This window comes from Glycomyces rhizosphaerae, from assembly GCF_042647865.1.
Lineage (GTDB): Bacteria > Actinomycetota > Actinomycetes > Mycobacteriales > Micromonosporaceae > Glycomyces > Glycomyces rhizosphaerae.
In genome coordinates, this window is the sequence record NZ_JBHRWO010000020.1 from 1 (window position 1) to 225813 (window position 225813).

The following is a 225813-nucleotide window of genomic DNA, read 5'->3' on the forward strand; positions in this document are numbered from 1 at the left end:
CAAAACGACGCACACCAACGGCAAGCCCACACGCTCGCGGCTTGACAAACATAAGGGAACCTCTGGCCGACTGGCAAACCGGACTGATTCCGAGGCGACGGCCCCGAAAGCAGGGGTCACCCCAAGCGGGGCGTCCGATCTCATCCTCATCGTGCTATCGCGTCCCGCAGCTGACTACGGCTCCTCACCAGGCCGTACTGGGTGGGAGATCGTTGGTCGGGATCACCCCGACCACCGGCAGTGTCCCGAACGAGGCACACGTCAGGCGAGTAAGACCTCGAGCGCAACGCGCAGGGCTCGGCCGGGCATCAGGACCCGGACAAGCCAGGCAGGTTGTGCGAGGCACGCACCATTCAACCGAGATCCACCGTTCGCTCGGAGAGGAAGGTAGACGAACGCGCATGCATCGTGGCGTCTCAGCGATGGGCGCCGCACCCTTGAGCGGGTTGACTGGGGGACATGAGCATCGACAACGAAACGATCCTGGTCACCGGCGCGACCGGCAAGGTCGGCCGCCGCCTCACCGCCCGACTCCGCGAGGCCGGGCACCGCGTCCGAGCCGTCTCGCGCAGCACCGACATCCCCTTCGACTGGCAGGACGCGACGACCTGGGCCGCGGCCCTCGACGGCGTCGCCGCCGTCTACCTCATCCCGCCGGACGAGCCGATCCCGGCCGAGGCGTTCGTCGCCGCGGCCGAGCAGGCGGGCGTGCGACGCCTGGTCGCGCAGTCGGGCCGCCGCATCCAACTGCTCGCCGAAGCGGCCGGCGTCGGCCCCGAGGTGATCGGCATGTACGCCGCCCAGGAGGCCGTCAAGGCCTCCAACCTGGAATGGACGGTGCTGCAGGCCAACAACTTCAACCAGAACTTCAGCGAAGGCGACATGCTGCCGGCGATCCTCGCCGGTGAGCTCTTCCTGCCGGTGGAGGGCACTGTGGAGCCGTTCATCGACGTGGACGACATCGCCGCGGTCGCCGCCGCCGTGCTCACCGAGGACGGCCACCACGGGAAGGTCTACGAACTGAGCGGCCCCGAGTCGCTCACCTTCGCCTCGGCGGTCGAGGCGATCGTGAAGGCCACCGGTCTCCACATCGCTTTCCAGGTCGTGAGCGCGGAGGACTACGCCGCCGCGTTGCGCGCTGAGAACCTGCCCGAGGACTTGGTGTTCTTCCTGGATGAGATGTACCAGTTCATGCGCGACGGCAAGATGGGCGACGTCGCCGACGGCGTCGAGCAGGTCCTGGGCCGCAAGCCCGTCGCCTTCGCCGACTGGGCGAGCCGCACCGCCGAAGCGGGCGCCTGGAAGGCCTGATCCCGTCCCGTCCGGGTCCCCGCGGGTGTTCAGGCGCTCCGGGGCCCGGCCGGTTCGGTGCCCCGCACCCGGTCGAGGTAGTCGGCGATCGCGTCGCGGTTCTTGAGCACGCATTCGGCCTTGCGGGTCATCCGGTCCCGCTGCTCCTCGAGGGCGGCGAGCATCTCCGGGTCGGGCACGGGGAAGTAGATCTCGTCCGTACCCGACAGGCACGGCAGGATCTGCTTGATGATCTTGACCGGGATCCCGGCGTCCAGGAGACCGCAGATCTGCCGGACCAGCTCCACGGTGTCTTCCTCGAAATCGCGGTACCCGTTCGCGTGGCGCTCGGCGGTGATGAGCCCGTGCTGCTCGTAGTAGCGGAGCATCCGGGTCGGGACCCCGGTGTGCGCCGCCAGCTCGCCGATCCTCAAGTGGGCCACCTCACCGCGTCTCGACTGGACCTTGACATTAGTGTCAAGGTTCGAGACTACCTCTCATGAGCGAAACCACCACCCAGGCCGCACCGGAACCGCCTGTCGCCGAGCGACTTCCCGTGTTCGGGCTCCTCGCCCTCGCGACCGCCGTCTTCATCACCGTCGTCACCGAGTCGCTCCCGGCCGGGCTCCTCCCCGGCATGCGCGCCGACCTCGGCGTGAGCGCCTCGGCCATGGGCCAGGCCGTCACCGTGTACGCCATCGGCACCGCCCTCACCGCGATCCCGCTGTCGACGCTCACCGCCGGCTGGGGCCGCAAGCCGGTGCTGCTGCTCGCGATGGGCGGCTTCATCGCCGCCAACACCGTCACCGCGATCTCCACCGACTATGCGCTGACCATGGGAGCCCGCTTCGTCGCGGGCACGGCTGCGGGGCTCTCGTGGGCGATCATGGTCGGCTACGCCCGCCGCCTGGCCCCGCCAGCCCTGCAGGGCAAAGCGATCGCGATCGTCATGGCCGGCATCCCGCTCGCGCTGGCACTCGGCGTGCCCGTCGGGACCTTCCTCGGCGACGTCCTCGGCTGGCGCGAGGCCTTCGGCGTGATGTCCGCCCTCGCGGTCCTGGGCGTGGTCTGGATCCTCGCCGTCGTCCCCGACTTCCCCGGCCAGCGCGCCGAGCACCGCATCCCGGTCCTGCGCGCCGTCGCCATCCCCGGCGTGCCCGCGATCCTGGCGGTCATCGTCGTCTACGTCATCGCCTTCAACCAGCTGTACACGTACATCGCCGCCTACCTCGAACATGCCGGCATGGGCGATGACATCGACACGGCCCTGCTGGTCTTCGGCCTCGCATCGATCCTCGGGATCTGGATCGTCGGCGCGCACATCGACCGGCGGCTCCGGCTCCTCACGATCGCCACCACGGCCCTCGTCGCCCTCGCCGCGGCCGGTCTCGCCGTGGCCGGAGACAGTCCCACGCTGGTCTATGTCGCGATCGCATTGTGGGGCATCGGCCACGGCGGCATCCCGACCCTCCTGCAGACCGCCGCCGGGCTCGCCGGTGCGAAAGCGGCCGACACGGTCCAGGCCGTCGTCGTGACACTGTGGAACGTCGCCACCGCCGCGGGCGGCGCGATCGGCGGCCTCCTCCTGGTCTGGGGCGGGCCGATCCCGCTGGCCTGGAGCGTGGTGCTCCTCGGCATCCCGGTCGTGCTCATCGCCGCCGTCGCCCGCCGCCACGCGTTCCCGGTCGTCTACCGAACCGACTGATCACCCACCCGCAGCGAGCTTCGCCAGCAACCCGGCGAGCTCGCTGCGCTCCTGTTCACTCAGCCCTTCGATCAGCTTGCGCTGATTCGCCAAATGGACCTCCATGAGCTCATCGGTGAGCCGCAGGCCCGTTTGCGTCAAGGTGATCCTGCGGCCGCGCGAGTCCTCCTCGGCAACCGATCGCGTCACCCATCCGCCTTCCTCCAAGCGGTCGACCCGCTTCGTGATCGCCCCGGTCGTCACCAGGACGGTCCGGCTCAGCTCGCCCGCCGAGAGCGCGTAGGGGGCACCGGCCCGGCGCAGGGCGGCGAGCACGTCGAAGTCCCCGTTGCCGAGGCCCGCTTCGGCGAACGGCCCCCGCAAGGCCCGGTCCCACTCCGCGGCGAGCCGGAGCGTCCTGCCCACCACGAGCATCGGCGAGGCGTCCAGGTCCGGGCGCTCGTGCTTCCACTGGTCGACCATCTGTTTCACGGCATCGCTCTTCATGCTTGCATAGTATCTTCCATGGAAGATACTATGTCTTCCATGGAAGATAAAAACGCTGCGATCCCGACGGTCGACTGCTACTTCGATCCCGCCTGCCCCTTCGCCTGGATCACCTCGCGATGGCTCCTCGAAGTCGAACGGGCACAACCTATCCACCTCCGCTTCCGGATCATGAGCCTCGCGGTCCTCAACCAGCACCGCGAACTCGAAGCCTGGTACCGCGAGTTCAACGACCGCGCCTGGGGACCCGCCCGCGTCTGCGCCGCCGCCGAGCAGCGCCACGGCAACGCCGTCCTGCGCGACCTCTACACCGCCCTCGGCACCCGCATCCACCTCGCCCGCGACAAGGACTACGACCGGGTCACCGCCGCCGCCCTGGCCGAGACCGGCCTCCCGGCCGACCTCGCCGACGCCGCCCACACCACAGAATTCGACGCCGCACTGCGCGAAAGCCACCAGGCCGGCCAAGCGGCCGTAGGAGAGGAAGCCGGAACGCCCCTCACCGTCATCAACGGCACCGGCTCCTTCGGCCCCGTCCTCTCCTCGATCCCCAAGGGGGACGACGCCACCCGGCTCTTCATAGCCGTCCAGACCCTCGCAGGCCTCGACGCTTTCGCCGAACTGAAGCGGAGCCGCAATGCGCTCGACCTCGCCTGACGCGGCCGCCCGCCGCCGATTCATCGCAGTGAGCCTGGTCGACGCGATCGGCCAGGGCATCTACGTGCCGCTGACGATGCTGTTCGTCCACGCCCTCACCGGCCAGTCCCTCACCGCCATCGGCACCGGCCTCACCATCGCCGGACTCGGCGCGCTCGCGTCCATGCCCGCCATCGGCGTCCTCATCGACCGATACGGCGGCAAACGCGTCTACATCGGCGCACTCGCGCTCCGCGCGACCGGATTCGCGCTCTACCCCCTCGCCACGACCTACCCGGCGTTCCTCGGGGTGGCGCTCCTCATCGCCGTCGCCATGTGGGCCTCCTCGCCGAGCCAGCAGTCGCTCATCGGCGACATGGCCCGAGGGATCGAGCGCGACCGGCTCCTCGCCTGGGACCGCAGCCTCCGCAACGGCGGCATGGGATTCGGCAGCCTCGTGGCCGCAGCGCTGCTCGCGTCCGGAGGCGGCTACCTCGCGGCCACCGCCGTCCTCGCCGCCGCCTGCGCCGGAGCCGCGATCCTCGCCTCGCGGATCCCCGTGCGACGCGACGCCCCTGCCGCGCCCCGAGCCGCCCGCGGCGGCTACCGCGAAGTCCTCGCCGACCGGCCCTACCGCTGGATCACCGCCGCGAACTTCCTCATCGCCTTCGGGTACACCGCCCAGGCGATCGCGCTGCCGGTCTTCCTCACCCGCGACGTCGGCATCCCCGACGCCCTCGCCGGGATCGTCTTCGCCCTCAACACCGCCCTGATCGCCGTCTTCGGCGTCCCCGTCTCGCGGGCGATGCACCGCGCCCGCCGCGCCCGCGGCGCCGCTCTCGGCACCGTCGTCTTCGCACTCGCCTTCGCGGCCTTCGGATTCCTGCCCGCTCTCGGCAGCGGACTCGTCGCCGCCGCGGCGGTCGTCGCCATCACCGTCGTGTACACCGCCGGCGAGCTCATCCACTCCGCGCCGGCCCAGAGCCTCTCGGTCCAAGCCGCCCGCGACCACATCCGCGGCCGCTACCTCTCGGTCTACCAACTGTCCTGGTCGCTCTGCCGCACCGTCGCGCCACTGGCCCTCGGCCTCCTCCTCGACACCGGCACCTGGCAACTGTGGACGGTCCTGGCACTGTCGGTCCTGACCGGCGGCCTCATCCTCCTGCGGACCGAACGCCACCTCCCCGCCCATGCCGTCCGAGGACCCACCCGCACCGCGCCCGAACCCGTGCCCGTCCCGGCCTGAACGCCGCCGGGTCCACCGTTCGCGGGACCCTACGCACCGTGATCGCGGCGTAGCCTGAGGAGAGGCCGCCCGATCCCGAAGACACCGCCCTGACAGGACGGCCGCCAACCCCTCCCGAAGAAGGCCAGCCATGTCCAGACTCCTTGTGACGCTTCGGCGTTCCGACGACCGCGACACCGTCCTCCGCTCGGTCGCCGACACCGGCGCCGAAGTCCTAGCCGAATACCCCGACACGCTCCTCGTCACCGGCACACCCCGCCAGACCCGCGACCTCGCCGCCCTCGGCCTCGAGACCACGCCCCTGCCCGAGCAGCCCGTCCAGACCGCCGGGGCCAGCTTCCAGTTCGCCGCCGCACTCGACGCCCAAGCCGCCGTCACCCTCGCACCCGAACCCGGCCGCACCGCCTACTACCTCGTCAAACTCATCGGCCCGCCCACCGGCGCCTGGCTCGAACAGCTCGCCGAGGCCGGAGCCGAACTCCACGGCAGCCTCTCCGGCTTCACGATGCTCGCCGGGTTCCTTCCCGAACGCGCCGAGGCGATCCGGGCACTGCCCACCGTGGACGAGGTCACCCCCTACCGCCCGGCCATGAAGGTCTCGCCGAAGCTCCACCACGCGCCCCGACGCGACCTCGACGCCGCCTACCTCGCCGCCGTCGACCCCGAGGACTTCACCGACGACGGCCCGCAGATGGTCGAGGTCGCCGTCTTCCCCGGCGAGGACACCGGCGCGCTGGCCCGCCGCATCCGCGACGCGGGCGGCCAGATCTTCACGGCGCTGCCGAAGTCGCTCGTCGCGAGCGTTCCGTGTTCGGTGATCGCCGACCTCGCCGACGTGGAGGGCGTCCAGGCGATCGTGCCGTATGCGTTCTCGCAGACCAGCAATGACAAGGCCGCCGCGATCATGGGCGTCCCGGCCGACCACCGCTTCGCCGGGCTCGCGCTCGCCGGCGCGGGCCAGATCGTGGCCGTCGCCGACTCCGGTCTCGACAACGGGGACGCCGAGACCGTCCATCCGGACGTGCGCGGCCGCATCGCCGGGATCACCTCCTGGCCGACTCGGGAAGTGCTGGCGCCCTTCACGAACGACCCGCCCGGCCATGACGACGGCCCGGCCGACACCGACTCCGGCCACGGCACGCACGTCACCGGTTCGGTGCTCGGCTCGGGCGAGGCCGCCCGCCAGGCGGGCGCGGAGCCCGTCCCTGCCGGGATCGCGCCCGAGGCGAGCGTGTTCTTCCAGGCCATCAATCAGAAAGTGCGCTGGAAGTCCCGCGCCGAGCTCGCCGCGGCGGGCCTGCAGCCGTTCACGTTCCCTTGGCCGCCACCGGCATCGGGCCTCTACGGCATCCCCGGCGACATCGGTGAGCTGTTCGCCGAGGCCTATGAGGCGGGCGCCCGCGTCCACACCAACTCGTGGGGCGCGCCGCTCGCGGGGGAGTACGGCGCGAACGCGCGGGCCGTGGACGAGTTCATGTGGACGCACCCGGACATGCTGGTGCTCTTCGCCGCCGGGAACGACGGCGAGGACGTGAACGCGGACGGGTTCGTCGACCCCGACTCGATGGGCTCGCCCGGTACGGCAAAGAACTGCCTCACCGTGGGCGCCACCGAGAACCTGCGCCCGAGCGGCTCCGAGCCGCCGCCCGGCCTCGACCGCAACTGGAGCCAGTGGGGTTCGTACCCGAAGCTCGCCGCCGCCGGGCACGTCTCGGACGACGCCGACGGCATGGCCGCGTTCTCATCGCGCGGCCCCACCGACGACCTGCGGATCAAACCCGACGTGGTCGCCCCGGGCACGAACGTCCTGTCCATGCTCACCTCGGTGTTCGCCGGCGACGACGAGCCGCTGTGGGGCCGCCTGCCCGAAGGCCACCCGCTGCGCGACCGCTACTGCTGGAGCGGCGGCACGAGCATGGCCACGCCGCTGGTCGCGGGCGCGGCCGCACTGGTGCGCCAGCACCTCACCGAGCAGGGCCACCTCGCGGAAGGCCGCGGCCCCTCCGCCGCGCTTCTCAAGGCGCTCTTGGTGAACGGCGCGGTCGCGATCCCCGGCCAATACCCCGGCGAGATCCCCGCGGGACCGAACCCGGTGAGCGGCTTCGGCCGCGTCGACGTGGCCCGCGCCGTCGGCTCGGACCCCGCGCACCGGTCGCGGTTCGCCGACGCTCCCGAGGACGCGGTCGCCACCGGCGAGATCCGCCGCTACCGGATCGAGGCGGCCGACCTGGCCCAGCCGCTCAAGATCACGCTCGTGTGGACGGACGCGCCGTCGCTCGAAGGCCTGGGCGGCTTGGTGAACGAGCTGTACCTCCAGCTCGAGACCCCCTCGGGCGAGATCCTGAACTGGGACGCGAACCCGGCGACGCGCGTGACCAACAACGTCCAGCAGATCACCGTGGCCGCCCCTGAGGACGGCGTGTACACGGCCCTGGTCCGCGGCGTCTCGGTCACCCAGCACGCCCCGGGCGCGGCCCCTGCAGACGGCCTCCGCCAGGACTTCGCGCTCGCCGCGTCGAATGCGGTGGCCGAAGCCGACGGGAACGCCCCGATCGCCCCGATGCCCGCCTCCCGATGAACACGGACGGCGGGGCCCCTTTTCGGGGTCCCGCCGTCCTTATGCGGTTGTGGCTCAGTAAGACAGCCCGTGCCCGAAGCTGAACAGCGGGTCGGCCGTGTCGAAGGGGACGTCGGGACGGCTCGCCTCGACCGCCTTCATGCTCGACGGGAGGTCGAACGGCAGCATGCCCTTCGGTTCGGCCCGGCCGGTCAGGACGTCGAACAGCGCCGCCGGGTTGGTGCCGTAATTGCCCGTGACGGCCGCGGCCGCCCCGACGATCGGGCCCAGGATCGCGGGCCGGTCGAGGAACACGTCGACCACTGTGGGCACCGAGGCGGCCACCGCGGCGACGTGCTCGATCACGTCGGCCGGGAAGTCGAGCGACCCGGCGTGGAAGAAGTTCTCGAACATCGTCTCGCGCTGCTCGTACGGGGCCTGGAGCCGGATCACGGCGACGTCGGCCTCCTCAGGAGTGGCGACCACCCTGCCGTACTCGGCGGCGATCCCGGGCTCGACGCCCTCGACGTACAACTTGAGGCCGGTCTCGAACGGCAGGACGCCGTCGTTGCTCAGCAGCGTGACCGACGCCCGTTGCGCCGCTTCGCCTTCGGCGCGGAACTCGGCTGTGCCGACTGCCGCGCCAGCAGTTTCTTCATCCACATAGGGCCGGTCGAAGAGCCCGAGGACGAACTTCTCACGCAGCAGCCGTCGAGCCGAGACGTCAAGGCGCTCCTCGCTGACCTCACCGGCCCTGACGATGTCGACGAGCAGCTCGGGGACGGCCTCGCCGCCGAACTGGTCGGCGCCGGAGTCGAGGACCTTGACCATGCGTTCGCGCGGCGACAGGTGCTCGACGCCCCAAGCGCGGGCCGGGAACGGCTGGCCCATGATCTCGCCGTCGCTGATCAGGCCCCAGTCGGTGCAGACCACGCCGTCGAAGCCGAACCGCTCGCGCAGCAGCCCGGTGATCACGGACTTGTTGAAGCCGAAACCGACCTCCTCGTGCTCGGTCCCGACCGGCATCCCGTAGTACGGCATGATCTGCGAGACCCCGGCCGCGAACGCCGCCTCGAACGGCTTGAGGTGCAGCTCGAACTGCCCGCCCGGGTAGACCTGCTCGCGCCCGTACGCGAAGTGCGGGTCCTCGCCGTCCTGCTGCGGGCCGCCTCCCGGAAAGTGCTTCGCCATGGCCGCCACCGACTCCGGGCCGAGCTCGGCCCCTTGGAACCCGCGGATGTACGCGGCCCCGAGACGCGAGGTGAGGTCGGCGTCCTCCCCGAACGTGGGGAGCTGCCGGGCCCATCGCGGCTCCGTGGCGAGGTCGATCTGCGGGTGCAGCGCGACCCGCAGCCCGACGGCGGTGTATTCGCGCCGGGCGATGTCACCGAATCGCTCCACAAGGGCCTCGTCGCGCAGGGCGGCGAAGCCGAGCATCTCGGGCCATTCGGAGAACGCCTGCGTGTTGAGCGCGGCGAGCGGGTTGTCGCTGAACGAGTGGCGCGGGTCGGTCGAGAACGTCACCGGGACACCCAGCCGCGTCGAGGCGGCCAGTTCCTGGAGCCTGTTGTGCCACTTGGCGGCCAGCTCGGCGGAGGGCAGCCCGCCGAGGACGTTGAAGTGGTTCATGAGCCGCCCGGCCACGTACTCCTCGTTCGAGGGCAGGCCGAACACCGGGTCCGGGCCCGAGAGCTCGCCGTCCTCGCCCACGGTGATCATGGTGTGGAAGAACAGCCCGGCCTTCTCCTCGAGGGTCATCTGCCCGAGCAGGATCTCCACGCGGTCCTCAACCGACAGTGACGCGTCGCGGTAGCGGGTGTCGACATCGTTCATGCGGTACTCCCTTACTTGACAGACTTGATGCGGTACACCAGGACCGCCCCGGCGAGCGCCGTCAGCGCGCCGAAGAGGTACCAGAGCGGATGGCCCCGAGCGGGGTCGCGTTGCCGAGCGCGAGGATCGCGGGCGCGATGGCCGGCGCGAGCGACTGCGGCAGCGCGTTCGCCATGTTGAGGACGCCGAGGTCCTTCGCGGTGTCGTCCGGATTCGGCAGCACCTGGGTCGCCAGGGCGAGGTCGACCGAGAAGAACGCGCCCGCGCCGAGGCCGATGACGCCCTGCGCGGCGATCACGAACCCGACGCTCGGCGCGACCGCGAGCATCACGAGACCGACGACCATGACGAGCCCGGCGAAGGCCACAGGCGCGCGGCGCTTCCCCAGCTTGTCGGAGATGACGCCGCCGATCGGGCTCGAAGCCGCCATGGCCAGCATCGAGGCGACGTTCGCCAGCAGGATCGTGCCGATCGCCTCCTGCTCGCTCAAGTGGAACCGCTCGGTGAGGTAGTACGGCAGGTACGAGGCGATGCCCGCGTACCCGAACATGACCAGGAACTTGGTCAGCCAGGTCCAGCCGAAGTCCGGGTGCTCGACCGGGTTGAACACGAACGAGCCGAGGAACTGCTTGAACGTGAACCGTTCGACGGGCCGCTCGTTCAGGACCCTGTCCCTGAGGTGGAAGGCGAACAGCAGGCACAGCACCACGGCGAGGGCGCCGGGGACGGTGAAGCGGGCGAGGTCGCCGTCGATCATGTTCACCAGGAACGACCCGCCGAGGATGCCGAGCGGCGTCGTGATCCCGACGATCCCGGAGGTCTTGCCGCGCCGCTCCGCGGGCACCTGGTCGGGCAGGGTCGCGTTGGCCGCGGCCATCACCGCGTTGAGTGCGATCTGGGCGATGCACCAGCCGAGGAGGACGAGCCACACCGAACCGGCCACGCCGATGAGGGCGAGGGCGAGCAGGCCGATGACTGCGCCGCCGATGATCCACGGCCGGCGCATGCCGAAGCGAGACGTGGTCCTGTCGGACAGGCGGCCTACCAAGGGATTGCTGACGAGCGCGAAGAGCGCGCCGACGCCGAGCACGAGACCGAGGGCGCTGGCCGCGGCCTGGGGCGTGGCGGTGATGTGCTGGATCTTGAACGCCATGGAGACCATGACCGGGGTGAGGAGGGCGACGTAGATGCCGAAGTTCGCGCCGGCGAGGGCGAAGGGGTAGGCGCGCGGCTCACGGGCGGGAGCCGCGGGCGCGGTAGCGGGGGCGGACAACTCTGTCATGGCGCAGACCTTTCAAGCTGGGGCGACGGTGCCCTGAGAGGGACTGTATCGCGAAAACTGACCGAGTGGTTAGCTTCTTTGGCCAAGAATTTTCCGACGAACGGCTAGGCTTGGCCCCGCGGCCTTAGGGCCTCTTCGGGAATCCCGAGCGGTCGCTATCCGGCCCATTTGCCCGCTCGCTGCGTTGTCGGGCCGCCCGTACCATTTCGCCGCGCTGGGGATTCCCGAAGAGGCCTAGCCGCATTCGACCCGCCGACCGTGAGGACCCACAGGTGACCGCCGCCACCCAGCGCCGCTACGCCACCGGCCGTGCCCGACAAGAGGAACTCCTCGACGCGGCTTACGAGCTGTTCGCCGCCGAAGGGTTCAGCGGGGTCTCGCTCCGCGCGATCGCCGCGAAGGCCGGCGTCTCGCACGCCTCGCTCCTGCGCTACTTCAAGTCCAAGGACGACCTGCTCCTGGCGCTCCTCTCCCGCTGGGAGAACGCGAACGTCGCCTGGATCGAGATGCACGCGGACCTGCCGCGCCCCGAGGCCCTGCTCGGCCTCGCCCGCCGCAACGCCGCCACCCCCGGGTACCTCCCGCTGTTCGCCGCGCTCACCGGCGAGGCCGTCTCCCCGGCCCACCCGGGGCACGAGCACATGAAGCGCCGCTATGAAGACGTGCGCCGCTACCACTTCGAAGGCGGCGACGCCGACGCCGCCAGGGTCACCGCCGCCTGGGACGGCCTGCAGGTGATGTCGCTCTACCTGGACGAAGTGGACGTGGCCTCGGAACTGGCCGACTACTTCGCCCGCACCCCAAGCACACCGACGAGAGTCGACCTCGACGCCTACGACACGTCCATCAAGGACGAAGGCCTGGTGCACCTCCCGGATCCGCCCCCGGCCGACGTGTCGGGCTACGCGCGCGGGCGTGAACAGCGGGCCCGCATCATCGACAGCGCCACCGAGCTGTTCGCCGAGCGCGGCTTCACCTCGACCAGCCTGAGCGACATCGCGAAGCGCGTGGGGACCTCGAAGTCCTCACTGCTGCACCACTTCGGCTCGAAGGACGCCCTGCTCGCGGCCGTCCTCGCCCACCGCGACGACGTGTTCAGCGAGCAGGCGGGCCAATCGGCGCCCGCACGCGAGTTCCTGCGCCGCCTCGTCGCAGGCGCCCGTACGAACGCCGCGCGCCCCGGCCTCATCGAGCTTTACACCGTGCTCTCGCACGAAGCGACGGCCGCCGAGCACCCGGCGCACGAGTTCTTCAGCCGCCGCTTCCGCTGGGCCGTTGACCACTTCACGACCGTCTTCGACCTGCTCCGCGGGAGCGGCCAGATCGCGGCCGACCGCGACCCGCGGCGCGAGGCGATCTGGTTCGTCGCCCTCTGGGACGGCCTCCAAGTGCAGTGGCTCTACGACCCCGAAGCGGTCGACGTGGCCGACGAACTGCGCGCCCACCTGGAATCGATACTCATCCGCTAGGCCACGGCGTCTTTTCGGACCATCGGCGGACGGTCGAGGACCTCGACGTACACGATCCTCTCGTGCACCACATCGAGGATCAGCATGCCCTCCTCGGGATCGAGGATGACGTTGCGATGCCCGGGACCGTACGGCGTCCCTTCAGGATGCTCCGCGGTGCGAATGCTCTGGCAGAAGTCGTCCTTGCACCCGCACGGGGCGACGAGCCGCAGATCATGCGCGCAGATCGCCAGATTCCGCTCGCCCTCGGCCTCCAGCAGACGGGCCAGTTCGGCGACGAGTTCGGGATAGACCTCCCGAACGAGCGGATGCTCCTTCATGAAATCCAAGGATAATGATGCCGCCGTCCCGCCGATACGGGATTGCCCCGGCGCCCCGAGTTCCCTAGGCTCGCAGCATGGACTGGGTCGAGGACTTCTACTCCCGCACCGGACGCTGGTGGGCCGAGGCCGAATCGGGCCTGGGCGACCGCGATCGCGGCCGCGTCGAACGGCTGCACCGCGTGTGCGGCTCCGAACCGAGGCGCGTCCTCGAACTCGGATGTGGCTACGGCACCACGGCCGCCGCCTTCGCCGATGCCGGACACCAGGTGGTCGCGGTCGAACTCACCGACCGTGCCGACCAAGCCAAAGCCCATCTCGAGCGCCTCGGGCCCGAACGCCTGCAGATTGTGCGCGGCGACTTCTACACAGCGACGTTCGCGGGCCGCTTCGACACTGTGACCTACTGGAACGGCTTCGGGATCGGCTCGGACGCCGACCAGCGCCGCCTCCTGCGCCGGATCGCCGAGGAATGGCTGGAGCCGGACGGGACCGCGCTGGTCGACGTGTACAACCCGCTGGTCTGGGCCAGTTGGGACGGCGAGGTCGAACTGCTGCAGGCGAATCCCGAACGCGGCTACCACCACGAGCTGCAGCAGCACCTCACGTTCGACCCGGTCACCGCCACCGCCGTCGACACGTGGTGGGACACCGCCGAACCCGAACGCCGCATCACCCAGCGCCTGCGCTGCTACACCCCGGCCGACCTGCGGCTGCTCCTAGAAGGCACCGGCCTCGCCCTCGCGGGCGTCCTGGTCGGCGGCGAACCGGTCGATCTCGCCGCCGACCACACCGGGGACGCCGCCTGGCTCAGGGACCACTACGAATACCTCGCCGTCCTCGAACCGACATCCGAAGGTGCACGAGCCCAAGACGCTCGCAGGTACTCCGAGGAGTAGCGGAACGCGGTGCGATGGGCGGGTGGGGTCCTGCCGGTATCCCGCCGGTTCTCCGCCTCGAAAACACCGCGGCCCGCTGATGTACTGGACTGCAACAACACAGCGGCGTCCCGCCGCTTGAGCGATTCGGAGGGAACATGCGCAGTCTGGCAAAGGCACTCGTGCTTCGCGCGGTCGGCGGCAAGGTCGCCATGCGCGGCTACTACGCCCGCGACTACATGGAGTAATCATGGTTCTCAGCGGCCGTGGTGCCAATACTCGTCATGCACCCGTTTCCTCGGGCGGTTCACGAGATCAGACGACCCCGCTACCGGGGCCGGCACCGCGGCCGCTGGGCCTGCCTCCCGACGACTTCGACCGCGACCCCATCGCGTGCTTGGCGCGCCTGCGGAGCGAGTACGGGGACGTGTTCACCTTCGCCGCAGGAAAGGTCCTGCTCGCCCGCCCCGCATGGGCGCACTGGGCGCTGATTCGCACCAATCGCGAGACCCGCATCGACCCGCCGCCGCCGCCACGCGCGGTCCGACGGCAGCCGCTCATCCGCGATCGCGTCGAGACGTGGATGGCCACCAGGCGCACAGCGCAGTGGCATCGCCTTGGCCGGGACATCGCCGAGCGGACGGCCCCGGCCATGCTTGAAAGCCTGCAGCGGTTCTTGGACGCCGCCGAGCATTCGCCGGTCCGCCTTGTCGACTGCGAACATGCCGTCCTCGACGCCGCAGGAGGCGTGTTCGTCCGGGACCTGGAGGGCGAGCTGCGGAGCGCTTTCATTCCTGTTGCGGACCTGCTCCTGGAGCAGGGCTCGGCCTCGATCGTGCTGCCCCACTGGCTCTCCCTGCGAACCCGTCGTCAGTTGCGCTCGAACACCGTGTGGATCGAGGCTCTCGTCGCGCACGTCCAGGCGCGCCGCACCTCACGTGAGCCCGGTGAACCACCCTCCGACCTGCTCGATCTGCTCCTCGACGCCCGCGACGGCGACCGCCCGGCATTCTCCGACCTCGAAGTCGCGCAGACACTGTCGATCAACCTCGGCAACCTCTACACGGTCGGCGGCACCGGACTTGCCTGGCTGCTCACGGCTCATGGCGCGCACGACCTCACCAAGCCCGAGACGGTGGACCGCGAGGACTGGACACGGGCCGTCGTGAAGGAGACCCTGCGGATGTATCCGCCGGTCTCGCTCACCGACCGGCTCCTGGTCGAGGACGCCGAATTCGGCGATGTCACGGTCCCTGCGGGCACCTCGGTCTTCGTCAGCGCCCTCCTGCTCCACACCGACCCGCGCTGGTGGCGTGCGGACCCGAGCCGGTTCGATCCGGCACGGTGGCTCGCCGGCGAAGTCCACGACCAGCACGCGTACCTGCCCTACGGTGCCGGCCCCCGGGTATGCACCGGCGTCCACATTGCCAACGCCGTGCTGGAGGCCGCCACCGAACTGCTCGCGGACCTGACGGTGACGGTGAGTCCGGGGGTCCCGAAGCGACGGTGGGGTTCGGTGACCCAGCCCCGACGCTTCCGTGTTCGTGTCAGCAGGCACGCGGCAGCCTGACCCGCCGACCCTCAGCCGAGTGCCGTGCGCGGATCTCGGCAACGGCCGAATCGGGATCGTCCACTTCGTGGATGAGGCAGTCGTACTTGCCGCCTTCGCGCTCATCGGCACCGAAGATGCGGACACCGCGGCGGTGCGTATGATCGCGACAGCCGAGCGCATCGCACGGTCGGCTGGGATTGCGATGTCATCGCGACGCCGACGGGTTCACGGTTCGTCGACTTGCCCGGCCTCGAAGCGGCCACCGGCAATCCGGTGATCACCGAGCACCGCGTACCCGGCACACCGCGCCCGCCGACGAAGTCGTGATCGAGACAAGGTACGGCGCAGCTCGATGCGTTCCCATGGGCGGCCGCGATGGACTGTGCACGAGCCGAGGAGCAGGGCGCAACGGGCGAATGAGCGAGGTGCCGCATGGAGATGATTGACGAGTTCTTCGAGCCGCTGGGCGCCAAGGCGTATGCGCATATCCGCGACCTCTCGGACGGGCGGGGGATCGGGTTCGGCGAGACCGAGCCGGTCATTCTCGTCTCGGTCGTGAAGCTCTTCATCGCCTGGGAGTTCCGGCGCCAGGTCGCCGAAGGCCTCATCGATCCGGCCGCCCCGGTCCGGATCACGGCCGCCGACCGGCTCGGCGGGACCGGGACCGCCGGGTTCCACCACGACTCGCAGATCGCCGTCTGGGACCTCGCCGCCCTGATGATGGAGGTCTCCGACAACACCGCCGCCGACCTCGTCACGAAGCAGATCGGCTGCGGTGCACTCCGCGGCCTGCCCGCCCGCCTCGGCCTTAAAGACACCAGGCTCATCGGCTCGCCCCGAATGATCCTCGAAGACGTGGCCCGGGACCTCGGCATCGCCGACCTCGAGGCCCTCGCGCACGTGCTCGACAGCGGCTCGGTCACCACCGCCGAACTCCGGAAGACCAGCGCCTGGGACCCGTTGCGCACCAACGTGTCCACCCCGGCGGACCTGACCGAGTTCTTGCGGCACGTCTGGAACGGCCCGGCCGCGGTGGCCGCCGACGTCCGGGAGTGGATGGGCCGCCAGCTCACCGGCGGCAGGCTTTCACGGCTCGCACCGAGTGCGGTGCGGCCCTTCGGCAGGTCGGGTTCCCTGCCGGGCTGGCTCAACGAGGTCGCCGTCTGGGAGTGGCCCGACGGCCGCCGCCACGCGATCGCCGTGTCCGCCAGGCCCACCCGCGGCAACTTCCGCGAGGTCGAACTCGCCATGAGCCGCGCCGCCCTCGCCCTCACCGAGGAACTGAGCGCCGGTCAGTAGATCGCGGACCAGGGGCGCGGCGGGTTCGCCGGGTCGGACTCGCCGGCCCGCTTCACCAGCGTCCGCATCCGCTGGTGGCGCTTCAGCAGCTCCGGGGCCTCCTTCATGAGCACGTGCCCCGCGGGCGTCAACGACACCTGACCGCCGCTGCGGTCGAACAGCTCCGCGCCGAGTTCCTTCTCCAGGCGCCGGATGCGCTGGCTCAGCGGCGGCTGCTCCATGCCGAGGCGTTCGGCGGCCCGGCCGAAGTGACGTTCTTCACCTACCGCCAGGAAACACTCCAAGTGCCGCATGATGTCCACGCGGCAACGATATCAACGCGCGTATCGACCGATAGGCGCGTTGATATTGGACAGCACCGGGCACTGCGGCTTGAATGTCACGCATGACCACAGGAAACGACCACACTCCGTCGATGCGCCGCCGCGGCCTGCTCATCGGCACCGGTGCCGCCGCCGTTGCGGCGACTGCGACTGCGGGCGGCATCGCCGCCGCCCAGACCGATGGCGCCGCCGAACCCGCGGTGCGGCTGCGCTGGCTCGGCACGAACGCCTGGGAGTTCACCACTGCGACCGCGACGGTGCTCATCGACCCGTGGGTGAGCCGCTTCCCGACCGGGGCCTACAACCCGGAAGGGGCCGACCCGGAGACCGAGATCGAGGTCCACGAGGACGTCATCGACGAGCACTTGCCGAAGGCCGACACCATCCTTGTCACGCACGGCCACTGGGACCACATCGCCGACGTCCCCTATCTCGCGAAGCGGACCGGCGCGACCGTGCTCGGCACCGAGACGCACCTGAACCTGATGCGCGCCATGGGCGCCCCCGAGGCGCAGCTCTCGCAGGTCGGCGGCGGCGAGCTGTACCAGTTCGAGGGCTACACGGTGGAGGTCTTCCGGTCCTCGCACTCGGCGAAGGGCGGGCACAAGCAGATCGAGTTCGGCGGCACCAGGCCCGGCCAGATTCCCAAGGAGCCCAAGAAGATCAAAGACCTCGTCGAGGGCGGGAGCCTCACCTATCTGATCGACTTCGGCGGCGTCTCGTTCTTCAACGCGGGCTCGGCGAACTTCCATGAGCACGAGATCGCCGGCATCCGGCCCACGGCCCTGTTCCTCCAGCCCGGCGGCGGCCACACGCCCGCGTACGTCGAACGGCTCCTCGAAGTCACGGGCTTCCCGCCGTATGTGATCGCCACGCACTGGGACAACTTCGACCACCCGCTCACCGAGCCGGGCGTCATCGGCGGCGACTGGAAGGCCCTGCGCGACCGCGTCGCGGCGGCGAGTCCCGATTCCGAGTTCCTCCTCATCGACCACCTGGAGAGCCATGACTTCTGATCTCACCGTCCGCTGGCTGGGCACGAACGCCTGGGAGATCACCTGCGACGCCACAACGGTGCTCGTCGACCCGTACGTCTCCCGCACCTACACCGGTGCGACCAGACCCGGCGAGTTCAACCCGGACACGCCGATCACCATCGACGAGTCCGCTGTGGACGAGCATATCGGCGCCGCCGACTCGATCCTCGTCACGCACGCCCACTTCGACCACATCGCCGACGTCCCGTACGTCGCAGAGAAGACCGGTGCCACGGTGCTCGGCACCGAGACGCACCTGAACCTGCTGCGGGCCATGGGCACTCCGGCCGAACAGCTGTCGCAAGTGGGCGGCGGCGAGCGGTACCAGTTCGAGGGATACACAGTGGAGGTCTTCCGGTCCTCGCACGGTGTCACCGGCAAGCACAAGAGCCTGCTGTTCCCCGGCACGCGTCCCGGCGAGACGCCGGACCGGCCCGAGGTCATCAAGGACCTCGTGGAGGGCGGCAGCCTCGCCTACCTGGTGACCTTCGGCGAGGTCTCGCTGTACTTCAACGCGGTGCCGTCGTTCCACGAGCGCGAGATCGCTGGGCTACGGCCCACGGTGCTGTTCATGCAGGGCCCCAACCCGAACTACCCGGACTACGAAGAGCGGCTCTTCGCCGCGGTCGGCAACCCGCCGTATGTGATCCCGACCCACTGGGACGACTACGAGGAGCCGTTGACCGAACCGGCCGTGGACCTCTTCGGCGGTGCGGCCCTGGGGGAGAAGGTCGCCCAATACAGTCCCGACTCCCAGTTCGTGCTGCTTGACCACCTTGAGTCCTTCACGATCGAGGGCTAAATCCAGCCCTGCTCCCAGGCGTGCTGGGCCGCCGCATGGCGGGTCTTCTTGTCCAGCTTGCGCATCGCCGTCGACAGGTAGTTGCGCACGGTCCCGGGGGCGAGATGGAGTTCGGCCGCGATCTCCTCGATCGTGCCGCCGCCCCTGGCCGCGCGGAGCAGGTCCAGCTCCCGCTCGGTCAGGGGCGAACGGTCCTCGGTGAGGGCCGTCGCGGCGATCTCCGGGTCGATGTAGCGCCGGCCCTGGCTGATGTCGCGGATGATCTGCGCGAGCCGCTCCGCCGGGGTGGTCTTCGGGACGAAGCCCGAGATGCCGGCGGCCAGCGCCCGCCGGAGCACGCCCGGTCGGGCGTGCCGGGTCACGAGCACGATCTTGACGCCGGGAACGGATTCGCGGATGCGCACCGCCGCCCACAGGCCGTCCTCAGGGGGCATCTCGAGGTCGAGGACCGCGATGTCGGGAAGCCGGGACTCGGCGAGCGCGACCGCGTCGGCCCCGTTGTCGGCCTGGGCGATCACGGTGATGTCGTCTTCGAGCCCGAGGAGGACTGCGAGCGCTTCGCGCACGAGCGTCTCGTCGTCGGCGACCAGGAGCCGGATCATCACCGCACCCGCGTCCCCGGCGCCTTGCGGACCGGTGGCGCCTGCTGCGCCTCGCCATCGACCCGGTTCGGCTGCGTCCCCAGGCGCTTCGCCCGCACCCCCGCACGCTTTGCCTGCGCCCCTGCGCGTTTCGGCTGCTTTGCTGAGCGCTTCGCTTGCGGCGGCACCTGTTCGGCCCGCGGCTTCGGCACGGTCCCCTTGAGTGTGAAGCGGTCGCCGTCGTGGACGTGCTCGACCGTCCCACCCGCCTCGGTGAACCGCTCCGCGAGCATCGCCAGTCCGTTGCCCGAACCGGCCGGTGACGGTGCCCCGTTGTTCGTGATCGTGACCGTGACCTCCGCGTCGATCTCCACGATCGACAGATCGGCGGCGGTCGGCTCGGCGTGGCGGATGAGGTTCGTCGTGGCCTCGCGCACGAGCATGCCCAGCAGCTTCTCCGTGTCCGCATCGAGCGACGGCGCGGCGTCGGGCACCGTCGCCTGCACGCCTGCGGATTTCAGAATCCTTGCGGCCGAATCGATCTCATCGACCAGCGCGACCTTCCGGTACCCGCCCACGACTTCCCGCGTGTCCTTGAGCGCCGTCCGCGCCAGCTCCTCCACCGCGCGCATCTCGGCTTCCGCGCGTTCCGGATCCACGGCCACCAGCCGCCGCGCCACCTGCGCCTTCAACGTGATCGCCTGCAGGTTCCCGCCCTGCACATCGTGCAGCTCGCCCGCGAACCGCAGTCGCTCCTCGGCGACCGCCAGTTCCGCCGCGAGCTCCCGGGCCCGCTCCAGTTCACGCGCCACCTCGTAGTGCCACAACTGGCCCAGGATGCCCCCGGCCAGCGACGGCACCATCAGCAAGGTCGTGAACACGCCCTCCGGAGCCATCAATCCCGTCTGCGCCAAGACCACCACGACGGCCAGCGTCGCGAGCGTCCCCCACACGAGTGCCCGAGCGCGCCGTCCGGGCCGCGCCCAGAGCGCGGCCTCGGTCACCAGCAACGCGATCGGGCCGCCCCACGCGCCACCCATCTGGCCCGCCCGCGCCTCGGCGATCGCGCCCAGCACCACCAGCAGCAGCGACAACGACCAGAGGATCCGGCGCCGCCACGGCCCCTGCCCGTGCCAGTGCAGCGCCAGCGCCGCGGTGCACAGCACCACCGAACCGGTCGCCGCACCCGCGACCAGCGGCAGCGCCACGCCCACCAGGTCCGATCCGGCCAGATAGAGCGCCGACGCCAGCAGCGCCAGCGGGCCGCAGCCGATCAGCGAGAAGAACGTGAATTGACGCAGGCGGCGCAGATTCCGCGCGGAGGGCTCGTCTTCGTGGGGCACCCCGAGATTCAACCACCCCGGCGCCGTATGACATCTGTCAGATCACCCGCGTGGAAACCGCACAAGGACCGGTGCGGTTTCGGCACTACCAGCGGACCTGCGAAAACCGCAGCATTGAAGCCATGAACGCCATCACCCACGAACCCCGACCGGCCGTCGAGGTCCGCGACCTCACCAGCCGATACGGCGCCTTCACCGCCGTCGACCGCGTGTCCTTCACCGTCGGCCACGGCGAACTGTTCGCACTCCTCGGCACCAACGGCGCCGGCAAGACCACCACCATCGAGACCGCGATCGGACTGCGCCGCAACACCTCCGGCACCGTCCGCGTCCTCGGTCGCGACCCCTGGAAGCACCGCCGCGAACTCGCCGGCACCGTCGCCGTGATCGGCCAGGAGACCGGCTTCGCCGACGACCTCACCGCCGCCGAAACCCTCAAACTCTGGACCGACCTCCACCGCCTGCCCCCGCAGCGCGACCTCCTCGAACGAGTCGACCTCGCGCACCGCGCCGCCGTCGGCGTCGGCGCCCTCTCCGGCGGCGAACGGCGCAGGCTCGACCTCGCGCTGGCCGTCGCGACCGGCCCGACGGTCCTGTTCGCCGACGAGCCCACCACCGGCCTCGACCCCGCATCACGCAGGCGCACTTGGGGACTGCTGCGCGAACTCACCGAACGGGGCACCGCGGTCGTGCTCACCACCCACTACCTCGACGAGGCCGCCGAACTCGCCGACCACGTGGCCATCATGGACCGCGGCCGCATCGCCCGCTTCGGCACCGTCGCCGAGATCACCGCCTCCTACGAGGCCCGGATCAGCATGCGCCCCAACCCGTTCGACCCGCTCGCACTGCCCGCGCTCACCGGCCGCACCTCCGTGGACGACGGCCGCCTCACCGTCCGCACCACCGAGCTCCAAGCCGACCTCCACCGCCTCCTCGACTGGGCCGCGCACACCAACGTCGAACTCGCCGACCTCAAGGCCGGACCGGCCACGTTGGACGAGATCTTCGCCGAACTCGAAACCGAACCCGCCCACGCCGCCTGACCTCCCGAACCGGAGCACCGCCATGACCGCCTTCACGCTCGCCGTAGCCGAGACCCGCCTGATCCTGCGCAACCGCACCGTCCTCGTCACCGCCGCGATCCTCCCGCTCCTCCTCGGGTTGAGCCTGAGTCAATCACCGATCGGCGCCGCCTCCGAGTCCGCCGGGTCGCTCGCCGCCGTGCAACTCGCCATGCTGCTGATGTTCGGCCTGTTCATGACCATCACCATGACCCTCGCTGCCCGCCGCCAGCAGCTCTACCTCAAACGGCTGCGCACCTCACCGGCCTCCACCGCGTCGATCGTGGCCGGCTTGGCGAGCCCGCTCGCGCTCATCGTCCTGGCGCAGGCCGCGATCGTCCTCGCGTTCACGGCCGTCGAGTCCGGGACCGCACCCGCCCACCCCGCCCTGCTCGTGCTCCCCTTCGCGAACGGCGCGGTCACCATGGTGGCCTTCGGCTTCCTCACCGCCTCCTTCACCAAGAGCCCCGAGGCCGCCCAGATCACGGTGCTCCCCGGGATGGTCCTGTTCATGGCCGGAGTCTTCTTCGCCCTGGTACCCGCGGACGGCGCGTTCACCCTGTGGCGCAAGGCGATCCCCGGCGCCGCACTGACCGAGCTCACCGCGATCGCCTGGGACGGCGGCCAGGACCTCACCGCGATCGCCGCACCGCTCGCCCTCTCGACCGCCGTCGCGCTCCTCGCCGCGATCGCCGCCGCGAAGCTCTTCCGCTGGCAACCGCGCTCCTGAATCCCGCCGATGGGGCCACACCGCATCGACTGAACAGGTGATTTACCAAACCGTTGTCCCGCACGCCTTGCCGCTCGGGGCCGCCGCGCCATAACTTGAAACCACTACCTACCCCGAAACGACTCCGGTGCCCGCTCCCCAGATCCGGGAGAGCGGGCACCGGCTTCTTCGTCAAGCGCCCCGGCGTCAACCGGAGGTGCAGGTCACCTGCGGCACCGCGCTCGGACCGGACGCCACGAACCCGAAGGCCTCGCGCGACTGACCCGCCGCGACCGAGCCGTTCCAGCCCACGTCACCGGCGGTCACCGCCGCCCCCGACTGCGACCACTCGGTGTTCCACGCCGACGTGATCGCCTGCGAACCCGGCCACGTCCATTTCAAGGTCCAGCCGTTCAACCCGGCCGCGCCGGCGGTCACGTTCACCCGGCCCTGCCAGCCCGAACCCCAGTCGCCGACCACCGTGACCGCGGCCGTGCAGCCGCCGGTCGGCGGCGGCGTCGTGGGCTCCTCGCCCGTGCCGCCGCAGTCCGGGCTCGAATTGGTCTGCGTGAGCAGCCCGAGCCGCCACGGCAGGCTGTTGTAATCGCCAGAGGCGTTCGGATCCATGCCCTGGTACAGGTACTGCAGATTGCACGGGTCGATCTCCAGCTTCTGGTTCACCCCGGCCCGGATCATCTCGCCGTGGCTGATGTCCTTCGTCCACACCCCGCCCGGGAACGACACGTTGGACGCGGCCGCGAAGGGATTGGCGTTGCTGTCGGCCAGCGGCGTCCACGGACCGGCGATGCTGCTCGACGTCCACGACCGGAAATACCGGCCCACGGTCCCGAACGCCTCGATGAGCAGCAGGTACTGGTTCGATCCCTGGATCTTGTAGACGTTGCTGGCCTCCCACAGCGCGTACTTGTTGTCGTCCTGCATGGCGATCACCGGCTCGCTCATGCCGTTCGGGAAGTTCGCGACGGAGGTCTGCGACCGGTACAGGTGCCCGTTGTCGTCGGAGGAGAACAGGTGGCAGTTCGCGTCGTCGCACGTGACCCACATGTCGACCCAGTATCCGGAGCCGATGTTGTCCTCGATGATCTGCGGCATCCCGGAGTAGAAGTGCTTCGGCGCGCTCCACCCGTTCGGGTTCGCGATGTCCGCATTGGTCGAATAGGCGGCGTTCCCGTCCTGGTAGACCAGGTACCACAGGCCCTGCGGCTCGTAGTAGAACACCTCGGGCGCCGCCCGGTAGCCCGTGCCGATCGCGGAACGGTCGAGGAAGTGGTGGGTCGCACTGGCCGCCTGCGACCAGTCGGTGAAGTTGAGATAGACCATGTTGTAGCCGGCCGAGCTCGCGATGGACGCGAAGACGTGCCAGCGTCCGTTGTGGAAGACCACGGACGGGTCCTTCAGCCCGGCGATGTTCGGGTGGGCCGAATCGGGTTTCGGTCCCGCGAGGATGCCACTGGAGCTCCAGGTGAAGCTCGCCGGGAGGGCCTCGGCCTGTACCGGGGCGCCCGGGTCCTCCGGCGTTGCTTCCAGTGGTTCGGCGCTGGCGCTCAGCGCCGCCGCGGCCATGGTGGCCGCGGTGACGACGGCCAGCAGTGCGATGCGCACCGCTCTGAGCCGTGTTCGGGATGGGGTGGCCATGGTTCGCCCTTCTCGTTGGGGTACTTGGCATCAACGGGCCCGGTGCCGAAAGTTTCAGGAGCTTCCGGAACCGCTGCGGCCGCATGAACAGGTTACCGATAAACATCGACAGATGTAAATGCCTCCTGGTGGTCCGCTTTGTACTGGAAGTTTCGCAACCGCGCCGACCCGCGCTGTCGGGCCCGAGCGGTACAGTCCAGGCATGACTGTGTTCGATGACCGAGGCCGCCCCGAACCGCCGGCCGACGGGGACGAGGCCGCGACCCTCTTGGGCTTTCTCAACTTCCAGCGCGCCACCCTCGGCTGGAAGACCGCGAACCTCGACGCCGAGGGGCTGAACCGCACCGTCGCCGCCTCGACCATGACCCTCGGCGGGCTGCTCAAGCACATGGCCTATGTGGAGACCAGTTGGTTCTCCCGGTCGCTGTTCGGCCGCCCGATGGGGGAGCCGTGGGACTCGGTCGACTGGAAGGCCGACCGCGACTGGGAGTGGCACTCGGCCCCGGACGACACTCCCGAAGCGCTGCAGGCCATCTGGCGCGAGAGCATCGAAGGGGCGGACGCCTTGATCGCCGAGGCCATGGCCGACGGCGGCCTCGGCCGGTCCGCGCACCGGGTCTGGCCGGACGGCCGCAGCCCCTCGCTGCGCTGGATCCTCTGCCACATGATCGAGGAGTACGCCCGCCACAACGGCCACGCCGACCTCATCCGCGAGTCGATCGACGGGGAGACCGGCGAATGAGCAAATCCGACCGAACCAGCCTGCAATGGAGGTGGGAGGCGCGGTAGCGACCGAACGGTGATTGCTGCTCGCGCAGGGCTTCAAACGCCGACCTCGTTGCGCTACGGTACGAAGACGTCACCCCTTTTGGCGTCGAATGCCAACGCAGAGAGGACATTCCATGCGCCGCACCACCGCGCGACTGCACCTTGTCAACGCCCTCACCGCCCCCGCCGCGAGGGCGCGACACGACCCCGACCGCTTCTTCGACCGGCTCCTGGAGGCCCAGCGCTCTGCCAACGCCGGCGTCGCGCTCACCGAAGAGGACGTGACCGAACTCCAGCACTTGCGCCGCTTCCTCGGGTTCATCGCCGAGGTCGAATCCCTGAGCGGCGTCGGCTGGCTCTCGGTGCGGGACATGGTGCAGGCCCGCATCCGCAACCGGTTCGTGGTGCGCCGCCTGCAGGCCGAGCACCCCGAGATCCGCGATGAACGGATCGACGCTCCGGTCTTCGTCATCGGCCTGCCCCGCACGGCCACCACCTTGACGCACAAGATCCTCGCGAACGCGCCCGGCGGGCGCGGGCCGTACATGTGGGAGATGGACAACATCGGCCTGCCCCGATCCGAGTCCGACATCGCCAAGCTCCGCAAGCAGACGCAGAAGCGCTTCGACCAGGTCCTGGCGCTGAGTCCGTCATGGACGCGGATCCACCCGGTCCGCGCCGACTGGGTCGAGGAGATCTACTTCCTGCTCAACCAGAGCCGCCTGCACAACACCATGGCGCCCATGCCGAAGTACGTCGAGTTCCTGCGTTCCTACGACGCCAGGCCCGACTACCGGTTCGTGCGCGAGGTGCTGCAGATCCTCCAGTTCCGGCGACCGCGACCGCGCTGGATGCTCAAGCACCCGGACTGCCTGGGCGAGACGGCGGCGATCCACCACGTGTTCCCGGACGCGAAGTTCGTGTGGACGCACCGGGACCCGCACACCGTCATGGGTTCGATGTGCTCGATGGCCGAGTCGCTCGGGTACCTCCACAACCACGCGAAGGGTGTAGACCCGAACGAGATCGGGCGGGTCTGGCTCTCGATCCTGCCCGAGATGGTCGAGCGGGCCCGGCGCGAACGCATCCAGATGCCGCGAGACGCCACTGTGGACGTCGCTTATCATGCGATGATGGCCGACCCGTTCAGGTATGTGCCGGAGCTGTTCGAGCAACTCGACTTGAAGTGGACCGACGCCGATGAGCGCAACCTCGAGGAGGCGCTCAACCGGCCGCGGGACCAGCGCGGCCACGAGTACTCGATGGTCCACTACGGTCTCGATCCGGCCATGGTCGACGAGGCCTTCGGCGACTACGGCCTGTTCGTGGACAACCTGACAGCCAGCAAACGCTGATCCCCGGGGCTCAGGCGGCGAACTCGATGCCGGTGAGGGCCACGCCGCGAAACGCGGCCAGCCGCTCGGCCTCGGCCTCGACGGCCTTCCGTTCGTCGCCATCGAGTTCGCTCCAGGGCTGGACGGCGACGGTGAACTTCTTGCCCGACTTGCGCGGGCGCCACAGCCCGGTGATCTCGCCGTCGACCAGGATCGCCCCGGGCCGCCCGAGGACGGGCCACAGCGCCTTGGCCTTGGCGGGGTCGGCCATGAGCGTCGACCGGTCGCGGGCCTGGAGGAACAGGTCGTAAGGCCCGAGCAGTCGCGTCCCCGACCCCTCGGCTCCTTGCAGCGCTTCAAGATCGGCTTCGAGCATCCACCGGGTCTCGCCGTCGGCCCCGTCCTCGACCGTGACCTCGACGGCGTCCTCGGGCCAGTGGGCCTTCACCTCACGGACCGGCGCGTCCACATACTCGGCGACCTGCTTGTGGGTGGCCGGACCGCACAGGTGGAGGTACGCGCGCACCGGGTCGAGCCGGTCGGCGTAGTCCTCGGCGACCGCGAAACCGGCCATCGGCTGGAGCATCGGCGGCGACGTGTCCGGCACCAGTTCCAGCCCGGCCTGCATCGCCGAGAGACGGAACGGCATCTCATAGAGGTGCACGGCGTCGCACGAGCGGCAGTACCGCTGGTACGGATCGGGCATCGCTTCGTGCAGGCGCGTCGACAACTCGCCTTTGACCATGGGCTCCTTGACGATCGCCCGCATCTGGCCGGCCACCGCGTCGAGCGCCTCCAGCACCGGGATGCCCGCGTCCTTCAACGGCTTCGACGCGTCGAAGATCCGCTTGGCCGCGTCGGCCTCCGACCACGGGGCGACGGCCGCGGCGACCTGCTCGACGTCGGCCCGCCGGTAGCAGTGCGGGGCCCCGCGCAGCGTCCAGAGCCACACCAGCTCCTCGTGGTGCTCCGCGGCGGCGCCGAGCCCGGCCGTGTCGACACCGCGGACTTCGAGGGCCCAGAGCGCCCCGTCGGGCCCGGTGTCCTGCACGCCGAGGTCGAGGGCCGCCGTGTCGGCGACGGTCCCGCGCTCGCGGTCGAGCTGCTGGGCGTGCACGCGGTAGCGCTGCACCTGCTGGCGTTGGATCATGTCCTCACGGTAGCGCCGGGGACCGACACGCGGGGTCCGTTCGAGGCCGGGGAAAACCTCGGGCGGTGCGATGAATCCGAGCGGCGGGGCTCGTCTTAACCGGCAAGAGCCCGATACTCCCCGGAAGGACCCGCCATCATGAGCGCCTTTGACCACACCGCCCCTGACACCGTTCTCGCCACCACCACGAATGACGGCCCCGGCCGTGCGCTGCACATCACCCTTTGGGTGCTCCAGATCCTGCTCGGCGCGTTCATGATCGTCGCCTCGGGCACGCCGAAGCTCTTCGGCGTCGAGGCCGCCGCCGAGGGCTTCGACCTCATCGGCTGGGGCGACTGGTTCATGTACCTCGTCGGCGCCTTGGAGATCGCCGGCGGCGTCGGCCTGCTCATCCCGCGCCTGTCGGGCCTGGCCGCGATCGGATTGAGCCTGCTGATGGTCGGCGCCGCGATCTTCAACGTCGCCGTCTTGGACTACCCGGTGATCACGCCGCTGCTCCTGCTGGTCTTCTTCGCGTTCGTCGCGTGGGGCCGCAGGTACCAGACGAAGCGGTTCTTCAAGCACGGCTTCAAGTCCGCAGAGTGACCCCTGAAAGCGAAGGGCCGGTGGCGTGCCACCGGCCCTTTCGCATGCCCGCAACGCAAGGCATGCCAACCATGAACTGCACCTGCTAACATATGTTGGCAGGTATTGGAGGCCGTATGGACGAAGGCATCCCGACCGGGGACGATCTGGTCGCGCTCCTGGCGACGCTCGCCAGCCCGCACCGGATGCGGGTCGTGGCCGCCCTCGCGGGCGGACGCAACTACGTGAGCCAACTGGCGCGGGACCTCGGCATCAGCCGGGCCCTGCTTCAGGTCCACCTCAAGAAGCTGGAAGCGTCCGGCCTGGTCACCTCCTCCCTCGAAGTGTCGGAGGACGGCAAGGCCATGAACTACTACGAGGTCGTCCCGTTCTCGGTGCACCTCACGCCCGAAGCCGTCGAGCGCGCCTCGGCGACCCTCACCCTCTGAGAAAGGACCGGCATGGACAGCCCCTACGACTGGCAGGAAATCATCGGCACCATCGGACTCTTCACCCTCCTCATCACCCTCGTGCTGAGCCTGGTGTGGCGCAAGGCGTTCCTCAAGCGCGCCGAGATGCAGATCCGACAGGACGACCGGTACAAGAAGCTCGCCGAACGCGCCGACGAGCACCGGGCCGAGCTCGCGCAGCAGCTCGCGGTCCTCAACGAGCGCATCGCCCGCATCGAGACCACCAACGCCGCGATCGAGGAGACCCTCAGAGTCGTCGAATAAGGCAGAGCAGAAGGCCCGAACCGTCGAGCGGCAACTCGACGACCCGGGCCGGGCGACAACGCCGGGCGTGACCCGGCGCCTTTCACCCAGGGAGACGAGCCACCTCGCCGCAGCCGTCAAGAACGGCACGGCGAGTTCCACAGGATCGGCCCCGTACGAACAGGAAAGCAGACCGTGCTGCACGACATCACCGCAGACCCCCGTGCCCAAGACGCCCCGCACACCCCGCGAACCCGCCGCGGCGTCGTCGCCGCCGTGGCCGACTGGTCCGCGCGCCGCCGGACGATCGCCATCGGCGGCTGGTTGGCCCTCGTGGCCCTCGCCGTCCTCTCCGGCGCACTCCCGCTGGGGGAGCAGGCCGACGCCCGCGACCCGGGCGAAGCGGGCGTCGCCGAAGACCTGATCGACGCCGCAGGCGGCCACGCCGTCCGCGAGAACGTCCTCATCACCGCCGAAGGCGACTACGCGAGCGACTCCGAAGCGCAGAACGCCACCGCAGAACTCGTGGCCGCCCTGACCGCGATCCCCGAGGCCGCCGGCGGCATCGGCTCTCCCATGAGCGAACACGGCGAACGCTGGATCGCCGCCGACGGCGACGCCGCCCTCGTCACCTTCGAAATCCTCGGCCCCGACGCGGCCTACGACGCCCACTACGAGAACGTCCTCGCCGCGGTCGCCGCCGTCCAAGACGACCACCCGGACGTCGAGATCCTGCAGGCGGGCGACGCGACCCTCTCGGGCGCGGTCGAAGCGGGCATCAAGGACGACATGACGCGCGCCGAGACCACCTCGCTGCCGCTCACGATCCTCGTCCTCCTCGCCGTCTTCGGATCACTTGTCGCCGCAGGACTCCCGCTGCTGCTCGCCGCCACCAGCGTCGCCGGCGCCTTCGGCCTCCTCGGGCTCCTCGCCCAATGGGTGCCGTTCAACAGCGCCGCCTCCGCGATCGTCCTGCTCATCGGCATGGCCGTGGGCATCGACTACTCGCTGTTCTACCTCCGCCGCTTCAGAGAAGAACGCGCCGCCGGCAGCGACACCGCCGCAGCGCTGCGCACCACCGCCCGCACCTCCGGCCACGTCGTGGCCGCCTCCGGCCTCACCGTCATCGTCTGCATGGCCGGGCTCCTCATCACCGGCATCGACGTCCTCAATGGACTGGCGCTCGGCACCGTTCTCGTCGTCGGCCTCGCCGTCCTCGGCTCCGTCACGTTCCTGCCCGCCCTCCTCGCCACCCTGCGACACCGCGTCGACGCCGCCCGCATCCCCTGGCTCGGCAAGCGCCGCATCAAAGCCGAACCGTCCCGCTTCTGGGCGCGCATCGCCTCCACAGTCGTGCGCAGGCCGATCCTCACCGGCGGCGTCGCCGCCGTCCTCCTCCTCATCGTCGCCACACCGATCCTCGGACTCCGCCTCCAAGACGCCGCCGTCACCGCGAGCCTCCCAACCGGCCTCTCACCCGCAGTCGACGCCGCCACCACCATGCAAGAACACTTCCCCGGCTCCGCCACCGCCGCCCGAGTCGTCATCGCCCCCAACGAGAACGAGACCCTCAACCCTGCCGCGACCGACACCGCCGTCGAAGCCCTCCACGACCAAGTCGCCGCCAGCGACGGCCGACTCCTCGAACCCGTCACCACCACCGCCGTCGGCGACACCATCGTCATCCGCGTCCCCCTCGCCGGCGACATCACCGACCCCGAAGCCGATGCGGCCCTGGCGCACCTGCGCGACCAAGCACTCCCGGCCGCCTTCGACGACACCGCGGCCGACATCGCCGTCACCGGCAAGACCGCGCTCCCGCACGACTTCACCGAGCAACTCGCGGCCCGCACCCCCTACGTGATCGCGTTCATCCTGCTGCTCGCCTTCGCCCTACTGGCCATCACCTTCCGGTCCTGGGCCATCCCGCTCGCCTCGATCGCCCTCAACCTCCTGTCGATCGGCGCGGCCTGCGGCGCACTCGCCTGGGTCTTCCAAGGCGGCCACCTCGAAGGACTGCTCGGCTTCACGTCCTACGGCGGCGTCGTCAGCTGGATCCCGCTGTTCATGTTCATCATCCTGTTCGGACTGAGCATGGACTACCACATCTTCGTACTCAGCCGCGTCGCCGAACGCCGCCTCACCGGCGCTGCGAACCACGACGCCATCGTCGGCGGCATCGCCGCCAGCGCCGGCGTCGTCTCCAGTGCCGCGCTCATCATGACCGGCGTCTTCTCGGTGTTCGTGACGCTCTCGGCGATCGAGTACAAGATGCTCGGCCTGGGCATGGCCCTGGCGATCCTCATCGACGCGACGATAGTGCGCGGCGTGCTGCTCCCGGCGGCGATGTCGCTCATGGGCGACCGCGCGTGGGGAAGGGCGGCTCATACCTGAGGTGAGTCGCCGCTGAGCCGCTACACCACAGGTTTCGGCCCAGTGGCAACTACAGGGGGGACGCGCCCGCGGGCGCGTCCCCTTAGCGTCGCTCCACAACGACCAGAGGAGGCATCATGCGGCCCAAAGGCGTGACCAGGATCGGGGCCGTCGTCGCGGTGGTCGCGGCGACGCCGTCGGTGGGAGCGGCGGCGTCGGCGGGCGACAAGGGCGGTGGCCAGGCGGCGTTCTCCACGACCTCGATCTCGCCGCCGCCTACTCCGACCGGAGCGCGCTGCTCGCGCAAGGGGGGATCGCGGCCTCCGGCCGACCCTTGGAGGTCTTCACCGCCAAGCGGCTCAGCGAGGCGTACCGCCAGCCGGTCAAAGTGGAACTGGATGCGGAAACCATTGTGCCCCATGTGATCCCTCCTACGGTGATCCTGTCCGTTCGGGCCTGTCCCGAACCGGTGACGCAAGCATGGACCCCCGTACCTGAAGCCAGTCTTAAGCCGCCTGAAGCCGACTTCAGGTTCAACCGGGGCAGGATCGGCGACATCCCGGCCGGTCCCCACGCCGCATTCAGTGAGGCCTCTCGGGCAAGGAGCGTGTGCCGGACCCCGGCCCGACACGGTGTCTGCTAGACATTTCCCATGGCTGACAAACCCGGATTGCCCCTGCGCAGAAGTCTCGCGAACACCCCACCGCTCACCGCCGGCATCCTCCTCGGCATCGGCCTTGCCATCGCCACCGCCGCCGTCTGGGCGGTGCAGGAGCTCAGTACCGTCATCACGGCCCTCATCGTCGCCGCCTTCCTCGCGGTCGGCCTCGAACGCATCATCAGCGGCATGACCAAGCGCGGCATGCCCCGCTGGCTCGCGATGACCCTGCTCTTCCTCGGCATCGCCATCGTCTTCTGCGGCGGCATCGCCGCGATCATCCCCGCGATCGTCCGCGAGTCCGCCGAGTTCGTCGACAACGCCCCCGGCTACTACGAATCCTTCATGAACAGCAGGCTCGCGGACGCCTTCGGCGGCGAGTCCGGCCTGCTCAAACGCGCCGAAGGCGTCCTCACCGCGGCGAACATGACCAAGGCCCTCGGCGGCGTCGCCGGCGGCGTCGCGTCCTTCTTCGGCGGTCTGGTGTGGACGATCACCACGATCCTGCTGACCGTCTTCATCCTCGCCGCCTACGTCCAGCTCCGCAGGGGCATGGTCCGCCTCGTCGCCGCCTCCCAGCGCGAGCAGACCGACCGCATCATCGAGGGCATCCTCCGCCAGATCGGCTCGTACCTGATCGGCGCGCTGGCCATCGGGGCGCTCGCCGGGATCTCCTCGTGGATCTTCATGGCAATCGTGGGCATCCCCTACGGTGCGCTGCTGGCGCTCCTGGTCGCCCTGCTCGATCTCATCCCGCAGATCGGCGCCACGATCGGCGCGGTCGTGGTCACGCTCGTCGCGCTCGCCACCTCGCCCATGACGGCCGTGGCCTCGGCGGTCTTCTTCATCGCCTACCAGCAGTTGGAGAACTGGGTCATCTACCCGACGGTCATGCGCAGCGCGGTGAAGGTCTCGAATCTCGCCGCGATCGTCGCGGTGCTCGTCGGCGGCACCCTGTTCGGCGTGGTCGGCATCGTCCTGTCGGTCCCGATCTACGCCGCGATCCGCTTGATCGGCAAGGAACTCGTCCTCCCTCGCCTCGACAACTCCTGATTCGACTCCGGTCGCTCAGGAGCACCGACGCATAGAGGCCGGTGGCGCATACCCGCACGCGCCACCGGCCTCGTTTTCGCCATCCAGGATAGAACGCCGCCGCAACCCACCCGTTCTGACCACCTTGAACGTCCGGGATCGGGCGGGCGGGGGTGTCGGTTCGTCGACTCATACTGCGGGGCAAACGCTTGTGAAGAAGCCGTCTGTCCGATAAGTTCATCGAAATATCGGAATATGTTCCGATAGTTTCAATGAGCCCTTGGAGGCTACGTGCAACAACGCCGACGGCGGCCGCGTCATCAACCTCATCAACAACCGCGACACCGCCGTCTCGATGGACCTCGCGCTGACCGGAACCCAAGCGGGGGAGACGCTCACGACGTACCAGACCGACGAGACCCACGCACTCGAAATCGTCGGCCAGTCCCCGCTCACCGGACCCCAGACCACCGTCGACCTCGCCCCGCGGTCGGTGACCACCCTGGTCATCGAAGCCGACGACGCCGCATCGTGCCAGGCACACGTCGAGGTCGTCGCCGACTGGGGCTCCGGCTGGCTGGGCAAGGCGACCATCGAGGCAGGCGACGAGCCGGTCGTCGGCTGGGACCTGACCTGGAACTGGCCCGGCACGCAGCGCGTCCAGCGCCTCTGGAACGCCGAGTGGACCCAGACGGGCAACGCCATGACCGCCTCGGACGTCGGCTGGAACGCCCGCATCGCCGCCGGCGACTCCCGTGACGTCTTCGGCTTCACAGCGACCGGCCCGGCTGCCCCACTCGAATTCACCTGCTAGACGCCCCTCCTCCCGGCCGGCCCGCACGCCGAGGGCCGGCCGGTCGGCGGATCCGGACCGGATCGAGGCGCCGCCACGGCAATGGCGCCTAGACTTGGAGGTCAGACCTCTCGATGGCACGAAGCCAAGCGTCGAACGCGTCAGAGGAGATGAGCACCATGCAAGCGAAAGTCGGTGACCGCCTGCGTTTCAGAGGACGACTTGTCGGCATGAAAGACCACACTGCGGAGGTCGTGGCAGTGCTCGGCGAAAACGGGCAACCGCCGTACCGGGTCCGCCACGACGACGGCCACGAAGCGCTCGTCGTTCCCGAGTCCGACTGCGTGGTCGAGCACCAGAACGGGGATCGCTCCGCCTGAACTAGGCACCGCCGCAGCGGGTATGGAAGCGGCGCTCGAGACGCATCGGGCGCGGTCGGTCCACTTCGGGGATCGGGATACAGTCGATGGCGAAGAGGCCTTGGGGGACAAGGGCTCCACCCCGATGGAAGGACACCCCGATGAGCGACGGCGACACCACCACGATCTTCGAGCGGGTCGGCGGCGAGGAGCATCTGCGCCGGACCGTTGACGCCTTCTACGGTTCAGTGCTCAAGGACCCGGTCCTGCAGCCGCTGTTCGGCGCAGGTGCCGCCCACCACGTGGACCACCTCACCGCATTCCTCGCCGAAGTCTTCGGCGGCCCGACCCACTACACCGATGAACTCGGCGGGTTCGGCACGATCCTCACCGCCCACCGGGGCCTCGCCATTACCGACGAGCAGCGCACCCGCTTCATCGAACTGTTCGACCAGGCGGTCAGCGACCAGGACCTGACCGGCGACGACGAGCTCCGGGCCTCGCTCCACGAGTACATCGTCTTCGGCACCGAAGTGGCGCAGGTGAACTCGCACGCCAAGGGCGAAGACGACCTTCACCCCTGCCAGGAAGTGCCGCACTGGCCATAGCGGCAAGGAGATGCGTCGCGGCGCGCCCGCGCTCGATATAGGGCATGCCCCTTCCCACCCGCATCCGCCTCCGACCAACCGAAAACTACACACTCCCATATGGGTCCGACACACGAGTGTTCGCGCAGATCAGGGCGTTGAATGAGCCGTGAGCCGTGAGCCGTGAGCCGTGAGCCGTGAGCCGTGAGCCGTGAGCCGTGAGCCGTGAGCCGTCAGAGGTCAGTCGCGAGAGGCGAGGCGCTCAGCCGGTGGCGAGTTTGGCGGCGAAGGCGATCATGACCGCGCCGACGAGGCCGTTGCCCGCCGCGGCGAGGCGGCGGCGCCGACGGAACGTCTGGGCGAGGCCGTCACCTGCGACGATGAGCGTCGACAGGTACGCCATCGAGCACACCTGAAGGATCACGAAGAGCACGCCGTAGCTGAGCACCGGCCACGCATACGACGGATCCACGAACTGCACGAAGAACGCGACGAAGAACAAGATCGCCTTGGGGTTCAAGAGACTCGCGATGAGCGCGCGGACGAACGGCCGCTCATTCGGCGCCGCCTCAGCGAGCGCCTTGACCTCCAGCGGCTCGCCGCGGCGTGCGGCCCGCCAGGTCTTCCAGCCCCCGCGCAGCAGCCCGAACGCGAGATACGCCAAGTACACGACGCCCGCCCAGCGGATGAGGTTGTACAGCACCGGCGAAGCCGCGAACATCGAAGCTAGCCCTGCCGCCGAAGCCACCATCAGCACCGAGTCGCCGAGAAACACCCCCGTCGCGGCCTGGAACCCGGCGCGCCGACCCTTCCGCGAAGCCACCGACAGCACATACAGCGAGTTCGGTCCCGGCAGCAGGATGATGAGCACAGTGGCGACGACATAGGTCCACAGGTCGACGGTGCCGAACACGGGCGGTTCCTCTCAAGGGGGCCTTGCTCTCGAAAACGGCGTCAGGCCGCGCGCGGACGTCAGGATCGGAGGGGCCGGATCCCGACGGCGCACCGCTCTCGCACTACCGGAGCGAAACGTCGCCAGTCTATTGCCGCGCGGACGGCAGCGGCAACCGTGATCTCATGAGTTCCGCTCGAATCGACCCTGGCATGCGGATGCGGTGATGGCGGCATGTGACATATCACCGGTCACATGGCACTCTCCGGTTACAGGCGCCGCCGGCTCAAGTGCTCGCCGATCGGCGCTGGCGCACCATGCCCCTGAGTAGTTCCTTCGGGCCGGGCGCGGGAGGCAACTGCTCGGATCCGCTCTCTGAGAAGGCCCTGAGCATTTGGCCCACCAGCCGCTTCGACGCGGCGGGACCCGCGTCGCCGGCCGTGCTGAGGACGCCCGCGTTGGCCATCAAGAGGATCGGCAGGTCCTCGGGGGAGAAGTCCTCCCGCAGGCGGCCCTCCTTCTTCGCCCGGCCGATCAGCGCCGTGAACGCCTCGAACGCCTCCTGGCGCTGGCGCTCGAGCACCTTGACCGAGCCGTAGTTCATCGTGAGGACCTCGGCGAACCCGCGGTTGGCCGCTTGCAGCCCGCAGACCGTCTCGATGTAGCCCCGGAAGCCGTCCCAGGCGCTCTCCTCGTCCCGCGCGGCCACCGCCGCGGCCCGGTTCTGCTCCATAGCGTCCGCGAAGACCGCCGCGACCAGGTCGGTGCGGGTGGGGAACCGGCGGAAGAGCGTCGCGATGCCGACCTCCGCCGTGCGGGCGATGCACGCCATCGAGGCGCTGAGCCCGTCGCGCTGGTAGACCTTCCGGGCCGCCTCGATGATTCGGTCGCGGTTCTGCTCGGCATCGGCGCGCAGGCGCCGGGCGCGCTTGCAGGCGGAGGTCTCACGGCTCGGTTCCATGCCCACATCCTAACCAAGTGGAATGCCCTATCCGGTTAGGTTGTTAGACTCGGTGTCGCTAACTGGATAACCCGCTCCACTTCTGGGGCGGTCCACCCAAACCTCTGTCAGGGAGATTGCCCCCATGAACGTGTTCCTCTGGATCCTCCAAAGCGTGCTCGCCCTCGCCTTCATCGCGGCGGGCGTGATGAAGGCGACCCAGCCGAAGGAGAAACTCGCCCCGAAGATGTCGTGGGTGAACGACTTTTCTTCCGGCGGAGTCAAATTCGTCGGCGTCGCCGAGTTCGCCGGCGGTGTCGGCCTGATCCTGCCGGCCCTCACCGGCATCGCCGTGATCCTGACCCCCATCGCCGCGGCGGCCCTCGCGCTCACGATGCTCCTGGCCGCGCTCTACCACGTCCGCAAGGGGGAGTGGAACACGATCGGGTCCAGCATCGTGCTCCTGATCCTGTCGGCCGTCGTCGCCTGGGGCCGATTCGGCCCCTACCCCTTCTAGCGAGTACGCAGGCGGGCCCCGAACCGCCCGTCGCCGTTCATGTTGCGGCGCCCGCCCGCAGGCGCCGCAACATCCTCGCGTCAGCGAAGCCGACAGCCCGCGCAGCCGACTCGACCGTGGCACCCTGCCCGACGAGGTGCTCGGCGCGTTCGAGCCGCAGCTCCGACTGGTACTGGAGCGGGGTCATCCCCACCGCCTGCGCGAACAGCCTCGTAAGGGTCCGCTGCGAGACACCGGACTCGGCCGCGAGATCGGGCAGACGCAGGTGCTTAGTGAAATGGGCGTCGATGCGGTCCTGGACCCGGTGCACTGTGTCCGACAAGTGCGAGCGGTGGCGCAGCATCGCGCTCGACTGCGGTTCATCGCCGTTGCGGCGGGCGAACACCACCATGCTGCGCGCGACCTTCGCGGCAACGGCCGGTCCGTGCCGCACCGCGACGAGATGCAAGGCCAGATCGATGCCGCTGGCGATGCCCGCGGAGGTGATGACCCGGTCGTCCTCAGTGAATAGCACGTCACGTACCACTGCCGCTTCGGGGAAACGCCGCGCCAGCTCCTCCTGCAGGTCGTGATGTGTGGTGCACCGGCGCCCGTCGAGCAGGCCCGCCTGCCCGAGTGCGAACGCGCCCGAGCAGACGCTCGCGATCGCGCCACCGCGTCCATGGTGGTCGACCAGGTGCCCGACCTGCGCCGCGGAAAGCCGCGGGCCTCCCGCGGTCTTGGGGGAGCGCCAGCCCGGGACCATGACCAGATCGTCCGCGCCGAGCTCCGGCCACACGGTCTCGGCCTGCAACGGGAGCCCTTGGGCCGAAGGCACTTCCGAGTGCTCCGCGACGAACCGCAGCCGGTAGGTCGCGCCCGCGCCCTCCTCGGCCAGCACGTCCGCAGCGGTCGAGAAGACCTGCGCCGCACCCGCCAGATCGAGCAGATGCAGCTTCGGCACCAGTAGGAAGACCACCTCGGACACCGCGTTCCCCCTAGCGTTCAAGCCCCCGCGCTCACGCTCGAGCGGCAGCACGATCCTGCCACTCGCCCACCAGCGCGTCCACCCCCGTCACCGTCGCGAAGCGCCCCGACAGCGCGTACTCGGTCCGCTCGATGATCGCGTCCGTCCCGAGCGTGCGAGGGTCCGCGAGGATCTCCTCCAGGCTCCGGCCCTGGGGCGCGTCGCGGTGCGCGACCGGGTTGGTCGCGGTCGCATCGGTGACGAACACGGTCCGGTAGCCCAGGTCGGAGGCGACCCGCGCGTTCGTCTCGCAGCACTGCTCGGTGCGGATGCCCGTCACCGCGACCTCGCCGACGCCGTGCTGCGTCAGGAGCTGCTGCGCGTTCGTGGTGGTGAAGGCGTTGTGCGAGGTCTTGATCAGCTCCGGTTCGCCCGCAAGGGGTTCGAGCCCGGGCAGGTACTCGACGTAGCCGCTCGCGGGGTCGAACACGTTGCCGCTGCCCGGTTCGGCGTGGCGGATCCACACCACCAGGTCGCCGTTGTCGCGGGCGGTCTCGACGAGCGGATTGATCTTGTCGACGATGTCGGGGTTCGACATCGCGGCCCACATGGGGAGCCGGCGGAAGGATTCCTGGACGTCGATGACGAAGAGTGCGGTTCTCATGGGTGCAATCCTCGTGTGCCCGAGGCCTTGCGGCCAGGCACGATCGCGCCGCGGTGCGGACCGATCTGGTCACCGAAGAGGCCGTGCCGCCCGCTCCTTCGGCACCCGGTCTTGACCCGGTCGGGCGGCTATGGAACGGACGGCACGGCGTACTGAGGGTGTTCGAGGGTCTGCCTACAGAGTGCCCAAGGTCCGCAACCCCGGGAGCGCCTTGCCGTCGAAGTCGAACAGCGCCTGGTTCTCCCAGCCGTTCCCGCTGGCCGGGTCGGCCGGGTCCCAACCCGCGCCCGCGACGCCGGTCCAGGTGGCCTCCCACCAGAACAGGCCCTTGCCGAGGCCGTTCGGCACGGCCTTGACCACGTCCGCGATCGCCTCGATCCAGTACGACTGGTTCTCCGGGCTCGACGGGAATCCCGCGACCGGCTCGGGGTCGGTCATGATGTTCGCGAACCCGTCCGAGTCCTCGGTGGTGAACGGGTACGCCGTCTCGACCACATAGAGCGGCTTGCCGTACCGGGTCGCCAGGTCGTTCAGGTTCGCGGCGAGCCCGGACAGTTCGCCGTGCCAGTACGGGTAGAACGAGGCGCCGATCGCTTCGAACGGCACGCCGTTCGCCACCGCGTTGTCGAAGAACCACTGGAACGCGCCCGCGTTGCCGCCCTCGGCCAGGTGCAGGATCGTCTGCGCCTTGGGGAGGACGTCGGCCACCGCGTCGCAGCCGGCCGTGAGCAGCTCGGCCATCTGCTCCAGCTGGTCCCATTTGCCGTCGGGCCAGATCAGCCCGCCGTTGGTCTCGTTGCCGACCTGCACGAGGCCCGGTTTGACCCCGGCGTCCTTGAGCGCGCCCAGGACGTCGGCGGTGTGCTCGTACACCGCCGTCTTCAGCTCGGCGAAGCTCAAGTCGGCCCAGGCCGCGGGCTTGTACTGCTTGCCCGGGTCGGCCCACGTGTCCGAGTAGTGGAAGTCGACCAGGAGGTCCATCCCGGCCCGCTTGGCGCGCTTGCCGAGTTCGACCACCTGGGTCTTGGTGTTGTAGCCGTCGGCGGGGTCGACCCACACCTTGGCGCGGATGCAGTTGACGCCGTTCTCGGCGAGGATCTCAACCGCGTCGCCGCGGGTGCCGTCCGCGCGGCGGTAGACCGCGCCGAAGTCCTCGTTCTTGATCAGGCCCGAGATGTCGGCGCCGCGGACGAAGGCCTGATTGGGCCGGCCGCGGTCGTTCTCGGCGGCGAGCGCCGGTGCGGTGGCCGCGGCGGCGACGCCGAGGGCGCCGGCCGCGACGAGCGCGGATCTGCGTTTCATGGTGGTCGTCTCTTTCGGTCGAGGAGTCGGGGAAGGCGGGCCGGTCCCCGCGATGCGGGGCGGGGACCGGCCCGTTCGGGGGGAGGAAGGTCTACAGCGTCCCGAGGGTCTTCAGCGCCGGGGTGGCCTTCCACGCGAAGTCGAACAGGGCCTGGTTCTCCCAGCCGTTCTTGCTGTTCGGGTCGTACGGGTCCCAGCCGTTGCCCGTCACCGCGGTCCAGGTGGCCTCCCACCAGAACACGCCCGCGCCCCGGCCGTTCGGGACGGCCTTCACGACGTTGGCGATCGCCGTCAGCATGTTCGACTGGCCCGTGTAGCTCGCCGGGTAGCCGGACACCGGGGTCGCGGCGCTGATGATGTTGCCGAAACCGTCCCGGTCGCCGGGGTTGAACGGGTACGCGGTCTCGACCACGTACACCGGTTTGCCGTAGCGCGAGGCCATGTCGTTGAGGTTGGACTGGAGGCCCGAGAGCGAGCCGTGCCAGTACGGGTAGTACGAGGCGCCGATGGTGTCCCACGTGACCCCGCGGGCCTGCATGGCGTCGAAGAACCAGCGGAACACCGAGTTGTTGCCGCCCTCGGCGAGGTGCAGCATGACCTTCGCGGCCGGGACGGTCGCGCGGACGGCGCTGGCGCCCGAGATGAGGAACTGCGCGAGGTTGTCGAGCTGGTCGTAGCGGCCGGTGGGCCACAGCATGCCGGCGTTGAGCTCGTTGCCGACCTGGACCATCTGCGGGGCCGCGCCTGCGGAGACCATGGCGCCGAGGACGTCGGCGGTGTGGTTGTAGATCGCGGTCTTCAGCTGCGCGACACTGTAGTTCGCCCAGGCGGCGGGCTTGGTCTGCGCGCCCGGATCGGCCCACGTGTCGGTGTAGTGGAAGTCGACGAGGACGTTCATTCCGGCGGCGCGGGCGCGCTTGGCGACGTTGACGACGTGGGTCTTGTTGTTGTAGCCGTCGGCGGGGTTGACCCAGACCTTGAGGCGGATCCAGTTGACGCCGCTCTTCTGGAGGATCCAGATCGCGTCCTCCCGCCAGCCGTCGGCCCACATGTACACGCCGCCCTTGGCTTCGGACTTGGCGAGGCTGGAGATGTCGGCGCCGCGCGCGAACGCGGTCTGGGCCTGGGCGGACTCGGCGGCGCCGAGTGCCAGGGCCGGCGCGGCGAGGGCCGCGACGGCGGTGGTGAGGGCTGTTCTTCGCTTCATTGCGATCACGTCCTTTGGATCGGAGGGGCGGTCCCGAAGGGCCGCTGAAGGGTTCAGTTCCCCGCGTGCGCGAGGACGACGACCTCTCCGGCGAGCACCGGGACGCCGTCTGCGTAGGCGGCGCCGGTGAGGGCGTCGGTGCCCCGGAGTTCCGGGACGTGCAGGTCCTGACCGGTGTGGTTGATCAGGAAACTCAGGGGGCCGCGTCGGACCGCTTCGAGGCCGTCCGGGAGTCCTTGCGGCCGTTCGACACCGGCAGCATCCAGCACCTCGGCGAGAAGCTCGCGCAGGCCGGTGGCGTCGTCGAGGGCGGTCGCGGTGTACCAGGCGGTGCCGCCTCCGACGCGGTGCTTCGTGACCGCCGGGCGGCCCGCGTCGGGGCCATCCGCGAACGCGGCCACGGCTTCGGCGCCGTCGAGGCGCACGTGCTCGGACCAGATGCGGCCGCTCGCGCCGTCGAGGGGGCCACCTGAGGTGAGGGCGAGCCGGGTGCCCTCGTGCACCGGGTGGAATTCCTCGACCCACAGGCCGAGCGTCTCCCGCAGCACCGACGCGTGCGCTCCGGGATGGACGGTGTCGTGCTCGTCGACCACGCCCGAGAAGTAGGAGACGAGCAGATGGCCGCCGCCTTCGACGTACCCGCGCAGGTTCTTCGCCGCAGCGGCGGTGAGGAGGTACGAGGAGGGCGCGATGACCGCCTTGTAGCGGCCGAGATCGGCTTCGGGGTGGGCGAAGTCGACGGTGACGTGCTGCTTCCACAGGGACCCGTAGTAGGCCTCGACCCGCTCGCGGAACTCGAGGTCGACCGAGGGCCGCCATTCGAGTTCGAGGGCCCACCAGGACTCCCAGTCCCACAGGACCGACACCTCGGCGGTCACGTCGGAGCCGACCACAGCCGAGAGCTGCTTGAGGTCGTTGCCGAGCTTGACGACGTCGCGCCACACCTCGGTGTCGGTGCCGCCGTGGGGGAGCATCGCGGAGTGGAACTTCTCGGAGCCGGCGCGGGAGGCCCGCCACTGGAAGAACATGAGGCCGTCGGCGCCGCGCGCCACGTGGGCCAGGGAATTGCGGCGCAGTTCGCCGGGGGTCTTGGCGATGTTGCGCGGCTGCCAGTTCACCGCGGAGGTCGAGTGCTCCATGATCATCCACGGGCCGCCCGCGACCGCGCGGGTGAGGTCGGCGCTCATCGCGAGCTCGATCTCATGCTCCTCGCGCTCGGCGACGAGGTAGTGGTTGTTGGAGACGACGTCCACGTGCTCGGCCCAGCGGAAGTAGTCCATGTCCTTGCAGTTGGGCACCATGAAGTTCGTGGTCGCCGGCGCCTCGGAGTGTTGGGCGATGATCTCGCGCTGCAGCCGGTAGTTGGCGATGTGCGCGTCGTTGGAGAAGCGCATCCAGTCGAGCCGGAGCGCGGGGTTGACGCCGGGCGGGGCGATCGCGGGGGCCTCGACCTGGTCGAAGTCGCGGTAGGTCAGGCCCCAGAAGGCGGTGCCCCAGGCCTCGTTGAGCGCGTCCACGTCGCCGTACTTGTCGGCGAGCCAGCGGCGGAAGTGCGCGGCGGACTCGTCGCAGTAGCACTGGGCGTTGGCCCAGCCGTACTCGTTGTGGAGGTGCCACATCTGGACGGCGGGGTGCTCGCCGTAGCGGGCCGCGAGCTGCTCGACGATCGAGGCGCACGCGTCGTTGTAGACCGGGTGCGAGGGGCAGACGCCGTGGCGCGAGCCCGAGGCCATGGCGCGGCCCTCGAAGTCCACGAGGCGGATCTCGGGGTGGGCGCGGCGCAGCCACGAGGGCGGCGCCGAGGTGGGGGTGCCCAGGTCGACGCCGATGCCGTTGTCGTGCAGCAGCTCGATGACCTTGTCGAGGCCGGTCCAGTCGTACTCGCCGGGGGCGGGTTCGATGATCCCCCAGTTGAAGATCCCGAGGCTGACGAGGTTCACTCCCGCCTCGCGCATGAGGCGTACGTCCTCGTGCCAGATCTCCTCGGGCCACTGTTCGGGGTTGTAATCGCCTCCGTAGCGAATGGTCTGCACCGCGTCTCCTGTGAGGTTCCTTGCACAAATGCCTGTGAACGTGCACAGTACTCGACGCCTGACGCTCGCGCAACCTGAGGTTATGTCGAGCGTCGTTTCAAAATTGTGATCGTTTCATGAAGAATCTTTGACCTAATAACGGATATAAGGGACAAAATCTGGTTGCTAAGACGGTCTTCGATCGCTAGATTCGTGTAAACGTTCACAGTCTGGTGGTGCGTCTCATACGCCCCGCACCGGCCAGGCTCCCTCACACACCGAGACAAGGACTTGACATGCGCAGCAAAGGTGCTCACGCGGGACCCTCCCTGAACCGCCGGAACCTCCTCGCCCTCGGCGGCGGCGTCGCCGCGGCCGGGACCCTCGCCGCCTGCGGCGGCCCCGAGGAAGACGAGACCGCGAGCGGCGGCCTCGAGTGGGACGCCGACGCCCAGCAGTACGTGATGGAAGAGGACATCGCCTCCGGCAAGGCCGCCCTCAAGGTCTGGTTCGAGCAGGACTACGTCGCCGAGGCCATCATCGCCGCCTTCACCGAGCAGTTCAAGGGCGTCAAGGTCGAGTACGAACTCGTGCCCCAGAACGACGCCGTCGAGAAGATGACCACCGCCGGCGAGGCCGGCCAGGGCGCCGACGTCTACATGTCCTTCTACGACCAGCTCTCCCGCGCCATCGACCAGGGCGTGGCCGCCCCCCTCGGTGAATACGAGACGGTCCTCAAGGGCCGCATGAGCGAGACCTTCACCGGCGTCGTCTCCGGCGGCGAGGACAACACCATGCACGCCGTCCCGGTCACCACCGAGTCGATCGCGCTGTTCTACAACAAGACCCTGCTCAAGGAGCTCACCGGTTCCGACGTCCCGGCCGCCACCTGGGAGGACATCAAGGCCCTCGCCGCCGAGTACAACGACGCGTCCAAGAACCAGTGGACCGTCCAGTTCACCCCCGGCGAGATCTACCACGCCTACTCGATCCTCTCCGCGACCGGCTGGCAGCTCTACCCCGACCTCGACCCGGCCGAGCCGAACTTCGACGACCCGAAGCTCATCGCGGCCCTCGACTACTACGCCGGAATCCGCGAGATCTTCGACGTCCCGGCCGCCGACGCCACCGAGGAGAACATCCGCCAGGAGTTCGCCGCCGGCAAGACCCCTTACGCGATCAACGGCCCCTGGGCCTTCGCCGACTCCGACACCGGCGCCGAGGCCAACGGCTTCGAATACGGCGTGACCGTCCTCCCGAGCGTCGCAGGCGGCGAACCCGCCAGCTCCTTCGCCGGCATGCACACCGCCGTGGTCTCCGGCTACACCAAGTACCCGGCCGCCGCCCGCGTCTTCGCCGCCTTCCTGGCCTCCGACGCCGGCGCCGCCGCCCTCTACGCCGCCACCGGCCAGATCCCGGCGCTCAACGCCGACCTGCTCGCCGGCATCGAAGGCCTCGCCGACGACCCGCACGTCGCCGGCATCGTCGAGCAGTCCGCCCAGGCCGACCTCATCCCGCAGGTCCCCGAATACTTCTGGGAGGTCGGCAACACCCTCGCCGTCGACGTCTGGGACTCCCTGAGCTCCTCCGCCGACGCCCAGACCAAGGCCGTCGACACCTACAACGAGCTGCACGGGCTCTAGGCCAAAGGGCAATCCAAACGATGAGCAACGCTCAAAGCAGCAAGCTCCCCGCACTGGTGCCGGGCCTCGCCTCGGCACTGGTGTGGGGAGCGGGCCAGCTGATCAACCGCCAGGCGGGCAAAGCCGCCTTCTACTTCGCGTTCTTCGCAGGCCTGGTCGGCTGGGAGATCGCCTCCGGCAACTACTACGCCGGAATGGACTTCACGCCGCGAAGCAACGGCGGATTCTTCCTCAAGGGCCTGTGGGGCCTGTTCACCCTCGGCACCCAGTCACGGCAGATGACCCTGACCGGACTCTCCGAAGGCGACAACTCCATCACCCTCCTGGCCAGCGGCCTCATCGCGCTCCTGACCCTCGCCCTCCTGGCGATCATCTGGATCTGGGGCATCCGCGACGCCGCCGGCTACCGCGCCGCGCTCAACGCCAGCGGCGCCCGCGAATCCTCCGCGACCTACTACCGGCGCCTGTGGGACAACGCGTTCGCGTACATCATGCTCTCCCCGGGCCTCGTGCTCGTCGTGTTCATGTCCGTGCTGCCGGTCCTGTTCGTCATCCTCGTCGCCTTCACCGACTACAACCGCGACCACCTGCCCCCCAAGAACCTCGTCGAATGGGTCGGCTTCGACAACTTCGGCACCATCCTCTCCGGCTCCGCCTGGACCGACACCTTCCTCGGCGTCCTCGCCTGGACGTTCGTGTTCGCGCTCGTCACCACCGTCGCCTCCTACGCGCTCGGCTTCTTCCAGGCCGTGCTCCTGGCCGACAAGAAGGTCAAGTTCCCGCGCGTGTGGCGCTCGATCTTCCTGCTGCCCTGGGCGGTCCCCGCGATCGTCTCCGCCCTGGTGTTCCGCTCCATGTTCAACGGCCAGTTCGGGCCCGTCAGCCAGTGGCTCGTCGACGTCGGCCTCACCGACGACCGCATCTACTGGTTCACCGACGCCTCCAACCCGAACCTCGCCCGGGCCGTGGTGCTCCTCATCAACCTGTGGCTCACCTTCCCGTTCTTCATGGCCCTCGTCGGCGGCGTGCTCACCAACATCGACGCCAGCTACTACGAGGCCGCCCGCATGGACGGCGCCAGCGCCTTCCAGCAGCTGCGCCACATCACCCTCCCGGTGGTCCACAAGACCGTCGCGCCGCTGCTCATCCTCTCGTTCGTGTCCAGCTTCAACAACTTCGGCGTGGTCTACTTCCTCACCGAAGGCGGCCCGGACAACGCCGACTACCGGTTCGCGGGCAGCACCGACCTGCTCGTCACCTGGCTGTTCAAGCTCACCTTCGAGACCCAGCTGTACAACATCGGCGCCGTGATGAGCCTCTTCATCTTCCTCATCGTCGGCACGATCTCCGTGTGGAACCTCAACCGCTCCAAGGCGATTCGGGAGCTCTGACCATGACCGCCAAGATTGCCGAACGCCCCGCGCCGAGCGCGACCGCCACACCCCGCCGCGGCAGACGCGCCCGCGGCGAGGGCCTCTCCACGGCCCTCATCCACCTCGAACTGCTCGTCGTCGCCGTCATCGTGATCTTCCCGCTGCTGTGGGTCGTCGGCGCCTCCCTGAGCCCGGGAGACGGACTCGGCGAGGTCTCGCCGTTCCCGTCCGAGGCGACGATGGCCCACTACGTCGACCTGTTCACCGAGACGTCCTACGGCCGCTGGTACCTCAACTCGCTCTACGTGGCCGTGCTCAACATGATCGGCTCGGTCGTGCTCGCGGCCATCTGCGGGTTCGTGTTCTCCCGCGTCAGGTTCAAGGGCCGCAAAGCCGGCCTGCTGAGCATCCTCATCCTGCAGATGTTCCCGGCCTTCCTGGCCGCCATCGCCGTGTACATGCTCTTCCTGAACTTCGGCCTGCTCGACTCGCTCACCGGCCTCGCCCTGGTGAGCATGGCGGGCGCCCTGCCGTACAACATCTGGCTCATGAAGGGCTACACGGACAACCTGCCCGCGAGCCTCGACGAGGCCGCCGCGATCGACGGCGCCGGACGGCTCACGATCTTCGTCAAGATCATCCTGCCGCTCATGCGCCCGATGCTCACCTTCGTGGCCATCACGCAGTTCACCCTGCCTTGGATGGACTTCATCCTGCCCCGGCTGGTGCTGCAGAGCGCGGACAAGCAGACCGTCGCCCTCGGCCTGTTCAACATGATCAGCTCCGAATACGCCAACTCCTACACCACGTTCGCCGCCGGCGCGGTGGTGCTGGCGCTGCCGATCACCATCCTCTACATCGTCCTCCAGCGCTACCTGGTGACCGGCGCGGCCGCCGGCGCCGAGAAAGGCTAAGACCGTGCCAATTCACGGCTCGCAAGCGTCGCCGAGGGGCGTGCTTCCCATTCGCGGCGCCGACGTCTCGATGACCGCCGAGATCGAAGCCCTCGGCGCGGTCTTCCGCGCCGAGGGCACCGAACGCGACCTCTTCGAGCTCCTCGCCGACAACGGCGTCAACTGGATCCGTCTGCGCCTGTGGGTCGACCCGCGCGACGAGTCCGGCGAGCCGTACATGGGCGGCACCAACGACCTGGAGACGACGATCGCGCTGGCCCGCCGCGCCAAGGCGGCGGGCCACGCGGTCCTGCTCGACCTGCACTACTCCGACTTCTGGACCGACCCGAAGAAGCAGTCCACCCCGAAGGCGTGGCGCGGCCTCGAGGGCGCGGCGCTCGAAGCGCGCGTGCACGAATGGACCGCCGAGGTCCTCGCCGCGCTGGCCGCGGCGAACGCGTCGCCGGACATGGTGCAGGTGGGCAACGAGATCACCAACGGGATGCTCTGGCCGGAGGGCCGGACGCCCAAGTTCATCGACGCCGAACGCCGCTTCGCGAGCGAGGACCCGGACGCGTTCGACCGGCTCACCGGCCTCCTCAAGGCCGGTGTCGCGGCCGTGCGCGCCTCGAGTGACGCGCGGGTCATGATCCACCTCGACTTCGGCGGCGCGAACGAGCTCTACCGCGGCTGGTTCGACCAGGCGGGTGCGCGCGGCCTCGACTTCGACGTCATCGGCCTGTCGTACTACCCGTACTGGCACGGCACCCTGAATGACCTGGGTGCCAATCTGAACGACCTCGCCGAGCGCTACGGCAGGGACCTGGTGGTGGTCGAGACCGCCTATGCGTGGACCGGGGTCCACCCGGCAGGCCACCACCAGGTCTTCAGCGTCGAGCTGGCCGAGGCCGGCGGGTACCCGGCCTCGCCGGAGGGCCAGGCCGCGTTCCTGCGCGACCTGTACGCGACCGTCGGCGACGTGCCGGACGGGCGCGGCCTGGGCATCGTCTACTGGGAGCCGGCGTGGCTCCCCGTCGACGGCACCACCTGGGCCTCGCACGCCGGCATGGCCTACGGCGACGACGTGGTCGACGAATCGGGCAGCTCCTGGGCGAACCAGGCGCTTTTCGATTTCGAAGGCAACGCGCTGCAATCGCTTCGCGCGCTCGGCGGCGGATGATGCCGTTGCGACGCGCCGGTTCGAACGCGACGGGGAGGCCGCCGCCCCCTTGGGGGGCCACTTCGCGTGCACTTGACGCACTGTGGGCGGGCCGCGGCCCGACCGCAGGGCGGGCGAGAGCGATAATCGAGTGAGACACAAGGGAGAGCTGAGCAACTTGGCACGGAAACGACCGACGATCCATGACGTGGCGGACGCCGCGGGGGTCTCGCGCGGCACGGTCTCCCGTGTCCTCAACGGCAAGGCGAACGTCTCACTGTCTGCAGAGACGGCGGTGCGGCGCGCGGTCGCGGAGACCGGGTACGTGGTGAACCGGGCCGCGCGGAGCCTGGTGACGAGCCGGACCGGTTCGATCGTCATGGTGCTCTCGGAGCCGCAGGAGCGCCTGTTCGAAGACCCGAACTTCTCGGTGCTCATGCGCGTGGCGACGAATCAGCTCGCGGACCGCGACATGTCGCTGGTGCTCATGATCGCCGGTGACGACGGCGGCCGCGACCGGGTGGCGCGTTACCTGCGCGGCGGCCACGCCGACGGGGCGCTGCTCATCTCGACCCACGCGGGGGACCCGCTGCTCGACGAGATCGAGCGGGCGGGCCTGCCCGCCGTCGCCCAGGGCGCGGTCCTCGGGCGCGAATCGGTGATCCCGTACGCCGCCGCCGACGAACGCGGGGGAGCCCGTGCGATGGCCGAGTACCTCGTCGACCAGGGCCGCAGGAAGATCGGCATGATCACCGGCCCGCTCGACACCCCCGGCGGTTCGCTTCGCCTGGAGGGCTTCACGAGCGTGCTGGGCCGCAAGGCCGGCAAGCAGATGATCGTCCACGGCGACTACACGCAGGCCGGCGGCGAGTCCGCCATGCGCAAGCTCCTGCAGAACGTCCCGGATCTCGACGCGGTGTTCGTCGCCTCCGACCTCATGGCCGCCGGTGCGCTCCAAGCGCTGCACGCGGCCGGGCGCCGGGTCCCCGAGGACGTGGCGGTGGGCGGCTTCGACGACTCGGCGATCGCCTCGGCGACCCGCCCGGCCCTGACCACCGTCCGCCAGCCGCTCGCCAAGGTCGCCGAGGAGACCGTCCGGCTCCTCATCGCCCTCCTCGAAGACGAAGAAGTCGAACCGGTCGTCCTGCCGACCGAGCTGATCATCCGCGACAGCGCCTGATCGCGACAGTGCCTTATGGCCGCGGAGCCCGAACGATGCCGCTGAACGACTTCGGGACGTATTCCGTCCTATTGCGGCAATCGTCGCGAACGACTTGTTAATCTGCCGTCACTGCTCGTAATCGAGTGAGGTGAACGGGGGAATGGTCGTGGGTCTGACCGCGAGGTTGCGGCGCGTCTCGGTGTCCTTCGCGGCAGTGGTCCTGGTGACGATCGGGATGCTCGCCGCCCCCGTCCAAACCCAGGCCGGCACCTTCGCCGACCCCGTCACCGGCGTCTACATCTCGCCGACCGGTCATCCCGACCTGTGCCTGACGGCCTCGTCCGCCAACGCCGGGGGCGCGCTCACCCTGAGAACCTGCGGCTCGAACGACACGGTGCAGCGGTGGACCATCACCACCGACGACCGGATCCAGCTCACCTCGAACACCCAGGTCTGCCTCGGCAATCCGGCCAACCAGCGCGCCAACAACACCCCGCTCCTGCTCACCACCTCCTGCTCCTCGGGCGCTAACAACGCCACCTGGCCCTACCAGCGCCATGCCGACCCCGCCACCGGGGCTCCCGCGGGCGGTTTCATCAACACCTACGCCGGCGTCTGCATGGCCGTGAAGGACTCCAACATCGTCGCCGCGACCGTGCTCGTCCGCCATAGCTGCGATGCCACCGCACAGCACCAGCAGTTCTCGATCGGCTCCGCCGACATGGAGGTCACCGCCGCGACCAATCCGACGGGCAAGCCGGGCGCCGCAGTGGAAGCGCAGTTGCAGGTCGAGAACCTCGGGCCCCAGACCGCCCACCACAACAGCCTCACCGTCACCGCCGACACCGGCCTCACCGTCAACAGCCTCCAGCGCTACGACGCCGCCAGCACCGGCTACGCGGATTGCACCGTCACCTCCTCCACGGCCGGCTCCTGTCCCGCCGGCTCCGGCTGGACGCCGGGCGACACCGGCTACCTCAACGTCAACACCACCATCCCCGCCGATGCCGTCCCCGGAACCGTCTACGAAGTCTGCGGTACCAACACGATCACCCCGACCAACGACAGCGCCTCCGGCAACGACACCGGGTGCGCCGAGGTCACGGTGGACCACCTCGCCTCCGACCTGGCGATGTCCGACACCACCACCGGGAACCAGGACGCCACGACCATGGTCGATCCCGGGGCCACGGCCCAGATCCCGTTCACCCTCACCAACAACGGCGACGACACCGCCGACATCCCCGAGGTCACCTTCGCCGCGCCCACCGGTTTCACTCTCACCGCCATCACCGGCCCCACCGGCTGGACCTGCGACACCGCCGCCGTGACCTGCACCGGGCCGACCGACACCTTCACGAACACCGCCACCGCCGCGTTCACCGTCACCGGCACCGACACCTCAGGACTGGCTTACGGCAGCACCATCGGCGATGTCACCGCCACCGCCTCGGTCGCCGGCCGGTCCCGAGACGGCCTCTCCGACAACGACACCGCCACGAACACCCTCGCGGTCGACTCCGAGGTGACCATCGACGTCGCCAAGACCGGCGCGGCCACGGCGGACCCCGGGCACGACATCGAGTACACCGTCACCGTCACCAACGGCGGCAGCGCGGACCTCATCGGCGCGACCGTCACCGACACCGTGCCCAGCGGCATCGAGGGCACCTCATGGTCCTGCACCGTGACCGGCGGCGGCTCCTGCGGCCCGGCCTCGGGCATCGGCAACGACGTCACCACCACCGTCGACGTCCCGGCGGGCGAGCAGGCCGTCATCACCATTCGCGGCACCCCCGCGACCGCCGCGGCAGGGACCACGCTCACCAACACCGCCGCCATCACCATGCCCTCCGGCATCACCAACCGCGGCGCCGCCAGCGCCTCGATCGACACCCCCGTCAGCACCCTCATCGACATCGAGATCGAATCGGATCCGATCGACATCACGCCAGGGACCTCGGGCACCGTCAAGACCACCGTCAAGAACAACGGCCCGGACAACGCCGCCGAAGCCGCCACCGTCACGCTCGACTACCCCGACGGCCTCACAGTGTCGAATCTGGACCAGCGCTGCACCGACAACGGCGACCGGACCGCCACCTGCACGGTCGCTGCCCTGGGTCAAGGAGCCTCGACCGAACTCGCCTACACCGCGGCGGTCCCGGCCGACGCCGACCCCGGCACCACCCTCTCAGGCCTCGCCACCCTTTCCTACGACCACGACAGCGACAACGGCGACAACACCGCCGAAATGCGCGTGCTCGCCGCTGACGCCGTCGCCGACTTCGACATCGCCGCCTCGGCCGTCGCCGCGATCGTTCCCGGGGAGAGCGGCACCGTCACCTTCACCACCACCAACAACGGCCCCTCCACTTCGCCCTCCGACGCCACCGTGACCCTCAGGACCCCCGCCGACGTCAACTGGGACGCGGCCGGCCTGCCCACCGGATGCGCCGCCACCTCCGACAACGAGCTGGCCTGCACCATCCCTGCCGGAGTCGAGCCCGGCACCGAAACGGATCTGACCCTCACCTACACCGCGGACCCGACCGCCGCCGCAGGCGCCGGTGCCGGAACCGCGCTCGTCGCCGGCGCCGCCGACGACAACGCCGCGAACGACGCCGCCGAATGGCAGATCGACATCGCCGCCGCCTCGGCCGACCTCGGCGTCGACAAGGCCGCCCCCGCGGACACCGTCAGCCCCGGCGACGAGTTCTCCTACACGCTCACCGTCGACAACGCCGGCCCCTCCACCGCCGCCGACACCACGCTCACCGACACGCTGCCCGCCCAGCTGACCTTCGTGTCCGCCACCGGCACCGGAACGACCTGCGACCTGTCCGGACAGACCGTCACCTGCACCTATGCACAGCTCGCGCCCGGCACGCACACCGTAACGCTCACCGTGCGAGTGGACGCCGCCTACACCGGCACCGGATCCGACCTGCCCAACAGCGCCGCCGTCACCGCCGTCACCGCGGATCCCGACACATCGAACAACACCTCCGGCACCGTCCAGCCCGCGATCGGCGACCCCGCCGCGGACCTCGCTCTCACGAAGCGGACCACGGCCGACACGCCCGTCGCCCCAGGCGAGACGTTCACTTACCTCCTCGACATGGCGAACAACGGTCCCTCGGCGGCCACGGGCGCCGTCGTCACCGACACCCTGCCGTCGGCGCTGGCGTTCGTCTCGTCCGACTCGGGCTGCACCGGCACCGCCGGTGCCTACGGCGGCACCGTCACCTGCTCGGTCGGCACCCTGGGCGCGGCTGACGAGGCAGCGCTCCTCGTCACGGTTCGGCTCGATCCCGCTTACGCCGGCACCGGCTCGGACGGCGCCGTCACGAGCGCGGCCACGGCCGGTTCGGACATCGCCGACCCGGACGGCGCCAACAGCACCGGCACCGCGAGCCTGCCCGGCGGAGCCGTCGCGGCCGCGCGCGCGGACCTCTCGGTTTCCATTGACGAGGTCACGGCCGAAGCTGTCGTGCCGGGCGAGTCCGTCATGTACACGATCACCGTGGCGAACGACGGGCCCTCGAGCTCTACGGCCGTCGAGGTCACCGACACGCTGCCGAACGGGATGGCCTTCGCGTCCTCTCCGGACGGCTGCACCGCTGCCGGCCAGTCCGTCACCTGCCCGCAGATCGCTTCGCTCGCACCGGGTTCGGCCGTCGCATTTGGCGTGCTCGCGTACGTCGACGCCGGTTACACGGGCGACGGCGGCGACCTTGCCAACGCGGCCAACGCGTCCTCGCCGGACACCGCGGACCCGGACACGTCGAACAACACCGACTCGTCGCCGCTGCCGGCGGGCGGCGTGACCGCTCCGTCCGCGGACCTGTCCATCACGAAGTCCAGCGCCTCCGGGGCTGGGGACGTCGCGCCCGGCGAGTCGTTCACCTACACGCTCGCGGTGACCAACCATGGCCCGAGCGACGCCTCGGACGTCGCCGTCACCGACGTGCTCCCCGCTTCGGTCGCGTTCGTCTCCGCCGACGGCTGCACGGGCACCGTCGGCGACTACGGCGGCACCGTGACCTGCGGGCCGCTCGGCGCGATTCCCGCGGCCTCCGGGAGCAACACCGTCGACCAGACCATCACGGTCAGCCTCAACCCCCTGTACACGGGCACCGGCACCGACGTGGTGAACACCGCGTCCGTCTCGGCCGGCACCGCCGACCCCGACAGCACTGACAACAGCACCGACTTGGGCGGCGTGCCGAGCCTCGGAGTCGGCATCGCCGACATGTCGGTCGCCAAGGCCGTGGTCGGATCGCCCACGGTCGCGCCGGGGGAGAGCTTCGACTACCGGATCAGTGTGAGCAACGCGGGCCCGTCGGTGGCCGTGAACCCCACGGTCACCGACACCCTGGGCGCGGGCATGTCATGGGAGGCCTATCCGAGCGATTGCGTCGCCGACGGCCAGACCTTGACCTGCTCGCCGAGCGCCCTCGGGGCGCTCCAGCTCCCCGTGCTGGGGACGGCGACCTTCGACACGACCGTGACAGTGGACCCCGGCTACACCGGCGGCACCCTGTCCAACACCGCGACCGTGGCCGCCGACACCGCCGACTCGGTGCCGGACAACAACAGCGCGACCACCACCGGCGGCGTCACCGTCAGTGCGCCGTCCGCCGACATCGAGACCACGACGACACTCACCACCGCCGGTGAAGTCGCCCCGGGCGGTTCCCTCGACTACCGGATCTCGGTTCACAACGCGGGACCCTCGGACGCCGCGGACGTGACCGCGGTAGACGAGCTGCCGGACGGCCTGGCCTTCGCGGACTCGCCGAACGGCTCTTGCACCGCGGACGGGCAGACCGTGACCTGCGGCCCGACCGTCGCAATGGCCCCGGGAGACACCGTCAACCATCTCTTCCGGGTTATCGTGGACCCCGATTACACCGGAGCGGGTGCCGATCTCGGCAACAGCGCGACGGCTACCTCGTCCACCGCCGACCCCGACACGGCGAACAACACTTCCGCCCAGGTGTTCCCGAGCATCAGCGCGCCTTCGGCCGACCTGCGGTTGACGAAGGAACTCGAGGACTCCGGCGAGGTGACGCCGGGCGAGACGTTCCGATACGCACTCACGGCGACCAACGCCGGTCCGTCCACGGCGCAGGACGCGACCGTCACCGACACCCTCGACGAAGATCTCGCATTCGTTTCGTCCACACCGGACGATTGCACGGCCGCGGGCCAGACGGTCACCTGCGGTCCCCAGGCCTCGATGCCGGTGGGGTCGCGGACGATCGTGCTCACCGTGCGCCTCTCGGCGGACTACACCGGCGACGGCTCGGACATCGCCAACAGCGCTGCGGTCACCTCGGGCACGGCCGACCCCGACGGTGCGAACAACACGGGCACCGTCGCGGCAGGGACCGTCAGTGCCGCCGCCCCGAGCGCCGGCGTCTCACTCACCATGGCCGCCACCGGAACCGAGCCCGTCGCACCCGGAGGGCAGTTCGACTACGCGATCACCGTCGCGAACGCCGGGCCTTCGACCGCCGCGGGCGTCGCCGTCACCGGCACGCTCCCGGCCGGCCTCGATTTCGTCGCCGGCGACGACTGCACCGCTACCGGCCCGTCCCTCACCTGCACCACGATCGATTCGCTCGCGGTCGGAGCGCAGACCGTCCACACGGTGACCGTCGCCATCGACCCGGCCTACACCGGCTCCGGCGCCGACCTGGTCAGCACGGCCACCGCGATGCCGGCCACCGCCGACCCCGACAGCGCCGACAACACGGGCACCGCGACCGTGCCCACCGAATCGGTAGCAGCGCCGAGCGCGGACGTCAGCCTCGCCAATACCGTCCTCAGCAGCGATCCGGTCATACCGGGCCAGACCTTCGACTATCGGCTCACCATCCACAATGCGGGGCCATCGGTCGCCGGTGACATCGCCGTCACCGACACGCTCCCCGCGTCGCTGGCGTTCGTCTCCGGCGCGGGCTGCACTGGCAGCGCCGAATACGGCGCAACGGTCACCTGCGCCATGATCGACTCGCTCGCGGTCGACGGCGACGTCGAGTACACGCTCACCGTCCGGCTCGACCCGGCCTACAGCGGCACCGGGTCCGACGTGTTCAGCACCGCCGCCGTCGCGCCCGCGACCGCGGACCCGGACGGCGCGAACAACAGCGGCACCGCCACGGTCCCGGGCGGCACGACCGCGACGCCGCAGGCCTCCGTGTCGATCGCCAAGGCCGCCACCGGATCGGCGACCGCGGGCGGCACCGGGGAGTTCACCGTCACCGTCGCCAACGCCGGCCCGTCGACGGCTCAAGCCGTGACGGTCAACGACACCTTGCCCGACGGCCTGACCTTCGTCGCCGCGACCGGTGCGCCCTGCACGGCCGCCGGCGCCGCGATCACGTGCGATCTTGACGCGCTCGCTCCCGGCGACCAGACCGACATCACGATCACGGTCGATACTGACGCCGCGGTCCCGGACGGAACGGTCCTCACCAACACCGCCGAGGTCACCACGAGCACCGCCAACACCTCCGGTGACACCACTGCCGGCGCCGACATCGCCGTCAACGCCGAAGCGGGACTGTCCCTCGCGAAGTCCCCGCCGACCGCGATGACCGCCGGAGAGACGGCGGTCTTCACCTTCACCGTCAACAACGACGGCCCGTCGGACGCGACCGACGTGACGATCGCCGCGGAGCTCGATCCGCAATTGTCCTATGTGTCCGCCGTTGGCGCGACTTGCGCGGCCGACACCGCCCTCATGCTGACCTGCGACGTGGGGTCCGTGGACGACGGCGCGACGGCAAGCGTCGACTTGACCGTCCTCGTCGCTGCCGACACCGCCGCGGGCACTCGGATCACCACCTCGGCCACGCTCGCGACCGCCACGGACAACACCTCGACCGACACGACCGCGGAGGCGACCGGCCCGCCGGTGAACACGAGCGCCGACCTGTCGATGCTGATGGTCCCCCTCAGGTCCACGCCCGTCGCACCTGGGGAGACCTTCCCCTACCGGTTGCGGGTCACCAACAACGGACCCTCGGATGCGACGAACCCGGTCGTCGCCGACCAGCTTCCCGCGGCCCTCTCCTTCGTGTCCTCGCCGGGCGGTTGCACCGGCGACGCCGGGGTGTACCGCGGTGCCGTCGTCACCTGCCAGGCCGGGGCGACGCTCCCCGCCGGCGACTTCGCCGGCTTCACGATCCTCGTGAAGCTCCACCCGGCCCTGACCGGTACCGGTTCCAGGATCGTCAACCGGGCCACCGCCACTTCTGACACGCCCGATCCGGAGAGCGCCAACAACACCGCGGGCGCCCGCCTGCCGACCGGCGCCGCCGCCGCACCGCGCGCCGACCTGTCCGTCGCCAAAACCCTCACTTCCACCGACCCCGTGACCGCCGGCGACACCTTCAACTACACGATCACCATCGCCAACGCCGGGCCCTCGGCCGCCGCGGGGTTCACGTTCACCGACACGCTGCCCGAGCCGCTCAGCTGGGTCCAGTCCGTCCCGCCCGCCGCCGCCTGCCGAGCCGACGGCCAGACGGTCGCCTGCGCCACGAGCGCCAGAATCCCGGTCGGGTTCAGCCATTCGTACACCCTGACCGTGGCGCTCGACCCCGACTACACGGGGAACGGCTCGGACCTGGTCAACACCGCCGCCATCACCTCTGCGACCGCAGACCCGAACTCCGGCAACAACACGACGACCGCGACCGCGCCCGCCTCGGTCGACGCCAGCGCGGACCTCATGCTCACCACGGGCTTCGCGGCCTACCCGGAGAGCCCGATCGCGCCCGGCGAGACCACCGACATCCTGCTGAGCCTCAACAACTACGGGTCCTCGAGTGCGGCCGACCCGGTGGTGACCGAGACGCTCCCGCTCGAGCTGGCCTTCGATTCATCGGAGAGCGGCTGCGCCGGGGAGGTGGGCGTATACGGCGGCACCGTCACCTGCGCGACGGTCGATGCCCTCGACCCGGGCGAGGCCGCCGCGTTCATCGTCACCGTCAGACTCGACAGCGAATACGTCGGCGACGGGTCGGACATCGAAGGCATTGCCGTCCTGTCCGCCTCGAGCGACGATGCCGACCCGCAGAACAACACCGCCGTCGCGACCATGGCCGGGGGCGTCACCGCGCCGGACTCGGACGTCCAGATCACGAAGTCGGCCCCTGACGCGATGGTCGCGGGCGAGGAAGCGGTGTGGACGATCACCGTCGCCAACGACGGGCCCTCCACGGCCACCGGCGTCACGATCACCGACGACCTGGATCCGCGGACGGCGTTCGTCTCGGCCTCGCCCGCCGTCTGCTCGGCCACCGGCCAGCGGGTCACATGCGACATCGGCAGTCTTGAACCGGACAGTTCCTTCACCGTCGACCTCACCGTCGCGGTCGACGGTGATGTCGACAGCGGCGACATTATCGCCAACACGGCGTCAGTGGAGCCCTCCGGCGACACCGCGACCGCCGTCGGCCCGCCGGTCCAATTCCTCGCCGACCTCGCGGTCACGAAGACGTTCGACCCGGACGCCGCGGGGCCGATCACGCCGGGCACCGACTTCGACTACCTGGCCACTGTCGACAACCTCGACGCCTCCGTCACCGTCGAAGCGGTCACCGTCACCGATGCGATCCCCGCCGGGCTCGCCTTCGTCGAAGCCCGGGACGCTGCGACGGGTGAACCGGTCGACTGCACCGAGACCGCGGCGACGGTCGTCTGCCCGGTCGCCGACGCACTCGAACCGGACTCGTCGGCGACCATCGCCCTCACGGTCGAACTCGACCCCTCCTACCGCGGCGACGGCCAGGACATCACCAACACCGTCACGGTGTCCTCTGCCGCCTTCGACCCTGACGACGGCAACGACACCGCCTCGGTCACCGGCGTGCCCGGCGGCGTGGGCGACCCCGTCTACGACCGCACGCTCACGGTCTCCGACCCGACCGCCGAACCCGGCGGGACCACCGCGGTGGACGTCGTGGTCGAGTCGCGCGGCCCGTCGACCCTCGACGAATCGGTCACCGTCACGATCGGCATGCCCGAGCGGGTCGGCGCGGTCGCCTCCGAGCTGCCGCCCGCATGTACCGCGACCGCCGACCGCGACACCGTGGCCTGCGAGTTCGACACCGACCTGGCACCCAGCGCCGAAACCGACATGACGGGCCCGCTCGAGTCCCATCGGGAGCTTGAAGCGACGGCGATCGCCGAAGCCGACCCGGCGGCCTGGTCGGCGTCGATCCTGGTCCAGGTCGACGCGGACGCTCCGGAAGAGGTCGAACTGACCGGAGGGACCGTGGTGCTCAATGCGGACGCGAACGAGCAGGACGGCACCTCCGATGCCGACACCTGGACGCTCCGCACCATGGCAGGCGACGGGAATGGGAACGGCGACTCCGGCAGCGACACCGGCACCGACGGCGACTCCGACGGGGCCTTGACTTCGACCGGCGGCGACGTCCTGGCGATGGTCCTCACTGGACTCGGTGCGATCGTGATGGGCCTGGTCGTCAGCGTGGCGGCCGCACGTCGCCGCGAGCGGCTATAGGGCCCGTTCCGCGGCCGTGTCGCCTTCCCCGGGGCGCGCGGTTCGGCTACAACAGACTCGGAACAGTGCACAAGGGATGCGGGAGGACGCCATGCGGTATCGGTATATAGCGGCGATGGGACTCGCGGCCGCGATCCTGGGCGGCGCCCCGGCGCACGCGGCCGACGGCCCGATCGCGATCACCGTCCAGCGCGGCGGCGAACCGGGAGCCGAGATCCGCGAGGGCGACACTGTCGACTACGCCATCACCGTCGAGAACACCGGCGACGAGGCCTATGCGGACCTGAAGGTCTCGCACCTGCTGCCCGCCGGATTCACCTTGAGCCGCGCCGAGCCTGCTGCGGTGAACGGTGGCGGCGGGGTCGGCTGGATCGTTTCGCTGGAGCCCGGTGAGCGCGTCGAGATCGAGGACACCGTCCGAGTCGGCAGCGGCGACCAGATCGAGCAGGGGCAGCTCGTCGTCGTCGACCAGCCCGACCTGTCGGCCGCGCCGGACGAGGGCACGGGCTTCACCACCACAGTGTGCGCGGCGACCGCAGAGGGCGGCGCGATCCTTGGCTGCGTCAGCGACCAGGCGGCGCTGCTCGACCCTGAGACGCCGATCAGCCCCTGGTGGTGGACGGCGGCGGCCCTCGGCGCGGCAGCGGTCGCGGGGGCGGCCTTCGTGCTCTTCCGCAGATTCCTCAAGGCCCGCAGGCGTCACGCCTGATCAAGCGCTCGTTATCAGGGTGCGGCCCGCCCGCGCGGCCTACGATCGGGTTCGTGACGACGCAAGCGGAACTCGAGACGCAGTTCTACCGGGTGAAAGTGGTCCGGCGCCGCGCGGACGCGGGCCGCCTGGCCGCGATCATGCGCGAGGTGACCGGTGAGGAACCCGTCATCTGGCCGGGCGGCATCATCGGCTACGGGACGTACCACTACAAGTACGCGACAGGGCGCGAAGGCGACACGGTGAAGGTGGGCTTCGCCGCGCGCGCCTCCGCGCTCGTCCTGTACGGGCTCATCCGCCGCTACGGCATGGGCACCGACGATCTGGAGGACCGGGACCTGTTCGCGCGGTTGGGGAAGTACACGACCGGCAAGGGCTGCCTGTACATCAAGTACCTCGACGACGTCGACCTCGAAGTCCTCAAGACGCTCATCCGGATCGGATACGAGGCCGACGACAGTCCCGGTTAGAGCGCCGCTTTGCCGGTCCGGTGGGCCGGGGCGGGCTCGGGGATGTTGGCGGCCAGCGCCACGATCGATCCCGCGGCGAGCAGCAGCAGCCCGATGGCGGCCACCGCTTCGCCCGCGGCCTGGGTTCCTGCGGGGAGGTCCTCGCTGATGACCAGGTCGCCGCCGTACAGCATCATGGCGCCGGCGAGGCCGCCGAAGGCCCAGACCGTGCGGGTCTCGTGGGTGTGCAGCGTGAAGTACAGGGCGCACCACACGACGAGCAGCAGCATGAGGCCGAGGGACACGACGTAGGTGCGGGTGTCGGGTCGGACGCCTTCCACGCCCGAGAGGTGCCAGTAGTCGACCGATCCGCCTCCGGCGGTGTCGACCCAGGGCATGAACATCGAGCCGACCATGAGCACCGAGCCGCTGAGTGCGGCCAGGCCGCCGATGCGGGAGTACGGGGTCGAGGGCGTGCGCTCCATCTTCCACCTCCGGTAGAGAACCGTTGATAGTTCAAGGGCACCACCGCAGATCCGGAGCGTCAACGTTCTTGACGGGTTATTGACGCCAAAGGGACGGAACTGTCGGGAACTGGACAGATCGACTGTGATGTTCCTTGCCGGGCGGCGATGCGGACCAGGCGGGCGTGGGCGTATTCGCAGACGACGGCGTGGCGGTAGACCGCGTGCGGCACGTCGGTGTTGGAGTCGGCGCGGATCGAGAGGTCGCCGTTCTGCCAGCGCAGGAACGTCGGGTCGCCGGTGATCTCGGCGAGGATCGACAGGATCGAGTCGTCGAAGCGCATGGAGTGCACGGCCCGGCGGTATTCGTCGGGGGTGAGGCAGGCGGCGAACGGCAGGTTCATCAGGCACAGGGCGGTCTGGATGTCGAGTCGCAGCAGTCGGAACCGGTGGGGTTCGGGGTCGAGCGGCGGCATGTCGAGGTCGCTGTAGTCCAGTGGCCCGTTCGGGGTCATGTCGAGGGCGGTGAGGACTTCGTAGACGTTGATGTCGTGTTCGATCACGGCGCGGTCGCCGAGCCCGGCGAGGTCTACCGGGCGCAGGGCGACCGGTTCGATGCCGGTGGCGGTGTTGCGGACGATGAAGTTGAGCAGGTTCGTCTCGATCACGAAGTGGCGGATGAGGAGTTCGACCGCGAGTGGTGAGACGAAGCGGCGCAGGAACCACAGGCAGAGCCGGTCCATGAGCCGGTGCGCGGTCCAGCGCACCGGCGTCAGGCGTTTGAGGGCGACGATGACGAGTGCGAGCACGCGCGATACGGGGCGAAGGACCGGGTAGAGCCAGGTGCGGGTCCACTGTCGCTGGTCGTCGGTGACCATGCGGGCGACCGCGGGTTCCAGTGGCATCGCGGGGTCGGCGATCATCGCGTCCCACATCGGCGGGTCGGCGAGCGGCCCCGGGGACGGCGCCTTTTCAAACATTGTCGAGTTCTTCCAGTTGGAGGGCGTAGAGCCGGGCGACGACCTTGGCGGTCTTGACGATCGCGTCGGCGGCCGCGTCGTCGATACGCGGCGAGTTGAGAATGGCCTGGAGTTTCGCGAAGTGGTCGTCGTCGGCTTCGCCGTGGTAGGCCAGGAAGCTCACCTGGTCGTCGCGCAGGCCGAGGGTCTCCTTGAACCGTGCGGCCCAGCCGGAGGCCTTGCCGGTGCCGAGGCCTTCGATGATGAACATCGCTCCGAGCAGGCCGATCGGGTCGGGTTGGCTGGCGGTGTGGAACATGAACGCCGACAGCGCTTCCGAGCCGATGTTCTTCGCTCCGGAGCGGATGTCCTCGATGGAGCCGCCGCAGGCGGCGTAGTCGCGTTCGATCATCATGAAGTCGCGGTGTTCTTCGGCGGCGTGCCCGATCGCGGCGCTGCGCAGGTCGAACAGGTCGACCGAGAAGTTCGAGGCGGCGCGGGAGATCCAGCGGGCGCCGTCGGCGACCTGCTGGCGCAGGTTGAACAGGAGCCGCCGGTAGTCCTCGATGGTGGCGGTGCCTTCGCTGAGGCGGTGCATGACCGGGACCTGGTCGAGGCGCTGCTCGAATTCCTGCCACACGGCGTCGAGCCGGTCGTGGATGCTCCCCGATTGGGGCACAACGGGAGTCACCGAGACCGGCGCGGGCGCGGGGACGGCGACGGGTTCCGCTTCGACCTGTTCGGCGTCCACACAGGTCAGATGCGCGAAGCCGAACGAGAACCGGCCCGATTCGGGGACGGCGAGCAGCACGGTCTGGCCCGGCTGGATGCGACCGGTGCGCCAGCATTCCTCGAGCGCGATGAAGATCGAGGCCGCGCCGGTGTTCCCGCGGGTCTCGAGATTGGAGAACCAGCGGTCGGTGTCGATGTCCGCTCCCGCGGAGGCCAGCTGGTCGAAGACGATGTCGCGGAACGCGTTCGTCGAGTAGTGGCACAGCACGTGGTCGAGCTTGCCGAGGTCGATCAACCCGTCGCGGGTGAGGGCCTGGAATTCGCGCAGTCCCGCCTCGGCGAGTGCCCCGAGGGCGCTCGTGTCCTGGCGCAGCAGCATCATTCCGGCCTGTTCGGCCGCGGTGGCGCTGCCCATGTCCTGCCAGGTCCGCCCGGCGACGGGGGAGGAGCCTTCGCCCATCCCGGCCCGCATGCACACCGGGTGGGCGTGGGCGAGCGAGACGGTGCGGACCCAGTCGACCCGCAGCGAGGGCCGGTCGGGGCGCGGCTGTGCTTCCACGAGCACGGCACCGGCGCCGTCGGAGAGCATCCACCGCAGGAAATGCGCGTCGCCGTCTCCGCTGCCGCTGAACCGCGTTCCGCGCAGCCACCGGCTCGACAGCTCGCTGCCCACCACGGCCGCGCGTCGCCGGTCGCCGAGGCGCACTTTGGCGACGGCCGCGTCGAGCGCGGCGAGGCTGGAGGCGCACACGCCGGAGGCCGAGAGCACCTGCATCGGACCGCCTCCCAAGCGCCCGTGGACCATCGAGGCGAAACCGGGCACGAGCAGGTCGCCTTGAGTGGTCGCGGTGGCGAGCATGTCGAGGTCGGCGGCGCCGAGCCCGCGCTCGTCCAGTGCGGCGTGGAGGGCGTTGGCGGCGAGCTCTTCGTTCAGCTCGGTGGTGCGGCCCTGCGCGTCCAATGCATAGTGGCGCTTGGCGATTCCGTTGGCGGCGAGGATGCGGCGGCGCAGCCGGTCGCCGCGTTCGTCGACTCCGCCGAGGCGCGCGGCGATCTCGTCGTTGCCGACCGGAGGACCGGGGAGGTACGCGCCGGCGGCGGTGATGTAGGCGTTCATGCCTCCATTGGACAGCGCCGATGGCGGTCGGCGCATCGGTGCTTCTACTCAAAAACCGGGTCCGAAAGTACTCAGCCGCGACGGTCAGTCGCCGTCGATGCCTTGTTCGATGGCGTATCGCACGAGTTGCGCGCGGTTGTGCAGCTGGAGTTTCGTGAGGATGTGCTGCACGTGGTTCTGCACCGTCCGTTGCGAAAGGACCAGCCGCTCGGCGATCTCGCGGTAGTTCAGTCCTTTGGCGACGAGGCGCAGCACCTCGGTCTCCCGCTCCGAGAGCTTCGGCCGCTCAGCCTCGCCCGCGTTCGCCAAGCGCCGGTATTCGCCGAGCACCAGGCCCGCCAGGCCCGGCGTGAACACCGCGTCCCCCGCCGCGACCCGTTCGACCGCGTCGGCGAGCTCGGTCGCGGAGGCGGACTTGACGAGGTACCCGCGCGCCCCGGCCTTCATCGCTTCGAGCACATCGGAGGATTCGCCGCTCGCGGAGAGCACGAGCACCGCCGTCGGGCAGTCCTCGCCCAGTCCTTGCAGCACTGCGACACCGGAGAGGTCTGGCAGCTGGAGGTCGAGGATCGCCACGTCCGGGCTCAGCTCGCGGATCGCGGTGAGCGCCGCCCTGCCCTCGCCGAACGCGGCGAGCACGCGGTGCCCGGCCGCCGTCAGGTCGCGGCTGATCGCCTCCCGCCAGATCGGGTGGTCATCGACCACGATGAGCGTCGCCATCGGCATCTCCTTCACGCGGGCGGGGCACCCGCATCTCGATTTCCGTGCCCTGCCCGGGACCCGAAACGACCTGCACCGTGCCGCCGAGCTCGCGAACGCGGCCCTCGATGGACTGCGCCACACCGAGCCGGCCTTCGGCGGCGGCCGCGGCCAACCGGCCCGGGGCGATCCCCGGCCCGTCGTCGCGCACGCTCACCGTGACCGCCTCGCCGTCGTCCTCCACCAGCAGCCAGACCCGCGTCCCGTCCGGGCAGTGCTCCCGCACATTGTCGACCGCGCTCGCCACGGCCGCCGCGACCTCCTGGGCGGTCGCCGTCGGCAGCCGCACCGGCGTGGCCGGAGCCGCCACCGTCACCGATTCGCCCGCGTGCCGGCCGATCAGCTCGCGCAGGTCCCGCCGCCCGTCGAGCGGATGCCGGTACGCCTCGGACGAGATGAGCGCCCGGAGCGCTTCTTCCTGGCGGCCCGCCAGGCGGCCCAGTTCGGCCGCCTCGCCGCCGATCTCGTTGCCGCGCCGCTGCACCAGCGCCAGCACCTGCAGCACCGAGTCGTGGATGTCCCGGGCCAGGCGCTCCCGCTCGCGGGCGGCGGCGTCGCGCTCGGTCGCCCGCCGCGTCCGCTCCTCGGCCTCGACCCCGAGCCGCACCAGGTGCCCCATCGTGAAACCGGTGAGCACAAGGAGCGCCGCCTCGTTCACGGTGTTCTCGTTGATGCCGCCGCGGAAGACCATCCCGAACACCGCGATCACGCCGCCCGCGACGGCGCCGCTGCGCCGTCCCCACGCCGCGCCCCACACGAGCACGATCCCGGCCAGCCACGGCCCCAACGAGATCGGCCACGCCCGGTCGGACACCGCGAGCGCCCACGCCGACAGCGCGACCGCCGCGGCCGTCACCGCCAGATCGGTGTAGACGACCTTCGGCTCGTACCCGTTGCGGGTGTACCGGTAGCTGACCGCCGCGGTCCAGCCGATGAGCAGGGCCACCAGTGCGGCCGCCGCGACCGGGCGTTGGAGCGCGTCGAACGCCAAGGCGCCCAGCAGCACCGGGTAGCCCAGAGCGACGAACCGGTACACCGCGATCGCCCGCCGCAACTGCGTCTGCAAACCCACCGTGGCATTCTCTCAGGAGCGCCGAGTCCGTTCGGGCCCAAGTACACCGACGTTCCCTAACGCACTGCCGCGGGTGCTTCGCGTTCGCGGGCGGAGGTCGCGAACGCCGCGGCGAGTGCGGCGGCGGCCAGGACCGCCCCGACCAGGGCGATGCTCCGGGTGCCCGTGTTGGCGAGCGCGAGGCCGCCGAGGGAGGAGCCGAGCGCGATGCCCACGTTGTAGGCGATCGAGTTCCCCGCCGAGGCCGTGTCGGTGCTGCCGGGGGCGAACTCCATGACCCGGTTCTGGAGGGCCGGTGTGAGTGCGCCCATCGCGAGCCCGGTGGCCACGACGGCGGCTCCGGTGACCCAGGGGTCGGCCCCGAAGGCGAACATGCCGGCCAGCGTGGCGACGAGCAGCGCCGCCGGCAGCGCGACGGCCAGCCGCTGGTTCCGGTCGGTGAGCATGCCGCCCAAGGCGATGCCGCCGAAGTCGACCAGCCCGCGGGCGAGCAGCAGCGGCCCGAGCAGTGCGGCCGACATCCCGGCGACGACGGTGACGTACTCGGCGGTGTAGGTGAAGACGGTGAAGAAGCCGCCGACTGCCAGCGCCGAAGTGGCGAGCACCAGCGCGTACCGGCGGGCGTCGGGAGCCGTGCCCCGGCCCGCGTGCTCGTTCCGTGTCGGCCTGGAGGGCAGCGCGGCGGCGAGGGTGAGGAAGGCGAGCAGCCCCAGCGCCGCGAGCGCGAGGAACGCGGCCTGCCAGCCGGCCTGCTGGCCCAGCCAGGTCCCTGCGGGCACGCCCAGCATCGGGCCGATCGAGCCGCCGGTGAAGACCACCGCCATGACGCGGCCCCGCACCCGGACCGGGAACATTCCGGCGGCGACCGGTGCCACGACGGCCCAGAAGACCGCCTGGCTCAGGGCGGTCGCGACGCGGGCGGCCAGGAGCGTGGCGTACCCGTTCGCCGCGGCGGACAGGACCGTCGCCACGACCAGGACCGCCATGAGCCCCAGGAGGAGCGGGCGCCGCGGCACCTTGGCGACCAATCGCACGAGCGGCAGCGTGACCACGGCGACCGTGACGCTGTAGCCGGTGACCAGCAGGCCGACCTGCGCTGGAGTGACGTCGAGGTCGTCGGCGATCTCGGAGAGGAGGCCGATCGGGACGGTCTCGACGGTGACGTAGCAGAACGCCGCCCCCGCGAGCGCCAGCAGCGCCGCGACGGACCGTCGGTCGAAATCGGACAGCAGGGACACGTCGCATCACCTCAGTGGAGCCGAATGCGCGCCATCCTCGCATAACCGCCGTTGCCGGTCCAGTGCCTTTGCCCGGTCGGCCTCGTTCGCCGGGGCGCGCGCCGATCGGGTAAGTTGCAAGCGCCGGTTTACCGATACATCGCCCTTCGCCGGGGCCGCACCAAAGGGACCACGATGAAAGCCTTCCCGCTCGACCGCGTCACGCTGCTCGACGGCCCCCTCGCCCGCGCCGCGCGCACCGACCTCGAGTACGTCCTCGCGATGGACCCCGACCGGCTGCTCGCCCCGTTCCTGCGCGAAGCCGGACTCCAGCCGCGCGCCGCGTCCTACGGCAACTGGGAGGACTCCGGGCTCGACGGCCACATCGGCGGCCACTACCTCTCCGCGCTGGCGCTCCTGGCCGTCGTCACCGGCGAGACCGAGCCGCGGCGGCGACTCGACCACATGATCACCGAACTCGAACGCGCCCAGAACGCTCTGGGCACCGGCTACATCGGCGGTGTCCCCGGCGGCGCGACCCTGTTCGAGGGTCTGCGCGGGGGCGGCATCGACGCCGCCCGGTCGCTGGGATCGAGCGACCACTGGGTGCCCTGGTACAACCTGCACAAGACCTTCGCCGGCCTCATCGACGCCCACCGCCTGCTCGGCGATGAGAGGGCCCTGGCCATGGTCGTGCGGCTCGCCGACTGGTGGCTCGACATCGCCGCCCAGATGGACGACGAGGCGTTCGAAGCCATGCTCGACACCGAGTTCGGCGGCATGAACGAGACGTACGCCGACCTCGCGGCACTCACCGGCCGCAAGGACTACGCCGATGCGGCCCTGCGCTTCTCCCACCGCGCGATCCTCGACCCGCTCCTTGAGCGGCGCGACGACCTGACCGGGCGCCACGCGAACACGCAGATCCCCAAGGCCGTCGGCTACGCCGCCACCGCCGCGGTCCGCGACGACCGCGAGTTGTTCGACGCGGCCCGCTTCTTCTGGCACGAGGTCGTCGAAAAGCGCTCGGTCGCCATCGGCGGCAACAGCGTCCGTGAGCACTTCCACGCGGTGGACGACTTCACCCCGATGATCGAGGACCGCGAGGGCCCCGAGACCTGCAACACCTACAACATGCTGAAACTGACGCAGCGGCTCGCCGAGGTCTCGTTCGAACCGGCCCACCTCGACTTCGCCGAACGCGCGATCCTCAACCACCAGTTGGCCTCCCAGCACCCCGAACGCGGCGGCTTCGTCTACTTCACGCCGATGCGCCCGCGCCACTACCGGGTCTACTCGCAGCCGGACCTCGGCATGTGGTGCTGCGTCGGCACCGGCATCGAGGCGCAGGCGAAGTACGGGGAATGGGTCTTCGGCGAGCATGAGGGCGCGCTCGCCGTGAACCTGTACGTCCCGGCCGAGCTCGACGCCCCCGAGTTCGGCGGTCGGCTCCGGATCGAGACCGGGTTCCCGGCCGACGAGCACGTGCGCGTCACGCTCGACCTGGACGAGCCCCGCACGTTCGCGCTCCGCCTGCGCGTCCCCGGCTGGGTCGGCGAGCTGGCCGACCTCGCGGTCAACGGCGAGACCGCCGACGCCGAGCAGGTCCCCGGCGCGGTCCTCATCGAACGGACCTGGCAGTCCGGTGACGCGGTCACTTTCGCGCTCCCGCTGCGGCTCTCGGCCGAGCGGCTGCCCGACGGCTCGCCGTGGCGGGCGTACTTCGCCGGACCGGTGCTGCTGGCGGCCCGGGACGGCGCACAGCACCTCACGGGCCTGCTCGCCGACGACAGCCGGATGGGCCACGTCGCCTACGGCCCGCTGCAAGGCCTCGGGGACCTGGCCGTCGTCGCAGACCTCCCCGCGGGCGAGGTCCTCACTCGCGAAGGGCCGCTTCGCTACCGGCTCGCCACCGCCGACCCGGCGGGCTCGGTCGAGCTGGTCCCGTTCCACCAGATCCACGACGGCCGCTACACGATCTACTGGCCCGTGGCCGCCGCGTCGCAGGTGGGGGAGCGGCGGGCGGCGCTGATCGCCGCCGACCGCGACTCCCTCGCGCTCGACGAGATGACCGTGGACAAGGTCGCATTCGGTGAGCAGCAGCCCGAAAGCGACCACGGCTTCCGGGGCGAGCAGACCGAAGTGTCCGTCGACGCCGACGGCCACCGCTCCCGGCGGACCGCGGCGACCATGTCCGTCACGCTGAAGGACCCTGAGCACCGCGCGCAGGTGCTCCGCGTCGGCTACCGCCTCGAAGGCCGCCCCGCCGCGGTCGCGGTGCGGCTCGGCGGCGTCCTTCTCGCCGAAGAGCACTGGGAGGGCGGCGAAGAGCACCTCGAACGCGACTACAGCCTCCCCGGCGAGCTCACGGACGAGCCGCGCGCCGACGAGTTCGCACTCGAATTCACCGCCCTTTCAGGACATTCGACTCCCGGCATCACCACGGTTCGCCTGATCCGTTGGTAGACACCGTTGGGCGCGGGTCGAACCGGGTCGCCCTCCCGTGTTACTGGTCGGACCACCACGTGGACGGCGCCGCCGCCGTGAAGCCGAGGGATTCATAGAGGGGCTTGCCGAGTCGAGACGCCGTGAGCGTGACCGGCAGTGCGGCGAGGTCGGCGAGGGAACCGAGCATCACGGCCCGGCCGACGCCGCGGGAGCGGAACTCCGGTGGGGTGCCGACCCAGTAGTGGCTGGCGAGCCCATCGGCCCGGACGGTGACGCACGCCCCGGCGACCTCGCCGTCGAGGCGCGCGACGTACACGTCCACGCCCGGCTCGTCGAGGAGCGCCAACGGGAACAGCTCGCCGCCGCGGTGGGGCTCGAACCGAGTCAGCTCGAACCCTGCGATCACGGCCCGCTCGGCCGCGTGCAGGTCCGCCTCGCCGCGCGTCCGGACGACCTCCATCGCCGGAACGGCGACCGGTCCGGGCGGGCGCAGCATGACGGGCATCTGCCAGTGCCGCATCTCCAGAGCGCCCAGATCGGTGGCGCTGAACGGGTCCTCGGCATCCACCGGTCCGACCGCTTCCCTTGCGAGCGCAGCGATCTCGGCCACCTCGTCCGGCGTGAGATCCGGTTCCTGAATGAGGACGCGCGTCCCGGCGCGCTCATCGCCGACGACCGCGAGGTAGCCGCGGCGGCGGATCACCTCGTGCCCGCGCGAGCGGCCGGTCGCGGCCCAGAACGCGGCGGAATTGCGGGCCTGGAGGCGCGGCGCCTCGTCGAGGGTCGCGCGGATCTCGGGGGGAGGGGTCATCTGCGCGATTCTAGACGCGGCCTCCGACTCGGTACGGCACGAAGCAGCGCTGCCGCGGCGGGTGCACGGCGACATCGACCGTGCGGTCCGCGGCGGCGAACCCGCCGTACGCTTCGACGATGACGGCTGCCTCCGGATCGGCCGAGTCTGTTGCAATATACTTGCAACAGTGGGACTGATGTGTGGCATGTGATATGCCACCGCCACGGACATACATGAGGCCCAAGACGAAGCCCAAGAGGGAGACCGATTGGCGGACAAGGAGACACCGGTGACCGACCACGAACGCGACGCGCCCGGCGACAACGGCCGGGTGCACCCGATCACGCTGTACGGCGGACCCGTGCTGCACCGCGCCTGCAAGCCCGTCGAGGCCTTCGACGACGCGCTGGCGGAGCTGATCGAGGACATGTTCGCGAGCATGTACGCGGCCGACGGCGTCGGCCTGGCGGCCAACCAGATCGGCGTCGACGCCCGGGTCTTCGTCCTCGACTGCGAGGACGCTGAGGGAGAGCGCACCGTGGCCGCCGTGGTGAACCCGGTGCTGATCCTTCCCGAGGCGCCGCGGGAGCTCATGGTCGACGACGAGGGCTGCCTGTCGGTGCCCGGCGCGTTCGAGGACACGCCGCGTTCGGCCACCGCCGTCGTCGAGGGCTTCGACGCCGAGGGCAAGCCCGTGCGGATCGAGGGCACCGGCACCCTGTCCCGCTGCCTCCAGCACGAGTACGACCACCTCGACGGCACCGTCTACGTCGACCGCCTCCCGAAGAAGGCCCGCAACCGCGCCCTCGCCGAAGCCGGCCTCCGCTAGACCTCCGGCGGCGCCCTGCGGAACCAGCGGTTCGTGGCGGGAGAGCCGCGCGAAGGTGTCGCGATGTCGGACCCCTCTGGCATCATCGTTCCCGTGGATTACACGGAGCTCAAGCAAGACCTGCGCCGGTCCTACGACGCCGACGCGGACGCCCGCGAAGGCATGGACGATTCGGAATGGAAGGCCCTGGAGCGCGACCGGTTCGCCGCCCGCCTGCGCGAAGCGGGCGCGTCGCGCCTGCTGGAGATCGGTGCGGGACACGGCGTCAGCGGCAGGTACTTCGCCGACCAAGGCTTCAAGGTCACATGCACCGACCTCTCGCCCCAGCTCGTGGCGCACTGCCGGGCCAAGGGGCTCGACGCGGCGGTGATGGACTTCAGCGCCCTGACGTTCGAGGACGCGTCCTTCGACGCGGTGTTCGGCATGAACTGCCTGCTGCACGTGCCGAAGGCCGAACTGCCCGGTGTGCTCGCCGAAGTGCGGCGCGTCCTGCCCCCCGGCGGGTTGTTCTACTGGGGACAGTACGGCGGCCAGGACTTCGAAGGGACCTGGGAGGGCGACCACTGCGAGCCGAAGCGGTTCTTCTCGTTCTACCTCGCCGATCAGATCGCGGCCGTCGCCGCCGAGCACTTCATGGTGGAGGAGGCGAAACTCCTCGACCTCGACCGCTCCGTCGACCAGTACCAAGGCCTGATCCTGCGAAAGCCCTGATCCCCGGATCGCACTGACAGCGCCGCAGGTCGGGTAGCGTAGAGCGTGGGGCTGGGCAAACTCCATGTCCCGCTCTATCCTCGCTTCAGGCGTACCGAGCGCGGAACGGGGGACGAGCCATTGTCGGCCGAACAGCAACAGATCGCCGAGCTCATCGCGACGGGCAACGACGGGCGCATGTACGCGACCGAGCCGGAGCGGCTGCGCCGCCTCGTCCATTACGAGCTCGCCCGCGAGGCCCGGCTCTCGCAACCTGAACTGCGGCAGGCCGGCGTCGGCCTCATCGCCCTCGGCGACCACACCGAAGCGCAGCGGGTCCTCGCCGCGGCCGTCGACCGCGCCGCGACGCCGCATCAGCGGGTCGCCGCACTCGTCAACCTCGGTGACGCCTTTCGCTACCCCGGCGAGCTGGCCACCGCCGAGCCTCTCTATGAGCAGGCCATCGAGATCGCACGGGCCGAGAGCCCGAACATCCTCCACTTCGCATTGCAGCACTACGGCAAGCACCTCATCGACGCCCGCCGCCCGCACCTCGCCGTCGAGGTCCTCACGGAAGTCCTGGTCATGCGCCAGAAACTCGGCGACCCGGCCCTGATCGCCTCGACGCAGGAGGCGTTGAGCGCCGCCCGCGCGGCGGTCGGACCGCGTACCATCTGACACTCCGTGAAGCCGAGCAGAGGAGCGCCATGACGACGAACCGGACTGCAGACGCAAGCCCCGCACGGCACGAGGCGATCGGGCTCGCCCGCCTCGCCGACATGCTCAGGGCCGAAGCCGCGAACGGTCTGTACTGGGGCGGCGTTCCTGAAGAGGAGTCCCGCCTGCACGCGATCCGCGAGCACGCCGCGGCGCTGTTCGCCCTAGTCGACCACCGGCCGTACGAGGAGATCCGGGCGATCTTCGCGACCGACAGCGACCTGCGCACCCCCATTCCCGGCACGGAGTTCCGCATCGACTGCGGTGACGGCACGCGCGTCGTACACCGCCGCCGCTTCCGTTCGGACACCCTCGGACATCGCCTCGAAGCGACCGCCACCGCCCTCGGCACGGCCGTCCCGGAAGAGCCGATCGCCATCGCCGACACCGATCTCGGGTTCCTGCCCTGCCCGCACACGTACCTGCTCGTCTACGAGTTCGCCACCGACCTCGACGCCGATGCAGTCGAGAAGCTGCTGGAGCCGGCCGATCCGGACCTCGACGGCGACCTGCCGACCCTGCCTCCGGCCGCGAGCGCGGTCGTGCCCGAGCGCGGCCCGCTGCGCGTCTCCCCGGCAGCCAAGGAGATCCTCGACGACGTCGCCGCTCTCGCGAAGGAATCCCTTGCGACCGTGACGAGCACGTACTCGATCGAACGCCAGCACCGCATCGCCGCGCATTGCGAGCGGGCGGTCGAGGCCGAACTGGACTACCCGCGCATCGACTGCGGCGACCTCGCCGCCTACGGTGTCCCGACCGGCGCGGACGCGGCGATCTTCGACGACGAGGGCCGCATCCTCGTCATCCGACGCACCGACACCGGCCAGTGGGCTGTGCCCGGCGGCGGCACCGAGGTCGGCGAGCCCGTGGCGCTGGCAGCGATCCGCGAAGCGCTCGAGGAGACCGGCCTCGACGTCGAGTTGACGGAGCTGGCCTGGGCGTTCGATAAACGGGACACCAACCTCGGCGACTCCCGCATGCCGATGATCATGAGCTTCACCGCCCGCATGCTCGACCCGGCGCAGCCGATCCGCCTCGCCGAACTCGAAGCCTCCGACCACCGCTGGTTGACCAGGGACGAAGCGTCGCAAGCAGACCTGTTCAAAGGCCACGAACTGCGCATCCCCGTGGCCTTCACCAAGCGCTTCGGCGAAGGCTGAAACCAACGGGCCCGGAGGTTGCGACCTCCGAGCCCGTTCGCGGTTCCCTTAACCTGCGGGCGTCAGGAGATCCAGCCGGCGCAGTCGCTCTCCACGACGATCAGCGCCGCGTCCTCTTCGGCCGAATCGGGGGCGGTGTCGAAGAACGTGTTCAGCGCGTCCAGGCACGCCTGCATGGACTCCGCGTCCGCGCCCAGGCCCTGCAGCTCGCTGATCTGCGTCTCGAGCTCACCGACCTGCGTTTCCAAGTCGCCGGCCTCGGTCTGGGCGACTCCGAGGTCCTCCTCGAGCTGGGAGATCTGCTCGTTGCGGTCGGCGATCTGCGCCTCGGCGTCATCGAGGTCGCCGCTGGCGCGCAGCCACAGCGCGATCCCGACGGCGGCGCCGGCCAGCCCGACCACCATCCCCATGGCGAGGAGCGGCACCATCGGGGACTTGCCCGGCCCGGGCGGGGGCGGCTGCATGAGCGGCTGCGTGGCGTACATCGGCTGGGAAGGAATCCCCTGCGGCGGGCCCGGCGGCACCGGGCTCGAGACGGGCTGCTGGGGGATGTATGCGCCGGCGGCCGGCGGCTGCGGCGAATATGCCGGCGGAACGCTGTGCGGCCGCTGAGGATCGCTCGGGCTACCGAAGTTGTAGTGAGGGGGCGGGTCGTAGGCCATGATGGGCTCCTTAAACGGAGGGTCGCAGTCCAGAGTAGGGCGGCCGTGCGAATTGGACGGCACTCGCGGCTCGACGGCACTGCCAGTTTGACGACGGCGCGTCGGGACCGGTCCCCCTCGTTACCCAAACTTGACCTCACGGAGCGGCTGCGACGAAGGCGGGCGCGGTCTCCCGCGCCCGCCCGATTCGCTACGCCGCCTTGAGCGTCCCGCCGTCGATCACGTGGTCGGCGCCGTGGATGTTCGCGGCCCGGTCCGAGAGCAGGAACGCCACCAGGTCGGCGACCTCCTCGGGCTCGCCGATGCGGCCCGAGGCGATCCCGAACTGAGCGGGGATCGACGCGAGGAGGTCCCCGTGCGGCACCCCGAACGCCTCGGCGACCTTGCCGCCGAAGCGGTCCTCGTCCCGCCACAGCGGAGAGCCGATGACGCCGGGGGAGACGGTGTTGACCCGCACCCCGAGCGGCGCCACCTCTTCGCTCAACCGCTTGGTGAACATGGTGAGCCCGGCCTTCGCCTCCGCGTAGCCCATCGGGGCGCCGGACGGGACGCGGCCGTTGACCGAGGAGACGTTGACGATCGCGCCGCGCCGCTCGATGATGCCCGGCAGCGCCGCCTTCGTCGTCCACACCGCACTGAACAGATTGAGGTTGAAGACCTCCTCCCACTGCTCGACGGGGATGTCGAGGAACCCGCCGATGACCAGACGGTCGACGTCGCCGCCGCCGACATTGTTGACCAGCAGGTCGATCCCGCCGACCGCGCGGACCGCCTCGTCGACGATGCGGACCGCACCCTCGTGGGTGGACAGGTCGGCGCTGACCGCGGCGGCGGCGACCTTCTCCAGCTCGGGGGTGATCGTGCGGGCGGCGCCGACGACCCGCACGCCCTCGGCGGCGAGGGCCTCGGCGATCGCGAGGCCGATGCCGCGGCTGGCGCCGGTGACGAGGGCGGTCTTGCCGTTGAGTCCGAGTTCCATGTGACTGCCTTTCATTCGTTCTTGAACTAGAGGTCAAGAATCAGGGTGTTAAAAAAGCCCCCTGGCGAGGGCGTCTTGCACTGCGCTGCGGTCAGAAACCCGCCACGGCGGAGTCGATGATCCGGCGCAGCACCGGGCCGCCGTGGGTCTGGGCCATGACGCGCAGCCCGACGACGGTGTTCATCAGGAAATACGCCTCGGCCTCCGCGTCGACCTCCGCGGAGACGTCGCCGTCGCGCTGGCCCTTGCGGAGCCGCTCGGCGAACAGCCGGATGGTCGCATCGGTGATCTTCTGCACGGCCTGTACGGCCTCAGGGTCCTTGCCTCCCAGTTCGAGTGCGGTGTTGGCCGCGAGGCAGCCGCGCCGCACCGGGCCGTTCAGGTCGATCTCCACCAGGAGCACCAGGTAGGCGCGAATGCGTTCCTTTGCGGTGCCCGGCTCGTTCAGGAAGGCCTCGGTCATCTCCGTCCCGACCCGCCCGTACAGCTCGAGCGCCTTGCCGAACAGCTCCCTTTTGGAGCCGAACGCGTGGTACAGGCTGCCCTTGCCGACGCCGGTGGCTTCGGCGAGGTCCGAGGGGGAGGTGCCCGCGTAGCCCTTGGACCAGAACGTCTCCATCGCCTGCGCGACGGCCACGTCCGGTTCGAAGTTCTTCGGCCTGCCCATGACCGGAACCCTACCCCATTCTTGACCCAGAGGTCAACAAAGGGGGTCGGGTGCCGCTCACCAGCCCGAACCAATGGCGCACCGCCGAGCCGAAAGCGCGGTGATCATGCCGTTTCGTACGATTGCCCCAGTTGCCGTGCCGGGCAATACTGGAACGGTGCTCAAACCCCTTGTGATCGCCGCCGATCTGGACGGCACCCTGCTCGCCCCGGGCGGTACCGTGTCAGAGCGGACCCGCGACGCCCTAGCGGCGGCCCGCGCCGACGGCTGCGCCGTCGTCGCCGTCACCGCCCGCACCCCCTACGGCGTGGACATGCTGCCCGACCTCCTGCCGTACCTGGACGGTGCGGTCTGCGCGAACGGCGCGATCGTCTACGACATCGCGACCGGTCGCATCCGCATCCTGCGTTCGATCCGGATCTCCTTGGGGCGCAAGGTCGCCGCGGCGATCGTCAAGCGCCTCCCCGACGCGGTGTTCGCCGTCGAGAACGGCACCGGCATCGTCGGCGAGGAGGCCTACCGCGCGCTGGTCGGCTCCTCGAACTGGGAGTTCGCGGACGATGTCGAGACGGTCTTCAAGCGCGCCAAGCGCGCTGTGAAGATCAAGGTCTACTGTGCCGACCGCTCGGGCGAGGAGATGGCCGCGGCGGTCGAGGACGTCGACCTCGGCGGCCTGGCCATGTGCCACTGGGGCGACTTCGGGATGCTCGACCTCAACGCTCGCGGCGCCGACAAGGCCTTCGGCCTCGCGACCTGGTGCCGTGAGCGCAAAGTGGGCGCGGAATCGGTGATCGCGTTCGGCGACATGCCGAACGACGCGCCGATGCTGGCCTGGGCGGGCCGGTCCTACGCCATGGGCGACGCCCACCCCGAGGCGGTCGCCGCCGCGACGGACCGCACCGCAACCAACGCCGAGGACGGCGTTGCCCAGATCATCGAGGGCTTCCTCAACGGGGACCGCCTCGACGGGGACGTCCACGACAACGACGCCACGGCCGCCGCCTGACCGAGACCCTGCGCCGCTTGTCGGCGCGTGGAATAAACCGTTGCGTCCGTCCGGTCGGTCTGCTGGACTGGGCACTGCGCGGCATCGCCGCGTGCCACGACCATCGGGCGAAGGAGCCACTATGCGCCAACAGTTCATGTCATTCGAGAAAGGTTTCAACGAACTCAAGGACATGACTGCTGTTGCGTACGCTCAATCTCGGAATCCTCGCCCATGTCGACGCCGGTAAGACCAGCCTGACCGAGCGGCTGCTCCAAGCCGCCGGGGTCATCGAGGAGGTCGGCAGCGTCGACGCGGGCAGCACCCGCACCGACTCGCTCGACCTCGAACGCCGCCGCGGCATCACCATCAAGTCCGCGGTGGTCTCGTTCGCGCTCGGCGGCACCACGGTCAACCTCATCGACACGCCCGGCCACCCGGACTTCATCGCCGAGGTCGAGCGGGTCCTCAACCTGCTCGACGGCGCGGTGCTCGTCGTCTCCGCCGTCGAGGGCGTCCAAGCCCAGACCCGGGTCCTGTACCGGGCGCTGCGCCGCCTCGGCGTGCCGACCCTGGTGTTCGTCAACAAGATCGACCGCGCCGGCGCCCGCGCCGACTCGCTGCTCGCCGACCTCGTCGCGAAACTCGACCCGGCCATGGTCGCGGTGGACGCCGTCGACGGCCTCGGCACCGCTGCGGCGGAGAGCAAACCGCGCGTCCGCGACACCGCCTTCGCCGAAGGCCTCCTCGAAGCGCTCCTCGACGAGCACCTCCTGGAGAGCTACCTCGCCTCCACAGGCGGCACCGCCGAGGCCAGTGGTATGTCACACGTCGCACATGACGCGGCACTCCATTCGGCCTTCGAAGCGCGAGTCGCACTCGCCGAGGCGCACCCGGTCCACTTCGGCTCGGCCATCACCGGCGCCGGCATCGAGGGCCTCATCGACGGCATCCGGCGCTTCCTGACCGGCTCGGAAGGCGACCCGCAGGGACCGCTGTCGGGCACGGTCTTCAAGATCGAACGCGGCCCGGCGGGGGATCGAATCGCCTACGCCCGCTTGTTCTCCGGCACTGTCGCCGTCCGCGACCGCGTGCCCGTCGGCGACCGCGAAGCGAAGGTGACCGCCCTGAGCGTCTTCGAAGACGGCGTCGACCGCCCGCACCCCCGCGTCGAGGCGGGCCGGATCGCGAAACTCTGGGGCCTTGGCGAGGTCCGCATCGGCGACGCGATCGGGCGGCCGCCGAAACTGCGCACCGAGCACTTCCTGCGTCCCGCATTGGAAACCGTGGTCGTACCCGCCCGCGAAGGCGATCGGCCCGCCCTGCACACCGCGCTCACCCAACTGGCCGAACAGGATCCGCTCATCGGCCTGCGACACGACGAGACCCGCCGCGAGCTGTCCGTCTCGCTCTACGGCGAAGTCCAGAAGGAGGTCATCGGCGCGACCCTCGCCGAGGAGCACGGTCTCGAAGTCGACTTCCGCGAGTCCACCGTCATCTGCGTCGAACGCGTCACCGGCACCGGCGCCGCCGTGGAGTTCATCGCGAAGGCCCCCAATCCGTTCCTGGCCACCGTCGGCCTCCGGGTCGAGCCGTCACCCGGGCACGGGATCGACTTCCGGCTCGGCGTGGAACTCGGCTCGATGCCGTTCGCGTTCTTCAAGGCCGTCGAGGAGACCGTCCACGACCAGCTCCGCGAAGGACTGCGCGGCTGGCAGGTCGAAGGCGTCACGGTCACCATGACCCACTCGGGCTACTGGGCCCGCCAGTCCAGCGCCCACGGCGGGTTCGACAAGAACATGTCGAGCACGGCGGGGGACTTCCGCGCCCTCGTGCCCCTCGTGCTCATGGAGGCCCTGCGCCAAGCCGGGACCGTGGTGTGCGAACCCTTGCACCGCTTCCGGATCGAGCTGCCCGCCGCCGACCTCGGCGGCGTCCTCGCCGCGCTCACGAAACTCCGGGCCGTCCCGGAACCGCCGCAGATCCGCGGCGGGCGCGCCACGATCGAAGGCACGATCCCGGCCGAGGCCGTGCACGGACTCGGCCAGCGCCTCCCCGGTCTGACCAGTGGTGAAGGCGTCCTGGAGAGCGTGTTCGAACGGCACGAACCGGTGAGCGGCGCCGTCCCGTCCAGGCCTCGAACGGACGCGAACCCGCTCGACCGGGACGCCTATCTGCTCGCCGTGGTGCGCCGCGTGAGCGGCAGGTGAACCGCCCCGAACGCCCCGGTCCGAAATGGAATCCATTGTGTCCCAATATATTGCCTATTTGAGGAGTTGGCCCGCATATGTATGATTAAGATCCCTTTGACCGCCCCTTCGGTCCGTCGGCACCCCCGACGGGACGAGAAGAGAACGGACACATGCACATGAAGCGAAGGCTCGTCACCGCGAGCGTCGCGCTGGGGGTCGCCGTGGCCGCCACCAGCGTCGCCACCCTCACCGCCCAAGCCGATCCGGTCGAACCCCAAAGCGACGAACTCGCCACCTGGAAGGTCGACAGGCTTACGGCCGACGAAGCGACCGAACTCCAAGAGCTCGGCTTCACCCTCGCCCACGACCACGGCAGCGAATCCCACATCATCGGCGACGAAGCCCTCGCCGACGAAGCGCGCGGACTCGGCTACGACCCGCAGTTCCTCGACACCGTCTACAAAGAGGTCGCCCCCACCGCCCAGCAGGAGGGCACGTACTACGGCGGCTACCGCACCGTCGACACCTACGAGGCCGACCTCCAGGCCATCGCCGAAGCCAACCCCGACCTCACGTCCCTCCACGACATCGGCGACTCCTGGCTGAAGACCCAAGGCGAAGGCGGCCACGACGTCTACGCCATCTGCCTCACCAAGATCGCCGAAGGCGACTGCGAGACGAACCCGGACTCCACCAAGCCCCGGTTCACCCTCATGGCCCAGATGCACGCCCGCGAGATCGCCACCGGCGAGGTCGCCTGGCGCTGGATCGAGAAGCTCGTCGAAGGCTACGGCACCGACACCGCGGTCACCGAGCTCATGGACACCACCGAACTGTGGGTGGTCCCGATCGCCAACCCCGACGGCGTCGACATCGTCGCCTCCGGCGGCGACGACCCGATCCTCCAGCGCAAGAACGCGAACGACACCAACGGGAACTGCGGCGACAGCCTCGGCATCGACCTCAACCGCAACTCCACCTTCGAGTGGGGCAACGACTCCACCAACCCCTGCTCCGAGACGTTCCAAGGCCCCTCGGCCGGGTCCGAACCCGAGACGCAGGCAGTCGAGGACTGGCTGCGCGCCATGCACCCCGACCAGCGCGGCGAGAACGCGACCGACCCGGCGCCCGACGACGCCCGCGACGTGTTCATCACCCTGCACTCCTACGGTGAGTACATCATCGTCCCGTGGGGCTACACCAACGACGTCGCGCCGAACGACGACGGGCTGCGGGCACTGGGCGCGGCCATGTCCCAGTCCAACGGCTACTTCGTCGGCACCAACGACGACACCGTCGGCTACAGCACCAGTGGCACCACCGACGACATGGCCTACGGCGAACTCGGCGTCGCCAGCTTCACCTTCGAGATCGGCCCGGACTCGGGGAACTGCGGCGGATTCTTCCCCGCCTTCTCCTGTGTCGACGACTCACTGTGGCCCGAGAACGAGGGCGCACTCATGACCGCCGCCCAGGCCGCGGCCGCGCCTTACGCCGGCTAGCGGCGAGGGTCCCGGCGGCGGGGTGACGCCGCCGGGACTCTCGAAAAATCCCCTAACCGGCCTCTCCACCCGCCTCGGCCGTCCATACTGACCCGACCATCCCGTCGAACGCAACGGAGAGGATCGGGCCATGGCCACCGAAGGCGCCACCGAAGCCAAGGGCGGGAACATGATCCGCCGACTCATCATCGCGGGCGTGATCATCGTCCTCACCGTATGGTTCATCCTCGTCAACACCGAGGAAGTGAGCGTCAAACTCTGGCTCGTCAAAGTCGAGACGCCCATGTGGATCATGATCACCATCGTCTTCATCGCCGGCTGGGCCGTCGGCGCACTGCTGCGCCGCCGCTCCGCCAAGAAACGCGGCTGATCCAACCGCTCCCGCCGCGATACGTGACACATCACCGCCCGAATGCGGTTGCCCGCAGGAGAACACGGCACCGATACTCGGGCGGTGACTTCGCTCAAAGTGATCGCCACCGACCTCGACGGAACCCTGCTCCACCGCGGCCGACTCTCCGAACGCAACCAGAAGGCCCTGCTCGCCGCCCGGGAACGAGGCATCCAAGTGGTGGCCGTGACCGCCCGGGCCCCGCGCGGCGTCCACCGCCACTCCGAACTCGCCGCGTCGATCGACGCCGCGATCTGCTGCAACGGCGCCATGACCTACGACTTCACGTCCGGGACCGCAGATCTCCGCCACCCCATCCCGATCCCGACCGCGCGCCAACTGCAACGACGACTGCTCGAAGTGATGCCGCAGGCGCGCTTCGCCGTCGAGACCGGCGAGAGCCAGATCGCCCAAGACCCGGAGTTCGCGGTCGGCGTGCACCTGCACGACCCCTGGTACTTCGTCGATCCGACTGCCGAGCTGCTCGACGGCGTCGACGCCGTCGCCACCTTTGTCGTCAGGGCCCCGGGCCTGGACGCCGCCACGCTGGTCGCCAAGGCCAGGCAGATCGACATGCCCGGCGTGCGCATGTGGCACTGGGGGAGCTACCCGGAGATCGAGTACAGCTCGCACTGTGCCACCAAAGGCCTGGCACTGGCGGAATGGTGCGCCGCACAAGGCATCGGCCCCGAATCCGTGGTCGCCTTCGGCGACATGCCGACCGACGTGCCCATGCTCGCGTGGGCCGGCCGGTCCTTCGCCATGGCAGACGCGAACACGGAGGCTCTAGCCGCGTCGACAGACCGCACCGGATCCTGCGCCGACGACGGCGTGGCCCAAGCGATCGAGGCGCTCCTGGACGAGCGCGCGACCTGACCAGGCGGCGCACCAACGCCTTCTCCGCTGCGCCTCGCGTCGACGAATTGTCATACCCTTGCGGCACCTTTGAACCGGGGGACGTCGCGAGCCGGCACACCCGACCTCGCGGGACGCATGCGGTTGATTCGTCGCCTAGTGCGGGCTATTCGCTGTCGAGCGCGCTGATCAGACGCCGATAGGTCTCCTCGATCTCGCCGGGAGCGGCGCTTATCGTCACAGCGTTCGGCCGCAACAGCATCAGGTCCGCGATGCGGTCGACCCAGCGGTGGAGTCCGGCCTCGCCGTCCTCCATCAGCTCCCCGGCATCCACATGGGTCGGATCTGCCGCGAGTCGGGTCCGTTCGGCGAAGCGTCGCACGATGCTCGCGCCGTCGTCTACGAGGAAGACCTCGCAGAACCGCGCCCCCGCCTCCGTCGCGGTCTCGGCGAGCCGCTCGATGAACTCGACCCGGCCTACCAGCTGCGGCACCACCACGTCATGCCCCGACGCGAGATGAGCCCCGGCCGCCGCGACCGCGACCGACCGGGCCAGCAGTCCGGCCCTGCTCGCGTCGTCGCGCCAGCGCCCGAGCATGCGGCGGACCTGATCGATGTCGAGGTTCAGTGCGAACGGGTGGTCTTCGGCGTACTGTCGAGCCAGAGTGGACTTTCCGACGGCGGGTGCGCCGTTGAGCAGGATCAGCCGTGGCATCGCGACGCTACCGGCATCGATAGAAGACGAGCGCCTTCTCGAACTCGAAACGGTCGTGCACCGCGAAGTGCGCCTCCAGCTCGGCCGCCGCGACGGCGAGGATCCGCTCGAACGCGGCGCCATCACAGTCGACATAGGACTTTATTGAGGCGAGATAGTTCATGAGGGGACCGGGTTCGGGAACCGAGACCAGTCCGCGTTCCTCGAAGCGTTCCACCGAGGCGAACTCGGCTTCGAGGTAGGAAGTGGCGTTGGCGGAGTCGGACTTGGCGACCTCGTCGCCGGGGAAGAACACATCGGGTCCCAGGACCGAGCGGATCGCCCGCGCCCAGTGGGCGTAGGGCTCGGCCATGTCGTCATCGGTGTTGGTCGAGACCAGGAGAGTGCCACCGGGCTTGAGGACGCGTCGGAACTCGGCGACCGCCTTCGCGATGTCCGGCACGTGATACAGCATGTGCATCGCGAGCACCGTGTCGACGCTGTCGTCGGGGTAGGGGATCGACTGGGCGTCGGCCACCATGATCGGCGGCTCGACTTCCGCGAGCATGCCGGGCGCGGCGTCGATGCCGACCACGGTCGCTCCGGGGTGATCGGTGCGGAGCCGCTTGAGATAGCGGCCGTACCCGCATCCGACGTCGAGCACGAATCGCGCGTCGGCGGGCGCCAACTCGGCGGCGATGTCGACCGGATCGATTCGGGGCGTTCGGTAGTCGTAGAGGCTCACGCGGGCCTTGAGGTTCCCGGCGTGTGCGTAATTACCCTTGGTGCGTTCGATCTCGACGGCCATGCGATGCCTCTCTGCTCGCGGACGCCGCCGCGGCGGCGTCCTCCTTGAACGCGGCGGAGCCGGCGCCCCGCCGTGAACGGAGCCGCCTACGCTAGCGCGTTCGCCGCCAGAACGCGTACAACTTTCGCGCCCAAGGCGTCCGGATGCCGGCTCTCGGTCGAGGACCAGTGTCGTACCCCGCGGGTATTTCTGCGCGGCACCAATTTACGGCTCGCAAGCTTCGCCGAGACCGGGCCCCTCTCATATCCGATTTGAGTAGACGCTCCGAGACGCTCCCGGACACACCTTTCCTGAAGACGGGTTCAGGTGTCTTCAGCTCCGCTTCAGCTTCGGGCCTTCACTATTGGAAGCTCCATCGTGGCGTCGTCGGCCACCGCACCGCGGCGGCGCCACCGGATCCACGCCAGTAGACCGAGACCGATGAGCAGGAGGACTATGCACCCACCGATCAGATAAGCCCACCATGGCAGCCCGGACGTGCCGAGACCGCCGGTGCCCGCCGCCTCGGCGGCCTCCTGCGGGGTGTCAGTGCGCAGGACGACCTGGTCGGCCTCGTAGGCGATCCGATAGGTCGCGCCGCCGATCTCGAGTTCGGCGTCCTGGGCCAGGTTGCCGAAGGTGCCGGTGACGCCGCCCGCCGCGGTGACGACGGTGATCTCCTCGGGGAGCGCATCGCCCTCCTCGTAAGCGACCGCCAGCGTCCCGTCCAACGCGGCCTCGCCCCCGACCGTGAGCCCCCCGTTTGAGCCCACGGTCAGGGTCGAAGCTTCTCCGAGCGACAGGTCGCCGCCGACGACGCTCGGTGCGTGCACCGTCAAGCCCTGGTCGACGGCCAGGCTCCCGGCGAGTTCGGCACCTGCTTGATCAGTGCCGTCGTCAGCAGCGCTGCTTGGATCGGCGCTGGATTGACTCGCGCTGTCTGGATCGGCGCCATCGGCACCGGGGCCGCCGAGTGCCAGGACGCCCTCGGGCACGGTCCACGCGCCCGTGGCGGTGCTCGTGCCCGAGTAGGTCCATGTGCCGGCGCCCGACTTCACCAGGCCGCCTTCGCCTTCGATGCCGCCCGCGTAAGCGGTGTCGTTCGCGGCGGCGACAGTGAGGTCGTCGGCGCCGAGCAGCAGGGAGGCTCCGGCGACGCCGCTGAGGTCGTTCAACGTCTGGTCCTCGACCTGAGAGAGGTCGAGCACGGCGGACTCGCCGGAAAGCTCGACGCGTTCGGAGGCGGCGATGTCCCCACCGGTGATTGCCAGGGTGCCGCCCGAGACGGTCGTCGGGCCGGTGTACCCGATGCCGCCGGTGAGGCTGAGCGGCGCCGAACCGGCCTGTTCGAGGCTGCCCGAGCCGCTGATGTCCTCGAGCGTGGTCTCGTGCTCGACGTTGTCGACCACGAGTGCGCCGTCGTCGACGATCGCGGTGAGCTCGTCGCCGGTGAGGAGCCAGCCGTCGCCGCCGTCCTCGCCCGAGCCCAGACGCAGGACCGCCCCCGACTCGATGGTGGTGGCGCCGTTGTAGTTCTGCTCGTCGGCGAACGTCACGTCATTGCCGTCCGTGCCCGCGATCGTCACATCGCCTTGACCGCGGGCGCTCATCGTGTCGTGGTAGATCCCGCCGGAGATCGGTGCGCTCAGCGTCACCGGCCCGTTGTAGTTGAAGATCAAGTGGCTGCGCATGCGCCTCGCGTGCATGTTGATGTACACGGTGTCCCGGTTGCCCGGCAGGAAGAACCTGTCGGAACTGCCGTCGCCCCACTGCACCAGCGCACCTTCGATATTGATGCCCCGCTTGTTGTGGTTGTGGGCCACGACCTCGTAGTTCAAGTTCGGGTCCGACAGCGACGGGTCGTGGTCCGGTCCCGAATCGGCCCACGAGTACACCCCCGAGACCACGACCTTGCTCCCGAAGATCTGGGAGTGGAAGTTGATGTCGTTGCCCCACTCGCGCGAGTAGAAGTCGACGTCGAGGACGGTGTCGTTGCCGTCCTGGGTGTCGATGATGAACGAGCCCTGGTTGAGCACGGTGTCCACTTCGGGCATGGTGGAGAGGAACTCGCGCTGGCTGTAGTGGATCGCGGTGCCGTTGTAGAGAACGCCGGAGAACGTGTGGTTGCCGGCCAGGGAGAGGCCGTCCCAGGTGCCGCGCGGCTGGACGATGAAGCCGGACCCGCTGAGATTGCCCGGGTGGTAGCGGCCGCCGTGGACCGCCACGATCAGGGTCCCGTCGACCTGGTGGTTCAAGGAGTTCCACTCGAAGTTCGGCAGGTCGTACGGGTAGTGCCCGATGGTGCCGGTCGAACCCGTGCCGTCGCCGTACTGGAGGGTCGCGCCGGACTCCACGGTGACCGCGGGCGGGTCCGGGTCCTCGATCGTGTTCCACCACCAGGGTTCGCCGCGCGCCTCGACGCGCTGGCGCCGGCGGTCCTCGGGGATGTCGAAGTCCGAGTTGGCGGTGAGGGTCAGCTTGCCCTCGCCGCTGACGGTGAGCGTGCCGATCCCCGAGAAGTGGCCGCCGTAGACGATTTCTTCGCCGCCGCCGAGGTTGACGACGGCATCGCCGTTGAGGACGACGTCCTGGCCCGCGCGGACCTGGCCGGTGATGTCGTTGGCAGCCTGTGCCGGGGCGGCGGCGAACGGGACGGTCAGGAACGCGAGGGCTGCGGCGAGCAGCAGGCGTGCCAAGGTGCGGCCGCCGGGCGGCCCCAGAGTGTGCGAATCCTTCACGATTCAACAAGTTACTCGGTGGATTTCAGCTGTTCTCGGTGGGTCGCGCAGGCGCTCCCCGGCCCCGGTGGCGATAGCCGCTGCGCAGGCCGCGGCCATTGTGAGTCCTACTCCGGTGCGGCGCAGAGCGGCCCGCGGCGCCGCGGGCGGGGTTAGGCTGGGCCGTATGCATGTCGTCATCGCCGGAGGGCACGGACAGATCGCGCTGCGCCTCACCGAGATCCTGGCCGCCGAAGGGCATTCGGTCACCGGGCTCATCCGCAATCCCGACCACGCCGAGGACCTCACCGCGATCGGCGGGCGTCCCATCGTCCTCGACCTCGAGCAGGCCGACTCCGAGCACCTCGGCGGGCTCCTCGCCTCCGAGATGTACGGGGAGGTGGACGCGGTGGTGTTCGCCGCCGGCGCGGGGCCCGGCAGCGGCGCGGCACGGAAGGACACCGTGGACCGGGCGGCGTCGGTGCTGCTCGCCGACGCGGCCGAACGCGCGGGCGTGCGCCGCTTCCTCCAGATCTCCAGCATGGGCGTCGACGTCGAGGTCGATCCCGACCGCGACGAGGTGTGGGCCGCGTACATCGCGGCCAAGGCCGCCGCCGAGGCGGACCTGCGCACCAGGGACCTCGACTGGGTGATTCTGCGCCCGGGCTCGCTCACCGACGACGAGCCCACTGGCCAGGTGCATCTGGCCGAACCGCCGGTGGGCCGCGGCAGTGTCACCCGCTCCGATGTGGCCGCCGTGATCGCCGAACTCCTGCGTCGCCCGACGGTATCGCGGCTGGTCCTGGAGCTGCGGAGCGGTGACACCGCCGTCACCGACGCGGTGGACGCGCTCGCCTCCGAGGACTGATCACACCTGAATGCTTGCCGCCCATGCGTATGCGGATTGCGGCGGCAAAAGGCGTTGCTCGATACTGTACGGATGCGATTCGGTGTGGTTCCCTCCTCCGTCCGCCGCGACGTCCTCGCCTGGCACGGCAGTGCCGGTCAGGCCTGGCTCGACGGCCTCCCAAAGACGGTCTGGCGTCTGAAGCGGCTGTGGTCGCTGCGGATCGACGGCCCGCCATACGGCGGCGGCAGCCACTCCTATGTGGTTCCGGTGCGCCGCGACAACGGCGAGCAGGCGGTCCTCAAGGTGATCTACCGCGACGGCGAGAACGCCGCCGAACCCACGGCGCTGCACCAGTACGCGGGCGACGGCGCGGTGCGTCTGCACGAGTACGACCCCGAGACGGGAGCGATGCTCATGGAGCGGGCCGTGCCCGGCAACCGGCTCAAGTCGACCCGGTTCTTCGGGCACCGCACGCCCGAGGCGGGCTGGCGGCGCATCGGGATCGCCTGCGGGCTCTACCGGCGGCTGTGGCGTCCCGTGGCCGCCGTCGAAGGCTTCCCCGAGCTGCCGGCGGCCACCGAGATGCTCGACCAGTGGCGCAGTGAGTACAGCGATCCGCAGGGGACGGCGCGCCGCGGGCCGGGCGCGGGCCGCCTCGATCTCGCACTGGACCTGTGCGACCGGCTTTCCGATCCGCCCGAGCTCGGCATCGGCAACCGCGACACCCACCTGGGCAACATCGTCTCCGCCGAACGCGAGCCGTGGCTGGTCATCGACCCCAAGCCCTATCTGGCCGAACGGGCCTTCGACGGCGGGTACTTCCTGTTCATGTCCCAGCTCCTCGGCCCCCACAGCGGCACCGAGCTGCTCCACTCGGTCGCCGAGGGCCTCGGCGCCGACGTCGAACGCGTCCGGGCCTGGGCCCTCCTGCGCGCCATCGACCACCTGACCGAAGTCGAAGGGGAGCGCGACCTCGCCGCCGCCGAAGCCACGGTCGCCGCACTCGAACTGGGCTAGTCGACCGGGCGGCCGCCGCACGCATCGCGGTGGCCGCCAAATCTCGATCGGGTGAATGAACTCGGGTCGGATTTCCGACTCATGATCGAGTCGTCCATGAGTCGAATCGTCCCTTCAGGAGTCAGCCGCGGTTCGCGCGGCGGCCCGCCAGGGCGCCGCGCAGGCCGATCACGCCGACCGCGACGCCGAGCCCGAACGAGGTGATCGCAAGTGTCAAGTGGACCCAGAAATAGCCCGTCGGATCGCCCGCGGTGTCGAATGCCAGGCCGCTGACGTCCTCGAACAGGTTCTTCACGAACGTGGTCCAGATGAACACCGACCACACCCCGAAGGCGAGCAGGAACACCGAGACCGGGCGACTGAGCTTCATGGCACCAGTATCCGGCCGCCCGCGGGACCGGTCATTCAGGGCGCACCGCACCGGTCGCCGGTCACGTTCCCGGCCGCTTCGCGCCCGCTCCGGAGAACGGTCTGTCTGATGCGCCTACTATCCTGGAGTTTGCGGACCTGGTGTCACTCTGTGCGGCACTTGCGTGCATACCGTGGTCTGCGATGATGGAGACCGGAATGTCATCAATGCATGGAATGGCTGGCCCGGATATGAGCGGACCCGATGAAGCCTCGCTGCCAAGCGGCTACCCCGACCCTGACGCAGGCTGGGCCCGCATTGACGACCTCGACTTCGCCGGCCTCCACATCAGAATGACCATCACTCCGGGCGAGCGGATCGTGCAGCTGTGGGAGCTGATCGACGACCACCCCGTCCGCTGGCTCGGCAACGTCTTCCGCATCGACTCCGAACCGCCGGTCCTCTACGTCAACTACCGCTACGAGAAGTACCTCAGCCGCACCCAGCGCGACGTCCTCGCCCGGACCGGCGCGAAGTTCTGGAAGGGCTGAGCAGGCGGCAGCAGCGGCTCCGGAGACGTTGAGGCCCTTACCGTTCCGCGCCCTGCTCAATTGACGGCGATGCGCTCCAACACCTCGACGAGCGGCGTGAACTCCGGGTTCTTCCTGGCCTGTTCGAGCGCCTCGGCCAGCGCCCGGTCATGGGTCGGGCCGGCGTCCTCGAGCAGCTTGCGCCCGGACTCGGTGACGTCGGTGTAGATGCCGCGCCGGTCGTCGGCGCAGATGGTGCGCCGCAGCAGCCCCCGGTCCTCCATGCGGGTCACCAGGCGCGTGGTCGCGCTCTGGCTCAACACGATCGCCTCGGCGACCTGACGCATCTGCAGATGCCGGCCCTCGGCCTGGCGGTCGAGCACGGTGAGCAGCGAGAATTCGCGGACGGACAGCCCGTGCTCGGCTTCCAGCCGACGTTCGATGTGGTCGGCGATGCCCTCGTGCAGGGCGGACAGGGCGCACCAGCGCTGAGCCAGTGCGGTGCTGGGGGACGCTGCTGTGCTCACGGTGCTCCTCCGCCTCGATGCGTACGGTCTCGATACTAGCGTACAGCGATATAGGTCATCCAACGATAATCGTCGCTTGCATTAGTCGGCGTCTGCAAGTATTGTGGGCTTCGGCCGTTCCGAGGCCGCGCCCGCCCGACTGGGCCCGCAGAGAGGAGAGTCCATGAGCGACAAGCTGACGGTGAGCGTCCTGGGTACCGGGATCATGGGGGCCGCCATGGCCCGCAACCTCGCCCGAGCCGGGCACGAGGTCACCGCCTGGAACCGCAGCCGCGACAAGGCCGAACCGCTCGCCGCCGACGGGATCCGCATCGCCGACGGCCCCGCCGAAGCCGTGCAGGAGGCCGACGTCATCGTGACCGTCCTCTTTGATGGCCCCGCCGCGCTCGACGTCATGCGGCAGGCCGCCCCCGCACTGCGCCCCGGCACGCGGTGGATCCAGTCGACCACCGCCGGCATCGACGGCGTCGCCGACCTGGCCGCCTTCGCGACCGAGCACGGACTCGTGTTCTTCGACGCGCCCGTCCTCGGCACCCGCGAACCCGCCGAAGCCGGCAAGCTCACCGTGCTCGCCGCCGGTCCGAACGACGATGCGGCGGCGAACGCCGTGTTCGACGCCGTCGGCGCGAAGACCGTGTGGACCGGCCGGGACGGCGCCGACGGCTCCGCGACGCGCCTCAAGCTCGTCGCCAACAGCTGGGTCTTCGTGCTCACCCACGGCATCGGGGAAGTCCTGGCGCTGGCCGAAGGCCTCGGCGTCGACCCGCAGGGGTTCTTCGACATCATCGGCGGCGGCCCGCTCGACGCCGGGTACGCCCGCATCAAGGGCGGCCTGATCCTGAACGGCGACACCGGGAACACCAGCTTCGGCCTGGACACGGCCGAGAAGGACTCCCGACTCATCCTCGAGGCCGCCCGCGCGAACGGCGTCAGGCTCGACCTGGCCGAAGCCGGGATCGAACGCTTCCGCCGGGCCTCCGGGCAGGGGCACGGCGGCGAGGACATGGCCGCGTCCTATTTCGCGAGCTTCAACGAATAGCAAGAACGACAACTAGAACGAGAAGGAACAAGCGTGGCGAAGATCCTGTTCATCATGACCGGTGCCGACGAGTGGACGCTCGACGACGGCTCCAAGCACACCACGGGCTATTGGGCCGAAGAGGCCGTGGTCCCGTTGGAGGCGTTCAAGAACGCCGGGCACGCGATCACCGTTGCCACCCCGGGCGGCGTGGTGCCGCCGGTCGACCCGGGGAGCCTCACCGACGACGCCAACGGCGGCGCGGAGGCCGCCGCGCGCGTCCGCTCTGTCGTCGAGACGGCCCCCGAGTTCGCGAAGCCCGCGGATCTCGCCGGCGTCGACCTCGACGAATACGACGTCGTCTATGTGCCCGGCGGTCACGGCCCCATGGAGGACCTGGCCGTCAATGCGGATTCAGGCCGCCTGCTCGCCGGGGCCCTCCGGGCGGGCAAGCCGGTCGGCCTGGTCTGCCACGGCCTGGCCGCCCTGCTCTCCGCGGAGGACGACGGCGCGAACGCGTTCGCGGGCTACCGCGCCACCGGGTTCACCAACGCCGAAGAGCACCTGGCGCAGCTCGCCGACAAGGCCCCGTGGCTGCTGCAGGACCGCCTCGAGGCCGCCGGGGTCGAGTTCGTCGCCGCCGACCCGTTCACTTCGCACGTCGAGGTCGACCGCAACCTCGTCACCGCCCAGAACCCGCAGTCCTCGGCGGCAGCCGCCGAGGCCCTCGTCGCTCTCATCCGCTAACGCCCCGACACGAAACCCTGAGGGAGTCACCGTGACCAGCAGTCTGTTCACCCCGATCACGTTGCGCGGGACCACCATTCCCAACCGGATCTGGATGGCCCCGATGTGCCAGTACAGCGCCGAGGCCGCGGGACCCGCGGTCGGCGTGCCGAACGACTGGCACCTCCAACACTACGGCGCCCGCGCCGTCGGCGGCCCCGGCCTGATCCTGGTGGAGGCCACCGCGATCGCGCCCGAAGGCCGCATCAGCCCGTACGACCTCGGCATCTGGAACGACGCCCAGGTCGAGGGCCACCGGCGCCTCACCGCGTTCATGCGCGGCCAAGGCGTCGTCCCCGGCATCCAGATCGCCCACGCCGGCCGCAAGGCCAGCACGGACAGCGAAGCCCACGGCGGCAGTCCGCTGGGCGAGACCGAAGGCGGCTGGCAGACGGTGGCGCCCAGCGCGATCGCCTTCAGCGACGACCACGCCGTGCCGCACGAGCTGAGCGTCGAGGAGATCCGCGGCGTCGCCACGGCCTTCGCCGACGCCGCCACTCGGGCGATCGCGGCGGGCTACGAGGTCATCGAAGTGCATGCCGCCCACGGCTACCTCGTCCACGAGTTCCTCTCCCCGGCGTCCAACCGCCGCGAGGACGCCTACGGCGGCGTCTTCGAGCACCGCGCCCGCTTCGCGATCGAGATCGCCGACACGGTGCGCGCCGCCGTGGGGGATCGGGTGCCGGTGCTCTTCCGGCTCTCGGCGACCGACTGGATCGAACCCGACGGCTGGACCGCCGACGAGACCGTGCGCCTCGCCGCCCTGCTGCGGGAGCACGGCGTGGACCTGCTGGACGTCTCGACCGGCGGCAACCTCCCGGCCGCCGGGATTCCCGTCGGCCCCGGATACCAGGTGCCGTTCGCCGCGCGGATCCGCCGCGAGACCGGGATGCCGACCGCCGCGGTCGGCATCATCACCGAACCGCAGCAAGCCGAGAAGATCCTCGCCGACGACGAAGCCGACGCCGTCCTCCTCGGCCGCGAACTCCTGCGCAACCCGTACTGGCCGCGCCAGGCCGCGCACGAACTCGGGGCGGTCCACCCGCTCCCGCGCCAGTACCGGCGCGCCGAGCCGAAGCGGGCCTGACCTAGGGGGTGACCTGCCGCGCGCGGGTCACCCCCGACACCGGCCGGAGATCCCGGGAAACACCCGCGCCCGAGCTTATCCTTTTCGTCCTGCATGCACTTCCGCTGAGGATTGAGAGGGAACCCGATGACCTGGACGCCCGGAACACTGGTCCGCCACCAGCCCCTCGTCCGCCAGCACCGGCCCGAAGCCGCCGCCGACGCGTACCGCATCCAATACCGCGGCAACGGCTTCGACGGCGAACAGCGTCTCGTCTCCGGGACCGCGTTCATCCCCGCCGGCCAGGCCCCCGAGGACGGCTGGCCCGTCATCGGCTTCGCCCACGGCAGCACCGGGCTCAGCGACGCCTCGGCCCCGTCCCGCACCGGGTTCGCCCGCCCCGAACTCGAGCACATCGGCCGCTGGCTCGCCGCCGGATACGCCGTCGCCGCCACCGACTACGAAGGACTGTCCACCCCGGGCCCCCACCCCTACTTCAACGGCGAGGCCGTCGCCGACGACGTGATCGACGCCGTCCGCGCCGTCCAGAGCCTCAACCACCGCATCGCCCCCGCCTGGCTCGTCGCCGGGTACTCCCAAGGCGGCCACGCCGCCGTGCACGTCGCCAACATCGCCACCGGGTACGCCCCCGAACTCGACTTCCGCGGCACCATCGCCGTCGCCCCCGCCGCCTGCGTCAACGACTTCATCGCGGAGCTCACCGCCGAGGGCAGCGCCCCGCTTTCCCCGATCGTGCCGCTCACTCTGGCCGGGATCGCCGCGACCCGCACCGACTTCGCATCCGACGCGGTCCTCACGCCGCTCGGCGCCGAACTCGTCGCCTGGGCCTCCCGCGCCACGCTCCACGAGATGTGCCAAGCCGTGCGCGGCATCGACAACGACCAGGCCGGCACCACGGGCATCGCCTCGCACCCCGAGATCGCCGACGTCCTCGACGCCGTCAGCGCCCCCGTCACCTACCTCGACCGGCCGGTGTTCATCACCGCCAGCCGCGACGACGAGATCATCCCGCACCAGCCCGTCGAACGCTTCGCCGACGGCCTGCACAAGGCGGGCGCCGACGTCGCCTACGCCTCCCACATCGGCGCCGACCACGCCGAGATGCTCGAGACCGGCCAACCTGACGCGATCGACTTCGGACGCGAACACCTCGAAGCCGTCGCCGCCGCGCGCGACGTGCCGACCCAACGCTTCGACCTCCTCGACCGCAGCGGCGACGGCCGCTTCGCCCGCGACGACTACGACGCGTTCGCGCTCCGCCTCGCCCGCAGCCTCGGACACGCACCCCGCTCACCGCAGGCCGCCGCCGTCCGCGACGGCTACCGCCGACTGTGGAACGCCGTCCGCACGGCCGCCGACACCGACGCCGACGGCACGGTCAGCGCCACCGAGTACCGGGCTTGGGCCGCGAGGGAATCCGCGAGCGACGGCGACCGGTCCGGATTCGCCACGGCCGTGCGACCGCTCGCCGAGGCCGTCATCGACCTCGTCGACGACGACGGCAGCCGCACCCTCGACCGCACCGAACTCGACCGGCTCCTGACCGCCTGCCGCGTGCGACCCGACGAAGCCGCCGCGACCTCCGCAGCACTCGACGCCGACGGGGACGGGCGCGTCAGCACCGACGAGATCGTCGACGCGGTTCGCGGCTTCTGCGTCGGCGAACCCGCACCAGGGGCCTGGCTCTTCGGCCGGTTCTAGAACGGCGCCTGGACCATGCGCGGTGCCTTACGCCGTCTCGGACACCCGCGGATCCCGCTGTGCGGCGAGGTCGTCGCACACTTCCTGCGTCGCACCGAAACGGACGATCCGGCCGCGCTCCATCACCGCCACACGATGCGCGAAGCCCCGCACCGCCTCCAGATCGTGACAGATGAACAGGTAGCTCACACCGAGCCGTTCCTGCAAACCGATGAGCAGCTCGAAGATCTCCCTGCGCAACGGGGCGTCCAGCGCCGAGGTCGGCTCGTCCAGCACCAGCAGGCGCGGCTCGCTCGCCAGTGCCCTCGCGATGTTGACGCGCTGGCACTGTCCGCCCGAGAGCTCATGCGGGCGCCGCTCGGCCAGTTCGGGGTCGAGCCCGGTGAGCGCGAACAGTTCCCGCACCCTCGCAGGACCGGTCGCCGGGTCCCAGCGGCGCTGCACCCGCAGCGGCTCGGCCACGGCCTCGCCGACCCGCACGCGCGGACTGAGCGAGCCGTACGGGTCCTGCAGCACGGGCTGGAACCGCGGCCGCAGCGCACGCAACTCGCGCTCGGGCATGCCGGTCAGCTCCCGGCCCTCGAAGTGGACGGTGCCGCTCGCGGGCCGGACCAGTTGCAGCACTGCGGCGGCCGTCGAGGACTTGCCCGAACCCGAAGGGCCGATCAGCGCCAGGGTCTCCCCGGCGGCGATGTCGAACGAGATCCCGTCCACCGCGCGCCTCGTCGACCGACCGCGATATGCCACCGACAAGTCCTCGACCTCCAGCAGCGGAGCCGAGTCGATGAGCGCGCGCCGCGGTTCGACCTGGGGGCGTTGCGGGGTCGCGTCGGCGAGCAGGCGGCCCTCGGCGATGGCGAGCACCCGGTCGGCGTACTCGTCGACCACCGCCAGGTCGTGCGTGATGATCAGCATGCCCGCTCCAGTTGCGGCGCAACGGTCCCTGAGCAGGTCGAGGATCTGGGTCCGGGTGCGCACGTCGAGCGCCGTGGTGGGCTCGTCGGCCACGATCAGTTTGGGGGCGGAGGCCGTGGCGAGGGCGATGACGGCGCGCTGGCGCATGCCGCCGGAGAACTGGTGCGGGTAGTCGCGGGCGCGGACGGCCGGGTCGGGGATGCCGACGGCGTCGAGGGCGTCGATCGCGGCCTCGCGCGCGGCGGTCTTGCCGAGACCCTGCACCGAGGCGATGGCGCCGGCGATCTGGTCGCCGACCCGGTGGACCGGGCTGAGCACGGTGAGGGCGTCTTGCGGGACGTAGGCGAGGGTGCGTCCGCGCAGCCCGGTGAGAACCGTGCGGCCCGCACCGAGGACCTCGGTCCCGTCGACCACGGCGCTTCCCGAGGTGTGCGCCGATGGAGGGAGCAGCCCGAGGATCGCTTTGGCGGTCAAGGACTTCCCGGCGCCGGAGGCGCCGACGAGGGCCACGGTCTCGCCGGGGTCGATGTGGAAGGAGACGCCGCGCACGGCCGCCGTCGGGCCGATCGCGACGTGGAGGTCGCGAACATCGAGGATGGGGTCGGTCACTGGGCCTTCACCCTTTCGAGTGATGCATTGGGGTGCTGGATCGTCGGACCCGCCTGGCACCGTAGAGATCGGGGGGTCCCTGGGTGTCTGATTTGAAGACTGAAGCCGGGAATGTCGGGAGGATTGGCTCTCATGCGAGCACTGCCTTCCGGCGGGGCAGCCGCGCCAGGTTCGCGCTTGAGACCGCCAGGGCCGCAAGACATGCAATAGCTGCGGCCGGAGCGAGTGCGGCCGCCGGGGCGACCTCCACATAGGCCCGCGACTCGTCCAGCAGGAGCCCCCATTCGGGCGTCGGCGGCTGGGTCCCGAGTCCCAGGAAACCCAGCGACGCGATCGCCAGCGCCGTGCCGGGCAGTCGCAGCACCGCATGCCGCGCCAGTGGACCGGCCACTTCCGGGAGTACGTGCCGCACGGTGATCCACCGCGGGCTCGCCCCCAGGGCCCGCTGTGCGGTCAGGTACGAGGCGGCGCGCGCCTCCTGTGTCAGCGCCGCCGCGTGCGCGGTCAGGTTCGGCCATGAGACCAGGGCGACCGCGATCGCCGCGCCCGCCGTCCCCGGGCCGAGCGCCGCGGCGACGAGCACCCCGGCGAGAACGGCGGGGACCGCGTTCGCGACGTCGGCGACGCCAGCCGAGACGCGAGGTGCGAATCCGAGTCCGAGCGAGAGCGCGAACCCGAACGCGCACACCGCGACCGCTGCGCCGACCGTATGCGCCGCGCCGTGGCCGAGCCGGGCCAGCACGTCGCGTCCGAGGGCGTCCGTGCCCAGGGGATGCGTCCACGAGGGGTTGAGGAGTTTCGCGGAGACGTCCAGTGTGAGTGGATCCCGCAGCAGCCCCCACACCACGACCACGGCCAAGACGGCGGCGAGCGCCCCCGGGACGGCGTACTGGCGTGAGCCCGAGGGGGTGCGCGGAGGCGGCGGCGGGCTCAGGGCGGCGTCGCGCAGGCCGGAGCCGAGCATGGCGCGCCGGGCCAGGTGCCCGAGCGCCCCGGCCGCCAGGCCGAGGCACATGAGCGCGAGCACGCAGCCCTGCAGCAGCGGCAGGTCCTGGGATTTGGCCGCGCCCAGTGCGGTCCGGCCGATGCCCGGCACCGCGAAGATCGTCTCGACCGCCACGGCTCCGCCGGTCACGGCGATCACCACCATCCCGAACTGCGGCATGACTGCCGGCAGTGCGCGCCGGAGCACGCCGAGGGCGATCCGCCCCTCCGTGACGCCGGCCGAGCGCCACAGCGCCACCCAACGTTCGTCGAACGCGCCCGGGAGGGCGTCGCCGACGAGCCTGCCGAGCAGCGCTCCGGCCGGGATGCCCATCGCGACCGCGGGCAGCACGAGATTCGCGGGCCCGGTCCAACCCGAGGTCGGCAGCCAGCCGAGCCAGACGCCGACGACGATGAGTCCGAGTGTGGCGATGAGGAAATCGGGGCAGGCCACCAGGATCGCGCCGAGGGCGCCGCCGGGGCGGCCCTCGCCGAGGGTGCCCCGGGCGCCGCGCCAGATCGTCCGCGCGCAGAGCGCGGCCGCCAGGAGCAGCGCCACCGCGAGCGCGCATGCCATGAGCGTCAGCGAGGTTCCGAGCCCGGAGGCCACGGCGGGCCCCACCGGATAGCCCGAGACCCAGGAGGTGCCGAGGTCGCCGCGGAGCAGGTCCGCGGCCCACCGGCCGAGGAGCGCCAGCGGCCCGGCGTCGAGCCCGAGGTCGGCGCGGATCGCGGCGAGCGCTTCCGGGGTCGCCTCCTGCTCGGCCGATTTGGCGCGGAGCACCGTGAGCGCGGGGTCGTTTCGTGACAGCCACGGCAGCAGGCCCACGACGGCGAGGAGCGTCGCCAGGGCGGCCAGCCTGGCCAGAGTGGTCCGCACCGTTACGCCAGGCGGGTCTCGGGACCGACGAGCTCGCGTTCGCGCGGGTCCTTGCGAGAATCGGTCACGCCGGCCGCGTCGCCCTGGATGACCCGTTCGTGCAAGAGCGGGATCGCCGCGTCCGCGTTGAGGATCGCGGTCTCGGCCGCGAGCACCGCAGTGCGCCGCTCATCTCCGGGCTCGGTCGCGGCGGCGGTGTCGAGGGCCGCGTCCACACCGTCGTCGGCGAACTGGGAGAGGTTGAACGAGCCGTCGGAGGCGAAGTCGGAGTACATGTACGCGACCGGGTCGCCCGAGTCGAGGACGGTGGCGCGCGAGAGCAGGAACGCGTCGAAAGCCCCGTCGAGCGCGTCGGCCTCGATGTTGGCGTACTCGCGGATGTCGAGCTCCACGGTGAACCCGGCGTCCTGCAGCTGCTGCTGGAGGACCTGGGCGACCTCGGGCAGCTCGGCCCGGTCGGTGAAGGTGCCCAAGGTGATCGCGGTGCCGGTAGCGGGCGCCGCGGTAGCGGGCTCGGTGCGCCCGGCGCGTTCGGCGGCCCACGGGATCGCCGGGCCGAGCAGGCCTTCGGCGAGGTCGGCGCGGCCGTCGTAGACGCCGTCGACGATGGAGGCGGCGTCGATCGCCTCGCGGGCGGCGGCGCGCACGGCGGGGTCGCTGAACGGCCCGGCGGAGCAGTTCAAGTAGAGCGTGCAGGTGCGCGGCATGGGCACCTCGGTGATCTGGTCCGGCTCCAGCAGGCTCGCCTGGGAGACCGGGATGGACTCGACGATGTCCGCTTCGCCCGCACGGAGCTTGCCGGCCCGGGCGGTGCCGTCGGGGACGAACGACGCGTCGATGCCGGCGGCGAGGACCTCGCCGCCCCACCAGTCGTCATTGCGGTCCAATGTGGCCGACACGGTGCCGTCGACGGCGGTGAGGACGAACGCGCCGGTGCCCGCGCCCACGGGGTCGACGATGCCGTCGCGGTAGGCCTTCGCGGCGAGGATCGACAGCTGCGGGGAGGAGAGCCGGTGGGGGAGCAGCGGATCGGCTTCGCCGGTGGTGACGGTGACCGTGTTCCCATCGGCCGTGACGGTGAGTTCGACCCCGTCGAGGATGCGCGGCTTCGGCGCGGCCTGCGCGGCCACGGTCAGCGAGTTGACGACCGCTTCGGCGGTGAAGGCGGTGCCGTCGTGGAAGGCCACGTCCTCGCGGAGCGTGAACGTCCAGGCAGGACCGTCCTGGACCCATTCGGTGGCGAGCCACGGCAGCGCGTTCCCGTCGGCGTCGAGCACGACGAGGGTTTCGGCGGTGGCCCAGCGGGAGAGCTTGAACGCGTCGTCGGTCAACGGGGAGAGCCCCGAGCGGGGCGGCAGCATGTGGGCGACGCGGAGGCGACCGGAGGCGCCGGCCCCGTCGGAGCCTTCCGAGAAGCACGCGGCCAGGCCGAGAACCGGGACGGCGGAGGCGGCGGCGAGAAGCGAACGGCGGGAGACAGGCAAGGGAGGACTCCAACGGAGAGGGTTCGGACAGTGCGCCCCGGAACCATATACAAATGAAAACCGTATTCATTTCCTGAGGCTTGCGACTTGGCCCCGGTCACAGAACCGGCACCGGGAACGGACAATCGGCCATAGACTGCCGCCAGCACCTAGGCAAGGAGTCTGCGCATGGACTTGACGACCGGCAACCCCGAGACGGGCCGCCCCATCGCGGACTACGCGCTCCTCTCCGACCGCCGCTGCGCCGCCCTCGTCTCCTCCGACGGCTCCATCGACTGGTTCTGCCGCCCCCGCTTCGACAGCCCCGCCGTCTACGGCCGCCTCCTCGACCCCGAAGCCGGCCACTGGTCCATCCGCCCCGCCGGCCCCTTCCACCACGAGCGTTCCTACGTCGGCGAGACCTTCGTCCTGCGCACCGTCTTCACCACCGACACCGGCACCGCCCACCTCATCGACGCCCTCGCCCTCGGCCCCTCCTTCGAGGCCGGCACCGGTGTGCGACTCCGGCTCGGCTCCCGCGCCCCCAGGGCCACCCTCCGCGTCCTCGAATGCACCGCAGGCGAAGTCGAAATCGATTTCGCCTTCCGGCCCCGACCTGAATTCGGCCTGGTCAGACCCATCTTCACCACCTTGCCCGGCGGCATCCTCGCCACCGGCGGACCCGTTCGCTTCGTCCTCACCACCCCCATCCGCCTCGACTTCGGCGATGACGGTGCCACCGCCCGAATCACCCTCCGCGCGGGCGAGAAACTCCGCTTCGTCACCCAATCCGTCGGAATCGCCGACGAACTCCCCGGCACATGGAAGCCCGAGGCGGTCGACGCCGCGCTCGAAGAGACCATCCAGGGCTGGCAGCGCTGGAGCGACGCCCACCCGACCTGGGACGGACCCCTGCCCCATCTGGTACGCCGCTCGTTCCTCGTCCTCGAAGCCCTCCGCTACCAGCCCACCGGTGCCATCGTCGCCGCCCCCACCACGTCGCTGCCCGAAGCCGTGGGAGGGAGCCGCAACTGGGACTACCGCTACGCGTGGATCCGCGACGCCAGCTTCACGATTCAGGCGCTGGCCGCCGCCGGCTCCACCGAGGAGGCGATCGAGTTCTTCGAATTCATCACCCGCGCCGCCGCCCAGTACCACCCCGAGAACCCGCTCCAGATCATGTTCGGCGTGGGAGGCGAACACGATCTGTCCGAAAGGGAGATCACGCACCTGTCGGGTTGGCGCGGTTCACGTCCCGTGCGAGTGGGCAATGCGGCCTGGCTCCAGCCCCAGCTCGACGTCTACGGCGAACTCATCGACGCCGCCTGGCACCTGGCTCCCCACCTGCGGCGCCTCGACGCGACCGCCCGGCGCTTCCTCACCGATGTCGCCGACGCGGCCGCCGACCAGTGGGGCCGGCCCGACCAGGGCATCTGGGAAGTGCGCGGCGACCCCCGCCACTACACGTATTCCAAACTCATGTGCTGGGTGGCGCTCGACCGCGCCGTCAAGCACGTCGAACTCGTCGAGGTCGAACCACGCGACGCTCTCATATTCGGCCGGGATCAATTCAGCTCCGAAGGCCTCGACCCCGAGGACTTCAACCCGCTGAAGTTGACGCCTGGATGGGCTGCCGCGCGCGACCGCATCCGCGAGGCCATCGAGACGTACGCCTGGAAGCCCGAGATCGGCGCCTTCGGGGCCGCGTTCGACGGCGACGACCTCGACGCGGCCGTCCTCCTGCTGCCCGCAGTCGGCTTCCTGCCCGGCGACGACCCTCGCGTCGTGTCGACAGTGGATGCCATCGCCGAAAGGCTCGTCGACCCGAGAGGCCTGGTGCTCCGGTATGAGCATGGGATCGACGGACTCGACGGCGAGGAGGGCGCGTTCGTGATCTGCACGTTCTGGCTCGCCCAGGCGCTGGCCATGACCGGCCGCGTGGAGCGGGCCCGCGAGGTGTTCGAAGAGGCCGCGGCCTGCGCGAACGACCTCGGGCTCATGTCGGAGGAGGTCGACACCGGGACCGGGGAGCTGCTCGGCAACTTCCCGCAGGCCTTCAGCCACATCGGCCTCATCAACGCGGCCGTCGCGATCCGCGACGCCGAGCGGGCGCGGGGCTGACCCGGCCGGGCGACCTGCTCGTCGGCGGGCTTCGCGGTGTCGCATACCCGTCGAGGCGGATTCCGGAAAGCCCCGAGTCGAGGGAACCGCGGCCGCTACGGTGACGATGGGCCGCGCCTTCGCGCCGGCTCGCGGCGATATTGAGGAGGGCGGCGACATGGCCGCGCACAAGGAACACACCGCGCACGCGCACCAGCACGGCAAGGACTGCGGACACCTCGCAGTGCGGCACGGCGACCACACCGACTTCGCCCATGACGGGCACTTGCACCGCGTCCACGGCGACCACGTCGACGAGTGCGAGCCACAGGGCCACCTGGTCCACGAGGGCCATGCGCACCAGCACGGCAAGGACTGCGGGCACGTCGCGGTCGCCCACGGCGACCACACGGACTTCGTCCACGACGGCCACCGCCACGCCGCCCACGCCGGGCACTGGGACGACCACTGAACCGATTGCGGTGGCAAGCGAAGCGGCCGTGAGCATTCCGCTCACGGCCGTCTTGACGCCCGGGCTCAGGAAGGCTGGGCCCACGACCCGCGGACGTGGCTGAGGTGCAGCTCCATCACCTGCCGCACGTACTCGGGGTCGCGGGTGAGGAGGCCGTGCAGGATCTCCAGGTGCTCCCCGGCCGATTCCTCCAGCTCGCCCAACTCCAGTAGCGCGGTCAGGCCGTAGAGGCGCGAGCGCTGGCGCAGGTTGCGGACGGTCTCGACGAGCGTGGCGTTGCCGGAGAGCGCGAGCATCTCCAGGTGGAAGCGCATGTCGGCCTCGACGTAGGCGATGAGGTCTTCTTCGGCGGCGGCGTCGACGATGGCCTGGGCGAGCGGCCGCAGCGCCTCGATGTCGGCGGGGTCGGCGGTCGTCGCGAGCGCGACGGTCGTGGGGATCTCGATGAGCTCGCGCAGCTTGGTGTACTCGTCGAGCTGCGCCTCGGAGACGACCTTGACCCGGAAGCCCTTGTTGGGCACGGGTTCGACCAGTTCCTCCTTGACGAGGTCGAGCATCGCCTCGCGCACGGGGGTCGCGGAGACGCCGAACTGCTCGGCGAGGACCGGCACCGAGTAGACCTTGCCCGGGGCGAGCTCCCCGGTGATGACGGCGGCCCGGAGGGCCTCGCCTATGCGCTCCCGGTAACTGGCGCGGCGCCCGCCCATCTCGGGCAGGGTCATCGCGACGGCTGGCGCGGCTCCGGCTCGAGCTGGCATCAGGACCTCCTCAGTGGTATGTCACACGTGGCGCGTCACAGTATGCGGGAGCGCTCAGAGAATGAAACCGCTGGGGAAGGGGTCTTCGGGGTCGAGGGTGTACTGGGCGGTACCGGTGATCCAGGCCCGGCCGGTGACGGACGGGATGACAGCGGGCCGCCCCGCGACCTCGGTCTCGCCGACGAGTCGGCCGGTGAAGCGGGAGCCGATGAACGACTCGTTGACGAAGTCCTGCCCGAGCGCGAGCTCGCCGCGGGCGTGGAGCTGAGCCATGCGTGCGGAAGTGCCGGTGCCGCAAGGAGAGCGGTCGAACCATCCCGGGTGGATCGCCATGGCGTGGCGCGAGTGCTTCGCGTCGGAGCCGGGGGCGGTGAGGTAGACGTGGTGCAGGCCCCGGATGGACGGCTCCAGCGGGTGGACCGGCTCCTCCTCGGCGTTCACGGCCGCCATGATGTCCAGACCGGCCGCGATCAGCTCGTTCTTCGCCGCCCGGTCGAACGGGAGCCCGAGGTCGTCGAGGTCGACGAACGCATAGAAGTTCCCGCCGAACGCCAGGTCGTAGCGGATTTCGCGGCCGTCCTTGAGCTGAACGGTGCGGCCCTGCGCGACCGAGAACGCGGGCACGTTCACGAGCGTGACGGCCTTGGCCACCCCGTCCTCGACCTTCACATCGACCTGGACCAGGCCCGCGGGGGTGTCGAGGCGGACCGTGGTGACCGGCTCGGTCACCGGCACCATGCCCGTCTCGACCAGCACCGTCGCCACGCCGATCGTGCCGTGGCCGCACATCGGCAGGTAGCCGGAGACCTCGATGAACAGGACGCCCCAGTCGGCGTCCGGTCGGGTCGGCGGCTGGAGGATCGCCCCGCTCATGGCGGCGTGGCCCCGCGGTTCGTTCATCAGGAACTGGCGGATGTGGTCGTCTTTGTCGCGCAAGTGGTTGCGCCGCTCCAGCATCGTCGCCCCGGGGATGGGTGCGACGCCGCCGGTGACGACCCGCGTGGGCATGCCCTCGGTGTGCGATTCGACGGTGTGGAGCACGAGCCTGCTGCGCATGGGTTCCTCCTAAGCGAGCCCGGCCGCGAGGACCTGCTCGGTGGCGGTGCGGATCTCGGCGGCCTGCTCGGGCAGGAGCGGCACGCGGGGGAGGCGGCAGTGGCCGCCCTTGCGGCCGACGATGTCCATCGAGAGCTTGATCGCCTGCACGAACTCGACCTTGGAGTCCCAGCGCAGCAACGGGTGCAGCTGCCGGTACAGCGGCAGGGCGGTCGCGAGGTCGCCAGCGACGGCCGCCCGGTACAGCTCGACGGTGGACTTCGGCAGGGCGTTGGGGTAGCCGGAGACCCAGCCGACCGCGCCCGCTACGGCCAGTTCGAGCAGCACGTCGTCAGCGCCGACGAGCAGGTCGAGCCCGGGGGCGAGCTCGGCGATGCGGTAGGCGCGGCGCACGTCGCCGGAGAACTCCTTGATGGCCTGGATCAGGCCTTCGGCGTGGAGCTTCGCCAGCAGCTCGGGGGTCAGGTCGACCTTCGTGTCGATCGGGTTGTTGTAGGCCACGATCGGCACGCCGGCCTTGGCGACCTCCTCGTAGTGGGCGATCACGGAGCGCTCGTCGGCCCGGTAGGCGTTGGGCGGCAGGAGCATGACGGCACCGCAACCGGCGTCCCGCGCCTGCTCGGCCCAGCGGCGGGCCTCGGCGGCGCCGTACGCGGCGATGCCGGGCATGACGCGCTCGCCGCCGACTGCCGCGACGGCGGTGGTGACGACTTGGGCGCGTTCGGCTTCGGTGAGGGTCTGGTACTCGCCGAGGGAGCCGTTGGGGGTGACGCCGTCGCAGCCGTTCGCCACCAGCCAGGCGCAGTGCTCGTCGAAGGCCGCGAAGTCGACCGAGTGGTCGTCGTTGAACGGCAGGGCGGTGGCGACGAGGACGCCGCGCCAGGGGCGCGATTCGAGTGCCGACATGGGTTTCCAATCTCGATGACGTGTGACATGGTACTACCGTTGTCGCCTGGGGCGGCCCCGGAAGCGGCGGGCGGCGGCGGGGCCGCTCACCGATCAGCTTCAGTAATATGTCACATACTATACTGGTGTTCGGGGGTGGTGTGAGGGCGTGAGCGCTCGACGGGGAGTGACAAACCGCCGACCAGCGCGTGAACCACCGGCGCCCCGGCCCGCGCAGGCGGTCGCAGACCTGCCTCCGGGCCTTCCCATACTGGAGACCGCGTCCTCGGGCACCACCGCAACAACGATCGAACGGAGCGCATCCATGGCCGACACGCTGCGCAGTGTCAACCCGACCACCGGAGCGGCATTCGGCGACCCCATCGCCGAGACCACTCCCGAAGCGGTCGCCCAGGCCGCCGCGGCTGCCCGCGCCGCCGCGCCCGGCCTCGCCGCGATGCGCCCCCACGATCGTGGCGACCTCATGCGCGCCGTCGCCGCCGCTCTCACCGGGCACGAGGACGCGATCATCGCCCTCGCCGACGCCGAGTCAGGCCTCGGCGAGGCCCGACTCCGCGGCGAACTCGCCCGCACCACCGGCCAGTTCGAGCTGTACGCCGCCTACGCCGAGACCGGCGCGGTCCTCGACGTCGTGATCGACCACGCCGCCCCGCGGGCGACGCCGCCCCGCCCGGACCTGCGCCGCTGGAACACCCCGCTCGGCCCCGTCGCCGTCTACGCGGCCTCGAACTTCCCGCTCGCCTTCGGCGTCGCCGGGACCGACACCGCCGCCGCGCTGGCGGCCGGGTGCCCGGTCGTGGCGAAGGCTCACGCGTCCCAGCCCGCCACCGCGGTCCTGCTCGGCGCGATCATCACCGAGGCGCTAGAAAAGCGCGGCGCGGACCCGCGCGTGTTCGCCGTCGTCGGCGGCTTCCAAGCCGGTCTCGACCTGATCCGCGACCCGAACATCAAGGCCGGCGCCTTCACCGGTTCGATCGCCGGCGGCCGGGCCCTGGCCGAGGAGGCCGCGGGCCGGCCCGAGCCGATCCCGTTCTACGGCGAACTCGGCAGCCTCAACCCCGTCGTCGTCACGCCCGAGGCCGTCGCGCAGCGCGGCCCCGCGCTCGTGGAGGAGTTCGCAGCGTCGATGACACTCGGCGCGGGCCAGTTCTGCACCAAGCCGGGCCTGCTCTTCCTGCCGGAGGGCCACGGCCTCGACGAGGCGCTGGCGGAGGCGGTGCGCGCCAAGCAGGTTCACCCGATGCTCAACGGCCGCATCCGGGAGGCGTATGCGGCCGAGGCGGCCCGTCTGGCCTCGCATCCGCAGGCCCGCTTCGCGGTCGAACCATCCGAGGCGGAAGGCGGCTTCGCGGTGACGCCGGGCCTCATCGAGGCCCCGGCTTCCGCGATCGACGGCGACGACGCCCTGCTGCACGAGTGTTTCGGCCCGACCGCGCTGGTGCTCACGTACGCCGACGCGGCCGAGCTCGAGCGGGTGCTGCCGCAGCTGCCGGGCGGACTCACCGCCACCGTGCAGCTCGCGACCTCCACGGACCCCATCGCACAGACGGCGCTGCCACTGCTGGCCGAGCGTTCGGGGCGCGTGCTCGTGAACGGCTGGCCGACCGGTGTGGCCGTGACCCATGCCCAGCACCACGGCGGCCCGTGGCCGGCGACGACGAACGCCCGCTACAGCTCGGTGGGCACGGGTGCGGCCGCGCGGTTCGTGCGGCCGGTCGCCTACCAGTCGACACCCGAACCGCTGCTCCCGGAAGCTCTCCACGACGACAACCCGCTGGGCGTCCAGCGCCGCGTCGACGGCGTACTCGAACCCGCCGCGGGGGCGTGAGTTCCTCAGTCGCTCATACCGGAAGCGCTTCGCGGCTAGCCCCGGCGTGGCCCCCGGCGTCGTGTTGGCGGCGTGGGGGGGCGGGAGGCCGCGCCGCGAGCAGTCGATGGCGAGTGGTGGTCGGATTGCGTTTCTCGGGCAGGAGCCGAGACTCCGAGGGCCGTGGGAGCGTCCGAAGATCGCCGTGCGTCGGCACGGTGTTCTGGACCGCGATCGTCAGTACCTGCATCGCCAGGCCGCCCTGGATCACCGGGCGGTGGCCGACGCCGGACCCGCTGAACGTCTTCCCCGCCGTTCCAGCGGTGGTATGTCGCATGTGATATGTCACGCGGCACCCGGGGTGGCTCAGGCCGCGTTCAAGCGACGCCCGGTATGTCGCGGCCGGGCGCGGCGCCCTTCCGCCCTTAAGGTGGCGCTTGTGGAGAGACGAGAAGCGAGCGCGGTGGCGGCCGGGATCCGCTGGGCCGTGGCCCTTACCGCGGCGGGCCTGGCACTGACCGGGTGCGGGGCGGGAACGAAAGCCCAGACCAGCGAGATGCAGACGGCGATCTCCGGAGTCGACGTTGACGCGGGGGCGCTGGCCCTGCGCGACATGCAGATCGACTTCGGCGAGAAGGGCTTCTACCCCGAAGGCGGGCAGGCTCCGCTGCGGATCTGGATCGACAACCAGGGCACCGAACCCGTGGTCCTGGAAGGGGTGACGAGCTCGGCGGCCGAAGCGGTCTCGCTGGCGTCCGAGATCGTACTCCTGGAGGAGGAGACGCCCCAAGAGGGCGAAACCACCCCCGGAGAGGACGAGTCGCCGAGCCCCGAGGCGGACGGATCCGAATCGCCCACCGGCGAAGCGTCCGAGAGCCCGGGGGCCGACGACGCCTCGCCGACCGGCGACGCCCAGGAGTCCCCTGAAGGTGCAGAGGCCATCGCCGAACTGGTCGGCCAACGGGACTTCGAGATCGAGATCGGCCCGGCCTCGTACGTGCGCCTGGCGCCCACCGCCGGTTCCTTCCTCCTCCTGGAGGGGCTGAAGGAGGACGTGTTCATGGGCTCGACCGTCGAGATCACCTTCCTCTTCTCGAACGGCGAAGCGGTTACCGTCGACCTGCCCATGGGCGTCCCGGAAGAGGCCGCCTCACGCTCGTACTTCGAACCGCGGCACGAGGAAGGCGCGGAGTAGGGCGGCACTCGCACGATGCGCTCACGGCGGCGGCGCGCAAGCACCGCCGCCGTCTCCATGCCCGCGAACGCGACCGGTCGAGGGCTCGGGCGAGGGCCGCCTGCCCGACCTGCGCGGATGTCCGCATCCTCATATGCGCATCTGCTTGGTATTCAAGGTCACTGGACTTCGGACGACGGCCCCCGCCTGCGGCGACACCCGCCCCGCCCCCGCCGTTCCAGATATCGGTCACTTCGGACTCGCTATTGATAATGATTTCCGTTATCATTTAGCGAAGACCCCGCCCCCGACCGAGATGGAACCCCGATGGCCCCCCTCCGCCCGCGAATCGCGCTCGCCGCCGCGGCCCTCATCGCGCCACTCGCCTGGCCCGCGAGCGCCGCCGCCGAACCGCTCCAGGACACCGTCCTGTCCGTAGGCCACGTCGACGCCATGCAGGTCTACATGAACGGCGACGACCTCGACCTGCGCGTCAAGGACGACACCGGCAACACCACCCGCTACCACGACCCCGCCGACGTCCGCCTCCAAGTCCTCCCCGAAGCCGAGCAGCCCATCCCCTCTGGCGACACGTGGAGCTTCATCGGCGAAGCGGGGGAGCCGATGTGGATGCTCCCGCTCACCCAGGACCCGAACCTGCTGTGGCCCGGCTGGAGCACCGAACCGCTCGCCAAGGGCCAGTTCGCGAACGACGAACTCTCACTCGGCCTCACCGACGTCTCCGGCCCCGGCGACGTGGTGCTCTGGTCGGTCCGGAACTTCGGCGAACCGGTCCCGTACTTCTCCACCCGAGACGGCCTGCCCGACACCATCGACCTGAACGTCCCCTCCCACGTCCACTCCTACTGGGCGTTCACCGCCCCCGGCGCCTACACGCTCACCTGGGAGGTCACCGGCACGCTCGCCGACGGCACACCCGTCTCCACCGGCGAGATCGAATACCGCTGGCACGTAGGCGAACTCACCGATGAGCCGCCCACCGACCCCACCGACCCCGACCCCGACCCCGAAGCACCCGACGAATCCGACCTCGAAGGCCGCCTCGTCCTCGACGAAGGCCACACCGACGTCATGTCCGTCCACCGCGACGGCGACCGCCTCGACCTCCAGACCAAGGACGGCACCCGCCTCCACGACCCCGCCGACGTCTACCGCGACCCCGACGACGTCGTCTTCCACGCCGCCCCCGCCTCCCAGACCACCCTGGGGGAGCAGTTCGCCGGCCCCGGCTACGACCAGGTCGGCGACCCCGGCGACACCCGCTGGCTCCTCCCCGACACCGAAAAGGACGGCGTTCTGTTCGCAGGCTGGGAGACCAACGCCATCCCCAAAGGCGAACTCGAAGGCGACGCGATCGACCTCTCGCTCACCGCCTTCAGCGGACCCGGCGAACTCGTCATGCTCAACGTCGACGACTTCGGCGACGCCTCGGTCAAGGTCGACACCCAAGGCGCGCTGCCGCAGACGATCCCCACCGCCGCCCGCACCCACGTCCACGCCAACTGGTTCTTCTCCGAACCAGGCATCTACCGCCTCACCTGGCAGGCCGAAGCCGAAGCGGCCGACGGGACCGCGCTGGCCTCCGAGCCGCAGGACTACCTCTTCGTCGTCGGCGAGTGGCCCGACGAAGGCACCGACCCCGGCGATCCCGATCCCGATCCTGACCCGGATCCCGACCTCTCGGGCACGCAGACCATCACCGCCGCCCTCGACACCGACACCGGCGGCCTGGTCCTCAGCGTCGATCCCGCCGACCGCACCGTCGCCCTCCCGGCCATGACCCTCAGCGCCGACGCCACCCGCTGGACCACCGAGGGCGCGCTGCGGCCCGTCACCGTGACCGACACGCGCTCGGCCGATCCCGGCTGGAACGCCACCGGGCAGGTCTCGCCGTTCACCTCCGGCGACGACGAGTTCTCCGGGGCCCACCTCGGGTGGCTGCCGAGCCTCACCCGCAAGGGCGCCGACCAGAACGTCGACCCCGGTCCGGCGGTCCAGGGCCTCATGGACGACGGCCCCGGCCTCGCCACCTCGCAACTGCTCGCGTCCGCCGCCTCAGGCGCGGGCAACGGCACCGCAGTGCTCCAGGCCGAACTGTCCCTGGACCTGCCCACCGACGTCGAGTCCGGTACCTACACCGCGCTCGTCACGTTCACCGCCATTTAAAGCACCAGAAGGGAACTCCCCACCTTGCGAACCCTCGTGAAGTACTCCGCCGTCGCAGCGGCCGCCGCCGCGGTCCTGGCCACCGCGGCCCCCGCCGCGGCCCAGGAGACCGGCTCCTCCATCACCGTCCTCGACCGGGGCCACGTCGACGTCTTCGGCCTCGCCTATGAGGACGGCGCGCTCGACCTCCACGTCCACGACGGCGAGAACGACGTCGAATACGCCCCGTCCGAAGTGGTGCTCGCCGCCAACCCCGAGGCCGAGACCGTGATCCCGGCCGGATACGACTTCCTCGGCGAGGAGGGCGACGACGTCTGGATCCTCCCCGACACCAACGTCGAAGGCCTGCTCTTCGCGGGCTGGGGCGCCGAGGAGATCCTCCCCGGCGACTTCGCGGACGACACGCTCACGATCACCGTCCACGACGCCTGGGGCGACGTCGACCTCTACACGGTCGACGACTTCGGCGACGCGAACGTCCTCTTCGACTCCGATCAGGGCGCCGGTTCCTGGGAAGCCACCGCGGGCAGCCACGGCCACATGAACTGGGCCTTCGGCGAGGCCGGCCTCTACAAGCTCACCGTCGAGGCCGAAGGCGTCCTCGCCGCGACCGGCGAGACCGTCTCGACCGGCGAGGTCGACTACTTCTTCTGTGTGAAGGGCTGACCCGATGCGCAAGACCGCGATCAGACTCGGAGCGGCCCTCGGGGCGGCATTCGCCCTGGCCTTCGCCGGCCAGGCCCAGGCCGCCACCACGATCAGCTCCGGGCACGTCGACGCGCTGGCCTTCGCTTACGACGACACGGCGAACGCGCTCGACATCAACGTCCACACCGCGACCGGCGGCACGCTCGAAGCCGCCGACGTCCTCTTCGACGTCCATTCCGGACACCTGGTGAACCGCACGGCCGCGGTCTCCTGCAAGCTCGACGTCGGCCAGAACTGGGTCGTCCCGCGCACCGAGACCGCCGGTCTCCTCTGGGCGGGCTGGAGCACCGAGGACCTCGACCTGGCCGCCTTCGGCGGCAGCCTGCGGGCCGAACTCGTCTCGGCGGTCACGCCGACCGGCGGGAACGTCTCGGTCTACGACGCGACCACCGGCGTCGTGCGCTTCCACTCGAATTCGGCCTGCAACGCCTCCGGCACCGCGATCACCGAAACGCACCACCACCCGACGTGGGTGTTCACCGAACCCGGGACGTATCAGCTCACATTCCAGGTCACCGGCACCCACGGCACCGACGGCGCGGTGACCTCCCCGCAGGTCACCTACACCTTCGACGTCGGATAGGCCCTTCCCTCCCCAGATAGGGGCGGCCCCGAACACGCGATGACGCCTGCACGTCGAGCGTCGGCGCTGCACGAGGCTCGCGAATCGAGCATCGGCACCGTCCGGGGCCGCCCCGCCCTCCCGCTGCGACACCTTGCCCGCCACGACCTCCCGAGAGCACCCATGAGACCAGTCTCCGCAGGACGCATCGCGTCCGCGTTCGGCGCGACCGCCCTCGCCGTCCTGCTCACCGCCGCCCCCGCCGCCGCCCAGACCGAGGACCCCGCGCAGGAGGCGCCCGCGACCTGGGGCGTGAACCCGTCCGGTCAGGACGGCCCGGACGGCCGCGCGGCATTCGACCTCGCGCTGGACCCCGGCGAGACGGTTATCGACTTCGTGGGCGTCTCCAACTTCTCTACCGAGCCGATCACCTTGCGGCTGTATGCCTCCGATGCCTACACGACCGACACCGGCGCCTTCGACCTGCTGCCCGCCGACCAGGAACCGGTCGACGTCGGCTCCTGGATCGGGTTCAACGAGCAGACCCTCACCGTCCCATCTGAGACCCGCCTCGACGTGCCGTTCGCGCTCACCGTGCCCGCCGATGCCACGCCGGGCGACCACGTGGGCGGAATCGTCGCGGCCGTCACCGAGGCCACCGACGCGAACGGCACCGAAATGCTGGTGGAGCGCCGCGTCGGCGCGAGGGTCCACCTTCGGGTCTCGGGTGAGCTGGACCCGAATCTCGCCCCTGACATGGAACATGTGACATACCACTACGACTGGAACCCGGTCCGACCTGGCACGACGTCCTTCGACTACGCCGTGGAGAACGCCGGGAACGTGCGCCTCCAAGGCGAACTCGTGGCCCGCATCGCCGGACCCTGGGGTCTCCTGCCCCGCGAAGTGGTGATCGCCGAGCTGCCGCAGATCCTCCCGGGGGACCGGTTCGAGGGCACCGCCGAAATGGACGGCGTCTGGCCGCTCGCCCGCCTGGAGGTGGAACTCGTCGTCCGACCCGAGGCGGTCGACGAGGCCGACGCCGCTTCACGACTCGCCTCGCACAGCGATATCGAGACGCTGTGGGCGCCGCCCTGGCCGCAGGCCGCCGTCGTCGCCGCACTCGCCTCGGTCATCTGGCTTCTCATCAAGATCCGCAAGCTCAAGCGGCGCAACGCCTCCGGGCCAAACAGCGCTCCGGTGCCCGAATCGGTCGGAGCAATTGGTGAGACCGAAGCGGCCGTAACCGATTCCGATGCCGACGACGAACCACGACCCACCGACGACACCGCCAAGGAGCGCGCCGAAGCATGAGGACACCCCTGACCACCTTGAGCGCCATGGCGACCGCTGCGGCGCTGCTGCTCACCGGCTGCTCCGGCGCGGGCGGCAGCGGTGACGGCGTCCAAGTCGCCGTCACCACCGAGCTGATCAAGGACTGGACCGAGGTCGTCGGCGGCGACCGCGTCCACGTCGAGACGGTCGTTCCACCTGGCGGCGACCCGCACTCGTACGAGCCGAGTCCGAATGACGCCGCCAAGGTCTCGCGCGCCGAGGTCGCCTTCACCAATCACCTGCTCCTCGAAGACCACCCGCTCATCAAGCTCTTCGACACCAACGTCCCCGAAGACGCCCCGAACATCTCGCTCGCCGAGAACGCCGAGCCATACGGCGCCAAGCTCATCCCGCTCGTCGAGAACATCCGCCTCGACACCGTCTGGCTCGGTTTCGGCGTGCGCGGCGAGACCGCGACCCGCTCCGCCGAGATCGGCGTGCGCCTCACCGACTACACCGGGCCCGGACAGGCGGCCATGTTCCTCACCGACGCCTTCGGCCAACCCGAGATCTACTGGAACACCGCCGACGGCCTCTCGGCAGCGGACGCGATCACCCTGCCGCCCAACGCACACACGCACGTCAACTGGACCTTCACCGAACCAGGCGTCTACACCCTCACCACGGCCGCCACGCTCACCGACGACGGCGCCACCCGCGACGTCGGCACCGCCACCTTCACCTACGCCGTCGGCGTCAATCCCCGCGAGGTCCAGCCCGGGGCATTGATCCTCGACGACGGCCACGCCGACCTCACCGCCGACCTCGACACCGGCGCTTTCCTAGTCCGCGACGACGAACGCGGCGAGCTCGACCCCTCCGAAGTGGTCATCGACGTGCCGACCAAGGCGATCGAGGAGATCCCCGCCGAGGAGCAGTTCGCGTTCCTCGGTGAAGCGGGCGCGAGCATCTACCAGCTTCCGCAGGCCGTCCTCGGCAAGCACGTCCACGGCGAGATCGACCCGCACCTGTGGCAGGACGTGGCCAACGCCAAGGCCTACGTCCAGGTCATCGCCGACTCCCTCATCCAGGTCGACCCCGAGGGCCGCGAAACCTACGAAGCCAACCGCGACGCCTACCTCGCCGAACTCGACGCGCTCGATACCGAAGTGGCCGAAGCGATCAGCACCATCCCCGAGGCGAACCGCCAGCTCATCACCACCCATGACGCCTTCGGCTATCTCGCCGACGCCTACGGCATGCAGGTCGCCGGCTTCGTCGTCCCCAACCCCGCCGCCGAACCCAGCGCCAAGCAGGTCGAGCAGCTCACCGAGACCATCGCCGACCTCCAAGTGCAAGCCGTGTTCGTCGAACCCAACCTGCACGCCCGCGCCTCCGTGCTCCGCCAGGTCGCGGAGGACCAGGGCGTCCAGGTCTGCGCCCTGCACGGCGACGCCCTGCCCCACGACACCCCCACCTACATCGACATGATGCGGCAGAACGCCTCCGAGCTCAGCCGCTGCCTGGGAGGAGACCGATGATCAACCATCCGAAGAGGCCCCTGGCCCTGACCGCCGCGCTGGCCCTGGCCGGAGTGGTCGGCCTGTCAGGCTCGCCCGCGCACGCCCAGGCCGCCGAAGGGATGGCCGAGTTCACGACCCCCGGCTCCCGTCTGGAGATCGAGGCCCCCTCCGATCTGTCTACAGTGCCGTCACTGGTGCCCGGCCGCGCGGACTTCGCGTTCCTCGGCGACGCGGGCGACCTCGTCTGGGTGGCCGGGACCGTCGACGGCCAGACCTTCCCGACCCTCGACGCGAGCGAGTCCGACGCCGACCTGACCCTCGCGCTCGACAAGACCGAAGGCCCCGGCGAAGCCTGGCTCTACACCTTCGAAGGCACCGGCACCGCGGCCCCGCTCGCCTCCACAGAGGACGGCGACTCGTTCACCTTGGCGGCGGGCACCACCGCTCCCGTGGTCCTCGCGGTCGACCAGCCCGGCCGGTACACCCTGGAACTCCTCGCCCGCGAGGAAGGCGAAGCGAACAGCACGGGCGCCAACGTCGCCACCACCTACAGCGTCACCGCCGAGGAGGCCACCGCCGCCGAAGCCCGGACGATCGCGACGAACCAGCAGCCGGACAACGGCAACGCCCAAGCGACAGCGGCCTGCGAGATCATCAACGACGGCCACATCGACATCGGCCCCCGCCTCGTCGACGGCGACTGGACCGCGCAGCTGCGCGACGACCGCGCCGCCGAATCGGTCTGGCGCGACCTCGACGACGTCGTGCTCCAGGTCCCCGACGCGGCGCTCTTCCCGATCCCCGAGGGCGACTACGACTTCCTCGGCGAGGCCGGCCAGGAGATCTACATGCTCCCGCAGGTCCAGGCCTCCGGCATCATCTGGCCCGGCTGGAACACCCAGGACCCCAGCGTGATCGAAACCGTGCCCGGCGCGGTCGACTGGAACCTCGCCGCGGTCGACGGCCCCGGCGAGGTCACCTTGTTCCTGACCGGCACCTTCGGAGGCGCCGAAGTCCTCTTCGACTCCTCCGAAGCGCTCCCGCAGACCGTGTCGATTCCCCGCAACACCCACGCGCACGGCAACTGGACCTTCTCCGAAGCGGGCGTCTACCGGCTCACCGTCGAGTTCACCGCCACCACCGAGGACGGCGAGACGGTGGCCGATACCAAGGAGATCCAACTGGCCGTAGGCGATGCGACCGACCCGAACGGGGCGTGCACCGGCGACGGCACCGGCGGCCGGGACGATGCCGCCGAAGACGAGGACGACAAGGGCGGCTTCCTGCCCACCACCGGCACCGGCTGGCTCCTGTGGGGCCTCGGCGCGGCGGTGATCGCCGTGATCGCCGGCGTCGTCATCATGCTCGCCACCCGCAAGCGCCGCAACGCGAACGGACCCGCCGATGCCGAATAACGCCCTCGACGTCCACGATCTCACGGTGAGCCTCGGCGGCCGGCCCGTCCTCGACGGCGTCGACCTCGCCGTCGCCCCCGGCGAGAACGTCGGCCTCATCGGACCCAACGGCGCGGGCAAGACCACCCTGCTGCGCGCCGTGCTCGGCCTCGTCAAACCCGACGCGGGCACGATCCGCCGAAGCACGGGCAGACCCGGCTACGTGCCGCAGAAGCACGAGTTCACCTGGGACTTCCCGATCACCGTCGCCGGAGCGGTCCTCAACGCCCGCACCGCGACCCACTGGCTCCGCGGACCGACCAGGGACGACCGGGACGCCACCGCCGAAGCCCTCGACCGCGTCGGCCTCACCGACCTCGCCGCGCGGCCCGTGGGGGAGCTGTCCGGCGGCCAGCGCCAGAGGGTCCTGGTCGCCCGCGCCCTCGCGCGCCGACCCTCGCTGCTGCTCCTCGACGAGCCCTTCACCGGCGTCGACGTGCCCACCCAGGAACTGCTCACCGGGCTCCTCGCCCGCCTCGCCAAGGAAGGCACCGCCGTCCTCATGACCACCCACGACCTCGCCCAGGCCCGCGACACCTGCTCGCGCCTGTGCCTGCTCAACCGCGCCGTGGTCGCCGACGGCCCTCCCGAATCCCTCGCCGACCCCGACCTGTGGCTGCGGGCGTTCGGCGTCGCCGCCTCCGGTGAGCTGAAGGCGCTGCTGGCCGGGGCGGGACCGCGATGATCGAGTGGCTGGCCGAACCGTGGTCGCACGTGTTCATGCAGCGGGCCTTCGCGGTCGCGGTCATGGCAGCGATCGTGTGCGTCGCGGTGGGCGCCTTCGTGGTCCTGCGCGGGATGGCGTTCATCGGCGACGCGGTGGCGCACGCGGTCTTCCCCGGCGTCGCGATCGGCTTCGTGCTGCACATCAACCTGGCACTGTCGGGTGCGATCGCGGGCGTGGCGACCGCGCTGGCGATCGTGCTCATCAGCCAGACGCGGCGGTTGAAGGAGGACACGGTGATCGGGATCTTCTGGGCGGCGGCGTTCGGGCTGGGGATCGTGGTGGTCTCGACGCAGCAGTCGTACACCGGGGATCTGGCGTCGTTCCTGTTCGGGCAGATCCTGGCGCTCGGCGATGGGGACGTGGTCCTGGTGGGCACGGTCGGGGCGGTGCTGGTGGCGGCGACGTTCCTGTTGCGCCGCCAGCTGATCGCGGTGAGCCTCGACCGGGAGACGGCGCGCGCCTCGGGCCTGCCGGTGCTCGCGCTCGACATCGCCCTGTACGTGATGGTCACGGTGGCGATCGTGATCGCGCTGCAGGCGGTGGGGAACATCCTGGTGCTGGCGCTGCTGGTGACGCCCGCTGCGGCGGCGCGCCTGGTGACCGACCGGCTCGGCCCGATGGTGCTCGCCGGGTGCGCGGTGGCGGCGTTCGGGGCGGTCGCGGGGCTGTACCTGTCGTTCTACTACAACCTGGCGGCCGGGGGCCTGATCGTCCTGGTGATCACCGGGGTCTTCCTGCTGGCGTGGGTGTTCGCGCCCCGCCACGGGCTGGTCTCACGCTGGGCGGGGCGGCGCGCGGCCGCGGTCACCGCCAGGCGGTGACCTCCAGTTCGCGGGTGGTGCCGAGATCGATCGAGGCCTCGGGGGTGACGGTCACCATAGGCGAGTCGTCCGAATAGCCGACGTTGATCTCGGTGGCGTTGACGGCGTCGTTCTCGTCGGCCGATTCGACCCTGTTGCGCCACAGTAGGCCCGCGCTCACCGAGTCGCCGGGGGCGAGGGTGATCGGGGTGGGTCCGGGGTCTTGGAGGGTGTCGGAGCCTTCCTTGACCTCGACGGCGATCGGGCCGCTCTCGCCGAGGATCTGGAGGTTGGGGTAGCCGTTGACCTCGATGTTCTCGGTGCCGCAGTTGACGAGTTCGATGCCGGTGGCGCGGATGCCCATGGCGGCGTTCATCCCGGAGACGGTGACCTGAAAGCCCTCCTCGGGGCAGGCCGATTCGGTTGGTCGAGCCGTCTCGGCCGTCTCGGCCGGCTCGACCGGCTCGGCGGCGGACGCGCCGGTGAGCTCCCAGGTGCCGAGGTCGAGCACGTGGTCGGCGTCGAGCTGGATCGGTTCGGCAAGGGCGAGTTCGTATCCGGCGTACACGGGCAGCGCGTTGACGAGGAACCGGTCGACGTCGAGGACGTCACCGGTTCCGGTCCCCGCGGCCCAGGAGAGGGGCGCGATCGCGCCCTGCCCGGGCTCGACGGTGACCGATTCGGGGACGTTGGCGTCGCGGGGCGCGACGACGTTCCCGCCGAAGACGACGACCTGCGGCATGCTGTCGAGCACCAGGGGCGCCTCACCGCAGTTGACCAGGCCGATGGCCATGAAGGTGCGGTCGGCGACCTCGCCGGTCGGGGTGAGCGAGAGCTGGATGCCGTGCTCGTCGCACTCCGTGGAAGTCGTCGCCACGGCGCTAGTTTCGGGCTCCTCGGCGCCGAGACCGCATCCGGCGGCCGCCATCGCGAGGACGGCGGCGATCACGGCCAGTGGCCGGGTGCGTCGCATGAGGGGCTCCTTCGCTTCCGAGGGCACAGAGTCGATGCCCCGCAAGCTAGACGCTCGTCCCTACGGGGCGGTTGCCTCCGGAATCTGGATGGCTATCAAAGTGAGGTCGTCGTCGCGGGAGTAGCCGCCGGAAAGGAAGTCGGACAGCAGCCGGGCGCGGAGCTTCGAGGGATCGCGGATCCCGGCGGCGGCGTGCGCGTTGAGCAGCTCGACGAGCGGGAATTGCTGCCCGGCGGCATTGCGCGCCTCGACGAGGCCGTCGGTGTAGAGCACGATGAGGTCGCCGGGGGCGAGCTCGATCTCGCGAACCTGGGCAGGACCCTGGATGCCGAAGTCGGCCAAGCCGAGCGGCGGCAGGGGCTTCCCGCCGACCGAGTAGGCGAACGAACGCACCACGAGCGGGGTCGCATGTCCGCAAAGGACGGTTCGGAGGCGGTTGTGAGCGGGGCTGACCTCGAGGACGGCCGCAGTCGCGAAGGTCTGGCCCCATTCGTCGCGGTCGCGGTTGTCGAGCCGGACCCGCCGCTCCAGGTGCGCGACGAGGGTGACGAGGTCGGGGTCGTCGAGGGCGCGTTCGCGGAAGGTGCCGAGCAGACCTTCGGTGAGGCTGACGGTGCTCAGGTCGTGGCCCTGCACGTCGCCGATGACGGCCCGCAGTCCGAAATCGGTGTCCTGGATGTCGAAGAAGTCGCCGCCGATCAAGCTCGGGCTGCCTTCTGCAGTGCGGTAGATGGTGGCGACCTTCATGCCTCCGATGCGCCCGGGCAGTTCCGGCATGATGGCCAGCTGCGCGGTCTCGGCGACGAGCGTCATGTCGAGCAGCCGTGAGATGATCCGGTTCCTGAACCACGCCAGCCCGGTGCACAGCACGCCGATGACGATGACCGCCGACATGTCGCTCCAGGCGCTCTGCGGGTGGGGGAGCCAGCCGAGCGCGAACTCCCCGGCGCTGATGAGCGCGATGGCCACCAGGGTTGCGGCGCCGGTCGCGATGGGTCCGTTGGCGAAGGCGGTGAATGCAGGCAGGAGCACCAGCGCGTAGTTGGCGTAGGTGGTCATGACCGGGCTGATGAACGCGATCGGCAACGTGATGGCAACGAGGATCAGCGGCAGTAGCCGCAGCAAGAGGATCGACCCGGGATGCCCGACGGCGATGCGGTCCCAAGGGCTTTCGGGCAGGGTGTAGGACCGCAGGTGGCCCTGCATTTCGCTAGCGGCGCGTATGGTGCGGCTCACGGTGCGAGCGTAAGCGGGCGGGGGTACGGCGGCTCCGGAAACAGCGAAAGCGGACGGGGGCCGCTCCCGTCCGCTTTCGGTCCGTCTCCCTCAGATGCGCGCCTCCATAGCGGCGATGTGCTCGCGCAGGCGCGCCTCCTCTTCGGAGGAGAGGTTGGTCTGGAGCAGCTTGCCCTTGTACTTGCCGCCGAGTTCGTCGATGACCTTGTCCTCGGTCAAGGAGCGGACGAGGAGCACGAGCGCGGCGCTGCCGGGATTGAGCTGCTTGCCGAGGTCCTTCATGAACGAGTCGTCCACGCCGACGTCGGACATGGCCCCGCCCGCGGCCCCCGCGGCCGCGCCGACGGCCATGCCGAGCAGCGGCGCGAAGAACAGCAGGCCGATGAGGCCGCCCCACAGCGCACCGCCGGTGGCGCTGAGGCCGACCAGGGAGTTCGTCTGGTGGAGTTTGACCTTCCCGTCGTCGCGCCGCTCGACCACGACCGCGTCGTCGAGCTTGATGAGCTCGCGCTTCTGCATGTCGGCGAGCTTGGTGAGCACCGTCTGGGCGGTGGGGACGTCCGGATAGGCCACGGCGATGAGTTTGCTCATGCGTCTTCCTCTCTGCGGGCCGCCATCGGCGGCGTCTCGCCCGATTGTGTCGGCCTTCGTGCCCGCTCGCCGGGAAATCACCGCCAAACCCTGATCCGCGGAGCGCCTCCACGTCGCCGACCTGGGCGTTCCCGCTAGGCGAGACCCGAAGTTGACGAGCGCGGCCACTCAATCTATATTTCCCATAGATTTGGTAGAGTAATCGAACCGGTCATCGCTCGGAAGGCTCCCTCTTGCGCTCCCTCGTCCTCCTCGGTCTGGTCGGCCTCGTAGCCCAGCTCATCGACGGCAGCCTGGGCATGGCCTACGGCGCCACCTCGGCGACCCTGCTCCTGGCGATCGGCACGAACCCCGCGTCGGCCTCGGCCACCGTCCACCTCGCCGAGATCGGCACGACCCTCGCCTCGGGCGCCTCGCACTGGCGTTTCGGCAACGTCGACTGGAAGGTCGTCCTCAAGATCGGCATCCCCGGCGCCGTCGGCGCTTTCGCGGGCGCCACCCTGCTGGCCTGGCTCTCCACCGAGTCGGCCGCGCCGATCATGTCCGCCATCCTGTTCACCCTCGGTCTCTACCTGCTCATCCGCTTCACCTTCCGCGGGCTGGACCGCCGCAACCTCGGCAAGCCGCTGCGCAAGCGGTTCCTGGCGCCGCTGGGGCTCGTCGGCGGCTTCATCGACGCCACGGGCGGCGGCGGCTGGGGCCCGGTCGGCACGCCCGCGCTGCTCGCGAGCGGCCGGATCGAGCCGCGCAAGGTCATCGGATCGGTGGACACCGCCGAATTCCTGGTGGCCATCGCCGCCTCCGCCGGCTTCCTCATCGGCCTCGGCAGCGAGAACATCAACTTCACGTGGGTCGGCGTCCTGCTCCTCGGCGGCCTCATCGCCGCCCCGGTCGCGGCCTGGCTGGTCCGCCACCTGCCCCCGCGCGTCCTCGGCTCGGCGGTCGGCGGCCTCATCGTCCTCACGAACGCCCGCACCCTGCTGCGCAGCGACTGGATCGCCGCCCCCGGCGGGATCGCGATCGCCGTCTACATCGCGATCGCCGCCGCCTGGATCGCGGCCGTCGCCTACTCGGTGCGCCGCCACCTCGCCGAACGCGACGTGGGCGGTCCCGTCCTGGACAAGGCCAACAATCCCACCGCCGACAACCCGACAGACGACTCGGCGACGCCCGCCGACCTGCCCGTCCGCGCGGACGAGCCGGCCGCCGATACCGCCTGACCCGTTTCAGCTGTCCCGCTTGGACTCTGGCCCGCACCGCTCAACGGTGCGGGCCAGAGCCGTGTCCACCGCGTCCCGCATTCACAGTCCCTATTGGATTTGGACGATGACCGCCAAGTGAACTTCCAGTAGCATGTTGCCTCAACGTGGCCGTGAGCTGGACCGTTGGAGGCGCCGTGACGCAGTTCTATCAAGCTTTGCTCCGGGACGGAGGGCCCCGACTCGGGCCCCGGCTGCGGCGGTGCTTCGCCGCCTGGGCCGGCGTCGAGGACGACGGCGATCCGACCCTCGAACACTCGCGCGGCCGCACCCGGGTCGCCTTCGCCGACAACGAACTCTGCGGGCGCTACACGCAGGATTCGCCCACCGGCGGCGGGCGGCTCCGCACCACCGCGACCTGGGCCACCGGCCACAAGGGCGCGCCCGGCTGGGTCCGCGTCACCGTCGAGGGCGATCTCGACGAGGCCGAGGTGACCGCCCCCGGCTTCATGCCCGCGTTCCTCGCCACCGGCCGCGCCACCGACGGGGCCGTCCCCGTCGAGGCCGGGGCGCACCTCATCGGCCCCGAAGAGGTCAAGGAGCTCACCGGTTGGCTCGCCCGCGCCGACCGCGGCGTCCCGGTCATCGTCCTCACCGTCGACCGCTCCGACCCGAACCTGGTCGCCGCCTGCGCCGACCACCTCGCCGAGACGCTCGCGGGCGTCGCCGTCGTCGCCCGCCTCTACGACGCCCGCACCCAGGACGACCTGAACTCCTGGCTCGGCGGCGACCTCAGCGTCTTCGGCGGCGGCCTGCGCACCTACCTGCCCGGGGTGCGCCCGGGGAAGGAGACGTACGCGATGCGCCACCAGCCCCGCGGCGGCGGTGCGATACGCGACCAGGGCGTCCGCTCACTCGAAGTGGTCGTCAAAGGGGTCGTCGAGCTCTCGGTGCACCGGCCGCTGCCCACCGACATACGCCAGAGCGAACCGAGGATCACCCGCATCCTCGCCGGCGCCCTACCGCCGGGCGAACTCCACGCCGCGCCGCCCAGTCCGGCCGCGATAGCCGTCCCCCGCGGACCGAAGATCCCCAGACCCGCCGCACCGCCGGAGACGCGGACCATCGACCCGACACCACAGCCACCCGCCGAGACACCGGAACCGCAACCCGAACTGCCGACCGAACCCGCTGAGCCGCAATCCGAACCGCGAACCGACTCCGAACCGGCCGTCACCGCCGACCTCGCCGACGCCATCGCCGCGAAACTCGCCGACCGCCTCGACGACAGCGTCCTCGCCGCCCTCGTCGACATGGCCCGCGGCGGCGACTCCGAGACCACCGCGCTCATCAAGACCATGTCCGCCCACCTCGAAGCCCTCACTCGCGCCGTCGGACCCGCGGGGCTCCTCGGCTCCCACGGCCCCACCCAGGAACTGGAGCACCTGCGCCGCGAATACGACCAGCTCGAACTCGACTTCGTGGAACTCCAAGAGCACGAACGCAAAGCCCAGGACCGCATCCGGTGGCTCGAGAGCCGCCTCGCCGAACACGCCGACCCCGTCTACGGCGTCCAGGCCGACGCCGACGCGGAAGGCCCCTGGGAGGCCGAGAGCCTCATGGACGTCGTCCAGCGCGCCCGCAAGCAGCTGCGCCACCTCGACCTGCCCGACACCCTCGACACCGAAGTGTCCAAACTCGACGTCACGTACCCGCGCCAGCGCCGCCGCTGGACCGGCCGCACCTGGGACGCACTGCGCGCCCTCGACGCCTACGCCGCCGCCCGCGCCGAGGCCCGCTTCACCGGCGGCTTCTACGACTGGTGCAGCCGCCCGCTCCCCGGGGCCCCGATCATCACCCCGACCATGGTGTCCATGAAGGAGTCCGACTCGGTCTCGGGGAACCCGAAGTACTACCGGGCCCGGGTCTTCCGCGTCCCAGCTGAGATCGACCCGTCCGGGCGCGTGTTCATGCCCTCCCACATCAAGCTCCAGCCGGTCGGCTCGCCCGCACCCCGCATGCACTTCCTCGACGACGCGGGCGGCGCGACCGGGAAGATCTGGATCGGCTACCTCGGCGACCACCTGCCCAACACCCGGACCAACTGAGCCGCGGCCGTTTTCCTCCGGTTCCTCCCGTAGGCTCGAGGGGAACCGAGAGGAGCGCCCATGGACTTCATGCGCCGCAACGCGAGATGGATCGCCCTGGCCGCGCTGCTCGCGATCCTGGCGCCGTTCGCCGCCCAGATGTTCAACGCCCTGTTCGCCGTCGACACCCTGCTGGTGGCCGTGATCCTGCTGGTCGCCATCGTGATCGCGGTGGCGCTCCTGGCCCGGTCGCAGAACGACGAGGACTGAGCCCGGTCACTCGTACCGGACCTCGAAACCGACCAGGCCCTCCGGCTCCTCCTCGAAGACCTCGACGCTCCTGACCACCGCCATCGACGGGCCGTGCCCCGCCCAGGCGACCATGCCCTCGACCTGCGCCGCAGGACCTTCGAACACCGCCTCGACGGTGCCGTCCGCCCGGTTGCGGACCCACCCGGCCAGCCCCGACGACTGCGCCTCCCGCCGACATTCCGCCCGGAAGAACACGCCCTGCACGCGTCCCCCGACGAGCACCCGTCGCCGCAGCACCGCCGCCCCCTCTCGCCGACAACCCGCGAGTGTAGTGGCCTCGCCCTCCATCCGCGGGCACACCGGCGGTCCACCCCGCCCCCGCCCCCACCGCTAGGCTCCGAAGCAGGACCATTCCTAGCCAACCCCCGCAGGAGCACTCCCATGGCACGCCGCAAGCGCCCCCTGTTCGCCCGCTGGTACCCCGACGCCGCCGCACGACTCGAGGAACGAGGCCTCGGCGCGGAGCGCGCGAGGCTCCTCGCCCCGCTCGAAGGGCGCATCCTCGAAATCGGCTGCGGCTTCGGCGCGAACTTCCCCCACTACCCCGACGCCGTGACCGAACTCGTCGCCGTCGAACCCGAGGAGCACTTCCGCGACCTCTCCCGCGAGCGCGCCGACGAACTCGGACTCAAAGCCACGATCATCGAAGGCACCGCCGAGTCGCTGCCCGTGGAGACCGGCTCGTTCGACGCCGTCGTCGCCACCGCCGTGCTCTGCTCGGTCGACAGCCAGGCCGACGCGCTGGCCGAGATCAAACGCGTGCTCAAACCCGGCGGGGCACTGGTCGGTTTCGAACACGTCCGCTCGCCCGGCAGCGCGAGGCACACGACCGAGAAGGTCCTCGACGCCGTGCTCTGGACCCACATCAACGGCGGCTGCCACCTCTCCCGGGACACCCTCGGCGCGATCCGCGAGGCCGGCTTCGACACCGAGGGCATGAGCACCGAGCGCTTCCCGTTCCTGCCGTTCCCGGTCTCCAAGAGCCCGCACATCGTCGGCACCGCCCGCAAACTCGAATAGCGCGGCATAGGCTCGGGGTAGAGACGTCCCCAGAGGAGGCACGCATGGCCCGCCGCCGACGCCGCCTGTTCGCCCGCTGGTACCCCGGACTCGCCGCCTCCCTCGAAGAACGCGGCCTCGGTGAGTGGCGCCGACGCCTCCTGGCGGGACTCGAAGGACGCGTCCTCGAGGTCGGCTGCGGGCACGGTGTGAACTTCCCGCACTATCCCGGTGCCGTGACCGAACTGGTCGCCGTCGAACCCGAGGCGCACCTCCGCGACCTCGCCGATGAACAGGCCGCCGCGCTCGACCGGACGATCACGGTGATCGACGGCCAGGCCGAAGCGCTGCCCGTGGAGACCGGCTCGTTCGACGCGGCCGTGTCCACCCTGGTGCTGTGCTCGGTCGAGGACCAGGACAAGGCGCTGGCCGAGATCCATCGCGTGCTCAAGCCCGGCGGCGAGTTGCGCTGCCTCGAGCACGTGGGCTCGGCGAACCGGGTGATCCGCGCGGGGGAGCGGGCGTTCGACGCGGTGTTCTGGTCGCACGCGTTCGGCGGCTGCCACACCGCGAGGGACACGGGAGCGGCGATGGCGCGCGCGGGGTTCGACACTGGTACCTTGACGCCGCGGCGATTCCCGGACCTCCCGTTCCCATTGTGGGTGAGTCCGCACTTGATCGGCAGCGCCCGCAAACCCGACTAGCCGACGCGATCGGCCCCGCCGCCGATCGTTGTTCTCGGAGGCCGGGCCGTCCTCAACCGGGAGCATCCAATGTCCGCCATCAGTTGGACCGAAGCCGACCAGTCCCGTACCGCGGCCTGGCATTCGGAGAACGCGACCCCGGCGCCCTCGGCCGTCGTCATCGCCGACGACCGCACGAAAGCCGATGCCGCCTACCGGCTCGCCGTCAAGGGCACCGCGCTGCTGTGGCGGGGCGACTTCCACAACGCACGGCAGCTGCTGAGTGCCATGGACCGCCGCATCCGCGAACCGCGCGGGCCGCAGCGCGACGCCGCTGAGACGTTCCACCGGCACCGGCAGTACCGCGGTCACCGCGCCCGAGTGCTCGGGCGTCTCATCGTCCTGCTCGGTGACGACTACGAACTGGACCTGCGCCGGGCTCCCGATGTGCGCCAGGCCTGCATTGAGGCGTACGGCCCGCCCTCTGGGCCGATGGCGGTCGCCTTCACCGAACTGCAGGGCGTGCTCAGTGCGCACCAGTGGCGTGAGAAGGGCGTCGACATTCCCGCGCTCGGCGGCCGCGTCTTCCCGCACTACGGCGTGTTCTCACCGATCCGCGGCGAGTACATCGACCTCGTCGCGAAGGCCCCGCTGCCCGAGCTGCCCGCTCCGAGCACCGCCTTCGACCTCGGCACCGGAACCGGGGTGCTCGCCGCGGTCCTGGCCCGCCGCGGCATCGACCGGGTCGTGGCGACGGACAACAACCCGCGCGCGGTCGCGTGCGCGCGAGACAACGCCGAACGGCTGGGCCTCGCCGACCGCATCGAAGCGATCGGACCCGCGCTCTTCCCGGACGGGCGTGCCGACCTGGTCGTCTGCAACCCGCCGTGGCTGCCCGGCCGCCCCGTCTCCGCCGTCGAGGGCGGCGTCTACGACCCCGACGGCAGCATGCTCAACGGGTTCCTCACCGGACTCGCCGACCACCTGCGCCCAGGAGGCGAAGGCTGGCTCGTTATCTCCGACCTCGCCGAACACCTCGGCCTGCGGAGCCGAGACGACCTGCTGAAGGCCATCGCCGACGCGGGCCTCCACGTCGTCGACCGCATCGAGACCCGGCCCACCCACCCGGGTACGGAGCGCAATCCCGACCTCCTCGCCGACGTGCGCCGCAAAGAGGTGACCTCGCTCTGGCGCCTCCGGCCCGAAACCGTTTGAGCCGACGAGACGAGCTCGCTTACGCTGCAGGACATGGAATCGCCGCTGAGCCTGCTGAACGTGATCGACGTCGAGGCGACATGCTGGGAGGGGCAGCCGCCGCCCGGGGCGGTCAGCGAGATCATCGAGATCGGCCTCACCGTGGTCGACCTGGACAAGCGGGAACGGCTCGCCAAACACCGAATCCTGGTGCGGCCGCGCCGCTCCACGGTCAGTGACTTCTGCACCGAACTCACCGGCCTCACCCAGGAAGAGGTCGACACCGGCGTGGACTTCGCGGAGGCCTGCCGCATCCTCGTGGACGAGCATCGGGCCGATTCGCGGCCCTGGGCGAGTTGGGGCGACTACGACCGCAACCAGTTCGAACGCCAATGCCGGGCGACCGGCACGCGCTACCCGTTCGGGCAGCGGCACACCAACGTGAAACTGCGGTTCACCGAGGCCCGGGGACTGCGCCGCAGACCGGGCATGGCCACCGCGCTCGACATCGCAGGATTCCCGCTGGAGGGGCGCCACCACAGCGGCGCCGACGACGCCTGGAACATCGCCGCCCTAGTCCTCGACCTCGTCGCAAAGGGTGACTGGCGGAGGGGCTGAGCGCCGCTCGGCAGCGCTTTTAGTTGACGATTCCCGTGAATAGTACTTTCGGTTATTTATCAAGACCGAACAGACTAATTTATGAACTATCCAGTAATATCCTGATGCGGTATGATATGTCCTGTTCGGGATTGTAAACGGGCTGGCGAAACGCACCAATACCGGTCAGACCGAACGGCGTTCACGCCGGGTCCAGCAATCCTTTGGCGCCGCAGTCGTTCGCGGCCCGATCATGCGACAGCAGCGTCCGCGAAATGCCTTTCGCCAGTGGCCGGCGACCGCGAAGGCCACACCGATCTTCTCTCAAATGAGAAAACCATGAGAAAGCTGATATTTGTGGCATTCGCAGCGCTTGCGCTGATGTTTGCCGGATCTTCCACCGCGTGGGCCGGAAGCCCGCACTTCATCAACGTCTCCTACACCATTTCCGGGGACACCTTGACCGTCGAGGGCAAGGAAGCCGGACTTGGCAACATCGACCAAGTCAACATCGAAGTCACCGCTACCGCTGAATGCGTCAACCGCGGCGGGAACAACCCGAACGCCGAGAACAAGACGGACGTCTCGGGCGACGTCGACGTCCCTGTGCAGAACGGGAAGGCGATCTTCTCGGTGACTCTGGAAGCCGACTTCCAGCCGGACTGCGCGCCGCCGATGCGGGTCGTGTGGTCGGACATCGTCGTCACTGACACGACGAACGGCATCAGCAAGACGCTCAGATGACCCGCCAGGGTCGTGCGACTTCGGCATAGCTGCCGGGGTCGCACAATGCTGTCCGGACCGAAGCCGGTGACGGCGGCCGTGCGGACCCGGTTCAGGTGATGCGGCCGTAGGCCTTCAGGGTCCTCAGGTTCGCGAAGGTGAGGAAGCCGCCCCATTCGTGGGTGACCAGTGGCGTCCACATCTCGAAGTTGGGTGCCCAACCGCCCTCGGCACCTTGGGCGCCGATGAGGTGGTCGAGATGGCGGTTGATCTCCTTGTCGCTGAACAGGCTGCGGGCCAACGAGTCAGGGCGCGGGGCCAGGTCGAGCGGGGAGTGGGTGTGGCCGGGCTCGTCGGGGTCGAGGGCCGCGCTGGCGCGGAGTGAGGGTCCGAGGCGCTGGAACTCGGCGGTGGCGCGGGCGCGGTCGGGGACGCGCTCGAGGAAGGCGAGCACGGCCATCGCGTCGTAAGCCCCGACCTCGGTCAATTGAGTAATGGCACGCCAGCAGAACTCGGTGGCCGCTTCGAGCCACACATGCTCGACGTCGTGGGCGTGGAGGAGTCCGGCGATCGGTGCCGTCGGGTTCAAGGTGGCCGGGGGCTTCTCGCCTTCCGGCTGCCACCACGGGGCGCGCTCGTCGTCGAGGACGCTCGGCAGCACCCACGGCACCCCGCCCTCCTCGGTGGAGTGCGTCTCCAGCCAGTGCAGCAGGTGGCCGACGGTGTCCCTCTCGAAGGCGTCAGCACCGTCCAGTGCCCACAGCGCCACCTCGGCGCCCTGCGGCTGGCTGCCGGACCCGCGCAGGTCCGGTTCGATCGCGTTTCCGAAGCCGCCGTCCGGGTTCTGGTAGGCGCGCACCGCGTGCAGCACCGGCAGCGCCGGACCGCCCTTGAACTCATGCGCGTACCGGAGCCGGTCCACGAGGCGGGCGTTGAGGATCAGGTACCGCTCGGCGGCGGCGAGCGCGTCCCTGCTGAGGCTCTTCACTGGCGGACCCCTTCATTGCGGTTGCGACGGCGCGGTCGACGGTACCGAAGGGGTACGACGTTTCAGTCCATCGCGCGCCGGAAGGCCGCGAGGACGTCCTCGCTGTACAGGACGAAGCGGATCACCTGCACGTTCGTCGCGGTCTCGCGCACGGTGCTCACGGCGATCTCGGCGGCCGATGTCGCAGGCCAGCCGTATACCCCGGCCGAGACGGCCGGAAACGCGATCGAGGCGGCCCCGAGTTCGTCGGCCACCGCGAGCGATTCGCGGTAGCAGGAGGCGAGGAGCTCGCTGCGGTCCTGGGTTACGGCGTAGACGGGGCCGACGGTGTGGATGACCCAGCGGGCGTCGAGCCGCCCGGCGGTGGTCGCGACGGCCTGCCCGGTCGGCAGTCCCTTGCCGTAGTGCCCGCGGCGGAGTTCCCGGCATGCCTCCAGGATGTCCGGGCCGCCGGCGCGGTGGATCGCGCCGTCCACGCCGCCGCCGCCGAGGAGCGAGGAGTTGGCGGCGTTGACGATCGCGTCAACTCGTTGCCTCGTGATGTCGCCGCTGATGATCTGGATCGCCATATCCGCATTCAAACACGCACGGGCGCCTCCGGCACGGTGGCCGCCGTTTCGATGCCGCCGGGCCTGGACGGCAGTAACGTTCGAGGTCAGAGGGCTGTTACCGAGTCGTGATGCGCGGAGGTCGCCGCGATTCGTTGACAATGCAACAAGGAACCATGTATAACCAAATAAATCCAAATGAAACGGGGGTGAAACCACATGTTCGCTGAAGAGCGTCAGCAGCGCATCGCCGAACGGGCGCACACCGAAGGCCGCGTGGACGTCGCGGCCCTGGCGGCCGATTTCGACGTCACCACCGAGACCATCCGGCGCGACCTCACCGCCCTCGAGCGCCAAGGCGTCGTCAAGAAGGTCCACGGTGGTGCGATCCCCTTGGAGCGCCTCGGTTTCGAACCCACTGTGTCCGCCCGCGACACCGTCCAGATCGAGGCCAAGGAGCGCATCGCCGCCGCCGCCCTCGCCGAGGTGCCGCACGAAGGCGCGATCTTCCTGGACGCGGGCACCACCACCGCCCGCATCGCCCATGCCCTCCCGGGCGACCGCGAGCTCACCGTGGTCACCAACGACGTCACCATCGCCGCCCACTTGGCGGCCAAACCCCGCCTCACCGTCCTCATCATCGGCGGCAAGGTGCGCGGCCGCACCATGGCCGCGGTCGACGACTGGGCCCTGCGCGCCCTCGCCGAAACGTTCGTCGACGTCGCGTTCATCGGCGCCAACGGCATCAGCGTCGAACGCGGCCTGACCACTCCGGACACCGGCGAGGCCGCAGTCAAGCGCGCCATGATCGGCGCGGCCCGGAAGACCGTCGTCGTCGCCGACCACACCAAGGTCGGCAACGACTGCCTCGCGCGATTCGGAACCCTCGACCAGGTCGACATGTTCATCACCGACACCGGGCTCGACGACGACCTCGCCTCCGACTTCGAAGACGCCGACCTGAAAGTAGTGCGCGCATGATCGTCACCGTCACCGCCAACCCGAGTCTGGACCGGACGTTCGAGGTCGACCGGCTCCGACGCGGCGAAGTGCAGCGAGCCAAGGGCGATCGGGTCGACCCGGGCGGGAAGGGCGTCAACGTCTCCAGGGCGCTCGTCGCCAACGGGCACGCCACCCGGGCCGTCCTCGTCAGCGGCGGCCATGCCGGCACCGAACTGCTCGACCTTCTCGCCGAAGAGGGCGTGCCGATCATCGAAGTGCCCGTCTCCCAAGGGGTTCGTTCGAACCTCACCATCACCGAAGACGACGGCACCGTCACGAAGCTCAACGAGGCCGGCCCGGTCCTGCGGGCCGAGGAGATCGAAGAGCTGCTCGACGCCGCCATCGCGGCGCCGCCGAACTACGCCTCGCAGAAGCCCTCGAGCAGCATCGACCGGCCGACCGCCTGGATCGCCGGCTGCGGGAGCCTCCCGCCCGGTGTCAGCGTCGACTTCTACGCCGTACTGGTCGAACGCGCCCGCGCCGCCGGGACGGCCACGGTCATCGACTCTTCAGGTGCGGCACTGGAAGCGTGCCTGGCCGCCCGCCCCGATCTCGTCAAACCCAATCGCGAAGAACTCGCCGAGGCCGCCGGTACGCCCATCACGACCTTGGGCGATGCGGTCAAGGCCGCCGAGGCGCTGCGCGCGGCCGGGGCCGGAGCGGTCCTCGCCAGCCTTGGCGCGGACGGCGCGATCCTCGTTGCGGCCGAAGGCGTCTGGCACGCGAAGGCCCCGCTCGCCGGGCCCGTCGCCAGCACCGTCGGCGCCGGGGACGCCGCGCTCGCGGGCTTCCTCGCCGCAGGAGGCCGCGGCCCCGAAGCGCTCGCGGCCGCCGTCGCCTGGGGCACCGCCGCAGTGTCCCTGCACGGCAGCATCATGCCCGCCCCGAACGACATCGACCTCGGCGCCGTCGAGGTCACCGGAACCCCGGACACCGGCCGGGTTCTGAGCTGAACCGAAGGAGCACTTACATGTCCGATCTCATCAGCGCCGATCTGATCGACCTCGACCTCACCGGGGCCGACCGCCACGAGGCCACCGGGAAGCTCGCCGGTCTGCTCGCCGCCGCCGGGCGGGTCACCGACGCCGAGGGGTTCCTCGCCGACGTCCGCGCCCGCGAGGAGCAGATGCCCACCGGCATCGAAGGCGGCATCGGCATCCCGCACGCCCGCAGCGCCCACGTCACCGTCCCCAGCCTCGCCTTCGGCCGGGCCCCGGGCGGCATCGACTTCGGCTCCGAGGACGGCCCCGCCGACCTCGTGTTCCTCATCGCCGCACCCGAAGGCGGCGGCTCGGAGCACATGACGATCCTGGCCAAACTCGCCCGCAAGCTCATCCACCAGGACTTCAAGACCGCTCTCCGCGAAGCTCCCGACGCGGAAGCGGTCGCCGCACTCATCCAGCAATCCCTCTCATAGAGAAGAAGAAGGTGCTCGAACAATGAAGCTCGTAGCAGTCACCTCGTGTCCCACGGGGATCGCCCACACTTACATGGCCGCCGAAGCACTCGAACAGGCCGCCAGGGACGCCGGACATGAGATCCACGTCGAAACTCAAGGCGCCGCGGGCGCCGAAGCGCTCAACCCGGTCGACATCGCCGAGGCCGACGCGGTCATCTTCGCCGCCGACGTCGACGTGCGCGACAAGGATCGCTTCGCGGGGAAGCCGCTCGTCTCCGCCGGCGTCAAGCGCGCCATCAACAACGCAGCCGCCATGGTCGCCGAAGCCGTCGAGAAGGCCCAGGCCGCGCCCGCCGCGAAGCCCGAGGCGGGCGTCGCCCCGATGACGGCGGCGGCGCCGCATCTCGGCCCCGGCGCAAAACTGCGGCTGTGGCTGATGACCGGTGTGTCCTACATGCTGCCGTTCGTCGCCGCGGGCGGTATCCTCATCGCCCTCGCGTTCCTCATCGGCGGTGCGGAGATCAACCAGGTCGTCTACGGCGGTGAGTTCGAAGGCGTGACCTACGAGGCCATCGCCAACCCGACCGACATCCTGTCCCAGGCCGGGTTCGCCGGGGTCCTGATGTACCTCGGCGCGACGGCCTTCTCGATGCTGGTGCCGATCCTGGCCGGCTACATCGCCTTCGGCATGGCCGACCGCATGGGCATCGCGCCCGGCGTCGTCGGCGGCCTGGTGGCCGTCGCCATCGGCGCGGGCTTCCTCGGCGGCCTCGTCGCCGGTCTGCTCGCCGGTGCGGTCGTCATGGCCCTCAAGCTCATCAAGCCGGGCCAAGCGCTGCAAGGCATCATGCGGATCGTGGTGATCCCGCTGGTGGGCGTGTTCGTGGTCGGCTTCATCATGCTCGTGGTCGTCGGCCAGCCGATCGCCGCCGCACAGGAAGGGCTGACCGACTGGCTCGCCGGGCTCTCCGGGGCCAACGCGATCCTGCTCGGCCTGCTGCTCGGCGCCATGATGGGCTTCGACCTCGGCGGCCCCGTCAACAAGGTCGCCTACCTGTTCGGCGTCGGAGCCCTCGCCAGCGGCGACCTGACCATCATGGCCGCCGTCATGGCCGCGGGCATGGTCCCGCCGCTGGGCCTGGCGCTCGCGAGCGTCCTGCGTCCCAAGATGTTCACGCCCGGCGAGCGGCAGGCGGGCAAGGCCGCCTGGCTGCTCGGCGCCTCGTTCATCACCGAAGGCGCGATCCCGTTCGCCGCGGCCGACCCGCTGCGGGTCATCCCGTCCACCATGATCGGCGGCGCCGTCGCCGGTGCGGTCTCCATGGCCTTCGAGGCGACCCTGCGGGCCCCGCACGGCGGCATCTGGGTCATCGGCCTCATCGGCAACTGGGGCGGGTTCCTCGTGGCCCTGCTCGCCGGAACCGTCGCGACCTGCCTCGCGGTGCTCGCACTGAAGACCGTGGCGCGTTCCGAGACCGCCGCCGAAGCCGACGAGCACGTGCTCGCCATCTGATCCGCAGGGAAGGAACCGCAATGTCCGAACGCCGCGTAGTCATCGCCTCCAACGTGGGCCTCCACGCCCGCCCGGCCAAGCTGTTCGCCAAACTCGCCGGCGAGCAGCCCGCGAAGGTCACCATCGGCAAGGAGGGCCAAGAGCCGGTCGACGCCCGCTCGCTGCTCCTGCTGCTCACCTTGGACGCCAAGGGCGGCGAGGAGGTCATCCTCTCGGCCGAAGGCGACGGCGCCGAGGAGTCCCTCGACGCTCTGGTGGCCGAGCTGCAGACCGACCGCGACGTCTGACGAGGAGCTTCCTGACATGACCGCCGAGATGACCGGAATCGGAGTGAGCCCGGGCGCCGTCTTTGCGCCGTGCGCCCGGCTCGCGCCCGTACCCGCCCCGCCCGCCGACACCGGGCCCGAACCCGACCCGGCGGCCGCGCTCGCCAGGGCCCGGGCCGCCCTCGAAGCGGTCGCCGCCGACCTCGACGAACGCGCCGAGGCCGCCACCGGGCCCTCCGCCGACATCCTCGACGCCCAGTCGATGATGCCGCGCGACCCCGCGCTGGCCGACCAGGTCGAGAAGGCGCTCGCGAGCGGCCGGTCGACCCCGCACGCGGTCATCGAGGCGTACGACTTCTTTCGGTCCGCGCTCGAGGCCGCCGGCGGCTACATGGCCGAGCGCGCCGCCGACCTCGACGACCTGCGCGACCGCACGCTCGCCGTGCTCCTGGACCGGCCCATGCCCGGCCTGCCCGACCCAGGGCACCCGTTCGTGCTGGTGGCCAAGGACCTCGCACCCGCCGACACCGCCGCGCTCGACCCGGCCAAAGTGGCCGCGATCATCACCGAGCAGGGCGGGCCGACGAGCCACACCGCGATCCTCGCCAAGTCGATGGGCCTGCCCGCCGTCGTCGCCTGCCCCGCCGCCGCGGGGCTCGCCGACGGCACGGAGGTCCTGGTCGACGGCGGCACCGGGCTGATCGTCCCCGATCCCGAGCCCGGGCGCGTCCGCCGCGTCCTCGACGCCGAGGCCAAGCGCGCCGCCGCCCTCGCGTCGAGCCGCGGCCCCGGCCGCACCGCCGACGGTCATGCCGTGCAGCTCCTGGTCAACCTCGGTTCGCAGGCCGACCTCGCGGCGGCCGCCGCGGTCGACAGCGAAGGGGTCGGCCTGTTCCGCACCGAGTTCCTGTTCCTCGACCGCGAGACCGCACCTACCGTGGACGAGCAGGTCGAGGCGTACGGGCAGGTGTTCGCGGCGTTCACCGGACGCAAGGTCGTGGTCCGCACGCTCGACGCCGGGGCCGACAAGCCGCTCGCTTTCGTCGACCACGGCGAGGAGCCGAACCCGGCCCTCGGCGTGCGCGGCATCCGCCTGGCCCGCACCGAAGCCGGTGCCGCCCTCCTGGACGGCCAGCTCACCGCGATCGCCGCAGCCGCGCAACGGCACTCGGCCGACGTGTGGGTCATGGCCCCTATGGTCGCGACCCCCGGCGAGGCCGCCGCGTTCGCCGACCGGTGCCGGGCGCACGGGATCCTCACGGCGGGAACGATGATCGAGGTACCAGCTGCCGCACTGCGCGCCTCTCGGGTACTCGAGGGCTGCGACTTCGCGAGCCTGGGCACCAACGACCTCGGCCAGTACACGCTCGCCGCCGACCGCATGAACGGATCGCTCGCCGAACTGCTCGACCCCTGGCAGCCCGCGCTGCTCGACCTGGTGAGCCTCGCCGCCGAGGCCGGCCGCGAGGCGGAGAAACCCGTGGGCGTCTGCGGCGAGGCCGCGAGCGACCCGCTGCTCGCGTGCGTCCTCGTCGGCCTCGGGGTCACGAGCCTGTCGATGGCGCCGACCGCGGTCGCGGCCGTCCGCGCCGAACTGTCCACAAGGACGCTGTCCGACTGCGCGGGCATGGCCGCCGAAGCCCTGCACGCCGAGGACGCGGCCCAAGCCCGCCGCCTCGTCGCCGCCTACTGAACCGCCGCCTACCGGTCCGGCCGATACCGGACCCTTCATCTAACCCATTTACAAAGGCGGCATTCGCGCCGTACCATGCAACCATGAAGTCCACCTCGCGCGACATCCGCCTCCGCAACTGCTTCGCAGTGCTGCGGCACCTGATCGCGGACGCCCCCACCTCCCGCCAGATCCTCGCCCGGGAGACCGACCTCAGCGTCGCCACCGTCTCCAACCTGGTGACCGACCTGATCGAACTCGGTGTCGTCGTGGAAGTGGGCCGCGAGGACTCCGGCGGCGGCAGGCCCCGGGCGCTCCTGGCGCCCAACGTCGGCGGCGGCGTCATGATCGGCGTCGACGTCGCGGAGACCTACGTGCACCTCGAGGTCTACGACCTCTCGCTCGCCATCGTCGACCGCGTCGACGAGCGCATGGAACCCAGCGAGAACGCTCCCGAGCAGGTCATCAGCCACATCGCCGCCGCCATGGACCAGGTCCGCGAACGCCTCGGCGACCGCGCCGTCCTCGGCCTCGGCGTCAGCCTCCCCGGCCAGGTCGACGTGACCTGGGGCGTCTCCGGCTTCGCCCCCAACTGGAACTGGCACGACGTGCCCTTCCGCAAGCTCCTCGCCGACCGCCTCGACCTCGGCGTCCCGATCTACCTCGACAACCCCCTCAAGACCATCACCGTCGGCGAACTCTGGTTCGGCGAGGGCCGCGGCGTCGACCGCCTCGCCGTCCTCATCCTCGGCACCGGCGTCGGCGCCGGCCTCGCCTTCGGCGGCCAGCTCTACCGCGGCGCCACCAACTCGGCGGGGGAGTGGGGCCACACCACCATCAACCCCGGCGGCCCCCAATGCCGCTGCGGCGCAAAGGGATGCATCGAGGCCTACGTCGGCGCCCCCGCCATCCTCTGGCACTGGGGCCAGCTCGACGGCCGCGCCACCGTCGGCTCCCAGACCGAGGCCATGGCGGCGCTCGCCGCCGCCTGGAAGGCCGGTGAGCCCACCGCGGTGCGCACCGTCGAGACCGTCGCGGAGTACCTCGCCGCCGGCGTCGCGAACCTGCTCAACCTCTTCAACCCCGACCTCGTCGTCTTCGACGGCTGGGTCACCGGCATCCTCGGCGACGCCATCATCCCCGAGTTCGAGCGCCGCCTGCCCGAGCACGCCATGGAGGCCCCGCTCAAGGCCGCGCGGCTCAAGCGCAACGGCCAGGACCGGAACATGGTCGCCCTCGGCGCCGCCGCGCTGGCTTTGGAGGGCCACCTCAACCGCCTGAATACGGTCGGATCCCGCAGCCGCCGCTGAGCGCCGCGCCGCAACCGAATAGTCCGGCGGCGGCCCTGAACCGCCGCCAATCCGAGCGCACGAGCCCCAGCCGTCCCGGGCGGCGAGGGGCTGTTCGTGCTGTGCGCTGCGGAAACTCCTGAGGCTTATGGGGTGATCGCTCCCACGATGATCGAGCACAAATCGTTATCCGAGCCCTTACTTCAACCCATTGACAAAGTGAGTGGCGCTCGCAACACTGGGAGGCGGAATCGACTGGTGTTGATTCCCCGCTGCGGCGTCGACCATGACCCGGGGTCGCAGGGAGCCCTTCCGACCTCTCAACGTAGCGAGGAGCTAGCAATGGTTGCCTTCAGCAACAACAGCCCTTCCAGGCAAACGCTCGCCAGTCTGGCGATGAACCGCCGCCGCATGCTCGCGCTCGGCGGCCTGACCGCCGGAGCCGGGGCGCTCGCCGCCTGCGGGTCCAACACGGGCCGCGGCTCGAGCGAGGGCGTCAACCTCTCGCAGTGGTACCACCAGTACGGCGAGGCCGGCACGCAGCAGGCCGCCGAGAAGTACGCCGCCGCGTACAAGGACGCCACCGTCACCATCAACTGGATTCCCGGCGACTACGACACCGCCCTCTCCTCCGGCCTGCTGGCCGAGAAGGAGGGCGACTACCCGGACGTGTTCGAGGGCCACCTCAACCGCGCGATGGTCGAGAGCGAGCAGATCGTCCCGCTCGACGACATCCTCGCCGACGTCCTCGACGACTACACGCCGGACGACCTGGCGCGCAACACGATCGACGGCAAGATCTACGGCGTCCGCATGATCGACGACCCGCAGTTCCTGTACTACCGGCCCTCGCTCCTCGAAGCCAAGGGCATCACGCCGCCCACCACCTTCGACGAGCTCATGGCCGCCGCCGCCGAACTGACCACCGGCGACGTCAAGGGCCTGTTCCTCGGCAACGACGACTCGGCCACCAAGCTCTTCCAGCCGATCGTCTTCTCCGCCGGCCAGACCCTCCTGACCGACGCCAACGAGATCGGCTTCGACAAGGCCACCGTCCTCGCCGGCGCCGCCCAGGTCAAGGCCCTCCACGACTCCTCGTCGCTCCTCATCGGCGCGCCGACCGAGGCGTGGGACCCGTCCTCGATCATCCAGGAGCTGTGCGCGATCCAGTGGTGCGGCCTGTGGGCCCTGCCGCAGATCATCGAAGCGCACGGCGACGACATCAACGTCATCCCGTTCCCGGCCTTCGGCTCGGGCACGCCCACCGTGTTCAACGGCGGCTGGGACACCTTCGTCAACGCCAAGTCCGCGAACGTGGACGAGGCCAAGGCGTTCGTCAAGTGGCTGTGGGTCGACAACCAGGAGTTCATCCTCGACTGGAACCTCTCCTACGGCTTCCACATCCCGCCGCGCCTGTCCATGCGCGGCAGCGCCGAGCAGCTCGCCGACGGCCCCGCCGCCGAGGCCGTGCGGATCTCCCAGGAATACGGCTGGGCCGAGAACCCGAACTGGACGCCCACCATGGAGACCGCCGTCGACGACATGATGACCAACATCGTCCTCGAGGGCAACGACCCCGACGCGGAGTTCGACACGGCCGTGGCGACCATCCAGGACGAGCTCGACAGCATCTTCGGTTAGTCGGGGGCACCGTGGCAGTCTCAGCAGCAGCCGCCGCGGACACCGAGCGGGCGGGCACCGGGGGCAAGCGCCCCCGGTCCCGCCGATCGGGCCGCTGGCGCACTTCGCTCGCCTTCTGGGGGTTCGTCGGGCCGTTCCTCGCCGGGCTGATGGTCTTCACCTTCGTCCCGGTCGTCTGGAGCGCGTACCTCTCGTTCTTCGACGCTCAGAACACCGTCGTCCCGCTCGCCGAGGACTTCGTGGGCTTCGGCAACTACGTCGACATGCTCACCGACAGGGCCTTCCAGGACAGCCTCATCACCTTCTCGGTGTTCGCGGCCTTCATCGTCCCGCTCACCTTCGCGTGCTCGCTCGGCCTGGCGCTCATGCTGAACAAGCTCCGCTTCATGCGCGCGTTCTTCCGGTCCGTGTTCTTCCTGCCCTTCGCATGCTCCTATGTGGTCGCCGCACTGGTGTGGAAGATGTCGATCTTCAACGGCGTGCGCTACGGCCTCGCGAACTCGATTCTCGACCTCTTCGGGATCGAGGACATCGCCTGGCTGTTCAACCCGAACCCGCCCTGGTACTGGCTGGTCATCGTCAGCCTGCGCCTGTGGATCCAATGCGGGTTCTACATGATCCTGTTCATCGCGGCGCTCCAGCAGATCCCAGAGCACCTCTACGAAGCCGCCTACGTGGACGGCGCGAAGCCGGGCCGGCAGACGTTCTGGCACATCACGCTGCCGCAGCTGCGGGCCACCTCCGTCGCCGTGCTCATGCTCATCCTGATCGCCGCCTACCAGGCCTTCGACGAGTTCGTGAACCTCATCGGCAACCAGGCCTACGCCAGGCCGCCCCTGGTCTACCTGTACTACACCGCCCTCGGGACGCAACAGGACCTCGGCCGCGGCTCCGCCGGGGCGCTCATCCTCGCGCTCATCATCGCGATCGTGACCCTCCTGCAGGGCAGGTTCCTCGGGTTCGGCAACAAGGAAGGTCGGTGAGCGGCATGGCGACCGCGACCCAGCACAAGCGACCCGCCGGCTACAAGCCCGGCGTCGGCACCAAGAGCGCGCAGGCGGCGAACCTTGTCATCCTCAGCGTCCTCGCCGTCCTCTTCCTGATCCCGTTCTACCTCATCGTGCGCAACGCCTTCGCGACCGACGCTGAGATCACCGCGCCCGGATGGATGTGGTTCTCCGCCTCGCCCGCTTGGCAGAACATCGTCGACCTGTTCAACGACCCGGCGGTGCCGATGGCGCGCAGCCTGCTGAACTCGGCCATCGTCGCGGTCACCACCACGGTCGGCACCCTGCTGCTGTGCACCACCGCCGGATACGGGCTCGCCCGCATCCCCTACCGCCACGCCAACAAGGTCTTCTACCTGATCCTGGCCACCCTGATGATCCCCGGCGCGGTCACCTTCGTGCCGAGCTTCGTCATGGTCTCCAGCCTCGGCTGGATCTCGGACTTCCGCGGCCTGATCATCCCGACGCTGTTCAACGGCTTCGTGACCTTCCTGTGCCGCCAGTACTTCCTCAGCTTCCCAAGGGAACTGGAAGAGGCCGCCCGCGTCGACGGGCTCGGCTACTGGGGCTCGTTCTGGCGCATCGTGGTCCCCAACTCCGGGAACTTCCTGGCCGCGATCGCCGTGATCACCTTCGTGGGCGCTTGGAACTCCTTCCTGTGGCCCTTGGTGATCGGCCGCTCGCCCGACGCCTGGACCGTCCAGGTCGCACTCTCGACCTTCCTGACCGCCCAGACCGTCAGCCTCTCGCAGCTGTTCGTGGCCGCACTCGTGGCGATCCTGCCGCTGGTGTTCGTCTTCCTGTTCATGCAGCGATTCCTGGTCCAAGGAGTGGCGCAAACCGGGCTTAAAGGTTGATCTAAAAGGACTCCCTCACTCCAAAGGCGACAATTGCAGATGCTAATGTGAGCTGCACTTTGGTCACAGCGTGCCCAACCGGCCGCGGGTCCCCACCCGCGGCCGTGCGCTTTGACCCGCCCGAAACCCTTTTGCAAGGAGTCATCCCCAATGGAAGAACTCAAGATCCGGTCCCCCTTCGGCGTGTGGGGCCTCACCCTGATCAGCTTCGGCATCTACGGCCTGTTCTGGTACGCCAAGACCGCCACCCAGATCCAGGGCGTCAACCCGAACAACCCCAAGAACGTCACCGGCACCAGCCTCGTGGTGTGGATGCTGTTCGGCGCCATCACGCTCTTCATCGTGCCGATCATCAACTGGTTCAAGCTGTGCGCCTCCATCAAGGCCGAGCAGGAGTCCGTCGGCCTGGCCCCGACCTTCAACACCGGCGTTGCCACCCTCCTGTGCTTCCTCGCCGGCACCAACCTCTGCTACATCCAGGCCCAGCAGAACCTCGTCGTGAACGCCGTCAAGGCCCGCCAGAGCGTCCCCGCCTAGCAGCCATCGGCGCCCCGGCGCTACACGACCCAGAGCCCCCGGCCGCACGCGGCCGGGGGCTCAGTCCATCCCCGGACATCAGCACGCGTGACGCGTGACGCGTGATATGCCACTGCGACGCTCTGGCGGCACCCGCGTCTCCCGCGACCGGCTAATCTTGCCGCTGTGGATCTGACCGAATACGTGCCCGTCGTCCCCGACTTCCCCGAGCCGGGGGTCGGCTTCCGCGACATCACGCCGCTGCTGGCCGCCCCGAACGCGTTCCGCGTGTCGGTCGACCGTCTCCTGGAGGCCTGCGCGGCCCACCCGTACGACTCGATCGCGGCGTTCGACGCCCGCGGCTTCCTCTGGGCCGCGCCGCTCGCCGACCGCACCGGCACGCCGCTCATCCCGATCCGCAAGGCCGGGAAGCTGCCGCGCGAGGCGGCCGTCGAGCGCTACCGCGGCGAATACGCCGAGGTCCGGGTCGAGATGCACGCCGACGCGGTGCGTGACGGTGACCGGGTCCTCCTGGTCGACGACGTCATCGCCACCGGCGAGTCCATGGCCGCCGGCGTGCGCCTCGTCGAGGGCCTCGGCGGCACCGTCGCCGCCTGCGCCGCCCTCCTGGAGATCGCCAGCCTCTCGGGCCGCGACCGCCTCGACGGCTATCCGGTCATCTCGCTGCTCGGCAAACTCTGAGACGTACGAATGGCGCGTGACATATGACATGTCACGCGCCATTCGCTTGCCTGGAAACCTTCAGCCGACGAGCTTCGCCAGGTTCGCCGGGTCGGCCAGCGCCGAGCCCATGCCGATGACCGACGCGCCGGCCTTCAGGTAGGTGTCGATCTCGTCGGGGCCGACGCCGCCGGTCGCCACGAACTTCATCTCCGGGAACGGCCCGTGCATCGCCTTGAACCAGTCCGGTCCGAGCGTCGAGGCCGGGAAGACCTTCACCCACGTGCAGCCCAGGTCCCGCGCGAGGCCGACCTCGCTGGCCGTGGCCACGCCCGGCAGGTGCGGAAGCCCGGCCGCGTGCGAGGCCTCCAGAACGGCGGGGTTCAAGCCCGGTGCGATCGTGTAGGCCGCGCCGGCGGCCGCCGCTCGCTCGACGTGACCGGCCGAGACCACGGTGCCCGCGCCGACGACGCGGCCGCCGGGCGCTGCGGCCTTCACCGCGGCGGCCAGCGCCTCTTCCTGGCCGGGTTTGCCGATCGGGACCTCGACCAGGTCGAATCCGGCGTCCCAGACCCGCTCCGAGAGCTGCACGGTCTCGTCGGCGGGCAGGCCCCGCCAGATGGCCATGACGCGCTGCCCGGCGAAGAGGCGGTCGAAGAAGTCGCCTTGATCAAAGGTCACTGGTCCTCCAGGATGGCTCGGACGGTCTCGGGTGGCGGCGGGGGCGCGAGGTCCCCGACGGTTCGGAGGGCTCCGGCGGCGAGCCGGTGGCCCAGTCGCATCGATGCTTCCAGGGAGGCGTCGTGCAGGCGGCCGTACAGGAAACCGGCGGCGAAGGCGTCGCCGGCGCCGACCGGTTCGACCACGTCGACCGGTTCGGCGGGGGAGTAGATGCGGCGGTCGCCTTCGTAGGCGGTGACGCCGTCGCCGCCGTCCTTGACGACGAGGACGCCCGCGTCGGGCAGCAGTTCGCGCACGTCGTCGGCGGTCTTGACGCCCCACAGGGTCTGGGCCTCGTCGAGACCCACGAATGCGATGTCGGCGGCGCCTGCGAGGCGCTGGAGGGCCGGCCCGGCCTCGCTCACGGGCCACAGTGCGGGCCGGTAGTTGACGTCGAAGCTCACCAGTGCCGGGTCGAGCGCCCGGTCCACGAGGAGTTCGTCGATGAGTGCGGCGCAGGAGTCCGAGAGGATCGGGGTGATGCCGGACAGGTGCAGGATCTTGGGTGGTTCGCCGGTGCCAGCGACATCGGCGAGGTGGCCGGGCCCCATGGTGGAGGCCGCCGATCCGCGCCGGTAGTAGTGGACGCGGGTGCCTTGGGGCCCAGGGTCTTTGAAGTAGACACCGGTGGGCCTGCCGGGGTCGGTCTGGACGCGGGAGCAGTCGACGCCGGCTTCGTCCAGGACGTCGCGGATGCGTTCGCCGAGCGGGTCGTCGCCGACCTTGCCGCACCAGGCGGCGTGCGCGCCGAGCCGCGCGAGTGCGACGGCGACGTTCGATTCGGCCCCGGCGACCCCCATGTGGAGGTCGACGGCACTGCGGAGGGGGCCCGCGGCCGACGGGGCGAGCACGATCATCGATTCGCCCAGGCACAGGACGTCCATGTGGCTCCCTTCGTGTCCGCGGCTCGCGCGAATGGGGGTTCGGGGTCGCCTTAGCCTACCGAGTGGAAAACGCATACACAAAACTGCGGGCGCGGGGCCGCCCAGAGGTTGAGAAGCGCGGTCCTGGAGAAGGACAGTCGTTGGGAAGCAGGGGGCACGGCGTTCCGGCTCCCTCGTTCGGGCCGCCGTCCCGCGTAGACTGTGTGGCACAGGCCTCTCATCCTGGAGGCGATCATGCCCGAGCTGCGGCTGGTGAAGATATTCGCGTGGACGATCGGCGTCCTGATCGTGTTGTGGATGCTCACCGAATGCCTCGGCGGCGTGGACGAGGCCGACCCCGGCAACCAGGACCTCGAGCGCGACACCGAGCAGTACGCCGCCGACTGCGAGCGCACCTGGACCGCCCTTGACCTGGCCGCGAGCGCGGACCAGGAGAGCGTGGACGGCGTGCTCGACCAGTTGGACGCGATCGGCACCGACATCGAGGACCTCGAGCTGAAGTCGCTGACCGCCGACTTCGCCATGCAGGCCCAGGAGATGGTCGCGGACGCCGATCCCGCGGACCCCGACGCCCTCGAAGAGGCCCAGGCCGAGTTCCGCAACGACGCCGCCATGAATCTCTCCATGCGCTGCCCGGTCCGGTGACCGGAGCCCGCGGGCTGGACCCCGGTATTGACAGTGTTCGAAATAATCGCTAGCTTCGACACGTTCGAACATCGTTCTGTCCGAAGGATGTTCGGTCGACCTCATTGTGGAGGGACGCGGCACGGCGCGGGAGCGTCCGGCCTGTCGGCCTCCACAGGGACTTTGCTCTGGGGTTGACGGGGCGGGGCCGCCCGGAAGCGCTCGGGCCGCGGGAACGCGGCCTGCGGCGATGCCGTGCGGGCCCGCCCCGTTTCCATTTCCGGGCAGCGGCCGATAGACCGGTCCGCGCCGGGGCAGGCATTCGTCTGCATTCGCACACCGCTGAACTGTCGGGTGACCGACGAGCTGCGGTTTCGCACGTTCTCAAGCGCCCGCCGCGGACCGCGCGTTTGGGTTCGGGACCGCGCTTGTGGCAAAATGGCACGTCTGCCATTGACCCGTAGGAGCCTCGTTGCCACCCAGCGAATTGCACGCCACCTTCCTGCCCGACCACGCCTCCCCGGCTGATGGGCGGCTCCTGTTCTACGGCGGCGCGCACCCTGGGGCCGCAGTGGCCGAGCTCGGACTGCCCCCCGGTGACCCGGTGGACGCCGAGCTCTACCTGGGCGGCGAGCTCCTCGAGGTCGAGGGCGTGGCCATGCCGGTGCGCCCGGTCCTGCCCGCGCTCACCCGGATCGCCTCGCGCCCGGACATCACCGAATCGGTCGCGATCTGGGCGCGGATCGCGAACGCGGTGGACGACGACAAGTTCGACGACCTCGACCGCATCTCCGGGGAGCTGCCCGCCGAGGGCCACTCGGTGCCGCACTCCGAAGGCCACGTGTGGACGGCGAAGGCCCTGGTGGGCGCATTCGTGGAGTCCTTCACCGAACTGATGCGCTCCGATTCGGGGCTCAACCTGCGGCTCATCACCGCCCAGCACTCCGACCCCGGCGAGATCCGCGTCAACGCCGACCTGCGCAAATACCAGTCGCACGGTGTCGCGTGGCTCGAGGCCGCCGCCAACGGCGGCGCGGGCGTCATCCTCGCCGACGACATGGGCCTCGGCAAGACCCTCCAGTCGATCGGGCTGCTGGTGCGCCGCGCCGGCAACGCCCCGCACCTGGTGGTCTGCCCGACCTCGCTGGTCGGCAACTGGCAGCGGGAGATCGCCCGCTTCGCGCCCCAGCTCAGCGTCCACCTGCACCACGGCCCGGCCCGCACGAAGCACCGCGGCCCGCTCACCGATGCCGACGTGGTCGTGACCTCCTACTCGATCGCGCTGCGCGACATGAAGCTGCTGAAGCAGATCGCGTTCGACACGATCGTCATCGACGAGGCGCAGGCCATCAAGAACCACCGCTCCCGCACCGCCGGAGCTGTACGCGAGCTCACCGGCCGCGTCCGGGTGGCCCTCACCGGCACGCCCGTGGAGAACCACCTGTCGGAGCTGTGGTCGATCTCCGAGTTCGTCAACCCCGGCCTCCTGGGCGGCCAGACCGACTTCAAACGCCGGTTCGCCGACCCCATCGAGATCGGCCGCGACCCGGTCGCGGCCGCCACCCTCCGCGCCCGCATCGACCCGGTCGTGCTGCGCCGCATGAAAGAAGACGTCGCCGCCGACCTGCCGCCGAAGATCGAGGCGGTCGTCGCCTGCACCATGACCGACGAGCAGGCCGGGCTGTACAAGGAGGCCATCCGCGAGGCCTTCGACGAGGGCCTGGGCGACGGCATCACCCGCCGCGGCCGCGTCCTCAAGCTCCTCACGCGGCTCAAGCAGATCTGCAACCACCCCGCCCAGTTCGTCGGGGAGGGCGACGGCGACCTCGCCGAACGCTCGGGGAAGCTCGACCGCGTCACCGAGATGCTCGCCGAAGTCGTCGACGAGGGCGACAAGACCCTGATCTTCACCCAGTACCGGCAGATGGGGGAGCTGCTCTCGCGCCACCTCCACGCCGAGCTCGGCGTGGCCGCGCCGTTCCTGCACGGCGGTCTCGACCAGCCCGCCCGCGACCGGCTCGTCGACGAGTTCCAGACCGGCGAGGGCCCGGCGATCCTGCTCGTGTCCCTCCGCGCCGGCGGCACCGGCCTCAACCTCACCGGCGCGTCGCACGTCGTCCACTACGACCGCTGGTGGAACCCGGCGGTCGAGGACCAGGCCACCGACCGGGCGCACCGCATCGGCCAGACCCGCACCGTGCACGTCCACAAGCTCGTCACCGCCGGATCGCTCGAAGAGCGCGTCGACGAACTCCTCGCCCGCAAGCGGGCCATCGCCGACGCCGTGGTCGGCAACGGCGAGGACTGGATGGGCGACCTCGACGACTCCCAACTGCGCAAGCTCATCGAACTCGACGACGGAGGCCACCTGTGAGCGACCCGTACGGCCGGACCTGGTGGGGCCGCAAATGGTGGCGCGCCCTGGAGACCATCGGCCTCAACTACCCCGACCAGCGCATCGTCAAGGGCCGCGCCCTCGCCGGGCACGCGGCCGTCACCGGCATGAGCATCGACCCGGGCTCGGTGACCGGCCGCGTCACGGACACCAACGGCGTCTTCGACGCCGAGATCGCCATCCCCGTCTACAACGCGTCCGCCTGGGCCGCAGGGATCACGGCACTCTCGCTGTCGCCCTCGTGCGTCGCCGGTCTCCTCGCGGGGCGCCTGCCCAAACGCATCGACGACGTCCTCGCCGAGACCGGGATGCGCCTGCTGCCCAAGAAGTTCGTCACCGAGGACCACAACCGCATCACCGCGACCTGCCCGTGCGCCGACCGCCGCGAGGTGTGCGCCCACATCATGGCCCTCGCCCTCGTGAGCGCCGCGAAGATGGACGACGACCCCTGGCTCGTCCTCCTCCTCCGCGGCGGCCCCACCAGGGACCTCGCCGGGCGCCTGCGCGCCGCCCGACTCGCCAGCATGGACGCCGCCCAACCCGTCTGACCGAGGAACGGTCCGTTCAACCCCGGGCCGCCCCAATACGGCTGCGGTACTTGGCGTGATAGTGCCGCCCGCCCGACTCCATGACCGCCCGCAGCAGCGTCGAGGACTGCTCGGGAAGCAACCGGAGCAGACGGCTCGCATAGCCGGCGGCCTGCTCCGGCCCGAGCTGCGCCAGCCAGTGGTCGATCGTCGCGACGAACAGTTCGACCGGTTGCTCCCGGGCGCCGCGCCGCAGCGCCACCGATGCGAGCACGGCGGGGGCGCTCGGCGCACTGGCGTCGGTGATGATCTCGGGCATGTCGGAAGGCCCGACCGCGGCAGCGGCGAAGCGCGACTCGGGGCCCGTCTCGATACCGCGCCGGTACCTCCTGGCCAGCAGATCGGTGCGGCACAGCAGGAGGAGACTCACCGGCAGCCGGAAGTACTCGAAGGCGCCGGCGACATGCACCGGCAACCGGTGGTACACCGCGGGATTCCACTCCGCGAGCACCTTGCACACCACGATCCGAGCGGCACCGTCGGCGAAATCGAGGCGCACCACGGCGTCCAGGCCCAGGCCGTCGGTGGACTCGGACGAGCGCCGCAGCAGCGAAGCCGAATCGCAGCGCGACCGCGCATGACGATCCCCGGTCAGTCCGAGCATCCAATCCACAATCGTCGGATCGTCCTCAATGAGCTGCACGAGCACGGTCTGCAGGATCTCCGGCATCGACGCCTCTCTCCGAATCGGGTTCGCGCGGTAAAACGAGCCACGATCGCAGCGGAAACGCCGATGTCGGAAAGCTGACAATAAGTGCGGGAACGGGACTGCGGCCGACACCAAAATGCCCGCGGTTCAGACCAGCGTCACCGTCATCCCGGAGTCGTTGGGGGACACCGTCACCGACAGCAAGTCCGGGACCCTCGGCAGACCCTCGGCCGCCTCGCCCTTGTAATCGCCCACCACTACCGTGGCCGCGCCCGCGGCCCTCGCCGAGTTGAGACCCGCCGGCGCGTCCTCGAACACGACCGCCTCCGACGCGTCGAACCCGAGTGCCTTGGCCGCCAACATGTACGGCTGCGGATGCGGCTTGCCCTTCGTCACGTCGTCAGCCGCGACCAGGATCTTCGGCAGCGGAATCCCCACCGCCGCGAGCCGCCGCGTCGTCAGCGCCCGCGTCGCCGACGTGACCACCGCCCACCGGTCCCGGTCCAGGCCGTGCAGCAGCGCCGCCGCCCCCGGAATCTCGCTGATCCCGTCCGTACGGTCGATCTCCTCCGCCTCGATCCGGTCCGTCTCGGCCACCACGTCCACCCCGCGCGGCGCGAACTCCGCGACCACCTCGATCGTCGGCCGCCCATGCGCCACCGCCAGAATCGCGGACGCCTCCAGACCGTGCCGGTCCGCGAACCGACCCCAAGCCCGCTCCACGGACGCCGTCGAATCGACCAGCGTCCCGTCCATGTCGAACAGCAGCAACGAAGCCGTCAGCACCGAATCGCCCATGCGTACCCTCCTCGAGTCGAACCGTCACGCTACCAACGGAACATGACGGTCACGATAATTCTCGCGAAGGATTCGCCGATCGCGCCGTGAGTCTTTCCCCCGCACCGGATAACGGTTGCGCGAAACGAGGGGATCACTTAGCGTCGACCCCGTGCCGGAACTGATCCTCCCCACCGCCCGCCTCGGCCCCTCCTACGCCGAAACGGTCCACGAATTCATCGCCGAAGGCCGCGGTGGACCCGACGACCGCTCCCTCCTCGGCGACCTCCTTCGCGAAGCCGGGCGACCCGACGGCACCGAGCAGTGGATCGAACGCGTCCTCGACTTCGAACGCACGCTCATCACCGACCCGCCCGCCCACTTCGTCCCCGCCACCACCTACTGGTGGACCGACGGCGACACCCACCTCGGGCGCATCAACCTCCGCCACCACCTCAACGAGGACCTCAGCGACATCGGCGGCCACATCGGCTACGACATCCGCCCCACCGCCCGCAGGCAGGGCCACGCCACCGCCATGCTCGCCGCGGTCCTGCCCCACGCCGCCGCACTCGGCATCGACAAGGCCCTCGTCACCTGCGACGTCGAGAACACCGGCTCCCGCAAGGTCATCGAAGCCAACGGCGGGGTACTCGAAGACCAGCGCGGCGACAAACTCCGGTACTGGGTCGCCACCGCGCCATGACATTGCACGCTGACACAGTTGGGGGAACAGGGTGGGACTCAAACGCGTCGACTACGACCGCACGCAGCACGCCGGATACGCCAAGGGACGCAGGCTCCTTCCCGTGAGCCGCCGCAGCTGGCTCCGGGCCTTCCGCGAACACGCCGGGAACCGCCGCATCACCACCGTGGTCGACGTCGGCTCCGGCACCGGGCGGTTCACTCCCGCGCTGGCCGACGAGTTCGGGGCCGACGTGATCGGCGTCGAACCCTCGGCGCGGATGCGGGAGGTCGCCCATGTCGAGTCCTCGCACCCGCTCGTCACGTACGTGCCGGGCCACGCCGCGGAGCTGCCGCTCGACGATGCGAGCGCCGACCTGGCGCTCATGTTCCTCGTCTGGCACCATGTGCCCGACAAGCCCGCCGCCGCACGGGAGCTGGCTCGCGTCATGGCTCCCGGCGCGCGGCTGCTCATGGCGACCACGCTCGCCGACCGGCTCAAGGACCTGCTGCTGTACCGGTACTTCCCGCGCACCCGCGAGATCGACGCCGAGGTGTTCCCCACCTTGGGCGAGACCGTGAACGTGTTCGCCGACGCCGGGTTCGCCCACACCGGGCTGGCCGAGGTGCACCACCGGTCGGCCGACAGCCTGGCCGAATACGCCGGGAGGCAGCGGATGCGGGCGCTGTCGGTCTACGAGCACCTGTCCGAAGAGGAGTACCGCGACGGGCTCGCCGCGCTGGAGGCCGACGCGGCCGCTGAGACCGCGCCGCGCCCGATCGAAGCCGAATGCGACCTGCTCGCGTTCACGCGCGTCTGAACGGCCGCACCGGCCACGATCGTGCCGCATGACAGGTGACATACCACTGAGCCTCGGCCACTGAGCCGCGGTCGCAATGGCGTCCAGGCCGAAAGCCCTCCATGACATGTGACATGTCACCGGCCACCGGCCGAGGCCTCAATTGCCGTCGGGGGAGACGAGGCCGGTGTTGTAGGCGAAGATGACCGCCTGCACCCGGTCCCGGGCGCCGATCTTGGCGAGGATGCGGCCCACGTGGGTCTTCACGGTCGACTCGGCGAGATGGAACCGCTCGGCGATCTCGGTGTTGTTCCAGCCCCGGCCGATCGCCGTCAGCACCTCCTTCTCGCGGTCGGTGAGCACGCCGAGCCGCTCGGCCGTCGCCGAAGCGTGGTCCTCGCCCTCGACCGGGAACTGGCCCGCGAACCGGTCGAGCAGCCGGCGCGTCAGCTTCGGCGCGACCACGGCGTCCCCGGCGGCCACCACGCGGATGCCCGCGAGCAGCTCCTCGGGCTGGGCGTCCTTGACCAGGAACCCGCTTGCCCCGGCGCGCAGCGCCGCGTACGCGTACTCGTCGAGGTCGAACGTGGTCAGCACCAGCACCCGGCTGCGCCCGCCCGCGGCGATGATCCGCCTTGTGGCCTCGATCCCGTCCACGCCCGGCATGCGCACGTCCATGAGCACCACGTCCGGTCCCAGCTCGGTCGCGCGGCGCACCGCGTCGGCCCCGTTGTCGGCCTCGCCGAGCACCACCAAGTCCGGCTGGCTCTCCACCAGCATCCGGAACCCCATGCGCTGCAAGGGGTGATCGTCCACGATGAGCAACGTGGTCACCGGCGCTCCTCTCCATTCCGGGGCAGCCACAAGGCGACCCGCCAGCCGCCATGCGACTCGGGACCGGCCACCAAGGTGCCGCCGAACGCCGCCGCCCGCTCCGACAAGCCTGCCAGACCACGGGCCGTACCGGCCTCCTCCACCCGGTTTCCGGTGTTGGACACCGTGACCGCCAAGCCCGCCTCACGGTACTCAATGGACACCTGGGCGCGCTTCACGCCTCCCGCGTGCTTGAACACGTTCGTCAGCGACTCCTGCACCGTGCGGTACACCGCCAACTCCTGGTTCTCCGACATCGCCCAAGGCGCACCCGACACGGTCACCGTCACCGGCAGACCCGCCTCCCGGACCCGCTCGACGAGTGCGTCGAGCTCCGCCAGCCCCGGCTGCGGGGCCAGCTCGACGTCGTCGCCGTCCTCGGCCTTGAGCACCGACAGCACCCGGCGCAGCTCGCCGAGCGCCTCCCGGCTCGTGCGCCCGATCGCCTCGAGCGCCTCCTTCGCCTTCTCGGGCTTGGCCGTCGCCGCGTACGCGCCGCCGTCCGCGAGCGCGTTGATCACCGCCAGGTTGTGCCCGATGATGTCGTGCATCTCCCGCGCGATCCGCGTGCGCTCCTCCGACACCGCCTCCCGCGCCGCCTGTTCGCGCTCGGAATGCTGAAACTCCCGGCGGGTCCGCACCAGCATCGCCACCGCCACTATGAGCCCGAAGTAGAGCGCGGTCGGTGCGAAGAGCCCCAGGAAGCTCCCGACCGTCAAGTCATAGTTGACGAACCAGTCGATCAGCGAGGGCAGGATGGAGATCGCCGCCGCCCACCACACGAGCTTGAGCGGACGCCGCAAAACCAGGTTGTAGAGCACCACGGTGAACGCCAACCCGCCCGCCGCGGCGACGAATCCCGCGGACTCGTCGATGGTCAGGCCGAGCGGGATCATGATCGCCAGCGGCACGAACTGACTGAGCAGCACCGCGAACGGGAACCGGCGCCGCCAGATCGTCGGCACCATGAGCATGGCCACCAGGAGCACCTGGAGCAGCGGGTAGCGGACCTGGAACTGGGTGACGGCGATCCCCACCAGCCCCAGGCACCCGCCGAAGGTGTAGAGGAAGATCGGGAAGAGATTCCAAAGCAGCGGATGCCGGGAGTCGAACTCCAGCATCCGCTGCCACAGCCCGCGTTTGCGGGGAACGGTCACGGCCTCGGCCACGGGCGCATTCTCACACGTCGCGACGCTTGAGCAGGACGCCCGCCAGCCCGTATGTGACCACGAGCCAGATGCCCATCCACAGCCACGACGTCTCCAGCGACAGGTCCGCCCCGGCCGGGTCCACCATCGTGATCGTGTTGGACACGTTGCCCGGCGCGTACGGCGTCACGTCGCCGACCCAGTTCCACGGCAGCAGGGTCGCCAGCTGCGGCAGGATCATGATCACGCCGATGTAGAACCCGATCGAACCGGCGGAGTTGCGCAGGATCGAACCGATCCCCAGTGCCAGCAGCGCCAAGTACACGATCATCGCCGCGTACCCGAACAGCGCCCGGAGCACCCCGTCGTCCGAAAGCGAGACCCCGCCCAAACCGGAGTCGCCGAACAGCGCCTGCGTCAGGAAGAACGTCAGGAACACCATGGCGGTGAACAGGACCGCGACCACGGCCCCGAACACGGCGGCCTTCGCCCACAGCACCGACAGGCGCTTCGGCGCGGCCGACATCGTGGAACGGATCGAACCGGTCGTGTACTCACCGGTCACCGTCAGGATGCCGAGCACCGCCACGAACACCGAGGCGAGCGCGACACCGGACATCGAGACGCCGATCGCCGTCTCCGCCCCGCCGACCGCCTCTTCGGTCGGAATGCTCGACGCGATCAACGCGCCCAGGCCGGCGCTGAACACGGCCGCGCACAGCAGCACGATCCAGGTCGAACGCAACGACCACAGCTTCGTCCACTCCGAATGCAGCAGGCCCGCCGCACTGAGCTTGTAGTTCGCCGGCGGCGTGTAGGCCACGGGGCGGTCGGTCATAGCAGCGGCGGTCATCGGTTCGCCCCTTCGGTGGTCTGGCGGTACTCGACCGCGTCGGCGGTCAACTGCATGAACGCGTCCTCAAGGGACCCTCGGTCGGTGCGAAGCTCGTGCAGCACCAGGCCGTGCGCGGCCGCGGTCTGACCCACGACGGCGGCCTCGGTCCCGGACACGTCCAGAACCCCGCGCTCGGGGCTCGCGATGGTGATCCCCGGACCCGCAAGGTGCTCGGCCAAACGCGCCGCGTCGGGCGAGACCACCCGCACGCGCGCCTCACCGTTGCCCGACACGAACGCGTCGACCGTGGTGTCCGCCAAGAGCCTGCCCTGCCCGATCACGATCAGGTGCTCGGCGGTCTGGGCCAGCTCGCTCATCAGGTGCGAGGACAGGAACACTGTGCGGCCCTCGGCCGCGAGGCCCTTGAGCAGCAAGCGGATCCACTTCACGCCGTCGGGGTCGAGGCCGTTCACCGGCTCGTCCAGGATCAGCACGGCCGGGTCGCCCAGGAGCGCCACGGCGATGCCCAGGCGCTGGCCCATGCCGAGGCTGAACCCGCCGACGCGCTTGCCGGCGACCTCGTGCAGGCCGACGAGGTCGATGACCTCGTTGACGCGGCGCGTGGGGATGCCGTGGGTGCGGGCGAGGGCGAGGAGGTGCTTGTAGGCGCTGCGTCCGGCGTGGACGGACTTGGCCTCCAGGAGCGCGCCGACCTCGGTCAGCGGCGAGCGGAACTCGGAGTAGTGCTTGCCGTTGACGCGGGCGAGGCCGCTGGTGGGAGCGTCCAGGCCCACGATGGCGCGCATCGTGGTGGACTTCCCTGCGCCGTTGGGGCCGAGAAAGCCGGTGACGACGCCGGGTTTGACGGCGAAGGTCAGATCGTCTACGGCCGTCTTCTTGCCGTAGCGCTTCGTCAAGTGCTCGATCTCGATCATGCTCAGAACGCTACGGCGCGCAAAACGACCCTTCATCGGTTTCAAGAGCGAACTTCAGGGACGTGAGTGGTACCCGGGTACTACTACTTCCGGTCGTCTCCTCGGATGTGAACACGGTTGCCCGATGTGGCAAAGGCCTGATGTGTCCTTCGTGTCCCCTCGCTGTAGAGCACTCGATCACACGCCGCAATAGCCGAGAATGGCGCGATAGCCGTATCAAAACATCACGATAGGGACCCCATGGCACATAATCTTCCCCGTTGGCGGCGCCGTCACCGCGCCGTCGCGGCCGGAGCCGCCGCGCTGGCCGCGGCGGCCAAACTCGGCGCCGTCGCCTGGAACGCCGCCGCCGAGGAGCCCGCGGGCTCGCCCCGCCAAGCCGAGTACACGGCCGCCGCCGCCGAGTACGAGGTGCCCGAGGCGATCCTGCTCGGCGTCTCCTACATGCAGTCCCGCTGGACCGACCACGGCGGCCAACCCAGCACCGCGGGCGGATTCGGTCCCATGCACCTCACCGACGAGGTCCCGACCCTCAACGGCGCCGGGCACCACAACGAGGACGACGCCCGCGGCGACGACACCCGGCCGATGGAGCTCCCCGAGGCCGAATCCGAAGCGCCCGAAGCCGACCCGGGGCCGATCACGATCGACGACGCGGCCTCCCTGACCGGCGAGACCGAGGAGGAGCTGCGCACCGACCCGGCCTCGAACATCGCCGGTGGCGCCGCGCTCCTCGCCGACTACGCGGCCGACCTCGGCATCGAATCCGACGACCCGGCCGACTGGTACGCCGCGGTCGCCCGCTACTCGGGCGCCGAGGACGAGGCCACCGCCGCCCGCTTCGCCGACGAGGTCTACGCGCTCATCGCCACCGGCGCCACCGAGGAGACCGACGACGGCACCGTCACGCTCGACTCGCAGGCCGTCGACCCCGACGAGAGCGGCATGGCCGCCCTCGGCCTCACCGCCGCCGACACGTCGAACACGATCTGCCCGGACTCGCTGGGCTGCGAGTGGATCCCCGCTCCGTACGAGCAGTGGGGAACCACGATCAGCCAGTACGGCAACCACGACCTCGCCGACCGCGAGAACGACATCGACATCAACGCGATCGTCATCCACGACACCGAGGGCTGCTACGACGGAACCCTCGACGTCGTCCAGGACCCGGCCCGGATCTCCTGGAACTACACCGTGCGCTCCTCCGACGGGCACATCGCCGAACACCTCGACCACAAGAACGTCGGCTGGCAGGCGGGGAACTGGGCCGTCAACATGCGCTCGCTCGGCATCGAGCACGAGGGCTTCGCCGCCGACGGCTCCTGGTACACCGAGATCCTCTACCGCAATTCGGCCGAACTGGTCGGCTTCCTCGCCGACCGCTACGACGTCCCGATCGACCGCGCCCACATCCTCGGCCACGACAACGTGCCCCAGTCGACCCACTGGGACCCGGGCCCCTACTGGGACTGGGGGCACTACTTCCAGCTCCTGGGCGTCCCGCTCGAACACGCTTCCGGAGGCATCGGAACCGAGGTCGTCACCGTCGCACCGGAGTTCGCCGACAACCGCCCGGTCATGACCGGTTGCGACGCCGCCGACGACGCCGCCGAGTGCCCGGTCCGGGGGGCCTCCACGGTGTTCCTGTACTCCGAGCCGAGCCTTGACGCGCCGCTGCTCAACGAGGCCTCGAACTCCGTCGACGATCTCGGCGCCCGGGCCGGATACGGCCAGCAGTTCGCCGTCGCCGAGGTCCAAGGCGACTGGGTCGCCGTGTGGTACCAGGGCAAGAAGGGCTGGATCCTCAACCACGAGGACAGCCCGGTTCTCGCCCCGGCTCGCGGCCAGGTCGCCGTCCCCAACCGCGACGACGTGACGGTCTGGCGCGACACCTTCCCCGAGGCCGCCGCCTACGAGGGCACCGGGGCGACCTACCGCCCGAACGGCGTGGTCACCACGATCGACACCGGCCAGTCGTATGTCGTGGGCCAGGAACTCCGGTCGCAGGCCTTGTGGGCGAAGACCTACAACACCCCGACGTTCGTCGTCAACGGCGAGACGGTGTTCTACCAGATCCAGATCGGCCACCGGATCGGGTACGTCGACGCCGCCGACGTCACGCTCGAAATGGTCTGACGCACCGGTAGCACCGCAGTTTCGAGGGCCCGCGGCGATGCTGCGGGCCCTTTACTTCGCCTCGGCGTAGCTGTCGACCACCTTGGGGCGCAGCGGGATGCGTACCGGCACGTCGCCGAAGAGCGTCCTCGTGGCCGCCTCCGCGGCCTGCTCGATCGCCGTGCAGACCGCTTGGGCGTGTTCGGCCGGGCAGTGGACCACGACCTCGTCGTGCAGGAAGAACACGAGCTCACCGAGGCCGCGCTCGTGGAGCGCCCGCCGCAGGAGCGCCAGCAGCACCAGCGCCCATTCGGCGGCGGTGCCCTGCACGATGAAGTTCCGGGTGAAGCGGCCGCGGCCGGTGGCGGACCTCGTGCCGTCCTCGGAGTTGAGCGTCTGCCACCAGCGCTCGGAAGGCGCGGGCACGGTCCGGCCCAGCCAGGTGCGGACGAGCCCGCCCTTCTCGCCGATGCGCGCGGCCGACTCGACCCGGTCGAACGCGGCCGGGAACCGGTCCTTCATGAGCTGCACCAGCTGCGCCGCGTCCCCGGCGGTGCCGCCGTACATCGCGGATATCAGCGCGATCTTGGCTTTCGATCGCTCCCCGCCCAGGCGCGGGGCCAGCTCGGTGTACAGGTCGTCGGCCGCCGTGGCGGCGATCATCGCCTGGTCGCCGCTGATGGCCGCCAGCAGTCGCGGCTCGAGCTGCGCGGCGTCGGCCGCGACGAGCTTCCAACCCGGCTCGGCCCGGATCGCCTCCCGCACCGCATGGGGGAGCTGCAGCGCCCCGCCGCCGTCAGTGCCCCAGCGGCCCGTGTCGGCCCCGCCGACGATGTACACCGGCCGGAACCGGCCCCGGTCGGCCGTCGGATCGGCGGCGGTCTCGTCGCTGCGCGGTCCGGTCCCGGAGACCCACGCGTCGGCCCAGTTCCAGCCGAACGCGCCCCAGACCCGCGCGTGCTCGCGGTAGACCTTGAGCGCCTCGACCGCCGGGTGGTCGACGGAGTGCAGCTCCCATGAGTGCGTGGTCTTGACATCGAGACCGGCCGCGTGGAAGGCCGCCAGGACCTGCTTCGTCGAATCGGGGTTGAGCTGGTGCCCGAACGCGTCGATCACCTTGTCGGCCAGTGCCTGGAGCTTCCTGGGCCGCATGCCCTTCGTGGGCCTCGGCCCGAGCAGGTCGCGCAGGAGGCGGTCGTGCACGCCGCGGTCGAACGGGACGCCGGTGCGGCTCATCTCGGCGGCGACGAGCCCGCCGGCGGACTCGGCCGCGAGCAGCGTGCCCATGCCGGCGAGGTCGGCCGCCGCGGTGCGGCGGCGCTGGTCGAGCCAGGTCGCCTGGAGTCGGATGAGGAGGGCGGGGCCGTCGACCGGTTCGGGTTCGCGTTCGAAGAGGGTCCCGGCGTCGGGGTCGGACTCGGTGACGACGGCGGGCGGCTCGTGTCCTTCCACGCGGGAGAGGATGCGCTCGGCGAGTCGCAGGTCGCGGCAGCGGTCGAGGCGGGCCCCGGCCTCCAGCAGCGGCGGGTAGTCCCGGGCGGCGTCGGCCAGCACCCAGCGAGGCAGGGGGCCGGGTTCGTGCGCGGCTCCGGCCGAACCGCTCGGCTCTGCGGCCGCGGTATCGGCGCTTTCAGGGCCGTGCCCGTTTCGCACCTCGGCTTCGAGCGCCGTCACGGCCGCGGCAAGGTCGGCGTGGTACGCGACGGCGCCGCCCGGCAGCGGCATCGTCCAGCCTTCCCCGCCGCGTCCGTGCACCAACGCGATCTCCATGCCCCCAGTGGATCACAGGCCTGTGACATTCCGCCCTGATCCGTGCCGTCACCAGCCGCGTCGCCTTGGTCTCCGATGCGCCGGTCCGCGCGCCCGCCTCGTGTCTCCGGGGCGCCGATCCCTGTCGGACCCGCATGTCAGGGTGGTATTGGGGGCCCGCGAGTCGGGTGATACGTGACATGTCACGTGGTACGGCCGGTTCCGGCAGATGCCGGGCGCCAGACGACTGTAGACATACTTTGCGCCGGGCCGGGTAACCGGTCCGCATGGCATTGATTCTGTGGATTCTCGCGGTCATTCTCGTCATCTACGGCATCACCATGATCTTCCGGGGGCAAGTGCTCCTGGGGATAGTGGTGATCATCGTCGGCCTGCTGGTCGGCCCCGGCGGGGTGAGCATCTTCACCTAGCCACGCCGTGGGCGGCGGCGGTACCCGGCATGCGGCCACCGCTCGCGGCAGTGCGCCGTCGCCGCTACGCGGCAGTGCGAAGCGGCGATACTCGATCTCCGCTGCGCGGCTGCGCGCGAACTCCGCTACGCGGAGTCGCGCACCACCAGTTCCGTGGGGAGGACCGTCAGCCGTTCGACCTCGCGTCCCTCCAAGAGCCGCAGCATGGTCCGGGCCATGGTGCGGCCGATCTCTGCGATCGGCTGCCGCACGGTCGTCAGCGGCGGGTCGCAGTACGTCGCCAGAGCGATGTCGTCGAAGCCGACCACCGCCACGTCCGCGGGCACGCTCCGGCCCGCTTCCCGCAAGGCCTGCAGTGCTCCGTGCGCCATCAGGTCCGAGGCCACGAACACCGCGTCCAGATCCGGTTCGTCCGCGAGCAGCTGCCGCATCCCCGCGTGCCCCGATTCGGCGGTGAAGTCCCCGACCGCGACGATCGCGCGCCGGTCCGCCGCGGCCAGCGCCTGCCGGTAGCCGTCCAGGCGGGCCCGCCCGGCGACCATGTCCTGCGGCCCCGCCACCGTCGCGATCCGCCTGCGGCCCTTCGCGAGCAGATACTCCACCGCGGCCCGCACACCGCCCACATGGTCGACGTCGATGCAGGGCGCCGCCAGGTGCGGCAGCCCGTTGCACACCACCGGCACCCCGCGCCGCAGCATGAGCTCCGGCAGCAGGTCGGCATCGTGCAGCGACGCGAACATCACCCCGTCGACGTGCCCGCCCACCGCGTACCGCTCGGCCCGCGACCGCGCCTCCGCCGAACCGGTCGTGAGCAGCACCAGCAGCTTCCCGGCCGCGTCGAGCTCCCCGGCGACGCCGCGGATCACGCTCGGAAAGAACTGGTCGTCCGAGAACACCCGGTTCGGCGACTCGGGGAGGATCAGCGCCACAGAGTCGGTCCGGTGCGTCACCAGGGACCGGGCCGCGGCGTGCGGCACGTAGCCGAGCTCGGCCGCCGCGGCCTCCACGGCCTGTCGCAGGTCTTCGGCCACGGTGGTCTGCCCGTTGACGACTCGTGAGACCGTCGCGCGCGACACGCCGGCGCGCTCGGCGACCTCCTCCAAGGTGGGCCGCCCGGTGCGGGGTCCCCGCACCGCACCGCCGCCCGGCACCGCTTCCGCTCGCCGCATCCCGTCCGCCTCCGTACGTCTCAGCCTTTGACCGCGCCCTGCATGATCCCGCTGATCATGTACTTGCCCAAGAGCGCGAACACCGCCAGCAGAGGAAGCGTAGCCAGCATCGTCCCGGTCAGCACCAACGACTGGTCGGTGACGTACCCGCCGCTGAGCGTCGACAGCGCGACCTGCACGGTCTGCCGCTCAGGGCTCGAAAGGACGATGAGCGGCCAGAAGTAGTCGTTCCAGGAGGTCAGGAACGTGAGCACGCCGAGCACCACGGCCGCGGGCCGCGCGGCGGGCATGACGATCTGCCAGAAGATCCGGAAGGTCGAGGCGCCGTCCATGCGGGCCGACTCGATGAGCGACCCCGGCAGTGCGCCGCGCAGGTACTGGGTCATGAAGAAGACCCCGAAGGCGCTCACCAGGCCCGGGGCGATCACCGCCCACAGCGTGTCCGTCCACTCCAGTTCGATCATGAGCATGAACAGCGGGATCACGCCCAGCTGGACCGGCACCATCATCGTGGCGACCACGGCCACCAGGAGGACCTTGGCGCCCTTGAATTCCAGCTTGGCGAACGCGAACCCGGCGAGGGTCGAGAAGAACACCACCGAGGCGGTCACGACCGCGCTGACGAACACCGAGTTCCACAGGGCTGTGCCGAAAGGGACGGTGTCGAAGACCCGTTGGACGTTCTCGACGAGGTTCGCCCCTGGCAGTACCGGCGGCGGGACCTGCGCGAGCGCCGAGTTGTCGCGGGAGGCGACGACGAAGCTGTAGTACAGGGGGAAGCCCGAGAAGAACAGCACGGCGACGAGCGTGAGGTAGGCGAGGCGTCCGGGCTGCTCGCGCAGCGCGCGGAGCCGGGATCGTGCCCGGCGATCGGACCGGCCCGGCAAGGCTGTGCGGTCCGATCGCCGGGTGTCTTCGGCGGCGGGGGAGGGGACGGGCGGCGAGGTTGGCGCGGGGCTGGTCATGAGTCGCTCCTGATGCGGCGGATGAACAGGTAGTTGAGGAGGGCGATGAGGACGATGACGGCGAACATCGTCCACGCGACCGCCGAGGCGTAGCCGAACTCGAAGCCGCGGTTGAAGCCGTGCTCGTACAGGTAGAGCGTGAGGGTCTGGAACTGCCGTGAGGCGCCGCCGGTGACGCCGTTCGGCCCGCCGCCGCCGAACAGCTGCGGTTCGGCGAAGATCTGCAGCCCGTAGATGGTCGAGACGATCACGGTGAACACGATGGTGGGCCGGATCATCGGGACGGTGACGTGGAACAGCTGCTGCATCCTCGTGGCCCCGTCGAGGTGGGCGGCCTCGTAGACCTCGCGCGGCACGGCCTGCATCGCGGCGAGGTAGATCAGGGCGTTGTATCCGGTCCACTTCCACGCCACCATGACAGCGATGGCGATATGTGACGTGGCACTGCCGGACTGCCAGTCGACGCGCCCGGCGCCGAGTGATTCGAGGATCCAGTTGACGAGGCCGAAGTCGCGGCCGAACAGCGTGCTGAAGATGACGGCGACGGCCACCACGGAGGCGACGTTCGGCAGGAGCATCCCCATGCGCCAGAACGTCTGCCCGCGCAGCCGCAGCGTCAGCACGTGGGCGAGGAGCAGGGCGGCCAAGAGCTGCGGCACGGTGGCGAGCACCAGGATGGACAGCGTGTTGCCCAGGGCGTTCCAGAAGTACGGGTCGCCCAGGAGCGTCTGGTAGTTGCCGAAGCCGACGAACACGTGCTCGTCGGCGAGCAGGCTCCACTCGTGTGTGGACACCCAGGCGGTGTAGGCGAGCGGGAAGAGCCCGAACGCGGCGAACAGGACGAAGAACGGGGCGATGTACAGGTACGGGGAGGCTTTGAGGTCGAGGCGGTAGCGCTGGTGCTGGAAGCGCTGGCGGCCGGTGGTCCCCTTGGCGGCGATGGTCATCGGTTCGCTTTCACGATCGTCGGGAGGCGGGGCCGGCCTGGCATCACGATAGGGCCCGGCCGGCCCCGCCCCTGGGGGCTAGAACGATTCGAGGTCGCTCAGGACCTGGGTCCAGGCCTCTTCGGGCGTCTGGCTGCCGTCCTCGATGCGGCCGAGGCCCTGGCCGATGGTCGCGAGCACGTCGCCCTGGAGCGGGCCCTGGTACTGCGGTTCGACGGCTTGCGCTGCGGCCGTGAAGATCTGGCCGACGGGCGCGTCGTTGAAGTACGTCTTCGTCATGCCGGTGAGGGCCTCGTCCTCGTACAGCTCCGGTGTGGACGGGAAGTTCCCGGTGGACTCGAACACCTTGAGCTGCTGCTCGGGCGCGGTGAGCCATTCGAGGAACGCGTAGGCCTCCTCGGGGTGGTCGCCCTGGGCGGGCAGCACGAGGTGCGAGCCCCCCATGTTCCCGGCGCCGCCGGGCACGGTGGCGATGTCCCACTGCCCGGCCGAGTCGGGCGCGTTCGTCTCGATGTAGGAGGTCATCCACGCCGGGCAGATGATGGTCGCGAAGGTGCCCTCGCCGAACCCGGCGTTCCACTCGGGCGTCCAGGCCTGGAGCCGGTTCGACATGCCCGCCTCGATGGCCTGGACGGTGAGGCCCCAGGCTTCGCCGATGGCGGGGTTGGACTCGACGACGAGGTTGTCCTCGCGGTCGTAGACGCCCTCGTCGGCCTGTTCGACCATGGCGCGGAACATGTTCCCGGAGGACTCGAAGAAGTAGTCGCCGCCGGTGGCCTCGGAGTACTGGCGGCCCACGTTCACGTAGTCCTCCCAGGACTCGGCCCACAGCGCGGAGACCTCGTCGCGTTCGACCGGGAGTCCGGCGGCCTCGAACAGGTCGCGGCGGTAGCACATGGCCATGCCGCCGACGTCGGTGCCGAGCCCGATGAGCGACTCGCCGTCCTTGGAGAGGGCCTGCTGCCACTTCCAGTCCAGCCATTGGCCTTCGAGGTCGTCGGCGCCGAGGTCGAGGAGGTTGTGGAAGCGGTCGGGCTGGGCGGTGTACTGCGAGATGTAGCCGACCTCGACCGCTTCGATGTCGGCCGTGCCGGAGCCGGTCGCGAGGTGGGTGGTGAGGTTGGTGTGGTGGTCGGCGAACTCGGCGATGCGCTCCTCGAACTCGATCTCGGGGTGCAGCTTCGTGTACTCCTCGTAGAGCGGCCCGAAGCCGAAGTCGCCGAACAGGCCGACGCTGAGGGTGATCGTGCCGTCGTCGTCCCCGCCGGAGCAGGCGGCCGTCCCGGCGAGGACGAGTGCCGCGGCGGTCGCGGCCGCCAGGGCGTTGCGGATCGGTCTGGTGTTCATCGGTGCTTCTCTCCTAAGGTGAGGGATCCGCGGAGTGCCGCGGGGGATCGTGGGGCGACGGCGTTGAGAGAGCGCTCTCTGCGTCGTAGGGGAGGCGCGGCCGGAATCCCGGCCGCGCCCAGAGCGAGTCTCAGCGTCTGAAGGCAAACGCCTGCACGGACACGAAGTCCTGCGACTGGCCTGAGGTGAAGGTGAGGTACACGTCGTGGGTCCCGGTCACCGAGTTCACGTTGCCGGGCACGTCCCGCCAGGAGGACCAGCCGCCGGTGTTCGCGATCGAGAAGGAGCCGATCGGGTTCGCCGTGGCCGAGTCGATCCGGACTTCGACCAGGCCGCTCACCCCGCCCGCGGCCCCTGAGGCCACCCGGGCGGTGAAGTCCACCGGGCTCGTCGAGCCGAAGTTCATGTCGTCGTAGCGGACCCAGTCGCCGTTGCCGAGCGGGCCGATCGACGAGCCGCCGGCCGTCGCGCCCGAGGCCGCGTCGAACGAGGCCGCTTCGACCGTGGCGTAGGCGTCGCGGGTGCCCCCGCCGGGCGTCGTCGGTTCCTCGGTCGGCTCACCGTTGCCGCCGCCCCCGGAGGTGTACACCCGCACGTAGTCGACGAGCATCGAATGCCCCGGCACCGTGGCCGCCGTGGGCGTCGTCTGCCCCGACACCCCGTCGGGGAAGGCCCCGCCGATCGCCAGGTTCAGCATCAGGAAGTACCCGGCGTGGTCGGTCATCTGGGCCCACGTGTCCGCGGGCAGGTCGCCTTCGTCGATGGTGTGGTACAGGGTCCCGTCCACGTACCAGCGCAGCTGGCCCGCCGCACCCGACTCGTCCCACTCGAACCCGTACGTGTGGAAGCCGTTGTGGCAGGACCCGCCGCAGTAGGTCTGGCCGGCGATCCCGTTGAACTCGTTGCACGGCCCGCCCGGCGCCACACCGCAGTGGAGGGTGCCGAACGTCCAGTCCAGACCGTTGACGTTCTCCATGAAGTCGAACTCGCCGATGCCGGGCCAGTTGTGGTAGTTCCCGCGGAACGGCGAGCCCAGGGCCCAGAACGCGGGCCAGTACCCGAGCGCCTGCTCACCGGTCACCTGCGGCAGTTGCAGCCGCCCTTCGACTTTCAGCGACCCGCCCGAAGGCGGCTTGAAGTCGGTGCGGACGGACTCGATGCGCGCGGAGGTCCACGCCCCGGCGCCGTCGCGCAGGGCGGTGATCTTGAGGTGCCCGTTGCCGTCCATCGAGACGTTCGCGGGATTGTTCGTGTGGGCGGCGATCTCGCCGGTGCCCCAGTTCGCGGGCCCGCCGGGGTAGTTGTGCCCGATGTCGTAGATCCAGTCCGATGTGGAGGGCTGGGATCCGCCTGAGCCGTTGAACTCGTCGGACCAGGCGAGCTCCCAGGTCTGCGCGGCCTCGGGGCCGTCCTGGGCGTTCGCGGTGGTGATGGTGAGGGTCGCCGCCGCGATCACGGCGGCTCCGGCGGAGGCGGCGGCGATGACGCGGGCGAGCCGGCGCCGGGGTGCGTGCTGTCGTTCGGAGGTCTGCGATGTTGCCATGACGGCTCCTTTGCCGAGGGTTCAGAGATCGCTCTCTCAGATCTGATCTGGCTTCAGATCGATCATGAGAGAGCGCTCTCTCATTCGGTCCAGGACTCATTCCTACCGAACAAATTGGTACATGTCAATGGATCGTGGCCGAACCGTTATCGGCCCAGAGGCAAGGAACCGCAGGTAAGCCCTTGCTGCCCTTGGTTATCGGTCACCCGCCGCAAGGCGGGCCTCAGTGCGAACCCTCGTCGCCCTCGGTGTGCGGCTGCTGCGTCTCCCGCGACCGGCGCTGCAGATCCCCGAGCCGCGCCTGGCGCTCCTCCCGCAACCGCTCCAGGCGGCGCTGGCGCTCCCGCAGCTCCTCGGGCGACTCGGTCCCGCCGAGCATCCGCTTCTCCAGCCACTCCACGTGCTCGGCGTGCGCCGCCGCGTTGATCGCCCGCACATCCTGATACGTGCCCCGCAGCGACTCCATCCGCTTCAGCGCGTCATGGCACTGGGCCAGCAGGATCTCGATGTCGGCGTTCTCGGCGGGGTCGGCGTCGTCACGACGAGCCTCGAGCCACGCGATGCCCTCCCGCAGCTTCTCGCGCGCCTTGAGGTTGTGCATCGCCAGATCCTCCACGAGACTGTCGGTCATCTCGAGGAAGCTCAGATGCGGATCGGGGCGGTCGTCGGTGCCCATGGGGGCCGTCCTTCCACGAGGAGGTGCCTCTTCCCCCTCTACCATACGGGCGCGGCTACGATCATTCTTCACCGCGCGACCGATGCACCCCGAATAGCCGAGGCCAAGTGGAATCCTTCGAAACCGTCTTCGACACCCTCACCCAGACCCAGGACACCCCGCCCGTCTGGGTCATGCTCGCCTGCCTGGCCGCTGCGGCCGCAGCCGTCCTGTACACGCCCGTATGGCGCTGGACCCGCGGCCTGGTCACCATCGCCCACGAAGGCGGGCACGCGTTCATGGCGATCCTCATGCGCCGCCGCCTCACCGGCATCCGCCTCCACGCCGACACCTCGGGCCTCACCTTCTCCCGCGGCAAACCCACCGGGTTCGGCGCCGCCATGACCCTCTTCGCCGGCTACACCGCCCCCGCCGCCCTCGGCCTGGCCTTCGCGGCCCTCACCGGCGCCGGCCGCATCGTCCTGCTGCTGTGGATCACGCTGGGGCTCTTGGCGATCATGCTCGTCTTCATCCGCAACTGGTACGGCGCGCTGGCCCTCATCGTGGTCGGCGCGGGCGTCTTCGCGGCGACTTGGTACGGCAACGCGATCGTGCAGACCGTCGCCGCCTACGTCGGGGCCTGGCTGCTGCTGCTCGGCGCGGTCAAGCCGGTGATGGAGCTGGGGTCGAGGCGCCGCAGCCGACGCGGCTCGGGCCAGTCCGACGCCGACCAGCTCGCCGGGATCACGCCGGTCCCGGCCGGGGCCTGGATCTTCCTGTTCTCCCTCGCCACGATCGCCGCCGCCGTGTGGGGGACTTACATGCTCCTGCCTTTCGACGAATGGAACCTTTTCAACGGAGGTGCCGCTTGACCTTCGCGGTCGGCGCCACCGAGTAAGGGTCCTCGGGCCACGGGTGCTTGGGGTAGCGTCCGCGCATCTCCTTGCGCACCTCCCGATAGGGCCCTTCCCAGAACGACTTGAGATCGGCGGTGACCGCGAGCGGCCGCCCGGCGGGGCTGAGCAGGTGCAGGAGCACCGGCACCCCGGCGATGCGCGGGGTGTCGACGGCCCCGAACATCTCCTGGAGCTTCACGGCCAGCACCGGCGCTTCACCGGAGTAGTCGACGCGGGCCTCGCGGCCGCTGGGCACCGGGAGCGCTTCGGGCGCGGTCTCGTCGATCCCGGCCTGCCACGGCAGCAGGTTCCGCAGCGCCTGACCGACCGGGATGCGCTCCACGTCGGATCGGCGCCTGGCCCGGGACCACCACGGCTCCAACCAGTCGGTGCCGGACGCGAGCGCCGCGTCCGAGACGTCGGCCCAGGGTTCGCCCAGCGCGCGATGGCAGAAGGCCATGCGGTCGCGCAGTCGCTTCGACTCCTCGGACCAGCGGAGCAGGCCGAGGCCTTCGCGGCGCAGCCCTTCGGCGAGGGCCTGCGCGACGAGCGCGGGGTCGGGCCGGCGCAGCGGCTCCGAGGACACCTCGATCGCCCCGAGCGACCGCACGGACCGCGCGGTCACGTCTCGGCGCTCGGTGTCCCATTCGACGCGTTCGCTCACGCTGTCGCCCACCAGTTCGCAGGCGAGTTCACCGTCGATCGGGACGGCTGCGCGGATCATGGCGGCGGCACGGCCGGGGGAGCGGTCGGCGTCGGCGATGGCGAGCCATTCGCTGCCGGTGAGCGGGGAGCCCTCGGCGGCCACTGCGCCGGTCCCGGCGACGGTGCGCCACTGGCCCGAGCTCGTCGCGGCGGGCGGACGGTTCGAGGCCGTCGCCTTGCCCTTGGCGGGCGCGCCCTCTTGGCGTTTGGCGACCCGCTCGGGGAAGGCCAGGGCGATGACGGTGGCGGCGGCCTCGTCGTCGCTGACGGGCCGGCTCGGACGGGAAGCGGCCGACCTTTGACCGGAGCGTGCTGCGTTGCTGTGCGACCGTGCGGGGTCCGGTCCCGGACCGGCTGAGGCACCCGACCGCGAGTCGGTGGAGTCCGGTGCGCTGTCGCCGGGGCCGTTTGAAGCGCTGAGGGAGCGGGTGAGGCGCTTGACCTCGTTCTGCCACTGGCGGTCGCGGCCGGTCCGCAGCTGCCGCCATTGCGCGAGGAGGTCGTCGCCTCTCGCGCGGCGGTCGAGGTTCAAGAGTGCGGCGACCTCGGCGGCCTTCTCGGTGCCGACGCGTCGGGCGCCGTCCACGAGCGCCCGCGCCAGTCGAGGATGGACGCCCATGCGGGCCAGTGCCCGGCCTCGTTCGGTCGCTGAGCCGTCATTGTCGATGGCGCCCAAGGAGAGCAGCGTGGCCTCGGCCGCTTCGACGGCCCCGGCGGGCGGCCGGCCCGGCAGCGCCAGGTCGTCGACCGGGGTGCCCCAGCAGGCGGCTTGAAGGCGGAACGCGGTGAGGTCGGAGCAGGCGATGTCCGGGGCGGGCTGCGCGGCGCGGCGGAGGTGCTCGGCCTCGCTCCAGCACCGCCACACCGCGCCGGGGCCTTCGCGTCCGGCGCGGCCCGCACGCTGGTCGGTCGAGGCGCGGGAGGCATAGGCCGTGGTCAGGCCCGGCAAGCCGCGGGCGTGGTCGATCAACGGCCGGCGGGCGAGGCCCGCGTCCACCACGATCCGCACCCCGGGCACCGTCAGGCTGGATTCGGCGATGTCGGTGGCGAGCACGACCCTGCGGCGGTCCCCGATGCGCATCGCACGGTCCTGCTCGGCAGACGAAATCGATCCGTGCAATTGATATATATCGGATCCGAGGCTTCCTGCCTCACGGTGGGCCAGGCGCTCGGCCACCCTGCGGATCTCCGAAGCACCTGGAAGAAAGACCAGGAGGTCGCCGTCTCCGGCGTCGAGGGCGCGTTCGACCACGTGGGCGACATGGGCGAGGAACCTCGGATCGACCCGCATCCCGTCAGGGGCGTTGAGGCGCTCTCTCGGTGGAGCCCAGTGCATGTCGACGGGGTGGCGCATCGGTTCGGAGCCGACGGCGGGCGCGGGTTCGCCCTCGGCGCCGAGGAGCGCGGTCCAGAGCCCGATGTCGGCGGTGGCGGAGGCGGCGACGAGGCCGAGGTCGGGGCGCAGGATCTGGCGGGTCTCGGCGAGGAAGGCGCAGGCGGTGTCGGTCTCGAGGTGGCGCTCGTGGCACTCGTCGAGCACGACGAGGTCGACACCGGGCAGCTCGGGGTCGGCGATGAGCCGGTTGAGGAGGACCCCGGTGGTCACGACCTCGACGCGGGTCGCGGCCGACCGGCGGGTTTCGCCCCGGATCTGGTAGCCGACGCGTTCGCCGACCTTCTCGCCGAGGAGCGCGGCCATGCGCGTGGCGGCGGCTCGGGTGGCGAGCCGCCGGGGTTCGGCCACGAGGACGCGGCGCTGTGGCATATCACGTGTCACACGTGACGCGGCATTTCCCGAGGCTGTGGCCTCGGTGGGGATGAGGCCCGCGAGGGCGAGCGGCGCGAGCGTGGTCTTGCCGGTTCCGGGAGGCGCGGCGAGGACGGCGGTCCCGGTGCGCGCCACTGCTTCCAGGAGCTCGGGTAGGGCTTCGCGGATCGGCAGGTCAGGCGGCGCGGGCGGTTGCGGCATGTCGACCATTCTCGCCGAGGCTCGTGGAGCGGCGACTCCGCGTCCGAAGGATTGCGGCCGCTAGGCGTGGTGCGGTTGAACGTGAACGGCGGTTCCCGGCAAATCGGGCATTCGCAGGGTCCCCCGAATCAACAGTGCCCGACGGGTGCGACAGGCCGGGGTGGATCCGGCCCCCGCGCCCGGGTGTGTCGCTTTGCGACACCCCCGATCACAAGGGTGGCGCGGGGGTCCGACAATCGGTCAGCCGCCGAGGTTGCCGTCCGGGCAGGAGTCGTCGTTGGCCACGTATTCGAGCATGATCGGCGTGTCGTAGCCGACCTCGGTGCCGCCCTCGGGCTCCTGGTAGAGGACCTCGCAGGTGCCGTGCTCGAGGTCCACCGACTGCGTCGCGCTCGGGGAGACGTCGGTGAAACCCTGCCCTTCGAGGTCCGCCATGGCCTCGTTGACGTCCCACCCGGTGTAGTCCTCGAGTTCGACGAGCTGGAGCTCTTCCTCGGACGTCTCCTCGTCGGAGTTGTCCTCGTCCTCGTTGTTCGAGTCGTCCTCGCCCTGGTTCTCGTCGCCGCCGTCGTCTTCCGCGGTGGTCTCCTCGGCGTCCTCCGTGGACTCCTGGGCCGCGTCGGTCGCCGTGTCGGAGGTCCCGCCGCCGTCAGCGGTCGTATCGTCCTCGGCGCCGGACTTGTCCCACGGCTTGATCATGAACAGTGCGATGAGGATGATCGCGATTCCTGCCACGACCACCAGGATCGGGCCGGTCGGATTGCGTCTGGGCTTCTCCTGCTCGCGCGGCGGCGGCAGCGGACGCTCCCCGTTGGCGCCGGTGCGGTACTGGCCGGTCCCGGCCCCGCCGTACTCGTCCTGCTGCATCTGGTGCGGCGACGTGTGCGCCGCGACGATCCCCGCGCCCATCGCCCCGGCCGCGCCCGGCGACATCACCTGGGTGGCCTGGGGGGACTGCGGAGGCGGCGCCGCCGGGGCGAGCATCGCGGTGGTCCCGCCGCCCATCCCGCCGGCCCTGCACACCTGCGCGAGCTCGGCGGCCGAGGCGAAGCGCTGGCGCGGGTCCTTCGCCAAGAGGCGCATGATGATCTGTCCGACCTGGCCCGGCACGTCCGGAGGGAGCGGCCCGGGCTGGCCGGTGAGGTGGCCGGCGATCGCGGCGGTCGGCTCGTTCCCGGCGAACGGGGGCCTCCCCGCGAGGCACTCGTAGCCGACGATGCCCAGCGAGTACAGGTCGGTCGCGCCGGTCAGCTGCGCGCCCTGGAGCTGCTCGGGCGACGCGTACGCGAGGGTGCCCATGACGGTGCCGGTCTCGGTCAGGCCCGCGCCGCCCTTGGCGGCGGCGATGCCGAAGTCGACGACCTTGACGCTGCCGTCGGACCCGACGAGCAGGTTCCCCGGCTTGATGTCGCGGTGGATGATGTGGGCCTGGTGGGCGACGTCGAGCGCCTCGGCCGCGGACGCCATGATCTTCAGCGTCTCGTTGGGGGACAGGCGGCCCCGCTGACGCAGCACGTTGTCGAGCGCTTCGCCGCGCACGAGCTCCATGATGAGGTAGGAGACGAGCCCCTCGGGCGCCTGCTCCTCGCCGTAGTCGTACAGGCCGACGATCCCGGGCGACTGGAGCTGGGCCACGGCCTGCGCCTCCTGGTGGAAGCGGGCGCGGAACCGGTCGTTCCCGGACAGTCCTGAATGGAGGAGTTTGATGGCGACGACGCGGTTCAGCCGGGTGTCGGTGCCGCGCCACACCGCGCCCATGCCGCCTGCTGCCAGGCGCTGCTCTAGGCGGTATCGGCCAGCGATCAGGTTCCCGGGTTCCACCCTCGGCCTCGCTTCTGATTAGGGGAGCAGGGGACGAGGGAGAGCTTAGTCGGGAGGTGCGAGCGCACCTGAGGGCGGCCGGGCACGGCTCGGCCCGAACGAGACGGTACTGGTGTGTGGCATGTGATATGCCACTGCTGCAAGCGGTTCGAGCCCAACGGCATCGGCCCGCCGGGCCTACTCGGCGTCGTCGACCGGTTCGAGCGTCAGGCTGATCGAGTTGATGCAGAAGCGGGCGTCGTCGGGGTTGTCCCAGCCCTCGCCGTAGAAAACGTGGCCCAGGTGGGAGTCGCAGTTCGCGCACCGCACCTCGGTGCGCCGCATGCCGAGGCTGCCGTCCTCCAGGAGCCGCACGCGGTCGCCGGCCATCGGCGTCCAGAAGGAGGGCCACCCGCAGCGGGAGTCGAACTTCGTGTCGGAGGCGAACAGCTCGGAGCCGCACGCGCGGCAGCGGTAGACGCCGCGGCGCTTCTCGTCGACGTACTCGCCCGTCCACGGCGCCTCGGTGCCACCCCGGCGCAGCACCTTGTACTCGTCGCGGCTGAGCTGCTCGCGCCACTGCGCGTCGGTCTTGCTGTCCTCGGCCATGCCTCCAAGTGTAAGAGCCGGAGGCGGCGTCGTCTCCTTCCCGCCGACCAGGGCGTCCCGGCGGCGCGCGCGATGTTAGGAGCCCGAGGGCGCGTCGACCCTTTTCCGGGCCGCTAGGATCGGGCCCATGCGGTACCTCCTAGGCGACTACACCACTGAAGGCGGCCCGGGCCTCGTCGTGGCCGGACCTGACGGACTCGGCGCGGCGGCGGCGGTCGTCAACCCGACGTGGGTCCACGTCGGGCCTGAAGCGGTCTACACCCTCACCCACACCGAGCCCGGCTTCGCCGCGGCCTGGCGCCTCGGCGAGGACTTCGCGCTCGACCGGGCCGGCCAGGGCCAGTCCACCGGCGGCGACAACCCCTGCCACGGCACGGTCGACCCGAGCGGGCGCTGGCTGCTGGTCGCCAACTACGGCGACGGCGAAGGAGGCGGCTCCGTCGCGGTCTTGCCGATCGGCGAGGACGGCACCCTGGGCGAGGCGACCGACGTCTTCAAGCTCTCGGGCACGGGTCCGGACGCGGAGCGCCAGACCGGTCCGCACGCGCACCAAGTGGTATGTCACATGGGACGCGTCCTGGCGGTCGACTTGGGCGCCGACCGCATCCACGCCTTCGACCTCGGTGCGGACGGCAAGCTCACCCCGGCCGGGACCACCGCGCTCGAGCCCGGGTTCGGCCCGCGCCACCTGGCGTTCCTGGGTGACCGCGCGATCGTGGTGGGGGAGTTGGCGAACGCGGTCGCGGTCGGCTCCTTCGACGAGCGCTCGGCCACCTTCTCCTTCCTGGCCCCGGTGGCGCTGCCCGCCGGCGAGGTCGCCGATTTCGCGGCCCTGCCCGACATCGGCCTCGAAGAGGACGCGCCGCGTCCGCTGCCGGCCGCCGTCGTCCCCGACCCCGAGCGCGATCTGGTGTACGTCACGGTCCGCGGCGCCGACCAGGTCGCCACGGTCGATCCCGCCGACGGCTCGCTCATCCGCTCGGTCCCCGTCGGCGGCGCCTGGCCGCGCGACGCCGTGCTCACCGCGAACGGGACGCTGCTGGTGTCCTGCCAGCACTCGGGCGTCGTCACCCGGGTCGACCCGACCGGCGAGGCCGAGCCCGTCATCGAGTGGACCGTCCCCGGCGTCACCTGCGTGGCCCCGCTCACCTAAAACCTTCCCTGCAGGAAAATTTGCGCCTGCTGCAAAATTTCTTCATTTGCATCTTGTGAACATGAGCAACTCCCACTAGGGTTGCTCTCATGGCCGACCAGACCGGACTCCGCGAACGCAAGAAGGCCGCCACCAAGGCGGCCCTCTGCGAGGCCACGCTGCGCCTCGCCGTGGCGAAGGGCGGTCTCGACGCCGTCACGGCCGACGAGATCGCGGCCGAGGTCGGCGTCTCCACGCGCACCTTCCACAACTACTTCCCGAACAAGGAAGCGGCGTTCCTCCACGACTTCCACGAGACCACGGCGGAACTGCTCGACCAGCTGCGCGATCGCGTGCGGCGGCAGTCGGCCTGGCACGCCCTGCGCGACGCCTGCATCAGCATGCACATCGACGAGCGCTACGACCTCACCCAGATGCAGTGCCGCGAAGAGCTCATCCGCAACTCGCCCGAGCTGATCAAGAACCAGGCCGGCCAGTTCATGGAACTGTTCGCCGAGGCGCTCGGGATCGTCGCCGAGGCCACCGGCACCACCCCGGAGGACCTGTATCCGCGACTGGTGCTCGGCAGCGCCCTCGTCGCCATGAAGACCTCCAATGAGGACTGGCTCGCGAATCCGCGCGGCCGGCAGCTCGCGGACGTCATCACCGCCGCCTTCGATCAGCTCGAAGCCGGCATCACCAGACCCACAACCACAATCCATAGCTGAAACACACCAGGAAACCCGCCGTCGAAGACGTCGGCGAACACCACCCGAGCCGACCGGCCCCGCCGCCGCACACCCAAATTCAGTGCGGCGGGGCCGGTCGGTGAACCCTAAAAGGAGCACCCACCGTGGCCACCTTCCTCTACCGCCTCGGCAGAGGGTCCTTCAGACTGCGATGGCTCGTCCTCGTCGTCTGGGTCCTCATCGTCGGCGGCGTAGGCGCCGCAGCGGCGACCATGCAGCAGGAGACGAACCCCGAGTTCGTCCTCCCCGGCACCGAATCCCAGGAGGCCTTCGACCTCCTCGAAGATCGCTTCCCCGAGGCGAGCGCCGACGGCGGCAGCGCCCAGATCGTCTTCGAATCCGAGAACGGCGAACCGCTCACGGCCGAATCCAACAAGGCGGCCATCGACGACCTCGCGGCCGTCATGGCGGACTCGCCGGAGATCGCCTCGGTCACCAGCCCCTTCGCCGTTGACGAAGCCGGCAACCCGATCGGCATGATCTCCGCCGACGGCCAGACCATCGCCGTCATGCAGGTCGCTTACGCCGAGCCCTCCATGGAGCTCGAAGAGAGCACCATCGACTACCTCGAAGACGCCGTGGCCGACACCGAGCACGCGGGCCTCCGCGTCGAGGTCGGCGGCGACGTCCTCCAGTCGATCCCCGAGACCGGCGCCACCGAGATGATCGGCATCGGCGTCGCCCTGGTCGTCCTCGTGATCACCTTCGGCGCGCTCCTCGCGGCGGGCCTGCCGATCATCACCGCGGTGCTCGGCGTCGCGCTCACCACCGCGGGCATCCTCGCCGCGACCTCCTTCATGAACGTCAGCGAGTCCACCGGCACGCTGGCCTCCATGATCGGCCTCGCCGTCGGCATCGACTACGCGCTGTTCATCCTCTCCCGTTACCGCAACGAACTCGCCAAGGACGGACGCGTCGAGGACAAGCGGGCCCGCGCCGAAGCCATGGGCCGCGCCGTCGGCACCGCCGGCTCCGCCGTGTTCTTCGCCGGCCTCACAGTCGTGATCGCGCTGCTGGGCCTGTCGGTCGTGAACATCCCGTTCCTGACCGAGATGGCCGTCGCCGCAGCCGTCACCGTCGTCATCGCCGTGCTCATCGCCGTCACCCTGCTCCCGGCCTTCGCCGGGTTCGCCGGGAAGCGGATCTTCTCCAGGCGGCAGCGCCGCCGCATCGCCGAAGGCCTGCACGAGTCCAAGCCCAACGGCGGCAAACGCTGGGCCGGATTCGTCACCCGCCACCCGATCCTGGTCGGCCTGGTCGGCATCCTCGGCCTCGGCGCGCTCGCCTACCCGGCGCTCGACCTCGAACTGGGCCTGCCCGACGCCGGATCCTCCGGCGAGGAGACCACCCAGCGCCAGGCGTACGACCTCATCAGCGAGGGCTTCGGCGAAGGCTTCAACGGCCAGCTCATCATCGTGGGCGACCTCGAAGACGGCGTCGACGCGATGACCGCCGCGCAGGACATCACCGACGAGCTGGGCGACATCGACGGCATCGCCGTCGTCGGCCAGGCGTTCCCGAACGCCGACCTGGACACCGTCATGGTCACCCTCATCCCGGAGACCGGACCGTCCGACCACGCCACCAACGAGCTCGTCCACGAGATCCGCAGCGTCCTCGCCGACGACACCGACGCCGACTGGTCGGTCACCGGCGCCACCGCGCTGAACATCGACATCTCGGACAACCTCAACGACGCGCTGCTGCCGTACATGCTCATCGTCGTCGGCCTCGCGGCACTGATCCTGCTGCTGGTCTTCCGCTCGATCCTCGTGCCGCTCATGGCCACGCTCGGGTTCATGCTCAGCGTGTTCGCCGCACTCGGCGCGCTCGTCGCGGTCTTCCAGTGGGGCTGGATGGCCGAGCTGTTCAACGTGGACCAGCCCGGCCCGATCATGTCGATGATGCCGATCCTCATGATCGGCCTCGTCTTCGGACTCGCGATGGACTACCAGATCTTCCTGGTCACCCGTGTGCGCGAAGCGTACGTGCACGGAGCGAACCCGAAGCAGGCCATCATCGAGGGCTACGGCCACTCCTCGCGGGTCGTCGTCGCCGCCGCGCTCATCATGATCAGCGTCTTCGCGGCGTTCATCTTCAGCGGCGAGGCGATGATCTCGGCGATGGGCTTCGCCCTCGCGGCGGCCGTCATCTTCGACGCGTTCGTGGTCCGCATGGCGATCATCCCCGCGATCATGGCCCTCATCGGCCGCGGATCGTGGTGGATCCCCAAGTGGCTCGACCGCATCCTGCCGAACGTCGACGTCGAAGGCGAGAAGCTCCAGGAGCACCTCTCCGGAGACGCCCCGAGCGAAGACGAGCGCGAGCTCGTCGGAGCGTCCAAGTAACCGATGCCTGAAGGGGATCGGGCCCACCCCCGGCCCGGTCCCCTCCGGCACTCGGTGAACGGGGCGACTCATGACGGTCTTCTTCTGGGCGATGCTCATCCTCATCGGCATGGTGGTCGCGGACTTCTTCGTCCCCATGCTCCCGAGCGCGACGCTCGTGACCGCCGCCGCCGGGCTCGTCTTCGGCAACCCGCTCCTCATCGGCGTGCTGCTCGTCGGCGCCGCCGTCGCCTCCTGGCTCGGCGAGTTCCTCGGCTACCGGCTCTTCCGCTCCCTGCGGGCGGGACTGGCCAGCCGCGGACCGCGCGCGGTCCGCGGCCTCATCACGGGCACCGTCGCGAAACTCGAGACGCTCCTGCAGCGCACCATCATCGACCATCCCTACCGGACGACGATGGTCGCGCGGTTCCTCCCGGCGGGCCGCACCGCGCTGGCGTGGGCGGCGGCCGGAACCGCCAAGCCCCCGTACGCGCGCATGGCCGCGCTCGGCGGCGTGCTGTGGGCCGTCTACTCCGTCAGCCTCGGCCTGACGATCGCCTGGATCGCCGGACCGGGACTCCAATCCCTGGTCGGCTCGGTCGTCACCATGGCGGCCGTGGGCCTGTTCCTCGGCTGGGTCGCCCGCCGCTGGCAGCGCACCCACCCGGATCTGCCGGAGGCCGCGGTCCTGGCGATCGCGGCCGCACCGGACGCGGAACCCGCTGCCGCGGACGACGAGGCCCGGGCCGCCTAGCAAACCGGGTAGTACATCACACGTGACACACGATGGGGCCCGGCCGTTTCGGCCGGGCCCCATCGCCGCCCCGAACCTTCTCGAGGGACGGGCTTGCCCCTGAGCCCCCCACGTTGATAGCGTCTGCCACCGTGACTGCACCGCTTCGCACGTTCGGACCGCTTGACCACAGCTACACCGGGTGGGCCTCGGCCGCGCTCGCGATCGGGAGACCCGCCGCCGACTTGGCGGTGCAGGGCCCCGAGGCCATGCCGGTCACCATGTCCAACCACTCGCACGAGGAGAACTGGTTCGAGCTGCTGACCCGGCCCCTGTGGGGCCTGGCCGCCGCCAAGGACACCGTTCCCGATGACACCTGGGCCGGCCTCGCGCCCGCGCTCGCCCGCGCCCTCGACCCCGCCGACCCCTGGTACGTCGGGGACGTCGCGAACGGCGGACAGCGCGTCGTCGAGTCCGCCGCCGTCGGCTGGAGCTTCGCGCTCGCCCCCGAGAAACTCTGGGAGCCCCTGGACGCCAAGGCGAAGGACAACGTCGCCGCCTGGCTCACCGCCGCCTACACCGCGCCCGTGGCCGACACGAACTGGCACTACTTCCCGATCTTCGTCGGGCACGGCCTCAAACGCCTCGGCATCGAGCACGACCGGTCCATCACGACCGCGCACCTCGACCGCATGGGGGAGTTCGCCCTCGGCACCTCGGTCTTCGAGGACGGCCCGGGCGGCCGCGTCGACTACTACAACCCGTTCGCGTTCCACACCTATGCGCTGCTGCACTTCAAGCTGTGCGGCGACGACCGGTTCGTGCCGAACGCGGCCGCGTTCGCCCGCAAGTTCCGCTCCTGGTTCGCCGCCGACGGCGCGGCCGTCCCCTATGGGCGCAGCCTCGGCTACCGCTTCGCCCAAGGGTCCTTGTGGAGCGCGCTGGCGGCCGCCGACGTGGAGGCGGTGCCGTGGGCCGAGGCCGCGGGCTTCGCGCGCCGGCACCTCGACTGGTGGTGGGAGCGGCCGATCCTCGATCCCGAGGGGCGCCTCACCGTCGGATACGCCTACCCGAACGACGCGGTGGTGGAGCAGTACCTGACGGCCGGCTCGCCCTGGTGGGCGACGAAGATCTTCGCGGGCCTCCTGGCCCCGGCCGATCATCCCTTCTGGACTGCTGAGGCGGCCGTGCCGGAGCCGGTCGTGGAGCCGCACAAGGCGGCCCGCACCGTCCACGTGCGCGACCGCAGCGGCCATGTGACGCGTTTGAACGGGCAGTCCTGGCACCCGTGGGCGCGCGGCGGGCAGGAGGCGTACGCCAAGTTCGCGTACTCGTCGCTGGCGGGCTTCTCGCATGCGACGCCCGGGCCGGGTCTGGAGTTCGCGGTGCCGGACGGGGCGCTGCTGCTCTCGGAGGACGGCCGCCACTGGCGGGGCCGCGAGGACTCCGACGACGGTTCGATCGATGCGAACGGCGTCTTGAAGATCGCTTGGCAGCCTTGGGAGGACGTGACGGTGACGACCTCGCTCGAGGCGGCCGTTGACGGCTGGCACGCGCGGGTCCACGTGATCGAGACCGAGCGGACCCTGCACACGGGGGAGGGCGGCTGGTGCGTCCCCAAGCCCGGCAACGTCGCCGAGGTCGAGGCGTCGAAGGTCACGGTGGTGAGCCACGGCCTGCGCTCGGAGATCATCGACGGAGACTCGGGCAGGGAGGCGGCGCTCATCGAGCCGATGCAGGGCACGCACCTGTACTGGCCGAGCACCGTGCTGCCGGTGCTCAGAGGCGTCCTCGAACCGGGCAAACACATCCTGAAATCACTGATATATATCGGCTCCGAGGTTTAGAACCTCCTCTTCAGAAACCGACAAAAAGACTGAAACGTGCGCGGCTTCGCCGCGCTCTCATCAAGAGAACGACTGCGAGCCCGGTCACGATCGGGCTCGCGGTGTCACAAACGGCGGCCCTGTTCGGCTCTTGGATTGCGACCGACCAAGAACGAGGAGGGCCGCCGTGAACGCAACGGATCCGCAAGCCCGGTTCGCCGAGCACCGCGAGCTGCTGTTCGGCATCGTCTACGGGATGCTCGGCACTGTCGCCGACACCGAGGACGTGCTCCAAGACGTATGGCTCGCTTGGGAACGCCGCTCGCACGGCGATCCGATCGAGCATTCCCGCGCCTACCTGGTGCGCGTGGCGATCAACGCCGCGATCGCCCGCCAGGAGTCGGTGCGCCGCCGCCGCGAGACCTATATCGGGCCGTGGCTGCCCGAGCCGGTGATGACCGAGACGGCGCCGGACGCGGCCGAGCCCGCGCTGCGGGCCGAGTCGGTGTCCTTGGCGCTCATGGTGGTCCTCGAATCGCTGACGCCGGCCGAGCGGGCCGTGTTCGTCCTCGCCGAGGTCTTCGGGTACGTGCACGGCGAGATCGCCGAGCTGCTCGGGCGTACGCCCGCTTCGGTCCGGCAGCTCGCGCACCGAGCCCGGTCCCATGTGCAGGCCCGCCGACCGAGGTACGAAGTGGACCCCGCGGTGCACCGCCAGGTCACCGAGCGGTTCATGGCCGCCGTGGCCGGTCAGGACATCGACGCCCTGCTCGAGCTCATGTCGCCCGAGGTGGTCCTCACCTGCGACGGCGGCGGCATCGGCCCCGCCGCCGGGCCCCGGCCCATGCACGGGCCCGAACGGATCGCCGCGCTGCTCGTGCATCGCAGGTTCGTCCGCTCCACAGGTCTCGCGGTCGAGTTCCGGCCCGTGAACGGCTCGCCTTCGGCGCTGATGATCCGCGGCGGCCACGTCGTCGGGGTCCTCATGCTCGACCTCGCGCCGGACGGCGATCAGGTGGCTGCGGTGTACGCGGTCACCAATCCCGAGAAGCTCACCACCCTGCACTGAGCCCGGCTCATTCCCTCGCCGCGCCGCGAACCCGCTCATGCGCTACGTGACCCTGCCGATCGCGCGGGCCGTGATCGGCGTGCCTCCAGTACCCGTATCACCGTCGCCTACTGAACAACGAATGAAGGACAAGCCATGGAAACCCTCTACTACGTCATCGCCGCGTCCGCGGCCGTGCTCAACTTCGGTTCCGGCGTCGGCGCGATGGTGCGGCTCAAGGTCATCCTGCCGCTCATGGACGGCGCGAACGTGCCGCATTCGATGCTGGTCTTCCCGATCGGCGTCCTCAAGGCCGCGGGCGGGATCGGTCTCGCCCTGGGCCTGTTCGGGGTGCCGCTCGTCGGGACGGCGGCCGCGATCGGGCTGATCCTGTTCTGGACGTGCGCCGTCCACACGCACGTCCTCGCGAACTTCTGGCCGAAGGAGACCGTCGGGACCTTCACCTTCCTCGGCCTGTCGATCGCGACGCTCGCCCTCGACCTGGCGCTTCACTTCTGATCCTGCCCGCCCCGCCGCGACAGTTCACCTCGCGGCGGGGCCGCATTTCCCCAGAGGTCTTGAACATTTCGCATATTTCGGGCAATCTGATTGCGCGACAGCCGAAGCCGAGACGACCTCGGCGTTCACGACAACTGGAGACCTATGCGTACCCCGCCCCGCCTGGCGGCGCTCACCGCGCTCACCTCGCTCGCCACCCTCGCGCTCACCACCTTCCCGAGCGCGGCCGCCGCGCAGCAGACCGCCCAGAGCGGCGACCTCTCGGTCCTCTCCTACAACGTCGCGGGCCTCCCGCTCGGGATCGGCGACGGCGACCCCGAGACCAACACGCCGATCATCGGCTCCCGCCTGGGCTCCTACGACATCGTGCACGTCCAGGAGGACTTCAACCACCACGCGGCTCTCTACGCCGCCGACGACCATCCGCATCGGACGGCCACCAGCGGCGGCGTGCCCTTCGGCGACGGCCTCAACACCTTGTCCGACATGCCGTTCGAGGACTTCGAGCGCGTCAAGTGGGACGACTGCGCCTCCGGCTCCGGCGACTGCCTGACCCCCAAGGGCTTCACGTTCATGCGCGCCCGCCTCGCCGAAGGCGTGTGGGTCGACCTGTACAACCTCCACACCGATGCCGGGAGCGAGGCCGCCGACGTCGCCGCTCGCGAGAAGAACCTGGCGCAGGTCTCCGCCTTCATGGCCGAGCACTCCGCCGGGAACGCCGTCATCATTTACGGCGACACCAACACCCGCTACACCCGCGGCGACGGCATCGCGGAGTTCGTGGCGGGCAACGGCCTCACGGACGCCTGGGTCGAGCAGATCCGCGGCGGCGACGCCCCGAACGAGGGCGATCCGGCCCTGGTCTGCGAGGACGAGACGGTGAGCGCGGACTGCGAGGTCGTCGACAAGATCCTGTACCGCTCCGGCGACCACGTGCGGCTCGACGCGGGCCAGTACCGCAACGACCACGCCGCCTTCAGGAACGATGCGGGGGAGAACCTCTCCGACCACTACCCGATCGCAGTGGACTTCTCCTGGTCGACCGGCGGCGACTTCGCGCTCAGCGACCAGTTCGGCGGCCCGCACGGCGACTTCTTCACCGATGTGGACGACCTCGACGCGGGCGACGCCGTCCGCTCGCTGCGGCTGCGCGGCGGGTCCCGAGTGGACTTCATCGGCGCGACCCTCACCGACGGCACCGTCCTCGCCCACGGCGGCAGCGGCGGCACCCTCGCCGAGCTCACGCTGAATGCGGGTGAGTACCCGGTGTCGCTGCACCTGTGCAGTGCCCAGCACGACGGACACACGCGGATCTTCTACGCCCGCTTCACGACCAACACCGGCCGCACCCTCGCGACGGGGACGACCACGAGCAGCTGCGTCACTTACACGGCCCCGACCGGCTGGCAGATCGCCGGCTTCCACGGCCGCGCCGGGGCCGAACTCGACAAGGTCGGCGCGGTCTACACCCGCCGCTAGCCCCGATCTGAGCGCATGAAGCGCCGGGAGCCGGACGGCTCCCGGCGCTGCCCTGTTGCTGAACGGCCGCTCAGAAGAGTTCGTCGCGTCTCCGGCGATGAGCATCGAAAGGCCGATGGCGGCGATGCCCCAGAGCAGGTTGTCGAAGGTCCGTTCGGACCAGGCGCTGACGCTCGCCCACGTCGACTCGGGTTTCGGGTCTGCGGTCTCCTGCCCGGTGCCTTCGGATTCGGTTTCCGCGGTCTCTTCCACAGCGGCGTCAGTCTTCTGCTCGACGACGTTGGTGTCAGGCGCGGCGCTCGGGGCCAGGGTCCAGCCTTGCTGCTCCAGCCACTGCTGGCCGCCGAACAACGCGAAGATGGTCGCGATCCCGGACAGGAGCGCGACGAACCAGGCAAGGCCCTTCACGAACGTCGACAACGGACTCGGTCCTCCAACGGGAGTGCACGACGACCGGCCCTCGCGGGCGGAAGGTCATGCAGGCGGGCAGGATCGAGCCGGTCCTATGGGAACTGCGCCACCGCACTGGTGGCGCAGTGGCCGTGGATCAACGACCGGTGCGCATCGCCATGCAGCGGCGCACCTCCCACATGCGGTAGGCGATGTGCTCGGCGGTGTCGACCTCGGCGCTGCCGTTGCTGTGCACCAGGCCGGCTGCCCAGAGGCATTGGGCCGCATGGCGGGCGGCCATGAGCACGGGCAAGTGGACCTCCAGCTCGACCGGCAGGGCCCGCACCGACCGGTACCCGTCGAGGAACGCGGCGCGCAGCGCCCGGAAGTGGGGGTAGTCGCTGAGGTTGCCCAGGATGGGACCGAGGTCGGCGAGGTAGTGGCCCCATCCGCTTTCGTCGAAGTCGAGCACGCCGACGCTCCAGCCCTGCCGGGTGCGAACGGTATGGCAGTTGCCGAGGATGAAGTCGTGGTGGACGATCCCGAACGCTGCGGGGTCGTCGCCGAGTCGCTCGAAGATGTCGGCGGTCTGGTCGGCGACGGCATCGAAGTCCGAGCGGTCCGCCGCGCTCAGCAAGTCACGGAAGGGCCCGGGTCGATAATGCGACGCCTCAGTGAACAGGGACTTGGGATCCCACGTCGGCAGGTCGAAACCCTGCGGAGCGGCGAACGATTCGGAGGCCAAGTGGAGGTGCCCCAGTGCCCGGCCGATCTGGTGCACGCCTCTGGGGCCCAGGCCGGTCTCCGGGCGGCGCACTTCGCCGTCGATCCAGGTCAGGAGGTCGCAGTGCAGCGTTTGCGATGCGGCACCGTCGAGTCCGGGCACGGTGACCGTGACTGAAAGGGATCCGTCCTTGGTCCTGACGGGTGCTGGGACGCGAACACCGGCGGCGCCTAGGGGCTGCTGCACCGAGTCCAGGAAGGCCAGTTCGGATCGCGTGTGTTCTTCGGGGCGGTATCGGGGTCGATGGACCCGCAGCGCGCATCGGCGCCGATCGCCGGCCGTCACGTTGAACACGGCGTTGTTGAGCAGCCGGATCGGCTCGACTGAGATCGGTGCGGGCAGGTCGTACTCGTTCAGGGCGGCCGCGGCTGCGATGCGGACGGTGTCGGCGTAGGCGGTGTCGGTGGGCGACAAGCGGGCTCCTTCGGCGGTGCATCGGCCGGTGCGGGGTGGGCCGTCATCACAGCAGACTTGTTCCGAATCCGCAATCGGGTATTGAAGGTGGGGAATGTGATTGCGGCGCAACCGGAGCGTGGGGTTCGCGCGTGGAGTACTCGTACGCGAAAGCAGTGGGCCCATGAGGTTGACGGGACTCGACGAGAACGCGGAAGGACCGAGCGATGCACAACGCTTCAGCACCGACCACCGATGAGCGGTTCCAGAAGGTCGACAACTACCGCAGTGAGGACGGCTTGGCGGTCCGCCAAGGGCTCTATGCCTACAAGACACCCGACTACGACCTTCCCGGCGTCGTGACCTCGAACATCACGGGGCGGCCGAAGCGGGTGCTCGACGTCGGCTGCGGCAATGGCCGTTACACCGGTCGCCTCCGCGAGGCCTTCCCCGATGCCGAGGTGATCGGCGTTGATCTCGCCTCGGGCATCCTGGAGACCGTTCCGGAGCCGACGGTGGTCGCGGACGTCGCGGAGCTGCCGTTCGAGGATAGTTCGGCCGATGTCGTGCTGGCAATGCACATGCTTTACCACGTGCCCGACATCCCGGCCGCGCTCGAAGAGCTCCGGCGTGTGCTGGCCCCGGGTGGGGTTCTGTTCGTCTCGACGCTCGCCTCCGACGACAAGCAGGAATACCACCCGATTTGGTGCGAGGCCGGGAAGACCGCGCTTGGAACCGAAGTGCGGCAGGCGCTCTCGGTCGTAGTTGAGCGGTTCTCGCTGGAGACGGCTCAGTCGATGCTGGCCGAGCGGTTCGCGTCCGTAGTGCTGCATGATCTGCCAGGAGTGATCGAATTGCCCGAACCGGGCCCGCTGGTGGCGGCGTTCCGGTCGGAGGCGGATTTCACGGCGCTGGCTCCAGAGGATTTCGAGCGCTTGATGGAAGCGATCGAGCGGCAGCTCGAGGACCATTTCGCGAAGCACGACCTGCTGCGCATCACGAGTCACTCCGGCATCCTCGAATGTCGGGACGCGAAGCGCTAGATGAAGTCCGGGCGTTCTGGATACTTCGGGATCGGGAGACGGGACGATGGGGTCGTTAGGATCGCGAGTGGCCTGATCGTTCAGCGGCGATGCGGAGGTACCGATGCGCAATACCGAAATGGCCAAGCTCGAGGGGCTCGTGGGCGAGTGGCAGACGACGCTTTCCGATGCGTGGTTCCTGGAACCGCCGGGCACGACGGTGCCGGGTGAGACGAGCATTCAGTGGATCGGTGAGTCGTTGTTGTTCGTGCACACGACGTTCGGCGGTGGCGGGCATGCGCATTCGGAGTTGCGGAACGTCCTCGGGCGCAGCGACGCGAACGACCGCTTCGTCGCGCTCTATGAGGACGACCGGGGCGTGTGCCGCGAGTTCGCCATGACGTTCGGGGATGGGCGCTGGACGATGTCTCGCGAGGATCCCGACTTCCACCAGCGTTTCATCGCCGACGTCGTCGAGCGGGACCGGATCCTCGGCCGCTGGGAGGCCTCCGATGATGCGGGCGAGACGTGGCGCAAGGACTTCGACATCACCTACGAGCGTGTCTGACCCGGCCGGGGTGTTCAGAGGTAGTTGCTGACCTCGATGAGGTTCTGGTCGGGGTCGCGGAAGTAGACGCTGAGGATCGGTCCGGTCGCGCCCGTGCGCTGGACCGGGCCTTCTTCGATCTGGACGTCTTGGGCGTTGAGTTCGGTGATCACCTGCGGGAGCGGGTCGGTGGTGATCAGGCACAGGTCGGCGCTGCCGGGGACTGGGCGGAGCGCTTTGGGTTCGAATTCGCGGCCGGCCTGGTGCAGGTTGATCTTGCTGCGGCCGAAGGCGAGAGCGGTGCGGCCTTCGCCGAACTTCACTGCTTCCATGCCCAGGACCCGGGAGTAGAAGTCGAGCGTCGCTTCGATGTCGGCGACGGTCAGCACAAGGTGATCGAGTCGGTCGATGCGCATGGGCTCAGTCTCTCAGGCTCGCGGACGCGAACGGATTCGCTCGACGAACGCGGGCTCATCGAGCGCCGCCATGACCGATCTGGACGCGTCGGCGCACGAGCACTCGGTGCAGCGCGTCTTCCCGATGCTCGGGGAGACCGGGTCGACCGAGGAAGTCTTGAAGCTGCTGTGATGACCTAGGCTGTCAGGGTGATCGTCTGGCTCTCCTCGTTCCCCCGCTCGGGCAACACCTTCTTTCGTATTGCGCTGCAACGGTTCTATCGAGTGCCGACCTATGTCGTCTACGACGTCGACGGCGTGGCCGAGCGGATCGGTACCGACCTGATGGACGCCCGGGATCGGCCGGGCACGTTCGAACAAATGCGAGCCTCTCCCGAGGTGCATTTCGTGAAGACGCATCGGCGACGCGACGACCCGGTGATCGACGACCAGGACCGGGCGATCTGCCTGGTCCGGGACGGCCGCGACTGCGTGGTCTCCTGGGCGCGGCTGGGGACGGCGGGTGCTGCCGGCGAGGTCGACTATCCGGATCGCTTTGCGGCGGAAGCGAAGTCGATCATCACACGGCGCGATGGCGGCACGGCGTCATGGGGCCAGAACGTCCTCTCCTGGCGCAAGTCGGCCGCTCCACGGTCGGTCTGGGTTCGATTCGAGGACCTCATCGTCGATCCGGAGGGGTCGGTGAAGGCGGCCGTCAGCGAGGCCGCCCCGGAGCTGCAGCCGATCGCGGAGGGGCAGGTGCCGACCTTCGACGATCTGCGCCGCCACGATCCGAGCTTCTTCCGAGCAGGGAAGACCGGGACGTATCGGGCGGAGCTCTCGGAAGAGCTGCACGACCTGTTCTGGCAGCAGCCGGAAAGCGCAGAGGCCATGCAGCTCTTGGGATACGAGCGAAAGTCTGCTTAAAGGCCCGGTGCGCCGAACGCGGCCCGCCGCTTGGCGCCGCGACGAAGTCGGAACCGCAGGTAGATCGCCCGCACCACGGTGCCGATGACAAAGGCGGCGGCCGCGATCGCGCCGAACAGCGCGAGCGGGGCACCGCTCGGCTCGCCGGTGCGGTGAGCGGCCCGACCCTCGGGGTCGTAGGTGATCACCACCGACTCGCCGATGTCGAAGCGGCCTCGCGGCGACGTTCGCTGGTCGATCTCTCCGGCGGTCGGGCATTCCAGGGTGTGGTCGTACTTGGGCTCGCGGTCGTCGCCGCTGCGGACGTAGATCTTCTCTTGCGAAGTGACCGTGCAGGACTCGGTGACGCCACGCTCGGTGAGCACCTGCTCGTTGACGCCGATGAACACGAGCACCGGGACGGCGAACAGGATGATGTGGACTGCGATCGCCGCGGCCACCATGGGCGTCAGGCCTTCCCGGAGCACGAAGTACCAGACTTGGGCGAGGATCAGGAGGAACGCGACCGCGATCAGCGTGACCGGCACCGGGGTCCAGAACGCGTCGGCGACGAACATCGAATACCAGGCGGCGGCACCGGTGAACGCTCCGGCGGCGAGCACCAGCACCGCGCCGACGGTGATGTCGCGGCCGAGTCTGATCTTGTCCTCGAAGGAACGCTCGGGATTCCTCCCCGGCGGGGGCGGCGGGTGCCCGCTCTGGGAGTACTGGGGACCGTATGGCTGCTGAGTCACTTTGGGGCGCTTCCTATGGGGCTTGCGTGGGCGCCCCCAGACTAGAGGTTGAGCCAGTGACGCGCGTCTTCGAGGCCTTTCTCGTTACCTGCTTGGTCGGCGATGCCGGTGAGGTCGTGGTCGGCGATGCGGCGGGCGAAGTAGTCGGCTTGGACGGCCCAACGGAAGCGCAGCAGCGTGAGCAGGCCGCGGTCGACTTCGACGCGAGTGAGAGCACCCTGGGCGAGGTAGGCCTCGATCAGAGGGCCGGCGTTGTCGGGGCCGCCGACGTACATCACCGCGGAGGCGAGGTCGTAGAGGAGGGGGCCGCGCATGGCGGTGGACCAGTCGATGAGCCCGCAGGTGCCGGTGTCGGGGTCGAGGCGGAACGCTTCGGGCGCCGGGTCGGTGTGGAGGGGTCCCCAGGTGAGGGTCGCGGGGTCGAGGTCGTCGAGGGCGGCGAGCGCCGCCGTGACGGCGGGGCGGACCCAGGCTTGGAAGTCGAGGTGCTCGGCCGTCGGATCGACCCAGTGGAAGGTGTCGCCGGTAGGGATGTCGGTGCCTTGGAGAGCGGTGTGGGCGCGGGCGAGGGTGGTGCCGATGATGCGCTGTTCCGCCGGGCCGTCGGTGGTGATGCCGTCGCCGGGAACCCATGCCGGCAGCGCGAGCTCAACGCCTTCGACGGTTACGCAGAGGAGGCCGTCGCGGTTGCGTTCGGGGGCGCCGGTCGGAAGATCGGGCCGGTCGAGCAGGGCCGCGGCGGCGAGGCCACTCGCGTAGTCGAAGACCGTGTCCGGCTCGACGGCTTTGGCGACCCAGCGACGCGAGTCCGCGGTGACGAACCAGGTGCCGGAGTTCATGCCCCCATGGTGGGTTTCGATCCGAGCATGGCGGAGTCCCCAGTGTTCGCCGAGGCAGGTGCGCAAGCGGTCCTCGCTGATCATGTGCCGCAGTCAATCACCGGTTCAGTCACCTCGCAACGGCTTGACGAGTCGACATGCAGGCGTCGATCGAGTCGGTAGGCGACTGCGCGCTTGGCACGGCCAGCGCGCTGATTGGCGGGGAAGGCGGGAGTGGCGGGTCGTCAGCGGGTCGGGAGGAGGCGTTCGGCGTTGGCGAGTTTGTCGTGGCCCCAGGCGATTCCGTGGTCGAGGACGTATAGGCCGGTGGCGACCCGCTCGATGAAGCCCCATTCCCAGACCGCTTGCCCGTCGGTCCCGGTCGAGTCGGCCAGCCGGGATCCGATGCGGTGGGCCAAGGCGAGTGGGTCGCGGGCGTGCGCCAGTTCGGTGTCCCAGTCGCGGAGGATCACGCCGAGGTCGTAGGCGGGTTCGATCAGGAGCCCTTCGGGGTCGACGAAGGCGTAGCCGGACTCGGCGCCGCGACGCCGGTGCGGGACTTGCAATGCGTTGCCGGCGTGGGGATCACCGTGGCCCCACACTGAGTGCTCAGGGGCGAAGGCGGCTTCGCGGCGGTCGAGGAATCGTAGGGCGAGATCGACCGCTTCGGCGGAACAGGGCCGGTCCAGTTTCTCCCAGTTGTCTGCGATGAGTGTGCGCAGGCCTTGAGCCTTGGTCGCTCCTGTCTGGAAGTCCGGTCGTGTCGGCGGGCGCACTTTCCAAGCCTCGCGGAGGGTGGTGACGAGCGTGTCGAGCATGGCGTTGAGTGGCAGCCCTTGCTCGTCGAGCGGTTGTCCGAGCGCTTCCATGAGCAGCGCCTGCCGCATGTGGTCGGAGGCGAGTACCCGCGCGTAGCCGTGCCCGGCGGCTCTTTCGAGGGTGTCGATCTGGTTGTTCATCCAGGGCATCGGGACCAGGAGTTTCACGACGGCGTCGGTTCCGTCGGCTCGCTTCACGCGGGCCACGTACCCCTCGTTCGCGTTCGGGAGGGGTTCGCCGACGACGATCGACCATTGCGTTTCGATCGCGGTGACGAGGTGCGGCAGTTCGTCAAGCCAGCGGAGGCCTGCTTCGCCGGCATGTTCGGCGCGCACGCGGGCGGTGGGGGGCCTGCCGGTAGTAACTAGGAAAAAACAACGCTAAGCAGGAGTTCCTAGCTGAACGGTTCTGTCTCGGGGCCATCATGAGTGGATGATGAAGCTGACGTGGGATACCAACTGCCTGATCTCAATTGAGAGCGCCGGGCCGTCCAGGGCGGCCGACAAGGCGGCGCTCCAGCGTCTGCTGGAGCTTCACGATCAGGGGCAGGTGCAGATCAGGCTTTCGGCCGGCACGGGAGCCGAGTGGCAGCCCGACGAGACCTACCTACAGAACTTGCAGCGCTTCCAGGACCGCCGCAAGAAGGCCGGACTCGGGCACCTGGAGCTTCTACCCGCACCGGCACGGCTGGGAATGTCCTTCCTCGACAACGCGGTGCTGGTGGGGGATGACTTCGAGGACGAGATCAGGTCCATGTTCGCGGTGATGTTCCCAGGCAAGTCGTACGATGACCGGCCTGAGTCCGATGAGAGCTCCCAGGCGTACCGGGACTGGCGGAACAGAATCATCGACGTCGAGATGTACTGGAGCCACCTCAAGAACGACGGCGACCTGTTCGTCACCAGGATCTCTAAGGACTTCATCGACGGCGGACGCAGAGAGCGTCTGCTGGAGTTCGGTGGGCGTGGGATCGAAGTCCCCACCGAGGCAGAGGAATGGTTGGCGCAGAACTGAGGCGAGACTGCGGAATCGGCCTCGCCTTCCTGCCCCTGGGGCGGCAGCGGTGGCCCGTTCAGGGCTGGAGTCCGCCGTGGTTGGTTGCTCCCGGCCGCCGCTCCGTCTCCCAGACGTTGCACCACAGGCACGCCCAGGCCAGATTCCCCAAGTCGTTCGTCCCGCCGTCGAGGAGCCCCAACCGGTGATCGAGCGACCCGATGCGGCGGCCGACCATCGCCCACCGCATCGGCCGCCCGTCATGACCGGAGGGGCGCCGCTCCAGAGCGAGCGACCCGCAGTAGGTGCAGCGCCCGAGCGCGGCTTCGGCGACCTGCCACACCTCAAGCGCGGTGGTCCTCCGCTCCGGCCGCCCGGACATCAGGCGCTCACGGCTCGCCGTCTTCGCCTTGACCCGGCACCACTGGAGACGCTCACGCTCGGTGGTGCGGGCGAGGTAGTCCTCCCAAGACGTGTAGACCGGGGCTGGAAGCTCGGCACCGACCGCCTCGGTGGGGGCCTCGAACGCGGGGCGAGACTGCCACGCCTCCTTGAAGGCGCGCGCTTCCTCCGATGAGATTCGGGCCGTGCTCTTGATGAGCCGATCGGCATCATGGCCGGTGAACTTCTCCTCCATCACGTGGCCTGCTTGCCGGCGACGGCCGTGCGGCCCGCGGCGCGGAGTTCTTTGAGGTCGGGGATGTGGTTGTAGAGGGTGCCGACGCCGACGCCGAGGAGTTCGGCGATGGACTCGACAGACCGTTCGGGGTTGGGCAGGAGGTCGCGAGCGGCGGCCAGGAGCTTGGCGTCGACCACCGTGGGGCGCCCACCCTTGCGGCCGGCGGCGCGCGCGGTGGCGAGGCCTTCGCGGGTGCCTTCGACGATGAGCTCGCGAACGAACTGAGCGAGGGCGGCGAAGATGTGGAAGACCAGGCGCCCGCCGGGGGTGGTGGTGTCGATGCCCTCCTTGATGGAGGTGAAGCCGACATGGCGCTGCTTGAGGTCCTCGACGAGGGTGACGAGGTCTTGGAGGGATCGGCCGAACCGGTCGGCGTTCTTGCCCGAGAGCTTGTCGCTGGAGATCCGGCGGCAACCGTGTTGGCGCAGGGCCCCGATCTGGGAGTCGAGGTTCTGGTCCCGGGTGGACACGCGCGCGTAGCCGATGAGGATGCCCGAGACCGGGACGGGGAGGAGGAGCTCGCCGGGGTCGGCGGGCGTCGCGGCGAGGTCGGTCATCTCCCCAGGCTACGGATCGGCCTCAGAAAGGGCCGGACCGGGTTTCTGAGGCCGATTTCCGCGGCGAGGTTGTTGAGGGGGTTGTTGAGGCCGGATCGGGCTGGTTTCGGCGCCGCGGCCGCGACGTCGTCGGATCCTCAGCAATCGATCGTTTCCTGACGAGCTGATGCCGCTGAAGCAACAGGACTTCGCCATATAATCGGATTTCACGTTCTATGCAAAATTCGCTAAGACTGCTAAGCTCGCTTCCATGGTTAAAGATCCACTGATTCGCGATCTTGTCGCGATCCTGCTGCCGCTGCCGGGCAAGCTGGCTGTATTTGACGATCCCACGTACTTTGAGGAGCACCAGAACACGCTCGACGCGACCTACGACGCCCGCGAGGAACTGGCCGGGCAGATGGAGGAGGCCCTCGAGGCTTCCGGCACCGACCCGCTGCTGGAGGCCATCACTGAGGCCAGCCACATCATCAATGCCCAAGAGGAGCAGCGTCGGCTGCTGTTCGCCTACGCCCGCGAGCATGTCCGCGGCCGCCCGTACTCGTTTGACGTGCTCGGCCGTGCCGCGGGCAAGCCCGCGTCGACCGTGCGCAGCTCCATCAAGCAGGCCGATATCGACGCCGTCGCCGAGCTCATCGGCCCGGCCCCGCGGGAGAAGACCCAGGAAAGCCCAGAGGAAGCCGCCATGGCGAACCTGCGCAGCCTGCTCGACGGTGTCGACCTCGAGACCCGGAAGAACCTGCTCGCCAACGACGGCGCGCAGTTGCGGCCGCTCCTGGCCGGACTGCACGAAGAGGCCGTCGAGCGGGTCATCGCCCAGCTCCGACAGGGCTACACCGAGATGCGCCCGCGCCTCGGATCGGCCCTGGCGCGCAAGCTGGAAGCGAAGGAGCAGGCGTGAACAGGACCTGTTCAAGCTCGCCGAGCCCGACGTCGAGGACTTCGTCTACGGCGAGTGGACCCGCCACCTCTACGACCGGGTGGCCGCGGCTTGGGGCCTGCCGACCGCAGACGGGACCCGGACCGAAGTCGCTCTTCCTGCCTTCGAATGGGCGGCGCTGTTCAACGTCCTCACGCAGGCCGAGCGCGCCGGCGTCCTTGACGCCGACCGCCTCCGCGACCTGATCCGGGGCTACTTCGGGGGCTGATCGCTCCTCATCGGCAGCGGCCGGGACCCGATCGGATCCCGGCCGCTGCCTACTGCGCCGCGGCGGCCGGGGAGCCGAGGTCGCCGTTGAGAGGCCGGTGGCCGTTGTTGGCGCCCAGCTCGGCGATCTCGGCGTCGACGTCGATGGTGATGGCGCCGAAGAAGTTGATGTTCGCGTGGCGGGTCGGCCAGATGTGGGCCAGGAGCTCATCGTCGACCCAGGCGCCACGGTGGCGCAGCCGGGCGACGGCGAGTCCGAAGTATTCGGTGGTCCAGGTGACGATCGCGTTGGTGACCAAGGTGAGGCACCAGGCCTGCTCGGTCTGCTGCTCCAGGTGGGAGCGGCGCACGGTCCCGTCGAAAGCGTAGAAGACGTTGCGGCGCAGGGCGTGGACGTTCTCGCCCCTGTTGAGCTGGCGGGCGATGCGCCGCTGGTAGGTGTCGTCGGCGAGGTAGGGGGCGGCGTAGATAGTGCGCCGCAGCAGGCCCCACTCCTTGATCGCGGCCGTGGTCGTGTTCTGGTGACGCCGCGTCGAGCAGAGCTTGCCGACGACCAGGGCCGCCGAGGCGTGCCCGTACTTGACCGAGGCCGACACGCGCAGCAGCTCGTCCCAGGAGGAGGCGATGAGGTCGGTGTCAAGCTTCTTCGTCAGCAGCGGCCCGGCGAGCGGGTACTGGGTCTCGAACGCGGCCTTCGACCCGGTGCGCGCAAGCGTGATCTTCCCCAGGTCCCGCATCCGCGGGGAGAGCTGGAGCCCGACCAGATCGAACAGGGCGAAGTTCGCGAGCGTCGCGCCGTGCGTGTCGGTCGCGTGCTCAGCGATCGGCAGGTCGGTCATGTTGCCCACCAGGTCATCGAGCACGTAGTGGGCCTCGGCGCCGGGGGCGACGATGATCTTGGTGGAGAACGTCGAGTGCTGGTCGGACACGTGCGTGTAGGTCGAGAACCCGGCGCCGCGCCCGAAGTAGCGGGCCGAGTGCCGCGCCGAGAGGGACTTGCCGCGGACGGGGAACCGCTGCCCGTCCGATGAGGAGAGCGTGCCGTCGCCGAAGGCCTGCGCCATCGGGAGCCGGTGGTGGAAGTTCACGACCTGCGTGTTCGCCTCGGCGAGCGTGGCCTCGCGGAAGTACCAGTCGTAGGTCCAGGCGAGGGTGTCGTAGGAGACGCCGCAGGAGTCGGCCATCGTCTCCAGGCCCATGTTGGTCGCCTCCGCCAGGAGCACGTAGAAGAGGTTGCGCTTGAGCTCAGGCGAGCGGGCGACCTTCCCGCCGGCGTGGGTGAGGGCGTCGAGGAAGTTGGTCTTGGCGTCGATCTCGACCAGCAACGCCGCGAGCGAGACCCGCGGCAGCAGCTCCTCGATCATCGACCGGAGGTCGTTGACCTCCTCGGGCACGAACTCGGCCTCCAATCGCGGAATCACGAGCTCGCCGTTGTCGTCCAGGCGCACCTGGCCGGGGTCGCCGCCGGCGCCCAGGAGCCGTTCGAGGTCGGTCAAGGCGGTATGGAGCTCGTCCTCGGCCGAGGCGATCGCCTCGGCCGGACGCGGAGACTTCCCGGTGGTCAGGCAGAACCCGGTGCGCAGCGGCTCCCACGCCTCGGCGGTAAGCAGGAACGAGGCGGGGTCGGCGTAGCGGCGGGAGCCGGGCACGAACACGTCGCCCGAGCGGAGGGCGTCGCGCAGGGCCAGGAGCACGCACAGCTCCCAGTAGCGCCGGTAGGCGGTCTGGTCTCCGGCCTTCGCGGCGGCGTCGAGGTAGCCGCGCCACTTGGTGGGCACGAAGTCGGCCGGGGCGTCGGCGGGGACCTTGCGGGCGCCGGTGGCGTACAGCTCGGCGAGGATGGCCGCGGCCTTCACGAGCGGCTCGACGGCCTCGACGCCGACGGCGAAGCCGACCGCGGCCAGGACCTTCGGGGCGAACTGGCGCACGTACGACAGGGAGGCGTCCATCATCGACAGGTGCCCGTGGTCGCGCGGGAGGCGGCCCTGCCGGGCGGCGTGCGCCTCACGCAGGCGCTCCATGCCGATCTCGCCGCGGATGAAGACACCGACCTCGTCATCGGCGATGTCGGTGTCGAGCAGGACGGCGAGGAGTTCGTCGAGCAGGGCCTGCCGGCCCTCGCCGGCCTTGGCCCGCTCGGCCAAGGCCTCGTTCATCTTGTTGCGCGCGTAGGACTCGCGGCCGGAGATGGCCTGGTCGAAGAGGCTCACGACCTCGTCGAGGACGTCGACGGCGAACTGCGAGAGCACGGTGAGCAGGATCGGGTAGCGCCGCTCGGCCTCGCGTCGTTGAAGCTGCTGGCCGGTGAGCTTGCGGCCGCGCAGGGCCAGGAAGCGGCGCCGCTCGGCCGGGAGGGCGGACAGGTCGAGCTCGTGCGCGTCCAGACCGCGCAGGAACGCGAGCTTGTCCAGCTCGGTCTTCACACCCTGCACGGAGGCCTGCGTCGGCGGGTTCGACAGCCAGAACAACCTGGTCGACTTCAGTTCCGGCTCGACCTCCAGGAGTGAGTCGAGCTCGGCGGCGCGCTGCGTCGTCACCAGGTTCGAGATGCGGGTCCAGGTCTCGGCTTCGGCCGCCTCGCGGGCGGTCGCGACCCGGCGCAGGAGGCTGGTCACGCCCGGCCGGATCGTCTTGACCGACGCCAGGTACTCGCAGGCGAGCTTGAACAGCAGCTTCGGGGAGTCGTGCTCCATGGCGCGAGCGAACAGGAACTCGTCGAGGTCCTTCCAGCCCTTCTCGTCCAGCGTCCGCCAGTTGAGGTAGGTGGCGATCTGGCGCAGGTGCTCGGTCCGGGTCTGGGCGCGGTCGCCGTACTCGCCGAGCTTGCTGATGCCGATCACCAGATACTCCGACAGGCGCGCGACCGCCTCGCGTGGCGCGGTGGTGATGTCGTCGGGGACGAACCCGAGCCACGGCAAGGTGCAGAGTTGGACCGCGGCGCCGAGCTTGCTCGTCTGGCCGCGGAACCGGCTCAGGAACTGCCCGTCGGCCGCGGTCAGGGTGAAGTGCTTGATCAGCTCGGCCCGGTTGATCGAGGGAAACCGCCGCAGCTGCTCCAGCTCGGCTTCGGTGAAGGCGTAGATGGTACTCACGGCCCGGGAACCTACCGAGCGTTGATCACCTTCTCCTCGGTGCCCTTGCGGGAGACGGCCTTAGCGTTGCTTTTTTCCTGATTACTACCGGGAGGCCTGGGGGAGAGTTCGACGGGGTGCGAGGGCATCGCTCGATCCTGACCGGCCGCGGCGTGGTGGTCAATCCGATTAGCGGCGGTTCGGATGGTGGCGGCGCCGTTTGCCCTGTGGACGGTGGGGTCGGCCGGGGCTGACCGGTCCATCGGTGGGCCTTGGGGCGAGTAGGATTCGCGCTCGTGACCTCGCCTCAGGGACTCCTTGTCCGAGCCGCCGCCCGGAACAACGCCGAGTGGTGTGCGGCGATGAGCCGATCGCATGGTCTGGCAGGCGAATTCGCGGCGCAGTCCTGGTCGGCCCCGGCCCGTACGCCGCTGTACTACCCCGACGCGGTGACGCTGGTGCCCGGCGCCGACCCTGCGGCGCTGGCGGTGCGGATCGACACCGCTGCGCCTGGGGCCTCGGTCAAGGACAGCTTCGCCGATGTGGACCTGGTCGGGTCCGGTTTCCAGGTGCTGTTCGAGGCGCAGTGGATCCATCGCCTACCGGGTGCGCCGACGATCGCGTCGGAGCTCGAGTGGGGCCGGGCGAACACACCGGAGGCGTTGCGCGCCTGGGCAGTCGCATGGGACGGCGGCGAAGGCCAGGCCGACCTGTTCCGGCCCGAGTTGTTGGAGGATCCGTCGGTGGTCGTGCTCAGTGGATGCTCGGCCGGGGGCCGGGTAGTCGCCGGTGCTGTGGCGAACCGCAGCGGCGAGGTGGTCGGCGTTTCGAACGTTTTCGCGGTCGACGGTGGCACTGACGCTGCTTGGCCGCTGGTCCTCGCTGCCGTGGATCGGGTGTTTCCCTCGTTGCCGGTGGTGGGCTATGAGCATGGCGATGATCTGGCGGCGGCGGTGCGGCATGGGTTCGCGCCGGTCGGTCCGCTTCGGGTCTGGTTGCACGGCTGAACCAGCCGCTACGGGGCCCGGCGGTCGGTGTCGGGTCGGTTGTAGTGGCGGCATTCGCCGGGGAAGTGCTGTGCCAAGCGGGATTTGAGGATCGCCTCGGTGGCTTTGGGGAGGGCGCGTTCGCCCACGGCGCGTTCGGGTTCTCGGTAGAGATCGTCGGCCAGGCCCTCGATCAGGGCGGCGAGTTCGACTGCCGTGAGTTCGGCGTCGGTGTCCTGCTCGACCTCGCCGCATTCCTTGCCGTTCTCGACCGCTCTCGCGATCTGGGCCCGCACGATGCGGGCGGTCTGGCGCGCCACTTCGGCGATCGTGGGGTTGTCGAGGGAGCGGGCACGGAAGACCCGGCCCACCCGGTACTCACCGCGCCGCGCATCGTCCAGGGGCCACAGCTCGGGCATGCAGCGCAGGAGGATCGTGCGGATCGGCTGCTGGTCCTCCTCGCCTGCCGCGATGAGTCGCGCGACTCGGGCGAGTTGGTCGGCGGTCATGCGTTCGTAGGCGAAGAGCAGCAGGTCGTCCTTGGACTTGAAATAGTGCTGCACCAGGCCGACCGAGAAGCCCGCTTCGCGTGCCACCGCTGCCATCGTCGCGGCCTCGAATCCGCCGTGGGCGATGAGGTGCTGCACGGCTGCGGCGATCTGGGTGCGGCGGAGATCATGGTCAGCGGTCCTCGGCATCCCTAAACAATATACCTGTATGGTTTTCACGTAGCCATACGACCGTATGGTTATATCCGGACCTCCACAACACCCTGGAAACGCCATGCACACCACCACCATCGCCGTCGCCGCACTGGCGGCACTCGCGCCACTCGCCGGCCCGCTGCCGCAAGAACCGAGCAGCCAGGACCAGACCGCGACCATCCAGGCCGTCAGCGACTACCTCGACGCCCGCTTCGAAGCCTCCGGCGTCCCCGGCGCCGCCTACGCGATCCTCAGCGCCGACGGCGACACCAACACCGCCTTCTGGGGCGAAGACGGCAACGGCGACCCGGTCGAGGAGAACACCCCCTTCCTGTGGGGCTCGGTCGCCAAACCCGTCACCGCCACCGCCGCCATGACCCTTGTCGAAGACGGCCTCCTCGACCTCGACGCACCCGTCGTCACCTACCTGCCGGACTTCGCGCTGGCGGACAAGTCCCATGCCGACCGGATCACCGTCCGGCACCTGCTGCAGCAGTCCACCGGCATTCCCGAGGGCACCGGCATCACCGACCGCTTCGAGCACCGCGACGACCCCTACGGCGACGCCGTCGCCGACCTGGCCGATGTGGAGCCGTTCGCCGAACCGGGCGAAGTCTTCGAATACGCCAGCGCGAACTATGTGGTCGCCGGTGCGGTGATCGAGGCGGTCGCCGGGGTGCCGTATGCGGATTACCTGCGGTCGGCGGTGCTCGATCCGCTTGGTATGGACGGTGCGGTGCTGACCGCCGACGATGCCGCGGGTGTGGCGGACGGGTTCGCGCCGGTGTTCGGGCAGGCGGCGAGGGTGGCTGCGCAGTTCGATCAGGCGGGGCCGAGTTATGGGTATCTCGGTGGCGACATCGGCGATCTGACGGCGTTCGCAGCCGCGCATCTGGGCCGGGCGGAGGTGCCGGTGGTGTCGGGGGAGTCGTTGGCGCTCATGCGTACGGGTGCGGTCGAGGTGAAGGGCACGATCGAGTACGGGCTTGGGTGGCGGGTCGATTCGCGCAATGCGGACTTGGGTACGTCGACGGTGTGGCACACGGGTGCGGCCCCGGGTTTCGCGGGCGGGGTGCTGCTGCTGCCGGAGCTGGGGAAGGCGGTGGTGGTGGCGCAGAACCGGTATGGGCATTTCGAGGAGGGTGTGCTGATCGGGGCGATGCTGGGGGCGGTGCGGATTCTCGCGGGCGGTGAGGCCGATGCAGTTGCAGTCGATCCGCTTTATGTTGGGCTGCTTGCGGTGTTGTCGCTGCTGGTGGTTTCGGCCGTGGTGTACGCGGTGTGGTCGCTGGTGCGGGTCGCCGGGGGGCCGAGGGCGGTGCGTCGGAGGGCGCTGGTGTTCGGGGGTGCTGTGTGCTGGGTGGTGGTGGCGGCTGCGGTCGCTTATGTGTCGTGGGTGGTGGTGCCTGGTCTGGCGCCGAGTCGGGTGTTGTTCTTCCTGCTCGCTCCGGATGTGGCGTGGCTGCTGGTGGTACTCGGGGCAGTCGGGTCGGTGTTGGCGGTGTCGCGGGTGTGGCTGGCTTGGGTGCGTTTGCGGCGCGGTTGAGGCTGGAGGCGCGATCGGGGCCACCGGAGTACCGGTGGCCCCGATTGGCGTTGGTGGCTCGTTAGGCGGCGACCCAGACGCTGAGGGGTTCGAACGTTCCGAGGTCGGCGACGGATCCGTTTCCGGGGACTTGGTACGGGCCGCCGGTGCAGTCGTCGTTGGCGAACAGTGCGGCGCTGGCGGTGTGGGTGTTGACGGCGGAGTTGACGCGGCCGCCCCAGCCGTGGTCGACGAGGCTGACGCAGGTGCCGGCGTCGAGTGCGCTGACGGTGAAGCGATCGCCGGTGAAGTTGGCGCCTTCGTAGAGGCACAGGGTTTTCGCGGAGGTGCAGTCTTCGGCGGTGTCGGAGGGTGCGGCGGCGGCCGGGGTCGCCGTTGCGAGCAGTGCCGCTGCCGCGAAGGTGAGTACGAGGGCTGGGTTTCGCTTGCGGAGTGGGGAGGTGGTTCGGCGGTGCTTGCGCATGCGCAGGTGCTCCTTTGATCACGCGTTGCTTTGGTAGGCAAGCATACTCAAATTTGGGAGCGTTGTCATCGAGTCGGTTGCGCCGGTTCGGCGTGGACGGTGGACCGTCGACATTGCCCGTACGTTCGGTGATCGTGCGGGCTTTTTTACGTCCTGGCAACGGGAGTTCATGTGGGCGTTCTTGACGTGAACGGTGGTGAAACATCGCGGTCCTAGCTTGTACCCATAGCGGATACGACGCTGTATACGCACCTGTACACCGCCGCTGCCTGCGGCGACACCCCTTGCAGGCCCGGTCCCCATCGAGCCGGGACGCTCACCCCGCGAAAGGTCGAACACCGCATGCCACAGCGTTTTACGTTCAGAGCCCGAGACCTCGCCCGTACGTTCACCGCCACTGCCGCCGTCACCGCCCTCGCCTTGACCGCCGGGTGCGGTTCGCGGGCGGGGGAGGAGACGGAAGCCGCCAAGTCTTGTGTGGACACCTCTGGTGACACGATCAAGGTCGGCGCCCTCAACTCCCTCTCCGGCACCATGTCCATTTCCGAGACCACGGTCCGCGACGCGATCTACCTCGCGGTCGAGGAGATCAACGCCGCCGGCGGCGTCCAGGGCAAGCAGATCGAGATCGTCGCCGAGGACGGCGCGTCCGAGCCGACGGTCTTCGCCGAGAAGGCCGAGAAGCTGATCCGCGAGGACTGCGTCGCGGCCGTGTTCGGCGGTTGGACCTCGGCGTCGCGCAAGGCGATGCTGCCGGTCTTCGAAGACAACGACTCCTTGCTGTACTACCCGGTGCAGTACGAGGGCCTGGAGGCCTCGGAGAACATCTTCTACACCGGGGCGACCACGAACCAGCAGATCATCCCGGCCCTGGACTACCTGGCCGAGACGGGCGTGAAGTCGCTGTATCTGGTCGGTTCGGACTACGTGTTCCCGCGGACGGCGAACGCGATCATCAACGCCTACGCGGCGGACAAGGGCATCGAGATCCTCGGTGAGGACTACGCGCAACTGGGCTCGGTCGAGTTCTCGACCATCGTGAACCAGGTCAGCGCCTCCGGCGCGGACGCGGTGTTCAACACCCTCAACGGCGACTCGAACGTGGCGTTCTTCCGCGAGTACGCGAACGTCGGCCTGACGGCCGAGGAGATGCCGGTCATGAGCGTCTCGATCGCCGAAGAAGAGGTCGGCGGCATCGGTGTGGAGAACATCGAGGGGCAGCTGGCCGCGTGGAACTACTACCAGACCGTCGAGTCGCCCGAGAACACGACCTTCGTCGAGGCGTTCAAGGCGGAGTACGGGGCCGAGCGGGTCACCTCCGACCCGATGGAAGCCGCGTACAACTCCGTGTACCTGTGGGCGGCAACGGCCGAGAAGGCCGCGTCGTTCGCGGTGGAGGACATCCAGGCCAGCGCGGACGGGGTCTCGTTCGCGAGTCCTGAGGGCACTGTGGTGATCGACGGGGACAACCATCACGTCACCAAGACTGCGCGTATCGGTGAGATCAGTGCGGACGGCCTGCTGTACACGGTGTGGGAGTCCGAGGGTGCGATCGAGCCGGACCCGTTCCTGGAGGGTTATGACTGGGCCGCTGATCTTCAGGTGACCGAGTAGTCGTGCGGGCGATCGGGAAGGAGACACTGTGGACCTCCTTGTAGGGCAGTTGTTCACGGGGCTGAGCACCGGTTCGATCCTGCTGCTGGCGGCGTTGGGCTTGTCGCTCACGTTCGGTCAGATGGGCGTGATCAACATGGCGCACGGCGAGTTCATCATGGCGGGCTGCTATACGGCGTACGTGACGCAGCAGGTCGTCGGGGATGCCGGGGTGTCCCTCCTGATCGCCCTGCCCGTCGGGTTCCTTGTGGGCGGGCTCATGGGTCTGGTGCTGGAGTGGCTGCTCATCCGGCACCTGTACCACCGGCCGCTCGATACGCTGCTGGTCACGTTCGGTGTGGGGCTGGTGCTGCAGCAGGTGGCGCGGGACGTTTTCGGGGCTCCGGCCGTGAACGTCACGGTGCCGGAGTTCTTGCGGGGCGGTGTCGACCTGCTCGGTACGGCGGTGCCGAAGACGCGGCTGTTCATTCTGGCGCTGGCGATCGTGGCGGTCACCGTGGTGACGTTGGTGCTGCGGTTCACGCCTGCGGGGCGGCGCATCCGCGCGGTGGTCGGGAACCGGGACTTGGCCGAGACGGCCGGGATCTCCTCGCGGGCGGTTGATGCGGGGACGTTCTTCATCGGGTCGGGGCTGGCGGGTGTCGCGGGTGTCGCTTTGACGCTCATCGGGTCGACGAGCCCGACCACCGGTCAGTCCTATCTGGTCGATGCGTTCCTCGTCGTGGTCGCGGGCGGTATGGGTCGCATCAAGGGTGCGGTGGTCGCGGCGGTCGCGCTGGGGACGTTCCAGGCGGTGTTCGAGACGTATTCGACCGCTTCTTTGGCGAAGGTCGGCGTGTTCGTGGTCATCGTCGTCTTCCTTCAGCTGCGCCCCCAGGGGCTGTTCACGCTGCGGACAAGGAGCCTCGCATGAGCAAGTTCTTCGCTACCAGGGCTGGGACGTGGACGGGTTTCGCCGCTGCTGCGCTGGTCCTGTTTGGTGCGGCGCCGCTGCTGCTGTCGGGGTTCCGGCTCGGTCTGCTCGCGCAGTTCCTGTGCTATGCGATCGTCGCGGTCGGGATCGGCCTGGCGTGGGGTCGCGGGGGGATGCTCACCCTGGGTCAGGGCGTGTTCTTCGGCATGGGCGCCTATTTGATGGCCATGCACATGAAGATGGCTGACGCCGAGTTCAGGAACGGGGCCGGTTCGGTCCCGGACTTCATGGAGCTGGCCGGTATCCGCGAGCTCCCCGCGTACTGGGCGCCGTTCGCCTCGCCGGTGTTCACGATCGCGGCGATCCTGATCGTTCCCACGGCGTTCGCGGTGCTGCTGGGTTTCGCGGTGTTCAAGCGCCGTGTCAAGGGCGCTTATTTCGCGATCCTCTCGCAGGCGCTCGCCGGTGCGTTTGCGATCCTCCTCATCGGGCAGCAGTCGATGGGCGGGTTCAACGGGCTCTCGCGGTTCCGGTACTTCTTCGGGTACAACCTCGACGACCCGATCAACCAGCAGATGCTGTACTTCATCGCCGCCGGCGTGCTCCTGGTCGTGGTCGCGGTCGCCTTGCAGCTCAGGCGTTCGCGGTACGGGGAGCTGCTGGTCGCGGTGCGGGACGCCGAAGAGCGGGTCCGGTTCCTGGGCTACGACGCGGCCAACATCAAAGTCGTCGCCTACGCCGCCGCCGCACTGTTCGCGGCGATCGCCGGGGCGATCTTCGTGCCGGTGGTCGGGATCATCTCCCCGGCCAGCATCGGGATCGTGCCGTCGATCATGTTCATTCTCGGGGTCGCCATCGGCGGCCGCGCCAGCCTCATCGGGCCCGTCGTCGGCGCTCTCGCGGTCGCCTGGGCCCAGACCGCGCTCTCGGAGCAGTTCCCTTCCGCGTGGACGTATGCGCAAGGACTGCTGTTCATCGTCGTCATCGCCCTGCTCCCCGGCGGGATCGCCTCGGTCGCCGCCGCCACCAAGCGGTTCCGGAAGGAACCGGTCATCGCGGAGGCCGCAGCATGAACACGACCGCACTCACCTGCACCGGTATCGAAGTCGACTTCGACGGGTTCAAAGCCGTCAACGGCGTCGACCTCGAACTCGACCGCGGCGAAGTCCACTTCCTCATCGGCCCCAACGGCGCCGGGAAGACCACCCTCGTCGACGCCATCACCGGCCTCGCCCGCTACTCGGGGTCCGTCGTCAAAGACGGGACCGAGCTGCGCGGGAAGAAGGTCCACCACATCGCCCGCAAGGGCATCGGCCGCACCTTCCAGACCGCCACGGTCTTCGAGAACCTCACGGTCGCCCAGAATCTCGACATCGCAGCGGGGTCCGGGCGTTCGCCGTGGGCGCTGCTGCGCCGCCGCAGGCACCTGCCCGACACCGTGGTGACGGTGATGGAGCAGATCGGTCTCAAGGACCAGGCCGAGACCCCCGCGGGGATCCTCGCTCACGGCCAGAAGCAGTGGCTGGAGATCGGGATGCTGCTGGTGGGCGACGCCGACGTGCTCCTCCTGGACGAGCCGATCGCCGGCATGGGCGCCGAGGAACGCGAGACCACCGGGCGGCTCCTGCACGACATCGCACACGATCGTGCCGTAGCGGTCGTCGAACACGACATGGATTTCATGCGGGCCTTCGCCTCCCGTGTCACCGTCCTGCACGCCGGGGCGGTCCTCGCGTCCGGTTCGGTCGACGAGGTCTCGAACCACCCCCGGGTCCAAGAGGTCTACCTCGGCACGACACACCAAGAACAGGAACAGGAGCGGGCCGATGCTGCGACTGCGTAACCTCACCTGCGGCTACGGCCGCTCCGCGGTCGTTCACGGCATCGACCTCGAGGTCGGCACCGATGAAGTCGTCGCCGTCATGGGCCACAACGGCGCCGGGAAGACCACGCTCCTGCGGGCCGTCGTCGGTCTCATCCCCGTCATGTCCGGCACCATCGAACTCGACGGCGAGCAGATCAACCGCAATCCCACGAACAAACGCGTCAAAGCGGGCATGGCCTACGTTCCCCAAGGGCAGCAGTGCTTCGCGCACCTCACCGCAGGCGAGAACCTCCGCCTCGTCGCCGACGGCCGCAAGAACGGCAAAGCCCTCATCGACGCGCAACTCGACCTCTTCCCGGCCCTCCAGACCCTGCTCGGTCGCCAGGCCGGGCTCCTCTCGGGCGGCCAGCGCCAGCAGTTGGCGATCGCGCGGGCGCTCATCACGGAGCCGCGGCTGCTCATCCTGGATGAGCCGACCGAGGGCATTCAGCCGAACGTGGTCGCCGAGATCGAGTCGACGATCGTGGACCTGTCGTCGCGGGGCGGGTTGTCGGTGCTGCTGGTCGAGCAGCATTTGGGGTTCGCGCTGCAGGCGGCGTCGCGGTACTCGGTGCTGCGTTCGGGCCGGGTCGCCTCCAGTGGCGGGACCGGTGCGGGTGCCGCGGTGCGGGTGCGGGAGGCGATGGCGATATGAGTGGGTATTCGGTGCTGCCGGAGGTGGACGAGCCGCTTGCGGCGCGTGTGTACGTGGCGTTGCGTGCGGATTTGATGGCCGGGAAGTACGAGCCGGGGAAGCGGCTCGGTGAGGAGCGGTTGGCCGGGAATTACGGGGTGTCGCGGACGCCGGTGCGGGAGGCGTTGAGCCGCTTGGCCGCCGACGGCCTCGTGTCGCGTGAGGTGGACGGGCTGTATCCGTACCGGCCGCGGATCGACCAGTTGAACGACCTGTACGAGGTCCGGTTGACTTTGGAACTGCGGGGGTTGGCGCGGGCGGCGGCGGATCCGGAGATCCGGCACGACCGGGATCTGCTGGGTCCGGAGTTGGAGCGGTGGTATGCGCTGCAGGCGGCGCCGCCGGAGCCGGGCGCGGGGATGGTCGACGCCGATGAGCGCTACCACCTGACGTTGCTTGCCGCTTCGGGGAATCCGCAGTTGGCGGAGTCGTTGAAGGTGGTGAACAACCGGATCCGGCCGGCGCGGATGTTCGACTACTTCACGCCTGAGCGGATGGCCGCGACCATCGCCGAGCACATCGCGATCGCCGAAGGCGCCCTCGAGGGCCGCTATGGCGAGGCGACGGCGATCTTGACGCGCCATATCGAGACGTCCCGGTCCATCGTGGTCGGTCGCGCGGAGGCGGCCCTCACGTGGGCGCATCTGGCGAACGCCGTCCGCCCCTGACCGCCCCCTTCCTTCGTTGAGAGTGAGACCTGTCGTGTTCGACCGCATCCTGATCGCCAACCGCGGCGAGATCTCCCGGCGCATCACGCGCACGGCCCACCGGCTCGGTATCAGCACCGTGGCCGTCTACTCCGAGACCGATGCGGCGTCGCTGCATGTGCGGGACGCCGACGAGGCGGTGTGCGTGGGTCCGGCCGCGCCCGCCGAGTCCTATCTGAACGTCGATGCGATCCTCTCGGCGGCGAAGGACACCGGTGCGCAGGCGGTGCACCCCGGTTACGGGTTCCTGGCCGAGAACGCCGAGTTCGCGCGGCGCTGCGCCGAGGCCGGGCTGGTGTTCATCGGGCCGACCCCTGAGCAGTTGGAGCTGTTCGGCGACAAGGTGACCGCGCGCCGGGCCGCCACCGTCGCCGGCGTGCCGCTCGCCGCCGGGACCGCGGCGCTCGATTCGGTCGAGGCCGCGGTGTCGGCGGCGGGGCAGGTCGGGTTCCCGGTGATCGTCAAAGCCTCCGCCGGTGGCGGCGGCATCGGCATGCGCGTCGCCGAGAGCCCGGGCGAACTCGCCGACGTGTTCGCCACGGTGAAGCGACTGGCGGCCGACAACTTCGGTGACGACGCGGTCTACCTCGAACAATATGTTCGCCGGGCCCGGCACGTCGAGGTCCAGGTGTTCGGCGACGGTGACGGCCGCGTCATGAGCCTGTCCGACCGCGACTGCACCCTGCAGCGGCGCCACCAGAAGGTCATCGAAGAAGCCCCCGCCCCCGGCCTCCCGGAGGCGGTGCGCGTCCAGATGCACGCCGCCGCAAGGGCGCTGGCGTCCGCCGCGAAATACCGGTCCGCGGGCACCGTCGAATTCATCTACGATGCCGAGCGTGAAGCCGCGTCGTTCCTGGAATTCAACACGCGCCTGCAGGTCGAGCACCCCGTGACCGAGCAGATCCTCGGCATCGACCTCGTGGAGTGGATGATCCGCGCCGCCGCCGGCGACACCGATTTCATGCAGGGACTGCCCGACTCCGGTCCCCCGGTTACCGGCGCCGCGGTCGAAGCGCGCGTCTACGCCGAAGACCCCGCCCGCGACCACCTCCCCTCCGCAGGACTCTTGACCTGTGTGGACTTCCCCGAGGCGGCGCGGGTGGACACGTGGATCGAACGGGGCCTGGACGTCCCGGCGACCTACGACCCCATGCTCGCCAAGATCATCACCGCCGGCGACACCCGCGAACAAGCATGGGCCGCGCTGGCCGATGCCCTGGGCGAGACCCGGATCGAAGGCGTCCACACCAACCTCGGCCAGCTGGCCGCCGCCGCAGTCGACGAACGCGTCCTCGCCGTCCGGCACGACACCGGCACCGTCGCCTCCATCAAGGACGCTTCGCCGCGCATCGACGTCATCAGCGCCGGGGTCCTCACCACCGTGCAGGACTTCCCGGGCCGCATCGGGTACTGGCAGGTCGGCGTGCCCCCGTCGGGGCCGATGGACGACTACTCGTTCCGGCTCGGCAACCGCGCCCTCGGCAACAGTGAGGGCGTCCCCGGCCTCGAATGCACCATCGCCGGCCCCACCCTGCGCTTCGGCGTAAGCGCGACGGTGTGCGTCACGGGTGCGCCGGCGCCGGTCACCCTCGACGGCGAACCGGTCCCGCAGTGGGAACCGATCGAGGTGCGGGCCGGCGGCGTCCTCGCCGTCGGCGCCATCGCCGACGCCGGCGCCCGCACCTACGTGCTGTTCCAAGGCGGCCTTGACGTCCCGACGTTCCTCGGCTCCGCCTCCACGTTCCCTCCCGGCCGCATCGGCGGCTACACCGGCGACCAACTCCGCGTCGGCGACCGCCTCGTCCCCGCCAGCGCCGCAGGACGCCAAGCCGCCGCGGTGCCGGTGGCGGAGCGTCCCGCGTTCGGGCACGAGTGGACCCTCGCGGTCACGCCCGGGCCGCAGCCGGCGCCGCACTACTTCACGTTCGCGGACATGGAGCGGATCTACGACGCCGAATGGTCCGTGCAGGTCCATGCCGGACGGTCGGGTGTGCGCCTGGACGGGCCCAGGCCCGAATGGGCGCGCACCGACGGCGGCGAGGCCGGGCTGCACCCCTCGAACCTGCACGACAACCCGTACTCGGTGGGGACGGTGAACTTCACCGGTGACACGCCCGCGCTGCTGGGGCCGGACGGGCCGAGCCTGGGCGGGTTCGCGTGCCCGTTCACCGTGACGACCTCTGACCGGTGGAAGCTCGGGCAGCTGCGCCCCGGCGACACCGTCCGGTTCCTGCCCGTCAGCGAGACGGAAGCGGACCGGTTGCGCGCCAACCCGGTCGCGCATCCGGTGGTGCTGGTGGGCGCGAAGGACGACACCGCGACGCTCGCCGAGATCCCCGCCGGCCAGGACCGTCCGGCGGTCGCCTACCGGCGGGCCGGGGACGACGCGATCCTCCTCGAATACGGGCCCATGCACCTCGACCTGGGGTTGCGGATGCGGGTCGGGGCGCTCATGGACGCGCTCGCCGAAGCCGCCCCCGCCGGGATCATCGACACCACCCCGGGCGTGCGGTCCCTGCACCTGCATGTGGATCCCGAGGTGCTGCCGATCCGGCGCCTCACCGGTCTCCTCACCGAGTTGGAGGAGGATCTGCCCGATATCGCGGACATGGTCGTGCCCTCGCGTGAAGTGCGCCTGCCGATCTCGTGGAACGACGCCGTGGTCGACGAGGCGATCAGTCGGTATGCGACGAACGTGCGCGACGACGCCCTGTTCAACCCGTCGAACATCGAGTTCATCCGCCGCATCAACGGCCTCGACTCGGTCGAGGACGTCGCCGGGATCGCCACCAGCGCCGAATGGCTCGTCCTCGGCTTGGGCGACGTGTACCTGGGTGCGCCGGCGGCCGTCCCGGTCGACCCGAGGCACCGGCTGGTCACCACCAAGTACAACCCGGCCCGCACCTGGACCGCCGAAGGCACCGTCGGCATCGGCGGGTCCTATATGTGCATTTACGGCATGGACTCGCCCGGCGGTTACCAGCTCGTCGGGCGCACCGCCCCGATCTGGTCGGGGCTGCGGGACCTCGCGTCGTTCCACGATGGGCTGCCGTGGCTGCTGCGGTTCTTCGACCGCGTCGTGTTCGAGCGCGTCTCCGAAGACGAACTCGCCGAGGTTCGCCGCGAGCTCGCCGCCGGTCGCGCCCAGATCGACATCCGCCCCGGGGAGTTCGCGTACGCGGACTACCGGCGGCTCCTGGCCGACAATGCCGCCGAGATCGGTGCGTTCCAGTCCCGCCAGGCCGCCGCGTTCGAAGCCGAGCGGCAGCGGTGGGCCGACGCGGGCGAGTTCGACCGCGACCACACCGAGCCGGCCCCCGGGAACGGCGCCGTCGTCGAACTGGCACCGGGTGAGACCCTCATCGAAGCGCCGATGGCCGCGAGCGTCTGGCGCGTCAACGTCGCCGCAGGCGACACCGTGACCGCGGGGGACACCGTGGTCGTGCTGGAGGCGATGAAATTGGAGATGCCCGTGACCGCCCACGTCAGCGGCACCGTGACCCGCGTGCTCGCCGCACCCGGCAGCCAGGCCGCACCAGGCGCGCCCCTGCTCGTCATCAGCGAACCGTAGGCAACAGTGGACTATCAGACAGGGGACTTCGTGAACGTTGTGAGTGCCGCCCAGCGGGTTGCGGCCGCTCTCGCCCGCATCGAGCAGACCGCTCGGCCCGAAGTGTGGATCGCCTTGCGCGACAAGGCCGACCTCGAAGCCGAAGCCGCACGCGTCGATGCCGCCGTCGCCGCCGGAGGGGACCTGCCGCTGGCCGGGCTCGTGTTCGCCGCCAAGGACAACATCGACGTCGCCGGGCTCGCGACCACCGCCGGACAACCGTCATTCGCGTACTCTCCTGAGCGCGACGCGACCGGTGTCGCCCGCCTGAGGGCGGCGGGGGCGATCTGCCTGGGCAAGACCAACCTCGACCAGTTCGCCACCGGCCTGGTCGGCACCCGCAGCCCCTACGGTGCCGTCCGCGGCGCCCACGACCCCGACCTGATCTCCGGCGGCTCCTCCTCAGGATCGGCCGTGGCGGTCGCGCTCGGCATCGCCGACTTCGCGCTCGGCACCGACACGGCCGGATCCGGGCGGGTCCCGGCCGCGCTGGGCGGCATCGTCGGCATCAAAGCCACCCTCGGGCTCGTCCCCGTCGACGGCGTCGTCCCCGCCTGCGCCTCCTACGACTGCCTCACCGTGTTCGCCCCCGACCTGGACCTCGCCACCCGGGCCATCGGTGTCATGACCGGACCCAGCAGCGCCGACCCCGCCTCCCGCACCTGGCCCGCCGACGCGCCCCTCGCCGCACCACCCGCACCCCGCATCGCCATTCCGCAAGAAGCCGACCTCGCCCCGCTCGACCCCCAGTTCCGTCCCTTGTGGGAAGCCGCCGTGGACCGGTGCCGGGCCCTCGGCGCCGACACGGTCGAAATCGACGTGCGGCCGCTCCTCCAAGCCGCACTGCTGCTCTACGAAGGCGCGCTCGTCGCCGAACGGTTCGCGGCCTTCGGGACCCACCTCGACGCCGACGACACCGACCCCACCGTCGCGGCGATCGTGCGCGGGGCCCTCAAATTCTCCGGCGCCGACCTCGTCAACGACCAGCAGCGGCTGCGCGCCGCACAGCAGCAGGCCGCGGCCCTCCTCGACGGGTACGACGCGCTCCTGCTGCCGACCGCACCACTGCACCCGACCCTCGCGCAAGTCGCGGCCGACCCCATCGGCGTCAACGCCCAGATGGGCACCTACACGAACTTCGTGAACCTCCTCGACATGGCCGCCGTCGCCATCCCCGCCGGTGTCGCGGGCACGAAAGGCTTCGGCGTCAGCCTCATCGTCCCGGCCTTCCACGACCAGGTCGCCATCGACCTCGCCGCCCGCCTCCAAGACCTCCAGGCGCCGCAGTACGCGCCCGCCGGAACCGAACTGGTCGTCTTCGGCGCCCACCTCACCGGGTTCGGGCTCAACCCACAGCTGACCGACCTCGGCGCCCGCTACGCCGGCGACGTCCGCACCGCCACGGCCTACCGCATGTACGCCCTCGACACCGAACCGCCCAAACCCCTCGTCGTCCGCACCGACGACGGCGCGAGCCTCCCAGGAGAGCGCTGGCTGCTCAGCCCGGCCGCGCTCGGCCGGTTCCTCGAGGCCCTGCCGGCGCCGATGAGCCTCGGCAAGGTCGAACTCGACGACGGCACCTGGGCCACCGGATTCGTCGCCAGCGCACCCACCGGCACCGACATCACCGCCGCGGGCGGCTGGAGGGCGTACCGGCGGTGAACCCCTAGCATGGTCGGCACCACCGACACTGGAGGAGCCCGATGCGCGACCGACACGACCTCACTCTGCAGGCCCTCGCCCGGATCGAGCGCAAACTCGACCTCGTCATGCAGCACCTGGACATCCGCGACTACGCACCGCCGGAGCCCGACACCATGGGCGAGGTGCGCGACCTCGTGCGGCGAGGCAAGAAGATCCAAGCCATCAAGGTCTACCGCGAGCTCACCGGCGTCGGTCTGAAAGAAGCCAAGGACGCCGTCGAACAGATCGAAGCCGGATACTGACGGCGCGGTCCGCAAGCGCCGCACCACGGTCGGGCAGTGTTGTCGCACCCGTGTGCGATCATCGCCGGATGGACTTCCCCGCACTCAGGGCCCACCTCACCGCCGAAGCCGCCCGTCTGCAGGCCGCCGCCGCAGCGGCCGCACCGGAATCGACCGTGCCCACCTGCCCGGCCTGGACCGCCGCCGACCTGCTCGACCACGTCACCGAAACCTACGACCACAAGATCCAGTCGATGCGGCTCCTCAAAGCCCCCGGCGAGGACTTCCGCATCGACCGGCACGGCAGCCCGGTCGAACAGTTCGACACCGCGCTCGCCGACCTCCTCCACGAGTTCGACGAACGCGGGCCCGACAGCCTCGCCTACACCTGGTACGGCCCCGACCAGACCGTCGGGTTCTGGATCCGCCGCATGGCCCAAGAGACCCTCATCCACCGTACCGACGCCGAACTCGCCGCCGGCCGGCCCATCAGCCCCATCGACCGGGCGCTGGCCCTGGACGGCATCGACGAGATGCTCACCATCATTTTGAAGTGGGGCTCGCGCGCCTACCGCGACTGGGTCGCCGCACCCCTGGCCGACAACGACGGCCTCACCGTCGCCCTCACGACCGGCCCGCAGTCATGGACCGTGCGCATCACAGCGGGGACCATCTCCGTCAGTGAAGGGGCCGCGCCGGACGCCCAGGCGCACGTTCGCGGTGACGCGGGCGAGATCCTGCTGTGGCTGTGGCGGCGCGTCCCGGCCCTGACGCTCGACATCGGCGGCGACAAGGATGCCGCCGTGGCGCTCTACGACCTGATCGGGGCCTTCGCCCAATAGGCGCGGTTGCGAACGGGTGGACGAGACGGTCACTGGTGCGACTCGGGTAGGGTCGCGGCCATGAAACCCCCGCCGACGCCGACGGTCCGACGCGCCATCATCGCCGCCGTGTGGCTCACGGTCGTCTTCGGCGGGCTCCTCGCCGCCGTCTGGGGCGTCGCCTGGGCCCTGAAGGGCGGCCCCCAACCCAGTGTCGAAACGGTTGCCCAAGCCACGCATCTGGCCTTCCCCGAGGGGACCGACGTCGTCGAGTCCGACCTGTCGGCGATGCAGTCGCCGACCCCCGGTGCCCGGGCCGAAGTCACCGTCGACATCCCGTCCGACGAGTTCGACGACTTCATCGCCGACAACGCCATGGAGGCACCGCTGCTGGCCGGGACGACGCCCTCCGGCAGTGCCACGGGGATCATCCCGGCCGCGTGCAACGACGAGGTCTGCTACTCAGCGACCATCGTCGTCGAAAAGGACGCGGTCACCGTCAACCTCGACGTCACCCTGCTCTGAACAGGCTCAGGCGAACAGGGCCGGCTCGCCGCGCTCCAGCGACAAGAGCCGCTCTTTGCGCCACAGGCCGCCGGCGTAGCCGGTGAGCTTCCCGTTCGCGCCGATCACCCGGTGGCAGGGGACGATGATCGCGATCGGGTTGCGCCCGTTCGCGAGCCCGACCGCGCGCACCGCCTTGCGGTCGCCGATGCGGTCGGCGATGTCCATATAGGCGACCGTCTCGCCGTAGGGGATGCGGCACAGCTCGTCCCACACCCGGTGCTGAAACTCCGTGCCCTCCGCGGCCAGCGGCAGGTCGAAGTCCTTCAAGTCGCCCGCGAAATAGGCTTCGAGCTGGTCGACCGCGGCCTCCAGGACCGGAGTGGCCGCTTCGGGGCCCCAGGCGTCCTTCATCTCCTCGACGCCCATGTGGACATACGTGAGGCCCTCCTCTACCGCGGATACGGCCATCAAGCCCAGGGGGGATTCCATCGTGAGGTGTCTGGCGGTCGGGTTCATGACGTGCTCGCTTCCTTCTCGGTCGGCAGGTGGTTCGTCGGGTGCTCACTGGAGGCCCACAAGTACTGGACGGCGTAGGCCCGCCACGGCCGCCACGCCTGCGAACGGGCCTCCAGGACCCGCCCGGCACCCAGTTCGAGGTGCGCGGCGCCCTTGATGACGCCGAGGTCCTTCACCGGGAACGCGTCCGGGTCGCCCAGGGCCCGCATCGCGATCATCTCGATCGTCCACGGCCCCACCCCCGGCACCGCGGCCAGGGAGGCGCGGGTGCGGGTCCAGTCGGCGCCCGGCCCGACGTCGACGCTGCCGTCGGCCAGCGCCGACGCCAGGGCCAGCACGGTGGCTTTGCGGGTGCGGGGCATCGGCAGGTGGGCGGGGTCGGCTTCGGCGAGTGCCTCGGGGGAGGGGAAGAGGCGGGTCAGGTCGCCCTCGGGGTCCTCGACCGGTTCGCCGTAGCGTTCGGCGAGGCGGGCGGCGATGGTCGCAGCGGAGGCGGTGGCGATCTGCTGGCCGATGACGGCGCGGACGGCGTATTCGGGGCCGTCGGCTTTGCGGGGGACCCGCCGTCCGGGGGTTTTGGCGACCAAGGGCGCGAGGACGGGGTCGGCGGCGAGGGCTTCCATGGGGGCGTGGGGGTCGGCGTCGAGGTCGAGGGCGCGGCGGCAGCGGGCGACGGCGGCGGTGACGTCCCGCAGGTCGGCGACGCGCAGGCGGCATTCGATGTAGCCGGGGCCGGGGCGCAGGGCGGCGGTGCCGGGGCCGTGGGGCAGGCGCAGGGTGCGGCGGTAGGCGCCGTCGGCCCAGGCTTCGACGCCGGGGGCGGCCGCGGCGGCGAGGTGGCCGAAGAGGTTGGAGGGTTCGAACGGTTCGCGGTAGGCCAGTCGGAGGGTGATCGCGCCGCCGCTGCCGGCGGTGGGGCCTTTGGCTTTGGAGCGCAGTTCGGTGGGGGAGCAGGCGTAGACGTCGGCGACGACGCGGTTGAACGCCCTGATGGAGGCGAATCCGGCGGCGAAGGCGACCTGGCCCATCGGCAGGTCGGTGTTCTCGATCAGGGTGCGGGCGGTTTGGGCGCGGCCGGCGCGGGCGAGCGCGGCCGGTCCGGCGCCGACTTCTGCGATGAGGAGTCGTTCGAGTTGGCGCAGGGAGTAGCCCAGGCGTGCGGCGAGTCCGGCGGCGCCTTCGCGGTCGACGACGCCTTCGGTGATGAGGCGCATCGCGCGGGCGCACACGTCGGTGCGCCAGTCCCAGGCCGGGGATCCGGGGGAGGCGTCGGGGCGGCAGCGTTTGCACGCCCGGTAGCCGGCTTCCTGCGCGGCGGCGGCGGAGGGGTAGAACCGCTGGTGTTCCCGTTTGGGTTTCACCGCGGGGCAGGAGGGCCGGCAGTAGATGCGGGTGGAGGTGACGGCCAGGAACACCCAGCCGTCGAAGCGGGCGTCGCGTCCGGCGACGGCGGCTTGGAGCCGCTCTTCGTTGCCGATGATCGCTGTGAAGTCCATGCCCACAAGACTGCCCCGCGGGTGCGACAGTGGCTAGCCAGAATTCGACATCACGATTCGGGGAGCTGCAGCCGGTCGACGGCTTCGCGTGAGCGCCGTGCCGGGCGCCGGTCGTAGCGGGCGGTGGTGGCCGGTGAGGCGTGGCCGACGAGGGACTGGGTGATGGCCAGGTCGACGCCGGCGTCGAGGAGTTCACCGATGAAGGTGCGGCGGAAGTCGTGCGGGGTGTGGCGCCGCTGCCCGGCCTCGATGAGGCGCTTGGAGAGGAGGTCGGCGATGGCCTGCCCGGTCATGGGGCCGAACTGGGTGCCGGTGCGTTTCAGTTTCCCGGCTTTGTTGATCGGGCAGAACAGGGCGCCCGGGCCGTTGCCGCGCACGTGCATCCACCGTTCGAGCCGTCCTTGGGCGGCTTCGGTGACGTAGACGAATCGTTCCTTGTTGCCTTTGCCGACGATGCGGATGGAGCGTTCGGCCGGGTCGTAGTCGGCCAGGCGCATCGAGGCGATCTCGGAGCGGCGGCAGCCGGTCGAGTAGAGGGTGGCGAGGACGGCGGCGTCGCGGGCGCCGGCGGGGCCGGGGTCGGCGTCGCACGCGTACAGGGCGGCGCCGAGCGCTTCGGCGTCGACCTGCTGGCCCACGGGCAGCCGCTGGGCTTTCACCGGTTGCAGGTCGCAGGCCCGCTGGTAGTCCTCGGCGGCCATGAGGTCCAGGCGCCACGCTTCTTTCAGCACGCGCCGCAGGGCCGCGAGGTGCTTGTTGACGTAGGCGCCGGACCAGCCGGCGTCGATCATCGCCGCGCGCAGGCGCGAGGTGTGCTCGTAGCGCAGCAGGTGCCACGGCTGGCCCTGCCCGGACACGTCGGGGTCGCCCGAGAGCAGCTGGGCGATCCGGTCGAGGCACCCGCGCATGGTCCGCCTCGACTCGGCCGACCCGAGCGTGTCCAGATAGGCCCGGTACGGGTCGGCGCCGGCGGGGACGACCGCGGTCTGGTCGTTCCAGTCGACACCGGCGATCTCTGCGGACATGTGTTCCACGATAGTCCAAGCCCCGCAATCGGTCCGGCGGCTACGCCGCGGCCATGTCCCGCAGTTTCACGACGGTGCGGAGGTTGCGGGTCGTGGTGGCCAGGTCGCCGAGCGGCTTCCAGAACCCGGTCCGGTCCAGCTTCGACGCACCGAGGCCGTCGGGGTAGTACACCCAGACTTCGGTGCCGTCGGTGAACGCCTCCTCGCGGTGTCCTTCGGGCACTTCGAGGGCGAGGGGGGCGGGCCCGGACAGGAACGTCACCGTCACCTTCGCGGGGTCGAGGCCGCGGCCGGCGAACGGGTCGGCGGCCGCGATCCGCTCCATGTCCGCTGCGGTCCGCACCATCACCGGCACGGTATGCCCGAAACCGGCCTCGATCACCGCGCCGATGCGCTTCCCGACCGCAGCGGGGCCCGCATCGGCGTCGACGACGATGTTCCCGGACTGGATGAAGGTCCGCACCCGCCCGAACCCGGCGGCCGTGAGCGCCTCGCGCAGGTCCGCCATCGGCACCTTCCGGTGCCCGCCCACGTTCACGCCTCGCAGCAGCGCCACATATACGCCCATGCGCCCCTCCTCTGCTCAGTGGACCGAACCTACCCCTATGGTGTGACGAACCGGTCGGGGCGGCGTGGCAAGATCACCGGTTATGAGCTCGGCGTTCCACACCACCACCTTCGCCGTCCACACCGGACATCGCGAGGCCGTCAAGGATCTCACCGGCAATTGCGAGGCGTTCCTGGGGGACATCGGGGCCCGCGAGGGCCTGCTCAACGTGTTCGTCCCGCACGCCACGGCCGGGATCGCGGTCATCGAGACCGGCGCGGGCTCGGACGAGGACCTCCTCGACGCCCTCGGGGACCTGCTGCCGCGCACCGACCGGTGGCGCCACCAGCACGGCTCCACCGGGCACGGGAGGGACCACGTCCTGCCCGGACTGGTCGCCCCCCATGCCACGCTCCCGGTGGTCGCCGGGCATCTCGCCCTCGGCACCTGGCAGTCGGTGCTGCTGGTCGACACCAACCGCGACAACCCCGACCGGACCGTGCGCCTCTCCTTCTACGGCTAAGCCGCGGCGGTAAGCCTCGCCCACTGCTCGGCGTCGAGTCGCAGGTCGAGCCCGGCGGCGACCTCGTCGAGCTGCGCCACCGACGACACCCCCACCAGGGGGATCACCGGCGCGTCGTGCCCGGCCAGCCATGCCAGGACGACCTGGTTGCGGCTCGCGCCCGTCTCGGCCGCCACCGCGTCCAGCACCTTGAAGCGCGCATCGGTGCCCGGGTGCGCGTAGTGGTCCCCGAGCCGCTTCGCCGGGTTCGTGTACACCCCCGACAGCAGCGAGGAGTACGTCAGGATCGCCATCCCCTCGGTCTGCCCCACATAGTCCACGTCCGACGGTGCGGCGTGGACGTGCCCGCCCTCGGGCAGCACCGTCCCGGGCCGCGGCTGCAGATACGAGTAGCGGTTCTGCATCGCCGTGTACGCCGCCGCACCCGTGGACCGGGCGATCGCCCGGGCGCGTTCGACCCGCCACGCGGTGTGGTTCGACGCCCCGACCATGCGGGCCTTCCCCGCCCGCACCACCGCGTCGAACCCCGCCACGGTCGCCTCCAGCGGGGTGTCCGGGTCGTCGCGGTGCGACCAGAACAAGTCCACGTAATCGGTGCCCAGCCGCTCCAGCGACTCCTCCAGGCCCGCGCCGATCCGCTCCCCGGTGAGCGGCTCGGAATGCTCCAAGCCTCCGCCGGAAAACGAGGGCCGGCGCCCCACCTTCGTGGCGATCACCAGGTCCTCCCGGCCGCCCCGGGCCGCCAGCCAGCGCCCCAGCAGCAGCTCGGACTCATCGCCCGTACCGCCGTCGATCCAGAACATGTAGCAGTTGGCGGTGTCGATGAAATTGCCGCCCAGTTCCACGAACCGGTCCAAGATCGCGAAGCTCGACGCCTCGTCCTGCACGCCGCCCAGGGCCATCGCCCCCAGGCACAGGCGCGAGACGCCGATCCGGTCCGGTCCCAATGCGATCCGCTCCACAGCGGTCTCCTCTCGTCGTCCTTGTCGGGGCCGACGCTAGGACTTGGAGTGGACTCCAGCGCAAACCCGCAGGCAGTCGACGTGGGGTATCCTCGGTTCTCGTGGCAGCCAATGACACCGCCCCGACCTACACGATCGGCGAATGCGCACGCCGCTCCGGATTCACCATGGACACGCTGCGGTACTACGAGCGCATCGGTTTGATCGACGAGGTCGACCGCACGACCACCGGCCAGCGCCGCTTCAACGACAGCGACCTCGAATGGCTCGGCACCCTCAAATGCCTGCGGGACACCGGGATGCCCGTGGAGCAGATGGCCCGCTTCGCGAACCTCGTCCGCGAAGGCGACCACACCATTCCCGAACGCATCAAGCTCCTGGAAACCCACCGGGTCGCCGTCGACGAGCGCATGGCCGACCTCGCGGCCAAACGCGACTACATCTCCGGGAAGATCGCCTACTACCGCAGCGTCTAGAGGAAACTCGGTCGACACCCGGGCCGGGCCTGGCGATACTCGACGCGTGCACCACACCCGCGAAGCGCTGGCGATCGCCGAACGCCTCAGTGCCGACCTCGCGCCCGACGCTGTCGGGATCGGCCTGTTCGGGTCGGTCGCCAAAGGCACCGACCATCCCGCGTCGGACATCGACCTGGTCCTCGCGGTCGAGACCGAGCCCGGGACCGAGGTCCGGCAGGTCGAGGGCCGCATGGTCACCCTCTCCCGCAAAACCGCCGCCGAACTCGAAGCGGCCTTCACGCGCCCCTGGGAAGCGGTCACCGCGGTCGGCGCCTGGCGCCGCGCCCGCATCCTCCACGACCCCGACGGGACGATGACACGGCTCCAGGCCCGCGCGAACACCTGGACATGGGAGGCCATCCCTGACGTGGACCGTTGGGCTGCAAGCGAACTCGTGGGCCTGGCCGAAGAAGTCCACAAAGTGGTCGGCATGACCGGACTGGGCCGGGCGCGTGCGGCCGCGGCCAACCGGGCGATCCTGACCCTCCAGCTCGCCTACCCGATCGCGGCCGCGAACCGCCTCGTCTGCGACTCCGAGAACGACCTGTGGGACGCCGTCGCCGCCGCCGAAGGCCCCGCCTGGGCCCGCGCGTGGGACACCGCCGCCGGGCTCACCCCCGGCGACCACGCGACCGGATGCCGTGCAGTCCTCGCGCTCTACCGGATCGCCGCCGACCACCTCGCCCACCATCTCGACGAACCCGACCGGGCCATCGTCACCACCGCCCGCGAACTCGCCACCGAACACTGAAAGGAATCGCTTGCGCCGCTTCATCCTCACCGGAGCCCCCGGCGCCGGCAAGACCACGGTCGCGCGCCTCCTGGCCGAGGCCGGTCACACCGTCATCGCCGAAGCCGCCACCGACCTCATCGAGACCGCCCAAGCGGCCGGTGAGGACGCCCCCTGGGAACGCGGCGACTTCTGCGAGCAGATCGCCGCCCTCCAACGCGACCGTCAACTCGCCGCGAACGCACTGGCGGGCCCGGTCCAGTTCTTCGACCGGTCGCCGGTGTGCACCCTCGCGATGGCCCGCTTCACCGAGCAGCCCGTCGGCCCGGTCCTGTCCGCTGAACTCGACCGCATCAGCGCCGACGGAATCTACGACCAGCGCGTGCTCATGCTCGACCTGCTCGGCTTCATCACCCCGACCGCCGTGCGCCGCGTCGACCTCGCCGAAGCCCGACGCTTCGAACAACACCACGTCGAGGCCTACCTCCAGCACGGCTTCACCATCGAAAGGGTCCCGGCCGCCGATCCCGCCACCCGTGCCGCGCGCATCACGGACCTGACCGCGAAAGCCGCCCATGCCTGAGATCACCAGCGACCTCGTCGCCACCCTGGTCGCCGACCAGTTCCAGCACTGGGCCGACCTGCCCGTCACGCCCGTGCCGCGGCAAGGCTGGGACAACCGGACCTTCCGCCTCGGCACCGAGCTGTCGGTGCGCCTGCCCAGCGGTCCCGGCTACGTCGCCGCGGTCGCGAAGGAACACCGCTGCCTGCCGGTCCTCGCCGCCCACCTGCCGCTTCCGGTCCCCGAACCGGTCGCGACCGGCCGGCCCACCGCCGACTACCCGCACCCGTGGTCGGTCCGGCGCTGGCTCGCAGGCGACACTCTCCTGGACGCGCCCGACGTCGACCGGATGCGCCTGGCCCGCGACCTCGGCGATGTGCTCACGGTGCTGCGCGGTGTGCCTACCGGGGACGGCCCGGCCGCCGGGTGGCACTCGTTCCACCGCGGCTGCCACCCCAGTGCCTACGGCGACCAGGTCCAGGAGTCCCTGCGCCGCCTCGGCGACACCGTCGACGCCGAAACCTGCAAAAGCGTGTGGGACAAGGCGATGGCCACCGTCTGGACACCGGCACCGGTGTGGTTCCACGGCGACATCGCCCCCGGCAACCTCCTGGTCGAGGACGGGCGGCTGTCGGCGCTCATCGACTTCGGCACCTGCGGGGTCGGCGATCCGGCAGCGGACCTGCAGATCGCCTGGACCTACTTCCACGGCGACGCACGCCAGGCCTTCCGCGCAGCGGCCGGTCTCGACGACCACACCTGGGCCCGCGCCCGGGCCTGGACGCTGTGGAAGGCCCTGATCATGATGTCCGGCGTCTCCGGCACCGACCCCGACGGCGTCCAGGCCCGCAACCTCGAAGCGGTCCTCGCCGACCCGCTCACCCACTGACCCCCGCCGAGTCGGCGACCGCACCGGCTGGTCAGCGTCGCCGGCGATGCCTGACGGTCACTCGAGCCTTGGGCGTCGGGCGGGCCACCTCCTCGAATCCGGCGGCCAAGAACAGCGGCAGTGTCCCGGTGTACGAGCCGCCCGGGCTGCGATCCACCACAGCCGGATCGATCGGCACGCCCTCCACCACGGTCGCCCCGTTCCGGTACGCGAAGTCCACGGCCGCGGCCAGCAAGGTCCGAGACACACCGCGCCCACGCCACGGCTCGGGCACGAAGAAGCAGGACACCACCCACACGCGGTCCAGATCGTCGGCGTCGGCCAGCGGCCGGGTGTCCCGGGCGGTGTTGAGCCGCGGATACACCGAACGCGGCGCCACGGCACACCAGCCGACCGGCGTGTCCCCGTCATAGGCGATCAGGCCCGGCGGACCCTGGTCGACCACCTGACGGGCCGCGGCCGCCCGCGGCCGCCGCAACCGCTCGCCGCGCTCCTCACGCCACCACATGCAGTAGCAGCTCCGATTGCCGCCCATCTGCCGGGCGAGCGTCAGGAAATCCGGCCACCGGTCCGGATCGAGCTCGGCAACGGTCAATCGCGAATCCACCCCACGAACCTATCGCCCGCCGCGATCCGGCACCGCGACACGCCCGGAAAACCGTCCTCCCGGCCGACCGCGCCAGACGGGTCAGCGGATCGGGTCGCGCCCGACCAGGCCGCGCGCGTAGTTCACCGTCGACCGCTGATACCGCGGCAGGTGCGGGGCCAAAGCGATGAGCGCGACCGACAGGCCCTCCCGGTCGCGGCCGAGCTTCGCGAGCGTCAACGCCTCGCACATCGCCAGCGCATCGCCGTAGGCCGCGGCCTCCTTGTCATCCCGGCCGCGTTCGCGTTCCTCGGCGATCATCGCCAGCGCGCGTTCGGGGTGGCCGGTCTCGCGCAGTGACGACGCCATCTGGATCGCCACGCGACGGCGCCGCACCCCCGAGAGACCGGCCGCGATCGCCCGCTCGTAGTAGCCGACCGCCGCCTCGGTGCGCCCGGTCGAGTCGTGGGCGCCGCCGACCTCGAACAGCGCCACCGGGTCCTCGGGGTCGCACTCGGCGGCGAGGTCCATCATCGCCTGCACGAACGCGTCGTCGTCCATGTCGTCCAGCCGTTCCCACAGTGCCGCGGCGCGCGCTTCCCAAGTCTCAGTAGCCATAAGCGCGAACCCTACCGTCGGCGATCCTGAGTCGGCTACGGCGCCAGCAGGCCGTCGTTCAGCGCCCCCAGGGAGGCCAGCAGGACCAGTCGCTCATCGGCGTCCAACACGTCGTACAGCGGCTCGTCGCGCCGGTTGGTCTCCGCCTCGATCGCCTCCCGCTCGGGCCCGGGCTCCAGGGCCTGGATCTCGTCCACGGTCAGACCCGCCGCGCCCCACGCGGCCCGGTGCGCGTCCGCCCGGTGGTGCCGCAGCGCCTCCAGCCGCGCGACGAGCCGCGCCGAGGCCGTGGCGCCGTCGGGCTCCCATACCGGCGTGTACGCCCGGAACACCGGGCCCCCGGTCGCCTGCCCGGCCTCCAGCGCTCGCCCCACCAGCGGCAACGCGGCCTCGACCGCGGCCAGGCCCGGCAGCGACGGGCTCGGCCGGTACGACCACAGGCGCTCCGCCGTCCGCCCGAGGATGCGGGCCGCCTCCACGGCCACCTCACGGCCCTGCCCGGTCAACTGCCACGCGCCGTCGGCGAGCTCGACCAGACCCTGCGTCGCCACCGCTTCCGGATCGAACCCGACGTACACCATCCGCGCCGCCAGCGCGGCATCCGGGATCGGGTGGTCCAGCAGCGCATAGAACGCGTCGATCTCCACCCCCGGCACCAACCCGCGCGGGGTGTACAGGCCCCGGACCTCCGGACGTGCGGCATGGCGCAGCGAGACATGGATCCGGTCGATCACCGGGCGGATCACAGCGGCATAGGACATGAGCGACTCCCTCGAACACTAGGATCGGACTCCATGATGGCACCCGCACCGCAGCCCGCACTGGCCGCGCTGGCCGCCGAGTCCGTGCGACTGTCCTTGGCGCTCAAGGCGATCACTGCATGGGACGCGCCGACCCGCTGCGCCCCGTGGGACGCGGCCGCCTTGACCGCCCACATCACCATGACGCTCGCGCGCCTGGCCCCGATGCTCGATGCCCCCGCACCTGCGGCGGCCGCAGTGGACGCGGCCGGGTACTACCGGCCTGACGAGCGGTTCTCGCCCGAGGTCAACGACATTCGCATCGATTCGGCCGCCGAGGCCGCGAGATCCGGCGGCCCGGCGGTCGCCGCCGAGTTCGAGGCGGTCTGGAGCGCCGCGGTCGACCGGTGCGCGGCCGAACCGGTCGGGCGGCTCGTCACGACCCGACACGGCGACCCCATGACCCTCGCCGACTTCCTCACCACCCGAGTCGTGGAAGTCGCCGTCCACGGCATCGACCTGGCCGACGCCCTCGGGCGGCCCCGCTGGACCACGCCCGAAGCCGCCGCGCACGTCACCGCGCTTCTCCTCGGCCCCGGTCACGGCAACGCACTGGAGGCTCTGGGCCTGGACCCGGTGGGGTTCATCGCGAAAGCCACCGGCCGCGAGGACTTCACCGATGCCGAACGCGCCCAAGTAGAGGCGCGCGGCATCACCTGGCTCGCACTCGGTTAACAACTACTGGAGGTGTAGTCCAGGAGCGCGGCCTTCTCCGCTTCGTCGACGCTGAGGTGCCATTCGGTCTTGACCTCGACCCACGCCCAGATGTAGGCGCACCAGACGGCCTCGACGGTGGGCATCCAGTCGGCAGGGTCCTGGTCGGACTTGGAGCGGTTGGAGGAGGCGGTGACGGCGATGAGGTGCCAGTTGTTCTCCTGCCAGTTCGCGTACGCCTGGCGGTCCTCGGTCGTCCAGTCGACGGCCCCGGACCCCCAGGCCTCTTTGAGCGGCACGAAGTGGTCGATGTCGATATCCCCGGAGTCGGTCACGGTCTCGCCGTCGTACATCGAGATCCATTCGCCGGTCATGGCGGCGTCGCAGTCGTCCACGGTGAGGTTCCCGGTGCGGTCCTGCTTGACGAGGACGTCGTCGCGGGCGTCGCAGCCGTTGCCGTCGTCGTCCTTCCAGTGGGGGAACAGGGACCGGTCGTAGCCGTCGTCGCGTTCCTCGGCGACCTCGAGCGCCTCGATGCTCGCGGTCAAAGCGGCGGGGTCGACGGTGACGGTGAACGGCGCGGTGTCGCTGAACTCGTTCGTGACTTCGGAGCCGGTGCCGGCCGGGGCGCTCGAGGTGGCGTCTTCGGCGAGGTCGGCCAGTTCCGAGCAGCCGGAGGCGAGTACGAGCGGGAGCACCAGAAGCAGGCGGGAGGCGCGCATGGGCAACGTCCTAACGGGACAAATGAGCGGGCACGGCGGCGCTACGGTGCGCCCGGGTGTTCGCAACGTAACACAAAGGGGGCTCCGCGAACAGGGCCGCTCCTGCTAGATTCCCCCGAATGATCGTATGGCTCAACGGCAACTTCGGCGCCGGCAAGACCACCACCGCACGCCTGCTCAAAGACGCCCTCCCCGCCCGCATCTTCGACTCCGAGCACATCGGATACCTCCTGCGGCCCATCCTCGACGACGTCCCTCACCGGGACTTCAAAGAATTCCCGCCCTGGCGCGGCCTCACCATCGAAACCGCCCGGCAGGTCCTCGCCTTCGTCGGCGGCACCCTCGTCATCCCGCAATCAGTCCTGCAACACCAGTACTGGACCGAACTCACCGAAGGCTTCGCGAAAGCCGACATCCCCGTGCGCGCCTTCACCCTCCACACCGACCGCGAGACCTTCCGGCAACGGGTCGAGAACGACACCGAGGAACCCACCGCGAAACAATGGCGCCTCGACCACCGCCCCGCCTACGAGACCGCCCTCGACACCTGGATGCGCGACGCCACCGACGTCATCGACACCACCCACCGCACCCCCGAAGCGGTCGCGGCACATATCAAGACACTCCTGGCCAGGTGAAACCCGAAACGGCCTGAAAACGTCACACCCGGGCGCGACGATGGGGACGAGTAGCCACCACGACACGGCAAAGGAGCCCGCAATGGCCTACCTCGTCCTCATCGGCACCCGCAAAGGCCTGTTCACCGCCCACAGCGCCGACCGCACCACCTGGGACATCAAAGGACCCCACCAACTCGACGACGACGGCTTCACCGCCGTCGCCGAAATCTACGCCGCCGCCTGCGACCCCGCCACCGGACGCATCCTCGTCGGCGCCTCCACCTTCTTCGGCCCCAGCATCTGGCGCTCAAGCGACTACGCCACGACCTGGCAAGAACCCGAGAACGCCCCGATGGCCTTCCCCCAAGACCTGCCCTACCGGCCCCTGGACTTCTCCGACACCGCCGGCATCGACCGCCCCGACGCCGAAGAGACCAACACCGTCAAACGCATCTGGCAGCTCACCTTCGGCCCCGGCCAGAGGGTCTGGGCCGGCGTCGAACCCACCAGCCTCTGGACCTCCGACGACGGCGGCCAGACCTTCGCGTTCAACCAGTCCCTCTGGGACCACCCCGAACACACCACCTGGGCCTCCGGCGCCGGCGGACCCGCCGTCCACACCATCGTCCCCGACCCCGACAAACCCGAACACCTCACCGTCGCCATCTCCTCAGGCGGGATCTACCAGACCCACGACGACGGCAAAACCTGGACCGGCATCTCCAAAGGCATCACCGTCGACTACGGGCCCGACACCGAACCCGACTCCGGCCAATGCATCCACAAAGTCACCCGCGACGCCGACGGCACCCTCTACGCCCAATCCCACGGCCCCGCCTACCGCGCCACCCGCCCCGACGGCGGCTGGACCGACATCTCCGCCACCCTCCCCTCCAACTTCGGGTTCGCCATGGTCGCCCACCCCCAGCAAGCCGGCACCGTCATGGCCTGGCCCGTCGGCGAATCCATGGACCGCACCCCACCCGACCACCGCATCAGCGCCTGGCGCACCACCGACAGCGGCGACACCTGGAACGCCTGGGGCACCGGCCTCCCCGACGAGCCCTACTTCGGCACCGTCATGCGCGACGGCGCCTGCACCGACCACGCCGCCCAACCCGGCTGGTACTTCGGCACCCGCTGCGGCGACGTCTGGACCGCCGACGACACCGACGGCCAATGGCGACTCATCGCCACCCACCTGCCCGACGTCCTCTGCGTCCGCGCCATGGAGACCCCCTGATGGTCGACGTGAAACTCCCCGCCGCACTCGCCTCCGAATGCGGCGGGGCCCGCCACCTCCACATCGACGCCCCACCCGGGGCCACCCTCGCCGACATCCTCGACCAGATCGCAACCCAACACCCGCGCCTCGGCCGACGCCTCAGAGACGAAGCCGGGAAACTCCGCCGCTACGTCAACATCTACATCGGCGACGACGAAAGCCGCCGCCTCCAAGGCCTCCAGACACCCATCACCGACCAGGACATCCACATCCTCCCCTCCATCGCCGGAGGCACATGACCACACACGAAAAGGGGCGCCGCGCACCAGCGCGACGCCCCGAAAAACCCTCGGCGACTAAGACTTGCCGTTGATCGACACCACGTCGACCACGAACACCAGCGTCTCGTTCGGACCGATCACGCCACCGGCGCCCTGCGCCCCGTAACCGAGCTCCGGCGGAATCACGATGAGCCGACGATCGCCGACCTGCGCACCGACCAGACCGTCGTTCCAGCCCTGGATCACCGGCGCCGACCCCAACGGGGACACCGAGAACGGCTGCGCGCCCCGGTTCCACGACGCATCGAACTCCTTACCGTTCGACCAGTTGAAGCCCGCATACTGCACCGCGACCGAATCCCCGGCCTTCGCCTCCGCACCCGAACCCTCCACCACATCGAAGGTGAACAGCTCCTTCGGCGGCTCCTGGGCACTGGGCACCGTCACGACCGGCTTCGCATCCGTCTCAGCCGAAACCGACACCTCGACGCCGTCACTGATCTGCACCACGACAGCTTCCCCTTCCACTGCTTCTTCCTCAGCGGCGCCGTCCGCGCCGCAACCAGCCAGCAACCCCACGCTCACACACGCAGCGGCCACCGGCTTCCAAAACCGACTCAACAGGCTAGATGCCACCGAGGGAACCTACCACCCGACAACCCTCCCACCTATCCTTGAGCCCGAACCCAGCGAGCAGCCGCACACGCACCCCCGCCGACTACCCTTCAACACGACAACCCGCACCCCGCCGCAAGGAAGCCGATGACCAACCCCACCACACCCACCCCCATGCACCCCCTCCGCCGCGCCCTCACCCTCTGGGGCGCCCTCATCGCCCTCATGTGGCTCATCCTCATCACCGACTGGATCCTCCCCGCCCACCTCACCGCCCACGGCATCACCCCGCGCTCACTCGAAGGCCTCACCGGCATCGCCACCGCACCCTTCCTCCACGCCGACGCCGGACACCTCGTGTCCAACATGGTCCCCCTCATCGTCATGGGCACCATCGCCGCACTGCGCGACTGGCGCGGCATGTGGACCGCGCTGGCCGTCTCGCTCCTGGTCTCGGGCCTGGGGGTGTGGCTGTTCTCGCCCACCTACTCGGTGACCGTCGGCGCCTCGGGAGTCGTGTTCGGGCTGTTCGGATACCTGCTCGCACGCGGGATCGTCATGCGCCGCATCGGCGACCTGCTCATCGCGTTGCTGCTGGTCGCCGTGTACGGCTCGATGGTGTGGGGGATCTTCCCGTCCCAGCCGCACATCTCCTGGCAGGCCCACCTGTTCGGCTTCGCCGGGGGCGTCGCGGCGGCGTTCATGGCCCGCACCGCGGCCAAGGCCACGAGCCCGGCCGCGTGAGCGCGCCCTCGGGCTTCAGCTACACGCGGCGCAGCGACGGCACCGTCCTCATCGTCCACCGCGGGCGGGCCGCCGCGACCCTCCGCGGTGCCCGCGCGGCCAAGTTCCTCGACGAGATCGCCGCCGGCGACGAGCAGCTCGTGATGGCCCGCTGGACCGGCTCGTACAAGTTCGGCAACGAGCGCCAGGCCCGCCGCCACCCCCGCAACCAGGGACGATAGCCCCGCGCAGGGGAGCAGCCGACCCCCAGGATTGACCAGCGCACCCTCATAGCCCTATAGTGCTAACATCCTAGTGAAATAGAGAAACTTCGTGATCGACTTCCACCTCGAACCACGCTCCGGCGTGGCCCCGTACATGCAACTCGTCCACCAAGTCCAACAAGCCCTGCGCCTGGGCATGCTCGACGTGGGGGACCAGCTGCCCACGGTCAAACAGGTCGTCGCCAAGATCGCCATCAACCCCAACACCGTCCTCAAGGCCTACCGCGAACTCGAACGCCAAGGCCTCGTCGCCCCCAAACCAGGACGCGGCACCTTCGTCACCGCCACCCTCGCCGACACCAACCTCGACGCGCACGGCGAACTCAAAACCGCCCTGCAGCAATGGATCACACGAGCCCGCACCGCCGGACTCGACGATGACGCCATCCAGGCCCTCTTCGACACCACCATCAGAAAGGCATGACAGGTGACCCCATGAACACCCCAGTACTCACCACCAACGCACTCACCAAGCGCTACGGCAAACACACCGCGCTCACCGAAGCCACACTCGACATCCCCGCCGGACGCATCGTCGGCCTCGTCGGCCCCAACGGCGCCGGCAAGTCCACACTCCTGGCGCTGGCCGCCGGACTCATCCGGCCCTCCAGCGGCCACATCGAAGTCCTCGGCCGCACACCCGCCGCCGACGCGAAGCAGCTCGCCCGCGTCGGGTTCGTCGCCCAGGACACGCCCGTCTACGCGAACCTCTCGGTCGCCGACCACCTCAAACTGGGGGAGAAGCTCAACCCCACCTGGGACAAGGCCTTCGCCGCCGAGCGCATCACACGCATCGGCCTCGGCCTCGACAAGAAGGCGGGGCGCCTCTCCGGCGGCCAGAAGGCGCAACTCGCGCTCACCATCGCGGCCGCCAAGCGCCCGGAACTGCTCATCTTCGACGAACCCGTGGCCGCGCTCGACCCGCTCGCGCGCCGGGCCCTCCTGCAGAACCTCATGGAGCTCGTCGCCGACATCGAGGTATCGGTGATCCTCTCCTCCCACCTCATCTCCGACGTCGAACGCGTCTGCGACCACCTCGTCATCCTCGCCGAATCCCGCGTCCAAGTCGCGGGGGAGATCGACGACCTCACCGCCGACCACCACCGCCTCGTCGGCCCCCGCGGCAGCTTCACCGAACTGCCCAACGGCGTCGAACTCATCAGTGCCGACCACACCGACCGGCAGAGCACCCTCATCGTCCACAACACCAACCCCGGCCCCCTCGACCTGCCCGGAGCCGAACCCATCGGCCTCGAGGACATGGTCCTGACCTACCTGCACCGCGCCGAAGGCATCGCCGTCCCCACCCTCCAGGAGGCACACGCATGATCTGGCTGACCTGGCGCCAAATGCGCGCCCAAACCCTCTGGACCGCCGGTCTCGTCGCCGTCCTCGCCGCCTATCTCCTCTACCTCGCCAGCGCCGTCCGCGAGGCCTACCGCATCAACGTCACCGACTGCACCAGCGCCTGCGAGGAAGCAGCCCACCTGCTTGCCGACCAGTTCGGCACCGGCATGCTCATGATCGGCCTGGTCCTGCTCGCCGGTCCCGCCCTCATCGGCGCGTTCTGGGGCGCGCCGCTCATCACCCGTGAGCTCGAGACCGGCACGCACCGGCTCGTGTGGAACCAGTCGGCCACCCGCAAGCGTTGGCTCGCAGTGAAACTCGCGCTCGTCGGGGGAGTGAGCGTGCTGTTCACCGGCACGCTCAGTCTGCTGCTGACCTGGGTCGCCGAGCCTTACGACAAGCTCGTCGACAGCCGTTTCGAGCCGCTGACCTTTGCCGCCAGGGACCTCGCCCCGTTCGGATACGCGCTGCTGGCGTTGACCCTCGGTCTCCTCGTCGGCGTCCTCGCCCGCAAGACCCTGCTGGCCATGGCCGTGACGCTCGTGGTCTTCGTGGTCTTCCAGCTGCTCATGGCGAACCTGCTCCGGCCGCTGTTCGCCGAACCGGTGACCGAGTCCATCCTCTTCGCCGACGCGAACCAGGTCGGGACGATCGACTCGTTCGGCATCGGCCCCAACGGAGTTCGCATCCAGGACTACACGATCCCCGGTGCCTGGGTGCTCAACGACGAGATCATCGTCTACGACGGCACCGGCGCCGAAGTGACCGCCGAGCAGGTCGAGGCATGCCGGGTCACCGCGGCCGGACCCGAAGAGTGCATGGGCGCCCTCGACGCCACCTTCGAGGTCACCTACCACCCCGCAGATCGGTACTGGGGCTTCCAGTGGATCGAGCTCGGTGTCGCCGTGGGGTTGTCGGCCCTGCTGGCCGGGGTCGCGTTCTGGCGGATCCCGCGCGGCCTCAACTAAGCCTTGTAGGTTCCCGCAAGTAATAAGACGTGAAACGGGTGCCGGACCCTAGGACCGGCACCCGTGCGGTGCACTTAGGTGCCGCTGATGTTCACCATCCAGGCGATGCCGAACTTGTCGGTCAGCATGCCGAATTCGTCGCCCCACATCTGCTTCTCCATGGGCATCACCACGTTGCCGCCGGCGCTCAGGCCTTGGAAGTAGCCGCGCAGCCGGTCCGCTTCGTCGCCGCTGAGGCTGATCGAGATGTTCTGGCCGGGCTGGTAGGGCATTCCCGGGGGCGTGTCCGAAGCCATGATCGTGTAGCCCGCGTCGGTAGCGAGCAGGGCGTGCATGATCTGGTCCGGCGGGGCGTCGGGCACCCCGGACTCGCCGAACGTGTTGAGTTCCAGTTTGCCGCCGAGCACGCTCTGGTAGAACTCCATGGCCTCCCGTGCGTATCCGTTGAATGAGATGTACGGGTTGAGGATCGTCGAACCCATCGCAAGCTCCCTTCGTCGCCGCTGCGATACCCCGCCATCGTCGCAGGAGGTGCGCGCGCCGGTCGCGGATTCGCCGATCCCGGGGACGGCACCGGTCAGGAGCCGGGGCTGATGTCGACCATCCAGGACACGCCGAACCGGTCTATCAGCGATCCGTACTCGTCTCCCCAGAACTGCTTCTCGAGGGGCATGGTGATCGTCGCGTCCTCGGCCAGGCGCTGCCAGTGGCCGCGCAGGCGTTCGGCGTCGTCGCCGCCGAGGCACAGTGCGATGTTCAAGCCCGGCCGGTACTCCTGGCCGGGGCCCGCATCCGAGGCCATGATCGTGTAGCCGGCCTCGCTGGTGAGGGTCGCGTGCATGACCTGTTCGGCCTCGGGGCCCGTGGAGCCCCGCTCGCCGTAGGTCATCACGTTCAAGTCGCCGCCGAACACGTCGCGGTAGAACTCCATGGCCTGCCGCGCGTTCC

General features: G+C 70.0%; 215 protein-coding genes and 1 pseudogene (1 of these 216 only partly in view). 130 read left to right on the top strand and 86 right to left on the bottom strand.

The window, feature by feature from the left end; all coding sequences use genetic code 11:
* Positions 1 to 459: 459 nt before the first annotated feature.
* Positions 460 to 1311: an NmrA family NAD(P)-binding protein gene (locus ACFO8M_RS19175; protein ID WP_387978515.1), complete on the top strand. Its 852-nt coding sequence runs from the start codon at positions 460 to 462 to the stop codon at positions 1309 to 1311.
* A gap of 29 nt (positions 1312 to 1340) precedes the next feature.
* Here ACFO8M_RS19175 and ACFO8M_RS19180 read toward each other — a convergent pair whose 3' ends face one another.
* Positions 1341 to 1724 carry a MerR family transcriptional regulator gene (locus ACFO8M_RS19180; protein WP_387978517.1) on the bottom strand — a complete coding sequence of 128 codons (384 nt, stop codon included), beginning with the start codon at positions 1722 to 1724 and terminating at the stop codon, positions 1341 to 1343.
* Positions 1725 to 1789: 65 nt separating this feature from the next.
* Here ACFO8M_RS19180 and ACFO8M_RS19185 point away from each other — a divergent pair, with 65 nt between their 5' ends.
* Positions 1790 to 2995: an MFS transporter gene (locus ACFO8M_RS19185; RefSeq protein WP_387978519.1), complete on the top strand. Its 1206-nt coding sequence runs from the start codon at positions 1790 to 1792 to the stop codon at positions 2993 to 2995.
* Here the strand turns inward: ACFO8M_RS19185 and ACFO8M_RS19190 are convergent, their stop codons facing one another.
* Entirely contained in the window at positions 2996 to 3481 is a 486-nt protein-coding gene (locus tag ACFO8M_RS19190) for a MarR family winged helix-turn-helix transcriptional regulator (RefSeq protein ID WP_387978521.1), read from the bottom strand.
* Between the two features lie 39 nt (positions 3482 to 3520).
* Here ACFO8M_RS19190 and ACFO8M_RS19195 point away from each other — a divergent pair, with 39 nt between their 5' ends.
* From ACFO8M_RS19195 to ACFO8M_RS19205, 3 genes are all read left to right on the top strand, one after another.
* The gene (locus ACFO8M_RS19195) at positions 3521 to 4138 is read left to right on the top strand and encodes a mycothiol-dependent nitroreductase Rv2466c family protein (protein WP_387978523.1); all 618 of its coding nucleotides are present in this window, start codon (positions 3521 to 3523) and stop codon (positions 4136 to 4138) included.
* A complete protein-coding gene (locus tag ACFO8M_RS19200; RefSeq protein WP_387978525.1) occupies positions 4119 to 5363 on the top strand; it encodes an MFS transporter in 1245 nt (414 codons plus the stop codon). The genes ACFO8M_RS19195 and ACFO8M_RS19200 overlap by 20 nt, the downstream gene beginning before the upstream one ends.
* A 130-nt stretch (positions 5364 to 5493) precedes the next feature.
* The gene (locus ACFO8M_RS19205) at positions 5494 to 7941 is read left to right on the top strand and encodes a S8 family serine peptidase (RefSeq protein ID WP_387978527.1); all 2448 of its coding nucleotides are present in this window, start codon (positions 5494 to 5496) and stop codon (positions 7939 to 7941) included.
* A gap of 54 nt (positions 7942 to 7995) precedes the next feature.
* Here the strand turns inward: ACFO8M_RS19205 and ACFO8M_RS19210 are convergent, their stop codons facing one another.
* Together ACFO8M_RS19210 and ACFO8M_RS19215 are read right to left on the bottom strand one after the other, a co-directional pair.
* On the bottom strand, positions 7996 to 9753 hold the full coding sequence (locus ACFO8M_RS19210) for a glycoside hydrolase family 3 protein (protein ID WP_387978529.1): 1758 nt from the start codon (positions 9751 to 9753) through the stop codon (positions 7996 to 7998).
* Positions 9754 to 9814: 61 nt separating this feature from the next.
* The gene (locus ACFO8M_RS19215) at positions 9815 to 11035 is read right to left on the bottom strand and encodes an MFS transporter (RefSeq protein WP_387978531.1); all 1221 of its coding nucleotides are present in this window, start codon (positions 11033 to 11035) and stop codon (positions 9815 to 9817) included.
* A 272-nt stretch (positions 11036 to 11307) separates the two neighbouring features.
* Here ACFO8M_RS19215 and ACFO8M_RS19220 point away from each other — a divergent pair, with 272 nt between their 5' ends.
* Positions 11308 to 12504 carry a TetR/AcrR family transcriptional regulator gene (locus tag ACFO8M_RS19220; RefSeq protein WP_387978533.1) on the top strand — a complete coding sequence of 399 codons (1197 nt, stop codon included), beginning with the start codon at positions 11308 to 11310 and terminating at the stop codon, positions 12502 to 12504.
* Here ACFO8M_RS19220 and ACFO8M_RS19225 read toward each other — a convergent pair.
* Positions 12501 to 12824: a hypothetical protein gene (locus tag ACFO8M_RS19225; protein WP_387978535.1), complete on the bottom strand. Its 324-nt coding sequence runs from the start codon at positions 12822 to 12824 to the stop codon at positions 12501 to 12503. The genes ACFO8M_RS19220 and ACFO8M_RS19225 overlap by 4 nt on opposite strands.
* 77 nt (positions 12825 to 12901) lie before the next feature.
* Here ACFO8M_RS19225 and ACFO8M_RS19230 point away from each other — a divergent pair, with 77 nt between their 5' ends.
* The 3 genes from ACFO8M_RS19230 to ACFO8M_RS19240 all read left to right on the top strand — a co-directional run bounded on the left by ACFO8M_RS19230 (position 12902) and on the right by ACFO8M_RS19240 (position 16553).
* A complete protein-coding gene (locus tag ACFO8M_RS19230; RefSeq protein WP_387978537.1) occupies positions 12902 to 13723 on the top strand; it encodes a class I SAM-dependent methyltransferase in 822 nt (273 codons plus the stop codon).
* A 376-nt stretch (positions 13724 to 14099) separates the two neighbouring features.
* Positions 14100 to 15272, top strand: a complete 1173-nt coding sequence (locus tag ACFO8M_RS19235) for a cytochrome P450 (protein ID WP_387978539.1) — start codon at positions 14100 to 14102, stop codon at positions 15270 to 15272.
* 414 nt (positions 15273 to 15686) lie between these two features.
* Positions 15687 to 16553, top strand: coding sequence for a serine hydrolase (locus ACFO8M_RS19240; protein ID WP_387978541.1), 867 nt, complete (start codon positions 15687 to 15689; stop codon positions 16551 to 16553).
* On the opposite strand, the gene ACFO8M_RS19245 is transcribed toward ACFO8M_RS19240, so the two are convergent.
* Positions 16547 to 16846, bottom strand: a complete 300-nt coding sequence (locus ACFO8M_RS19245) for a LysR family transcriptional regulator (RefSeq protein WP_387978941.1) — start codon at positions 16844 to 16846, stop codon at positions 16547 to 16549. The two genes, ACFO8M_RS19240 and ACFO8M_RS19245, sit on opposite strands and share 7 nt — an antisense overlap.
* A gap of 92 nt (positions 16847 to 16938) precedes the next feature.
* Between ACFO8M_RS19245 and ACFO8M_RS19250 the strand changes: the two genes are divergently transcribed.
* Entirely contained in the window at positions 16939 to 17892 is a 954-nt protein-coding gene (locus tag ACFO8M_RS19250; protein WP_387978543.1) for an MBL fold metallo-hydrolase, read from the top strand.
* Positions 17882 to 18715 carry an MBL fold metallo-hydrolase gene (locus ACFO8M_RS19255; protein ID WP_387978545.1) on the top strand — a complete coding sequence of 278 codons (834 nt, stop codon included), beginning with the start codon at positions 17882 to 17884 and terminating at the stop codon, positions 18713 to 18715. Before ACFO8M_RS19250 ends, ACFO8M_RS19255 begins: the two co-directional genes overlap by 11 nt.
* Here ACFO8M_RS19255 and ACFO8M_RS19260 read toward each other — a convergent pair.
* Together ACFO8M_RS19260 and ACFO8M_RS19265 are read right to left on the bottom strand one after the other, a co-directional pair.
* Entirely contained in the window at positions 18712 to 19317 is a 606-nt protein-coding gene (locus tag ACFO8M_RS19260; RefSeq protein ID WP_387978547.1) for a response regulator transcription factor, read from the bottom strand. The genes ACFO8M_RS19255 and ACFO8M_RS19260 overlap by 4 nt on opposite strands.
* Positions 19317 to 20639, bottom strand: a complete 1323-nt coding sequence (locus ACFO8M_RS19265; RefSeq protein ID WP_387978549.1) for a sensor histidine kinase — start codon at positions 20637 to 20639, stop codon at positions 19317 to 19319. The genes ACFO8M_RS19260 and ACFO8M_RS19265 overlap by 1 nt, the downstream gene beginning before the upstream one ends.
* 122 nt (positions 20640 to 20761) lie before the next feature.
* On the opposite strand from ACFO8M_RS19265, the gene ACFO8M_RS19270 reads away from it, so the two are divergent.
* Together ACFO8M_RS19270 and ACFO8M_RS19275 are read left to right on the top strand one after the other, a co-directional pair.
* Positions 20762 to 21685, top strand: coding sequence for an ABC transporter ATP-binding protein (locus ACFO8M_RS19270; RefSeq protein ID WP_387978551.1), 924 nt, complete (start codon positions 20762 to 20764; stop codon positions 21683 to 21685).
* Between the two features lie 22 nt (positions 21686 to 21707).
* Positions 21708 to 22433, top strand: a complete 726-nt coding sequence (locus tag ACFO8M_RS19275; protein ID WP_387978553.1) for an ABC transporter permease — start codon at positions 21708 to 21710, stop codon at positions 22431 to 22433.
* 186 nt (positions 22434 to 22619) lie between these two features.
* Here ACFO8M_RS19275 and ACFO8M_RS19280 read toward each other — a convergent pair whose 3' ends face one another.
* Together ACFO8M_RS19280 and ACFO8M_RS19285 are read right to left on the bottom strand one after the other, a co-directional pair.
* On the bottom strand, positions 22620 to 22988 hold the full coding sequence (locus tag ACFO8M_RS19280) for a cellulose binding domain-containing protein (RefSeq protein ID WP_387978943.1): 369 nt from the start codon (positions 22986 to 22988) through the stop codon (positions 22620 to 22622).
* Positions 22965 to 23921, bottom strand: a pseudogene (locus ACFO8M_RS19285) (non-reducing end alpha-L-arabinofuranosidase family hydrolase); the annotation flags it as partial. The pseudogene ACFO8M_RS19285 and the gene ACFO8M_RS19280, both read right to left, overlap by 24 nt.
* A 349-nt stretch (positions 23922 to 24270) precedes the next feature.
* Between ACFO8M_RS19285 and ACFO8M_RS19290 the strand changes: the two are divergent.
* On the top strand, positions 24271 to 24810 hold the full coding sequence (locus tag ACFO8M_RS19290) for a DinB family protein (RefSeq protein ID WP_387978555.1): 540 nt from the start codon (positions 24271 to 24273) through the stop codon (positions 24808 to 24810).
* Positions 24811 to 24970: 160 nt separating this feature from the next.
* Positions 24971 to 26191, top strand: coding sequence for a sulfotransferase family protein (locus ACFO8M_RS19295; RefSeq protein ID WP_387978557.1), 1221 nt, complete (start codon positions 24971 to 24973; stop codon positions 26189 to 26191).
* Positions 26192 to 26201: 10 nt separating this feature from the next.
* Here the strand turns inward: ACFO8M_RS19295 and ACFO8M_RS19300 are convergent, their stop codons facing one another.
* Positions 26202 to 27320, bottom strand: coding sequence for a winged helix DNA-binding domain-containing protein (locus ACFO8M_RS19300; RefSeq protein WP_387978559.1), 1119 nt, complete (start codon positions 27318 to 27320; stop codon positions 26202 to 26204).
* A gap of 138 nt (positions 27321 to 27458) precedes the next feature.
* Between ACFO8M_RS19300 and ACFO8M_RS19305 the strand changes: the two genes are divergently transcribed.
* The 4 genes from ACFO8M_RS19305 (at position 27459) to ACFO8M_RS19320 (ending at position 30991) form a co-directional block, all read left to right on the top strand.
* Positions 27459 to 27905 (top strand): DoxX family protein, encoded by a 447-nt coding sequence (locus ACFO8M_RS19305; protein WP_387978561.1) that lies wholly within the window; start codon positions 27459 to 27461, stop codon positions 27903 to 27905.
* Positions 27906 to 28021: 116 nt separating this feature from the next.
* Positions 28022 to 28333 (top strand): ArsR/SmtB family transcription factor, encoded by a 312-nt coding sequence (locus ACFO8M_RS19310; RefSeq protein WP_387978563.1) that lies wholly within the window; start codon positions 28022 to 28024, stop codon positions 28331 to 28333.
* A gap of 12 nt (positions 28334 to 28345) precedes the next feature.
* Positions 28346 to 28618, top strand: a complete 273-nt coding sequence (locus tag ACFO8M_RS19315) for a hypothetical protein (protein WP_387978565.1) — start codon at positions 28346 to 28348, stop codon at positions 28616 to 28618.
* Between the two features lie 174 nt (positions 28619 to 28792).
* Entirely contained in the window at positions 28793 to 30991 is a 2199-nt protein-coding gene (locus ACFO8M_RS19320) for an MMPL family transporter (RefSeq protein WP_387978567.1), read from the top strand.
* Positions 30992 to 31073: 82 nt separating this feature from the next.
* Here ACFO8M_RS19320 and ACFO8M_RS19325 read toward each other — a convergent pair whose 3' ends face one another.
* Positions 31074 to 31391: a hypothetical protein gene (locus tag ACFO8M_RS19325; RefSeq protein WP_387978569.1), complete on the bottom strand. Its 318-nt coding sequence runs from the start codon at positions 31389 to 31391 to the stop codon at positions 31074 to 31076.
* A gap of 231 nt (positions 31392 to 31622) precedes the next feature.
* On the opposite strand from ACFO8M_RS19325, the gene ACFO8M_RS19330 reads away from it, so the two are divergent.
* The 4 genes from ACFO8M_RS19330 to ACFO8M_RS19345 all read left to right on the top strand — a co-directional run bounded on the left by ACFO8M_RS19330 (position 31623) and on the right by ACFO8M_RS19345 (position 34420).
* Entirely contained in the window at positions 31623 to 32681 is a 1059-nt protein-coding gene (locus ACFO8M_RS19330) for an AI-2E family transporter (RefSeq protein WP_387978570.1), read from the top strand.
* 259 nt (positions 32682 to 32940) lie between these two features.
* Positions 32941 to 33474, top strand: a complete 534-nt coding sequence (locus ACFO8M_RS19335) for a cellulose binding domain-containing protein (RefSeq protein ID WP_387978572.1) — start codon at positions 32941 to 32943, stop codon at positions 33472 to 33474.
* Between the two features lie 158 nt (positions 33475 to 33632).
* Positions 33633 to 33833 carry a DUF1918 domain-containing protein gene (locus ACFO8M_RS19340; protein ID WP_387978945.1) on the top strand — a complete coding sequence of 67 codons (201 nt, stop codon included), beginning with the start codon at positions 33633 to 33635 and terminating at the stop codon, positions 33831 to 33833.
* A 140-nt stretch (positions 33834 to 33973) separates the two neighbouring features.
* A complete protein-coding gene (locus tag ACFO8M_RS19345) occupies positions 33974 to 34420 on the top strand; it encodes a group II truncated hemoglobin (protein WP_387978574.1) in 447 nt (148 codons plus the stop codon).
* A gap of 241 nt (positions 34421 to 34661) precedes the next feature.
* Here ACFO8M_RS19345 and leuE read toward each other — a convergent pair whose 3' ends face one another.
* Positions 34662 to 35312 (bottom strand): leucine efflux protein LeuE, encoded by a 651-nt coding sequence (leuE, locus tag ACFO8M_RS19350; protein ID WP_387978576.1) that lies wholly within the window; start codon positions 35310 to 35312, stop codon positions 34662 to 34664.
* Positions 35313 to 35577: 265 nt separating this feature from the next.
* Entirely contained in the window at positions 35578 to 36252 is a 675-nt protein-coding gene (locus ACFO8M_RS19355) for a TetR/AcrR family transcriptional regulator (RefSeq protein WP_387978578.1), read from the bottom strand.
* Between the two features lie 124 nt (positions 36253 to 36376).
* Here ACFO8M_RS19355 and ACFO8M_RS19360 point away from each other — a divergent pair, with 124 nt between their 5' ends.
* Positions 36377 to 36748: a DoxX family protein gene (locus ACFO8M_RS19360; protein ID WP_387978580.1), complete on the top strand. Its 372-nt coding sequence runs from the start codon at positions 36377 to 36379 to the stop codon at positions 36746 to 36748.
* Between the two features lie 37 nt (positions 36749 to 36785).
* Here the strand turns inward: ACFO8M_RS19360 and ACFO8M_RS19365 are convergent, their stop codons facing one another.
* The 5 genes from ACFO8M_RS19365 to ACFO8M_RS19385 form a co-directional block, all read right to left on the bottom strand.
* Positions 36786 to 37715, bottom strand: a complete 930-nt coding sequence (locus ACFO8M_RS19365) for a GlxA family transcriptional regulator (RefSeq protein WP_387978582.1) — start codon at positions 37713 to 37715, stop codon at positions 36786 to 36788.
* A gap of 31 nt (positions 37716 to 37746) precedes the next feature.
* Positions 37747 to 38358: a cysteine hydrolase family protein gene (locus tag ACFO8M_RS19370; protein ID WP_387978584.1), complete on the bottom strand. Its 612-nt coding sequence runs from the start codon at positions 38356 to 38358 to the stop codon at positions 37747 to 37749.
* A gap of 174 nt (positions 38359 to 38532) precedes the next feature.
* Positions 38533 to 39660 carry a glycoside hydrolase family 53 protein gene (locus tag ACFO8M_RS19375; protein WP_387978586.1) on the bottom strand — a complete coding sequence of 376 codons (1128 nt, stop codon included), beginning with the start codon at positions 39658 to 39660 and terminating at the stop codon, positions 38533 to 38535.
* A 91-nt stretch (positions 39661 to 39751) separates the two neighbouring features.
* Positions 39752 to 40867 (bottom strand): glycoside hydrolase family 53 protein, encoded by a 1116-nt coding sequence (locus ACFO8M_RS19380; RefSeq protein WP_387978588.1) that lies wholly within the window; start codon positions 40865 to 40867, stop codon positions 39752 to 39754.
* A 53-nt stretch (positions 40868 to 40920) separates the two neighbouring features.
* Complete coding sequence (locus tag ACFO8M_RS19385; RefSeq protein ID WP_387978590.1) at positions 40921 to 42900, bottom strand: beta-galactosidase; 1980 nt, start codon at positions 42898 to 42900, stop codon at positions 40921 to 40923.
* A 275-nt stretch (positions 42901 to 43175) separates the two neighbouring features.
* Between ACFO8M_RS19385 and ACFO8M_RS19390 the strand changes: the two genes are divergently transcribed.
* From ACFO8M_RS19390 to ACFO8M_RS19425, 8 genes are all read left to right on the top strand, one after another.
* Complete coding sequence (locus ACFO8M_RS19390) at positions 43176 to 44522, top strand: extracellular solute-binding protein (protein ID WP_387978592.1); 1347 nt, start codon at positions 43176 to 43178, stop codon at positions 44520 to 44522.
* Between the two features lie 20 nt (positions 44523 to 44542).
* The gene (locus ACFO8M_RS19395) at positions 44543 to 45913 is read left to right on the top strand and encodes a carbohydrate ABC transporter permease (protein WP_387978594.1); all 1371 of its coding nucleotides are present in this window, start codon (positions 44543 to 44545) and stop codon (positions 45911 to 45913) included.
* A gap of 2 nt (positions 45914 to 45915) precedes the next feature.
* Complete coding sequence (locus ACFO8M_RS19400; protein WP_387978596.1) at positions 45916 to 46809, top strand: sugar ABC transporter permease; 894 nt, start codon at positions 45916 to 45918, stop codon at positions 46807 to 46809.
* A gap of 40 nt (positions 46810 to 46849) precedes the next feature.
* Entirely contained in the window at positions 46850 to 47968 is a 1119-nt protein-coding gene (locus ACFO8M_RS19405) for a glycoside hydrolase family 53 protein (protein ID WP_387978598.1), read from the top strand.
* A gap of 157 nt (positions 47969 to 48125) precedes the next feature.
* The gene (locus ACFO8M_RS19410) at positions 48126 to 49127 is read left to right on the top strand and encodes a LacI family DNA-binding transcriptional regulator (RefSeq protein WP_387978600.1); all 1002 of its coding nucleotides are present in this window, start codon (positions 48126 to 48128) and stop codon (positions 49125 to 49127) included.
* 148 nt (positions 49128 to 49275) lie between these two features.
* A complete protein-coding gene (locus ACFO8M_RS19415) occupies positions 49276 to 58656 on the top strand; it encodes an isopeptide-forming domain-containing fimbrial protein (protein WP_387978602.1) in 9381 nt (3126 codons plus the stop codon).
* A gap of 115 nt (positions 58657 to 58771) precedes the next feature.
* Positions 58772 to 59365: a hypothetical protein gene (locus tag ACFO8M_RS19420; protein WP_387978604.1), complete on the top strand. Its 594-nt coding sequence runs from the start codon at positions 58772 to 58774 to the stop codon at positions 59363 to 59365.
* A 53-nt stretch (positions 59366 to 59418) separates the two neighbouring features.
* On the top strand, positions 59419 to 59835 hold the full coding sequence (locus ACFO8M_RS19425; RefSeq protein ID WP_387978606.1) for a DUF1801 domain-containing protein: 417 nt from the start codon (positions 59419 to 59421) through the stop codon (positions 59833 to 59835).
* On the opposite strand, the gene ACFO8M_RS19430 is transcribed toward ACFO8M_RS19425, so the two are convergent.
* The 6 genes from ACFO8M_RS19430 to ACFO8M_RS19455 form a co-directional block, all read right to left on the bottom strand.
* Positions 59832 to 60299 (bottom strand): hypothetical protein, encoded by a 468-nt coding sequence (locus ACFO8M_RS19430; RefSeq protein WP_387978608.1) that lies wholly within the window; start codon positions 60297 to 60299, stop codon positions 59832 to 59834. The two genes, ACFO8M_RS19425 and ACFO8M_RS19430, sit on opposite strands and share 4 nt — an antisense overlap.
* 59 nt (positions 60300 to 60358) lie before the next feature.
* Positions 60359 to 61258, bottom strand: coding sequence for a DUF6999 family protein (locus ACFO8M_RS19435; protein ID WP_387978610.1), 900 nt, complete (start codon positions 61256 to 61258; stop codon positions 60359 to 60361).
* Complete coding sequence (locus tag ACFO8M_RS19440) at positions 61251 to 63086, bottom strand: 3-oxoacyl-[acyl-carrier-protein] synthase III C-terminal domain-containing protein (protein ID WP_387978612.1); 1836 nt, start codon at positions 63084 to 63086, stop codon at positions 61251 to 61253. Before ACFO8M_RS19440 ends, ACFO8M_RS19435 begins: the two co-directional genes overlap by 8 nt.
* A gap of 84 nt (positions 63087 to 63170) precedes the next feature.
* The gene (locus tag ACFO8M_RS19445; protein WP_387978614.1) at positions 63171 to 63806 is read right to left on the bottom strand and encodes a response regulator; all 636 of its coding nucleotides are present in this window, start codon (positions 63804 to 63806) and stop codon (positions 63171 to 63173) included.
* Entirely contained in the window at positions 63781 to 64917 is a 1137-nt protein-coding gene (gene macS, locus ACFO8M_RS19450) for a MacS family sensor histidine kinase (RefSeq protein ID WP_387978616.1), read from the bottom strand. Before macS ends, ACFO8M_RS19445 begins: the two co-directional genes overlap by 26 nt.
* A gap of 56 nt (positions 64918 to 64973) precedes the next feature.
* Entirely contained in the window at positions 64974 to 66155 is a 1182-nt protein-coding gene (locus ACFO8M_RS19455) for an MFS transporter (protein ID WP_387978618.1), read from the bottom strand.
* Positions 66156 to 66329: 174 nt separating this feature from the next.
* Here ACFO8M_RS19455 and ACFO8M_RS19460 point away from each other — a divergent pair, with 174 nt between their 5' ends.
* Positions 66330 to 68600 carry a glycoside hydrolase family 127 protein gene (locus ACFO8M_RS19460; RefSeq protein ID WP_387978620.1) on the top strand — a complete coding sequence of 757 codons (2271 nt, stop codon included), beginning with the start codon at positions 66330 to 66332 and terminating at the stop codon, positions 68598 to 68600.
* Positions 68601 to 68640: 40 nt separating this feature from the next.
* Here the strand turns inward: ACFO8M_RS19460 and ACFO8M_RS19465 are convergent, their stop codons facing one another.
* A complete protein-coding gene (locus ACFO8M_RS19465; RefSeq protein WP_387978622.1) occupies positions 68641 to 69393 on the bottom strand; it encodes a GNAT family N-acetyltransferase in 753 nt (250 codons plus the stop codon).
* Positions 69394 to 69664: 271 nt separating this feature from the next.
* Between ACFO8M_RS19465 and def the strand changes: the two genes are divergently transcribed.
* From def to ACFO8M_RS19485, 4 genes are all read left to right on the top strand, one after another.
* Entirely contained in the window at positions 69665 to 70204 is a 540-nt protein-coding gene (gene def / locus ACFO8M_RS19470; RefSeq protein WP_387978624.1) for a peptide deformylase, read from the top strand.
* Between the two features lie 63 nt (positions 70205 to 70267).
* Positions 70268 to 70915, top strand: a complete 648-nt coding sequence (locus tag ACFO8M_RS19475; protein WP_387978626.1) for a class I SAM-dependent methyltransferase — start codon at positions 70268 to 70270, stop codon at positions 70913 to 70915.
* A 120-nt stretch (positions 70916 to 71035) separates the two neighbouring features.
* A complete protein-coding gene (locus tag ACFO8M_RS19480) occupies positions 71036 to 71572 on the top strand; it encodes a tetratricopeptide repeat protein (protein ID WP_387978628.1) in 537 nt (178 codons plus the stop codon).
* 29 nt (positions 71573 to 71601) lie between these two features.
* Positions 71602 to 72771 (top strand): NUDIX hydrolase, encoded by a 1170-nt coding sequence (locus tag ACFO8M_RS19485; RefSeq protein WP_387978630.1) that lies wholly within the window; start codon positions 71602 to 71604, stop codon positions 72769 to 72771.
* Positions 72772 to 72833: 62 nt separating this feature from the next.
* On the opposite strand, the gene ACFO8M_RS19490 is transcribed toward ACFO8M_RS19485, so the two are convergent.
* From ACFO8M_RS19490 to ACFO8M_RS19500, 3 genes are all read right to left on the bottom strand, one after another.
* Positions 72834 to 73256, bottom strand: a complete 423-nt coding sequence (locus tag ACFO8M_RS19490) for a hypothetical protein (RefSeq protein ID WP_387978632.1) — start codon at positions 73254 to 73256, stop codon at positions 72834 to 72836.
* A 367-nt stretch (positions 73257 to 73623) separates the two neighbouring features.
* Positions 73624 to 74412 carry an SDR family oxidoreductase gene (locus ACFO8M_RS19495; RefSeq protein ID WP_387978634.1) on the bottom strand — a complete coding sequence of 263 codons (789 nt, stop codon included), beginning with the start codon at positions 74410 to 74412 and terminating at the stop codon, positions 73624 to 73626.
* Between the two features lie 91 nt (positions 74413 to 74503).
* Positions 74504 to 75079, bottom strand: a complete 576-nt coding sequence (locus ACFO8M_RS19500) for a TetR/AcrR family transcriptional regulator (RefSeq protein ID WP_387978636.1) — start codon at positions 75077 to 75079, stop codon at positions 74504 to 74506.
* Between the two features lie 157 nt (positions 75080 to 75236).
* Between ACFO8M_RS19500 and ACFO8M_RS19505 the strand changes: the two genes are divergently transcribed.
* The 5 genes from ACFO8M_RS19505 to ACFO8M_RS19525 all read left to right on the top strand — a co-directional run bounded on the left by ACFO8M_RS19505 (position 75237) and on the right by ACFO8M_RS19525 (position 81025).
* Complete coding sequence (locus tag ACFO8M_RS19505; protein WP_387978638.1) at positions 75237 to 76085, top strand: HAD family hydrolase; 849 nt, start codon at positions 75237 to 75239, stop codon at positions 76083 to 76085.
* Positions 76086 to 76267: 182 nt separating this feature from the next.
* Entirely contained in the window at positions 76268 to 78274 is a 2007-nt protein-coding gene (locus ACFO8M_RS19510) for a GTP-binding protein (protein ID WP_387978640.1), read from the top strand.
* A 158-nt stretch (positions 78275 to 78432) separates the two neighbouring features.
* On the top strand, positions 78433 to 79758 hold the full coding sequence (locus tag ACFO8M_RS19515) for a M14 family zinc carboxypeptidase (protein ID WP_387978642.1): 1326 nt from the start codon (positions 78433 to 78435) through the stop codon (positions 79756 to 79758).
* Positions 79759 to 79888: 130 nt separating this feature from the next.
* Positions 79889 to 80128 carry a DUF1049 domain-containing protein gene (locus tag ACFO8M_RS19520; protein WP_387978644.1) on the top strand — a complete coding sequence of 80 codons (240 nt, stop codon included), beginning with the start codon at positions 79889 to 79891 and terminating at the stop codon, positions 80126 to 80128.
* A gap of 84 nt (positions 80129 to 80212) precedes the next feature.
* Complete coding sequence (locus ACFO8M_RS19525; RefSeq protein ID WP_387978646.1) at positions 80213 to 81025, top strand: HAD family hydrolase; 813 nt, start codon at positions 80213 to 80215, stop codon at positions 81023 to 81025.
* Between the two features lie 145 nt (positions 81026 to 81170).
* On the opposite strand, the gene ACFO8M_RS19530 is transcribed toward ACFO8M_RS19525, so the two are convergent.
* The 3 genes from ACFO8M_RS19530 to ACFO8M_RS19540 all read right to left on the bottom strand — a co-directional run bounded on the left by ACFO8M_RS19530 (position 81171) and on the right by ACFO8M_RS19540 (position 85223).
* Complete coding sequence (locus ACFO8M_RS19530; RefSeq protein WP_387978648.1) at positions 81171 to 81719, bottom strand: AAA family ATPase; 549 nt, start codon at positions 81717 to 81719, stop codon at positions 81171 to 81173.
* Between the two features lie 7 nt (positions 81720 to 81726).
* Positions 81727 to 82506 carry a class I SAM-dependent methyltransferase gene (locus tag ACFO8M_RS19535; RefSeq protein WP_387978650.1) on the bottom strand — a complete coding sequence of 260 codons (780 nt, stop codon included), beginning with the start codon at positions 82504 to 82506 and terminating at the stop codon, positions 81727 to 81729.
* A gap of 323 nt (positions 82507 to 82829) precedes the next feature.
* Positions 82830 to 85223, bottom strand: a complete 2394-nt coding sequence (locus ACFO8M_RS19540; RefSeq protein ID WP_387978652.1) for an autotransporter-associated beta strand repeat-containing protein — start codon at positions 85221 to 85223, stop codon at positions 82830 to 82832.
* 166 nt (positions 85224 to 85389) lie between these two features.
* Here ACFO8M_RS19540 and ACFO8M_RS19545 point away from each other — a divergent pair, with 166 nt between their 5' ends.
* Together ACFO8M_RS19545 and ACFO8M_RS19550 are read left to right on the top strand one after the other, a co-directional pair.
* On the top strand, positions 85390 to 86070 hold the full coding sequence (locus ACFO8M_RS19545) for an NAD(P)-binding oxidoreductase (RefSeq protein WP_387978654.1): 681 nt from the start codon (positions 85390 to 85392) through the stop codon (positions 86068 to 86070).
* A gap of 72 nt (positions 86071 to 86142) precedes the next feature.
* Complete coding sequence (locus ACFO8M_RS19550) at positions 86143 to 87069, top strand: aminoglycoside phosphotransferase family protein (protein ID WP_387978656.1); 927 nt, start codon at positions 86143 to 86145, stop codon at positions 87067 to 87069.
* A 121-nt stretch (positions 87070 to 87190) separates the two neighbouring features.
* Here ACFO8M_RS19550 and ACFO8M_RS19555 read toward each other — a convergent pair whose 3' ends face one another.
* A complete protein-coding gene (locus ACFO8M_RS19555; protein WP_387978657.1) occupies positions 87191 to 87439 on the bottom strand; it encodes an SCO4848 family membrane protein in 249 nt (82 codons plus the stop codon).
* Positions 87440 to 87669: 230 nt separating this feature from the next.
* On the opposite strand from ACFO8M_RS19555, the gene ACFO8M_RS19560 reads away from it, so the two are divergent.
* Positions 87670 to 87969 (top strand): hypothetical protein, encoded by a 300-nt coding sequence (locus ACFO8M_RS19560; protein ID WP_387978659.1) that lies wholly within the window; start codon positions 87670 to 87672, stop codon positions 87967 to 87969.
* 56 nt (positions 87970 to 88025) lie between these two features.
* Here the strand turns inward: ACFO8M_RS19560 and ACFO8M_RS19565 are convergent, their stop codons facing one another.
* Complete coding sequence (locus ACFO8M_RS19565; RefSeq protein ID WP_387978661.1) at positions 88026 to 88475, bottom strand: MarR family winged helix-turn-helix transcriptional regulator; 450 nt, start codon at positions 88473 to 88475, stop codon at positions 88026 to 88028.
* A gap of 163 nt (positions 88476 to 88638) precedes the next feature.
* On the opposite strand from ACFO8M_RS19565, the gene ACFO8M_RS19570 reads away from it, so the two are divergent.
* From ACFO8M_RS19570 to ACFO8M_RS19585, 4 genes are all read left to right on the top strand, one after another.
* Positions 88639 to 89514, top strand: a complete 876-nt coding sequence (locus ACFO8M_RS19570; RefSeq protein WP_387978663.1) for an NAD(P)-dependent oxidoreductase — start codon at positions 88639 to 88641, stop codon at positions 89512 to 89514.
* 33 nt (positions 89515 to 89547) lie between these two features.
* On the top strand, positions 89548 to 90240 hold the full coding sequence (locus tag ACFO8M_RS19575) for a type 1 glutamine amidotransferase domain-containing protein (RefSeq protein ID WP_387978665.1): 693 nt from the start codon (positions 89548 to 89550) through the stop codon (positions 90238 to 90240).
* 31 nt (positions 90241 to 90271) lie between these two features.
* Positions 90272 to 91366: an NADH:flavin oxidoreductase/NADH oxidase gene (locus ACFO8M_RS19580; protein WP_387978667.1), complete on the top strand. Its 1095-nt coding sequence runs from the start codon at positions 90272 to 90274 to the stop codon at positions 91364 to 91366.
* Positions 91367 to 91492: 126 nt separating this feature from the next.
* Positions 91493 to 93067 (top strand): lipase family protein, encoded by a 1575-nt coding sequence (locus ACFO8M_RS19585; RefSeq protein ID WP_387978669.1) that lies wholly within the window; start codon positions 91493 to 91495, stop codon positions 93065 to 93067.
* A 27-nt stretch (positions 93068 to 93094) separates the two neighbouring features.
* Here ACFO8M_RS19585 and ACFO8M_RS19590 read toward each other — a convergent pair whose 3' ends face one another.
* The 3 genes from ACFO8M_RS19590 to ACFO8M_RS19600 form a co-directional block, all read right to left on the bottom strand.
* Positions 93095 to 94591, bottom strand: a complete 1497-nt coding sequence (locus ACFO8M_RS19590) for an ATP-binding cassette domain-containing protein (RefSeq protein ID WP_387978671.1) — start codon at positions 94589 to 94591, stop codon at positions 93095 to 93097.
* 130 nt (positions 94592 to 94721) lie between these two features.
* Positions 94722 to 96455, bottom strand: coding sequence for an ABC transporter permease subunit (locus tag ACFO8M_RS19595; RefSeq protein WP_387978673.1), 1734 nt, complete (start codon positions 96453 to 96455; stop codon positions 94722 to 94724).
* A gap of 2 nt (positions 96456 to 96457) precedes the next feature.
* Positions 96458 to 97939: an ABC transporter substrate-binding protein gene (locus tag ACFO8M_RS19600; protein ID WP_387978675.1), complete on the bottom strand. Its 1482-nt coding sequence runs from the start codon at positions 97937 to 97939 to the stop codon at positions 96458 to 96460.
* A gap of 168 nt (positions 97940 to 98107) precedes the next feature.
* On the opposite strand from ACFO8M_RS19600, the gene ACFO8M_RS19605 reads away from it, so the two are divergent.
* A complete protein-coding gene (locus ACFO8M_RS19605) occupies positions 98108 to 100039 on the top strand; it encodes a glycoside hydrolase family 15 protein (protein WP_387978676.1) in 1932 nt (643 codons plus the stop codon).
* Between the two features lie 157 nt (positions 100040 to 100196).
* The gene (locus tag ACFO8M_RS19610; protein ID WP_387978678.1) at positions 100197 to 100490 is read left to right on the top strand and encodes a hypothetical protein; all 294 of its coding nucleotides are present in this window, start codon (positions 100197 to 100199) and stop codon (positions 100488 to 100490) included.
* 65 nt (positions 100491 to 100555) lie between these two features.
* Here ACFO8M_RS19610 and ACFO8M_RS19615 read toward each other — a convergent pair whose 3' ends face one another.
* Genes ACFO8M_RS19615 through ACFO8M_RS19625 form a run of 3 tightly spaced genes read right to left on the bottom strand, consistent with a single transcriptional unit; the run spans position 100556 to position 103210 of the window.
* Complete coding sequence (locus ACFO8M_RS19615) at positions 100556 to 101248, bottom strand: GntR family transcriptional regulator (RefSeq protein ID WP_387978680.1); 693 nt, start codon at positions 101246 to 101248, stop codon at positions 100556 to 100558.
* Between the two features lie 54 nt (positions 101249 to 101302).
* On the bottom strand, positions 101303 to 102304 hold the full coding sequence (locus ACFO8M_RS19620; protein WP_387978682.1) for a proline racemase family protein: 1002 nt from the start codon (positions 102302 to 102304) through the stop codon (positions 101303 to 101305).
* Positions 102305 to 102313: 9 nt separating this feature from the next.
* Positions 102314 to 103210, bottom strand: coding sequence for a dihydrodipicolinate synthase family protein (locus tag ACFO8M_RS19625; RefSeq protein WP_387978683.1), 897 nt, complete (start codon positions 103208 to 103210; stop codon positions 102314 to 102316).
* Between the two features lie 304 nt (positions 103211 to 103514).
* Here ACFO8M_RS19625 and ACFO8M_RS19630 point away from each other — a divergent pair, with 304 nt between their 5' ends.
* The 10 genes from ACFO8M_RS19630 to ACFO8M_RS19675 all read left to right on the top strand — a co-directional run bounded on the left by ACFO8M_RS19630 (position 103515) and on the right by ACFO8M_RS19675 (position 115448).
* Positions 103515 to 105038, top strand: coding sequence for an aldehyde dehydrogenase (NADP(+)) (locus ACFO8M_RS19630; RefSeq protein ID WP_387978685.1), 1524 nt, complete (start codon positions 103515 to 103517; stop codon positions 105036 to 105038).
* A gap of 418 nt (positions 105039 to 105456) precedes the next feature.
* Positions 105457 to 106212 (top strand): hypothetical protein, encoded by a 756-nt coding sequence (locus ACFO8M_RS19635; RefSeq protein WP_387978687.1) that lies wholly within the window; start codon positions 105457 to 105459, stop codon positions 106210 to 106212.
* A gap of 306 nt (positions 106213 to 106518) precedes the next feature.
* Entirely contained in the window at positions 106519 to 108378 is a 1860-nt protein-coding gene (locus tag ACFO8M_RS19640; RefSeq protein ID WP_387978689.1) for a choice-of-anchor M domain-containing protein, read from the top strand.
* Positions 108379 to 108402: 24 nt separating this feature from the next.
* Positions 108403 to 109044, top strand: coding sequence for a choice-of-anchor M domain-containing protein (locus ACFO8M_RS19645; RefSeq protein ID WP_387978691.1), 642 nt, complete (start codon positions 108403 to 108405; stop codon positions 109042 to 109044).
* Between the two features lie 4 nt (positions 109045 to 109048).
* Positions 109049 to 109669, top strand: a complete 621-nt coding sequence (locus ACFO8M_RS19650; RefSeq protein WP_387978693.1) for a choice-of-anchor M domain-containing protein — start codon at positions 109049 to 109051, stop codon at positions 109667 to 109669.
* A 162-nt stretch (positions 109670 to 109831) separates the two neighbouring features.
* The gene (locus ACFO8M_RS19655) at positions 109832 to 110962 is read left to right on the top strand and encodes a WxL protein peptidoglycan domain-containing protein (protein ID WP_387978695.1); all 1131 of its coding nucleotides are present in this window, start codon (positions 109832 to 109834) and stop codon (positions 110960 to 110962) included.
* Positions 110959 to 112464 carry an anchored repeat ABC transporter, substrate-binding protein gene (locus ACFO8M_RS19660; RefSeq protein ID WP_387978696.1) on the top strand — a complete coding sequence of 502 codons (1506 nt, stop codon included), beginning with the start codon at positions 110959 to 110961 and terminating at the stop codon, positions 112462 to 112464. The genes ACFO8M_RS19655 and ACFO8M_RS19660 overlap by 4 nt, the downstream gene beginning before the upstream one ends.
* Entirely contained in the window at positions 112461 to 113861 is a 1401-nt protein-coding gene (locus ACFO8M_RS19665; protein WP_387978698.1) for a TIGR03773 family transporter-associated surface protein, read from the top strand. Before ACFO8M_RS19660 ends, ACFO8M_RS19665 begins: the two co-directional genes overlap by 4 nt.
* Positions 113851 to 114585, top strand: a complete 735-nt coding sequence (locus ACFO8M_RS19670) for an anchored repeat-type ABC transporter ATP-binding subunit (protein WP_387978700.1) — start codon at positions 113851 to 113853, stop codon at positions 114583 to 114585. Before ACFO8M_RS19665 ends, ACFO8M_RS19670 begins: the two co-directional genes overlap by 11 nt.
* Positions 114582 to 115448, top strand: coding sequence for an anchored repeat-type ABC transporter permease subunit (locus ACFO8M_RS19675; protein ID WP_387978701.1), 867 nt, complete (start codon positions 114582 to 114584; stop codon positions 115446 to 115448). Before ACFO8M_RS19670 ends, ACFO8M_RS19675 begins: the two co-directional genes overlap by 4 nt.
* Here the strand turns inward: ACFO8M_RS19675 and ACFO8M_RS19680 are convergent.
* The 3 genes from ACFO8M_RS19680 to ACFO8M_RS19690 form a co-directional block, all read right to left on the bottom strand.
* On the bottom strand, positions 115432 to 116400 hold the full coding sequence (locus tag ACFO8M_RS19680) for a DUF4232 domain-containing protein (protein ID WP_387978703.1): 969 nt from the start codon (positions 116398 to 116400) through the stop codon (positions 115432 to 115434). The two genes, ACFO8M_RS19675 and ACFO8M_RS19680, sit on opposite strands and share 17 nt — an antisense overlap.
* Positions 116401 to 116460: 60 nt before the next feature.
* Positions 116461 to 117636 (bottom strand): PP2C family protein-serine/threonine phosphatase, encoded by a 1176-nt coding sequence (locus tag ACFO8M_RS19685; protein WP_387978704.1) that lies wholly within the window; start codon positions 117634 to 117636, stop codon positions 116461 to 116463.
* 90 nt (positions 117637 to 117726) lie between these two features.
* Entirely contained in the window at positions 117727 to 118227 is a 501-nt protein-coding gene (locus ACFO8M_RS19690) for a DUF1269 domain-containing protein (RefSeq protein ID WP_387978706.1), read from the bottom strand.
* Between the two features lie 233 nt (positions 118228 to 118460).
* Between ACFO8M_RS19690 and ACFO8M_RS19695 the strand changes: the two genes are divergently transcribed.
* The 3 genes from ACFO8M_RS19695 (at position 118461) to ACFO8M_RS19705 (ending at position 121783) form a co-directional block, all read left to right on the top strand.
* Complete coding sequence (locus ACFO8M_RS19695; RefSeq protein ID WP_387978708.1) at positions 118461 to 119447, top strand: sulfite exporter TauE/SafE family protein; 987 nt, start codon at positions 118461 to 118463, stop codon at positions 119445 to 119447.
* Positions 119448 to 119623: 176 nt separating this feature from the next.
* Positions 119624 to 121534 carry a hypothetical protein gene (locus tag ACFO8M_RS19700; protein ID WP_387978710.1) on the top strand — a complete coding sequence of 637 codons (1911 nt, stop codon included), beginning with the start codon at positions 119624 to 119626 and terminating at the stop codon, positions 121532 to 121534.
* Positions 121535 to 121594: 60 nt separating this feature from the next.
* Positions 121595 to 121783, top strand: coding sequence for a hypothetical protein (locus ACFO8M_RS19705; RefSeq protein ID WP_387978712.1), 189 nt, complete (start codon positions 121595 to 121597; stop codon positions 121781 to 121783).
* 6 nt (positions 121784 to 121789) lie between these two features.
* Here ACFO8M_RS19705 and ACFO8M_RS19710 read toward each other — a convergent pair whose 3' ends face one another.
* Positions 121790 to 122062, bottom strand: a complete 273-nt coding sequence (locus ACFO8M_RS19710; protein WP_387978713.1) for an acylphosphatase — start codon at positions 122060 to 122062, stop codon at positions 121790 to 121792.
* 144 nt (positions 122063 to 122206) lie between these two features.
* Here ACFO8M_RS19710 and ACFO8M_RS19715 point away from each other — a divergent pair, with 144 nt between their 5' ends.
* The 5 genes from ACFO8M_RS19715 to ACFO8M_RS19735 all read left to right on the top strand — a co-directional run bounded on the left by ACFO8M_RS19715 (position 122207) and on the right by ACFO8M_RS19735 (position 126042).
* The gene (locus ACFO8M_RS19715) at positions 122207 to 122845 is read left to right on the top strand and encodes a class I SAM-dependent methyltransferase (protein WP_387978715.1); all 639 of its coding nucleotides are present in this window, start codon (positions 122207 to 122209) and stop codon (positions 122843 to 122845) included.
* Positions 122846 to 122889: 44 nt separating this feature from the next.
* Positions 122890 to 123528, top strand: coding sequence for a class I SAM-dependent methyltransferase (locus ACFO8M_RS19720; protein WP_387978717.1), 639 nt, complete (start codon positions 122890 to 122892; stop codon positions 123526 to 123528).
* Positions 123529 to 123597: 69 nt separating this feature from the next.
* Positions 123598 to 124722 carry a methyltransferase gene (locus ACFO8M_RS19725; protein ID WP_387978719.1) on the top strand — a complete coding sequence of 375 codons (1125 nt, stop codon included), beginning with the start codon at positions 123598 to 123600 and terminating at the stop codon, positions 124720 to 124722.
* A 33-nt stretch (positions 124723 to 124755) separates the two neighbouring features.
* Positions 124756 to 125319 carry an exonuclease domain-containing protein gene (locus ACFO8M_RS19730; RefSeq protein WP_387978721.1) on the top strand — a complete coding sequence of 188 codons (564 nt, stop codon included), beginning with the start codon at positions 124756 to 124758 and terminating at the stop codon, positions 125317 to 125319.
* Positions 125320 to 125586: 267 nt separating this feature from the next.
* Positions 125587 to 126042, top strand: coding sequence for a hypothetical protein (locus ACFO8M_RS19735; RefSeq protein WP_387978723.1), 456 nt, complete (start codon positions 125587 to 125589; stop codon positions 126040 to 126042).
* A gap of 91 nt (positions 126043 to 126133) precedes the next feature.
* Here the strand turns inward: ACFO8M_RS19735 and ACFO8M_RS19740 are convergent, their stop codons facing one another.
* A complete protein-coding gene (locus tag ACFO8M_RS19740) occupies positions 126134 to 127009 on the bottom strand; it encodes a hypothetical protein (RefSeq protein WP_387978725.1) in 876 nt (291 codons plus the stop codon).
* Positions 127010 to 127071: 62 nt separating this feature from the next.
* The gene (locus ACFO8M_RS19745; RefSeq protein WP_387978727.1) at positions 127072 to 127578 is read right to left on the bottom strand and encodes an O-acetyl-ADP-ribose deacetylase; all 507 of its coding nucleotides are present in this window, start codon (positions 127576 to 127578) and stop codon (positions 127072 to 127074) included.
* A 198-nt stretch (positions 127579 to 127776) separates the two neighbouring features.
* On the opposite strand from ACFO8M_RS19745, the gene ACFO8M_RS19750 reads away from it, so the two are divergent.
* The 12 genes from ACFO8M_RS19750 to ACFO8M_RS19805 all read left to right on the top strand — a co-directional run bounded on the left by ACFO8M_RS19750 (position 127777) and on the right by ACFO8M_RS19805 (position 139421).
* Positions 127777 to 128538 (top strand): DeoR/GlpR family DNA-binding transcription regulator, encoded by a 762-nt coding sequence (locus ACFO8M_RS19750; protein WP_387978729.1) that lies wholly within the window; start codon positions 127777 to 127779, stop codon positions 128536 to 128538.
* A complete protein-coding gene (locus ACFO8M_RS19755; RefSeq protein WP_387978731.1) occupies positions 128535 to 129512 on the top strand; it encodes a 1-phosphofructokinase family hexose kinase in 978 nt (325 codons plus the stop codon). The genes ACFO8M_RS19750 and ACFO8M_RS19755 overlap by 4 nt, the downstream gene beginning before the upstream one ends.
* 17 nt (positions 129513 to 129529) lie before the next feature.
* A complete protein-coding gene (locus ACFO8M_RS19760; RefSeq protein ID WP_387978733.1) occupies positions 129530 to 129976 on the top strand; it encodes a PTS sugar transporter subunit IIA in 447 nt (148 codons plus the stop codon).
* 22 nt (positions 129977 to 129998) lie between these two features.
* On the top strand, positions 129999 to 131471 hold the full coding sequence (locus ACFO8M_RS19765) for a PTS fructose transporter subunit IIC (protein ID WP_387978735.1): 1473 nt from the start codon (positions 129999 to 130001) through the stop codon (positions 131469 to 131471).
* A gap of 20 nt (positions 131472 to 131491) precedes the next feature.
* On the top strand, positions 131492 to 131758 hold the full coding sequence (locus tag ACFO8M_RS19770; protein ID WP_387978737.1) for an HPr family phosphocarrier protein: 267 nt from the start codon (positions 131492 to 131494) through the stop codon (positions 131756 to 131758).
* A gap of 16 nt (positions 131759 to 131774) precedes the next feature.
* Positions 131775 to 133430, top strand: coding sequence for a phosphoenolpyruvate--protein phosphotransferase (gene ptsP, locus ACFO8M_RS19775; protein WP_387978739.1), 1656 nt, complete (start codon positions 131775 to 131777; stop codon positions 133428 to 133430).
* Between the two features lie 83 nt (positions 133431 to 133513).
* Entirely contained in the window at positions 133514 to 134719 is a 1206-nt protein-coding gene (locus tag ACFO8M_RS19780) for an ROK family transcriptional regulator (RefSeq protein WP_387978741.1), read from the top strand.
* Positions 134720 to 135040: 321 nt separating this feature from the next.
* The gene (locus ACFO8M_RS19785) at positions 135041 to 136339 is read left to right on the top strand and encodes an ABC transporter substrate-binding protein (protein WP_387978742.1); all 1299 of its coding nucleotides are present in this window, start codon (positions 135041 to 135043) and stop codon (positions 136337 to 136339) included.
* A gap of 11 nt (positions 136340 to 136350) precedes the next feature.
* A complete protein-coding gene (locus tag ACFO8M_RS19790) occupies positions 136351 to 137322 on the top strand; it encodes a carbohydrate ABC transporter permease (protein ID WP_387978744.1) in 972 nt (323 codons plus the stop codon).
* A gap of 5 nt (positions 137323 to 137327) precedes the next feature.
* Positions 137328 to 138203, top strand: coding sequence for a carbohydrate ABC transporter permease (locus ACFO8M_RS19795; RefSeq protein WP_387978947.1), 876 nt, complete (start codon positions 137328 to 137330; stop codon positions 138201 to 138203).
* A gap of 150 nt (positions 138204 to 138353) precedes the next feature.
* Positions 138354 to 138740: a DUF4234 domain-containing protein gene (locus ACFO8M_RS19800; protein WP_387978746.1), complete on the top strand. Its 387-nt coding sequence runs from the start codon at positions 138354 to 138356 to the stop codon at positions 138738 to 138740.
* Between the two features lie 165 nt (positions 138741 to 138905).
* A complete protein-coding gene (locus tag ACFO8M_RS19805) occupies positions 138906 to 139421 on the top strand; it encodes an adenine phosphoribosyltransferase (RefSeq protein ID WP_387978748.1) in 516 nt (171 codons plus the stop codon).
* A 60-nt stretch (positions 139422 to 139481) separates the two neighbouring features.
* Here ACFO8M_RS19805 and ACFO8M_RS19810 read toward each other — a convergent pair whose 3' ends face one another.
* On the bottom strand, positions 139482 to 140081 hold the full coding sequence (locus ACFO8M_RS19810; RefSeq protein ID WP_387978749.1) for a bifunctional 4-hydroxy-2-oxoglutarate aldolase/2-dehydro-3-deoxy-phosphogluconate aldolase: 600 nt from the start codon (positions 140079 to 140081) through the stop codon (positions 139482 to 139484).
* Positions 140078 to 141004 (bottom strand): sugar kinase, encoded by a 927-nt coding sequence (locus ACFO8M_RS19815; protein ID WP_387978751.1) that lies wholly within the window; start codon positions 141002 to 141004, stop codon positions 140078 to 140080. The genes ACFO8M_RS19810 and ACFO8M_RS19815 overlap by 4 nt, the downstream gene beginning before the upstream one ends.
* Before the next feature lie 234 nt (positions 141005 to 141238).
* Between ACFO8M_RS19815 and ACFO8M_RS19820 the strand changes: the two genes are divergently transcribed.
* The 3 genes from ACFO8M_RS19820 to ACFO8M_RS19830 all read left to right on the top strand — a co-directional run bounded on the left by ACFO8M_RS19820 (position 141239) and on the right by ACFO8M_RS19830 (position 144571).
* Positions 141239 to 141649: a hypothetical protein gene (locus ACFO8M_RS19820; protein ID WP_387978752.1), complete on the top strand. Its 411-nt coding sequence runs from the start codon at positions 141239 to 141241 to the stop codon at positions 141647 to 141649.
* Positions 141650 to 142100: 451 nt separating this feature from the next.
* Positions 142101 to 144002, top strand: a complete 1902-nt coding sequence (locus ACFO8M_RS19825; protein ID WP_387978754.1) for a DEAD/DEAH box helicase — start codon at positions 142101 to 142103, stop codon at positions 144000 to 144002.
* The gene (locus tag ACFO8M_RS19830) at positions 143999 to 144571 is read left to right on the top strand and encodes an SWIM zinc finger family protein (RefSeq protein ID WP_387978756.1); all 573 of its coding nucleotides are present in this window, start codon (positions 143999 to 144001) and stop codon (positions 144569 to 144571) included. Before ACFO8M_RS19825 ends, ACFO8M_RS19830 begins: the two co-directional genes overlap by 4 nt.
* A gap of 16 nt (positions 144572 to 144587) precedes the next feature.
* On the opposite strand, the gene ACFO8M_RS19835 is transcribed toward ACFO8M_RS19830, so the two are convergent.
* Both ACFO8M_RS19835 and ACFO8M_RS19840 read right to left on the bottom strand, forming a co-directional pair.
* Positions 144588 to 145280: a hypothetical protein gene (locus tag ACFO8M_RS19835; protein ID WP_387978758.1), complete on the bottom strand. Its 693-nt coding sequence runs from the start codon at positions 145278 to 145280 to the stop codon at positions 144588 to 144590.
* 126 nt (positions 145281 to 145406) lie between these two features.
* Positions 145407 to 146057 (bottom strand): HAD-IA family hydrolase, encoded by a 651-nt coding sequence (locus tag ACFO8M_RS19840; protein WP_387978759.1) that lies wholly within the window; start codon positions 146055 to 146057, stop codon positions 145407 to 145409.
* A gap of 151 nt (positions 146058 to 146208) precedes the next feature.
* Between ACFO8M_RS19840 and ACFO8M_RS19845 the strand changes: the two genes are divergently transcribed.
* Together ACFO8M_RS19845 and ACFO8M_RS19850 are read left to right on the top strand one after the other, a co-directional pair.
* Positions 146209 to 146742 (top strand): GNAT family N-acetyltransferase, encoded by a 534-nt coding sequence (locus ACFO8M_RS19845; protein WP_387978761.1) that lies wholly within the window; start codon positions 146209 to 146211, stop codon positions 146740 to 146742.
* Between the two features lie 31 nt (positions 146743 to 146773).
* Entirely contained in the window at positions 146774 to 147541 is a 768-nt protein-coding gene (locus ACFO8M_RS19850) for a class I SAM-dependent methyltransferase (protein WP_387978762.1), read from the top strand.
* Positions 147542 to 147679: 138 nt separating this feature from the next.
* On the opposite strand, the gene ACFO8M_RS19855 is transcribed toward ACFO8M_RS19850, so the two are convergent.
* The 4 genes from ACFO8M_RS19855 to ACFO8M_RS19870 are packed head-to-tail and all read right to left on the bottom strand — an operon-like array spanning position 147680 to position 151311.
* Entirely contained in the window at positions 147680 to 148354 is a 675-nt protein-coding gene (locus tag ACFO8M_RS19855) for a response regulator (protein WP_387978764.1), read from the bottom strand.
* The gene (locus ACFO8M_RS19860) at positions 148351 to 149562 is read right to left on the bottom strand and encodes a sensor histidine kinase (RefSeq protein ID WP_387978766.1); all 1212 of its coding nucleotides are present in this window, start codon (positions 149560 to 149562) and stop codon (positions 148351 to 148353) included. Before ACFO8M_RS19860 ends, ACFO8M_RS19855 begins: the two co-directional genes overlap by 4 nt.
* A gap of 10 nt (positions 149563 to 149572) precedes the next feature.
* A complete protein-coding gene (locus ACFO8M_RS19865; protein WP_387978768.1) occupies positions 149573 to 150394 on the bottom strand; it encodes an ABC transporter permease subunit in 822 nt (273 codons plus the stop codon).
* Positions 150391 to 151311 carry an ABC transporter ATP-binding protein gene (locus ACFO8M_RS19870; protein ID WP_387978770.1) on the bottom strand — a complete coding sequence of 307 codons (921 nt, stop codon included), beginning with the start codon at positions 151309 to 151311 and terminating at the stop codon, positions 150391 to 150393. Before ACFO8M_RS19870 ends, ACFO8M_RS19865 begins: the two co-directional genes overlap by 4 nt.
* A 240-nt stretch (positions 151312 to 151551) precedes the next feature.
* Here ACFO8M_RS19870 and ACFO8M_RS19875 point away from each other — a divergent pair, with 240 nt between their 5' ends.
* Positions 151552 to 153447 (top strand): N-acetylmuramoyl-L-alanine amidase, encoded by a 1896-nt coding sequence (locus tag ACFO8M_RS19875; RefSeq protein WP_387978772.1) that lies wholly within the window; start codon positions 151552 to 151554, stop codon positions 153445 to 153447.
* 51 nt (positions 153448 to 153498) lie between these two features.
* Here ACFO8M_RS19875 and ACFO8M_RS19880 read toward each other — a convergent pair whose 3' ends face one another.
* Positions 153499 to 155196, bottom strand: a complete 1698-nt coding sequence (locus ACFO8M_RS19880) for a bifunctional 3'-5' exonuclease/DNA polymerase (protein WP_387978774.1) — start codon at positions 155194 to 155196, stop codon at positions 153499 to 153501.
* Positions 155197 to 155462: 266 nt separating this feature from the next.
* On the opposite strand from ACFO8M_RS19880, the gene ACFO8M_RS19885 reads away from it, so the two are divergent.
* Positions 155463 to 155606 (top strand): GPGG-motif small membrane protein, encoded by a 144-nt coding sequence (locus ACFO8M_RS19885; RefSeq protein WP_387978776.1) that lies wholly within the window; start codon positions 155463 to 155465, stop codon positions 155604 to 155606.
* Positions 155607 to 155731: 125 nt separating this feature from the next.
* Here ACFO8M_RS19885 and ACFO8M_RS19890 read toward each other — a convergent pair whose 3' ends face one another.
* The 6 genes from ACFO8M_RS19890 to ACFO8M_RS19915 all read right to left on the bottom strand — a co-directional run bounded on the left by ACFO8M_RS19890 (position 155732) and on the right by ACFO8M_RS19915 (position 162253).
* Positions 155732 to 156775: a LacI family DNA-binding transcriptional regulator gene (locus ACFO8M_RS19890; RefSeq protein ID WP_387978778.1), complete on the bottom strand. Its 1044-nt coding sequence runs from the start codon at positions 156773 to 156775 to the stop codon at positions 155732 to 155734.
* 20 nt (positions 156776 to 156795) lie between these two features.
* Complete coding sequence (locus ACFO8M_RS19895; protein WP_387978780.1) at positions 156796 to 157740, bottom strand: carbohydrate ABC transporter permease; 945 nt, start codon at positions 157738 to 157740, stop codon at positions 156796 to 156798.
* Complete coding sequence (locus tag ACFO8M_RS19900; RefSeq protein WP_387978782.1) at positions 157737 to 158687, bottom strand: carbohydrate ABC transporter permease; 951 nt, start codon at positions 158685 to 158687, stop codon at positions 157737 to 157739. Before ACFO8M_RS19900 ends, ACFO8M_RS19895 begins: the two co-directional genes overlap by 4 nt.
* Before the next feature lie 78 nt (positions 158688 to 158765).
* Entirely contained in the window at positions 158766 to 160034 is a 1269-nt protein-coding gene (locus ACFO8M_RS19905; RefSeq protein WP_387978783.1) for an ABC transporter substrate-binding protein, read from the bottom strand.
* Positions 160035 to 160164: 130 nt separating this feature from the next.
* Positions 160165 to 161577, bottom strand: coding sequence for a carbohydrate-binding protein (locus tag ACFO8M_RS19910; protein WP_387978785.1), 1413 nt, complete (start codon positions 161575 to 161577; stop codon positions 160165 to 160167).
* 223 nt (positions 161578 to 161800) lie between these two features.
* Complete coding sequence (locus ACFO8M_RS19915; RefSeq protein WP_387978787.1) at positions 161801 to 162253, bottom strand: hypothetical protein; 453 nt, start codon at positions 162251 to 162253, stop codon at positions 161801 to 161803.
* Between the two features lie 107 nt (positions 162254 to 162360).
* Here ACFO8M_RS19915 and ACFO8M_RS19920 point away from each other — a divergent pair, with 107 nt between their 5' ends.
* Positions 162361 to 163104 (top strand): M50 family metallopeptidase, encoded by a 744-nt coding sequence (locus ACFO8M_RS19920; RefSeq protein ID WP_387978789.1) that lies wholly within the window; start codon positions 162361 to 162363, stop codon positions 163102 to 163104.
* Here ACFO8M_RS19920 and ACFO8M_RS19925 read toward each other — a convergent pair.
* The 3 genes from ACFO8M_RS19925 to msrB all read right to left on the bottom strand — a co-directional run bounded on the left by ACFO8M_RS19925 (position 163085) and on the right by msrB (position 168211).
* Positions 163085 to 165802 (bottom strand): ATP-dependent RNA helicase, encoded by a 2718-nt coding sequence (locus ACFO8M_RS19925; RefSeq protein ID WP_387978791.1) that lies wholly within the window; start codon positions 165800 to 165802, stop codon positions 163085 to 163087. The two genes, ACFO8M_RS19920 and ACFO8M_RS19925, sit on opposite strands and share 20 nt — an antisense overlap.
* Positions 165803 to 166042: 240 nt before the next feature.
* Positions 166043 to 167623: a serine/threonine protein kinase gene (locus tag ACFO8M_RS19930; RefSeq protein WP_387978793.1), complete on the bottom strand. Its 1581-nt coding sequence runs from the start codon at positions 167621 to 167623 to the stop codon at positions 166043 to 166045.
* Between the two features lie 177 nt (positions 167624 to 167800).
* Positions 167801 to 168211 (bottom strand): peptide-methionine (R)-S-oxide reductase MsrB, encoded by a 411-nt coding sequence (gene msrB, locus ACFO8M_RS19935; protein WP_387978795.1) that lies wholly within the window; start codon positions 168209 to 168211, stop codon positions 167801 to 167803.
* A 127-nt stretch (positions 168212 to 168338) separates the two neighbouring features.
* Here msrB and ACFO8M_RS19940 point away from each other — a divergent pair, with 127 nt between their 5' ends.
* The 8 genes from ACFO8M_RS19940 to ACFO8M_RS19975 all read left to right on the top strand — a co-directional run bounded on the left by ACFO8M_RS19940 (position 168339) and on the right by ACFO8M_RS19975 (position 178024).
* Entirely contained in the window at positions 168339 to 169364 is a 1026-nt protein-coding gene (locus tag ACFO8M_RS19940) for a lactonase family protein (protein ID WP_387978797.1), read from the top strand.
* An 89-nt stretch (positions 169365 to 169453) separates the two neighbouring features.
* Complete coding sequence (locus ACFO8M_RS19945; protein ID WP_387978799.1) at positions 169454 to 170071, top strand: acyl-CoA-like ligand-binding transcription factor; 618 nt, start codon at positions 169454 to 169456, stop codon at positions 170069 to 170071.
* Between the two features lie 125 nt (positions 170072 to 170196).
* A complete protein-coding gene (locus tag ACFO8M_RS19950) occupies positions 170197 to 172440 on the top strand; it encodes an MMPL family transporter (RefSeq protein WP_387978801.1) in 2244 nt (747 codons plus the stop codon).
* 70 nt (positions 172441 to 172510) lie between these two features.
* Positions 172511 to 173173: a DedA family protein gene (locus tag ACFO8M_RS19955; protein ID WP_387978803.1), complete on the top strand. Its 663-nt coding sequence runs from the start codon at positions 172511 to 172513 to the stop codon at positions 173171 to 173173.
* A gap of 131 nt (positions 173174 to 173304) precedes the next feature.
* A complete protein-coding gene (locus tag ACFO8M_RS19960) occupies positions 173305 to 174999 on the top strand; it encodes a DUF2264 domain-containing protein (RefSeq protein WP_387978805.1) in 1695 nt (564 codons plus the stop codon).
* A 166-nt stretch (positions 175000 to 175165) separates the two neighbouring features.
* Positions 175166 to 176047 (top strand): sigma-70 family RNA polymerase sigma factor, encoded by an 882-nt coding sequence (locus ACFO8M_RS19965; RefSeq protein ID WP_387978807.1) that lies wholly within the window; start codon positions 175166 to 175168, stop codon positions 176045 to 176047.
* 135 nt (positions 176048 to 176182) lie between these two features.
* Positions 176183 to 176545 carry a DoxX family protein gene (locus ACFO8M_RS19970; protein ID WP_387978809.1) on the top strand — a complete coding sequence of 121 codons (363 nt, stop codon included), beginning with the start codon at positions 176183 to 176185 and terminating at the stop codon, positions 176543 to 176545.
* 144 nt (positions 176546 to 176689) lie between these two features.
* A complete protein-coding gene (locus tag ACFO8M_RS19975) occupies positions 176690 to 178024 on the top strand; it encodes a jacalin-like lectin (protein WP_387978811.1) in 1335 nt (444 codons plus the stop codon).
* A gap of 547 nt (positions 178025 to 178571) precedes the next feature.
* Here ACFO8M_RS19975 and ACFO8M_RS19980 read toward each other — a convergent pair.
* The gene (locus tag ACFO8M_RS19980; RefSeq protein ID WP_387978813.1) at positions 178572 to 179612 is read right to left on the bottom strand and encodes a phosphotransferase enzyme family protein; all 1041 of its coding nucleotides are present in this window, start codon (positions 179610 to 179612) and stop codon (positions 178572 to 178574) included.
* Positions 179613 to 179818: 206 nt separating this feature from the next.
* On the opposite strand from ACFO8M_RS19980, the gene ACFO8M_RS19985 reads away from it, so the two are divergent.
* Positions 179819 to 180634, top strand: coding sequence for a class I SAM-dependent methyltransferase (locus ACFO8M_RS19985; protein WP_387978815.1), 816 nt, complete (start codon positions 179819 to 179821; stop codon positions 180632 to 180634).
* Positions 180635 to 180737: 103 nt separating this feature from the next.
* Positions 180738 to 181181: a hypothetical protein gene (locus tag ACFO8M_RS19990; RefSeq protein WP_387978817.1), complete on the top strand. Its 444-nt coding sequence runs from the start codon at positions 180738 to 180740 to the stop codon at positions 181179 to 181181.
* Positions 181182 to 181195: 14 nt separating this feature from the next.
* On the opposite strand, the gene ACFO8M_RS19995 is transcribed toward ACFO8M_RS19990, so the two are convergent.
* Positions 181196 to 181576, bottom strand: coding sequence for a VOC family protein (locus ACFO8M_RS19995; protein ID WP_387978819.1), 381 nt, complete (start codon positions 181574 to 181576; stop codon positions 181196 to 181198).
* 189 nt (positions 181577 to 181765) lie between these two features.
* On the opposite strand from ACFO8M_RS19995, the gene ACFO8M_RS20000 reads away from it, so the two are divergent.
* Positions 181766 to 182482, top strand: a complete 717-nt coding sequence (locus ACFO8M_RS20000) for a sulfotransferase domain-containing protein (protein WP_387978821.1) — start codon at positions 181766 to 181768, stop codon at positions 182480 to 182482.
* On the opposite strand, the gene ACFO8M_RS20005 is transcribed toward ACFO8M_RS20000, so the two are convergent.
* The 3 genes from ACFO8M_RS20005 to ACFO8M_RS20015 form a co-directional block, all read right to left on the bottom strand.
* A complete protein-coding gene (locus ACFO8M_RS20005) occupies positions 182479 to 183216 on the bottom strand; it encodes a hypothetical protein (protein ID WP_387978823.1) in 738 nt (245 codons plus the stop codon). The genes ACFO8M_RS20000 and ACFO8M_RS20005 overlap by 4 nt on opposite strands.
* A gap of 41 nt (positions 183217 to 183257) precedes the next feature.
* Entirely contained in the window at positions 183258 to 184139 is an 882-nt protein-coding gene (locus ACFO8M_RS20010; RefSeq protein ID WP_387978825.1) for a phosphotransferase enzyme family protein, read from the bottom strand.
* Positions 184140 to 184279: 140 nt separating this feature from the next.
* Positions 184280 to 185188, bottom strand: a complete 909-nt coding sequence (locus ACFO8M_RS20015) for an aminoglycoside phosphotransferase family protein (RefSeq protein WP_387978827.1) — start codon at positions 185186 to 185188, stop codon at positions 184280 to 184282.
* A 97-nt stretch (positions 185189 to 185285) separates the two neighbouring features.
* Here ACFO8M_RS20015 and ACFO8M_RS20020 point away from each other — a divergent pair, with 97 nt between their 5' ends.
* A complete protein-coding gene (locus tag ACFO8M_RS20020; protein WP_387978829.1) occupies positions 185286 to 185867 on the top strand; it encodes a hypothetical protein in 582 nt (193 codons plus the stop codon).
* A 58-nt stretch (positions 185868 to 185925) separates the two neighbouring features.
* Here ACFO8M_RS20020 and ACFO8M_RS20025 read toward each other — a convergent pair whose 3' ends face one another.
* Together ACFO8M_RS20025 and ACFO8M_RS20030 are read right to left on the bottom strand one after the other, a co-directional pair.
* On the bottom strand, positions 185926 to 186483 hold the full coding sequence (locus ACFO8M_RS20025) for a hypothetical protein (RefSeq protein WP_387978831.1): 558 nt from the start codon (positions 186481 to 186483) through the stop codon (positions 185926 to 185928).
* A complete protein-coding gene (locus ACFO8M_RS20030; protein ID WP_387978833.1) occupies positions 186483 to 187082 on the bottom strand; it encodes a recombinase family protein in 600 nt (199 codons plus the stop codon). The genes ACFO8M_RS20025 and ACFO8M_RS20030 overlap by 1 nt, the downstream gene beginning before the upstream one ends.
* 250 nt (positions 187083 to 187332) lie before the next feature.
* On the opposite strand from ACFO8M_RS20030, the gene ACFO8M_RS20035 reads away from it, so the two are divergent.
* Both ACFO8M_RS20035 and ACFO8M_RS20040 read left to right on the top strand, forming a co-directional pair.
* Positions 187333 to 187983 (top strand): hypothetical protein, encoded by a 651-nt coding sequence (locus ACFO8M_RS20035; protein ID WP_387978835.1) that lies wholly within the window; start codon positions 187333 to 187335, stop codon positions 187981 to 187983.
* Between the two features lie 79 nt (positions 187984 to 188062).
* On the top strand, positions 188063 to 188230 hold the full coding sequence (locus tag ACFO8M_RS20040; RefSeq protein ID WP_168801434.1) for a hypothetical protein: 168 nt from the start codon (positions 188063 to 188065) through the stop codon (positions 188228 to 188230).
* A 49-nt stretch (positions 188231 to 188279) separates the two neighbouring features.
* Here ACFO8M_RS20040 and ACFO8M_RS20045 read toward each other — a convergent pair whose 3' ends face one another.
* The gene (locus ACFO8M_RS20045) at positions 188280 to 191321 is read right to left on the bottom strand and encodes a Tn3 family transposase (RefSeq protein ID WP_387978837.1); all 3042 of its coding nucleotides are present in this window, start codon (positions 191319 to 191321) and stop codon (positions 188280 to 188282) included.
* Positions 191322 to 191662: 341 nt separating this feature from the next.
* Here ACFO8M_RS20045 and ACFO8M_RS20050 point away from each other — a divergent pair, with 341 nt between their 5' ends.
* On the top strand, positions 191663 to 192307 hold the full coding sequence (locus ACFO8M_RS20050) for a hypothetical protein (RefSeq protein ID WP_387978839.1): 645 nt from the start codon (positions 191663 to 191665) through the stop codon (positions 192305 to 192307).
* 8 nt (positions 192308 to 192315) lie between these two features.
* Here ACFO8M_RS20050 and ACFO8M_RS20055 read toward each other — a convergent pair whose 3' ends face one another.
* A complete protein-coding gene (locus ACFO8M_RS20055; RefSeq protein WP_387978841.1) occupies positions 192316 to 192984 on the bottom strand; it encodes a TetR/AcrR family transcriptional regulator in 669 nt (222 codons plus the stop codon).
* A gap of 85 nt (positions 192985 to 193069) precedes the next feature.
* Here ACFO8M_RS20055 and ACFO8M_RS20060 point away from each other — a divergent pair, with 85 nt between their 5' ends.
* Positions 193070 to 194536: a serine hydrolase domain-containing protein gene (locus ACFO8M_RS20060; RefSeq protein ID WP_387978843.1), complete on the top strand. Its 1467-nt coding sequence runs from the start codon at positions 193070 to 193072 to the stop codon at positions 194534 to 194536.
* A 61-nt stretch (positions 194537 to 194597) separates the two neighbouring features.
* Here the strand turns inward: ACFO8M_RS20060 and ACFO8M_RS20065 are convergent, their stop codons facing one another.
* Positions 194598 to 194999 (bottom strand): peptidase inhibitor family I36 protein, encoded by a 402-nt coding sequence (locus ACFO8M_RS20065; RefSeq protein ID WP_387978845.1) that lies wholly within the window; start codon positions 194997 to 194999, stop codon positions 194598 to 194600.
* A 342-nt stretch (positions 195000 to 195341) separates the two neighbouring features.
* On the opposite strand from ACFO8M_RS20065, the gene urtA reads away from it, so the two are divergent.
* The 11 genes from urtA (at position 195342) to ACFO8M_RS20120 (ending at position 207672) form a co-directional block, all read left to right on the top strand.
* Positions 195342 to 196613, top strand: coding sequence for an urea ABC transporter substrate-binding protein (urtA, locus tag ACFO8M_RS20070; protein ID WP_387978846.1), 1272 nt, complete (start codon positions 195342 to 195344; stop codon positions 196611 to 196613).
* Positions 196614 to 196641: 28 nt separating this feature from the next.
* Positions 196642 to 197526, top strand: a complete 885-nt coding sequence (gene urtB / locus ACFO8M_RS20075; protein ID WP_387978848.1) for an urea ABC transporter permease subunit UrtB — start codon at positions 196642 to 196644, stop codon at positions 197524 to 197526.
* Positions 197523 to 198599, top strand: a complete 1077-nt coding sequence (gene urtC, locus ACFO8M_RS20080; RefSeq protein ID WP_387978850.1) for an urea ABC transporter permease subunit UrtC — start codon at positions 197523 to 197525, stop codon at positions 198597 to 198599. The genes urtB and urtC overlap by 4 nt, the downstream gene beginning before the upstream one ends.
* The gene (gene urtD, locus ACFO8M_RS20085; RefSeq protein WP_387978852.1) at positions 198596 to 199369 is read left to right on the top strand and encodes an urea ABC transporter ATP-binding protein UrtD; all 774 of its coding nucleotides are present in this window, start codon (positions 198596 to 198598) and stop codon (positions 199367 to 199369) included. The genes urtC and urtD overlap by 4 nt, the downstream gene beginning before the upstream one ends.
* Positions 199353 to 200045: an urea ABC transporter ATP-binding subunit UrtE gene (gene urtE, locus ACFO8M_RS20090; RefSeq protein WP_387978854.1), complete on the top strand. Its 693-nt coding sequence runs from the start codon at positions 199353 to 199355 to the stop codon at positions 200043 to 200045. The genes urtD and urtE overlap by 17 nt, the downstream gene beginning before the upstream one ends.
* Positions 200042 to 200752, top strand: a complete 711-nt coding sequence (locus ACFO8M_RS20095; protein WP_387978856.1) for a GntR family transcriptional regulator — start codon at positions 200042 to 200044, stop codon at positions 200750 to 200752. The genes urtE and ACFO8M_RS20095 overlap by 4 nt, the downstream gene beginning before the upstream one ends.
* Before the next feature lie 34 nt (positions 200753 to 200786).
* Positions 200787 to 204362 (top strand): urea carboxylase, encoded by a 3576-nt coding sequence (gene uca, locus ACFO8M_RS20100; protein WP_387978858.1) that lies wholly within the window; start codon positions 200787 to 200789, stop codon positions 204360 to 204362.
* A gap of 39 nt (positions 204363 to 204401) precedes the next feature.
* Entirely contained in the window at positions 204402 to 206063 is a 1662-nt protein-coding gene (gene atzF / locus ACFO8M_RS20105; RefSeq protein ID WP_387978949.1) for an allophanate hydrolase, read from the top strand.
* 41 nt (positions 206064 to 206104) lie between these two features.
* Entirely contained in the window at positions 206105 to 206347 is a 243-nt protein-coding gene (locus tag ACFO8M_RS20110; protein WP_387978860.1) for a ribosomal protein L7/L12, read from the top strand.
* A 68-nt stretch (positions 206348 to 206415) separates the two neighbouring features.
* A complete protein-coding gene (locus ACFO8M_RS20115; RefSeq protein ID WP_387978862.1) occupies positions 206416 to 207168 on the top strand; it encodes a maleylpyruvate isomerase family mycothiol-dependent enzyme in 753 nt (250 codons plus the stop codon).
* A gap of 60 nt (positions 207169 to 207228) precedes the next feature.
* Complete coding sequence (locus ACFO8M_RS20120) at positions 207229 to 207672, top strand: hypothetical protein (protein WP_387978864.1); 444 nt, start codon at positions 207229 to 207231, stop codon at positions 207670 to 207672.
* Between the two features lie 6 nt (positions 207673 to 207678).
* Here the strand turns inward: ACFO8M_RS20120 and ACFO8M_RS20125 are convergent, their stop codons facing one another.
* From ACFO8M_RS20125 to ACFO8M_RS20140, 4 genes are read right to left on the bottom strand one after another with little or no spacing between them, the layout of a single operon-like run.
* Positions 207679 to 208143 (bottom strand): methylated-DNA--[protein]-cysteine S-methyltransferase, encoded by a 465-nt coding sequence (locus ACFO8M_RS20125; RefSeq protein WP_387978866.1) that lies wholly within the window; start codon positions 208141 to 208143, stop codon positions 207679 to 207681.
* 23 nt (positions 208144 to 208166) lie between these two features.
* A complete protein-coding gene (locus ACFO8M_RS20130) occupies positions 208167 to 209666 on the bottom strand; it encodes an AlkA N-terminal domain-containing protein (protein WP_387978868.1) in 1500 nt (499 codons plus the stop codon).
* 50 nt (positions 209667 to 209716) lie between these two features.
* Positions 209717 to 210691 carry a tyrosine-type recombinase/integrase gene (locus ACFO8M_RS20135; protein ID WP_387978870.1) on the bottom strand — a complete coding sequence of 325 codons (975 nt, stop codon included), beginning with the start codon at positions 210689 to 210691 and terminating at the stop codon, positions 209717 to 209719.
* Positions 210692 to 210731: 40 nt separating this feature from the next.
* Positions 210732 to 211259 carry a DUF1697 domain-containing protein gene (locus tag ACFO8M_RS20140; protein WP_387978872.1) on the bottom strand — a complete coding sequence of 176 codons (528 nt, stop codon included), beginning with the start codon at positions 211257 to 211259 and terminating at the stop codon, positions 210732 to 210734.
* 82 nt (positions 211260 to 211341) lie between these two features.
* On the opposite strand from ACFO8M_RS20140, the gene ACFO8M_RS20145 reads away from it, so the two are divergent.
* Complete coding sequence (locus ACFO8M_RS20145; RefSeq protein WP_387978874.1) at positions 211342 to 211761, top strand: secondary thiamine-phosphate synthase enzyme YjbQ; 420 nt, start codon at positions 211342 to 211344, stop codon at positions 211759 to 211761.
* Here ACFO8M_RS20145 and ACFO8M_RS20150 read toward each other — a convergent pair.
* A complete protein-coding gene (locus ACFO8M_RS20150) occupies positions 211758 to 212723 on the bottom strand; it encodes an aldo/keto reductase (protein WP_387978876.1) in 966 nt (321 codons plus the stop codon). The two genes, ACFO8M_RS20145 and ACFO8M_RS20150, sit on opposite strands and share 4 nt — an antisense overlap.
* 101 nt (positions 212724 to 212824) lie before the next feature.
* On the opposite strand from ACFO8M_RS20150, the gene ACFO8M_RS20155 reads away from it, so the two are divergent.
* Genes ACFO8M_RS20155 through ACFO8M_RS20170 form a run of 4 tightly spaced genes read left to right on the top strand, consistent with a single transcriptional unit; the run spans position 212825 to position 215422 of the window.
* On the top strand, positions 212825 to 213199 hold the full coding sequence (locus tag ACFO8M_RS20155) for a MerR family transcriptional regulator (RefSeq protein WP_387978877.1): 375 nt from the start codon (positions 212825 to 212827) through the stop codon (positions 213197 to 213199).
* A 46-nt stretch (positions 213200 to 213245) separates the two neighbouring features.
* Positions 213246 to 213992, top strand: coding sequence for a nucleotidyltransferase family protein (locus ACFO8M_RS20160; protein WP_387978879.1), 747 nt, complete (start codon positions 213246 to 213248; stop codon positions 213990 to 213992).
* A 10-nt stretch (positions 213993 to 214002) separates the two neighbouring features.
* Positions 214003 to 214554: an AAA family ATPase gene (locus tag ACFO8M_RS20165; RefSeq protein ID WP_387978881.1), complete on the top strand. Its 552-nt coding sequence runs from the start codon at positions 214003 to 214005 to the stop codon at positions 214552 to 214554.
* Entirely contained in the window at positions 214547 to 215422 is an 876-nt protein-coding gene (locus tag ACFO8M_RS20170) for an aminoglycoside phosphotransferase family protein (protein WP_387978883.1), read from the top strand. The genes ACFO8M_RS20165 and ACFO8M_RS20170 overlap by 8 nt, the downstream gene beginning before the upstream one ends.
* 31 nt (positions 215423 to 215453) lie before the next feature.
* Here the strand turns inward: ACFO8M_RS20170 and ACFO8M_RS20175 are convergent, their stop codons facing one another.
* The 3 genes from ACFO8M_RS20175 to ACFO8M_RS20185 form a co-directional block, all read right to left on the bottom strand.
* Positions 215454 to 216017 carry a GNAT family N-acetyltransferase gene (locus ACFO8M_RS20175; protein ID WP_387978885.1) on the bottom strand — a complete coding sequence of 188 codons (564 nt, stop codon included), beginning with the start codon at positions 216015 to 216017 and terminating at the stop codon, positions 215454 to 215456.
* A 93-nt stretch (positions 216018 to 216110) separates the two neighbouring features.
* Positions 216111 to 216626 (bottom strand): tetratricopeptide repeat protein, encoded by a 516-nt coding sequence (locus tag ACFO8M_RS20180; RefSeq protein ID WP_387978887.1) that lies wholly within the window; start codon positions 216624 to 216626, stop codon positions 216111 to 216113.
* A 35-nt stretch (positions 216627 to 216661) separates the two neighbouring features.
* Positions 216662 to 217387 (bottom strand): hypothetical protein, encoded by a 726-nt coding sequence (locus ACFO8M_RS20185; RefSeq protein ID WP_387978889.1) that lies wholly within the window; start codon positions 217385 to 217387, stop codon positions 216662 to 216664.
* Positions 217388 to 217420: 33 nt separating this feature from the next.
* Here ACFO8M_RS20185 and ACFO8M_RS20190 point away from each other — a divergent pair, with 33 nt between their 5' ends.
* On the top strand, positions 217421 to 218101 hold the full coding sequence (locus ACFO8M_RS20190) for a maleylpyruvate isomerase N-terminal domain-containing protein (RefSeq protein WP_387978891.1): 681 nt from the start codon (positions 217421 to 217423) through the stop codon (positions 218099 to 218101).
* Here the strand turns inward: ACFO8M_RS20190 and ACFO8M_RS20195 are convergent.
* Positions 218098 to 218802 (bottom strand): HNH endonuclease family protein, encoded by a 705-nt coding sequence (locus ACFO8M_RS20195; RefSeq protein ID WP_387978893.1) that lies wholly within the window; start codon positions 218800 to 218802, stop codon positions 218098 to 218100. The genes ACFO8M_RS20190 and ACFO8M_RS20195 overlap by 4 nt on opposite strands.
* A 119-nt stretch (positions 218803 to 218921) precedes the next feature.
* Between ACFO8M_RS20195 and ACFO8M_RS20200 the strand changes: the two genes are divergently transcribed.
* The 3 genes from ACFO8M_RS20200 (at position 218922) to ACFO8M_RS20210 (ending at position 220946) form a co-directional block, all read left to right on the top strand.
* Complete coding sequence (locus ACFO8M_RS20200) at positions 218922 to 219440, top strand: AAA family ATPase (RefSeq protein ID WP_387978895.1); 519 nt, start codon at positions 218922 to 218924, stop codon at positions 219438 to 219440.
* Between the two features lie 82 nt (positions 219441 to 219522).
* Positions 219523 to 220665, top strand: a complete 1143-nt coding sequence (locus ACFO8M_RS20205; RefSeq protein ID WP_387978897.1) for a WD40/YVTN/BNR-like repeat-containing protein — start codon at positions 219523 to 219525, stop codon at positions 220663 to 220665.
* Positions 220665 to 220946, top strand: a complete 282-nt coding sequence (locus ACFO8M_RS20210; RefSeq protein ID WP_387978899.1) for a MoaD/ThiS family protein — start codon at positions 220665 to 220667, stop codon at positions 220944 to 220946. The genes ACFO8M_RS20205 and ACFO8M_RS20210 overlap by 1 nt, the downstream gene beginning before the upstream one ends.
* A 57-nt stretch (positions 220947 to 221003) precedes the next feature.
* On the opposite strand, the gene ACFO8M_RS20215 is transcribed toward ACFO8M_RS20210, so the two are convergent.
* Positions 221004 to 221564, bottom strand: a complete 561-nt coding sequence (locus tag ACFO8M_RS20215) for an FKBP-type peptidyl-prolyl cis-trans isomerase (RefSeq protein WP_387978901.1) — start codon at positions 221562 to 221564, stop codon at positions 221004 to 221006.
* A 126-nt stretch (positions 221565 to 221690) separates the two neighbouring features.
* Here ACFO8M_RS20215 and ACFO8M_RS20220 point away from each other — a divergent pair, with 126 nt between their 5' ends.
* From ACFO8M_RS20220 to ACFO8M_RS20240, 5 genes are all read left to right on the top strand, one after another.
* Positions 221691 to 222287 carry a rhomboid family intramembrane serine protease gene (locus tag ACFO8M_RS20220; protein ID WP_387978903.1) on the top strand — a complete coding sequence of 199 codons (597 nt, stop codon included), beginning with the start codon at positions 221691 to 221693 and terminating at the stop codon, positions 222285 to 222287.
* Positions 222284 to 222508: a hypothetical protein gene (locus tag ACFO8M_RS20225; protein WP_387978905.1), complete on the top strand. Its 225-nt coding sequence runs from the start codon at positions 222284 to 222286 to the stop codon at positions 222506 to 222508. Before ACFO8M_RS20220 ends, ACFO8M_RS20225 begins: the two co-directional genes overlap by 4 nt.
* Positions 222509 to 222599: 91 nt before the next feature.
* On the top strand, positions 222600 to 222974 hold the full coding sequence (locus tag ACFO8M_RS20230; protein ID WP_387978907.1) for a GntR family transcriptional regulator: 375 nt from the start codon (positions 222600 to 222602) through the stop codon (positions 222972 to 222974).
* An 11-nt stretch (positions 222975 to 222985) separates the two neighbouring features.
* Entirely contained in the window at positions 222986 to 223879 is an 894-nt protein-coding gene (locus tag ACFO8M_RS20235; RefSeq protein WP_387978909.1) for an ABC transporter ATP-binding protein, read from the top strand.
* A complete protein-coding gene (locus tag ACFO8M_RS20240; RefSeq protein ID WP_387978911.1) occupies positions 223876 to 224865 on the top strand; it encodes an ABC transporter permease subunit in 990 nt (329 codons plus the stop codon). Before ACFO8M_RS20235 ends, ACFO8M_RS20240 begins: the two co-directional genes overlap by 4 nt.
* Before the next feature lie 74 nt (positions 224866 to 224939).
* On the opposite strand, the gene ACFO8M_RS20245 is transcribed toward ACFO8M_RS20240, so the two are convergent.
* Positions 224940 to 225347, bottom strand: coding sequence for a VOC family protein (locus ACFO8M_RS20245; RefSeq protein WP_387978912.1), 408 nt, complete (start codon positions 225345 to 225347; stop codon positions 224940 to 224942).
* A 95-nt stretch (positions 225348 to 225442) separates the two neighbouring features.
* Positions 225443 to 225813, bottom strand: the 3' portion of a protein-coding gene (locus ACFO8M_RS20250) for a VOC family protein (protein ID WP_387978914.1). Its footprint extends 37 nt past the window's final position; 371 of the gene's 408 nt are visible here — the last part of the coding sequence; its start codon lies beyond the right edge, outside the window; it ends in the stop codon at positions 225443 to 225445.

What these genes read in the sequence shown, in the direction of transcription:
- ACFO8M_RS19175 (WP_387978515.1), top strand. Translation starts at nt 460, where the DNA reads ATGAGCATCGACAACGAAACGATCCTGGTCACCGGCGCGACCGGCAAG.
- ACFO8M_RS19185 (WP_387978519.1), top strand. Translation starts at nt 1,790, where the DNA reads ATGAGCGAAACCACCACCCAGGCCGCACCGGAACCGCCTGTCGCCGAG.
- ACFO8M_RS19190 (WP_387978521.1), bottom strand. Translation starts at nt 3,481, where the DNA reads ATGAAGAGCGATGCCGTGAAACAGATGGTCGACCAGTGGAAGCACGAG.
- ACFO8M_RS19195 (WP_387978523.1), top strand. Translation starts at nt 3,521, where the DNA reads ATGGAAGATAAAAACGCTGCGATCCCGACGGTCGACTGCTACTTCGAT.
- ACFO8M_RS19200 (WP_387978525.1), top strand. Translation starts at nt 4,119, where the DNA reads ATGCGCTCGACCTCGCCTGACGCGGCCGCCCGCCGCCGATTCATCGCA.
- ACFO8M_RS19205 (WP_387978527.1), top strand. Translation starts at nt 5,494, where the DNA reads ATGTCCAGACTCCTTGTGACGCTTCGGCGTTCCGACGACCGCGACACC.
- ACFO8M_RS19210 (WP_387978529.1), bottom strand. Translation starts at nt 9,753, where the DNA reads ATGAACGATGTCGACACCCGCTACCGCGACGCGTCACTGTCGGTTGAG.
- ACFO8M_RS19215 (WP_387978531.1), bottom strand. Translation starts at nt 11,035, where the DNA reads ATGACAGAGTTGTCCGCCCCCGCTACCGCGCCCGCGGCTCCCGCCCGT.
- ACFO8M_RS19225 (WP_387978535.1), bottom strand. Translation starts at nt 12,824, where the DNA reads ATGAAGGAGCATCCGCTCGTTCGGGAGGTCTATCCCGAACTCGTCGCC.
- ACFO8M_RS19230 (WP_387978537.1), top strand. Translation starts at nt 12,902, where the DNA reads ATGGACTGGGTCGAGGACTTCTACTCCCGCACCGGACGCTGGTGGGCC.
- ACFO8M_RS19240 (WP_387978541.1), top strand. Translation starts at nt 15,687, where the DNA reads ATGGAGATGATTGACGAGTTCTTCGAGCCGCTGGGCGCCAAGGCGTAT.
- ACFO8M_RS19245 (WP_387978941.1), bottom strand. Translation starts at nt 16,846, where the DNA reads ATGCGGCACTTGGAGTGTTTCCTGGCGGTAGGTGAAGAACGTCACTTC.
- ACFO8M_RS19250 (WP_387978543.1), top strand. Translation starts at nt 16,939, where the DNA reads ATGACCACAGGAAACGACCACACTCCGTCGATGCGCCGCCGCGGCCTG.
- ACFO8M_RS19255 (WP_387978545.1), top strand. Translation starts at nt 17,882, where the DNA reads ATGACTTCTGATCTCACCGTCCGCTGGCTGGGCACGAACGCCTGGGAG.
- ACFO8M_RS19260 (WP_387978547.1), bottom strand. Translation starts at nt 19,317, where the DNA reads ATGATCCGGCTCCTGGTCGCCGACGACGAGACGCTCGTGCGCGAAGCG.
- ACFO8M_RS19270 (WP_387978551.1), top strand. Translation starts at nt 20,762, where the DNA reads ATGAACGCCATCACCCACGAACCCCGACCGGCCGTCGAGGTCCGCGAC.
- ACFO8M_RS19275 (WP_387978553.1), top strand. Translation starts at nt 21,708, where the DNA reads ATGACCGCCTTCACGCTCGCCGTAGCCGAGACCCGCCTGATCCTGCGC.
- ACFO8M_RS19290 (WP_387978555.1), top strand. Translation starts at nt 24,271, where the DNA reads ATGACTGTGTTCGATGACCGAGGCCGCCCCGAACCGCCGGCCGACGGG.
- ACFO8M_RS19295 (WP_387978557.1), top strand. Translation starts at nt 24,971, where the DNA reads ATGCGCCGCACCACCGCGCGACTGCACCTTGTCAACGCCCTCACCGCC.
- ACFO8M_RS19300 (WP_387978559.1), bottom strand. Translation starts at nt 27,320, where the DNA reads ATGATCCAACGCCAGCAGGTGCAGCGCTACCGCGTGCACGCCCAGCAG.
- ACFO8M_RS19305 (WP_387978561.1), top strand. Translation starts at nt 27,459, where the DNA reads ATGAGCGCCTTTGACCACACCGCCCCTGACACCGTTCTCGCCACCACC.
- ACFO8M_RS19310 (WP_387978563.1), top strand. Translation starts at nt 28,022, where the DNA reads ATGGACGAAGGCATCCCGACCGGGGACGATCTGGTCGCGCTCCTGGCG.
- ACFO8M_RS19315 (WP_387978565.1), top strand. Translation starts at nt 28,346, where the DNA reads ATGGACAGCCCCTACGACTGGCAGGAAATCATCGGCACCATCGGACTC.
- ACFO8M_RS19325 (WP_387978569.1), bottom strand. Translation starts at nt 31,391, where the DNA reads ATGGGGCACAATGGTTTCCGCATCCAGTTCCACTTTGACCGGCTGGCG.
- ACFO8M_RS19330 (WP_387978570.1), top strand. Translation starts at nt 31,623, where the DNA reads ATGGCTGACAAACCCGGATTGCCCCTGCGCAGAAGTCTCGCGAACACC.
- ACFO8M_RS19340 (WP_387978945.1), top strand. Translation starts at nt 33,633, where the DNA reads ATGCAAGCGAAAGTCGGTGACCGCCTGCGTTTCAGAGGACGACTTGTC.
- ACFO8M_RS19345 (WP_387978574.1), top strand. Translation starts at nt 33,974, where the DNA reads ATGAGCGACGGCGACACCACCACGATCTTCGAGCGGGTCGGCGGCGAG.
- ACFO8M_RS19355 (WP_387978578.1), bottom strand. Translation starts at nt 36,252, where the DNA reads ATGGAACCGAGCCGTGAGACCTCCGCCTGCAAGCGCGCCCGGCGCCTG.
- ACFO8M_RS19360 (WP_387978580.1), top strand. Translation starts at nt 36,377, where the DNA reads ATGAACGTGTTCCTCTGGATCCTCCAAAGCGTGCTCGCCCTCGCCTTC.
- ACFO8M_RS19370 (WP_387978584.1), bottom strand. Translation starts at nt 38,358, where the DNA reads ATGAGAACCGCACTCTTCGTCATCGACGTCCAGGAATCCTTCCGCCGG.
- ACFO8M_RS19375 (WP_387978586.1), bottom strand. Translation starts at nt 39,660, where the DNA reads ATGAAACGCAGATCCGCGCTCGTCGCGGCCGGCGCCCTCGGCGTCGCC.
- ACFO8M_RS19380 (WP_387978588.1), bottom strand. Translation starts at nt 40,867, where the DNA reads ATGAAGCGAAGAACAGCCCTCACCACCGCCGTCGCGGCCCTCGCCGCG.
- ACFO8M_RS19390 (WP_387978592.1), top strand. Translation starts at nt 43,176, where the DNA reads ATGCGCAGCAAAGGTGCTCACGCGGGACCCTCCCTGAACCGCCGGAAC.
- ACFO8M_RS19395 (WP_387978594.1), top strand. Translation starts at nt 44,543, where the DNA reads ATGAGCAACGCTCAAAGCAGCAAGCTCCCCGCACTGGTGCCGGGCCTC.
- ACFO8M_RS19400 (WP_387978596.1), top strand. Translation starts at nt 45,916, where the DNA reads ATGACCGCCAAGATTGCCGAACGCCCCGCGCCGAGCGCGACCGCCACA.
- ACFO8M_RS19420 (WP_387978604.1), top strand. Translation starts at nt 58,772, where the DNA reads ATGGGACTCGCGGCCGCGATCCTGGGCGGCGCCCCGGCGCACGCGGCC.
- ACFO8M_RS19430 (WP_387978608.1), bottom strand. Translation starts at nt 60,299, where the DNA reads ATGGAGCGCACGCCCTCGACCCCGTACTCCCGCATCGGCGGCCTGGCC.
- ACFO8M_RS19435 (WP_387978610.1), bottom strand. Translation starts at nt 61,258, where the DNA reads ATGTTTGAAAAGGCGCCGTCCCCGGGGCCGCTCGCCGACCCGCCGATG.
- ACFO8M_RS19440 (WP_387978612.1), bottom strand. Translation starts at nt 63,086, where the DNA reads ATGAACGCCTACATCACCGCCGCCGGCGCGTACCTCCCCGGTCCTCCG.
- ACFO8M_RS19445 (WP_387978614.1), bottom strand. Translation starts at nt 63,806, where the DNA reads ATGGCGACGCTCATCGTGGTCGATGACCACCCGATCTGGCGGGAGGCG.
- ACFO8M_RS19460 (WP_387978620.1), top strand. Translation starts at nt 66,330, where the DNA reads ATGAAAGCCTTCCCGCTCGACCGCGTCACGCTGCTCGACGGCCCCCTC.
- ACFO8M_RS19465 (WP_387978622.1), bottom strand. Translation starts at nt 69,393, where the DNA reads ATGACCCCTCCCCCCGAGATCCGCGCGACCCTCGACGAGGCGCCGCGC.
- ACFO8M_RS19475 (WP_387978626.1), top strand. Translation starts at nt 70,268, where the DNA reads ATGTCGGACCCCTCTGGCATCATCGTTCCCGTGGATTACACGGAGCTC.
- ACFO8M_RS19485 (WP_387978630.1), top strand. Translation starts at nt 71,602, where the DNA reads ATGACGACGAACCGGACTGCAGACGCAAGCCCCGCACGGCACGAGGCG.
- ACFO8M_RS19490 (WP_387978632.1), bottom strand. Translation starts at nt 73,256, where the DNA reads ATGTACGCCACGCAGCCGCTCATGCAGCCGCCCCCGCCCGGGCCGGGC.
- ACFO8M_RS19495 (WP_387978634.1), bottom strand. Translation starts at nt 74,412, where the DNA reads ATGGAACTCGGACTCAACGGCAAGACCGCCCTCGTCACCGGCGCCAGC.
- ACFO8M_RS19500 (WP_387978636.1), bottom strand. Translation starts at nt 75,079, where the DNA reads ATGGGCAGGCCGAAGAACTTCGAACCGGACGTGGCCGTCGCGCAGGCG.
- ACFO8M_RS19515 (WP_387978642.1), top strand. Translation starts at nt 78,433, where the DNA reads ATGAAGCGAAGGCTCGTCACCGCGAGCGTCGCGCTGGGGGTCGCCGTG.
- ACFO8M_RS19520 (WP_387978644.1), top strand. Translation starts at nt 79,889, where the DNA reads ATGGCCACCGAAGGCGCCACCGAAGCCAAGGGCGGGAACATGATCCGC.
- ACFO8M_RS19530 (WP_387978648.1), bottom strand. Translation starts at nt 81,719, where the DNA reads ATGCCACGGCTGATCCTGCTCAACGGCGCACCCGCCGTCGGAAAGTCC.
- ACFO8M_RS19535 (WP_387978650.1), bottom strand. Translation starts at nt 82,506, where the DNA reads ATGGCCGTCGAGATCGAACGCACCAAGGGTAATTACGCACACGCCGGG.
- ACFO8M_RS19545 (WP_387978654.1), top strand. Translation starts at nt 85,390, where the DNA reads ATGCATGTCGTCATCGCCGGAGGGCACGGACAGATCGCGCTGCGCCTC.
- ACFO8M_RS19550 (WP_387978656.1), top strand. Translation starts at nt 86,143, where the DNA reads ATGCGATTCGGTGTGGTTCCCTCCTCCGTCCGCCGCGACGTCCTCGCC.
- ACFO8M_RS19555 (WP_387978657.1), bottom strand. Translation starts at nt 87,439, where the DNA reads ATGAAGCTCAGTCGCCCGGTCTCGGTGTTCCTGCTCGCCTTCGGGGTG.
- ACFO8M_RS19560 (WP_387978659.1), top strand. Translation starts at nt 87,670, where the DNA reads ATGAGCGGACCCGATGAAGCCTCGCTGCCAAGCGGCTACCCCGACCCT.
- ACFO8M_RS19570 (WP_387978663.1), top strand. Translation starts at nt 88,639, where the DNA reads ATGAGCGACAAGCTGACGGTGAGCGTCCTGGGTACCGGGATCATGGGG.
- ACFO8M_RS19585 (WP_387978669.1), top strand. Translation starts at nt 91,493, where the DNA reads ATGACCTGGACGCCCGGAACACTGGTCCGCCACCAGCCCCTCGTCCGC.
- ACFO8M_RS19605 (WP_387978676.1), top strand. Translation starts at nt 98,108, where the DNA reads ATGGACTTGACGACCGGCAACCCCGAGACGGGCCGCCCCATCGCGGAC.
- ACFO8M_RS19610 (WP_387978678.1), top strand. Translation starts at nt 100,197, where the DNA reads ATGGCCGCGCACAAGGAACACACCGCGCACGCGCACCAGCACGGCAAG.
- ACFO8M_RS19615 (WP_387978680.1), bottom strand. Translation starts at nt 101,248, where the DNA reads ATGCCAGCTCGAGCCGGAGCCGCGCCAGCCGTCGCGATGACCCTGCCC.
- ACFO8M_RS19620 (WP_387978682.1), bottom strand. Translation starts at nt 102,304, where the DNA reads ATGCGCAGCAGGCTCGTGCTCCACACCGTCGAATCGCACACCGAGGGC.
- ACFO8M_RS19625 (WP_387978683.1), bottom strand. Translation starts at nt 103,210, where the DNA reads ATGTCGGCACTCGAATCGCGCCCCTGGCGCGGCGTCCTCGTCGCCACC.
- ACFO8M_RS19630 (WP_387978685.1), top strand. Translation starts at nt 103,515, where the DNA reads ATGGCCGACACGCTGCGCAGTGTCAACCCGACCACCGGAGCGGCATTC.
- ACFO8M_RS19640 (WP_387978689.1), top strand. Translation starts at nt 106,519, where the DNA reads ATGGCCCCCCTCCGCCCGCGAATCGCGCTCGCCGCCGCGGCCCTCATC.
- ACFO8M_RS19650 (WP_387978693.1), top strand. Translation starts at nt 109,049, where the DNA reads ATGCGCAAGACCGCGATCAGACTCGGAGCGGCCCTCGGGGCGGCATTC.
- ACFO8M_RS19655 (WP_387978695.1), top strand. Translation starts at nt 109,832, where the DNA reads ATGAGACCAGTCTCCGCAGGACGCATCGCGTCCGCGTTCGGCGCGACC.
- ACFO8M_RS19660 (WP_387978696.1), top strand. Translation starts at nt 110,959, where the DNA reads ATGAGGACACCCCTGACCACCTTGAGCGCCATGGCGACCGCTGCGGCG.
- ACFO8M_RS19665 (WP_387978698.1), top strand. Translation starts at nt 112,461, where the DNA reads ATGATCAACCATCCGAAGAGGCCCCTGGCCCTGACCGCCGCGCTGGCC.
- ACFO8M_RS19670 (WP_387978700.1), top strand. Translation starts at nt 113,851, where the DNA reads ATGCCGAATAACGCCCTCGACGTCCACGATCTCACGGTGAGCCTCGGC.
- ACFO8M_RS19675 (WP_387978701.1), top strand. Translation starts at nt 114,582, where the DNA reads ATGATCGAGTGGCTGGCCGAACCGTGGTCGCACGTGTTCATGCAGCGG.
- ACFO8M_RS19680 (WP_387978703.1), bottom strand. Translation starts at nt 116,400, where the DNA reads ATGCGACGCACCCGGCCACTGGCCGTGATCGCCGCCGTCCTCGCGATG.
- ACFO8M_RS19690 (WP_387978706.1), bottom strand. Translation starts at nt 118,227, where the DNA reads ATGAGCAAACTCATCGCCGTGGCCTATCCGGACGTCCCCACCGCCCAG.
- ACFO8M_RS19705 (WP_387978712.1), top strand. Translation starts at nt 121,595, where the DNA reads ATGGACTTCATGCGCCGCAACGCGAGATGGATCGCCCTGGCCGCGCTG.
- ACFO8M_RS19715 (WP_387978715.1), top strand. Translation starts at nt 122,207, where the DNA reads ATGGCACGCCGCAAGCGCCCCCTGTTCGCCCGCTGGTACCCCGACGCC.
- ACFO8M_RS19720 (WP_387978717.1), top strand. Translation starts at nt 122,890, where the DNA reads ATGGCCCGCCGCCGACGCCGCCTGTTCGCCCGCTGGTACCCCGGACTC.
- ACFO8M_RS19725 (WP_387978719.1), top strand. Translation starts at nt 123,598, where the DNA reads ATGTCCGCCATCAGTTGGACCGAAGCCGACCAGTCCCGTACCGCGGCC.
- ACFO8M_RS19730 (WP_387978721.1), top strand. Translation starts at nt 124,756, where the DNA reads ATGGAATCGCCGCTGAGCCTGCTGAACGTGATCGACGTCGAGGCGACA.
- ACFO8M_RS19745 (WP_387978727.1), bottom strand. Translation starts at nt 127,578, where the DNA reads ATGGCGATCCAGATCATCAGCGGCGACATCACGAGGCAACGAGTTGAC.
- ACFO8M_RS19750 (WP_387978729.1), top strand. Translation starts at nt 127,777, where the DNA reads ATGTTCGCTGAAGAGCGTCAGCAGCGCATCGCCGAACGGGCGCACACC.
- ACFO8M_RS19755 (WP_387978731.1), top strand. Translation starts at nt 128,535, where the DNA reads ATGATCGTCACCGTCACCGCCAACCCGAGTCTGGACCGGACGTTCGAG.
- ACFO8M_RS19760 (WP_387978733.1), top strand. Translation starts at nt 129,530, where the DNA reads ATGTCCGATCTCATCAGCGCCGATCTGATCGACCTCGACCTCACCGGG.
- ACFO8M_RS19765 (WP_387978735.1), top strand. Translation starts at nt 129,999, where the DNA reads ATGAAGCTCGTAGCAGTCACCTCGTGTCCCACGGGGATCGCCCACACT.
- ACFO8M_RS19770 (WP_387978737.1), top strand. Translation starts at nt 131,492, where the DNA reads ATGTCCGAACGCCGCGTAGTCATCGCCTCCAACGTGGGCCTCCACGCC.
- ptsP (WP_387978739.1), top strand. Translation starts at nt 131,775, where the DNA reads ATGACCGCCGAGATGACCGGAATCGGAGTGAGCCCGGGCGCCGTCTTT.
- ACFO8M_RS19780 (WP_387978741.1), top strand. Translation starts at nt 133,514, where the DNA reads ATGAAGTCCACCTCGCGCGACATCCGCCTCCGCAACTGCTTCGCAGTG.
- ACFO8M_RS19785 (WP_387978742.1), top strand. Translation starts at nt 135,041, where the DNA reads ATGGTTGCCTTCAGCAACAACAGCCCTTCCAGGCAAACGCTCGCCAGT.
- ACFO8M_RS19795 (WP_387978947.1), top strand. Translation starts at nt 137,328, where the DNA reads ATGGCGACCGCGACCCAGCACAAGCGACCCGCCGGCTACAAGCCCGGC.
- ACFO8M_RS19800 (WP_387978746.1), top strand. Translation starts at nt 138,354, where the DNA reads ATGGAAGAACTCAAGATCCGGTCCCCCTTCGGCGTGTGGGGCCTCACC.
- ACFO8M_RS19815 (WP_387978751.1), bottom strand. Translation starts at nt 141,004, where the DNA reads ATGGACGTCCTGTGCCTGGGCGAATCGATGATCGTGCTCGCCCCGTCG.
- ACFO8M_RS19820 (WP_387978752.1), top strand. Translation starts at nt 141,239, where the DNA reads ATGCCCGAGCTGCGGCTGGTGAAGATATTCGCGTGGACGATCGGCGTC.
- ACFO8M_RS19835 (WP_387978758.1), bottom strand. Translation starts at nt 145,280, where the DNA reads ATGCCGGAGATCCTGCAGACCGTGCTCGTGCAGCTCATTGAGGACGAT.
- ACFO8M_RS19840 (WP_387978759.1), bottom strand. Translation starts at nt 146,057, where the DNA reads ATGGGCGATTCGGTGCTGACGGCTTCGTTGCTGCTGTTCGACATGGAC.
- ACFO8M_RS19865 (WP_387978768.1), bottom strand. Translation starts at nt 150,394, where the DNA reads ATGACCGCCGCTGCTATGACCGACCGCCCCGTGGCCTACACGCCGCCG.
- ACFO8M_RS19870 (WP_387978770.1), bottom strand. Translation starts at nt 151,311, where the DNA reads ATGATCGAGATCGAGCACTTGACGAAGCGCTACGGCAAGAAGACGGCC.
- ACFO8M_RS19875 (WP_387978772.1), top strand. Translation starts at nt 151,552, where the DNA reads ATGGCACATAATCTTCCCCGTTGGCGGCGCCGTCACCGCGCCGTCGCG.
- ACFO8M_RS19880 (WP_387978774.1), bottom strand. Translation starts at nt 155,196, where the DNA reads ATGGAGATCGCGTTGGTGCACGGACGCGGCGGGGAAGGCTGGACGATG.
- ACFO8M_RS19885 (WP_387978776.1), top strand. Translation starts at nt 155,463, where the DNA reads ATGGCATTGATTCTGTGGATTCTCGCGGTCATTCTCGTCATCTACGGC.
- ACFO8M_RS19890 (WP_387978778.1), bottom strand. Translation starts at nt 156,775, where the DNA reads ATGCGGCGAGCGGAAGCGGTGCCGGGCGGCGGTGCGGTGCGGGGACCC.
- ACFO8M_RS19895 (WP_387978780.1), bottom strand. Translation starts at nt 157,740, where the DNA reads ATGACCAGCCCCGCGCCAACCTCGCCGCCCGTCCCCTCCCCCGCCGCC.
- ACFO8M_RS19900 (WP_387978782.1), bottom strand. Translation starts at nt 158,687, where the DNA reads ATGACCATCGCCGCCAAGGGGACCACCGGCCGCCAGCGCTTCCAGCAC.
- ACFO8M_RS19905 (WP_387978783.1), bottom strand. Translation starts at nt 160,034, where the DNA reads ATGAACACCAGACCGATCCGCAACGCCCTGGCGGCCGCGACCGCCGCG.
- ACFO8M_RS19910 (WP_387978785.1), bottom strand. Translation starts at nt 161,577, where the DNA reads ATGGCAACATCGCAGACCTCCGAACGACAGCACGCACCCCGGCGCCGG.
- ACFO8M_RS19915 (WP_387978787.1), bottom strand. Translation starts at nt 162,253, where the DNA reads ATGGGCACCGACGACCGCCCCGATCCGCATCTGAGCTTCCTCGAGATG.
- ACFO8M_RS19925 (WP_387978791.1), bottom strand. Translation starts at nt 165,802, where the DNA reads ATGCCGCAACCGCCCGCGCCGCCTGACCTGCCGATCCGCGAAGCCCTA.
- msrB (WP_387978795.1), bottom strand. Translation starts at nt 168,211, where the DNA reads ATGGCCGAGGACAGCAAGACCGACGCGCAGTGGCGCGAGCAGCTCAGC.
- ACFO8M_RS19940 (WP_387978797.1), top strand. Translation starts at nt 168,339, where the DNA reads ATGCGGTACCTCCTAGGCGACTACACCACTGAAGGCGGCCCGGGCCTC.
- ACFO8M_RS19945 (WP_387978799.1), top strand. Translation starts at nt 169,454, where the DNA reads ATGGCCGACCAGACCGGACTCCGCGAACGCAAGAAGGCCGCCACCAAG.
- ACFO8M_RS19955 (WP_387978803.1), top strand. Translation starts at nt 172,511, where the DNA reads ATGACGGTCTTCTTCTGGGCGATGCTCATCCTCATCGGCATGGTGGTC.
- ACFO8M_RS19970 (WP_387978809.1), top strand. Translation starts at nt 176,183, where the DNA reads ATGGAAACCCTCTACTACGTCATCGCCGCGTCCGCGGCCGTGCTCAAC.
- ACFO8M_RS19975 (WP_387978811.1), top strand. Translation starts at nt 176,690, where the DNA reads ATGCGTACCCCGCCCCGCCTGGCGGCGCTCACCGCGCTCACCTCGCTC.
- ACFO8M_RS19985 (WP_387978815.1), top strand. Translation starts at nt 179,819, where the DNA reads ATGCACAACGCTTCAGCACCGACCACCGATGAGCGGTTCCAGAAGGTC.
- ACFO8M_RS19990 (WP_387978817.1), top strand. Translation starts at nt 180,738, where the DNA reads ATGCGCAATACCGAAATGGCCAAGCTCGAGGGGCTCGTGGGCGAGTGG.
- ACFO8M_RS19995 (WP_387978819.1), bottom strand. Translation starts at nt 181,576, where the DNA reads ATGCGCATCGACCGACTCGATCACCTTGTGCTGACCGTCGCCGACATC.
- ACFO8M_RS20010 (WP_387978825.1), bottom strand. Translation starts at nt 184,139, where the DNA reads ATGATCAGCGAGGACCGCTTGCGCACCTGCCTCGGCGAACACTGGGGA.
- ACFO8M_RS20020 (WP_387978829.1), top strand. Translation starts at nt 185,286, where the DNA reads ATGATGAAGCTGACGTGGGATACCAACTGCCTGATCTCAATTGAGAGC.
- ACFO8M_RS20025 (WP_387978831.1), bottom strand. Translation starts at nt 186,483, where the DNA reads ATGGAGGAGAAGTTCACCGGCCATGATGCCGATCGGCTCATCAAGAGC.
- ACFO8M_RS20030 (WP_387978833.1), bottom strand. Translation starts at nt 187,082, where the DNA reads ATGACCGACCTCGCCGCGACGCCCGCCGACCCCGGCGAGCTCCTCCTC.
- ACFO8M_RS20035 (WP_387978835.1), top strand. Translation starts at nt 187,333, where the DNA reads ATGGTTAAAGATCCACTGATTCGCGATCTTGTCGCGATCCTGCTGCCG.
- ACFO8M_RS20050 (WP_387978839.1), top strand. Translation starts at nt 191,663, where the DNA reads ATGAGCCGATCGCATGGTCTGGCAGGCGAATTCGCGGCGCAGTCCTGG.
- ACFO8M_RS20055 (WP_387978841.1), bottom strand. Translation starts at nt 192,984, where the DNA reads ATGCCGAGGACCGCTGACCATGATCTCCGCCGCACCCAGATCGCCGCA.
- ACFO8M_RS20060 (WP_387978843.1), top strand. Translation starts at nt 193,070, where the DNA reads ATGCACACCACCACCATCGCCGTCGCCGCACTGGCGGCACTCGCGCCA.
- ACFO8M_RS20065 (WP_387978845.1), bottom strand. Translation starts at nt 194,999, where the DNA reads ATGCGCAAGCACCGCCGAACCACCTCCCCACTCCGCAAGCGAAACCCA.
- urtA (WP_387978846.1), top strand. Translation starts at nt 195,342, where the DNA reads ATGCCACAGCGTTTTACGTTCAGAGCCCGAGACCTCGCCCGTACGTTC.
- urtC (WP_387978850.1), top strand. Translation starts at nt 197,523, where the DNA reads ATGAGCAAGTTCTTCGCTACCAGGGCTGGGACGTGGACGGGTTTCGCC.
- urtD (WP_387978852.1), top strand. Translation starts at nt 198,596, where the DNA reads ATGAACACGACCGCACTCACCTGCACCGGTATCGAAGTCGACTTCGAC.
- urtE (WP_387978854.1), top strand. Translation starts at nt 199,353, where the DNA reads ATGCTGCGACTGCGTAACCTCACCTGCGGCTACGGCCGCTCCGCGGTC.
- ACFO8M_RS20095 (WP_387978856.1), top strand. Translation starts at nt 200,042, where the DNA reads ATGAGTGGGTATTCGGTGCTGCCGGAGGTGGACGAGCCGCTTGCGGCG.
- ACFO8M_RS20110 (WP_387978860.1), top strand. Translation starts at nt 206,105, where the DNA reads ATGCGCGACCGACACGACCTCACTCTGCAGGCCCTCGCCCGGATCGAG.
- ACFO8M_RS20115 (WP_387978862.1), top strand. Translation starts at nt 206,416, where the DNA reads ATGGACTTCCCCGCACTCAGGGCCCACCTCACCGCCGAAGCCGCCCGT.
- ACFO8M_RS20120 (WP_387978864.1), top strand. Translation starts at nt 207,229, where the DNA reads ATGAAACCCCCGCCGACGCCGACGGTCCGACGCGCCATCATCGCCGCC.
- ACFO8M_RS20125 (WP_387978866.1), bottom strand. Translation starts at nt 208,143, where the DNA reads ATGGAATCCCCCCTGGGCTTGATGGCCGTATCCGCGGTAGAGGAGGGC.
- ACFO8M_RS20130 (WP_387978868.1), bottom strand. Translation starts at nt 209,666, where the DNA reads ATGGACTTCACAGCGATCATCGGCAACGAAGAGCGGCTCCAAGCCGCC.
- ACFO8M_RS20135 (WP_387978870.1), bottom strand. Translation starts at nt 210,691, where the DNA reads ATGTCCGCAGAGATCGCCGGTGTCGACTGGAACGACCAGACCGCGGTC.
- ACFO8M_RS20140 (WP_387978872.1), bottom strand. Translation starts at nt 211,259, where the DNA reads ATGGGCGTATATGTGGCGCTGCTGCGAGGCGTGAACGTGGGCGGGCAC.
- ACFO8M_RS20145 (WP_387978874.1), top strand. Translation starts at nt 211,342, where the DNA reads ATGAGCTCGGCGTTCCACACCACCACCTTCGCCGTCCACACCGGACAT.
- ACFO8M_RS20170 (WP_387978883.1), top strand. Translation starts at nt 214,547, where the DNA reads ATGCCTGAGATCACCAGCGACCTCGTCGCCACCCTGGTCGCCGACCAG.
- ACFO8M_RS20180 (WP_387978887.1), bottom strand. Translation starts at nt 216,626, where the DNA reads ATGGCTACTGAGACTTGGGAAGCGCGCGCCGCGGCACTGTGGGAACGG.
- ACFO8M_RS20185 (WP_387978889.1), bottom strand. Translation starts at nt 217,387, where the DNA reads ATGTCCTATGCCGCTGTGATCCGCCCGGTGATCGACCGGATCCATGTC.
- ACFO8M_RS20190 (WP_387978891.1), top strand. Translation starts at nt 217,421, where the DNA reads ATGATGGCACCCGCACCGCAGCCCGCACTGGCCGCGCTGGCCGCCGAG.
- ACFO8M_RS20195 (WP_387978893.1), bottom strand. Translation starts at nt 218,802, where the DNA reads ATGCGCGCCTCCCGCCTGCTTCTGGTGCTCCCGCTCGTACTCGCCTCC.
- ACFO8M_RS20200 (WP_387978895.1), top strand. Translation starts at nt 218,922, where the DNA reads ATGATCGTATGGCTCAACGGCAACTTCGGCGCCGGCAAGACCACCACC.
- ACFO8M_RS20205 (WP_387978897.1), top strand. Translation starts at nt 219,523, where the DNA reads ATGGCCTACCTCGTCCTCATCGGCACCCGCAAAGGCCTGTTCACCGCC.
- ACFO8M_RS20210 (WP_387978899.1), top strand. Translation starts at nt 220,665, where the DNA reads ATGGTCGACGTGAAACTCCCCGCCGCACTCGCCTCCGAATGCGGCGGG.
- ACFO8M_RS20220 (WP_387978903.1), top strand. Translation starts at nt 221,691, where the DNA reads ATGACCAACCCCACCACACCCACCCCCATGCACCCCCTCCGCCGCGCC.
- ACFO8M_RS20235 (WP_387978909.1), top strand. Translation starts at nt 222,986, where the DNA reads ATGAACACCCCAGTACTCACCACCAACGCACTCACCAAGCGCTACGGC.
- ACFO8M_RS20240 (WP_387978911.1), top strand. Translation starts at nt 223,876, where the DNA reads ATGATCTGGCTGACCTGGCGCCAAATGCGCGCCCAAACCCTCTGGACC.
- ACFO8M_RS20245 (WP_387978912.1), bottom strand. Translation starts at nt 225,347, where the DNA reads ATGGGTTCGACGATCCTCAACCCGTACATCTCATTCAACGGATACGCA.